At 46.5% G+C, this 230686-nt stretch carries 204 protein-coding genes and 2 tRNA genes (2 of these 206 only partly in view); 85 read left to right on the top strand and 121 right to left on the bottom strand.

The genetic code is table 11. From position 1 onward, the window contains the following. From D9A03_RS17825 to pip, 5 genes are all read right to left on the bottom strand, one after another. Positions 1-1405: part of a hemagglutinin repeat-containing protein coding region (locus tag D9A03_RS17825; protein WP_120498535.1), annotated on the bottom strand (this coding region is incomplete at its 3' end). 2427 nt of the annotated region lie to the left of the window's left edge; the window shows 1405 of its 3832 annotated nt. A gap of 9 nt (positions 1406-1414) precedes the next feature. Beyond that, positions 1415-3133: a ShlB/FhaC/HecB family hemolysin secretion/activation protein gene (locus tag D9A03_RS17820; RefSeq protein ID WP_120498534.1), complete on the bottom strand. Its 1719-nt coding sequence runs from the start codon at positions 3131-3133 to the stop codon at positions 1415-1417. A 137-nt stretch (positions 3134-3270) separates the two neighbouring features. Continuing rightward, a tRNA-Arg gene (locus D9A03_RS17815) sits at positions 3271-3347 on the bottom strand. A gap of 487 nt (positions 3348-3834) precedes the next feature. Then, on the bottom strand, positions 3835-5841 hold the full coding sequence (locus tag D9A03_RS20230; protein ID WP_162938227.1) for a CAP domain-containing protein: 2007 nt from the start codon (positions 5839-5841) through the stop codon (positions 3835-3837). 450 nt (positions 5842-6291) lie between these two features. Continuing rightward, positions 6292-7248, bottom strand: a complete 957-nt coding sequence (gene pip / locus D9A03_RS17805) for a prolyl aminopeptidase (protein ID WP_174233663.1) — start codon at positions 7246-7248, stop codon at positions 6292-6294. Between the two features lie 61 nt (positions 7249-7309). Between pip and D9A03_RS17800 the strand changes: the two genes are divergently transcribed. From D9A03_RS17800 to D9A03_RS17785, 4 genes are read left to right on the top strand one after another with little or no spacing between them, the layout of a single operon-like run. After that, positions 7310-8134, top strand: a complete 825-nt coding sequence (locus tag D9A03_RS17800; RefSeq protein WP_120498531.1) for a thermonuclease family protein — start codon at positions 7310-7312, stop codon at positions 8132-8134. A 33-nt stretch (positions 8135-8167) separates the two neighbouring features. Then, complete coding sequence (locus D9A03_RS17795) at positions 8168-8602, top strand: rhodanese-like domain-containing protein (protein ID WP_120498530.1); 435 nt, start codon at positions 8168-8170, stop codon at positions 8600-8602. A gap of 40 nt (positions 8603-8642) precedes the next feature. After that, complete coding sequence (locus D9A03_RS17790; RefSeq protein ID WP_162938226.1) at positions 8643-10148, top strand: M48 family metalloprotease; 1506 nt, start codon at positions 8643-8645, stop codon at positions 10146-10148. A 14-nt stretch (positions 10149-10162) separates the two neighbouring features. Further along, positions 10163-12070 (top strand): adenylate/guanylate cyclase domain-containing protein, encoded by a 1908-nt coding sequence (locus D9A03_RS17785; protein WP_120498528.1) that lies wholly within the window; start codon positions 10163-10165, stop codon positions 12068-12070. Here the strand turns inward: D9A03_RS17785 and D9A03_RS17780 are convergent. From D9A03_RS17780 to D9A03_RS17760, 5 genes are all read right to left on the bottom strand, one after another. Further along, the gene (locus D9A03_RS17780) at positions 12067-12753 is read right to left on the bottom strand and encodes a YafY family protein (protein ID WP_120498527.1); all 687 of its coding nucleotides are present in this window, start codon (positions 12751-12753) and stop codon (positions 12067-12069) included. The two genes, D9A03_RS17785 and D9A03_RS17780, sit on opposite strands and share 4 nt — an antisense overlap. After that, positions 12753-13553 (bottom strand): hypothetical protein, encoded by an 801-nt coding sequence (locus D9A03_RS17775; protein ID WP_120498526.1) that lies wholly within the window; start codon positions 13551-13553, stop codon positions 12753-12755. The genes D9A03_RS17780 and D9A03_RS17775 overlap by 1 nt, the downstream gene beginning before the upstream one ends. Positions 13554-13717: 164 nt before the next feature. Then, a complete protein-coding gene (locus D9A03_RS17770; RefSeq protein WP_046504421.1) occupies positions 13718-14215 on the bottom strand; it encodes a CarD family transcriptional regulator in 498 nt (165 codons plus the stop codon). 471 nt (positions 14216-14686) lie between these two features. Further along, positions 14687-15025, bottom strand: coding sequence for a ferredoxin FdxA (gene fdxA / locus D9A03_RS17765; RefSeq protein WP_120498525.1), 339 nt, complete (start codon positions 15023-15025; stop codon positions 14687-14689). A 78-nt stretch (positions 15026-15103) separates the two neighbouring features. Next, positions 15104-15568 (bottom strand): TerB family tellurite resistance protein, encoded by a 465-nt coding sequence (locus D9A03_RS17760; protein ID WP_120498524.1) that lies wholly within the window; start codon positions 15566-15568, stop codon positions 15104-15106. Positions 15569-15739: 171 nt separating this feature from the next. Between D9A03_RS17760 and D9A03_RS17755 the strand changes: the two genes are divergently transcribed. Beyond that, positions 15740-16411, top strand: a complete 672-nt coding sequence (locus tag D9A03_RS17755) for a DUF938 domain-containing protein (RefSeq protein ID WP_120498523.1) — start codon at positions 15740-15742, stop codon at positions 16409-16411. Between the two features lie 2 nt (positions 16412-16413). On the opposite strand, the gene D9A03_RS17750 is transcribed toward D9A03_RS17755, so the two are convergent. Beyond that, positions 16414-17331, bottom strand: coding sequence for a LysR substrate-binding domain-containing protein (locus D9A03_RS17750; protein WP_120498522.1), 918 nt, complete (start codon positions 17329-17331; stop codon positions 16414-16416). A gap of 83 nt (positions 17332-17414) precedes the next feature. Here D9A03_RS17750 and D9A03_RS17745 point away from each other — a divergent pair, with 83 nt between their 5' ends. Next, the gene (locus D9A03_RS17745) at positions 17415-18314 is read left to right on the top strand and encodes an EamA family transporter (RefSeq protein WP_254055084.1); all 900 of its coding nucleotides are present in this window, start codon (positions 17415-17417) and stop codon (positions 18312-18314) included. A gap of 33 nt (positions 18315-18347) precedes the next feature. Here D9A03_RS17745 and D9A03_RS17740 read toward each other — a convergent pair whose 3' ends face one another. Genes D9A03_RS17740 through D9A03_RS17730 form a run of 3 tightly spaced genes read right to left on the bottom strand, consistent with a single transcriptional unit; the run spans position 18348 to position 22150 of the window. After that, positions 18348-18968, bottom strand: coding sequence for a transglutaminase domain-containing protein (locus D9A03_RS17740; protein WP_120498520.1), 621 nt, complete (start codon positions 18966-18968; stop codon positions 18348-18350). A 12-nt stretch (positions 18969-18980) separates the two neighbouring features. Beyond that, entirely contained in the window at positions 18981-19376 is a 396-nt protein-coding gene (locus tag D9A03_RS17735) for an RNA-binding S4 domain-containing protein (RefSeq protein WP_120498519.1), read from the bottom strand. An 11-nt stretch (positions 19377-19387) separates the two neighbouring features. Further along, positions 19388-22150, bottom strand: coding sequence for a helicase-related protein (locus D9A03_RS17730; RefSeq protein ID WP_120498518.1), 2763 nt, complete (start codon positions 22148-22150; stop codon positions 19388-19390). Positions 22151-22390: 240 nt separating this feature from the next. Between D9A03_RS17730 and D9A03_RS17725 the strand changes: the two genes are divergently transcribed. Both D9A03_RS17725 and D9A03_RS17720 read left to right on the top strand, forming a co-directional pair. Further along, positions 22391-22750, top strand: coding sequence for a copper resistance CopC family protein (locus tag D9A03_RS17725; RefSeq protein WP_120498517.1), 360 nt, complete (start codon positions 22391-22393; stop codon positions 22748-22750). Between the two features lie 15 nt (positions 22751-22765). After that, positions 22766-23641, top strand: coding sequence for a copper resistance D family protein (locus tag D9A03_RS17720; protein ID WP_120498516.1), 876 nt, complete (start codon positions 22766-22768; stop codon positions 23639-23641). A gap of 48 nt (positions 23642-23689) precedes the next feature. On the opposite strand, the gene D9A03_RS17715 is transcribed toward D9A03_RS17720, so the two are convergent. Then, entirely contained in the window at positions 23690-24334 is a 645-nt protein-coding gene (locus D9A03_RS17715; RefSeq protein ID WP_120498515.1) for a hypothetical protein, read from the bottom strand. Between the two features lie 235 nt (positions 24335-24569). Between D9A03_RS17715 and htpG the strand changes: the two genes are divergently transcribed. Further along, positions 24570-26471 (top strand): molecular chaperone HtpG, encoded by a 1902-nt coding sequence (htpG, locus tag D9A03_RS17710; RefSeq protein WP_120498514.1) that lies wholly within the window; start codon positions 24570-24572, stop codon positions 26469-26471. A gap of 123 nt (positions 26472-26594) precedes the next feature. Then, the gene (locus D9A03_RS17705; protein ID WP_120498513.1) at positions 26595-26864 is read left to right on the top strand and encodes a hypothetical protein; all 270 of its coding nucleotides are present in this window, start codon (positions 26595-26597) and stop codon (positions 26862-26864) included. Positions 26865-26908: 44 nt separating this feature from the next. Here D9A03_RS17705 and D9A03_RS17700 read toward each other — a convergent pair whose 3' ends face one another. Together D9A03_RS17700 and acnA are read right to left on the bottom strand one after the other, a co-directional pair. Continuing rightward, a complete protein-coding gene (locus D9A03_RS17700; protein ID WP_120498512.1) occupies positions 26909-27757 on the bottom strand; it encodes a thioredoxin family protein in 849 nt (282 codons plus the stop codon). A 165-nt stretch (positions 27758-27922) separates the two neighbouring features. Then, entirely contained in the window at positions 27923-30694 is a 2772-nt protein-coding gene (gene acnA / locus D9A03_RS17695) for an aconitate hydratase AcnA (RefSeq protein ID WP_120498511.1), read from the bottom strand. 198 nt (positions 30695-30892) lie between these two features. On the opposite strand from acnA, the gene hemN reads away from it, so the two are divergent. Both hemN and D9A03_RS17685 read left to right on the top strand, forming a co-directional pair. Then, complete coding sequence (hemN, locus tag D9A03_RS17690; RefSeq protein WP_120498510.1) at positions 30893-32242, top strand: oxygen-independent coproporphyrinogen III oxidase; 1350 nt, start codon at positions 30893-30895, stop codon at positions 32240-32242. A gap of 105 nt (positions 32243-32347) precedes the next feature. Beyond that, on the top strand, positions 32348-33535 hold the full coding sequence (locus tag D9A03_RS17685) for an NnrS family protein (protein ID WP_120498509.1): 1188 nt from the start codon (positions 32348-32350) through the stop codon (positions 33533-33535). A 27-nt stretch (positions 33536-33562) separates the two neighbouring features. Here D9A03_RS17685 and D9A03_RS17680 read toward each other — a convergent pair whose 3' ends face one another. From D9A03_RS17680 to D9A03_RS17670, 3 genes are all read right to left on the bottom strand, one after another. Next, positions 33563-33844: a hypothetical protein gene (locus D9A03_RS17680; protein WP_120498508.1), complete on the bottom strand. Its 282-nt coding sequence runs from the start codon at positions 33842-33844 to the stop codon at positions 33563-33565. A 231-nt stretch (positions 33845-34075) separates the two neighbouring features. Further along, on the bottom strand, positions 34076-34270 hold the full coding sequence (locus tag D9A03_RS17675; protein WP_085902338.1) for a hypothetical protein: 195 nt from the start codon (positions 34268-34270) through the stop codon (positions 34076-34078). A 306-nt stretch (positions 34271-34576) separates the two neighbouring features. After that, complete coding sequence (locus D9A03_RS17670) at positions 34577-35884, bottom strand: aspartate aminotransferase family protein (protein WP_162938225.1); 1308 nt, start codon at positions 35882-35884, stop codon at positions 34577-34579. A gap of 277 nt (positions 35885-36161) precedes the next feature. On the opposite strand from D9A03_RS17670, the gene D9A03_RS17665 reads away from it, so the two are divergent. After that, positions 36162-37301 carry a PQQ-dependent sugar dehydrogenase gene (locus D9A03_RS17665; protein WP_120498506.1) on the top strand — a complete coding sequence of 380 codons (1140 nt, stop codon included), beginning with the start codon at positions 36162-36164 and terminating at the stop codon, positions 37299-37301. Between the two features lie 23 nt (positions 37302-37324). On the opposite strand, the gene D9A03_RS17660 is transcribed toward D9A03_RS17665, so the two are convergent. Next, positions 37325-38233, bottom strand: coding sequence for a LysR family transcriptional regulator (locus D9A03_RS17660; RefSeq protein ID WP_216825524.1), 909 nt, complete (start codon positions 38231-38233; stop codon positions 37325-37327). Positions 38234-38361: 128 nt separating this feature from the next. Here D9A03_RS17660 and D9A03_RS17655 point away from each other — a divergent pair, with 128 nt between their 5' ends. Beyond that, the gene (locus tag D9A03_RS17655) at positions 38362-38553 is read left to right on the top strand and encodes a hypothetical protein (RefSeq protein WP_120498504.1); all 192 of its coding nucleotides are present in this window, start codon (positions 38362-38364) and stop codon (positions 38551-38553) included. A gap of 377 nt (positions 38554-38930) precedes the next feature. Here D9A03_RS17655 and D9A03_RS17650 read toward each other — a convergent pair whose 3' ends face one another. Next, entirely contained in the window at positions 38931-39152 is a 222-nt protein-coding gene (locus D9A03_RS17650) for a hypothetical protein (protein ID WP_120498503.1), read from the bottom strand. 373 nt (positions 39153-39525) lie between these two features. Next, positions 39526-40008 carry an Lrp/AsnC family transcriptional regulator gene (locus D9A03_RS17645; protein WP_120498502.1) on the bottom strand — a complete coding sequence of 161 codons (483 nt, stop codon included), beginning with the start codon at positions 40006-40008 and terminating at the stop codon, positions 39526-39528. A gap of 140 nt (positions 40009-40148) precedes the next feature. Between D9A03_RS17645 and D9A03_RS17640 the strand changes: the two genes are divergently transcribed. The 16 genes from D9A03_RS17640 to D9A03_RS17565 all read left to right on the top strand — a co-directional run bounded on the left by D9A03_RS17640 (position 40149) and on the right by D9A03_RS17565 (position 57956). Then, positions 40149-40520, top strand: a complete 372-nt coding sequence (locus D9A03_RS17640) for a hypothetical protein (protein WP_120498501.1) — start codon at positions 40149-40151, stop codon at positions 40518-40520. Then, positions 40517-41716: a PLP-dependent aspartate aminotransferase family protein gene (locus D9A03_RS17635; RefSeq protein ID WP_120498500.1), complete on the top strand. Its 1200-nt coding sequence runs from the start codon at positions 40517-40519 to the stop codon at positions 41714-41716. Before D9A03_RS17640 ends, D9A03_RS17635 begins: the two co-directional genes overlap by 4 nt. 435 nt (positions 41717-42151) lie before the next feature. Then, positions 42152-42754: a carbon monoxide dehydrogenase subunit G gene (locus tag D9A03_RS17630; RefSeq protein ID WP_120498499.1), complete on the top strand. Its 603-nt coding sequence runs from the start codon at positions 42152-42154 to the stop codon at positions 42752-42754. Between the two features lie 208 nt (positions 42755-42962). Beyond that, the gene (locus tag D9A03_RS17625) at positions 42963-43430 is read left to right on the top strand and encodes a (2Fe-2S)-binding protein (protein ID WP_120498498.1); all 468 of its coding nucleotides are present in this window, start codon (positions 42963-42965) and stop codon (positions 43428-43430) included. A 2-nt stretch (positions 43431-43432) separates the two neighbouring features. Then, positions 43433-45784, top strand: coding sequence for a xanthine dehydrogenase family protein molybdopterin-binding subunit (locus D9A03_RS17620; protein WP_120498497.1), 2352 nt, complete (start codon positions 43433-43435; stop codon positions 45782-45784). Between the two features lie 14 nt (positions 45785-45798). Then, positions 45799-46578 carry a xanthine dehydrogenase family protein subunit M gene (locus D9A03_RS17615; RefSeq protein WP_120498496.1) on the top strand — a complete coding sequence of 260 codons (780 nt, stop codon included), beginning with the start codon at positions 45799-45801 and terminating at the stop codon, positions 46576-46578. A 78-nt stretch (positions 46579-46656) separates the two neighbouring features. Further along, complete coding sequence (locus D9A03_RS17610; protein WP_120498495.1) at positions 46657-47583, top strand: MoxR family ATPase; 927 nt, start codon at positions 46657-46659, stop codon at positions 47581-47583. Positions 47584-47589: 6 nt separating this feature from the next. Then, positions 47590-48810, top strand: coding sequence for a VWA domain-containing protein (locus D9A03_RS17605; RefSeq protein ID WP_120498494.1), 1221 nt, complete (start codon positions 47590-47592; stop codon positions 48808-48810). Positions 48811-48824: 14 nt separating this feature from the next. Beyond that, positions 48825-49172: an XdhC family protein gene (locus tag D9A03_RS17600; protein WP_216825523.1), complete on the top strand. Its 348-nt coding sequence runs from the start codon at positions 48825-48827 to the stop codon at positions 49170-49172. Further along, a complete protein-coding gene (locus tag D9A03_RS17595) occupies positions 49169-49846 on the top strand; it encodes an XdhC family protein (RefSeq protein ID WP_120498493.1) in 678 nt (225 codons plus the stop codon). Before D9A03_RS17600 ends, D9A03_RS17595 begins: the two co-directional genes overlap by 4 nt. Continuing rightward, complete coding sequence (locus D9A03_RS17590; RefSeq protein ID WP_120498492.1) at positions 49843-51459, top strand: NTP transferase domain-containing protein; 1617 nt, start codon at positions 49843-49845, stop codon at positions 51457-51459. The genes D9A03_RS17595 and D9A03_RS17590 overlap by 4 nt, the downstream gene beginning before the upstream one ends. Next, complete coding sequence (locus D9A03_RS17585) at positions 51456-51887, top strand: iron-sulfur cluster assembly scaffold protein (RefSeq protein ID WP_120498491.1); 432 nt, start codon at positions 51456-51458, stop codon at positions 51885-51887. Before D9A03_RS17590 ends, D9A03_RS17585 begins: the two co-directional genes overlap by 4 nt. A 117-nt stretch (positions 51888-52004) precedes the next feature. After that, on the top strand, positions 52005-54401 hold the full coding sequence (locus D9A03_RS17580) for an ATP-binding protein (protein ID WP_120498490.1): 2397 nt from the start codon (positions 52005-52007) through the stop codon (positions 54399-54401). A gap of 264 nt (positions 54402-54665) precedes the next feature. Continuing rightward, positions 54666-55535: an NAD(P)-dependent oxidoreductase gene (locus D9A03_RS17575; RefSeq protein ID WP_120498489.1), complete on the top strand. Its 870-nt coding sequence runs from the start codon at positions 54666-54668 to the stop codon at positions 55533-55535. Between the two features lie 245 nt (positions 55536-55780). Next, positions 55781-56836: a putative transporter gene (locus D9A03_RS17570; protein ID WP_120498488.1), complete on the top strand. Its 1056-nt coding sequence runs from the start codon at positions 55781-55783 to the stop codon at positions 56834-56836. A gap of 157 nt (positions 56837-56993) precedes the next feature. Beyond that, positions 56994-57956: a carbon-nitrogen hydrolase family protein gene (locus D9A03_RS17565; protein WP_120498487.1), complete on the top strand. Its 963-nt coding sequence runs from the start codon at positions 56994-56996 to the stop codon at positions 57954-57956. Between the two features lie 34 nt (positions 57957-57990). On the opposite strand, the gene D9A03_RS17560 is transcribed toward D9A03_RS17565, so the two are convergent. Continuing rightward, positions 57991-59679: a PAS-domain containing protein gene (locus D9A03_RS17560; protein WP_120498486.1), complete on the bottom strand. Its 1689-nt coding sequence runs from the start codon at positions 59677-59679 to the stop codon at positions 57991-57993. 278 nt (positions 59680-59957) lie between these two features. Between D9A03_RS17560 and D9A03_RS17555 the strand changes: the two genes are divergently transcribed. The 4 genes from D9A03_RS17555 to D9A03_RS17540 all read left to right on the top strand — a co-directional run bounded on the left by D9A03_RS17555 (position 59958) and on the right by D9A03_RS17540 (position 62944). Further along, positions 59958-61184: an aminotransferase class V-fold PLP-dependent enzyme gene (locus D9A03_RS17555; RefSeq protein WP_120498485.1), complete on the top strand. Its 1227-nt coding sequence runs from the start codon at positions 59958-59960 to the stop codon at positions 61182-61184. Positions 61185-61466: 282 nt separating this feature from the next. Then, entirely contained in the window at positions 61467-61736 is a 270-nt protein-coding gene (locus D9A03_RS17550; RefSeq protein ID WP_082130300.1) for a PepSY domain-containing protein, read from the top strand. A 91-nt stretch (positions 61737-61827) separates the two neighbouring features. After that, on the top strand, positions 61828-62352 hold the full coding sequence (locus tag D9A03_RS17545) for a cytochrome b/b6 domain-containing protein (RefSeq protein WP_120498484.1): 525 nt from the start codon (positions 61828-61830) through the stop codon (positions 62350-62352). A gap of 61 nt (positions 62353-62413) precedes the next feature. Then, the gene (locus D9A03_RS17540; protein ID WP_162938224.1) at positions 62414-62944 is read left to right on the top strand and encodes a LuxR C-terminal-related transcriptional regulator; all 531 of its coding nucleotides are present in this window, start codon (positions 62414-62416) and stop codon (positions 62942-62944) included. Here the strand turns inward: D9A03_RS17540 and D9A03_RS17535 are convergent. From D9A03_RS17535 to D9A03_RS17525, 3 genes are all read right to left on the bottom strand, one after another. Further along, a complete protein-coding gene (locus tag D9A03_RS17535) occupies positions 62941-63258 on the bottom strand; it encodes a hypothetical protein (protein ID WP_120498482.1) in 318 nt (105 codons plus the stop codon). The two genes, D9A03_RS17540 and D9A03_RS17535, sit on opposite strands and share 4 nt — an antisense overlap. 110 nt (positions 63259-63368) lie before the next feature. Then, on the bottom strand, positions 63369-64070 hold the full coding sequence (locus tag D9A03_RS17530; protein WP_120498481.1) for a GntR family transcriptional regulator: 702 nt from the start codon (positions 64068-64070) through the stop codon (positions 63369-63371). Next, positions 64067-65449, bottom strand: a complete 1383-nt coding sequence (locus tag D9A03_RS17525) for a formimidoylglutamate deiminase (protein ID WP_120498480.1) — start codon at positions 65447-65449, stop codon at positions 64067-64069. The genes D9A03_RS17530 and D9A03_RS17525 overlap by 4 nt, the downstream gene beginning before the upstream one ends. 93 nt (positions 65450-65542) lie before the next feature. Here D9A03_RS17525 and hutG point away from each other — a divergent pair, with 93 nt between their 5' ends. Next, complete coding sequence (gene hutG, locus D9A03_RS17520) at positions 65543-66379, top strand: N-formylglutamate deformylase (RefSeq protein ID WP_120498479.1); 837 nt, start codon at positions 65543-65545, stop codon at positions 66377-66379. 95 nt (positions 66380-66474) lie between these two features. Here hutG and D9A03_RS17515 read toward each other — a convergent pair whose 3' ends face one another. Continuing rightward, on the bottom strand, positions 66475-67467 hold the full coding sequence (locus tag D9A03_RS17515; RefSeq protein WP_120498478.1) for an MBL fold metallo-hydrolase: 993 nt from the start codon (positions 67465-67467) through the stop codon (positions 66475-66477). Between the two features lie 124 nt (positions 67468-67591). Here D9A03_RS17515 and D9A03_RS17510 point away from each other — a divergent pair, with 124 nt between their 5' ends. Continuing rightward, entirely contained in the window at positions 67592-68560 is a 969-nt protein-coding gene (locus D9A03_RS17510) for a LysR family transcriptional regulator (protein WP_120498477.1), read from the top strand. 69 nt (positions 68561-68629) lie between these two features. On the opposite strand, the gene D9A03_RS17505 is transcribed toward D9A03_RS17510, so the two are convergent. Continuing rightward, positions 68630-68705, bottom strand: a tRNA-Ala gene (locus D9A03_RS17505). A gap of 117 nt (positions 68706-68822) precedes the next feature. After that, entirely contained in the window at positions 68823-69152 is a 330-nt protein-coding gene (locus tag D9A03_RS17500) for an FYDLN acid domain-containing protein (RefSeq protein ID WP_120498476.1), read from the bottom strand. Positions 69153-69499: 347 nt separating this feature from the next. Here D9A03_RS17500 and aroA point away from each other — a divergent pair, with 347 nt between their 5' ends. From aroA to D9A03_RS17420, 15 genes are all read left to right on the top strand, one after another. Continuing rightward, positions 69500-70825 (top strand): 3-phosphoshikimate 1-carboxyvinyltransferase, encoded by a 1326-nt coding sequence (aroA, locus tag D9A03_RS17490; RefSeq protein WP_120498474.1) that lies wholly within the window; start codon positions 69500-69502, stop codon positions 70823-70825. 56 nt (positions 70826-70881) lie between these two features. Next, positions 70882-71523, top strand: a complete 642-nt coding sequence (gene cmk, locus D9A03_RS17485) for a (d)CMP kinase (protein ID WP_120498473.1) — start codon at positions 70882-70884, stop codon at positions 71521-71523. Positions 71524-71658: 135 nt separating this feature from the next. Continuing rightward, positions 71659-73350, top strand: a complete 1692-nt coding sequence (rpsA, locus tag D9A03_RS17480) for a 30S ribosomal protein S1 (RefSeq protein ID WP_120498472.1) — start codon at positions 71659-71661, stop codon at positions 73348-73350. 262 nt (positions 73351-73612) lie between these two features. Next, positions 73613-73903 (top strand): integration host factor subunit beta, encoded by a 291-nt coding sequence (ihfB, locus tag D9A03_RS17475; RefSeq protein WP_085902301.1) that lies wholly within the window; start codon positions 73613-73615, stop codon positions 73901-73903. A gap of 21 nt (positions 73904-73924) precedes the next feature. Then, on the top strand, positions 73925-74260 hold the full coding sequence (locus D9A03_RS17470) for a lipopolysaccharide assembly protein LapA domain-containing protein (RefSeq protein WP_120498471.1): 336 nt from the start codon (positions 73925-73927) through the stop codon (positions 74258-74260). Between the two features lie 136 nt (positions 74261-74396). Continuing rightward, a complete protein-coding gene (locus D9A03_RS17465; protein ID WP_120498470.1) occupies positions 74397-75344 on the top strand; it encodes an ornithine cyclodeaminase family protein in 948 nt (315 codons plus the stop codon). 132 nt (positions 75345-75476) lie between these two features. Beyond that, the gene (pyrF, locus tag D9A03_RS17460) at positions 75477-76184 is read left to right on the top strand and encodes an orotidine-5'-phosphate decarboxylase (protein ID WP_120498469.1); all 708 of its coding nucleotides are present in this window, start codon (positions 75477-75479) and stop codon (positions 76182-76184) included. 35 nt (positions 76185-76219) lie between these two features. After that, positions 76220-77068, top strand: coding sequence for a hypothetical protein (locus tag D9A03_RS17455; RefSeq protein ID WP_120498468.1), 849 nt, complete (start codon positions 76220-76222; stop codon positions 77066-77068). 611 nt (positions 77069-77679) lie between these two features. Continuing rightward, positions 77680-78327 (top strand): phosphoribosylanthranilate isomerase, encoded by a 648-nt coding sequence (locus tag D9A03_RS17450; protein ID WP_120498586.1) that lies wholly within the window; start codon positions 77680-77682, stop codon positions 78325-78327. A gap of 14 nt (positions 78328-78341) precedes the next feature. Next, positions 78342-79223, top strand: a complete 882-nt coding sequence (locus D9A03_RS17445; RefSeq protein ID WP_120498467.1) for a phosphatase PAP2 family protein — start codon at positions 78342-78344, stop codon at positions 79221-79223. Positions 79224-79310: 87 nt separating this feature from the next. Beyond that, entirely contained in the window at positions 79311-80522 is a 1212-nt protein-coding gene (gene trpB / locus D9A03_RS17440) for a tryptophan synthase subunit beta (RefSeq protein WP_120498466.1), read from the top strand. Between the two features lie 12 nt (positions 80523-80534). Next, positions 80535-81365 (top strand): tryptophan synthase subunit alpha, encoded by an 831-nt coding sequence (gene trpA / locus D9A03_RS17435; protein WP_120498465.1) that lies wholly within the window; start codon positions 80535-80537, stop codon positions 81363-81365. 23 nt (positions 81366-81388) lie between these two features. After that, positions 81389-82315 carry an acetyl-CoA carboxylase, carboxyltransferase subunit beta gene (gene accD / locus D9A03_RS17430; protein WP_120498464.1) on the top strand — a complete coding sequence of 309 codons (927 nt, stop codon included), beginning with the start codon at positions 81389-81391 and terminating at the stop codon, positions 82313-82315. Between the two features lie 89 nt (positions 82316-82404). Then, a complete protein-coding gene (locus tag D9A03_RS17425; protein WP_120498463.1) occupies positions 82405-83688 on the top strand; it encodes a folylpolyglutamate synthase/dihydrofolate synthase family protein in 1284 nt (427 codons plus the stop codon). 119 nt (positions 83689-83807) lie between these two features. Continuing rightward, on the top strand, positions 83808-84002 hold the full coding sequence (locus D9A03_RS17420) for a 2-hydroxymuconate tautomerase (protein ID WP_047762706.1): 195 nt from the start codon (positions 83808-83810) through the stop codon (positions 84000-84002). 165 nt (positions 84003-84167) lie between these two features. On the opposite strand, the gene trxA is transcribed toward D9A03_RS17420, so the two are convergent. From trxA to D9A03_RS17345, 15 genes are all read right to left on the bottom strand, one after another. Next, positions 84168-84491 carry a thioredoxin TrxA gene (gene trxA / locus D9A03_RS17415; protein ID WP_120498462.1) on the bottom strand — a complete coding sequence of 108 codons (324 nt, stop codon included), beginning with the start codon at positions 84489-84491 and terminating at the stop codon, positions 84168-84170. A gap of 101 nt (positions 84492-84592) precedes the next feature. After that, positions 84593-88072, bottom strand: a complete 3480-nt coding sequence (gene addA / locus D9A03_RS17410; RefSeq protein ID WP_120498461.1) for a double-strand break repair helicase AddA — start codon at positions 88070-88072, stop codon at positions 84593-84595. After that, entirely contained in the window at positions 88069-91194 is a 3126-nt protein-coding gene (gene addB / locus D9A03_RS17405; RefSeq protein WP_120498460.1) for a double-strand break repair protein AddB, read from the bottom strand. Before addB ends, addA begins: the two co-directional genes overlap by 4 nt. After that, the gene (locus D9A03_RS17400; protein WP_120498459.1) at positions 91194-91934 is read right to left on the bottom strand and encodes a nucleotidyltransferase family protein; all 741 of its coding nucleotides are present in this window, start codon (positions 91932-91934) and stop codon (positions 91194-91196) included. Before D9A03_RS17400 ends, addB begins: the two co-directional genes overlap by 1 nt. A 73-nt stretch (positions 91935-92007) precedes the next feature. Beyond that, positions 92008-92514 (bottom strand): tRNA (adenosine(37)-N6)-threonylcarbamoyltransferase complex ATPase subunit type 1 TsaE, encoded by a 507-nt coding sequence (tsaE, locus tag D9A03_RS17395; protein WP_254055083.1) that lies wholly within the window; start codon positions 92512-92514, stop codon positions 92008-92010. Further along, entirely contained in the window at positions 92511-94979 is a 2469-nt protein-coding gene (locus D9A03_RS17390; RefSeq protein WP_216825522.1) for a PAS-domain containing protein, read from the bottom strand. The genes tsaE and D9A03_RS17390 overlap by 4 nt, the downstream gene beginning before the upstream one ends. Before the next feature lie 211 nt (positions 94980-95190). Then, complete coding sequence (gene ahcY / locus D9A03_RS17385) at positions 95191-96486, bottom strand: adenosylhomocysteinase (protein WP_120498457.1); 1296 nt, start codon at positions 96484-96486, stop codon at positions 95191-95193. Between the two features lie 623 nt (positions 96487-97109). After that, complete coding sequence (ptsP, locus tag D9A03_RS17380; RefSeq protein ID WP_120498456.1) at positions 97110-98876, bottom strand: phosphoenolpyruvate--protein phosphotransferase; 1767 nt, start codon at positions 98874-98876, stop codon at positions 97110-97112. A gap of 83 nt (positions 98877-98959) precedes the next feature. Beyond that, the gene (locus tag D9A03_RS17375) at positions 98960-99208 is read right to left on the bottom strand and encodes an HPr family phosphocarrier protein (RefSeq protein WP_120498584.1); all 249 of its coding nucleotides are present in this window, start codon (positions 99206-99208) and stop codon (positions 98960-98962) included. Positions 99209-99272: 64 nt separating this feature from the next. Beyond that, positions 99273-99665 carry a PTS sugar transporter subunit IIA gene (locus D9A03_RS17370; RefSeq protein ID WP_085906636.1) on the bottom strand — a complete coding sequence of 131 codons (393 nt, stop codon included), beginning with the start codon at positions 99663-99665 and terminating at the stop codon, positions 99273-99275. A gap of 179 nt (positions 99666-99844) precedes the next feature. Further along, entirely contained in the window at positions 99845-100744 is a 900-nt protein-coding gene (gene rapZ, locus D9A03_RS17365) for an RNase adapter RapZ (RefSeq protein ID WP_120498455.1), read from the bottom strand. Between the two features lie 45 nt (positions 100745-100789). After that, on the bottom strand, positions 100790-101242 hold the full coding sequence (locus tag D9A03_RS17360; protein WP_120498454.1) for an HPr kinase/phosphorylase: 453 nt from the start codon (positions 101240-101242) through the stop codon (positions 100790-100792). Continuing rightward, entirely contained in the window at positions 101243-102895 is a 1653-nt protein-coding gene (locus D9A03_RS17355; RefSeq protein WP_120498453.1) for a stimulus-sensing domain-containing protein, read from the bottom strand. A 32-nt stretch (positions 102896-102927) separates the two neighbouring features. Then, entirely contained in the window at positions 102928-103428 is a 501-nt protein-coding gene (locus D9A03_RS17350) for a hypothetical protein (protein WP_162938222.1), read from the bottom strand. An 81-nt stretch (positions 103429-103509) separates the two neighbouring features. Then, positions 103510-104208, bottom strand: coding sequence for a response regulator transcription factor (locus D9A03_RS17345; RefSeq protein ID WP_120498583.1), 699 nt, complete (start codon positions 104206-104208; stop codon positions 103510-103512). Between the two features lie 346 nt (positions 104209-104554). Here D9A03_RS17345 and D9A03_RS17340 point away from each other — a divergent pair, with 346 nt between their 5' ends. Next, positions 104555-105574, top strand: a complete 1020-nt coding sequence (locus D9A03_RS17340) for an NAD(P)/FAD-dependent oxidoreductase (RefSeq protein WP_254055082.1) — start codon at positions 104555-104557, stop codon at positions 105572-105574. Between the two features lie 100 nt (positions 105575-105674). Here D9A03_RS17340 and D9A03_RS17335 read toward each other — a convergent pair whose 3' ends face one another. Next, entirely contained in the window at positions 105675-105896 is a 222-nt protein-coding gene (locus D9A03_RS17335) for a cold-shock protein (RefSeq protein WP_371682969.1), read from the bottom strand. Positions 105897-106297: 401 nt separating this feature from the next. On the opposite strand from D9A03_RS17335, the gene D9A03_RS17330 reads away from it, so the two are divergent. Together D9A03_RS17330 and D9A03_RS17325 are read left to right on the top strand one after the other, a co-directional pair. After that, complete coding sequence (locus D9A03_RS17330) at positions 106298-107095, top strand: HugZ family protein (RefSeq protein ID WP_120498450.1); 798 nt, start codon at positions 106298-106300, stop codon at positions 107093-107095. 108 nt (positions 107096-107203) lie between these two features. Beyond that, positions 107204-107644: a DoxX family protein gene (locus D9A03_RS17325; RefSeq protein WP_120498449.1), complete on the top strand. Its 441-nt coding sequence runs from the start codon at positions 107204-107206 to the stop codon at positions 107642-107644. Positions 107645-107761: 117 nt separating this feature from the next. On the opposite strand, the gene D9A03_RS17320 is transcribed toward D9A03_RS17325, so the two are convergent. Further along, positions 107762-109168, bottom strand: a complete 1407-nt coding sequence (locus D9A03_RS17320) for a PLP-dependent aminotransferase family protein (protein ID WP_120498448.1) — start codon at positions 109166-109168, stop codon at positions 107762-107764. 92 nt (positions 109169-109260) lie between these two features. Here D9A03_RS17320 and D9A03_RS17315 point away from each other — a divergent pair, with 92 nt between their 5' ends. Together D9A03_RS17315 and D9A03_RS17305 are read left to right on the top strand one after the other, a co-directional pair. Then, positions 109261-110430, top strand: coding sequence for a PLP-dependent aspartate aminotransferase family protein (locus tag D9A03_RS17315; RefSeq protein WP_120498447.1), 1170 nt, complete (start codon positions 109261-109263; stop codon positions 110428-110430). Between the two features lie 322 nt (positions 110431-110752). Further along, positions 110753-111532 carry an HAD-IIA family hydrolase gene (locus D9A03_RS17305; protein ID WP_120498445.1) on the top strand — a complete coding sequence of 260 codons (780 nt, stop codon included), beginning with the start codon at positions 110753-110755 and terminating at the stop codon, positions 111530-111532. 52 nt (positions 111533-111584) lie between these two features. On the opposite strand, the gene polA is transcribed toward D9A03_RS17305, so the two are convergent. Then, complete coding sequence (gene polA, locus D9A03_RS17300; protein WP_120498444.1) at positions 111585-114365, bottom strand: DNA polymerase I; 2781 nt, start codon at positions 114363-114365, stop codon at positions 111585-111587. Between the two features lie 234 nt (positions 114366-114599). Here polA and D9A03_RS17295 point away from each other — a divergent pair, with 234 nt between their 5' ends. Both D9A03_RS17295 and D9A03_RS17290 read left to right on the top strand, forming a co-directional pair. Beyond that, entirely contained in the window at positions 114600-115922 is a 1323-nt protein-coding gene (locus tag D9A03_RS17295) for a molybdopterin-dependent oxidoreductase (RefSeq protein WP_120498443.1), read from the top strand. 115 nt (positions 115923-116037) lie between these two features. Then, positions 116038-116382, top strand: a complete 345-nt coding sequence (locus D9A03_RS17290; RefSeq protein ID WP_120498442.1) for a hypothetical protein — start codon at positions 116038-116040, stop codon at positions 116380-116382. A gap of 118 nt (positions 116383-116500) precedes the next feature. On the opposite strand, the gene D9A03_RS17285 is transcribed toward D9A03_RS17290, so the two are convergent. The 7 genes from D9A03_RS17285 to D9A03_RS17255 form a co-directional block, all read right to left on the bottom strand. Next, on the bottom strand, positions 116501-117331 hold the full coding sequence (locus D9A03_RS17285; protein WP_120498441.1) for a hypothetical protein: 831 nt from the start codon (positions 117329-117331) through the stop codon (positions 116501-116503). A gap of 18 nt (positions 117332-117349) precedes the next feature. Then, complete coding sequence (locus tag D9A03_RS17280; protein WP_120498440.1) at positions 117350-117880, bottom strand: RNA polymerase sigma factor; 531 nt, start codon at positions 117878-117880, stop codon at positions 117350-117352. 106 nt (positions 117881-117986) lie between these two features. Continuing rightward, positions 117987-118796, bottom strand: coding sequence for a DUF4344 domain-containing metallopeptidase (locus D9A03_RS17275; protein WP_162938221.1), 810 nt, complete (start codon positions 118794-118796; stop codon positions 117987-117989). Between the two features lie 245 nt (positions 118797-119041). Further along, on the bottom strand, positions 119042-119581 hold the full coding sequence (locus D9A03_RS17270; protein ID WP_120498438.1) for a methylated-DNA--[protein]-cysteine S-methyltransferase: 540 nt from the start codon (positions 119579-119581) through the stop codon (positions 119042-119044). Beyond that, positions 119581-120945, bottom strand: a complete 1365-nt coding sequence (locus D9A03_RS17265) for a DNA-3-methyladenine glycosylase 2 family protein (RefSeq protein WP_120498437.1) — start codon at positions 120943-120945, stop codon at positions 119581-119583. Before D9A03_RS17265 ends, D9A03_RS17270 begins: the two co-directional genes overlap by 1 nt. A gap of 162 nt (positions 120946-121107) precedes the next feature. Next, positions 121108-121755, bottom strand: a complete 648-nt coding sequence (locus D9A03_RS17260) for a hypothetical protein (RefSeq protein WP_120498436.1) — start codon at positions 121753-121755, stop codon at positions 121108-121110. A gap of 100 nt (positions 121756-121855) precedes the next feature. Beyond that, positions 121856-122035, bottom strand: coding sequence for a zinc-finger domain-containing protein (locus D9A03_RS17255; protein WP_120498435.1), 180 nt, complete (start codon positions 122033-122035; stop codon positions 121856-121858). A gap of 260 nt (positions 122036-122295) precedes the next feature. Here D9A03_RS17255 and D9A03_RS17250 point away from each other — a divergent pair, with 260 nt between their 5' ends. Continuing rightward, positions 122296-123378, top strand: coding sequence for an ABC transporter ATP-binding protein (locus D9A03_RS17250; RefSeq protein WP_216825520.1), 1083 nt, complete (start codon positions 122296-122298; stop codon positions 123376-123378). A 357-nt stretch (positions 123379-123735) separates the two neighbouring features. Next, on the top strand, positions 123736-124776 hold the full coding sequence (locus D9A03_RS17245) for an alpha/beta hydrolase (RefSeq protein ID WP_254055081.1): 1041 nt from the start codon (positions 123736-123738) through the stop codon (positions 124774-124776). Between the two features lie 20 nt (positions 124777-124796). Here D9A03_RS17245 and D9A03_RS17240 read toward each other — a convergent pair whose 3' ends face one another. The 6 genes from D9A03_RS17240 to gstA all read right to left on the bottom strand — a co-directional run bounded on the left by D9A03_RS17240 (position 124797) and on the right by gstA (position 128304). Continuing rightward, the gene (locus D9A03_RS17240; protein ID WP_120498434.1) at positions 124797-125411 is read right to left on the bottom strand and encodes a septation protein A; all 615 of its coding nucleotides are present in this window, start codon (positions 125409-125411) and stop codon (positions 124797-124799) included. A 403-nt stretch (positions 125412-125814) separates the two neighbouring features. After that, complete coding sequence (locus D9A03_RS17235) at positions 125815-126153, bottom strand: GFA family protein (RefSeq protein WP_254055080.1); 339 nt, start codon at positions 126151-126153, stop codon at positions 125815-125817. A gap of 71 nt (positions 126154-126224) precedes the next feature. Further along, positions 126225-126842: a pyridoxamine 5'-phosphate oxidase family protein gene (locus tag D9A03_RS17230; RefSeq protein ID WP_120498432.1), complete on the bottom strand. Its 618-nt coding sequence runs from the start codon at positions 126840-126842 to the stop codon at positions 126225-126227. A gap of 226 nt (positions 126843-127068) precedes the next feature. Continuing rightward, positions 127069-127290 (bottom strand): 4-oxalocrotonate tautomerase family protein, encoded by a 222-nt coding sequence (locus tag D9A03_RS17225; RefSeq protein ID WP_120498431.1) that lies wholly within the window; start codon positions 127288-127290, stop codon positions 127069-127071. A 16-nt stretch (positions 127291-127306) separates the two neighbouring features. Further along, positions 127307-127693, bottom strand: a complete 387-nt coding sequence (locus D9A03_RS17220; protein ID WP_120498430.1) for a nuclear transport factor 2 family protein — start codon at positions 127691-127693, stop codon at positions 127307-127309. Further along, positions 127693-128304 carry a glutathione transferase GstA gene (gstA, locus tag D9A03_RS17215; RefSeq protein ID WP_120498429.1) on the bottom strand — a complete coding sequence of 204 codons (612 nt, stop codon included), beginning with the start codon at positions 128302-128304 and terminating at the stop codon, positions 127693-127695. The genes D9A03_RS17220 and gstA overlap by 1 nt, the downstream gene beginning before the upstream one ends. A gap of 138 nt (positions 128305-128442) precedes the next feature. Here gstA and D9A03_RS17210 point away from each other — a divergent pair, with 138 nt between their 5' ends. After that, positions 128443-129318, top strand: coding sequence for a LysR family transcriptional regulator (locus tag D9A03_RS17210; RefSeq protein WP_120498428.1), 876 nt, complete (start codon positions 128443-128445; stop codon positions 129316-129318). An 87-nt stretch (positions 129319-129405) separates the two neighbouring features. Here D9A03_RS17210 and D9A03_RS17205 read toward each other — a convergent pair whose 3' ends face one another. The 23 genes from D9A03_RS17205 to tsaB all read right to left on the bottom strand — a co-directional run bounded on the left by D9A03_RS17205 (position 129406) and on the right by tsaB (position 152768). Continuing rightward, entirely contained in the window at positions 129406-130158 is a 753-nt protein-coding gene (locus D9A03_RS17205) for a glycerophosphodiester phosphodiesterase family protein (protein WP_120498427.1), read from the bottom strand. Positions 130159-130324: 166 nt separating this feature from the next. Then, on the bottom strand, positions 130325-132442 hold the full coding sequence (gene pnp, locus D9A03_RS17200; RefSeq protein ID WP_120498426.1) for a polyribonucleotide nucleotidyltransferase: 2118 nt from the start codon (positions 132440-132442) through the stop codon (positions 130325-130327). A 277-nt stretch (positions 132443-132719) separates the two neighbouring features. After that, positions 132720-132989: a 30S ribosomal protein S15 gene (rpsO, locus tag D9A03_RS17195; protein WP_120498425.1), complete on the bottom strand. Its 270-nt coding sequence runs from the start codon at positions 132987-132989 to the stop codon at positions 132720-132722. A 35-nt stretch (positions 132990-133024) separates the two neighbouring features. Next, positions 133025-133954, bottom strand: coding sequence for a tRNA pseudouridine(55) synthase TruB (truB, locus tag D9A03_RS17190; protein ID WP_120498424.1), 930 nt, complete (start codon positions 133952-133954; stop codon positions 133025-133027). Next, a complete protein-coding gene (gene rbfA, locus D9A03_RS17185; protein ID WP_120498423.1) occupies positions 133954-134403 on the bottom strand; it encodes a 30S ribosome-binding factor RbfA in 450 nt (149 codons plus the stop codon). Before rbfA ends, truB begins: the two co-directional genes overlap by 1 nt. 28 nt (positions 134404-134431) lie before the next feature. After that, positions 134432-137104, bottom strand: a complete 2673-nt coding sequence (infB, locus tag D9A03_RS17180) for a translation initiation factor IF-2 (protein ID WP_120498422.1) — start codon at positions 137102-137104, stop codon at positions 134432-134434. Beyond that, positions 137101-137781, bottom strand: a complete 681-nt coding sequence (locus D9A03_RS17175; RefSeq protein ID WP_120498421.1) for an RNA-binding protein — start codon at positions 137779-137781, stop codon at positions 137101-137103. The genes infB and D9A03_RS17175 overlap by 4 nt, the downstream gene beginning before the upstream one ends. 23 nt (positions 137782-137804) lie before the next feature. Beyond that, positions 137805-139355, bottom strand: coding sequence for a transcription termination factor NusA (gene nusA / locus D9A03_RS17170; RefSeq protein ID WP_120498420.1), 1551 nt, complete (start codon positions 139353-139355; stop codon positions 137805-137807). A 124-nt stretch (positions 139356-139479) separates the two neighbouring features. Further along, entirely contained in the window at positions 139480-140124 is a 645-nt protein-coding gene (gene rimP / locus D9A03_RS17165; protein ID WP_371682968.1) for a ribosome maturation factor RimP, read from the bottom strand. A 158-nt stretch (positions 140125-140282) separates the two neighbouring features. Then, on the bottom strand, positions 140283-140999 hold the full coding sequence (gene trmB, locus D9A03_RS17160; RefSeq protein WP_120498419.1) for a tRNA (guanosine(46)-N7)-methyltransferase TrmB: 717 nt from the start codon (positions 140997-140999) through the stop codon (positions 140283-140285). A gap of 28 nt (positions 141000-141027) precedes the next feature. Beyond that, complete coding sequence (metK, locus tag D9A03_RS17155; RefSeq protein ID WP_120498418.1) at positions 141028-142200, bottom strand: methionine adenosyltransferase; 1173 nt, start codon at positions 142198-142200, stop codon at positions 141028-141030. Between the two features lie 222 nt (positions 142201-142422). Next, the gene (locus D9A03_RS17150) at positions 142423-142905 is read right to left on the bottom strand and encodes a helix-turn-helix domain-containing protein (protein WP_047764168.1); all 483 of its coding nucleotides are present in this window, start codon (positions 142903-142905) and stop codon (positions 142423-142425) included. 115 nt (positions 142906-143020) lie between these two features. Next, positions 143021-144619, bottom strand: a complete 1599-nt coding sequence (gene lnt, locus D9A03_RS17145; RefSeq protein WP_120498417.1) for an apolipoprotein N-acyltransferase — start codon at positions 144617-144619, stop codon at positions 143021-143023. A gap of 6 nt (positions 144620-144625) precedes the next feature. After that, a complete protein-coding gene (locus D9A03_RS17140; RefSeq protein WP_120498416.1) occupies positions 144626-145567 on the bottom strand; it encodes a hemolysin family protein in 942 nt (313 codons plus the stop codon). Next, the gene (gene ybeY, locus D9A03_RS17135; protein WP_216825519.1) at positions 145560-146186 is read right to left on the bottom strand and encodes an rRNA maturation RNase YbeY; all 627 of its coding nucleotides are present in this window, start codon (positions 146184-146186) and stop codon (positions 145560-145562) included. Before ybeY ends, D9A03_RS17140 begins: the two co-directional genes overlap by 8 nt. A 38-nt stretch (positions 146187-146224) precedes the next feature. Next, positions 146225-147268 carry a PhoH family protein gene (locus D9A03_RS17130; RefSeq protein ID WP_216825518.1) on the bottom strand — a complete coding sequence of 348 codons (1044 nt, stop codon included), beginning with the start codon at positions 147266-147268 and terminating at the stop codon, positions 146225-146227. Next, positions 147265-148671 carry a tRNA (N6-isopentenyl adenosine(37)-C2)-methylthiotransferase MiaB gene (gene miaB / locus D9A03_RS17125; protein ID WP_162938220.1) on the bottom strand — a complete coding sequence of 469 codons (1407 nt, stop codon included), beginning with the start codon at positions 148669-148671 and terminating at the stop codon, positions 147265-147267. The genes D9A03_RS17130 and miaB overlap by 4 nt, the downstream gene beginning before the upstream one ends. Positions 148672-148742: 71 nt before the next feature. Next, a complete protein-coding gene (locus D9A03_RS17120) occupies positions 148743-149579 on the bottom strand; it encodes a 1-acyl-sn-glycerol-3-phosphate acyltransferase (RefSeq protein WP_120498414.1) in 837 nt (278 codons plus the stop codon). 1 nt (position 149580) lies between these two features. Next, a complete protein-coding gene (locus tag D9A03_RS17115) occupies positions 149581-150399 on the bottom strand; it encodes a GNAT family N-acetyltransferase (protein ID WP_120498413.1) in 819 nt (272 codons plus the stop codon). A gap of 70 nt (positions 150400-150469) precedes the next feature. Further along, positions 150470-150892, bottom strand: coding sequence for a Fur family transcriptional regulator (locus tag D9A03_RS17110; RefSeq protein ID WP_120498412.1), 423 nt, complete (start codon positions 150890-150892; stop codon positions 150470-150472). A 127-nt stretch (positions 150893-151019) separates the two neighbouring features. Next, entirely contained in the window at positions 151020-151433 is a 414-nt protein-coding gene (locus D9A03_RS17105) for a MucR family transcriptional regulator (RefSeq protein WP_120498411.1), read from the bottom strand. A gap of 166 nt (positions 151434-151599) precedes the next feature. Beyond that, on the bottom strand, positions 151600-152058 hold the full coding sequence (rimI, locus tag D9A03_RS17100; RefSeq protein ID WP_120498410.1) for a ribosomal protein S18-alanine N-acetyltransferase: 459 nt from the start codon (positions 152056-152058) through the stop codon (positions 151600-151602). Between the two features lie 8 nt (positions 152059-152066). After that, the gene (gene tsaB / locus D9A03_RS17095; protein ID WP_120498409.1) at positions 152067-152768 is read right to left on the bottom strand and encodes a tRNA (adenosine(37)-N6)-threonylcarbamoyltransferase complex dimerization subunit type 1 TsaB; all 702 of its coding nucleotides are present in this window, start codon (positions 152766-152768) and stop codon (positions 152067-152069) included. Between the two features lie 194 nt (positions 152769-152962). Here tsaB and D9A03_RS17090 point away from each other — a divergent pair, with 194 nt between their 5' ends. Next, positions 152963-154045: a polysaccharide deacetylase family protein gene (locus D9A03_RS17090; protein ID WP_120498408.1), complete on the top strand. Its 1083-nt coding sequence runs from the start codon at positions 152963-152965 to the stop codon at positions 154043-154045. A gap of 79 nt (positions 154046-154124) precedes the next feature. On the opposite strand, the gene D9A03_RS17085 is transcribed toward D9A03_RS17090, so the two are convergent. From D9A03_RS17085 to D9A03_RS17010, 16 genes are all read right to left on the bottom strand, one after another. Next, complete coding sequence (locus D9A03_RS17085; protein ID WP_120498407.1) at positions 154125-154688, bottom strand: NifU family protein; 564 nt, start codon at positions 154686-154688, stop codon at positions 154125-154127. Positions 154689-154792: 104 nt separating this feature from the next. Continuing rightward, the gene (locus tag D9A03_RS17080) at positions 154793-155329 is read right to left on the bottom strand and encodes a universal stress protein (RefSeq protein WP_120498406.1); all 537 of its coding nucleotides are present in this window, start codon (positions 155327-155329) and stop codon (positions 154793-154795) included. Positions 155330-155332: 3 nt separating this feature from the next. Further along, a complete protein-coding gene (locus D9A03_RS17075) occupies positions 155333-156130 on the bottom strand; it encodes a TIGR02186 family protein (RefSeq protein ID WP_120498405.1) in 798 nt (265 codons plus the stop codon). Next, positions 156127-157044: a sulfite exporter TauE/SafE family protein gene (locus tag D9A03_RS17070; protein ID WP_120498404.1), complete on the bottom strand. Its 918-nt coding sequence runs from the start codon at positions 157042-157044 to the stop codon at positions 156127-156129. Before D9A03_RS17070 ends, D9A03_RS17075 begins: the two co-directional genes overlap by 4 nt. Before the next feature lie 343 nt (positions 157045-157387). Then, positions 157388-158416: a tryptophan--tRNA ligase gene (gene trpS / locus D9A03_RS17065; RefSeq protein ID WP_120498403.1), complete on the bottom strand. Its 1029-nt coding sequence runs from the start codon at positions 158414-158416 to the stop codon at positions 157388-157390. 161 nt (positions 158417-158577) lie between these two features. Further along, positions 158578-160065: a TIGR01777 family oxidoreductase gene (locus tag D9A03_RS17060; RefSeq protein ID WP_162938219.1), complete on the bottom strand. Its 1488-nt coding sequence runs from the start codon at positions 160063-160065 to the stop codon at positions 158578-158580. Next, complete coding sequence (locus D9A03_RS17055) at positions 160049-160720, bottom strand: DUF4166 domain-containing protein (RefSeq protein ID WP_162938218.1); 672 nt, start codon at positions 160718-160720, stop codon at positions 160049-160051. The genes D9A03_RS17060 and D9A03_RS17055 overlap by 17 nt, the downstream gene beginning before the upstream one ends. 134 nt (positions 160721-160854) lie before the next feature. Continuing rightward, positions 160855-161379: a GbsR/MarR family transcriptional regulator gene (locus D9A03_RS17050; protein ID WP_120498400.1), complete on the bottom strand. Its 525-nt coding sequence runs from the start codon at positions 161377-161379 to the stop codon at positions 160855-160857. Between the two features lie 144 nt (positions 161380-161523). Beyond that, entirely contained in the window at positions 161524-163233 is a 1710-nt protein-coding gene (locus tag D9A03_RS17045) for an ABC transporter substrate-binding protein (RefSeq protein WP_120498399.1), read from the bottom strand. 72 nt (positions 163234-163305) lie between these two features. Then, the gene (locus D9A03_RS17040; RefSeq protein WP_120498398.1) at positions 163306-163584 is read right to left on the bottom strand and encodes a DUF2160 domain-containing protein; all 279 of its coding nucleotides are present in this window, start codon (positions 163582-163584) and stop codon (positions 163306-163308) included. Between the two features lie 15 nt (positions 163585-163599). Then, on the bottom strand, positions 163600-164397 hold the full coding sequence (locus D9A03_RS17035) for a carbohydrate ABC transporter permease (protein WP_120498397.1): 798 nt from the start codon (positions 164395-164397) through the stop codon (positions 163600-163602). A gap of 3 nt (positions 164398-164400) precedes the next feature. Beyond that, on the bottom strand, positions 164401-165270 hold the full coding sequence (locus tag D9A03_RS17030) for a carbohydrate ABC transporter permease (protein ID WP_120498396.1): 870 nt from the start codon (positions 165268-165270) through the stop codon (positions 164401-164403). 2 nt (positions 165271-165272) lie between these two features. Next, the gene (locus D9A03_RS17025; protein ID WP_120498395.1) at positions 165273-166352 is read right to left on the bottom strand and encodes an ABC transporter ATP-binding protein; all 1080 of its coding nucleotides are present in this window, start codon (positions 166350-166352) and stop codon (positions 165273-165275) included. Further along, positions 166352-167443 carry an ABC transporter ATP-binding protein gene (locus tag D9A03_RS17020; RefSeq protein ID WP_120498394.1) on the bottom strand — a complete coding sequence of 364 codons (1092 nt, stop codon included), beginning with the start codon at positions 167441-167443 and terminating at the stop codon, positions 166352-166354. Before D9A03_RS17020 ends, D9A03_RS17025 begins: the two co-directional genes overlap by 1 nt. A 51-nt stretch (positions 167444-167494) precedes the next feature. Continuing rightward, on the bottom strand, positions 167495-169012 hold the full coding sequence (glpD, locus tag D9A03_RS17015) for a glycerol-3-phosphate dehydrogenase (protein ID WP_120498393.1): 1518 nt from the start codon (positions 169010-169012) through the stop codon (positions 167495-167497). A 136-nt stretch (positions 169013-169148) separates the two neighbouring features. Beyond that, complete coding sequence (locus tag D9A03_RS17010; RefSeq protein WP_120498392.1) at positions 169149-169919, bottom strand: DeoR/GlpR family DNA-binding transcription regulator; 771 nt, start codon at positions 169917-169919, stop codon at positions 169149-169151. Positions 169920-170174: 255 nt separating this feature from the next. On the opposite strand from D9A03_RS17010, the gene D9A03_RS17005 reads away from it, so the two are divergent. Continuing rightward, entirely contained in the window at positions 170175-170771 is a 597-nt protein-coding gene (locus D9A03_RS17005) for a 2-hydroxychromene-2-carboxylate isomerase (RefSeq protein ID WP_120498391.1), read from the top strand. Positions 170772-170879: 108 nt separating this feature from the next. Here the strand turns inward: D9A03_RS17005 and murJ are convergent, their stop codons facing one another. The 5 genes from murJ to D9A03_RS16980 form a co-directional block, all read right to left on the bottom strand. Further along, positions 170880-172508, bottom strand: coding sequence for a murein biosynthesis integral membrane protein MurJ (gene murJ, locus D9A03_RS17000; RefSeq protein ID WP_120498390.1), 1629 nt, complete (start codon positions 172506-172508; stop codon positions 170880-170882). A 186-nt stretch (positions 172509-172694) separates the two neighbouring features. Beyond that, positions 172695-173246, bottom strand: a complete 552-nt coding sequence (locus D9A03_RS16995; protein ID WP_120498389.1) for a PAS domain-containing protein — start codon at positions 173244-173246, stop codon at positions 172695-172697. 59 nt (positions 173247-173305) lie between these two features. Next, complete coding sequence (locus D9A03_RS16990) at positions 173306-176074, bottom strand: [protein-PII] uridylyltransferase (protein ID WP_120498388.1); 2769 nt, start codon at positions 176072-176074, stop codon at positions 173306-173308. A gap of 91 nt (positions 176075-176165) precedes the next feature. Beyond that, the gene (gene mutS / locus D9A03_RS16985; RefSeq protein WP_120498576.1) at positions 176166-178811 is read right to left on the bottom strand and encodes a DNA mismatch repair protein MutS; all 2646 of its coding nucleotides are present in this window, start codon (positions 178809-178811) and stop codon (positions 176166-176168) included. A 297-nt stretch (positions 178812-179108) separates the two neighbouring features. After that, positions 179109-180539, bottom strand: coding sequence for a HAMP domain-containing sensor histidine kinase (locus D9A03_RS16980; RefSeq protein ID WP_120498387.1), 1431 nt, complete (start codon positions 180537-180539; stop codon positions 179109-179111). 479 nt (positions 180540-181018) lie between these two features. On the opposite strand from D9A03_RS16980, the gene D9A03_RS16975 reads away from it, so the two are divergent. From D9A03_RS16975 to D9A03_RS16925, 11 genes are all read left to right on the top strand, one after another. Beyond that, complete coding sequence (locus tag D9A03_RS16975) at positions 181019-183310, top strand: NADP-dependent malic enzyme (RefSeq protein ID WP_120498386.1); 2292 nt, start codon at positions 181019-181021, stop codon at positions 183308-183310. 188 nt (positions 183311-183498) lie between these two features. After that, complete coding sequence (locus tag D9A03_RS16970) at positions 183499-184953, top strand: ATP-binding protein (RefSeq protein WP_120498385.1); 1455 nt, start codon at positions 183499-183501, stop codon at positions 184951-184953. 344 nt (positions 184954-185297) lie between these two features. After that, positions 185298-186335 (top strand): PstS family phosphate ABC transporter substrate-binding protein, encoded by a 1038-nt coding sequence (locus D9A03_RS16965; RefSeq protein WP_120498384.1) that lies wholly within the window; start codon positions 185298-185300, stop codon positions 186333-186335. Positions 186336-186441: 106 nt separating this feature from the next. Then, the gene (gene pstC / locus D9A03_RS16960) at positions 186442-187824 is read left to right on the top strand and encodes a phosphate ABC transporter permease subunit PstC (protein ID WP_120498383.1); all 1383 of its coding nucleotides are present in this window, start codon (positions 186442-186444) and stop codon (positions 187822-187824) included. Further along, complete coding sequence (gene pstA / locus D9A03_RS16955) at positions 187817-189103, top strand: phosphate ABC transporter permease PstA (RefSeq protein WP_120498382.1); 1287 nt, start codon at positions 187817-187819, stop codon at positions 189101-189103. Before pstC ends, pstA begins: the two co-directional genes overlap by 8 nt. A gap of 28 nt (positions 189104-189131) precedes the next feature. After that, entirely contained in the window at positions 189132-189932 is an 801-nt protein-coding gene (pstB, locus tag D9A03_RS16950) for a phosphate ABC transporter ATP-binding protein PstB (protein WP_120498575.1), read from the top strand. An 11-nt stretch (positions 189933-189943) separates the two neighbouring features. Next, complete coding sequence (gene phoU / locus D9A03_RS16945; RefSeq protein WP_120498381.1) at positions 189944-190684, top strand: phosphate signaling complex protein PhoU; 741 nt, start codon at positions 189944-189946, stop codon at positions 190682-190684. Between the two features lie 25 nt (positions 190685-190709). Then, entirely contained in the window at positions 190710-191405 is a 696-nt protein-coding gene (phoB, locus tag D9A03_RS16940; RefSeq protein ID WP_047764285.1) for a phosphate regulon transcriptional regulator PhoB, read from the top strand. A 158-nt stretch (positions 191406-191563) separates the two neighbouring features. Then, on the top strand, positions 191564-192532 hold the full coding sequence (locus tag D9A03_RS16935; protein ID WP_120498380.1) for a serine protease: 969 nt from the start codon (positions 191564-191566) through the stop codon (positions 192530-192532). Between the two features lie 69 nt (positions 192533-192601). Then, on the top strand, positions 192602-193567 hold the full coding sequence (locus tag D9A03_RS16930; RefSeq protein ID WP_120498379.1) for a serine protease: 966 nt from the start codon (positions 192602-192604) through the stop codon (positions 193565-193567). 206 nt (positions 193568-193773) lie between these two features. Next, positions 193774-194754 (top strand): tRNA-dihydrouridine synthase, encoded by a 981-nt coding sequence (locus tag D9A03_RS16925; RefSeq protein WP_120498378.1) that lies wholly within the window; start codon positions 193774-193776, stop codon positions 194752-194754. Positions 194755-194794: 40 nt separating this feature from the next. Here the strand turns inward: D9A03_RS16925 and D9A03_RS16920 are convergent, their stop codons facing one another. Continuing rightward, a complete protein-coding gene (locus D9A03_RS16920) occupies positions 194795-196147 on the bottom strand; it encodes an AmpG family muropeptide MFS transporter (RefSeq protein WP_216825517.1) in 1353 nt (450 codons plus the stop codon). A 238-nt stretch (positions 196148-196385) separates the two neighbouring features. On the opposite strand from D9A03_RS16920, the gene D9A03_RS16915 reads away from it, so the two are divergent. Continuing rightward, on the top strand, positions 196386-197288 hold the full coding sequence (locus D9A03_RS16915) for a phytanoyl-CoA dioxygenase family protein (RefSeq protein ID WP_120498377.1): 903 nt from the start codon (positions 196386-196388) through the stop codon (positions 197286-197288). 127 nt (positions 197289-197415) lie between these two features. Then, positions 197416-200283, top strand: coding sequence for a DUF2339 domain-containing protein (locus D9A03_RS16910; protein WP_120498376.1), 2868 nt, complete (start codon positions 197416-197418; stop codon positions 200281-200283). 106 nt (positions 200284-200389) lie between these two features. On the opposite strand, the gene typA is transcribed toward D9A03_RS16910, so the two are convergent. Both typA and D9A03_RS16900 read right to left on the bottom strand, forming a co-directional pair. After that, entirely contained in the window at positions 200390-202219 is a 1830-nt protein-coding gene (gene typA / locus D9A03_RS16905; RefSeq protein WP_120498375.1) for a translational GTPase TypA, read from the bottom strand. Positions 202220-202379: 160 nt separating this feature from the next. Further along, positions 202380-203375 carry an adenosine kinase gene (locus D9A03_RS16900; RefSeq protein ID WP_120498374.1) on the bottom strand — a complete coding sequence of 332 codons (996 nt, stop codon included), beginning with the start codon at positions 203373-203375 and terminating at the stop codon, positions 202380-202382. Positions 203376-203764: 389 nt separating this feature from the next. Between D9A03_RS16900 and D9A03_RS16895 the strand changes: the two genes are divergently transcribed. Next, entirely contained in the window at positions 203765-204661 is an 897-nt protein-coding gene (locus D9A03_RS16895; protein ID WP_254055078.1) for a DMT family transporter, read from the top strand. 59 nt (positions 204662-204720) lie between these two features. Here the strand turns inward: D9A03_RS16895 and dapB are convergent, their stop codons facing one another. From dapB to lepA, 3 genes are all read right to left on the bottom strand, one after another. Continuing rightward, a complete protein-coding gene (dapB, locus tag D9A03_RS16890; RefSeq protein WP_120498373.1) occupies positions 204721-205527 on the bottom strand; it encodes a 4-hydroxy-tetrahydrodipicolinate reductase in 807 nt (268 codons plus the stop codon). A 150-nt stretch (positions 205528-205677) separates the two neighbouring features. Next, positions 205678-206316, bottom strand: coding sequence for a LysE family translocator (locus D9A03_RS16885; RefSeq protein ID WP_120498372.1), 639 nt, complete (start codon positions 206314-206316; stop codon positions 205678-205680). 102 nt (positions 206317-206418) lie between these two features. Continuing rightward, on the bottom strand, positions 206419-208221 hold the full coding sequence (gene lepA / locus D9A03_RS16880) for a translation elongation factor 4 (RefSeq protein WP_120498371.1): 1803 nt from the start codon (positions 208219-208221) through the stop codon (positions 206419-206421). A gap of 256 nt (positions 208222-208477) precedes the next feature. Here lepA and D9A03_RS16875 point away from each other — a divergent pair, with 256 nt between their 5' ends. Continuing rightward, positions 208478-210064 (top strand): ATP-binding protein, encoded by a 1587-nt coding sequence (locus D9A03_RS16875; protein ID WP_120498370.1) that lies wholly within the window; start codon positions 208478-208480, stop codon positions 210062-210064. Positions 210065-210180: 116 nt separating this feature from the next. Beyond that, on the top strand, positions 210181-210753 hold the full coding sequence (locus tag D9A03_RS16870) for a nucleotidyltransferase family protein (protein ID WP_120498369.1): 573 nt from the start codon (positions 210181-210183) through the stop codon (positions 210751-210753). Between the two features lie 8 nt (positions 210754-210761). On the opposite strand, the gene D9A03_RS16865 is transcribed toward D9A03_RS16870, so the two are convergent. The 6 genes from D9A03_RS16865 to rpmI all read right to left on the bottom strand — a co-directional run bounded on the left by D9A03_RS16865 (position 210762) and on the right by rpmI (position 216535). Further along, positions 210762-211490 (bottom strand): hypothetical protein, encoded by a 729-nt coding sequence (locus D9A03_RS16865; protein WP_162938216.1) that lies wholly within the window; start codon positions 211488-211490, stop codon positions 210762-210764. Positions 211491-211840: 350 nt separating this feature from the next. Beyond that, entirely contained in the window at positions 211841-214249 is a 2409-nt protein-coding gene (gene pheT / locus D9A03_RS16860) for a phenylalanine--tRNA ligase subunit beta (RefSeq protein WP_120498367.1), read from the bottom strand. A gap of 14 nt (positions 214250-214263) precedes the next feature. Then, entirely contained in the window at positions 214264-215334 is a 1071-nt protein-coding gene (pheS, locus tag D9A03_RS16855; RefSeq protein ID WP_120498366.1) for a phenylalanine--tRNA ligase subunit alpha, read from the bottom strand. A gap of 41 nt (positions 215335-215375) precedes the next feature. Continuing rightward, positions 215376-215786, bottom strand: a complete 411-nt coding sequence (locus tag D9A03_RS16850; RefSeq protein WP_120498365.1) for a hypothetical protein — start codon at positions 215784-215786, stop codon at positions 215376-215378. Positions 215787-215960: 174 nt separating this feature from the next. After that, positions 215961-216317, bottom strand: coding sequence for a 50S ribosomal protein L20 (rplT, locus tag D9A03_RS16845; protein WP_120498364.1), 357 nt, complete (start codon positions 216315-216317; stop codon positions 215961-215963). Between the two features lie 17 nt (positions 216318-216334). Next, a complete protein-coding gene (gene rpmI / locus D9A03_RS16840) occupies positions 216335-216535 on the bottom strand; it encodes a 50S ribosomal protein L35 (RefSeq protein ID WP_120498363.1) in 201 nt (66 codons plus the stop codon). Positions 216536-216900: 365 nt separating this feature from the next. On the opposite strand from rpmI, the gene D9A03_RS16835 reads away from it, so the two are divergent. Then, positions 216901-218010, top strand: coding sequence for an efflux RND transporter periplasmic adaptor subunit (locus D9A03_RS16835; protein WP_120498362.1), 1110 nt, complete (start codon positions 216901-216903; stop codon positions 218008-218010). A gap of 2 nt (positions 218011-218012) precedes the next feature. Beyond that, a complete protein-coding gene (locus D9A03_RS16830) occupies positions 218013-221141 on the top strand; it encodes an efflux RND transporter permease subunit (RefSeq protein ID WP_120498361.1) in 3129 nt (1042 codons plus the stop codon). A gap of 75 nt (positions 221142-221216) precedes the next feature. Here D9A03_RS16830 and D9A03_RS16825 read toward each other — a convergent pair whose 3' ends face one another. The 3 genes from D9A03_RS16825 to thrS form a co-directional block, all read right to left on the bottom strand. Further along, entirely contained in the window at positions 221217-222437 is a 1221-nt protein-coding gene (locus D9A03_RS16825) for an FAD-binding oxidoreductase (RefSeq protein ID WP_120498360.1), read from the bottom strand. Between the two features lie 106 nt (positions 222438-222543). Next, positions 222544-223065: a translation initiation factor IF-3 gene (gene infC / locus D9A03_RS16820; RefSeq protein ID WP_120498359.1), complete on the bottom strand. Its 522-nt coding sequence runs from the start codon at positions 223063-223065 to the stop codon at positions 222544-222546. A 211-nt stretch (positions 223066-223276) separates the two neighbouring features. Continuing rightward, positions 223277-225196 carry a threonine--tRNA ligase gene (gene thrS, locus D9A03_RS16815; protein ID WP_120498358.1) on the bottom strand — a complete coding sequence of 640 codons (1920 nt, stop codon included), beginning with the start codon at positions 225194-225196 and terminating at the stop codon, positions 223277-223279. Positions 225197-225609: 413 nt separating this feature from the next. On the opposite strand from thrS, the gene D9A03_RS16805 reads away from it, so the two are divergent. Both D9A03_RS16805 and D9A03_RS16795 read left to right on the top strand, forming a co-directional pair. Next, on the top strand, positions 225610-226422 hold the full coding sequence (locus tag D9A03_RS16805) for an alpha/beta fold hydrolase (RefSeq protein ID WP_162938215.1): 813 nt from the start codon (positions 225610-225612) through the stop codon (positions 226420-226422). Positions 226423-226626: 204 nt separating this feature from the next. Further along, complete coding sequence (locus D9A03_RS16795; RefSeq protein WP_120498572.1) at positions 226627-227667, top strand: D-cysteine desulfhydrase family protein; 1041 nt, start codon at positions 226627-226629, stop codon at positions 227665-227667. 29 nt (positions 227668-227696) lie between these two features. Here D9A03_RS16795 and D9A03_RS16790 read toward each other — a convergent pair whose 3' ends face one another. Then, positions 227697-228923 carry a glycosyltransferase family 4 protein gene (locus tag D9A03_RS16790; RefSeq protein ID WP_120498354.1) on the bottom strand — a complete coding sequence of 409 codons (1227 nt, stop codon included), beginning with the start codon at positions 228921-228923 and terminating at the stop codon, positions 227697-227699. A gap of 32 nt (positions 228924-228955) precedes the next feature. On the opposite strand from D9A03_RS16790, the gene D9A03_RS16785 reads away from it, so the two are divergent. Both D9A03_RS16785 and D9A03_RS16780 read left to right on the top strand, forming a co-directional pair. Then, positions 228956-229753, top strand: coding sequence for an alpha/beta fold hydrolase (locus tag D9A03_RS16785; protein WP_120498353.1), 798 nt, complete (start codon positions 228956-228958; stop codon positions 229751-229753). A 127-nt stretch (positions 229754-229880) separates the two neighbouring features. After that, positions 229881-230686, top strand: the 5' portion of a protein-coding gene (locus D9A03_RS16780; protein WP_120498352.1) for a bifunctional helix-turn-helix transcriptional regulator/GNAT family N-acetyltransferase. Its footprint extends 157 nt past the window's final position; 806 of the gene's 963 nt are visible here — the first part of the coding sequence; the start codon lies at positions 229881-229883; its stop codon lies off the right edge, out of view.

The following is a 230686-nucleotide window of genomic DNA, read 5'->3' as shown; positions in this document are numbered from 1 at the left end:
CACGGTAAATCTCTGTTGTTGTGGTCGTGAAAACCTTCTTCCTGTTTGTCAGGTTTTCCGTCTGGATTGTGATATCACCTTTGCTACTTTCAATCGTTCCGGATTGGTTCAGGACGCTTTGACTTTTACCTCCGGCGGTGCCCTGTACGATAATATTATCAATGGCGAGGACAACGCCTTCGTCATTGTTCAGGTTTTCAGCATTCAGGGTAATATCACCACCACTTGCAATCAGGCCCTTTTGACTATGAAGCGTGTCCGTGACCGTTGCGGTCAAATTACCGGACTGCGTGGTTTTACCATCAGCAGACAGCCCCGCAACAAGGGCCGCGTTATCTTCAAGTGTCACGTTTTCTGCATTTACAGAAACTGTGTTTTGCGCCCCGGATGTTGTATTGGTTCCAAAGGTAACGGTGCCATTATCTGCCCGCAGATCAAGGCCATTGCCGCCATAAGCATTCCCATTCAGGGTAACGCCCCCGTTTGCCGAATTGGCCGTAAGATTATTGCTGGCAGTTGCTTTGGCGAAGCTGATGGTGCCGTCAGCATTCAGGCTAAGGTCACCACCGGTTGCAGCCATGTCCCCGGCGGCTCTGACACCCACGCCGGCTTCGGTCCCGACAAGGGTAATTCTGTTGGCATACATGCCACCCAAAGCCGTGGAATCAATGGCAAAGGCGGGCTGGGTTGAACCATCATCAGCCTTTGCTGTGGCCGCACGGGTGGCGTAGTCATAATCATTGCGCCCGGCTGTGATGTTCAGTTCCTTGGCATTAATAGCCGCGTTTATCTCACTGGATCGACTGACAATATCAAAGTAGTCAACATTGCTGGCATCAAGCCCTGTGCCACCGATGGTGATGGTTCCCTGATCAACAGAAAGGGATTGCAAATTACCGTCAGGCGCAAAAACCGGGGTTCCCGTCGTCAAAGTGCTACGGGGCGTATTGATAAAACCACAGCCGCTACAGGTAATGCCGTTCGGGTTGGCCAGAATATATTCTGCCGAACGGCCAAAAATCTCGGTATGACCTTCCAGCAGTGACGTATTCCCGCTGGTCACTTCGTTAATGATCAGTCTGGCCCCTGCAGTGCCTGCCAGATTGGGGTTACTGTTCAGCGCCCCACCAAGCTGAGAGACGCCAACCGTCGTACTGTTGTTAAGGATAACCCCCTGATTTGTGACGTTAAAGTTCAGAAATTTGTTATGGGAAACCCCGGCACCGGACGGACGGGCAATATTCACAAGCGGCACACCATTGGGCGCTGTGGTGACATTCGCTTGATTGGCTGCCGCCGCCGCGGGATCAACATTGATCCCGTTCGCATAAGAGGTCACAACAGGGGCAAAAGCCAGATTGAAACTCAGAACAATTGCCGTTGTATTTTTCAAAAATGTTTTCATCACAAAAACCTAGAAATTAACCTTGAAGTCGACATAGACTTCGTTATTGCGTTTTTCCACATAACCGGGGGATGACAAGGGACGTGCCCAGACCAGTGATCCACTGGCAAAGCCACCGTTCAGGCGCAGACCGACAGCAGCACCCTGCATGGTGCCGTGTTCAAACACTTCACTTTTGTCAGAGCGGATTTTTCCAATGTCATAGGCGGCAAAAAGGCTTGCCCGTCCCAGAATATGATCCGGGACTTTTAATCCTGTTTGCGGCAGGTTCCAGCTTAACTCGTTTCGCAAATAGCCCCCGACATCACCGGATGCAGAGCCTTCCTTGAAACCGCGAACCGTAGATTGCCCCCCGATTGAAATGCGTTCCGTGCTGTAAAGGGTATCCGGGCTCCACTGCGCCACAGCGTTACTGCTCCAGCTCAGTTGCTGATCAGCCAGCGTAAAGGGACGGTAGTAATTAAAGGAAGCATCCAGCTTATCAAACTGGGCGCGAGGCGTATTTCCGGTGCCGGATTCGTCCTTCAAAGCGCCAAACAGCTTTAACCCGCGCTGATACTGAATATCGCCCGACAGAACACCCCCCTGAAAACGGCGGCTGTGATTAAGGCGCGATCCGAAAATCGCCAGCTCGCGACTGGACGTATCCAACAAAGCATCTTCGATAAAATTACGCGTTTCCTTATTTCTCAGAGAGACAGCCACAGATGTTTTACTATCAGCGTCACGATAGATGACGCGGTCCAGCTCTGCCTTGTAGCTTCGGCTGTTTCCGCTGGTATTAAAGGTCTGGAAACTCCCCTCGATCTCGCTTTCATACTCGAAATAATCACCGGATAAAGACAGCGTCCAGTACCCATAGGGAATCGATACAAAGCCTGAAAAACTCTTGCTGTCAGATCCCTGATCCGGGGCGAACGCCTTGCTGAAATCAAGTGTCCAGTAATCATTAATGCCGAACAGGTTATCAGCCTGCGCATTGAATTTTCCCTGTAGCTCACCCGTGCTTTTGGATCCTGAATTACTGAGACCGGGGGAGAGTCGAATACGTTTAGCCGCTGTATTCTCAATCACAACAATGGTTTCGCCAACCTTCTCGCCCGGCACCAGTTTCAGCTTGGCATTGTTCGACGGTAGGCGATTCATCTGATCCAACCCCTGTTCGAGATCACGGATATTCAACATTCCCCCTTCCAGATTTGGAAAGGCCGTGAGAAATTCGAAACGCGGTGTCCAATCACCGCCTTCTTCAAGGCGATTAATTTTTCCATCGATAATTTCGACCGTCAAAACACCGTCAGATGTATCTTGTGCAGGGATATAGGCGCGCGTTGTCACATAACCCGCTTCGACGAACAAATTTGTGATGTTCTTGAGCAGATTGTTGATATCAACAATCGTTAAGCATTTGTTTTCATAATCTTTTTTAATATCGGTTACAGCAGAAGACAGATGGTCTCCACCTTCAACCTCTATTAGGCTAATGTCTGTACAGGTTGCCGGATCATCGCTTTGCAAGCTCTCAGGTAACGGAGTCAACTCTAGCCCGCCGGGTTGTCTTTGTAGACGCTCGCGTTCCAGTTCACGCAACTCATTTTCACGCTGCTGCTGAATCTGTCTTTGTTTTTGCTGAATAACCTGTAAATCAGCGGGCGTCGCCGCAAATACATCAATCGATATAATCAGCGCAATAAAGCCACCATATACCGATAATAGAACTTTGCTCAAAAATCACACTCTCAAAATACAACCTATGAGCAAGTTCGATTAATGCGTTTTTTCTATTTTGACAATAGGTATAAATAACTATCGTTTCGACTTTTAGATAAATTTATGGCTGTTTTTCCAGAGAATGTAAGGGATAATGGTGATCCCGGCGCGATTCGAACGCGCGACCCTCAGATTAGGAATCTGATGCTCTATCCTGCTGAGCTACGGGACCACTGGGTATCTGTATAGTTGAGAGTTTCTTTTCTGCCAAGAGGGCGGCGAAGGAGCTTTTGTTCTTTTTCAAGTATGTCTGGTGACAAAATGCACATCTCAAATCAGAGCATACATAGCCGTTGACCTTAATTCTGGCGTAAGACGAAAAACAGAAGTGTCGATAGGCGACACGAACGCTGAAACACCCAATAAGACAATGACGAAACAAAAGTTACGCTTAGCAACTACAAAAAGAACCCCGGCAGTTTTGGGCTACCGGGGTCGGGAGTTAAGGCACGTTACTGACAGGGTGCCTTTGGGAGTTTTCGTATAGCGATCTCACTTTGCCTCTCCTTCTCACTTCGCCCTTCCTTGGCGGTGCTGACTTGCTTGTGTAGCGAAGCTACACTTCCCGCTTTGCGGCCCACCATAAAACAAGGGCGTAGCAGCAAATTGAAATCGCTATATTTATTTTCTCACCACTCACATAATCAGGTATTACCCGATCAAGCTGTGGTTGTTTCGGTGATGATGCTGTTGTTATCCAACAGATCCTGCAGGCTCTGGCCACCAAAGTCAGCCGTTGCAACGCGGTCCCAACCGCTGTCTGCACCACAGGAAGGGCCATCACCATTGTTGACCAGCAGGTTATTGCCATCGACACGCAGATAGTTTTCAAGCGCATCGCCCTCAACACCAGCTTCGTAGCCAACATCACCGAGTAGATCAGCAACATTGATCACATCGCCTTCATCGGCATTGAAGTCAAAGATACGGTCAACACCGCGGTCAGAAGTAACCATAAAGGTATCCTTGCCCGCACCACCAAACAGATAGTCGGTGCCATCACCGCCGATAAGGATGTCATCGCCTTCGCCCCCAATCAGCAGATCAAGACCTCGTCCGCCATCCAGCGTATCATTGCCTTCATCGCCAAAGAGGAAGTCACGACCCCTGCCGCCAGACAGATTGTCATCACCGCCACGTCCCCAGAGGATATCCTGACCACGCAGGCCGGTAATGGTGTCATTGCCATCTTCACCCATCAGGTAATCATTACCACGGGTTCCAGTAACCGGGCTTGGTTCTGGTGTGGGTTCCGGTGTTGGCTCAGGAGTGGGTTCCGGGGTCGGCTCAGGAGTAGGTTCCGGTGTCGGTTCGGGAATAGGTTCCGGCGTCGGTTCGGGAGTAGGTTCCGGTGTGGGCTCGGGAGTTGGTTCCGGTGTCGGTTCGGGAATAGGTTCCGGCGTCGGTTCGGGAGTAGGTTCCGGTGTGGGCTCGGGAGTTGGTTCCGGTGTGGGCTCGGGAGTTGGTTCCGGTGTCGGCTCGGGAGTTGGCTCAGGTGTGGGTGTCGGCTGAGTATTTGAAAGCTGAACAGTCTGATCGTTGAACTTTACAGCTTCAACATTCATCAGCTTGTCCGTGCCTTCTTTACCACGGAGGTCACGAATTTGATGACCGTCTTCGGTTTCCGTGATTTCATAATCGCTGGCATTACCGTCGTATACCGCGGTGTCATTACCCTCACCGCCTTTGAGCGTATCATCACCCGCTCCGCCGTTCAGGGTATCAGCACCGGCAGCACCAGAAAGCACATTGTCGCCCTTGTTGCCTTGGAGAACATTATCCAGCTCGTTCCCTGTGGCATCGATGTTATCAAGACCCAACAAGTTAATCCCGATCAGGTTTTCACCCGCCGTCGCACTAACCGATGTTTGCACGACATCATCACCAACCAGATCAACCTTGGCATTTTCCCCTGCCAATGCAACAGCTACGGCGACAGACTTGGACAGATCACCGCCAGAGAAACGAACGTTATACTCCCCATCGGCAAGTTGCTTCTGATACCCGCCGCTTTCATAAGTCTGAGTATTTTTTGCCTCACCACCTGCTACGGGTGTTGTGCTAACACTAATACCGCCACGACCTTCGCCAACGGAATAGAAGCCATCACCATCACTGTCTTTATAGGCAACACCGGTCAGGAATTTATCGCCGCCCTGATCTGAAAAGTTTTGTGTGGTCATCAAGGCGTTATAAGAAACACCATTACGCGCAGTGAAATCGCCTTCGCGCACACCCAGACCAACTTCGGTGAAATTATCGCTCATCAAATTGGTGCGGTGACCAGAACTTTTGAACAGCCCATCGTGTTCGCTCAGGGTTGTTGCCGGCTTGTCGATCTCGCCTGTTGATCCTTGCCAGGCGATATTCTCACCCCAATTGCGGGTGCTATACCCTGCTGCGCGCATGCGTTGCCCCGGATCACTGCCGCCACTTCCTGTGTGACTGAAGGTGTTGGTGTTCAGCATCCAGTCAGAATGCGCTCGCCCGGAATCGATTAGCTGCTCGTTAAAGGCCAGCGGTTGTTTGCTATCGCCAGAAATTTGCCCCGGAGGCAATCCTTGATTAAGGTCAATGCCCAGTCTTGCCGCTTCAGCTTCCGGGTCAAGACGGGCACGGTTTATAAGTTCAAGTTGGTATTGTTCGAGATCACTCGGTTTCGCCATAGGTTTGTCCTTTCGGTTTTTAAGAGTGCAAACCATGGACTGAACCAGCAAAAAAATGTTGTGAAAAAAGCTAGGTATATCTGTGACTTAAACAGGATTTTATTGCCTTTATCTCCTCACATTTCAGCCTCTAAATTATTACCAATGTAACGGGAAGCACCGCAGAACTGCGATTTGTCGATCATGATTTTACCCCAGTGCACAAGATAAACTGTGTCTTAATCCAGACGTGCCTTTTCATCGCCACGATTGGCGCGAACGGCTTAAAGCCCGTCATGATTACATCGTGAAGAAAATTTGCACGCAAAAGGGGCTATTACCCCGCGCGCAAATTATGTAACCGTGATTTTACCGAAAAAGGCACACGGCCAGATACCGAGTCACATGACGAAATCTCGCCGGAAGAAAATCCGCAAGACAAAATTTACTCGAACGAATCAAGAAAGTGCATCAATCAAGCGCGCGAAATTTATCCATTGCCTCAACCAACGCTTTGGCGATCCCCGGCTCAAAGGCCGAATGCCCGGCATCATTAATAAATTTGAATTCAGCTTCGGGCCAGGCTTTGTGCAGATCATAGGCTGTTGAGGCAGGGCAGACGATGTCATAGCGACCATGCACAATAACGGCGGGAATATTCCTGATGCGATCAATGCCGCCCAGCAATCCGCCTTCGGGCAAAAAGCATCCATTGACAAAATAGTGCGCAATCAAACGACCAACGGGGAGTGCGCGTTCGTCATCCAGAGATGCTTTGACAATTTCCGGATTGGGCAAAAGCGTCACGCAACTGGCTTCGTAACTGCTCCATGACTTGGCGGCAGGCAAATGAACCGACGGATCCAGATCTGTCAGACGTTTATAATAAGACCCGAGAACGTCCTCGCGCTCTTCTTCATTTAAAAGAGAGATAAAATCATCATAGGCTTCTGGAAAAATCGATCCGACACCCTTATCACTCAAATACCATTCCAGCTCTTTGGGGCGGGACAGGAAAATACCGCGAACAACCAGTGCATCTGTACGCTCGGGATGAGCTTGTGCATAGGCCAATGACAATGTTGATCCCCATGATCCACCAAAAACAATCCAGCTTTCGATACCAAGCTTTTCACGCACAAGTTCCATATCGGCAATCAGATGAGGTGTGTCATTATTTTCAAGCGATCCCAGCGGCAGGGATTTTCCACAGCCGCGCTGATCAAATAATACAATGCGATAGTGCGCAGGATCAAAAAACCGACGATGTGCCGCCCCGGTACCGGCACCCGGGCCACCATGAACAAACAGCACTGGTTTGCCCTCTGGATTACCAGAAACTTCCCAATAGATCTCGTGCCCATCCCCAACAGAAAGAAAGCCCATGTCATAAGGTTCGATTTCAGGATATAGATCTTTTGGGTTCATGATGCAGCTCGAAATACCATTAAAGGTTGAAAAATGATTACTACCCTACTATGACGAGACTATGCCTGAATTAAAAGCTTTCATCAGTCGATTTTTTCTACTTTCCCCGCTCTTTTACAGCTGGCTTTCATTCGGCGGGTTGGTAGCAGCGCAAGAAACATCTCCCTCTTTCGAGCCAACTTTTGACAAACGAGTTAAGGTCACAGCAATTACATCAGCTCACCACCTAAGACTTGCTGATGACAAGATCATAAAGCTGGCAGGCCTGCTTTTGCCAACACCGCAGGACTGTGAACGTTTAACTGCTGTGTGCCCTGTTGTTGAGCAGCTGACACGCTATCTGGAGACAACGCTAGGTCAACAGCAGGTCTACATCGCCAGTAACAGTTTGAGTCTAGACCGAAACGACCGATTACTGACACAGGTAAAAAACAGAGAAGGCCACTGGATACAAAAAGAAATTCTGGAAAAGGGTTACGGCAGAGTTATGACGACAACTGCCACCTCAGCTGATCTCAAAGAAATGCTCCGTATTGAAAATCAAGCCCGGCAAAGCCAGAGCGGAATATGGCGTCTGAAAGCTTTTCAGGTTTTACAAACGGACAATCTAAACAACAAAACCGATCGCTTTCAGATTATTGAAGGTACGATCCAGAAAACAGCAGAAGTACGCGGTACGATCTATCTGAACTTTGGGCAGGACTGGCGGAAAGACTTCACAATAAAGTTAGAGAAAAACCAACGCCTCTCCTTTACTAATAAAGGTAAAGATCTGCTGGATATGATTGGCAAAAGGGTACGAATACGGGGCTGGTTGTTCTGGGAGAACGGACCTATGATATCTCTCTACAGGCCAGAGCAATTAGAGTTTCTGTCAACAGAGTAATTTTGACCACATAATTATTCAGGACCAACACAGATGCCCGACAACAAAACACCTGACAATAAAACAATAGAAAAAACATCCGCAGACGTGAGTTTGAAAAAACTTTTGGACGCAGCAAGAACAGAAATAACAGAGCAAGATCCCGCTGATGTAAAAGCCCTGCTTTCACAGGACGATGTTATTCTGCTTGATATAAGAGATATTCGGGAACTTCAGCGCGAGGGTATCATCCCCGGCAGTTATCACTGCCCCCGTGGCATGCTCGAGTTCTGGATTGCCCCTGATAGCCCCTATTACAAACCCGCGCTTTCGCCAGACCATCAGTTTATTTTGCACTGTGCATCAGGATGGCGATCTGCACTTGCAGCTAAAACCCTGCAAGATATGGGCGTAACAAAGGTCAGCCATATGAAAGGCGGCTTTGCTGCCTGGAAAGAATGTGGATTAGAAGTCGAAGAAAAGACATAATTCCTTTATAAATTCCTCATAAAGGAATTAACGGTTCAATTTGACGAAACAGCGCGAACGTATGACGATGACAACTCTTTCCCGTTTCAAGACACCCCTTCTGGCTCTCGCCCTTATTTCCAGCGGACCTCTGCTCTCTGGATGTTCGACTTCAGAAGCAACAGGACGCACCTTCTTTAATGGCGGCCTGTCCCCAGCGCAGGAACAGAAACTCGGGGCAACCGAGCATGTAAAAATCGTGAAGGAATTTGGTGGCACCTATGACGAAGATCCCGCACTGACGAATTACATCAACAGCCTTGGGAACTTCCTTGCCAAAACATCTGAAACACCAAATCAGAAGTTCACCTTTACTCTTTTGGACAGTCCTGTTGTCAACGCCTTTGCCTTACCCGGTGGATATGTTTACACCACCCGAGGCCTTCTGGCCCTGGCCAACGACGAAGCAGAAGTTGCCGGGGTGATCGCGCATGAAATCGGCCACGTCACCGCAAAACATTCAGCAGAACGATACGGCTCTACCATGACCGCAAATATTCTCGCTGCAGGTGTCGGTATTTTGACAGGCAGCGGACAGGCGGCACAAGCCGTGGGTACAGCCGGTGCCGTAGCTGTCAGAAGTTTCTCTCGGGATCAGGAATTCGAGGCTGATCTTCTGGGCGTGCGCTATCTTTCGCGTGGTGGATTTGACCCCAATGGAATGGGTGACTTCTTAAGCCAGCTACAGGCCAGCAGTCGTCTGGACGCTGAAATTGCGGGCGATCCCGGGCGCGCGGATCAATTCAACATCATGCAGACACACCCTAGAACAGCAGATCGCATCCAACGCGCAATCCAGCAGGCTGGAACAAAAACGGTCAACAATCCTATTGTCGGACGAGATGTCTATCTCAAGAAAATTGACGGTATGCTCTATGGGGATAACCCGTCACAGGGATATATTCGTGGGCAAAAGTTTTCTCACCCAGAGCTCAAACTCACCTTCACGGCCCCCAAGGGTTTTCGCCTGATCAATAGCAAAACAAAAGTTGCTGCTGTTGGTCCCGACGATTCACTCATCATTTTTGACGGCGCCAAAGGAGACGTCAGTGGCAACCTTAAAAGCTATCTGACAAATGTTTGGGCTAAAAAGATTAAACTTACAGGTGTTGAAAATATTACCATCAATGGCATGGAAGCCGTCACAGGCAGTACACAGATCAATACCAGGAATGGTAAAAAAGACTTTAGATTAATTGCTATCCGTTATGCCGGGAACAAGGTATACCGCTTTACCTTTATCACAGATCCCGGTCAAACTAACCGCTTCTCAGAAGACTTCCGACGGACAACCTACTCGTTCAAAAAACTCTCAAATGCAGAAGTCGCCAAGCTCAAGCCCTATCGCATAAAGATCCACACCATCCGCTCTGGCGATACCTTGACAAGCCTCGCGCAAAAGATGCCCTTCGCAGACTTCAAAATGGAACGACTACTTGTTCTCAATGGCTTGAATAAAAACAGTAAGCTTGTACGCGGCCAAAAAATCAAACTCGTGACCGAGTAATCAGGACCTAAAATTTGGTAGATATTACAAACAGACACATTCCAAATGAAATTTCTCCCAGACCAAACGGAGTTTCACCTCGTGTGGACTGTGACATAAAAAAACACTGGCGTCCCTCAATTGCCATGGCTCTTTCATTCGGCTTTGGTAGTATGACCATGATCGCCTTGGCGATTGTCATATGGCTTTCCTTTGATACAGCCAAAGACAATACCTTTGCCCTCACAAGGGAAGTTACAGAGGTTACCTTCGGTTCCATTCGTTCCCATTTGGACAAAAATCTAAACGCAGCCGCAAGTCAGGTGACTTATATGGCCGACCTGGTTGAACAGGGGCTGCTGGATCCTGATGATGAAAAAGCCATAACCCAAACGATCAAAGGAGCTCTTGCCGCGACACCCCAGGTTCATGGTATGATCCTTTTGAAAAAAGACGGATCATCAGTAAGGGCCGGGTGGACCGATGAAACGTCTTTTATAAGTCGCAACGAAAAGGGTGATAATGAATACCGCTTTGCAGCTCTACTTCAGGACATCGGCCAAACTCGACAGGTTTATTGGGGCGGTGTTGTCTGGATAGAAGAACTAGGTGAGCCATATATTTCAGTATTCCATCCTATCAACCAAGGTGACAAATATCTCGGTGCGATCGGGGCAGTCATTTCTATCAGTTCTCTTTCCGATTACTTCAATAAACTGGATGAAGAGACCGGCAATCACACCTACCTTCTGCTCGATCGCAATAAAGTGCTGGCTCATCCATCCCTGATTGACATGAGCCGTTCGGATCTATCTGCGGACAATCCTCTTCCAACTCTTGACCAAGTCATTGATGGCAACCTGCGACGTATCTGGGATGAGCCTCTGTTCGAGTTTTCCGAAATACTTGGAAATGGTGACATCAAAGGTCATGCCGTAGATTCATTCGCCGGGGAACTATCGTTCCTTCACACCAGTTTTTCTGACTACGGCTTTAAGGATTTAACCCTCGGCATCTACTTTATGGAAGGCGAACTGGAAGGCTATTACGAACGTCTTTACCTCACAGGAATCGCCGCCTTGGTCATTGCCTTGATAACAGTCGTCATCATCTTTTTCTCTGGCCGATTTATTGCCATTCCTCTCCAACGCCTTGCCGAAACCTCACAACAGGTTGGTCAACTCGATCTTGTTCATACCCAGCGTCTTCCCGGTAGTATGTTCAGAGAACTGGATACAGCCGCAACAGCCTACAATTCTATGTTGGGCGGGCTGAAATGGTTTGAAAACTATGTACCCAAAAAGCTGGTCAAACAGCTTATGGAAACAAATGGTGAGGGTATTATTTCTGAAGAGAGGGAGATAACTGTCATGTTTACCGACATCGTCAGTTTTACTCCCTTGAGTGAATCAATGCCTGCCACAGAGCTTGCCGATTTGCTTAATCATCATTTTGATTTACTCGGTGCCATTATCGAACAGGAAGGTGGTACAATCGATAAATACATTGGCGATTCAATCATGGCATTCTGGGGCGCACCAACACAAATGGATGACCATGCCAAACATGCCTGTCATGCAGCCTTGCGCATAGAAAAAGCCCTAAAAGAAGATAATGACCGCAGAGAAGCTATGGGCTTGCCAGCGATAAACATTCGAATTGGCATCCATAGCGGCCTAGCCGTTGCGGGCAATATTGGAGCCAAAGGCAGGGTTAATTATACTCTTATCGGTGACACAGTGAATACTGCACAGCGCCTTGAAAGTCTGGCAAAAGATGTACTGACGAGTAGCACAAAAACTGTGAAAACACTGATTTCAGCCACAACATGGAACTACATTAAAAATGATTCCAGAATGGAAACCAATCCAAAAGGTTTTTTTGCTTTAAGGGGCAGAGAAACAGAAACAGAAGCCTATGAGCTAAAAAACCCTGAAGCTTAGGAGCTTTGTGTATCCAAGTACTTCAGGAAATCATCATGCGTCTTTCCTCTTTCATGGGGGAAGCGTTCTTCCAGAACGATCATTTTCTCTATGCGGTCAAGTCGGAAAACCCGAAAACCTTCGCGTAGTTCACACCAAGCCCCCAGCATCCATATCGCACGATAGAGCTGCAATCCAAGTGGCCAAAGCGTGCGCTGGCTCCTATCCCCTTTACCATCACTATAATTAATCAACACCTTGTTCTGGTTTCGGATACCATGCCGTAAATCACCAACATCAATACTAATAGGTTCTGGCAAAGCATCACCATGAGCGACCAGACTCGGTTTCGCTAATCTGGGACGTAAAAGATCGGGTAAAACACTATCAATTTTCTGGAGGACATCTGTCGCAGCCAGCGCCAATTTCGGGTCGGCCCATGCCTGGACCATGGCCATACCAAAGGTAAGTGCTTCGAGCTCTTCCGCATCAAACATCAAAGGCGGTAAATCATACCCCTCGTACAGCAAATACCCGACGCCTGCCTCACCTTCAACAGGAACGCCAGAGCCAATTAAATCTTTGATATCACGATAAACTGTGCGGGTAGAAACTTCTAGTTCTTCCGCTAGTTGATCCGCCGTAATCAAGCGGCCGCGGCGTAAAATTTGAACCAGACGAAATAAACGGTCAGCCCGTCGCATTAGCTTTCCAGCACCTCTAGAACCTGACCATCAAGCCCGACACAAGCCGCCATTAATTTACCACCAAAACCACAACCACCATCAAGCGTAACAGCATGCTCGTCATATTTAGGGCCGGCCTGTTCAGGATCATAACCTCGAAACAGGCGTGTAAAGGGGCCAAAGTTACCTTTAACCTGTTGAAAGCCTTTATTTGCCCACCAAAAACTGTCTTTTTGAGTTTCCAAAGGCCTGCTGGGGTTGATGCCCGCATTCACAAACAGTGTCGTTCCGTTATCGGGATAAGCAGCACGCTTCAGCTGTCCCAAAACCTGATAATGACCCGGTTTTTCTTGCATGGCTCGACGCACTTTGTTGGTCCAGCGCGTTAACTGCATGGCACCTGCCGCTGCCTCGCGGAAACCTTCTTGCGGGTTAAAGCCATAGGCTTGTAATGACGCCCCAACACCCTGATCCAGCATCCACTGCAGAACGCCTCTTGGATCTGTCGCGAACTGCAACTGGAGCAATTTCTGCCACATCTCTTCCTGAGAACCTCTTAAATAAACAATATCGCGGGAAAAATTCTGATATCTGGCAAGGAAGAAACGACGAAAAGAAATGAGCTCATCCAAGGTTTCACTGACCTTGGCACCATGCCCCATAAAATTACCGAGATAGATGACGCGATCACCACGCCTTAATCGCGTTTCGAGCGCAGCATGGATATTTCGCAACGGGTCAACCTCACCGTGAATGGCACTAACAGCCCAAATACGGTGCGTGGCAGTCAGGATTGCAAATTTTTGCACATCGCCCATGGATAAGGACGGTACCCCTGTTACAGCTATAGCGAGAAATGAGTACTTGCAAAAGAAACGCCATATTCTCGCTTGATTGCCCGATAAACGGGCGATTAAAGACGAAGAAGATATAAACGCGGCTCCGCGTTAACGGAACCGCGTTCTACATGTTCTCCGTAAAACTAGGCTGCTGCAAGCATTTCTTCCAGTTTTACTGCTGCGGTATCTTCGTCGATATCTTCAACAGCTGCAAATTCACGAGCCAATCGCTCCAGAGCAGCCTGATACATCTGGCGCTCACTAAAGGATTGTTCCGGTTGTTCAGGGCCACGATGCAGATCACGTACAACTTCTGCAATAGAAACCGGATCACCGGAATTGATCTTCGCTTCATATTCCTGAGCACGACGGCTCCACATTGTCCGCTTTGCACGCGAACGCCCCTTAAGAGTTGTAAGAGCGTCTTCCATAAGCTTGCGGCTGGACAATTTACGCAGACCAGAACTCTCTGCACGTACCAAAGGTACACGCAATGTCATTCTATCTTGTTCAAAAGTCACAATAAGCAATTCAAGCGTAACGCCAGAAATCTCTTGGGTTTCGATACCCTGCACGCGTCCAACACCATGGGTTGGGTAGACCACGTAATCACCGGCACTATATTCTGCTTGTTTACCCATTAGATCTCATCTCTCCGTTTTGACAGCCTGAATTTATCCAAGCCCTATATTCATATAGGTATGCTTTCAGTTTTCTCTATCCCTATGTCTGCAAAAAAATGCAGAAGAAAACATACCAAAACGCATGGACGCAATTTCCCCACACAATTTTTCTATAAAAATTGGCAGGGGAAGAAGTCAGTTGTTAAGTGAAACTTACTAAAGATGCAGGGAAATCCTGTTCCAACACCGTACCAGCAACCATCCGTCACAAATATGTTATACAGGAATTACAGTAAAATTTCAATATTCGCATAGCACATGCCAGCTACGCAATTAGAGCATAGTTCCGCAGTTTCTATTGAAATTCGAATTTTGGAGAGTTCTTAAGAGCTTTATTATGTTTTAACAACGAACGACGTTCGCTTCAATAAACGTCAAATGTTCGCTCGATCCGTTGAGCACCCCTGTCACAGGTGCTCACGCATCTAATCAACCAGTATCGCCTGGCTTGTCACTGAAATGGTCCTGTAGCTTATTAGCCACACCATTCCATTCATCTGCATCGGCAGGCTTTTCACCCATACGTGTGATATTTGGCCAGATATCCGCCCACTTCTTGTTGAGATCCATTACAGATTCAGAAGCAGGATCAGTATCAGGCAAAATAGCTTCTGCAGGACATTCAGGCTCGCAAACACCGCAATCAATACATTCATCCGGATGAATGACGAGCATGTTTTCCCCTTCGTAGAAACAATCTACAGGGCAAACTTCAACGCAGTCCATATATTTGCATTTAATGCAATTTTCCAGGACGACATATGTCATCGTCTAATCTCCACTTGGCTCCTGACCAACCACAGGTTCTATTTATCCTGTTTTCCCTTTCGGTTTATGAAAAGGGCCTTACCCTTTCAAGCCCAGCCGAGCAAGAGCTTTTTTACGAGCATCACCATTATCCCGATCAGAAACGTAGAGCAATCCGGCAATTCGCCGCATCAAACTGGCTTCGTAATGGTGCAATTCACCATCAGCATAGACAACCTCCCACATCATTTCCATAAACTCTGTACGCTCTTCAGGGCTATGACTGTCATTAATAACGCGCGTAAAGGCAAAAAGCTGGCTAGAACTGCCTGCTTTCTCTTCGGCAAGCGAAAGTAGTTCTGCACCGTCCTCAGCGCTCAAGCCCAATCGACTTTGGATAAGCTCGATGATCTTTTCCCGTTCTTCAGGGCCAAAATCATCATCCATTCCTGCGGCTTCTACCATCAAAGCTGCTGCTGCAACTTTTTTATCGCTATGACTAACCAGAGCGCCTTGTGGCTTTTGAGTGATTTCACCCAACAATTCTTTTATGCGACCAAACAATCAACTTCCCTCAACTATGACCAAATCCTGCAACAAGTCTCTATACTAAAGGCTTCATCTTAAAGATCTAATTTATTCAAGGCCCCGATATCTTGAAGACAGGAACCATTAAACACATCTATAATCTAGTGTCACAAGAGCCTTCAAACAACTTTTCATAGACGACATCTCATGCAATCCCAAACAACAAAATCATCTCCGCCTGATCCTGATGCCAGACGTTATGCTCCGGCAACAAAACGCAACAGGGAAGCTATCTACGAAATCCTTAAAAATAATCTCCCCGAAAAAGGAACGTTGTTAGAGGTCGCGAGCGGAACAGGCGAACACGCTGCATGGATCGGATCACGCTTGCCTGCCTTCACCTGGCAAACCAGCGAATATGACACAAATCTTTTTCCCAGCATCAAGGCTCATATTCAGGCAACTGAAGCAAACAACATCTCGGTCCCGATTCATATTGATGTTGCACAAAAAGACTGGGGGTTTGGAAAAGAGATGAACGTTGAGTTTCAAAATAAAACTGACGTCATTCTCTGTGCCAACATGATACACATCGCCCCATGGGAAGTTGCAATCGGCCTCATCCGGGGCGCATCAAAATTTTTGCGCGAAAACGGTCTTGCGTTTATTTACGGCCCCTTTTTCCAAAATGATGTAGAAACTGCCCCCTCTAACATGGAATTTGATCGATGGTTGAAAGAACAGGATTCATCGTGGGGCATTCGACAACTTGATGATGTAAAGAACCTTGCTCAAGACCATGGCTTGCTTCTTAACAAGATTCACCCCATGCCAGCCAATAATCTTTTCCTGCAACTCAAAAAAATTAACAAAACCTAAGGCTAAACATTGCCCGGGTCACTCCAAAGTGGCGAGGACATCGCTTCACTTTTAATCCAGGCCAAAAATGCTTTATTCTTTTTCCGCCGCGCATCGCGAGAGATAACGGTATAAACCTGACCATTGGGCAGAAAGCCAAACGGCGCGACCAATCGCCCGGCACGAATATCTTCACTTACCAGTGCCCAAGGAGCAATCGCAGCCCCCAATCCGCCCATAGCGGCCTCTAGCATGAAATATATATGTTCCAGATCTGTCCCCTTTCCAGTATCCAACACAGGAATACCAGTCGCAGTAGACCAGTCTTCCCAAGCTGACCTTCGGGTTAAGCTATGTAACAAAGGCACACCTTCTTGTTCCATAAGACTTCCCGTCTCAGAAACGGCAAATCGCGCTTCCAGTTCTGGCGTCATGACCGGCCCCACCAACTCAGTAAACAAAGGAGTGACATCCACATTTGGAGGCCAATTATTACTGTCAACAACGATCGCCAAATCACACGAAGCATTGGCAAGATTAGGTGTTACTGTCGTTGTGCTTAAACGCACATCAATATTTGGATAATGTGCTGAAAATCGATGTAATCGCGGCAAGAGCCATCGCATCATAAATGTTCCAATACAAGCAACATCCAATGCCCCCTCTTCGCTATCAACCACACTGGAAATACTTGCTTCAAGCTGATCAAAAATCGCCGTCAGCTGTGGCTGAAGTTTCACCCCCGCCTCTGTAAGTTGTAGCCGATTTCGCGGCCCTTCAAACAGGCGTATCCCCATGACATCTTCCAGATGACGGATCTGTTTACTAATCGCCCCATAGGTGACGTTTAATTCTTCGGCGACATCAACCATGCGGCCTTTTCTGGCCGCGACTTCAAAAGCACGGATTGCATTCAAAGGCGGTAACGACGATCTATTCATGATAGTTTTTCTCACATAATTCAGAGAAATGATCGATTTATACTTTGTAAATCAAAAGATTTAATCAACAAGCATTTTTAATAGTGAGAAAAAATCTTACCACACGACATCAAGACAGTAAGCAGAAAGTAGCTCTTTCAATGGACACAATCATCTTTCTTGCCATAATGGTTGGCGCACTTATGCACGCCGGATGGAACGCCGTTATCAAGATCGGATTGGATCGCTTCTCCGCTATCCTTTTACTTTCGCTTTTTCAGGGGGCAATTTCTTTCGCCCTGATCCCTTTCTTCCCCTCTATTGCAAGCGATGCCTGGCCATGGCTATTTGCTTCTATCCTTTTACATGTCGGATACAAGTTTTTCCTGATCAAAGCCTATGCTTTGGGTGGTTTAAGCCAAATATATCCCCTCGCACGAGGAACAGCTCCGTTAATCGTCTCTGTTATTAGCACACTATACCTTGGTGAAATCCTTTCACTGACCAATGCTCTTGGCATCGTCTCTATAGGTTTAGGCATCATGGCAATGGCTATAAGCAAGGGACCAAACACACCACCTCTCTCTAGAAAAGCACTGGCCTTTGCCTTTTGCACAGCCTCTTTTACGGCTGCCTATACATTAGTTGACGGGATCGGCGCGCGTTTATCCTTTAACGCATCAAGTTTCACCCTGTGGTTATTCGCCGGTGACAGCTTGATTATGTTGCTATCAGCTTTGTTTCTTAGAGGTAGGGGAGCCATTACCAAAACCTTTCCAGAATGGAAAAGTGGCTTAGTCGCCGGAGCTCTCTCACTTGGGTCGTACTGGATTGCTATCTGGGCAATGACCAAAGCTCCAATCGCTTTGGTTTCCGGCCTAAGAGAAAGCAGCGTGCTATTTGCTATGTTTATCGCTGTATTCTTACTCAAAGAAAAAGCCGGGATCATCAGATGGCTAGCTGCTTTTTCTATTGGAACAGGGATTCTTCTCACTCGATTTTAAAAGAATTTTTCGCCCAGAGATTTAGACAGAACTTCAGGCAGAGATCGAAGCAGAAATCCAGGATATAAGAAGCTTGAGAAAGCGGTCTCTTAAAGCAAGTTCATCAGGGCTCAATCCTGCAAGAAGTTTTTCTTTCTGCACGACAATATCCGTCCTGATTTCTTCAGTTCGTATAATGTTTCCGGCAAGCAGCGTGTTCTCCTCCCCCGACCAATCATCATTAACCGGAAAGCCATAAGACTTCATTTCATCTGACCAGGTCGCATCCAACAAAAGAGGTTGCGTAGAATCAGTCAGATCCAATTGAACAATGTTATGAAAGTCAGGCACTTTTTCAGTAAGTACTATTTCTTGAAGCTCTTTAGGCATCGTTGGATGCACGGGGATTCCTTTATTAAAATAAAGAAAAACCTGAAGGACATTAGCCTTATACCCCAAAGAATTCAGTAAATCCCGCAAGAGAATATGCTTCCCAGAGCACGTACCGCTTCTCTTTTCATATACAACACGCGGATCCCGCACCCCAACACCGCCATACGGCATTTGCCGGACGAAATGATACACGTCCAAAACTGTCTGCAAATCATGTCTGGACAGAATATCAGAAAGAAAAGTGGTATAGGCTAGGTCAGAAGCACTTCTTTCAACAGACATAAACCAAACCCATCATTCATTTTGGCGAAGTTTGTCTATATCGCGACGATCTTTCTTTGTCGGTCGCCCTGCCCCCATATCCCTTACTGCTGTATCCCCGACAGGAGCTACCTTAGAAGCTTTACGATTGTCAATCGGTGCAAGATCTTCATACAATTCCCGCGCTTCAGGTGCAGGGCCACGGCGGCTCCCTAAAGCCAGAATTTTGACAACACGTATGTTTGTGCCCTGCGTAAAAGTCAAGACATCATCGGGCTTAACCAACTGACTGGCTTTACTGACCGCTTTGCCACCAATCCGCACCCGGCCACCATTACAAACCGTACTGGCGATTGAACGAGTTTTAAAAAAACGGGCATACCAAAGCCACTTGTCAATGCGAAGACTTGCTTTTTCATCACCAGCCATCGCACAACCTTTTAGCGCTTGAAAGACATGTCCTGAAGGACAGCAAAAGGAGAATCAGCCATTCTTGCTTTTTCAGCTTCAACCTGTTTCTTCCGGGCTTCTTTTTTCCTGGGGTCCTGCTTTTTTGGTCCGCGCAAACTAAAAGCAGTGACACCGCCCTTTAGTCTGTTTGGATGAAAGCGTAGAGATTTAAGAACAAAGGCAATCTGTTGATCATCAAGGCCGGAAACTTTTCTCATTTCATCATTGATGATGAAAGATCCCGCAGGAAGCTTCAGATCATCTTCTACTTTTTTAACTTCTTGCGCTTCACCAGATCCGCTATCCAAGGCTTTCACCTCTGGCTCTGAACCAGCAACATTCTCATCTCTATTAGATGCAGCGGCAACGGTGTCGTCTACAACAGGCACCTCTACAGCAGGGGTAGCAATTTCAATAACTTTAGCTTTGGGATCAGTCTCTTTCTTGTCAGCTTTCTTTTCACCGTCACCCTTACTTAAACGCAGCAACTTATATGCTTCATGAGAAATCCGCTCCAGAATATCAGCTCGAAGAACGAGCTCGCGCCCTTTGCGGTTTGAAAGATGGCGATACCCGACAGATGCACAAAAAATATCTTTCTGCGCGTCGGATGGCGTAAAATATTTGCTCTCGAAATCGGGAAGCTCAGGGACAAAAACTTCGTTCCACGCAGCCCATAACAAAGCACGAATCCGACTTGGTCTTGGGCGATTCAAATTCGGCAGGAATACGCTTTCCCGTCCAAGGCGCAAGCCCAGATCAGCCAAGGCTTTCCGGTCAGCTTTGCTCAGGCCGTTAATCTGATCGCGCAATAGATAACGTGGAACCAGCCCCAAGCCTTCAATGACCTGAAAAGCAATACCGCGAGCAGTTCCCTCAAGTTTGGCATCAGACAGATAGAACAAAGGTTTAAGCTGTGCTCGTAGATGACGTTCTAGCCAACCCACAAGACGAAGCCTGATTTTCTCACGCATTGGGCTATCAATGAACTCGGTCGAATAAACATCAACAGCAGGACTGAGAGAGCTTTCCCCCTTGATCAACTTGCCAACAGGGATACCCCGCCACGTCAACTCGCCAGCATCATTCAACAGGAATGACCCGTCGTTGTCTTCTTCCAGCGTAGAAACCCGTGCAGGTATTTCGCTCAACAGCGTTTTGCGCGCAGCTGTCAGGCCCGGTTTGATATCCGATCCCTGAAGACTTTCATCCAGGACAAAAGAGAATCCAACGATACGCCCAAGGAGTTCTCCTTCAACAATCACGTCACCATTTGCTTTAACCGCCGACACTATATTTTCTCCCGCCTGGAGGCTTCGTACCAATTTTGCTGCTCGCCTATCGACAAACCTTTGAGTTAGACGCTCGTGAAGTGCGTCCGATAACCGATCTTCTATCGCACGACTGACGCCTTGCCAATGCTCATTATCTCTTATCCAGTCTGATCTGTGACTAATATAGGTCCAGGTTCTGATATGAGAAATGCGCGCGACCAAAGTATCAATGTCGCCATCAATGCGATCAATACGCTTGATCTGAGTTGCAACCCAATCTTCTGGAAGCACCCCATGGTTGCTTATCAAATAATGATATATCTGAGAAAGCAACCGAATATGTTGGTCTGTCAGGATTTTTCTAAAATCCGGAACCTGACAAACTTCCCAAAGTAATTTGACCCGCGCAGGGTTTGTTGCGCTGTCTTGAACTGTACTTTCCTGCGCCAATGCCATTAATGCCTGATGATCCTCGGCATCGCGTACCCGCGATAAAATTTTATCTTCAGCACGTCGTTCCAAAGATTTTATCAGCTGTTCTGGCGAACGATAGTCCAAATCATTATTTCGCCAATAGATAACGCGTAACGGGTCATAATCATGATTCTCTACACGCGCAATCAGATCCTCATCTAACGGTCCAACATTATTTGTGGTTCCAAAGGTTCCATCCCGGGTATGGCGCCCGGCTCGTCCGGCAATCTGACCGACTTCTGATGCATAGAGGTAACGAGAAATTCGACCGTCAAACTTTTCCACTCGGGAAAAAGCGACATGGTTCACATCCAGATTCAGCCCCATACCGATTGCATCAGTTGCCACCAAATAATCCACATCACCATTTTCGAACAGCTCCACCTGCGCATTTCTCGTCCGTGGACTCAGCGCGCCAAGAACAACGGCTGTTCCTCCACGGTGCTGTCGAATAGTTTCAGCGAGTTGGTAGACATCGGTCGCAGAAAAAGCGACCACGGCCGACCGAGGTGGCAGTCGAATGATTTTTTTGCTACCAGAAAAACTCAGGTTTGAAAAGCGTGGTCGTTCAATAAATTCAATATCTCTGACAAGCTTCTTAAGGATCGGTGCAATTGTGTTCGACCCCATAAACATGGTTTCGGCCGTACCACGCGCATTTAAAAGCCTGTCGGTAAAAATATGTCCCCGTTCTTCGTCCGCCGCCAACTGTATTTCATCAACGGCCAAAAACTCGACCAGCTTATCCACAGGCATGGATTCAACTGTACAGAAGAAGTAGCGGGCCGTTTTAGGCAGGATCTTTTCTTCACCCGTAACAAGAGCACACTTTGCAGCACCCTTTGTGGCAACGGCTTTGTCATAGTTCTCACGGGCCAATAACCGCAAGGGAAAACCAATCATGCCCGAGCTATAAGCGAGCATCCGTTCCATCGCCAGATAGGTTTTACCCGTATTCGTCGGACCAAGAACTGCTGTGATTTTAGCTGATGCGAGAAAACTCATCTATCCCTCCTGCACAAAGGAGGCCGTGATAACTGAACACGTAAATATCCAAATCAAAAACTTAAATTATAAGATGGTTATACATGGGAAAATCAGGGAAGAAAATGCGATTCCTTACAGATCAAAAACTTATTCCAACAGGAACGAATAATCTTCCCCCACGTATAATTTGACCTTTCCCCTACTGGAAAGATTATATTATTCAACGATTAGCAAAAGTTGCAATCTTTGAGGAAGATTATGAAACCAATATTCTCGACACTATTGACAGTTTTGTTTTTAATAGCCTCTCTTCCAAGTGAAACTATTGCACATACAAACGTTACAAGTACGGTTCCGGCAAACGAAGCCATTCTCAAAAAATCGCCGGAAGAAATAAGGCTCATCTTCCCCGGAACTCTCAAGATCACAGCTTTGAAATTATTGGATAACCAAGGAAACGAACTCCCTCTAAAACACGAAAAAAACCTGACTCCCGTAAAAGAAAAAATAGCCATTCCTCCAATTTTGGACGCAGGAAATTACAGCGTCATCTGGCGGGGAATTTCCGCAGATGGACATCCAATTAAGGGACAGATTAACTTTTCTGTTTCTCCCTAAGCCGCAAATGAACATATGATTGAAAGTACGGAATACTTACTCACAGTCCTCAAGGCAGTTATTTATAACTGTAGCCTTTTTTCCGGCGGCACCTTACTTTTCCTACAGATATTTTCTAAAGAAACCAGCGAGATCCAGTCAAAGCTTTACTCCTTCATCGCAAGATCAAGCTTACTTGGCATCATTCTCATCATTCTTAATTTCGGAGCACAGGTAGCCTGGCTTTCAGCCGGAGATCTCGGTGCGCTTTATGATCTGGATATGCTCGTTCTTGTACTCTCTTCTTCATCGGGGCAGACGCAGGTGTTTCTTTGTTTAGGATTTGCCGGTATCATCTTTACAAAAAGGATAAACCACCCCGCTTATTCGCTTTTGGTTTTGGCAACAATCCCAATTGCCTACGCTCTATCAGGACATACCGGATTCTATTCTCCAACGTGGTTGTTGAAGATATTTATTATTTTGCATCTATCTGTTGCCTGCTTTTGGATCGGCAGTTTCATTCCCCTTCTCACACTCATTGATCAAAAAACAGAAGCTACAACAGATACACTGGAACGGTTTGGAAACATCGCCATCTTTCTAGTCCCACTTCTACTCGCTTCGGGAATAGGCATGGCATGGCTGATCATCGGGGGAATAAACGGTCTCACAACAGATTATGGATTAATGCTTTTAGCAAAAGCGAGTCTCGTTGCTCTACTGTTATGCTTCGCAGCCTTAAACAAATTACAGCTTGTGCCCCAATTCAGAACAGATCAGACACGAACTGCCGGAAAACTCAAACGGTCAATAAAAACGGAAATCGTGCTCGTACTGATTATTTTGATTTTCACAGCAATCATCACAACTGTAATTCCACCGGAAAATCTTGGCCATCGCCTTAGCTAACGCGTAACCAAATCAATCTGTATACAGAAAATAAATTACCGATCCGCTTTATTGCAATTCCGCAGGCACAGGTCCGTCTTTCTCTGGATCCCAGCCAGAAGACCACATTTCATAAGGCACGATATGCGGCTTCACACCATTGTTCTCAAACCAGGAATCAATAGCGAAACTTTTCCCCGTTGACGCCTCGACAACAGCCGCAGATGTATGCGGCCATCCACCGATGAAAAATCCCCGGGTAACCTGTGATCTTAGTTTGTGATGTTTGATCAACCCCAATTCCTGAAGGAAAATCAGCGTTGTTGTTGTATTTGCGGACTCGTCTTCACAATCCAGCTGCCCTGGCTGTCCATAGCCTGTGAAGGTACCGCCAATGTCATTTTCAGTACCGGCTTTTGGAGCATTCATTTGTTCCATGTAAGCGACTGCCTTCGCCATAGCAGCCCGTTCTTGCTGCGCGGTTTGTGCCACACCAAAAGCTTGGACCAATCCCTGTTTATCGGTCTCACTCATGGTTAAGCTCAACTGACTTGAACATCCGTATCCATGGCAATACTGATACTGGCTCATGGTCGGGACTGCAACACCTTTACGCTCAAAAACCATATTTGGCGAAGAGTTCGGCCCGGCAGCACACCCCCCAAGCACCAAAAAAACAACCACTAATGCCGATTTTGAAAACTGATTAAACATAATGATAAAACCCTTTGCTCGAGCATATGGATCAAACAATCATATTAAATTATCTGTACGTTTTTACAGGATCACAAAATTCATGCAACTGCTTTGAACAAACCAGTATAACCGTCCCTAAACGAGATAACTTGAAAAACTGGTCTTATTAAGCCATATGTCTTTTGCTCTTGATGAAAGCAGCCAAGAGATTAGCAATATTACTTCGACTAGTTAAAAGGTAGATTATACAATCATGTCTGAGGAACAACTTTCCTTCCAGGCCGAGGTTTCTCGCCTCTTGGACATTGTGGCCCATTCGCTTTATTCCAATAAAGAAATCTTCCTGCGCGAACTTATTTCCAATGCGTCTGACGCGTGTGACAAGCTTCGCTATCTGGCAGTGACAGATGGTGACCTGATAAAAGACGATCCAGACTTCAGGATCGATTTGGAAATAGACTCAAATGCCAACACGCTAACCATCAGCGATAACGGCATTGGCATGAACCGCCAAGAGCTTATCGAAAACCTTGGCACCATTGCACGTTCCGGCACCAGTGCCTTTATGGAACAGATGGAAAGCAGCAAAGACGGTAGCAACTTGATCGGTCAGTTTGGTGTTGGCTTCTATTCCAGCTACATGGTTGCTGACAAAGTCAGTGTAACCAGCCGCCGTGCAGGCGAAGATCAAGGCTGGCAATGGGATTCAGATGGCAAAGGTAAATTCACAATTGCCGAAGTTGAAAGACCCGGACGTGGAACATCCATCACGCTGCACCTGAAAGAAGAGCAAAAAGAATATAGTGAAGAACTACGCCTTCGCACTATTATCAAAACTTACTCCGATCATATTCCGATCCCTATCCGCCTCAAGAAAGCGCCAACAGAAAACGAAGACGGCAGCATAGAAAACGATAGCGAATGGGAAACACTGAACTCGGCTTCTGCGATCTGGACACGAAGCAAATCCGACGTTACCGACGAACAGTACAAAGAATTCTATCATCACGTTGCCCATGCCTATGACGACCCGTGGTTACGTGAACACTTCCGCGTTGAAGGTGTCCTGGAATATTCCGGTCTTCTTTACATTCCAGGCAGTAAACCTTTCGACCTATTCCACCCGGATCGTAAACACGGTGTAAAACTCTATGTTCGTCGCGTCTTTATCACCGATGATTGCCAAGAGCTTATTCCCGCCTATATGCGCTTCCTGAAAGGCGTCATTGATTCAGAAGACCTGCCGCTCAATATCAGCCGAGAAATGCTTCAAGACAACCCGATGCTGCGTAAAATTCGCGGCGGCATTGTAAAACGTGTCCTCGGCATCCTCGACAAAAAAGCCCAGAACGAGCAGGAAGAATACCTGAAATTCTGGGAAAACTTCGGCTCTGTCCTCAAAGAAGGTCTCTACGAAGATCTTCCGCAAAAAGATGCTCTCTTGAAACTTTGCCGTTTCAAATCCATCAAAACCGATAGCTGGATTAGCCTCGCAGATTACCTAGAAAATATGAAAGAAGGCCAAGAGCATATCTATTATATCTCTGGTGAAGATGAACAGGCTCTGCGCCGTAGTCCGCAAATCGAAGGCTTCAAAGCCAAAGATGTCGATGTGCTTGTTCTTCACGATCCTGTCGATGAGTTCTGGGTAACATCTATTAACGAATACGAAGGCAAAGGCTTCAAATCTGTTACCCGCGGTGGTGCAGACTTGAACAAGATCGACAGTACAGATGACACAGATGATTCTGCCAAAGATAAAGAAGACGACAAAGCAGAACTGGGTGCTCTATTAGGCTATATGAAACTAACCCTAGAAGGGGAAGTGAAAGATATTCGCAGTTCAGAGCGTCTGACTGACTCTGCCGTTTGCCTTGTGGCAGACGAAGGGGATATGGATATCCATCTGGAACGTATTCTGCGGAGCCATAAACAGGTCGATGAAGCCAGTAAACGGGTTCTTGAAATCAACCCGAAACACGATCTGGTCAAACGTCTTTCCGACTTGATCAAAGAAGACGGCGCAGCCAAAGAGCTCGAAGACATTGCCTGGCTCTTGCTGGATCAGGCAAGAATTCTCGAAGGACAGATGCCATCCGATGCCGCGACATTTGCGCAACGTATGTCCCGGGTCATGGGCAAAGGCCTTTTATAAGCACCTAGCTTGGCACTAAACACAGAACCCCGTACATAATTAATTTTTTGTACGGGGTTTCTCATTTGTACAATTTTTGATTACAATAAACCAACACGATATTTCCATATGGCAATACCATTCATGAATTCCACAATCATAGAATTTGTAGCCGCTTTAGAAGATCTTGAAGGTTTTCTAAACAAACATGATTCTTCGTTCTGGGCGAACAAGGTTAGAAGAGTTATAAATATTGCAGCTCAATCAGATGGTTATTGTATAGATCTTTTTACGAGCTATCTTGGAGGTGCAGGAAGCCTCAGTGACCTTGTGATCGACGGCCCCAATTCAATAAATAATGATTTCCATAAAAAACTGAATAGAACTTACCAACTGGCTTTAGCTATTAAATAAAGCACATTAAACACAATGAAAATTATCTTTGCATTTGTGGTCAATTAGCCAGGATTGCTCTCATGTAAAACAGCTCCAAGAATTGCGCCACCGGTACCATCCTGTAATAACAAGGCATAACCGTCGTTTGGTGACAATCTCAATGAGGCAAAGCTAAATGAAAGGGAAGGATCTGTACCGTTCCATTCCCCCGCACGTTCAAATCCACGAACAACGTGTTTGTTGACCATAAACAAACCCTTGTTCTCGCCCCGTTGAATTTCGGTCTCATGCTGTTCATCAAAAACGGCCACCCACAAGGTCGCCGATCCACCAAGAGGAAGTTCGTTACTGAAATTCACCGTTGGCTCAGACAGGGTATTCCCCGCAATAGAGAGAGACACAGCTTTTCCCGCTTTTGCAGCCTCTTCTATTTCGAGCAGAACTTCACCTCGTCGCGACCCCACCAGCTCCTTACGCCCATCAATAACCAACTGCGGCGTATAAACATAACGTAAAGACATGTTCGAGCCATAATCACGCTGCCGTTGCGTCGCTTCCGGGCTAGAGAAAGGGTCTTTCCATCCAATATAATCCCAGTAATCAACGTGGTACGACAGAGCAATAATTCCGGGCTGATCAGCAAGCTCGGTTAAAAGCGCATCAGCAGGCGGGCAGGAGCTACAGCCTTGCGACGTGAACAGTTCAATGACCACAGGCGCTGTTTCGGAAAGGCCCGCAACATTCGCGGCCTGAGCCACCAATTGTCCTTGAGCAAGCCGTTTTTCCGCAGCCTGAACAACCTCGGCTGATGGTCCACTTATCGCCATGTATGCCCAAGCAGAAGAAAGGCCAAATGCCACAAAAGCAAGTTTCACCAACGGACGTTTAAATAGAGTCTTTAAATATTTCATACTCAAAGACTAAGCCTCTTTCCGCAAGAGCTCCAGTCACGTCAACTTCAAGTTTACGCGAGCAGGGCAAAGCTTGCCCTGTACCTGTAATTCTTCAGAACCTCTCACCTAAAGAAAGAAGGCAGTCCATCCCTTGGCTGCCTTTCTATCGCATATGAAAACAGTTTACGCCGCATCGTTCATCAAATTACGCAGTACGTAATGAAGAATTCCACCGTGGCGGAAGTATTCAACCTCATCTGCAGTATCAATACGGCACGTCAACTTGATATTTTCAACAGATCCATCAGGGCGACTGATACGACAGTCAACATCCATCCCCGGGGCAATACCGTTTTTAATCCCAGAAATATCAATCGTTTCATCACCCGTAATACCCAGTGTTTCGCGGGTTACACCATCTTTAAAAACAAGCGGTAAAACCCCCATAAACACAAGATTGGATCGGTGAATACGCTCAAAACTTTCAACGATAACAGCCTTAACACCCAACAAGCGTGTTCCCTTAGCAGCCCAGTCACGGGAAGATCCCATGCCGTATTCCTTGCCCCCAAAAACAACCAGCGGCGTGCCATCATCTATATACTTCATAGCAGCATCATACACTGGCATCACTTCACCCTTGTATTTAGAGAAACCGCCCTCTGTACCGGGCACCATTTCGTTTTTAATACGGATATTGGCAAAGGTTCCCCGCATCATAACCTCGTGGTTACCACGGCGAGATCCGTAAGAGTTAAAATCTACAGGACGCACCTGATGGCTTGTAAGATACGCACCACCCGGACTGTCAGCTTTGATCGCACCCGCAGGTGAGATATGGTCAGTTGTGATATTATCTGCCAGAACGAGTAACGGGCGAGCACCAGCGACATCACTGAAATCACCTGCTTCTCTGCTCATGCCCTCAAAAAATGGCGGATACTGAACATACGTACTTTGATCATTCCAGTCATAAGTAAGGCCCGTTGCCGTTTCGATTTCCTTCCACTGTTGCGGCCCCTCAAAGACATTCTCGTAACGCTCTTTGAACATTTCCGGTGTCAGCGCAACGTTCGCAATTTCCTGAATTTCTTGTGAGGTTGGCCAGATATCTTTCAAATAGACATCCTGACCATCTTTACCCTGACCAACTGGATCGTTCAGAAGATCTATGGTCACATTACCCGCCAAAGCATAAGCTACAACAAGAGGTGGAGATGCAAGATAGTTCAGGCGTGTCTGTGGGCTGACGCGGCCTTCAAAATTACGGTTACCAGACAGAACTGCAGCAACCTGTAATTCTTTGTTATCAATTGCCTCGATATGCTCATCAGCAAGCGGGCCAGAGTTCCCGATACAGGTCGTACAACCATATCCAACGAGATCAAAACCGATCTGGTTAAGATAGTCCTGAAGCCCCGCTTTTTCGAGATAATCAGTCACAACTTGCGACCCCGGCGCCAGTGACGTTTTCACCCAGGGCTTCGAAGTAAGCCCCAGTTCAACGGCCTTCTTGGCGACAAGTCCGGCGCCAATTAGAACAGACGGGTTGGATGTGTTGGTACAGCTGGTAATCGCTGCAATCATCACATCGCCATTGCTCAGTTCGTAATTCTTCCCTTCAACGGGGGATTTATCTCCTGCCTTATCCCCCAATGCTTCATTGATCAACTCAATGGATTTTGGTGCAAGATTACTAAGTGAAATACGATCCTGAGGGCGCTTTGGTCCCGCAAGGCTTGGCTCAACCGTAGCAAGATCAAGCTCAAGCGAAGATGTAAACACCGGATCCGGGGTGTCTGTATCACGCCACATGCCCTGCGCCTTGGCATATTCTTCGACCAACGCAACGCGATCAGCATCACGACAGGTAAAACTCAAATAGCGGATCGTTTCTTCATCAATCGGGAAAAAGCCACAGGTCGCCCCATATTCCGGTGCCATGTTTGCGATTGTGGCCTGATCAGCCAAGGTCAGGTTATCAAGGCCTGCGCCATAGAACTCAACAAACTTGCCAACCACACCATGGGCCCGAAGGATTTCCGTAACTGTCAAAACAAGGTCGGTTGCAGTCGTTCCCTCTTTCATCTTGCCGGTAAGCTTCATGCCAACAACTTCAGGGATCACCATGGAAACAGGCTGTCCGAGCATCGCTGCTTCTGCTTCGATACCGCCGACGCCCCAACCCAGAACGGAAAGACCATTTACCATAGTTGTGTGTGAATCAGTACCAACCAACGTATCTGGATAGGCAATCGTTAGGCCGTCTTCTTCTTTCGTCCAAACAACCTGTGCCAAATTTTCTACGTTCACTTGATGGCAAATACCTGTTCCAGGCGGAACAACACGGAAATTGTCAAAAGCAGTTTGCCCCCAACGCAGGAAAGAATAACGCTCTCCGTTACGATCAAATTCCAGATCAACGTTTTTTTGAAATGAATCCGCACCGCCAAATGAATCAACCATGACAGAGTGGTCAATAACCAGATCGACAGGAGAAAGTGGGTTAATTTTCTTGGGATCACCACCCATTTCTACCATCGCCTGTCGCATCGCTGCCAAATCAACGACGGCCGGAACTCCGGTAAAATCCTGCATAAGAACACGTGCAGGACGATAGGCAATTTCACTATCTGACGTTCGATTTTTCAACCATCCAGCCATCGCCTTGATATCATCGACCTTAACACTGCGGTCATCTTCAAAGCGCAACAGATTTTCTAACAAAACTTTCAGGGAAAAAGGCAGGCGGGAAATATCGCCAAGTGTCTTCGCAGCTTCCTCCAGGCTATAATAATCATAGGTCTTGCCATTTGCGGTGAGCTGGCGACGAGTATTCAGGGTGTCCTTACCAAGAGCCAATTTAATCTCCTCTTGCTGGTATGCTTCTCTCCAGATGGGGCTATATTTCAGCTCATCAATAACAAGATTCTGATGAACACCAAGCCTTCTCATCTACTTGTATTCTGCCTGTTCAAGTTAGCCCTTTGAAGATAAAAATCAATATAAGCCGCAACACAAAAATAAGAATAAATTAAGTTTACTATTATCAATTACTAATAGTACGGCAAATATCTTCTCTCAATAAACTTCTCCTCGCTCTCTTGACATAAATCAAGGATCACACACAAAGGTTCAACTATTCCATAGCTTATGAAAACAGAGATCATACAAAAATACGACAAAGGGGTTCCTCGTTATACGAGCTACCCGACAGCGCATCTTTTTAAGCCTGACTTTAAGGCCAATACGTATGTTGACTGGCTACGGGCTATTCCAAAAGAAATGCCGCTTTCTCTGTATTCCCATATTCCCTATTGCGATAGTCTTTGCTGGTTTTGTGGGTGTCACACCAAAATCACCCAAAAATACAAACCTATAAAAGAGTATATGGGATCTTTACAAAAAGAGATCCTCATGACCGCAGATGCCATGGGGCGAGGTCGCCCAGTTAATCATATGCATTTTGGCGGCGGCAGTCCGACAATTCTGGAACCGGAAGACGTCAAGGAACTCTTCCAGACATTCAATGAAGCTTTCACCTTTACTGATGATGCAGAAATCGCCGTCGAAATTGATCCGCGGGATATCAGTCAGGAAGCAGTCAGAGCTTGGGCACAGGGCGGTGTTAACCGCGCCAGCCTTGGCGTGCAAGATATTCAGGATAAAGTACAAAGAGCCATCAACCGCATTCAACCAATCGAACAAACCGCAAAAGTTGCCAAGTGGCTACACGAAGAGGGTGTTCATGGCATCAACATGGATTTGATGTATGGTCTTCCCTATCAAACGGTAGAATCAGTTTTGGAAACCATTCGTCAGGTTATGACCATGGCGCCGGAACGTATCGCCCTTTTTGGCTATGCACACATCCCCTCATTAAAACCGCACCAACGCCTCATCCCCGAAGAAGTTCTTCCCGATTTCAACGAAAGGTTTGAGCAGCAGGAAGCTGCGGCAGAGCTATTACAAAGTTATGGCTTTGTCCGGATTGGACTGGACCACTTTGCAAAACCCAACGACCCCATGGCTATTGCTTTTAAAAACGGTACGCTTAGACGTAATTTCCAGGGCTATACAACAGATAAAGCTGACGCGATGATCGGATTTGGAGCCTCTTCGATCGGCGCCCTTCCAAGCGGCTTTGTCCAGAATATCGTTGCCATTAGAAACTATCGTGCTGCGATTGATGGTGGCAACTTTGCGGTCGCCAAATCTATTCCTTTTCAAGGTCAGGACAAATTACGAGCTGCCATCATAGAACAACTTATGTGTTATCATGAAGTTGATCTCAATAATATCTGCGAGAAATTTCAAAGCTCAATCGACGAATTCAACTACGAAATCAAAGCCTTAAGTACCTTTGTCGATGATAAAATCGCGCGATATCAAGATGGCGTCATTTCAATAGAACATAATGCTCGAGCCCTGGTCAGATCCATCTGTGCCTTGTTCGACGAATATCACGGTTCAAGAGAGGTGACTTACTCGCAAGCGGTCTAAGCATCCAAGTTTTTTTTGAGAGCTGGAACTGCGCGCCTCTGTCACATACTCAAATAGATATATTTAATATACATTATTAAAGGAAATACGAGGAATAGAAATAATATGATAACGGCAAGTTCACCCTTCTGGCGGGCAGGTTTCAGACCATTTTTCACAACCGGAGCTCTGTATGCTCTGACTGTCTTGTCTCTCTGGATTCTTATACTTGCAGGCGTCATAGATTACGAAACACATATCGCGCCTTCTCTCATTCATGGGCACGAAATGATTTATGGCTTTAGTGTTGCAGCGATTGCCGGGTTTATTTTAACGGCCATGCCGAACTGGACCAATACTGAGCCTTTATCCGGCAAACCTCTAATCACCCTTTTTGGTCTCTGGCTCCTTGGTCGGCTATCCCTTTGGGCGGGGACTTCTCTTCCCTATAGTCTCCTAGCCACTGCGGATCTTCTGTTCCTCCCAGTATTATCTATCTACACTGCAAGAATACTCATCAGAACAGGTAACAAACGAAACCTCATGTTGCCCGGTATCTTTATAATCCTTGCGATCTTCAACCTGTGTTTCTATCTCGCTGAAGCAGGTATCGCGCCGCATTCCTCGCGAACCATTCTGGAAGCAGCTATATCTCTTTTATTGCTGCTGATAACAATCATCGGAGGGCGCATTGTCCCTGCCTTTACAAAAAACGCCCTTACAGCCAAAGGAACCAGGGTCGATGTAGGTGCGCCAGGAAAGCTTAGTATCCTCTGCATAGTTGGCACTGCTATAATGGTGATTGGCGACTTGTTCATCGCCGATAGTTGGCCTCAACTCTTTGCTTACTTTTGCGCAATACTCGCAGGATTACACCTTGCCCGACTATACTTCTGGAAGGGCTGGATGACACTTTCAGATCCATTATTATGGGCCATGCATGTCGCTTATCTGTGGATACCCGCAGGACTTGCTCTAAAAGCATACGGCTTTGTCACTTATGGCTACTTCTGGGAAGGTGCTCTCCACGCACTGACCGCCGGTGCAATTGGCACTATGATCCTGGTCGTAACTATGAGGGCAAGTCTTGGTCACACCGGAAATGTCCTCAAAACAAATTCATATCTAACAATCGCGCTCTGTGCACTAACACTGTCAGCGATAGCCCGGGTTGCCCAGTCTTTCATTGAAAGTGCCTTTTCCGAGCAATTGCTATACCTGTCTTCACTTTTCTGGATTCTGGCCTTTAGTCTTTACCTTCTCAACTTCCTGCCTCTGATGAACCGTCCAAGGTTGGATGGAAAACCCGGGTAAATTCTCTCACATTCCCCAAAGCAGGTTCTAGCCTCTCATGGATTCCACTTGTTGTTCCAAAGAAAAATCCAGAACTGGATCAACCGGAGACTGGTTAACCGTTTTCTTTGTCCAATCAGATTTTTTTCGTACCAGTTCAGCAGCCCCGACGTTCTTTTCGCCCATCAATGGATTTTTCAGACGTGCATAGGTGACACCATCTACATGTGACTTGTAGATATCGGTTACGATCCAATCCTGTAAAAAGCGAGTCCGCTTTGAATAAACATCGCCAACAACGGGTAATTTCTCTGGCGTTTTTTCCTTCATAGAGCACCTTTGTAATTCATAATTGAAACAATGACAGTCGCTCAAAATTATGAAGGATCTTAGACCACATCAAGACCAACCACGGGCTCAGACGGGCTTAACATATAATTGTCACCTCACGGACACAAATCAGACTCAGCCGCACTATTTTTGATCTCTAAAGCCAAATCCGGGCATAAAAAAGCCCGCTGTAAAGCGGGCTTTAAATCAGACAAGCTTACCGATAAATCCTCAGGCCGGTGTTTTACGAAGCCAATCCGATCCACGACGCGTCAACTCGACGGCGCTAACCGATTTGTCGCCAATATTTTTATTGCGGAGTCGGGCATATTCCAACCCGTCAATTGTCGATTTATAAACTTCGACAACCTCCCAATCCTGGTACGATGCGTGCCTTTTAGAAAAAATATCACCAATCTCAGGCATATGCTCGAACTCTCTCACAAACCATTCTTAAAACTACTCTCAAGATCTATTCCGGGATTGATACTCTGCTGATCACGATCGATCAAACGTTAAGATAAAATTTATCTAAAAAAACAGAAAAAATTCAATTCAAGAACAATCTGAGAACACTCCCCCATAGAGTTAACGTAATGATTAAGAAAAGTATGCAAGCAATATGATCATTTTAAGACAATCACAAAAATAACATTCTGTTACACATGCTCTCAGTCTTTCTCGTACGGATCTGATCAGCTGGGTCTCTAACTCACTAATCGATTGACAAAATTACAACCCAGAAAGAACGTCATCTTTCAAACAATCTTCAAAACGCATCAAAAAGGCATCACAGATGTCTTTGTCGTGAGCGACTGACATATATAACTTGGTTCCCATTGGATTGAGAAAGACGCCTCTTTTGAAAAGGCCCAGCATCATGGCACGCCCCTTTTCCTTGTCACCACTCGCCGTTGAGCGATAGTTAAAAACCTCTTGATCTGTAAAAACGATCTGCGCCAAAGGGCCATCACCGATTACCTGTGCAGGCTCCCCGAGGTCACTTAAAATACGCCTGAGATTCGCGCGTAAATATTCCCCAGTTTCAAATAGCTTTTCATAAGTTCCCGGCACACGATAAACCGAAAGCGCAGCATTTGCTGCTGACGTCGAGATCGGATTTCCACCTAACGTAGAGGCCATCCACACATAATTATCCTGACCAATATAGTGTTCGTTAACATGATCCATAATATCAACACGCCCACCGAATGCGCCAATAGGATACCCACCACCCAAAGCTTTGCCATAGGCCACAAGATCAGGAATCACACCGTACCTTTCCTGTGCACCACCATAAGATAGCCTGAACCCTGTCACGACCTCATCAAAAATAAGTGGGATATCATGCTTGTCGCAAAGTTCGCGAATACCTTCTAAAAACCCTGGAAACGGGGGTGTACATCGCTGCAAAGGCTCCATCAAAACCCCGGCAATTTCTTCGATATTCCCGATTATAATCTCTTCTGTTGTGTCCAGATCATTATAGGGAGCAATCAAAAGATTTTCCTGTGCCATGGGCGTTCCCGCGGAAGTAAGCTCCGGAGTTGGGAAAGCCAGATTCTGATGCGGAAACAGAGAAGTAACCCCGGCTTCATTGGCACCATGATAAGCCCCTTCAAACTTCAGTATTTTTTTCTTCCCGGTAAAGGCCCGTGCCAGTCGTTGGCAGTACATTGTTGCTTCCGTCCCGGACGCACAAAAACGCAACCGATCAACAGCAGGCGCAATCCTTTGAATCTCTTCAGCCAACTGCAGCGCATGACTATTCAGATATGCAAAGTTTGATCCCAACTCTGCTTGTCTTTGAACCGCATCGACCACCTCTTCCCGGGCATGACCAACCAAGCATGATCCCCACCCCATAGAGAAATCCAGATATTCCTGCCCCTGGCTATCCCACAGCTTGGCTCCTTTTCCCTTTGCAACCTCAATAAGCGTTTCAGGGGGGAAACCAAACTCGCCGTTGGATATACCTGCAGTAAAAACACTCAAGGCTCTTTTCTGAACATCATTTAGATCCATGTCGGATTTATTCATAGCAGGGCTCCTCTTATGGCTTGCACCGGGTTCCATCATCTTTTGATAAAACATATTTCCCAAGAGCTTTTAAAAAATAACTTCTCCATTGGAATAAAAGCTACCGCGCTGGAGAACAATTTAATAAAGCGAGAAAATATTCTCAGGAAAATTTGCTCACGAAATTCTGAACAAATAGTTTCAAATCAACTGTCTTTATCGCCTATCATGCCTCTTTAAACCTTATGGCACAGCACCTTTGTTTAATACCGTTATTAAGCATCCATCGGAGCGCGACATGTTACACAAAAAGAACCTGACTATCTGGCTTTCTTTCTTGGCTTTTTTCTCTGCTCTGAATCAAACTGCGGCTGAGAGTCCAGAGATCTTCAACAGCGAAAAAGAAACCTTTAAGCTTGAATTACTTGCAGATGGACTGGATCACCCTTGGGGTATGGTATTTTTGCCTGACGAGACCTTGCTCATTACCGAACGGGAAAAAGGTTTAAAGCTCTACAAGAACAAAAACCTCCGTGACATTTCACTGCATAACTTCCCTGCGGTAAGAACCAGAGGCCAAGGAGGGCTGCTGGATATAGCAATTCATCCCACGTTCGAACAAAATCAACTGATCTATTTTACCTATAGTCACCCTCTTAAAGAAGGTTCTACAACAGCACTGGCTCAAGCCAGATTTGCCGGACAAAAGCTTCTTGATCCGCAAACAATATTTATTGCGGAAACAGGGTCAACAACCTCCAGGCATTATGGTTCACGCATCAGGTTTAATACTGATGGGCTATTATTTATGACCATCGGAGATCGCGGAAACAGACATAGTGCCCAAAAATTGAATTCTCATGCAGGAAAGGTGCTTAGATTAAACGACCAGGGACAACCCGCTGCCAATAACCCGTTTGTACAAGACGATACGGCTTTATCGGAGATCTATTCCTATGGCCATCGCAACCCACAAGGCCTCGCGAAACATTATCTCACGGGGGAAATGTGGGTAAGTGAGCACGGACCACGTGGTGGGGATGAAATAAACCAACTACAAGCAGGGTCAAACTATGGATGGCCGATTATAACCTATGGCAAAGAGTATATCGGTGGCTCTATAGGTGAAGGCACTCATCACCCGAACATGCAACAACCCGTACACCAATGGACTCCTTCGATCGCCCCAGCTGGCATCACCTTCTATTCAGGGGATGCTTTCCCCAACTGGAAGGGCAACCTGTTCACATCTGCCTTGAAATTCAAACTTTTGGTCAGACAGGAATTGCTGGATGGTAAAATAGTGCACGAAGAGAGATTGTTGGAAGAAGAGGTTGGACGTATTCGAGCGGTAGAACAAGGACCCGATGACTTTCTTTACATCCTGACCGATGCAAATAACGGCACACTCTATCGCCTGAAACCACCAAACATGTAATCGCCATTTAAAGACCTATCAGGTCAAATATCTTTTAGGCTGATACCCCGATCCCAATAGGGTTCACTACCAAATTTACCTTCCAGAAAATCAATGAAAGATCTGGTTTTCGCTGGTAAATGCTCTCTGTTCGGATAAAGCGCATAAACTGCAGCGCTGGGAAGTTCAAACTCTCTGAGAATAGGGATCAACTCACCCGCTTTCAGTTCGTCTGCGATATCCCATGTGGATTTAATTGCAATACCAATCCCTGCTTTCGTCGCGTCCCTCAGAATTTCACCATTGTTTGTTTCCAGATTGCCTTTGACCTTCACATCAATCTGTCCTTCGGGGCCTTTGAAGTGCCAATGATCATGCACTCCACCGGGATATCCAAGGACCAGACAATTGTGATGGATAAGGTCTTGGGGATGTTCGGGCACCCCTTCCTTGGACAAATATTCGCGTGATGCACAAACAACACGCCTTGCAGGACTCAGCTTTCTTGCGATCAGACTACTGTCTTTTAATTCACCCGTTCGTATTGCGAGGTCAAAGCCGGATTGAACCATATCAACAATCTGGTCTGTTAAACTCACCTGAATAGATACATCCGGGTACTGTTTCAAAAACTCCGGCAGCAATCGAGATATATGTTTACGACCAAAAGACGACGGGGCAGTTATCTTCAATGTGCCCTTAACATGACCAGCCAAACCGGATAAAGCGGCTTCAGCATCCTCAATATCTTCAAGAATAGATTTACAGCGCACATAATACCCTGCGCCCTCATCCGTCAGGCTCAAGCGCCTTGTCGTGCGATTAAGTAAACGCACATCCAGACGTTCTTCCAGATTGGCAATTCGCTTGCTGACAACAGCCGCAGACAGGTTAAGTTTTCGCCCCGCAGCGGTCATTCCGCCTGCAGCCACGACTTCGACAAACACGGTCATATCACTGATTACATCCATAGTATTATCAAAATAAACGATATAATCCTTATCCAACAAGACCTATTATCATTTATCATAGTTTCACATATCTTAGGATTAAGGGCGTATACAGATATAGGACGAGACTCATGAACAAAATGACACAGAATATCAAAGATTTCGATTTGGCCGCAGTGGACATGAGCGTTCACTTTCAAACCGCTCGTAAAGCCAGATCCGCAGAAGCACACAAATTATTCAAGGCAATCTTTAGCTCTTTGACATCACCTGTCAGCAACTGGAAAACCCGCTATATTCTTGCTCTTTCCAGAACAGCTTAAAGCTCCCCGGAATTAGAATTCGGAAATCGCAAAAAAACAACCTTAAGACGTATTTTATTTTGATTTGCGGATAAAAATTAATTATTATTTAATTTTTATAGGGCCTACTACAATCATAAATTGATATAAACCGAGACCACCAAGCATCCCCAGTACCGTACCCCAATATTTGTACCGTGTTTTGAAGCTCTCTAATTTCGCAGAAATAAATAGCTGCACACAAGAGAGTTTCACCAAAGCGCATCTTACCCCGATGCTCTTGATGCAGAGACAGTGCTGATGTGATTTATACGTCTTCCCCCATGAGTCTCAGCATCTTCACTATGCCAATCGGTCCCCCGCCGATTGGCTTTTTTTTATTCGATTATCAGTGAAGGCTACCTTCTACGAAAAAACATGTCTGTCGCCCCGTCCGGGCGGTCCAGATCCTGTTTTGTTCGTATGGCTCGGAAAATGGCCAAGGGACTTTTATATTCACGTCCCATCTTCGCCATCATCAGGCGTTTATAATAAAATGCCCCGTGATTGCCATCGTAACCTCTGTAAATCGAGTTACCAGCAGCTTTTGAACGGGTCAAAGTTTTTTGCTGAGCATTCATTTTACTCTCCTATAACAACATGCATATGCCCTCTAAAAACATTCATGTAAAAGTATAACACAGACCAAGATTTAACCTAGGATCAGACCCTCGTTAATTTCAAAGATGCCGAATAACGGTTCCGAGTCCATTCTTCCAGGTGCAGCAAAGTGCGTGAACGGGAACTAATCCACAGTGACTAAAACATGACAAAGCCAAACAAGGTTTGTCACGGGTTTATGACGTGTAGTTTTCCGGCAACTTCTGAGCTTGATAGTACCGGGCCAAAAGGATCGTTTTCATCCCTGTTCCAAATTTCTATTCATGAGCACTGAAAATCGTGCTGCTATCAACATTTACCGCATTAATGAACACACAAGCAATCGGCAGCTGTCTAATACTCTAGCGGTAATGCAAGGCCACGCTTGAAGGTCTGGATAACCACATTCGTGGTAATTCGACGGACGATAGGATGAGCTTCTTGAAAAGTTTGCATGAGCGCATCAAATGCTTCGATAGAAGGCGTGATGACCACCATCATCAAGTCTGCTGTTCCTGTTACATAATACGCTTGCTGCACAGCGTCCTGAGCTTCACACCACCTGCGTAGTCCGTCGCGATCCTGCGGGCGCTCTCGGTCTGTCTCAACCATCGCCAGCACTGTCGTCAACGGGCCAAGTGCGCGAGGATTAAGAACTGCAACTGAGCATTCCAACACATCGGCCTCACGCAAAGTGCGGAGGCGACGCTGGACGGTACTCGGTGACAGCCCACAACGCTCGGCGAGTTGCTCCGTCGATAGATTAGCGTTCGTTTGCAGAGCAGCAAGTAATCTGCTGTCAGCAGCATCAAGAGGCTGGAACTTTTTTTGGGTCACACTCGATTCCCTTTATGACTTGAAATGGCCTTGTTTTGAAAATCTTCGACCAATTTAAATCATATTACAACAAAAAATGGCCATACAGAAGCACCATCACATGTTAATGTTTTCCCGCCTAGCCAGTGTAGGAGTACATAATGAACCAGACATTAATTCCATCAAACGCTCTGACCCTAATCCTGGGTCTCTCGCCTGATATTCGCTACGCCGCCATTTCACAAGATGGCGCAATCTCCATGCAGCAGCGTGAAGGCTTGGATGAAGCGTCTGCGGCTGAAAGCGACCGATACGAAGAGGCCTTAGTAAACCCTGTACTGCTAACCTTGGCGCGTGCCCGTGGCGAGATTGATTGTGGCGGCTTGAGTTTTATCGTCGTGGGGTATGGCAACTTTAGGCAACTCGTCGTGCCTTTGGCGAATGGGCACGTGTCGGTCTGTTTTCCCCATGCTATGGACCCGACATCTTATGTCGATGCTATTCGCACAGCCTGTGGAGAGGACATACAATGACCGATGCCTTCGCCACCCGCGCAGTTCACGCAGGAACACCTCCAGACCCGATCACCGGAGCCATTGCACCGACAATCTCGCCATCGGTGAACCACGTCTATGACCCAGAATCTGGTGGTTTCTCAGCCAACGACGTTTCCGACATGACCGCAAAACCCTTTGTCTACGCGCGCTGGACCAACCCGACCGTCCGCATGTTAGAACAGCGGGTCGCGGACCTTGAGGAAGGGGAAACTGCTCTTGCTTCCGCATCGGGTATGGCCGCATTGGCGACATTGTTCCTGGGTAATTTGCGGGCGGGTGATCACTTGATTGTATCGGACGTTTGCTATCCTGGTGTGCGCGAACTAGCTTCGCAACTTCTGCCAGGTTTGGGAATTGAGGTGTCTGCTGTAAATCTGTCACAACCTGAGGCGCTTCGGGATGCTTTGCGGCCCGAGACTCGCCTCGTTCATGCCGAAACCCCTTGCAACCCGATTCTACGCCTCACTGATCTGCATGTTGTTGCAGAAATTACTCACGAAGCAGGTGCCCTATTATCGGTGGACTCGACACTTGCTACTCCCGTGGCCACGCGGCCCTTGGCGCACGGGGCGGACGTGGTGATGCATTCAGCTACTAAATATCTGAACGGTCATGGCGATGCGATGGGGGGTGTGCTGATCGGGGCTGCAGACATAATAGAACCTCTGCGCGCGACATGGGGCGTCCGCCTTGGGGCAACGCTCGATCCACGTGCAGCCGCGTTGATTCTTCGGGGTATCGATACGCTGGTGCCACGAGTCGAAACGGCCAGCCGAAATACCTTATCAGTGGCCGAAATTCTGGAAGCGTCTGGGGTGGTGGAACGTGTGATCTATCCTGGTCTTGCGTCCCATCCACAATACGATCTCGCCATGCGCCAAATGGATCTGGGGGGCGCGGTGCTCTCATTCCGCACTCGTGACGTGATTGAAGATGCCCGACGCCTGTATCGTAATTTACGCCTTGTGCGCTACGCCGTCTCGCTCGGGCATCAGCATGCCAACCTGTGTCTGCTTAAGACCGACGATTTGATGAGCTCCACTTATCATTTGCCACAGACGGAGGAAGAGGAGTACCGCATCTGGGCAGGCAATGGAGTATTACGCCTATCAGTTGGCCTCGAAGACCCCGATGACATCGCCCAAGATATTCTCAGTGCTCTAGAACCCTGATAGCTGATACATCACCACATTACACATCATCTCAGTGCAAGTAGAGAAAAGAGCATTGACGCCAACTGACCGAATCACAGCAGTCGCCATATTCTGAATCAATTAATAATCCTGACCATAGATTCCCATCCTTGATCTGAGTTCCGCCAAACATCCCTTAAACAACAATCTCAGGAATTGAACGATACCTAGGCTTGATGTTACCACAACCACCACTCATACTGACACAAAGAAATGGCACAAATACAATCCATACTAGTTATTCATAATTGCCCCTCATATTTGTCGCAAAGTTGAAACACTCATCTGCAACAATTTCTTCCCAGGGCTGGTAGAAGCGGTATTTTCCGCGAATAGTTAAATTGAAGAAAATAACTTTAATAATAACTGTCTGAGAATAATGGCAGAGAGAGACAAGGAATTAGATAAATCGTCATGAAGATGGAAGGGCAACAACTTATCCCTGCCCCACAAGAAAAGGCTTGGGAAGCCTTGAACGATCCAGAGATATTGAAAAACTCTATTCCCGGCTGTGAAACAGTTGAAAAAATATCAGACACTGAATTTCAGGCGAGCATAACGGCTAAATTTGGTCCGGTAAAAGCCAAATTCAAGGGACAGGTAACACTTTCAGACCTAAACCCGCCAAATAGCTATACCTTATCGGGTGAAGGTAAGGGAGGTGCAGCAGGTTTTGGCAAGGGAGAAGCAAAAGTTTCGCTGGAAAGCCAAGACGGGCAAACCCTGCTTAACTATTCCGTAAATGCAAAAGTCGGTGGCAAGCTTGCTCAAATCGGATCTCGTCTGGTTGATTCAGCAGCAAAGAAAATGGCGGATGATTTTTTTCAAGCCTTTTCAGAAAATGTCAGTTCAAGTCCAGATGAAGCTATCTCGGATGTCTTGGACATTTCTGAAGAACACCCACCCGAAAACAGCAACAGCAAAGAAATAACAGGCAATACCTCTGGCAATAATGCGCTCTATTTCGCTCTTGCTGGCGTCATTTTAGCCGCTCTAGCCCTCTATGCTCTGAACTAACATGCTAGAGTGATAACCACGAAATTTGAGTGACAACCACGAAAAAGGCCAAGTTATTCACAAAAAGAGCTCTTAAAAGAACCATATATACAGATCGCATTGCACGGATAAGGTATGCCATTGCAATGCTCTATTCGCCCTCAAGGGCAACAGACCCAATATAAAAAATGAAAACATTATTATCATGCTATAAGTTAGGAGAAAACCGATGCCAACGGTATCTATGACAGTTAATGGCAAGCAGGTTTCGGCGGATGTATCGCCGAATACACTACTTGTAACTTTTGTCCGCGAAAATTTAAAACTGACCGGCACTCATGTTGCCTGTGATACCAGCCAATGCGGCGCCTGTGTTGTACACGTCAATGGTAACAGCGCAAAGTCCTGCACCATGCTTGCAGTACAAGCCGAAGGTGCCGAGATCACAACCATTGAAGGCCTTGCAAAAGGGAATAACCTTCACCCCATGCAGAAATCCTTTCAGGAAAACCATGGCCTGCAATGCGGTTTCTGTACCACGGGCATGATCATGAGCGCCGTGGATCTGGTTAATAAGTCAGACAAACTGGATGATGCTTCTATTCGCGAAGGTCTCGAAGGCAATATCTGTCGCTGTACCGGCTATCAGAATATTGTGAAATCCATTCAGGCAGCCGCTAAAGAAATGGAGGCGTAATCATGACGAATGAAACAGGTATCGGCGCCTCTGTACGTCGCAAAGAAGACAAACGATTTATTATTGGCAAGGGCCGCTATCTTGACGATATCACCAAGCCCGGACAAACCTATGGATACTTCATTCGGTCCCCCTATGCCCATGCAAAAATCAACAATATCAACACTAGTGAAGCCCTGAAAGCGGCCGGTGTAGTGGATATTTTAACGGGCCCCGATATGGAAGCTGATGGCATCGGGCCAATTATCTGTGGCTGGGGAATTACTTCCAAAGACGGTACACCACATAAAGCACCAGCACACCCCGCCCTGGCTGTAAGCCATGTCAAATACGTTGGCCATCAGGTTGCACTTGTTGTCGCAGAAACCCTGCAACAAGCAAAGGATGCTGCCGAGTTAGTGGAAATCGATTACGAAGAACTCCCCCACGTCATCGAAGTTGGCGATGCCCTCGCGAGTGGCGCTCCACAAATTCATGATGACATCCCCGGAAACCTGTCTTTTGACTGGGAAATCGGAGACAAAGCAGCAGCAGAACAAGCCATCGCATCAGCACATCACGTCACCCGGATGGATCTTCGTAACAACCGACTGATTCCAAACGCGATGGAGCCTCGTGCTGCGCTGGGTGAATATGATGCCGGAACGGATGAAATCACGCTCTATACCACCAGTCAAAATCCCCATGTTCACAGGCTTGTCCTTTCAGCTTTTAATGCGGTTGCACCAGAACACAAATTACGGGTTATTGCCCCGGATGTAGGCGGTGGGTTTGGATCAAAGATCTTTATCTACTCTGAAGAAACTGTCTGTGCCTGGGCAACAAAAAAGCTGCACCGTCCAATCAAATGGACCGCAGAACGTTCAGAATCATTCCTGTCGGATGCTCATGGCCGAGACCATGAAACCCATGCAGAAATGGCGTTTGATGCAGATGGTAAAATCCTTGGCTTCAAGGTGTCGACCAAAGCCAATATGGGCTGTTATCTATCAACATTTGCTTCTGCTGTACCAACCTATCTCTACGGTACTTTGCTCAATGGCCAATACGTAATGCCAGCCATATACTGTGAGGTTCAGGCAGGCTTTACCAATACAGCCCCCGTTGATGCCTATCGCGGTGCCGGACGGCCAGAGGCAACCTACGTTGTCGAGCGAATGATCGAAGTAGGTGCCCGTGAAATGGGTATAGATCCGGGCGAACTTCGAAAGCGAAATTTCATTCCACCAGATGCCTACCCTTATGAAACGCCCGTCATCATGGCATACGACAGTGGCAACTACGCCCTTGCCATGGACAAGGCACAGGCTGCTATTGATTACAGTGGTTTCGAAACTAGAAAAGCTGAATCAGCGCAACGAGGCAAACTTCGTGGTATTGGCTATTCCGCCTTTATTGAAGCTTGCGGCATTGCCCCTTCTGCCGCTGTGGGTTCTCTCGGTGCTGGTGTCGGATTATGGGAATCAGCCCAAGTCCGTTTCAACCCGACGGGGAGCGTGACGGTCTTCACCGGAAGTCATTCACATGGGCAAGGTCATGAAACAACCTTTGCGCAGATTGTATCTGATCAACTGGGCGTTCCAATTGATCAGGTAGAAATATCACACGGCGATACAGGTAAGGTACCTTTTGGCATGGGCACTTACGGGTCTCGTTCCCTTGCTGTTGGCGGTTCTGCAATTATGAAAGCCATCGATAAAGTGGTGGAAAAGAGTAAAAAAATCGCAGCCCATACATTGGAAGCCTCTGTAGAAGATATTGAACATTCCGGCGGTGTATTCTCGGTTGCCGGAACGGACAAAAAAATGACCATGGCAGAGATCGCATTTTCTGCCTATGTGCCGCATAACTATCCGGCAGACGTCGAACCCGGTATGGACGAAACAGCCTTCTACGATCCGCTGAACTTTACCTTCCCCGCTGGCACGCATATAGCCGAAGTAGAAATTGACCCAGAAACAGGCACAACTGAGATTCTGGATTGGGTTGCGGTGGATGATTTTGGCAATGTAATCAACCCCATGATTGTCGAAGGGCAGGTTCACGGTGGACTTGCGCAGGGCATCGGGCAGGCACTTTTGGAAAACTGTGTCTATGACAAGGAAAGTGGTCAGCTTCTTACCGGGTCCTATATGGACTATTGCATGCCACGCGCAGATGATTTGCCAACCTTCCGGGTGGAAACCATCAACACCCCATGCACGACAAATCCCCTTGGTGTAAAGGGCTGTGGTGAAGCCGGTGCAATCTCTGCACCCGCGGCATTAATGAATGCCATTACCAACGCGCTGGGCAAGGAAATAGATATGCCAGCCACATCTGAAAAGGTATGGCGCGCGGCACAGGAACTATAAGGGAGAAATAGATCATGTATGAATTTGACTATAAACGTCCAGGCACCATAGACGAAATTGCTGGCCTCCTGAACGATGATACCGTCCTGCTTGCTGGCGGACAAACTTTGATCCCGACGCTCAAACAACGTTTGGCTCAGCCCGAAACACTTGTTGATCTCAGTGCCATAGAATCATTACGCGGGGTTTGCCCCGACGGTGATCAACTGGCAATCGGTGCCATGACAACCCACGCCGAGGTCGCAAACAAAGCAACAATCCCGGCATTGGCCTCCCTCGCTGGCGGTATTGGGGATGCACAGGTCCGTAACCGAGGAACTATTGGTGGATCAATTGCCAACAATGATCCCGCAGCCGACTATCCCGCCGCGGTTGTTGGCTTGAATGCTGTGGTCAACACCAATCGACGAGCTATTGCCGCAGGCGATTTCTTTACCGATCTTTTTGAAACAGCCTTGGAAGAAAGAGAGATCGTCACCAATGTGACTTTCCCCAAACCGGAAGCAGCTGCATACATGAAGTTCGATAATCCTGCATCACGCTATGCCATTGTTGGTGTGATGGTTGCCAAAACCAGTGCTGGAATCAGAGTAGCCGTCACAGGTGCAGGCCCTTGTGTTTTCCGACAAACCGAAATGGAAGCTGCCCTTTCAGCAAGCTTCACAACACAGGCATTGGAAAATATTACTGTTTCAGCAGATGGCCTGAATAGCGATATTCATGCCTCGGCAGAATATCGTGCCAACCTGATCACGGTCTTGGCAAAACGCGCTGTTGCCCAAATAAACGGCTAAAAATATCTGGCCGCAGTTGATCATTACGATTTACTGCGGCCATTTTTATGTTGTGATCATCTGCCTACGGAGCACGTCATGTCCAATTCGTCTCAAATATCAGCTTCCATTGATGACGTTCTTCAAAATTTAGCCGACGGCAAATACGTAGCTGATCGTTCTCTCGCCACTGTTATCCACCTTGCACTGAATATGAAACGTCCGCTGTTTCTCGAAGGTGAAGCCGGAGTGGGAAAGACTGAAATAGCCAAGGTACTATCCATAACTCTGGACAGGCCATTGGTCCGTCTTCAATGCTACGAAGGCCTTGATATCAACACTGCTGTCTATGAGTGGAATTACACCAGACAGATGGTTGAGATCCGAATTGCCGAAGCTGCTGGAAATACAGATAGAGCAGTACTTTCCAAAGATATATTCGGCCCAGAGTTCTTAATAAAACGACCTTTGCTGGAAGCATTGGAAGGCCGCAATGGTAAAAGCCCTGTTCTACTCATTGATGAGTTAGATCGCGCAGATGAAGCATTTGAAGCCTATCTGCTAGAAGTCCTATCAGACTATCAAATAACCATTCCAGAACTTGGAACAATCAAAGCAGAAGAACCACCTGTCGTCATCATCACATCCAATAGAACCCGGGAAATTCATGACGCCTTAAAGCGTCGGTGCCTTTATCACTGGGTTGATTATCCTGATGCCATCAGAGAACTTGAAATTCTAAAGCTCAAAGCACCGGATGCAGCAGAGAAACTAAGTAATGAAGTCGTTTTATTTGTTCAGGAACTACGGAAAAATCCAGAGGTATTCAAACAACCTGGTATTGCCGAAACCATTGACTGGACAAATGCCTTAACACAGTTGAATCAAGCCTCTCTCGCACCGGAAATCGTCAGCGACACTCTGGGAGTTCTTTTGAAATATCAGGATGACATAAACCGTATACAGGGAAGCGAGGCCGCCAATATATTGAGAAAAGTACAAACTGAGATCGACCAGATAGGCTAAGACTTTATGCCTCCAAAGCAGTCACATCAAAATAGCCAACCGGGCGAAGGTTATCTGGCAGAAAACATTCTTCACTTTACCAGAACACTTAGAAAAGCAGGCTTGCCAGTGCCTCCTGCACGAGTTCTAGAAGCTATAGAGGCCATTAAGTTTTCCGGCCTCACCAGAAGAGATGATATCTATGCGACTTTCCGCTGCCTGTTTATCACGAGTAAAGATCAACAGGAAATTTTCGATCAGTGCTTTCATATCTTTTGGCGAAACCCGGAATTTCTGGAACGCGCGATATCATTGTTGTTACCCACAACCTTTCTGGAAAATGCCCCACAAGATGAAAAAAACAAAGCTCTGAAACGTGTGAGCCAGGCATTCGCACCAGAACAGAAAAACACTCCTCCAAAAGAGAAAACAGAAGACGATCTGGAAGTCGAATTTGACGCAAGATTAACAAGTTCTGATGAAAAAGTCCTCCGTCACAAAGACTTTGAGCAGATGAGTGTTGAAGAGCAACAAAGAGCGCTGGATCTTATCAAACGTTTAAAGCTCCCAGCTGAACAAATCACTACACGACGCTTTACTCAGTCAACTCAAAAACAGCGAATTGATGCCCGTAGAACCATGAAGGCTTCAATGCGGCGGGGCGCAGATATTATTGAGCTAAAATACAAGGCCAAAAAAGTAGTACGAGCCCCGCTGGTTATTCTGTGCGATATCTCTGGTTCTATGAGTGAATACAGTCGAATGCTACTCCACTTTATTCACAGTCTTAGTTCTGCGCGTGATCGCATCTATAGCTTTACCTTTGGAACTGAATTGCACAACATTACCAGACAGATGAAACATCGAGATGTGGATGAGGCCCTCGCCGCTGTTGGACAGCAAATTGATGACTGGTCAGGAGGAACAAGGATCAGCAGCGCATTACATGACTTCAATCACCATTGGTCCCGACGCGTTTTAGGACAGCGTGCAAACCTTCTTTTAATCACCGATGGTTTGGAAAGGGATGGCGCCTATGATCTCTCTCTGGAAATGGATCGACTGCACAGATCATGTAGAAAGCTTATATGGTTAAATCCCCTTCTCAGATATGATGCATTTCAAGCAAAAGCACGCGGCATTAAATTAATGTTGCCTCACGTTGATGAATTTAGAAGTGCACACAATATAAATAGTCTGGAAGATTTAGTTGAGAGCCTGCAAAATAATAGACACCCTACACAATAATGGACCCATCAGGAATGACTCAAAAACGTATGACCGAAACATCTGCTGAGGATCTGTTAAAAACCGCTGCGGTCTGGCAAGACGAAGGCCGTAAAGTTGCTTTGGCAACCGTCATTAAGACTTGGGGTTCATCGCCGCGTCAGGCAGGCAGCATGATGATCATCGATCAAAATATGACCATGCTTGGTTCCGTCAGTGGTGGTTGTATCGAAGGTGCCGTTATTCAAGAAGCTCTAGAGATTATGAACCACGGCAAGGCAGGTATTCTGGAGTTTGGTGTCGGCGATGAACAGGCCTGGGACGTTGGTTTGGCCTGTGGCGGTACAATACAAGTCTATGTTGAGCGATTGGAAAAAGCATGAAGCGCACAACACTCGATCAACTTAATGTCGCCAAGGCAGCAAAGGAAACCGCTGTTCTGCTCACAGATTTGAAAAGCGGTGAACAGAAACTGATATACCCCTTAAGGCCCGATACACAACATCCTCTTCTGGATGACCTCAAAACAGCGATACGTGATGACAGATCCTATGTCCTTGAAACTGAAGACGGGGAAACCTTCGTTCAGGTTTTCAATCCACCGCTACGGTTGATCATAGTTGGTGCCGTTCACATATCTCAATTTTTAGTACCCATGGCACAATCAGCAGGATACGAGGTTATTCTCATTGATCCGCGAAGTGCGTTTGGCAACAAAGCCCGCTTCCCCAATTGTGAAATAACCAACGAGTGGCCTGATGAAGCCATGGAAGATCTCAAACCTGATCACAGAACGGCTGTTGTCTTGCTGACGCATGATCCTAAACTGGACGATCCTGCATTGGAAGCGTCCTTAAAGTCAGAAGCGTTTTACATCGGTGCACTGGGTAGCAAAAGAACCCACACCAAACGCCTTGACCGTCTGGAGCATTTAAAAAATCTGAATCGGATCGAAGGGCCGATAGGACTGGACATTGGTGCAAAAAACCCTGCCGAAATCGCGGTATCCATTCTTGCCTCAATTACAAAGTCCCTGCGACATGGGGACAAGACGTGATCTACGCAGAAATTAAAACAAAAGATGCCGAAGGCACCTATCTTGCACATTCAATTAACACCCATAAAGGATGTTTAAGTAAAGGACATCAACTAACGTCCTCTGATATAGATGATTTGCTTATGTCAGATATTGTAACGATAACAACGATCCGGCTTGAAGAGCATGATATTCACGAAGATCTTGCTGCTGCACAGCTTGGCCAGTTTGTCAGTGGCAATGGTATCAAAACAAGCACCGCCTTCACAGGGCGCTGTAACATTTACAGTACAAAGCACGGCATCTTTGAAACCACACCACAAGAAGTCGGGAAAATTAATTCGATTGATGAAGCCATCACTCTGGCAACACTCTCTCCTTACACAGTTGTTCACCCCGATCAGCTTGTAGCCACGGCAAAAATCATTCCCTTAGCGGCATCATCACAGGCCCTTGAGCAAACCCGAGGATTAGCCCAACTTACAGTTCATCCCTTTCGAAAACTTAAAACTGGCTTAATCCTGACCCGGTTACCACAAACCAAGAAATCTGTTCTGGAAAAAACCCAAACGGTTGTGAACCAGCGCCTCAAATCCTGTGCGAACGAACTTTCTGAAGTTATGACCGTTGATCATAATACTGATTCAATTGCTAGCGCGATTAACAACCTGCGCAAAACCCACCACGATCTCATACTAATTTTTGGCGCTTCAGCAATTGTAGATAGACAGGATGCATTGCCCAAAGGGCTGGAACTTTCGGGCGGTGAAATAGAGCATTTTGGAATGCCAGTAGACCCTGGCAATTTGCTCTTGTTAGGACATCACTCAGGTTCTAGCATTATTGGCCTGCCCGGATGCGCCAGATCACCAAAGCTCAATGGCTTTGACTGGATTTTACAACGTATTATCGCCGGGTTGGATGTCTCAAAAGATACCATCATGCAAATGGGATGCGGCGGCTTGCTCTCTGAAATTCCAACACGCCCACAACCAAGAGAAAAAATGCTTTCAGATACGATATCTCACCAGCCCAAAGTAACAGCTATTCTGCTGGCCGCAGGACAATCCCGCAGGATGGGACCTGAAAATAAACTCCTTCAGGAATGGCACGGCAAACCACTTGTAAAATGGGTAGCAGATAACATTGATGAAAGTAAAGTCGGTCATACAATTGTCGTAACCGGACACGAAGCTGGTTTAGTAGTGGAAAGTCTGCAGTCCAACGATGTCGAATACGTCCACAATCCTGATTTTTCGGAAGGCCTCAGCACATCTTTGATCAAAGGATTAATGGCTGTGCCAGCAGACAGTGATGCCGTCCTGATCTGTTTGGGTGATATGCCGTCGATCCATAGCACACAGCTAAATCAATTGATCAAATCCTATGACCCGGAAAATGGTGCAGCAATCTGCGTTCCAACGTTTGAAGGGAAGCGGGGAAATCCTGTACTATGGAGTAGAAGTTTCATTCCCGAGATGCTTAATCTAAAGGGTGACAGCGGTGCACGGCACCTTCTTGGTAACTATCCCGGCGATTTACAGGAAGTCCCAATGGAGAATACATCTGTGCTTTCCGATATAGATACCCCAGAAGCACTATCCACACTGCGCGCGACGAGTTACACAAAATGAACGAACAAATAACTGATGAAGATCTCTACAACAAAGAGCTTCTGCGCCTTGCCGCCATGAGTGATTGTCGCCTAAACAACCCCGATTACACGATAGTCCATGATAATCCCCTTTGTGGAGATCGTATTACGCTGGATATGATGATGAATGACGATCTTATTCTGGAGATCGGTTACAAAGCCCAATCCTGTGCTCTTTGCAAAGCGTCTGCACAACTTATCAAAGAGCTTTCTTCTGGGCGAAATCTATTGGAATTACAGGAAATTCATCATCTATTAAGGACACAACTAAAGGAAAACTTACCTATATCACTTCCTAATAATTGGGAATCATTCCATATTTTCCAGCCTGTTGCGACAATCAAAAACAGACATAACTGCGTATTGCTTCCCTTTCAGGCACTCGCGAAAATAGAAACAATTTATTAAAACAATCAATTATATACTTGCTCTGATTATAAATAGAAGTTTTGCTTTCTGATCTGCAAGATTTCCAAATCCAGTGCGTGCGTTACGAAGTCAACACGTGAAAGGCTGGCAAAAGTTATGTCGATACAAAGCAAAATTGGTTCACTTCTGGCAATATTATTTCTTGTACTCATTCTGACAAGTGCAAGTATTCTCTACATCGTTGTGGCGCCAGAGTTTGCCGATCTTGATCGCGAAAATACCATCCACAGATCACAACAGATACAAAATACACTCCACGATGAACTGGAAGATTTGAAAATCTATTCCAGTGACTGGGGGGTGTGGGATGATACCTATAACTACATGGTATCAAAAGATCCTGAATTCATTTCAACCAGTGCACCTGATGATACCTTTCTGTTAACCGATATTCATCTCATGGCTTTTTACGACATGAACAATGATATCGTATGGGGGCGTTGGTTTGACAAGGATGCAGAGGCCTTTAGTGATCTGGAAATTACCTTCGTCGACAACAAAACCAGAACCGTGATGTCTCCTCAGACTGTTATTGCAAACAATGGCATGGCCGGGTTTGCACAAACAACACGTGGCCCAATGATGCTCGCGGCTCATCCTATTCTTAAAAGTAATTTAGACGGCCCGGCACGCGGGATCGCCATAACGGGTAGATATCTTGATCAGGCTCGCATGAGCAAGATCGCAGAGGATCTAAATGCTGAATTCAATACCGTCTTCAGCCTTGATCAAAGCATCGCAGATAAACAGAACCTGCCTGTCCCGGTTATCTCGGATCCTCTTCAAATTGATGCCATTGGTCTGTACGACGATCAAGACAACAATATGCTCTATTCTTACATCGATATCATTGCCATGAATGATGTAAAATTGATGCGTCTGGTTCACCCTCATGCCATGGAAATTCTGAACAAGGGTCAATTTGCCATTGTTACGGTTTTGCAACTTCTTGCTGCTTTTTTTGCCATCGCTTTGTTCTTCATTGTCATCTCGCTCCATAAAATTGTCATTAACCCTCTGGCGACGCTTCGAAATAAAATCAACGCCATGAAAATGAGCGAGACCCTGACAACTGAGGCAATTTCAGAAACTCAATCAAACGAACTATTGCTGGCATTGGAAAGTTTTGATGCCATGGAATCAGAAATTAGTCAGTACCAAAGCGATTTGGAAGACAAGGTTCGAGACAGAACCCATTGGTTGCAAGAGACCAATGATCGATTGGAAGAAGAGGTCGCAGAACGTCAACGCACAGAAGAGAATTTGATCGCAGCAAAAATAGAAGCAGAACAAGCAAGCAGAAGTAAATCAGAATTTCTTGCCACCATGAGCCACGAAATTCGAACACCGATGAACGGTGTCGTTGGTATGACAAACTTGCTTCTGGAAAGTGAACTTGATCAAGAACAGTTGGAATACACAAACTCTATCAAGAATTCTGCCGATCACCTCATACTGCTGATTAACGATATTCTGGATATTTCAAAACTGGAAGCTGGTGTAAGTAAACTGGAAATCAGCAGCTTTAGCCTGCCTGAAATTCTGGAATCTGTGACATCAGCACAACGCCCGAAAGCCTCGTCAAAAAGCTTGGCCCTGATTTCAGAAATCGACCCAACATTACCCGAATGGGTAAAGAGTGATCCGACAAGACTTCGCCAAGTGCTTTTCAATCTTGTGGGGAATGCCATCAAGTTTACAGATACAGGCTATATCAAAATTACGATTTCCCCGGAAAAACCTCGTTCAGGCAGCACTCAATGGATTAGATGCTCCGTAGAAGACACCGGCATTGGCATCAGCGACGAAGATCAGGATCGTATTTTCGAGCGCTTCACACAGGCTGACGGTACTTCATCCAGAAAACATGGTGGGGCCGGCCTGGGTCTTTCGATCGTCAAGCGCCTCAGTAAACAGATGGACGGCGAGATTGGTTTGGAAAGTTCCCTGGGAAATGGCAGTACATTCTGGTTCACCATACCGTTAGAGGTTGTTGAACCGATAGAAACAGATGCCGCACCTATCCAGACAGAGCAATCTATCAAGCAAGAAGAGGTAGCATCGGATGCACCTGCAGCGACAGTCGTCAAACCTGTATCTCTGCCGGACAATGAGCAACTCCATATCCTTATCGCCGAAGACAATAAAATTAATCAGATGCTTCTGACAAAGTTTTTAACAAAGCGCGGCCACAAGCCAGAAGTCGCCTTTAATGGCATTGAAGCGCTTGAATATCTGAAACATAAAGACCCGGATATTATCCTCATGGATATTCAGATGCCGGAGATGGACGGTATAGAGGCAACCAAGGCAATCCGGGCATTAAAAAGCACTAAATCGCAAATCCCTATCATTGCCGTGACGGCAAATGCCATGAAAGGTGATCGGGATACCTACATCGCAGCAGGTATGAATGATTACGTAGCGAAGCCTGTCGACTTCGATATTCTTATAAACGTGATCAATCAATATCTCCCTGCAAAGGTGTCTTAGATAAAGATCATCACAGGCGATAAGACTTTGAACACTGGAAGCACCAGTTTTAATTTCCGTGCTTTTTTTGGTATACACATATTGTCCCTATCATTTACAGGACAATGTGCCCTGCCTCTTGCCCTATTCCTTTCAAGTTCCTAAGCTCTCATCAATTCGATAAAACAAACTCTGGGGAATAAACCCGGGCTTGATCTTTTTCTTCGGGATCGCCCCAAATTAATCATCCCATGAGTTCCGCTTAAAAATATAGGGAGCAAGATTATGGCAAAGGTTGCGTTTATTGGTTTGGGTGTTATGGGCTACCCTATGGCAGGACATCTTGCCGCAAAAGGGTATGATGTCAGCGTTTACAATCGCACTGGTGCCAAAGCTGACGCCTGGGTCAAAGAACACGGTGGCCAAAGTGGCACAACACCGCGTGCTGCATCTGAAGGGGCAGAAATTGTTTTTTGCTGTGTCGGTAACGACGATGATCTGCGCTCTGTTGTTCTCGGCGACGACGGGATCTTCGCCGGGATGACCCCAGACACTGTTTTGGTCGATCACACCACGGCGTCTGCTGATGTTGCCCGTGAGCTTGATGCAATTGCCCGAGAAAAATCCATCCACTTTATCGACGCCCCGGTATCAGGCGGTCAGGCCGGTGCCGAAAACGGTGTTCTGACGGTTATGTGTGGCGGAGAACAGGCCGCCTTTGATCGCATCAAACCCGTTGCTGATTGTTTTTCTCGTGCAGTTACCCTGATGGGACCTGTGGGATCTGGGCAGTTGACCAAGATGGTTAATCAGATTGCTATTGCCGGCCTCGTCCAAGGTCTCAGTGAAGCCATGAATTTCGGCCAGAAAGCAAATCTGGATATGGAAAAGGTCATCGACGTCATCTCCAAAGGAGCCGCAGGTTCCTGGCAAATGGAGAACCGGGGGTCAACCATGTGTCAGGGCGAGTTCGAATTTGGCTTTGCCGTCGATTGGATGCGCAAGGATCTTGGTATCTGTTTCGAAGAATCAAAACGCAACGGTGCCCGCTTACCCGTGACCCACCTTGTTGATCAGTTTTACGCACAGGTACAGGCCCGTGGCGGTAATCGCTGGGACACATCCAGTCTGGTGCACCTGCTACAAAACGATTAATCGTAAAGCGGCCCAAACAGCAGCAAGTCAGAGCAACTTGCTGCTGTTTTTATATACACACTCAATTCCCTGCTGATTTGCGACAAAACAGACGTCCTCTAGCGCGAACAACGTTCATCGCACTTCAAGTTATTGTGATTTCACGCCTTATTGCATGTAGCAGATAAATCCAGCCTTGATCCTGCCACAAGCCATCGCCATGATAGCCACAATCAATTTTCCAAAGGCCACAGAGAAAGAACCACATGTTTCATAGCTTTTATAAAACCAAAGAATGGGCGCTCTGGGCTTATGGTGGGGCGGGTATTTTAATTTTATCTCTTTGGATTCAAGTACAATTTACTGTTGCAATAAATAAATGGTACGGAGGGTTCTATAACTTATTGCAAAATGCAAAAGATTATTATGACAAACCAGATGAAGGCATAACATTATTTTATGACAAATTATTAAGCACTCAATTTGTCACGAATGGTTTCGAAGGAGAACCTTCCTTTTTTATTCTAGCTGCACCATATGTCCTCATAGCAACTATTACAGGGTGGTTCACTCGTATATATGGGTTGCGTTGGCGACAAGCGATGACTTTTAGCTTTATCCCTCGTTGGCGTAACGTTGAAGAGGAAATCGAAGGAGCATCGCAACGCATTCAAGAAGATTGTAATAGATTTGCAAGGATTGTTGAATCTTTAGGATTACAGATTGTGCGTGCCATTATGACGTTAATCGCTTTTATTCCAATACTTTGGAACTTCAGTGATGAAGTTGATATACCTATTATCAGAGATTATGAAGGTTCATTAGTTTGGTGTGCATTATTTGTTTCTATAGGCGGCATTATTATCTCATGGTTCGTTGGTATTAAGCTTCCGGGTTTAGAGTACAACAATCAAAAAGTAGAAGCTGCATTTCGTAAAGACCTCGTATTGGGAGAAGACAATAAAGTAGATCACGCCCGTCCAGAAAATCTATTCGAGCTATTCACTGGTATTAGATTTAATTTCCAAAGGCTCTACTGGCACTATGGATACTTTGACATATGGGTAAATAGTTATGACCAATTTATGGTCATTTTTGCATACTTAGTTATGGGACCAAGCCTCTTTACAGGAGCAATACTTCTCGGAGTATTAGTTCAAGTTAATAACGCGTTCCAAAAAGTACATAACAGCTTTGCTTTGTTTCTCCACAACTGGACAACAATAACTGAGCTCCGTTCTATCTATCGTCGACTGAACGAATTTGAGCATAACCTGCGACGGTTTGAAAAACCGACAGCCAGTTCATCTGTATACACGTAAAAATACTCCGTAATCATTTGGAGCAAGCAAGAAGCCCTCTAAACGAGGGCTTTTTCACATTCTTGCGGTAAAGAGACCGCAGCTACCGATCAAGCTTTGATCCCTTAAAATCAGCGTGCTTAACTCTGGACAAGTTCATTTTATCCGGAGTTCTAATATGTCTGCCAATAAAGATCTATTGACCGTTGGGCTTGCCCAAATCACTCCCGTATGGCTCAATCGCAAAGCCACGCTTGAGAAAATCATCGACTATATAAATCAAGCCGCGGATCAAGGTTGTGATCTCGTTGGTTTTGGCGAGGCTTTGGCTCCCGGCTATCCTTTCTGGCTCGACCGCACTGACAGCGCTCGCTTTAACAACGACATTCAAAAGGAAATCCACGCCAAGTATCTGGATGAAGGTGTCTGTATTGAACGAGGTGATCTAGCATCCCTGTGCGACGTTGCTAAGGCCCGCGAGATTGCTGTCTATGTCGGGATAATGGAACGCCCTCTTGATCGGGCCGGACATAGTCTTTACTGCACCCTCGTATATATCAATAAACAAGGCCAGATAGGTTCCGTCCATCGCAAGCTGATGCCTACTTATGAAGAGCGACTGGCCTGGGCTCCTGGTGATGGTCACGGCCTGTGCACACACGCCCTTGGCGAGTTCACTGTTGGCGGTCTGAACTGCTGGGAAAACTGGATGCCACTTGCCCGCGCTTCGCTCTATGCACAAGGCGAAGATCTACACTTTTCCTGTTGGCCCGGCGGAGATCACAACACACATGACTTACCCGGTTTCATCGCCAAAGAGTCTCGCTCTTACACGATGTTTGTCTGTGGACTAATGCGCGTGGAAAATATCACCGATAACATCCCCCATGCTGACCTTATCCGAGCAGGAGAAAGCACCGGTTTTCTGGCCAATGGTGGTAGCTGTCTGATGGGTCCGGATGGCAAGTGGGTTATCGAACCTATTATTGGCGAAGAGCGTTTAGCCGTGGCAACCATTGACCACAAAATGGTCCGGAGAGAACGTCAAAACTTTGATCCCGCCGGGCATTATTCAAGACCTGATATTACACAGCTATCAGTAAACAGGGAACGGCAGTCCACAGTTAAATTTACGGACTAAGAGCCACATTTACAAACGTCAGACTTACAAACGATCAATGCAGAGGTCGGTTATCCGAATTGACCTCTAAATCCTGATTGGCTTTATGTTCCTGAACCGAAGATGTAACTGATAATCGGTCCAGACTTCTCTCTCGAGGGAAAGAGACACAAACACTCGTTCCAACACCGAGCTCACTTTCAATGACAACCTGTCCGCCGTGTAACTCAACAAGAGAATTCACGATATGAAGCCCCAAGCCTGTTCCCTCATGATTTCGTGTCAAAGCTTCACTAACCTGATGGAAAGGGTCCACAACCTTGGCCAGATCTTCATCACTAATCCCGATGCCCTTATCGGCAACAGTCAAACTAATATTACCTTTCTTACCTACAGAGGCCGTAATAATGACCTCGCCTTCGTCAATGGAAAACTTGACCGCATTCGACAGCAAGTTAATCAAGACCTGCTTAACACGTCGTGCATCAGCGTAAAGGTATGGCAGATCATTCGGTATCTCGGTGACAAGTGAGATGTTTTGACTATCTGCTCTGTTACTTAACATCGTCACAGATGATTCGATGATCGCTGACAGATCAACTTCTGTTTCCAGAAGCCCCATATCCCCTGTTTCAAGCTTGGAAACATCCAGAATATCATTCAAAACTTCTAACAAATGTACTCCGGCGTTGTTGATATCAGCGCAATAGTCTTTGTATCTTTCCTGTCCCAAAGGACCAAAGGATTCATTTTTAAGAAGTTCGGAAAAACCGATAATACAGTTAAGTGGTGTACGCAGCTCGTGGCTCATGTTCGCCAGAAATTCATTTTTACTCCGGCTTGCCAACTGTTCTTTACTCATAGCATTACGCAACTGCTCTTCCGTATTGATACGTGTCTGCAATTCTGCCTGTAGCTCTGCTGTTCGTAATTTCACGCGTCGTTCAAGACTGAGATTGGACTCTTCCAAGGCTTCGGCAATTTTCTTTTGGACGGTGATATCATTGTATGTCGTGACAAATCCGTCCTGAAGCGGGTTTCCACAAACTTCGACAACCGTCCCGTCAGTCCGCGTACGTTCCAGATGGTGTGGCTCAAATCTGTACGCCAGTTCCATACGTTCATTAACCTGATGGTCAATGTTCCCCGGGCCATATTCTCCTCGCTCGGCATTATAGCGAAAAAGATTTGCCATAGAGGTACCCGGTTGACCAAGTTCCTGAGGAAAATCCATAAGCTCTAGAAAACGTTGATTACACAGCACAAGATTACAGTTGCGATCAAAAAGGGAAATACCTTGAGTGATGTTTTCAACAACGGTTTTTAACTGTCCAGCGATTGCAATCACATCCCCCACCATCGACGAAGATGCATCGCTGACCAGTAAGGATACACCGCCATTGTTCAAAAAGTTCAGTCTGAGTTGGATCAGTTTCAGGCTTGATTTTTGAAATACGACAGGTTGCCCGATTTCCATAAAATGAAGCCATTCATCCAGAATTTCGACTTCTGCCCCTTTTTCTGGAACCCGTATATCGCTGCCAATACATTTTAGAAGAATATCATTCAAACAGGCATTCGGCTCAACAAGGCTTTTGTTTACACCTAAAAGCTTCCGGAAGCCGTCATCACACCCGATCAACCTGCGATCTTTATCAAAAAAGGCAACAGCTTGATTTGGTAAATAAAGCGGGCTGGCGTGCTCTGCAGAACTCACTGCCTGAGCACCCTTCTTGTTCCCCATACTGTTGACCTCGAAAATATTGTCGTGGCTTGTTTTTCAGCCTTAATCATTAAGGATAAACAACAAATTGTTAAAAATTGGTTGCACCCAAAAGTGGTTCTTGACCACAGATCCATAAACGCGGTTACATATGAATCAGAAACACAAAATCAATTTTATTTCCATCCCAGATAGCAAGCTATCATTCGGCAGCCGTATTTCTTAAATTCAGGGATAATCCAGTACGTTTGAAATTGTTCAGGTTTTAGCAGCTACTAAACGAGAGAGAAGAGACGTCCATGACCACACTAGATTTAGACTTTGTTCGCGCCCAGTTTCCTGCTTTCAAGGAACCTTCTCTTCAGGATTGGTCGTTTTTTGAAAATGCAGGTGGGTCCTATGCTTGCCATCAAGTCATTGACCGCTTGAACAGCTATTACCGGAAAACAAAATTACAGCCCTATCACCCCTTTCCGGCATCAGAAACCGCCGGTCAGGAAATGGATCAGGCTCTTATCAATCTTGCCGCCTATCTTAACGTGTCAGAAGCTGAAATTGATCTGGGGCCATCCACAAGCCAGAATACCTATGTACTGGCACAGGCTTTTCGCGCCACGATGCAGCAAGGTGATGAAATCATCGTCACCAATCAGGATCACGAAGCAAATTCTGGCGTCTGGCGCAGATTATCCGATCGTGGAATAACCATCAGAGAATGGCGTGTTAATCCGGAAACCGGATATCTGGATCTTTCCGATCTCGACAATTTACTAAATGACAAAACCCGTCTCGTCACCTTTCCCCATTGTTCAAATATCATTGCCCATGTGAATCCCGTTGCCGAAATTTCTGCACGCGCACATGCAATTGGCGCAAAGGTTGTTGTCGATGGTGTGTCTTATGCCGGACACGGCTTCCCCGATGTATCGGCCCTTGGGGCAGACGTCTATCTTTTCTCACTCTATAAAACATACGGCCCGCATCAGGGTTTAATGGTCATTCGTCAAGAAACAAGAGATATGTTGGCCTATCAAGGGCATTTCTTTAACAAGGACCTTGCCCACAAACGATTTGTGCCCGCCGGGCCAGATCATGCTCAGGTTGCAGCATCCAGTGGAATTACGGAATACTTTGATGCCGTGCACGCTCATCACTTCGACAAACAAACAAGCCCAGTAAAACGAGGTCAGGATGTGCACGATCTTTTGCAGGCACAGGAACAAGCCTTGATGGCTCCCTTACTTGAATATATCAGAAGTCGGAATGATTTACGTCTTCTTGGCCCGGACAAACCAGAAGGCAGAGCCCCAACCATTTCCATTATAACCAAGCAAGACGGTCGATCTGTGGCAGAAAATTTATCACAACACGGCATTATGGCTGCTGGCGGACATTTTTATTCCTATCGACTTTTTGAAGGAATGAACCTGGACCCTGAAGCGGGTGCCCTGCGTGTTTCTTTTGTTCATTACACCAGCCCCAACGACATCCAGAAATTACTCAAGGCGCTTGATCAGGTTCTATAAATAGACACGTCGATCTCACCCCAAAAATCCCTTTCCTGTTTTACATCGCAAGAAAGGGACACCGTGTTTTGATATACACTCCTCGCGCTTACTGCTAGTTTTCTGTGATGAAATCACACGCCATTAAAGATCATAATCAACCAAGCGCGACAAATAAACCCTTATAAACCGGGCATAAACTTTTGATATAGAGACTCCTATATAAGCCAAAGTTCAATAGATTTATCCTCTGTTCTTCCCCAGGTTCTGTTCATCACGAACACAAAACCAAAGGACAAGAACATGAAACAGTTAAAACAAACCATTCTCTTTTCTTCTATCGGCATCTTCACGCTCGCCGGGGTCGCTTTTGCTCACAGTTTGGACGGCACCTATGCCGGAAAATCTGAAACAGAAATCACAGGCCTTTTGCAAGCCCAGGGATATGAAGTACGGGAAATCGAAGTCGAAGATGAATATCTTGAAGCCTATGCTTTAAAAGACGGCATTCGCTACGAGATTTATGTTAATCCCCAGACAGGCAACATCATCAAAGTAGAAGAAGACGATTAATTTCTTCTCATTCGATCTCCTGCTCGGAGAGGTATCATCGCCTCTCCGTTCTTTTTTCCTATCATCAGAAACAGTTATTACCGGAGGCCTCATGCAGGATGTAAAAGTATGGGATCTGTTTATCCGCCTTTTTCACGGCAGTATCGCAATCCTCTTCCTTGCCAACTTCTTTCTGACTGAAGACGGCAGTACGCTTCATGGTTATCTTGGCTATAGTTTACTAGTATTGTTAGCTCTTCGCTTTGTTTGGGGATTTATCGGCAGTTATCACGCGCGCTTTACAAGTTTCACACCAAGCAAAGCAAGTTTAAAAGAACATCTTCGCAGTATCGTGTTTCGGGAAAAAGACATTCATCTTGGCCATAACCCGCTCGGCGCCCTTATGGTATTCAACCTGTTAGGGGCACTTACACTACTCTGTTTAACCGGTATTCTTGCTGAAACAGATATGTTCTGGGGAATGAAATGGCTCGAAGAAATTCATGAGTTTCTGGCAAATTATACCATGCTCTCTGTCGCGTTTCACCTGTTGGGCGTTGCCTGGGAGACAAAACGATCTAAAATCAATATTGTCAAAGCAATGATTACGGGTAAAAAATCCCTACCCGAACACTAAAAAGCCAATACACCCCAAAGCCAATACACAGGGCACGATGAAAACAGACAAGAGCAAACTGATGAATGACAATCTCCATAATACATCACAGCCCTTTCATGAAAGAGCCGAAACATTATGGGGATTGTTAATCATACAAATTATCTGCACGCTCTTTTTCCTGTCCGATGCCATTGGCGATCTTTTCTTTGCTCATGACATTTTTGCAGGATTTGATCATGATATCATTGAGTTGCTTGTGGTGATTGCACTCTCGGTCAGTATCGCCTTTACGGTTTTGCAAATCCAGCAGATGCTCCAGCGTCAACGCCGAATAGAGGAGCAAATAAAAATCGCCTCCGGGGCTTTTATCACCATGCTCGATCAATATTTTGAAGAATGGAAATTAACGCCTGCCGAACAAGACGTTGCCCTGTTTCTGATCAAGGGAATGTCCTTCACAGATATCGCAAATTTGCGCCAAACACGCGAAGGAACTGTCAAAGCCCAGTGCAACGCCATCTATAACAAAGCCAAAGTAACCGGAAGGTCCCAACTTTTGAGTTTCTTCATCGAAGAGCTTCTGAACGAAGAACTGATTGCCAGCAGTTAATTTTCTTCAGCATCTGTTTCAGAAACAGGCACTTTTCCAAGCGTTATCCTGAGAATGACGATAAACATTATCGGCACAAGGCACAAAGCCACTGCAAACACGCCTTGCAGTCCCCAGAAAGCCCCGCTGCAAATCCACAGCAACACTACATTCAGTAAGAAATACAACGTCGCGTCCGAATTGGGATCCAGTAACTCTTTGAAAAATGAACCAATAAACGGCACAGCATAAATCAACCGAAAGATTTTGGGTTCATCTGATAACTGCTTGTCAGTTATTGAAGAAGACAAATTTTGCGCTGTTGTATCAATCATCTATTCTCGCAGTATTTTAGTCAGATATATAACACTCGCTAAAATAAGAACGCGATCAGCAAACGACAAAGTGACAGAATGTCACAGAAAATTACTCGGCTATAAATCGCTCAAATTTCAGTGTGCATGCGATAGCCAGGTGCATAGGCCAAGCGAACAATTGTTACCGGAACATCACCATTCCATGTGGTGCGGTCTATCACAAAAATAGCTTCCCCTTCGCTTGTTTGTAACAACTCGGCTTCTTGCTTGGTCGCATTCGCCGCCGAGAAAGAAATATCGCCCTTTGTTAACGGCGTGTTCTGGACCAGCCATTCGTTTGCATCAATCGCTTGCAAGTTCACATCACGAATAGCTGCAACTTCAGACAGATTCACCCAACGATCTTCATAGAGGAAGGGATGGGTATCTGCATAATGCAGACTACGGACGTGTAACATTTCTATTTTGTCTGAAAGACCCAAGCGACTAGCTACACTTACCGGGGGTAATGACTCAGACCTTTCCAGAACATTGTGACGCCAGCTCCATCCCCGTTGTTCAATTTCCAGTCTGGTGATCGGGATTTCCAGTGTTGCCTTTCGAATTGGGTTCAATGCCACACGAGTCCCCGCTTTGCGGCGACGCTCTAACAGACCTTCTTCAGCCAGAGCCCGCATCGCCCGATTTACCGTCGCACGTGCACAGCCAAACTCTTCGGCAAGATCAATTTCATTGGGAATCATATCGCCGGGCAACCAGATCCGTTCGACAATCCGGCGCATAACTTCGGCTTTTACACTTTGCCAGCTATTGATCTCTGTTGTGGTCAAATCCTGTCCTTTAATGACATCATTGTATTTTTATATCGGGTTACAATTGTATCCCGCTTGATATGATGTCCCTCTTTTACCAGATGACGGCCAGCAGACCAGACGTCGGTAATCATTTTGTCATCGCCAGCAAAGATATAGCTATCCAGAATCTCGTCACCTTTTTTACCCAACAGGTCAACGGCCTCCGTATCCAACGCAAAGAGGTCGGCTTGCTGCCCGACAGCAATAGCACCAGCTTCGCGCTGTCCGGCTTGAGCTCCCCCCGCAACGACAGCATCCATCAGGACTCGTCCTGTTGATTTTCCTTTCGTCGCGAACACAGCCCGGCCCCGATCACGCAGTCGTTGTGAGTATTCCAATGTCCGGAGTTCTTCCGAGAGTGAGATACGAATATTGGAATCAGAACCGACACCCAAACGTCCACCAGCATTGACATAACGAACGCCATCAAAAATACCGTCACCCAGACTTGATTCAGTAATCGGGCACAAACCAGCAACAGCATTTGTTCCAGCCAAACCTTCTGTTTCGTGTGGTTCCATATGCGTGCAGTGTATTAAGCACCAGCGTTCATCCACAAAATGATTTTCCAACAACCATTCTACGGGACGCTTACCCCAGGCTGATTGAATTTCCTCAATCTCTGCCGTTTGCTCGGCAATATGCATATGAAGGGGTGCTGTTGGTGCAAGGTTTGTCGCAAAGCGCATCCCATCTTGGCTCACCGCCCGAAGAGAATGAGGAGCAACCCCTAACTTTGTATCATCCGGTAATGTTTTGAGCTCTTTGGCTGCAGCCTCAAAGAGCTTTTGGAAGCGATCAGGCGTATTGCCAAATCTTATTTGTCCCGGCCCAAGTGCTCGACCATCGCACCCACCGTGTTCATAAAGAACAGGCAAAAGCGTCAAGCCAATGCCCGTTTCCTTTGATGCTGCAGTAATACGGTTGGACAGCTCCCCTATATCATCATAAGCCACACCACCGGGCTGATGATGCAAGTAGTGGAATTCACAGACAGCCGCATAGCCCGCTTCCAGCATTTCCATCTGCATATAAGCTGTAATTGCTTCGATATCGCCAGGGCTGAGGTGATCCAGAAAGCGATACATCAGTTTTCGCCAGGTCCAGAAACTGTCTTTTGGGTCCGACCCCCTGGTTTCAGTCATCCCTGCCATTGCGCGTTGAAAAGCATGACTGTGAAGGTTGGCCGGCGAAGGCAAAAGCACACCAAGTTTATTCCCTTGCTTAACAACAGAGGCTTCAGCAGCAACACCGGATTCAACCGAAGAAATTCTTCCGTCATCACCAATGATGACATGCACATCTTGCTGCCACCCACTTTGTGTAAGTGCCTGTTCTGCCCAAAGATGTCTCACTTTACTGCTCCTCGCCATCGCTTGACAAAATATTATGTGCAGACATAATACAATAAAGATAGATCTTATCAAGTCAGGAAAAGAGTATTTCTCATGCCTTCTGCCGCAACTCTCGAGACGCCTGTGTCTCCAGTAACTGTCACAAGAGGAAATGGCCCGATTGTACTGGGCATGCCCCACACAGGAACCTGGCTTCCCGAAAAAATCTTAAGCAAGCTAAATGCAAATGGGAAAAAACTTGCTGATACAGATTGGCATATTGATCGGCTTTACACCGACCTCTTATCGGATGTGACAATCGTCAAAGCGAACTTTCATCGCTATGTCATTGATGCCAACCGCGCCCCTTCCGGTATCAGCCTTTATCCCGGGCAAAACACGACGGGCCTCTGTCCTGTGACAGACTTCGATAACCAGCCGATCTACAAAGACGGTTGTGAACCGGATGAAGCAGAAATTGAAAGCCGCCGCCAGAACTTTCACGCAGCCTATCATGCAGCCCTCCAGAACGAACTCCAGCGCATTCGCGACATTTATGGCACTGCAATTCTCTACGACTGCCACTCCATCAGATCGACCATCCCCTTCCTTTTTGACGGGTTATTGCCCGAATTCAACATAGGCACAAACAATGGGGAAACCTGTGACAGTGTAATTGAAAAAAGCGTTTGGGATATCTGCAATAGCGCATCAGGATACAGTACCGTTCTCAACGCACGTTTCAAAGGTGGCTGGACAACCCGGCATTATGGTCAGCCACAGAACAACATTCATGCCATTCAAATGGAACTGGCCCAGCGAACACATTTAAGAGAAGAAAATTCACCCTACGATTATGATAAGGAAAAAGCAGAAGCACTGCGCCCTTATCTCAAGGATATCTTGGTTAAATTAACCGAACTGGTTCAAACAAAGCTGCTGGTTTCATAAAGATCTAGGTACACATCCTCTTATATCGGTATGACTATTCAAACTATACAAAAATTGGGCTGCACACTTCCCTGCATGCAGCCTAATTCTTTTAATTATAGTTGATATTGCCAACTCGATTGATGGTATCTGTAAGCTCCCTTGTCCCGGGCAACATGTCCAAGACCAGGGAAATCAAGGTGACTTCCCAGCACAGCAACCCGATCTGCACTCACCCAATCCAGCATTCTGCGGCGAGTTTGTTCCGCTTGCTTCATGTCTGAATCAAATGCGATACTCCATTCAGGATGCTGGAATTGAAGAGCCGTGAAGTGAACAACATCTCCCCAGATCAACACCTCCTGATTTTCTGAACGTAAAACGAACCCCGTATGTCCGGGCGTATGTCCTGGTAATGCAACAGCTTCGATGCCCGGTAGAATTTCACTATCTTTATCAATAAGGGTCAAACGCTTCGAGTAAGGTGCAGACATTGCTCTGGCATTTATAAAATTTGTTTTCATAAAATCAGATGCTTGAGACATGTAACCGTCGTCATGCCAGAAATTCCAGTCATCTTTATGCGCAATCAGTTCTGCATTGGGAAAATGTGCTTTTCCTTCTTTAGAAGTGATACCAGAAATATGATCCACATGCATATGAGTTAACAAAATTGCATCGACAGATTCAGGGGAGATCCCTGCTGATTTGAGATTATCTGTAAACTGTCCAAGTGTTGGTCCCATATTGTCCGCGGTTCCAGAATCAATCAGGATAATTTTTTCCCCTGTATTCACCACAAAAGAATTAATAGGGACCCGGATTTTATCAACCGGAGGGGTTCGGAATTGATCTTTGTAAAGCTGTTCTGCTACTTGGGGGGCATAGTTGGGAATCAAGTCCGAGCCAGCATCAAGATAGCCGTCCAGCAAGGCAGTTACTTCAAAATTACCAACGGAAAAGCGATAAGCACCTGTGGTTTGCACACCCGCTTTCGGAGCAGCGGCAAAACCCGGCGTCGGCATGGAAAGCGATGCCATGGAAGCAACAAGCCCCGCACCTCCGGTCAAAAGTGAGTTTCTTAATAGATCGCGTCTTGAGAGTGTCATGTCGAAATTTCCCGATATCACAGTTATCCAAATCAATACCGCTTAATATCAGTATATTTTTCTGGATCGGGAGAGGCTTTATGCCTATATCTTGTATAAGCACTGCTTATACTTGGGAATTCCTATGGATCGACTGCAACTTTTCCAAACCTTTATGATTTCCATAGACAAAGGCTCTCTCTCGGGTGCGGCTAAAGTATTGAACATCAGCCAACCTGCCGTTAGCCAGCAGATTACTCTACTGGAAAGCATTCTTCAAAAAGAGCTGCTGTTCAGAACATCCCGGGGTGTAAAACCTACTGAAGCCGGGTTAGTCGTTTACAACAATGCGGATAACATCCTGAGTCAGGTAAACAAGCTATATGAAGCATTAAAAAACCTGGATGAAAGCCTCACCGGGTCACTTCGAATTACGGCACCTCTGGCAGTCGGGCAAAGCCTTGTCGCTCCTATCGTTTTCGAACTTCAAAGCCAGTATCCTGAGCTTGATATATCTTTAAAACTCAGTGATCAACTTGCAGATCTTGTGAAGGATCGCATTGATTTGGCTATCCGCGTCGGATCACTCGGAAAATCTGATGCTTTGGCTCGAAAAGTCGGTGACTTGCAGCTCATAATGGTCGCAACACCTGACTTTCTAGATCGCTATGGACGCCCGCAAAGACCAGAGGATCTGGCAAAAATACCCATGATCCAATACCGGGATGAAAAAAAAGTAACCAGGCAAATTCTCAAAAAAAAACAACAGGAATTTCTGGCAGAAGTACAATCTAACTATACCTTTGATAATCCCGATGTCATCGTGAATGCCTTAAACAGAGGAATTGGATACACAAAGCTTCCTTACCTTCTGATAAAAGAACAACTGACAGAAGGTAAACTTGAACAGGTTTTACCGTCGTACACTGTTCCTTCCAAGCCGATTTATCTGCTCTACCCCTCGCGCCAATCTTTGACCAGACGTGCCGAAGTATTTATTGATAGAATGCTTTCAACCATCATACATCTTGACGGCATCACGCCCGCCCGGGGTGGAAAATGGCGCATGGACACCGATCAAACAACTGAAAAACTGCTGAATGTTTCTAAGTAAAGCAGAGAAATTTATAAGAATAACTGTCCAGAATAAACAAAACCCACCGCTTTAGGCGACGGGTTTTGTTGGTGGAGCCAAGGAGGATCGAACTCCTGACCTCTTCGCTGCCAGCGAAGCGCTCTCCCAGCTGAGCTATGGCCCCAATTTATCCGCCGCGAAGCAGCTGATGCGGCGGAAAATATGTCGTCTTTTCCTCCTTGGCAAGAAAAATTTTCCCTCGCAAAAAGAAAAGTACTCTTCCTGTTGGAATCAAATCAGACTAGTCGTCGCTGATACCGCCGGCGGCACTGCTTACACTCTGAAGATCTTCATCATCATCCGGGTCCAGATCATCACCGTCGTCAATGTGAAGCAATTCTTCTTCATCCGGGAAATCTACAACGTCATCAGATGTATCCAGATCAACATCCTGTACTTCATTTATTTCTTCAGCCTGCGCCTTGGCAGATTGCTTTGGGCGACCCGATTTTGCAGTCAAATCCAATTCAGTTCCACATTTCGGGCACACAATTGGTGATTTCTTAAAATCGTAAAATTTTGCCTTACAGCTTAAACAGGTACGTTTGCTACCCCATTCCGGCTTACTCACAGCCAGACCCTCCAACTAGAATTTTGTAACAACCACACAATGGCTTTCGAAAAAACTGCAAATGCCATGATCACCGCAGACTGTCAATAAAGGGTGAATGACAATTTAAATATTGAGAAAAATTTTTAATTCTTCTCCGCTTTGTCATGCACAAGCCTGATCTTTATATATATCAAGCTCTGGTAAAAGGCTGTCTTCCTCTATAAAAGAAACTCTAAACAATTCTTCAAGATCAGAAAGCATATTGAAGTTCTGTAACGAAAGAGCCCAATCAGATCTTGAACACACCACAGATTCGCAAGGCAAAAAGCTGGGCGAATCTGGAACACGAAACACGGAATACATTAATGACCAGCGACAAGTCTCTGTCTTCAACCCCAAGTTCTTCACTCAAAGGCACGGTTAAAGTTCCCGGCGACAAATCTATCTCACATAGATCCCTCATGTTTGGGGCACTCGCCATTGGAAAAACCAACGTCTTTGGCATGTTGGAAGGCGAAGATGTACTGGCAACGGCCAAAGCCATGCGTGCTTTGGGTGCTTATGTTGAACGGGATGACCAAGGTGTCTGGCATATAGAAGGGCGTGGCATCGGCGGCCTTTGCGAACCCGAAGATGTGTTGGATATGGGAAACTCCGGTACATCAGCCAGATTGCTTATGGGCATTTTGGGAAGCCACCCCATTACAACCTTCATGACCGGGGATGCATCGCTCAGAAAACGTCCCATGGGCCGTGTTGCCAATCCATTGGCTGAAATGGGAACACAGGTTCATTGCCGTTCCGGTCAACGCCTTCCGCTGATGGTACAGGGTGCCGAAACGCCCATGCCGATCCGCTATAAATTGCCCATGGCCTCGGCCCAGGTAAAATCCTGCATACTACTTGCCGGATTGAATACACCCGGTGAGACAACAGTAATCGAAACAGAGCATACCCGCGACCATACCGAGCTTATGCTCCGCCATTTTGGGGCCGAAGTTCGCGTCACGCAGACAGACGAAGGACGGGAAACAACAATCGTAGGTCAACCCGAACTCAAAGCTGCTGATGTGCATGTTCCCTCAGACCCGTCTTCAGCGGCTTTTCCGACCGTTGCTGCCTTGATCAACGAAGGATCTGAACTTCGTCTTCCCGGTATTGGCATGAACCCCCATCGCAACGGGATTTATATCACTTTGAAAGAAATGGGTGCTGATATCACCCTGGAAAATGAACGTATTGAAGCAGGAGAACCCGTCGCAGATCTCGTTGTGCGCGCCAGTAAACTCAAAGGGATCACCGTTCCCGCAGAACGCGCACCATCCATGATCGACGAATACCCAGTTCTGGCAATTGCCGCGTCTTTTGCAGAAGGCAAAACCGTCATGGAAGGTCTTGGCGAGCTTCGTGTTAAAGAAAGTGATCGTCTTTCAGCCGTTGCCAATGGCCTCAAAGCCTGTGGCGTTACCTGCGAAGAAGGTGATGACTACCTGATCGTTGAAGGATCTCCCGCTGGCGTCAAAGGCGGCGGTACCATCACAACGCATTTTGACCATCGCATCGCCATGAGCTTCCTCGTCATGGGAATGGCCGCAAAAGAACCTGTAAAAGTTCTGGATGCTGATGCAATCGACACCAGCTTTCCAGACTTTGCCAAGTTAATGAACGGTCTGGGCGCTCAAATCGGTTAGTTTTACCAACCGTAACTGACAAAATAACTATCGGCTGGATTTAAAAGGAAAAGACTTTGCCTGTTATCGCTATTGATGGTCCTGTTGCCTCTGGCAAGGGAACTCTGGCGCGTCGTCTCGCCGCCACAATGAACTTTGCTTATCTGGACACTGGCTCTCTCTACAGAGCAGTGGCATCCCTGATTTTAGAACGGGGAAGTGACCCAAACGACTCCGTTGTTGCCGCCAAGGTTGCAGACGGTTTTACCGCAGATGACATCAATCGCAGTGACCTTCGTGACGAAAAAGTTGGACAGGCAGCATCTATTGTTGCTGCCAATCAGGAAGTGCGGAAATCTTTGCTGGAATTTCAACGTAACTTTGCAAAAACACCACCAAACAACCACTTAGGTGCTGTTCTGGACGGCAGAGATATTGGTACGGTTGTCTGTCCCGATGCAGAAATAAAGCTCTTCATCTCTGCAACACCCGAAGTTCGCGCCAAACGCAGACATAAAGAGTTGCTTGATCGCGGCGATGAGTCTATATACGCCCGCGTACTGGAAGATTTGCGTGAACGCGACGAGCGGGATCGTAATCGCTCTACAGCCCCCTTACAGGCAGCTGCAGATGCGGTCAATCTGGACACCAGTGATATGGATGCCAACAAGGCTTTTGAAGTTGCAAGATCACTCGTAAGCGAGCGCCTTTCTCTTTAAAACCTAGGCATCTTGATCGGGTGCTTTCTGTGTTTCTCTCGGTATAATTTTACTAGCCCGGGATGGTCCTGGGTAGACCGCCGGAAAAACCGGCCGGCCTGTATAGTGCGAACCTTTTGAAAGGAATATTAACTCATGGCTGAAGCAGCTACTGAAAGCTTTGCCGACCTCCTGGACGAGTCCCTCGGTCAATCCGATCGTCTGGAAGGTAATGTACTTAAAGGCATGATCGTTGCCATCGAAGGCGACGTTGCCCTTGTTGATGTAGGCCTCAAATCTGAGGGCCGAGTTGCACTTAAAGAATTTGCCGACGCTGGTCAGGCTCCCGAAGTTAAAGTCGGGGATGAGGTAGAAGTTTACCTCGAGCGCATGGAAAGCAAAAACGGAGACGTTATGGTCTCTCGTGATAAAGCGAAACGTGAAGAAGCCTGGACACAGCTTGAAAAATCCTTTGGCGACAATGAGCGCGTTAACGGCGTTATCTTTGGTCGCGTTAAAGGTGGCTTCACTGTTGATCTTTCCGGCGCCGTGGCATTCTTGCCAGGCAGCCAGGTTGACATCCGCCCCGTTCGTGACGTTTCCCCATTGATGGGTAATGCACAGCCATTCCAGATCCTGAAAATGGATCGTGCACGTGGTAACATCGTTGTTTCACGTCGCGCTGTTCTGGAAGAAACTCGTGCAGAGCAACGTTCAGAGCTAATCCAGAACCTTAATGAAGGTCAGGTTCTTCAGGGTGTTGTTAAAAACATCACTGACTACGGTGCTTTCGTTGATCTAGGTGGCGTTGACGGTCTGTTGCACGTTACTGACATTTCCTGGAAACGTATCAACCACCCAAGTGAAAAACTGACAATCGGCCAGCAGGTTGATGTTCAAGTTATCCGCTTCAACGCTGAAACACAGCGTATCAGCCTTGGCATGAAACAGCTAGAGACTGATCCATGGGATGGCGTTGCAGCCAAATATCCAATGGGTGCGAAACTTGAAGGTCGCGTGACCAACATCACTGACTACGGCGCCTTTGTTGAGCTGGAAGCTGGTATCGAAGGCCTTGTTCACGTTTCTGAAATGTCCTGGACCAAGAAAAACATCCACCCTGGCAAAATCGTTTCTACGAGCCAGGAAGTTGAAGTTATGGTTCTTGATGTTGACGAATCAAAACGTCGTATCAGCCTTGGCCTGAAACAGTGTTCTTCCAACCCTTGGGAGTCATTCCAGGCGAATCACCCTGCCGAATCCGAGCTTGAAGGCGAGATCAAAAACATTACCGAATTTGGTCTGTTTGTTGGTCTTCCTGGCGAAATCGACGGCATGGTTCACCTTTCAGATCTGAACTGGGAACTTTCCGGTGACGAAGCTGTTAAAGAATACAACAAAGGTGACATGGTTAAGGTTAAAGTTCTCGACGTTGACGTTGATAAAGAACGCATCAGCCTTGGCATCAAACAGCTCAGTTCTGATCCTTTCGCAGGTTCAGTAGAAGGCCTGAAAAAAGGCGCTGTCGTTACCTGTACTATTACAGCCGTTACAGATGGTGCTCTTGAAGTTCAAATCGCTGATGGTGCGACTGGAACAATCCGCAAAACTGAACTTTCACGTGAGCGTAGTGAACAGCGTACAGATCGTTTCGCAGTTGGCGAAAAAATCGACGCACGTATCACAAACATCGATTCCAAATCACGCAAAATTGCTCTGTCCATCAAACAGCACGAAGCTGCTGAAGAGAAACAGGCAATGGCTGATTACGGTTCAACAGACTCCGGCGCTAGCCTCGGCGATATTCTCGGCGAAGCTCTCTCCAAAGCTGCTGAAGACAAAAAATAAGCCGATTTTTTCGGTTCGAAAGAAAGGCCCGGTGTTCATTCACCGGGCCTTTTTTGCATCTAAAACGCCTTTTTATATGGGAAATGCTTTATTCTTAATGACTTAGACTTGACGGATTTTTCAGGCTCTGGCACCATTTAGGGGAACAGGACTTAAATTACGGCAAGAAAAGCTTAGAGTTAAAATCAGACGCCGGGTAATCCGAGGTACTAGAGGCGGGTATTTGAACTACTTCGGTAACAGCTACAGGGAGACGTAAGGCATGACCAAGTCAGAGCTCATTCAGCATATCGCAGAGCAGAACCCCCACCTCTATCATCGAGACGTTGAAAGAATCGTCACAACTATCTTTGACGAAATCTCAAATGCTCTCGCAGACGGCAATCGGGTTGAACTCCGCGGTTTCGGAGCTTTTTCCGTCAAGCATCGTGACGCCCGTGTCGGCCGCAATCCGCGCACAGGTGAATCAGTTGAAGTTGATTCCAAACACATCCCATTTTTCAAAACAGGTAAACAGCTTCGCGAACGCCTGAATAATGGTGTGGATAGCTAATTAGAATATGGTTTGAGATAAGTGAAAAGATTTAGCTGGGTACTCACAGCCCCCATTACGCTGGCCATCCTCCTCTTGGCAGTTAACAACCGTCAGGATGTAACGCTAGAGATATGGCCCTTCGGGCTTCAGTTTGATTACCCGCTTTATCTCATCATCCTGATCTCTGTCGGCCTTGGTATATTAGCTGGCGCCATTATTGCCTGGCTATCGAGTGCTGCAACACGCAGACGTGCCAAAGCAGCCGAATGGAAAGTGCTTGACTTGCAACGTGATCTCTCGTTTGAGCGCGCGGAACTGAAAAAGCTGCAAGAAAAAGAATCATCAAACTCACTTCCTGTAAAAGAAGCTTCATAAGGCCTTCCATCCTTCCGGTGAGACGATCAAGTTAACGACGTCTGATATATTCTTCCCCTTGAAGGTTAATGCTGGCACTTGATTGACCATCATTGTATAAAATATTCAAATTTATGATTTGATCAGGGAACCCACCGTGCAGAACATCACAGCTGAACAGGTTGCAAAAAGCCTGGATTATCCTTCTCTTGTAGAAGCCCTCAGAGAAGCTTTTCAGAGCAAGATAACCGTACCTATGCGCCATCATCACGATATGGAACAGCCCAATGGTCGGCGAGAGTCCACACTTCTGCTAATGCCAGCTTGGGAATCCGGAAAGTCCGTCGGGGTAAAGCTTGTTACAGTCAGCCCGGAAAACGGAGAGAAAAATTTACCTGCCATTCAAGGTATCTATATCCTGTTTGATGGCGATACCGGAACCCCCAAAGCCCTGATAGAGGCAAAAACACTCACCGCACGCCGCACGGCCGCAGCTTCTGCATTGGCCACGTCCTATCTTGCACGACCAGACAGCACAAAGCTGGCAATGGTCGGAACAGGCGTTCTTGCACCAAATCTTATTCAGGCTCATGCTGCCGTTCGCCCGATAAAAGACGTCACAATCTGGGGGCGGGACTTTAAAAAAGCGGAAGATCTTGCACAGGAAATGAGTAATCTCGGTTTCGCTGCCCATGCTGAAAAAGATTTGGAAAAAGCTGTAAGCACCGCAGATATAATTTCAAGCGCGACCTTGAGCAAGACACCCCTTATTTCAGGAAATTGGCTGAAGCCCGGCCAACACCTTGATCTGGTCGGCGCCTATCGCCCGGACATGCGCGAAGCAGATGACGAAGCCATCAAACGCTGTAGCATATTTGTCGATACACACGCAGGAGCAACCAAAGAAGGTGGAGATATTGTTATGCCTCTACAAAGCGGTGCTCTAAGCAAAGAAGATATCAAAGCAGATCTTTTCGAACTGACCCAAGGAAAACATACTGGTAGAAGCTCTGCAGAAGAGATTACCTATTTTAAATCTGTTGGCCACGCGCTAGAGGATTTGGCCGCTGCCCAGCTCGTAGATAAGCGCATTAAGAACACATAAGTAAAATATTGGCTCGGTCACGGCGAATTAAATATTTTTTTGCTATAAGCTATTCCAGAAACAGGGGTGACCAATGCGATTACCTCTGTTAGGAATGGGCTCCGATTAACAATCTTGACTGGAGATCGGAATATGACCCCGAAAGAACGTATCTTTGTTGCCATTGACACTCCGGATATCAATAAAGCAACAGAGCTCGCGAAAGCACTCTCTGGTGAAGTCGGCGGCATTAAAATCGGCAAAGAGCTTTTCACAGCTCAAGGCCCCAATGCTGTCAGAGGCGCTGTTGGTGGCGAACCACTTTTTGTAGATCTGAAATTTCACGACATTCCCAATACTGTTGCTGGTGCAATCCGGTCATCACTACACATGCGTCCCTTTATGGTAAATGTTCATGCATCAGGCGGTAAAGCAATGATGCAAGCCGCAGCAGAAGCAGCACGGGAAACATCCGAAGACCTCGGCATTCCGCGCCCGATCGTACTGGCAGTAACTGTTCTGACAAGTATGGACGATAGCGATCTATCCGATGTCGGCCAACAAGGTCCCGCAGCGGAACAGGTAGAACGCCTTGCTCTGCTTGCAAAAGAAAGCGGCATTGATGGCGTGGTTTGCTCTTCACAGGAAATTAAACTGCTCCGCAAGGCCTGTGGCCCTGATTTTAAGCTTGTTGTTCCCGGCATAAGACCTACATGGGCAAGTGCAGGTGATCAAAAGCGGATCATGACACCACGCGATGCTATTGAAGCGGGCGCAGACTACCTTGTCATTGGTCGCCCGATCACTGGCGCAGAAGACCCCGTAGCAGCCGCACGCAGAATTGTTGAAGAGTTAAACTGAACCAGAAGGCCGGAAGCAAAGCCGGGAAAGACAGCATGGTATCCCAGATTCCTCCAGAACAAGCCGTTCATGACATTCCGGTTAAGACCGTTAGCGGCCTTGCCATCAAAACGGTTATGGGGAATTTACCCGCTTTGATACAAATGGCTTTGTTTCCTTTTCTTCTTTCGGCTCTTATCACAGCATTGTCGATTCCATCCCTTGGCAATCCACTCTCAAGCTGGATATTAAGTATCCTCGCTTACGTTCCCCATACTTTATTTGCGGTCGCTTGGCATCGCCGAACCTTGCTGGACTTGCAAGCACCTGAATCCACTTCAATTACCAGCTGGAACCGAGTGCATTGGCAGTTTCTTCTAAAGATCATAATTTTACTCGCCATCTTTTATGGCATGGGCATGATTGGAAGCTTACCAGTTCTGACCATAGGCACAGCGATCCCCTCACTTGTCCCTTTTTTATTCTTAGGGTTAATGATTGTGATGCTATACGTCATTGCTAGATTATCCTTTATTCTCCCCGCCACTGCTGTTGGCGAAAAGTATTCGCTGGATACAAGTTGGAAACATACAGACAAACAAGGATGGCGCATTGTTGCAGCTTTCCTGTTGCTCACAATCCCCTTTGGCTTATTCATGCTCCTCATTGCGATGTTCGCTTTTGGAAGCTTGTTTACCGGCATGCCGACGACCCCGGAAGAAGCAACCAACTTTAACATTCTGCATTTTATTCAAAACAACGGACCTGCTTTCTTCTTTCTACAGCTCATCATTCTTGTTGTAACTTACTTACCCACCGCCGCGGTAATTTCAATGCTCTCAGTTGCCTTCAAAGGCTGCACGGGTTGGGTTCCTGAGCAAACGGAAGAAAAAGAGAATAACTGAAAACTCAGATGAACCGTATTTCATTTTAAAAGCCTTGAGTTTTGGCTTTAGAGTTTGCGCCCCCCTACATAATTGAATAACATCTTGGCTTTACTACCAATCATACTTTACGAGATTAATCTAACAATAATTTCCCTATTCTTATTCGGGGTTTTTCTGATCATTTCTTTAATTGTTGCAATGCGATTTTCTTTTATCCTTACGGCCAATGCATTCGACAAGTCATACAGCTTCTCTAAAAGCTGGGCCGACACAAAAGAGCATTGGCCCCAAATGTTCATGTCGTTTATTATTCTGTCTATATTGTTTATTCTTATATAAATTGCTTTAGGATTTATTGCAGCGACCCCCGCTTCATTTTTGATAGGTATCAGCTTTTACTCTTATCGCAATAGGCGTTATATCTTTGATAGTCTGTCTTCTTATCTTAATAGTATCCGCAATCTCTTTCCTCCCCTTTATTAGCATGCACTACTACTATTATGACGCACTTGTTGGCTTCGCGAATGATCAAGAAGCATCTGATCACCTTTCTTAAAATTTTTACTTTTCTACCAGAGTGCTATAAATATTCGGGCAGAAAAACAAAACTGACTAGGCGAGATAATCCCTTGGCAACAGAAGTTAAAATTTGTGGCATAAACAGTAACGAAGCACTGAACGCAGCACAGGAAGCTGGCGCGGAATACCTTGGCTTTGTTTTTTTTCCAAAAAGCCCGCGCAATGTTTCTATCGAACAGGCTGCAGCCCTTGCAAAACAGGTAAAGCCCGGCATTAAGAAGGTCGGGTTACTTGTAAATGTCAGTGATGATGATATTCGCCAGATAATGGAACAGGTCCCTTTGGATATCCTGCAATTACACGGTGGCGAAGCACCGGAACGTGTTGCCGAGATCAAACGTAACTTTGGCCTTGAAGTGATGAAAGTCATAAAGGTTTCAGAACAAAAGGATTTTGAAACAGTATCGGTTTTTGAGGAAGTATCTGACCGACTGTTGTTTGATGCCAAGCCCCCAAAAGACCTAAAGAATGCATTACCTGGTGGAAATGCCATATCTTTTGACTGGCGCTTACTCGCCGGGAAAAGCTGGAAAAGACCATGGATGCTGGCTGGTGGATTGAATTGTGATAATGTTCAGGATGCGGTTCGAATTTCCAGCGCCCCCGCTGTTGATGTGTCTTCCGGTGTCGAGGATAAACCCGGACTGAAATCAGTTGAAAAGATTATTGGTTTTACATCCAAAGCCAGGAACATTTGATCTCGGAGTATGTAATGCCGGATTCTGTCGTTGCTTTTCTCACTCACTTTGGTGAGATCCAGCTTTTTATCGTTGCGACAGTTTGCATCTACTGGGTTATCTGTCCCAGATTGGGCACACGCCTATGGTTCGCCCTCTGCATCTCAAGCTCGGTTCAACAAACGCTCAAAATGGCCTTTGTACAACCACGCCCCTATTGGCTAGATCCGGATCTCTTGGCGATTGAGAAGAGCACCTCTTACGGCATGCCTTCCGGGCACGCGCAAACACCACCACTTTTCTATGGTATTCTCGCCAAATCTTCGAGGCGGCGTTGGGCTTATTTTCTAGCAGCAGCTATCGTTATCCTGACAGGCTGGACAAGGATCGTTGGTAATGTTCACAGTCTGGAACAGGTGCTCACAGGCTGGACCATAGGTGTTTTGCTTCTCATTTCCATATTTTTGCTGGAAAAACCGGCAATCCGCTGGTGGCAAAGAAGTACCTTTATTGTCCGTATCTTTGGTTCTTTCGCCTTTTGCGCTGTCTTGATGGTGTTTGGATTATGGGCTGCTTCTCATGCTGACCAGCAGATCGTTCCAGCGAGTTGGGTTGAAAACGCAGGCCATCCGCTTCACCCCGTCAAAGCTGACAACATCATCATTGTTCCCGGCCTTCTGTTCGGATGGCTTCTGGGACTTGCCCTTTTGGATGGAAAACATCCGCTGAAACCAGAAAACAAGCTCAAACTTGCTTTGCGTCCCTTGCTCGGCCTGCCCCCCATAGCCCTGCTATTGGAAACAGCGCCGGGAAAAGAAATAGAGCTTATTTTGATTGTCACCTTCATCGTTGGTGTGCTCGCCGGATTATGGTCCAGTTATGGAGCACCATTTCTTTTCAAGATATTAAAGATCTAAGCATCGCATCCCTTGCAGGAGAGAGGCTTTTCAGGCAAAGTCCGCCCAAGATAGATCATAGAGATCCGATAAGGTTGCAGAGTAGATATGACAACACCTAATTCTTATATGAACGGCCCTGACGAGCGCGGGCATTTTGGTATTTTTGGCGGCCGCTATGTCGCTGAAACGTTGATGCCTCTTATTCTCGAAGTCGAAAAAGCCTATGATGCAGCCAAGGCTGATCCTTCGTTTCAAAAAGATTATGACTATTACGCCAAACATTATGTTGGCCGTCCAAGTCCCCTTTATTTTGCAGAACGCCTGACCAATGAACTCGGCGGTGCAAAGATTTACTTCAAACGCGACGAGTTGAACCACACCGGCTCTCACAAAGCGAACAATGTTCTTGGGCAAATTCTTCTGGCCAAGCGTATGGGCAAAAAGCGCATTATCGCAGAAACCGGCGCCGGACAGCACGGTGTTGCAACGGCAACATTCTGTGCCCTTTTCAATCTGCCCTGTGTTGTTTACATGGGCGCGACTGATATCGCACGACAGGCTCCAAACGTCTTTCGCATGAAATTACTGGGTGCCGAGGTTATCGGCGTTGAAAGCGGTACAGGCACCTTGAAAGACGCCATGAATGATGCGCTTCGTGATTGGGTGACCAATGTTGAAGAAACATTCTATATTATTGGTACTGCCGCTGGCCCTCACCCCTATCCGGTAATGGTCCGTGACTTCCAGTCAATTATTGGCCGTGAGGCAAAAGAACAGATGCGCGAAGCCGAAGGTCGTTTACCTGATCAACTCGTCGCTTGCATTGGTGGTGGCTCTAACGCGATTGGCCTGTTCCATCCGTTTTTGGATGATAAAGAAGTGGCTATCACGGGCGTTGAAGCCGCTGGCTTGGGCGTTAAAACCAATAAACATGCCGCATCTCTGACGGGTGGAAAGCCCGGTGTTCTTCATGGTAACAGAACCTTCCTGTTACAGGATGAGGATGGCCAGATACAAGATGCTCATTCTATTTCTGCAGGTCTCGACTATCCCGGTATTGGACCAGAGCACTCATGGCTTCACGATATTGGTCGTGTGAATTACGCCTCCGCATCCGATAGCGAAGCACTGGAAGCCTTCCAGATGCTGTCAAAAGTCGAAGGGATTATCCCGGCACTGGAACCTGCGCACGCACTGGCACATGTAACCAAGATCGCACCGGATATGGACAAAGACAAAATCATCCTCATGAACCTCTGTGGTCGAGGTGACAAAGATATCTTTACAGTTGCCGAAGCTCTCGGCGTAGAGATCTAGGGGGAAGATATCATGAGCCAAACCAGACTTGAAAAGCGTTTTGCAGACCTGAAAGAAGAAGGCAGAGGCGGCCTTGTTACTTTTGTAACCGCAGGCGACCCAGATTTCGAAACCAGTCTTGAGGTTGTTAAGGGCCTTCCAGAAGCCGGTGCAGATATCATCGAACTTGGCATGCCCTTTTCCGACCCGATGGCTGACGGCCCTGCCATTCAGGCATCCAGCTTACGGGCTTTGCGCAACGGCATGACACTTCGCAAAACCCTTGATCTTGTGCGCGCTTTTAGAAACGACAATCAGGATACGCCAATTATCCTGATGGGGTATTACAACCCAATCTATATCTATGGCGTAGATAAATTTTTGGTCGATGCAAAAGAAGCAGGCGTCGACGGTTTTATCATTGTTGACTTGCCACCAGAGCACGATGAAGAATTCTGTATTCCGACTTTAGAGCAGGGTTTACATTTCATACGTCTGACAACACCAACCACAGTTGGCGGCAGATTACCGAAAGTACTTAACAACACGAGTGGTTTTGTATATTACGTATCCATCCTTGGCATTACAGGTACTGCCGCCGCGTCTGACAGTGCGATCCACGACGCAGTAGCCCGCCTGAAAGCCGAAACAGATTTACCTGTTGCCGTTGGCTTTGGTATTCGGACACCCGAACAAGCAGCTAATGTCGCAACAGTTGCGGATGCTGCTGTGGTTGGCTCCGCAATTATTGATACATTGAAAGAGAACTTGGATGATGACAACCAGGCGAAACCTGGCCTCATCCAAGCAGTACTGGAATACGTACGTACACTTGCAGATGGTGTACGTGGGTCCCGTACTTAATTGAAACAAGTAAGGCAGAAAGCATGAACTGGATTTCCAACTACGTCCGCCCGAAGATCCGTGCGCTGGTACAGAAAGATACACCAGATGATCTATGGGTAAAATCACCTGCCACAGGCCAGATGATTTTCAAAAAGGAATTGGAAAAGAACCTTTGGGTCTGTCCCTATAGCGGACATCACATGCGGATCTCTGCGAGAAAACGCCTTGAGACTCTTTTTGACGACGGCGAGTATACTCTCGTTGAGTTGCCAAAGACCATTACAGATCCCCTTAAATTCAAGGATCTGAAAAAATATACTGACCGCATCAAAGATGCCAACGCCAAGAATGAAGACAAAGAAGCCATTCTTGTTGCCCGTGGCACCATGGGTGGCATGCAAACAGTTGTCGCAGTCTTTAACTTCTCGTACATGGGTGGTTCTATGGGAACTGCCGTTGGCGAAGGATTGCTGACAGCAGCGAAACTTGCCGTTCTCCAAGAAGCACCACTGCTGGTTATTCCAGCTTCTGGTGGGGCCCGGATGCAAGAAGGCATTCTATCCCTAATGCAAATGCCACGTTCAATCATCGCGGTCGACATGGTCAAGGATGCCGGACTTCCCTATGTTGTTCTTTTGACCGATCCAACCACAGGCGGTGTTTCAGCGTCTTTCGCAATGCTTGGCGATATCGCAATTGCCGAACCCCAAGCCAATATTGGTTTTGCTGGAAAACGCGTGATTGAGGAAACCATCCGGGAAAAACTACCGGAAGGCTTCCAGACTGCCGAGTATCTTCTGGAACACGGCATGGTCGATATGGTTGTTCATCGCCATGATTTACGAGATACGCTTATTCGCGTTTTCAATCTTTTGACTCAAAAAGGTCCTTCAGCTGAAATTTTACCACTCAAAAACGCTGAAGAAGCTAAAGAAGAAACCACAGAACAGAACGGCCCGGCTGAATAAGCCGGGTTTGCCCCTGTCCTCCTTGTTTTAAACATCAAGGTGAGCTTCAGGGGATAAAGCCAGAAACTTCATCAGGTAGAGATATGACCATGCGCCGGAGTGATATCGTCTTAGAGCGCCTTAGCCTCTTGCATCCCAAAATTATTGACCTGTCCCTCAGTCGCGTAGAGCGTTTGCTAGGATTGCTTGATCACCCGGAAGAGAAGCTGCCTCCGGTCATCCATGTTGCCGGTACCAATGGCAAAGGATCTTTCCTTGCCTATCTCAGGGCGATTTTGGAAGCACATGGCAAGGATGTTCATCTCTACACCTCGCCCCATCTGGTAAAGTTTCACGAGCGCATCAGACTGGCCGGGGAATTGATTTCCGAAGATGAGCTGGTCGCTCTTCTTGAAGAATGTGAAAAAGGCAACGGTCCTGATTCCATAACCTTCTTCGAAGTCACAACAGTTGCTGCATTTCTCGCCTATAGCCGCCATAAGGCAGATGCTCTTTTGCTCGAAACAGGTTTGGGAGGACGTCTGGATGCCACCAATATGGTCGCACAGCCTGCCTTGACAGCCATCACCCCTATTTCCGTAGACCATACCCAGTTCCTGGGGGAAACCATTGAAGAAATTGCCGCAGAAAAAGCCGGTATCCTCAAACCCGGTGTCCCTTGCGTTGTTGGCAAGCAACCCAAAGCGGCCCTCGATGTCATAAAGGCGCGTGCAGCAGAGATTGGTGCTGAACTCTATATTAAAGGCGAAGATTGGACTTTGACATCTGACGTCAATGGCTTCCTCTTTAGAGGGCGAAACGGGGAAACACATTATCCAAACCCCAACCTTCTGGGCGAACATCAGGTTGAAAATGCCGCTTTGGCCGTCGCTGCCACTGATATTCTGGCAAGTTCTTTTGACCTTAAAACAGACAATATCAAAGTAGGTTTGACCAAGGCTTATTGGCCCGGCCGCATGCAACAATTGACGACAGGCCTATTGCCCAATCTCCTGCCCGATGGCTCTGAACTTTGGCTCGACGGCGGTCACAACGAATCTGCCGGACTTGCGTTGGCAACAATTCTCAAAACATGGCAGGACAAACCGGTGCATATAATCTATGGAATGCTCAATACAAAAGCTGCCACAGATTATCTACGCCCGCTCGCGCCGCTTGGTTCAAGCCTAAGAGCAATTGAAATACCTTTTGAAGCGGCTTCACTCAGCGCTGAAGATGCTGCCGCTCATGCCGTTGAGGCCGGTTTTGATGCCAAAGCTTGCGCCTCGGCACAACAAGCCGTTGAAGAGATTCTTGCCCAGGAGGAACCCGGCCGCATTCTGATTTGTGGCTCGCTCTATCTCGCAGGGCATATCCTCGCGGAAAGCCAGTAACCGGATACCCAACAATAATATACTTTGTTGCCATTATCGCGACTCTTTGTCCAACACGAAGTCTAGCTTTTTTGGTTAAAAGCCTCTATCCTGAATCAACTTAGAAAGAGGACGAAACCATGCCGATCATCCGTGTGGAAATGTTCCAAGGTCGTTCACTTGAGCAAAAACGAGCTCTGGTCAAAACGCTGACTGAAGAAACGGCCCGAATCACAGGCTGCAATACCGAAGCGGTGTATGTCGTCATCGACGACGTTCATAAAGAAAACTGGGGTGCCGGAGGTATTCTCTGCACCGATAAAGTGCACCATTAACGTTACCCGGCTTGCGCCTTGCTGGAACCAGATAACCGAATCAACACACCTATTTGTGTGCCTGTTTGCGTTTCAGTAATTCAATATGAAAAAAGCCCCGCAAATGCAGGGCTTTTATCTTGAGATTTTTATCTTAAGACAGGGCGTTAAAAACGCTGTTCCATCTTATGCAAGAGAAGATGTAATCCACTCTTTTAGCTGGCCTTTGGCAATCGCACCCACTTTCTGGGCGACAACTTCACCACCTTTGAAGATAAGCAGTGTCGGAATGCCACGAACACCATACTGCTGTGGAGTCATTGAATTTTCGTCAATGTTAAGCTTGGCAATAGTAAGGGAACCGCCCATTTCTGCCGCGATTTCATCCAGTGCCGGCGCGATCATTTTACAAGGACCACACCATTCAGCCCAGAAATCCACAAGAACAGGGACATCCGCTTTAAGAACGTCGGCTTCAAAAGAATCGTCGCTGATTGCGATCGTTGACATATTATACCTCTTGCCATTTGTTTATGTGCAATGGAACTAACATACTTTAGTCCTTCCCATCACATCGTCAGCATGAATGTAGGGATGCAGGTCCCCTGACGTCAAGGTTCATATTGTACAAGAATGTTATCCGGCAAATGCATTAGCCGTGCTTCATCAGTCCACAACAAATGCGCTTCTATTTGATAATTCGGGTAAATTTGCCTCAAAACCGTACGATATGCCGCCATTTGGCGCAGGTAAGAACGATGAACTTTTTCGACTTTTTTGGGTGGTGGTCGATTGGTTTTGTAGTCAATAATTTTTACTTTATCGTCCGTTATAATCAAACGGTCCACCTGCCCTGAAATAACTTCGACATCACCATCGCGATGAACCAGCCCGACAACAGGAACTTCTGCACGACTCCCTTGACCGAAAATATCCTGATACTCCGGGTGATTGAGAACAGATAATGTTTCGTCCAATAACATATCAACTTGATCAGAATCTAATTCGTGTAATGGCGATTCCAGGAATCGACGCCCTGATGGCTCCCATTTTTCTTTTGGTAGATCCGGCAAGGTCTGCAAAAGCCGGTGGATAATCCGCCCACGTTTAAATCGCGCACCATCATCCTGCCCAAGAGGTGATCTAACAGGTGGCTCATCATCCTTTGCCCGGGATGGGGCGAGGGGACGAGGAGGAACAGGCTCTTGATCCGGGTCCACAAAAGCCCAGATTGGCAATCCCTCATCCAAACGATCTGCAACTGCTTCTTCTTTTGTGGCTCGGATATGAACTTCCTGCTCATTCTCCTGAACGCGCCCCATTGCTCCCCAAGGTCCTGTCGGATCTTCGGGAAAAGAAAACTCGACTTCTTTGCCGTGTTCGTCGAGAGCCGCTTGAGCTAAGGCATACCAGCTATCATCAGACGGTTCGCGTGCGCCTGTCCAACCAGAGATAATCAAACGGTCTTCCGCACGGGTTAAAGCTACGTATAAAAGGCGTCGATATTCCCGTAAACCATCCTTGCGAAGCTGATCACGCGCAGAAGAAATGATTTCTGTATTCATGGCTGTGCGCGGTGACCACACAGGAAGATTGCCCTGTTCTTTTAACCAGACAACGCCGCGATCTACCTGTGGTATCTGTGTTGTGTCCGGTAAAATAACCACAGGTGCCTGAAGACCTTTTGATCCGTGTACCGTCATAATACGAACGGCACCACCACCCTGTTCAAGGTCACGCTTGATTTCCTGATCTCCGATTTCCAACCAATGCAGGAACCCTTCGAGTGATGGTGTTTCTTCCCGCTCATAAGCAAGGGCAAGAGAGACAAATTCTTCTATAGGATCACGTGCATCAGGTCCCAACCTGGACAGGAGCATTTTCCGTCCACCCAAAGGACCAAGAATGTGAGAGAAAAGCTCAAAAGGCGGTGTATAGTCTGCACGGGCCAGCAAGCCATTCAAGAAACCTGCTGCACGAGCAAAGGTGTTATTGGATTTGGCTTTATCCCGTAATCTTGACCACAGGCTTCCTTTGCGATTATACGCCAATTCAAAAAGCTGATCTTCATCCAGTCCGAGTAACGGTCCCTTCAAAACTGTCGCTAGCATCAAATCATCTTCGGGCAGCAACAAAAACCGCCCCAACGCAACAAGATCCATCACCGCCATCTGATCGGTAAGGACCATTCGGTCTACCCCGGAAACGGGTACAGACAACGTTTTAAGTTCGCGCACCAGTTCTTCCACAAAGGCATTCCGGCGGCGAACCAAAACAAGAATATCACCAGGGTCAATACGCCGGCCTTGAGACGGTAACTGACAGACCGGGTCATCAATCCCTGCTTCAGCCATGGTCCAGTAGTGAATACGCCGCGCCAACACACTGGCTAGACGTGCCCGGGATTCCATTTCCGCTTCTTGTGCTAATGGCAAGGTCCAAGGTGTGTCTTCAGTACCGCCCTCACTCACCATCAAGGGCCAGAGTTCAACGCGCCCAGCTTGTCCCAATCTGACGGGTTGATGCTTTAAGAGATCTTCATGAAAAGAAACACCATCCGCTGCCGAGGGATAAGAAAAAACCTGATCAACAGTTGAAAGTACTGATGGTGTCGAGCGAAAGGACACATCCAGACTGATGCGTTGCCATTTTTGACGGGCGATCTCTACCCGTTTTTCAAAATGCTCACGCATTTGCTCAAACTTGGCCGGGTCAGCCCGCTGGAATGAATAGATGGATTGCTTTACATCCCCAACGGCAAAGATCGTTCGGATGTCTTCTCTCGCGCCCTCTCCATCAAAAAACTCGTTGCAAAGCGCAGCAACAACTTCCCACTGTTCCGGATTGGTATCCTGCGCCTCGTCAATCAGGACATGATCAATCCCTCCATCAAGCTTGAAAAGCACCCAGGCAACTGCCCGTTCTCCCTTTAGAAGATCCCTCGTTTTTAGAATGAGATCATCGTAATCAAGAAAAGCACGGGTTTCTTTATAGCGCTCATAGCGTGATAAAATCGCAATGCCCAAATCGAGTAACGACGACGTTGCTTTTGCGACACCAATTGCGTTGAGCTTTTCGTTCAGGCGAATTAAACGCTCTGCTTCGGAAATCAATATATCCGGTAACTGTGGCAAAGCAGATAAAGCACCCTTTGTTGCCAGACGACTTCTTATTTCACCAGCTTGCGTGAAAAAAATCCCCCGGTAATCACTATATTTTTCACACCTGTTTTCAGGCTGGCTCTCCAACCAACTTTTAAGCAAATAACCACGTTCCTGATCTGACTTTGCCCCCTGCAATAAAGCATCAGCAGCATGAGAAAGCTGGATAGCGTTAAAAGCCCCATCTTCACAAGCTGCCTCCAAAAGTTCTGTCGCACTACTATTTGCATCAACACCAAGAGTTTCGTAAATGACCTCCTTAAGCCCTTGCTGATCACTATACAGCCCCAGAAGATCTGAAATCCGTCCACGTTCACGGATAATTTCCTGTACAAGCGCCCCAAATGACTGTTCCTGCGTATAGGCCGTAATACATTCCAATGCGTCAGTAACAGCTTGCTCACTCAATTCTCCGCGCCCTGAGAGAACATCTTCACGGGATCTGAACAGAAGCTCTTCTGCAGAACGATCATCAAGGATTTGAAAGTTCGGCGCTACCCCGGCTTCCAAGGGAAACCGTCCCAATAAAGATTGACAAAAGGCGTGAATCGTCTGAATTTTCATCCCGCCCGGCGTATCCAGAACACGCGCAAACAATCTTCGTGCCGTTTGCAATTCTTCCTGAGAAGCTTTTCGACCAAACAACTTTTCAAGCTCTTGTATTAGATCTTCTTCAGGAATTGTGGACCAACCAGCCAGCTTGTCAGACAGACGGTTCGCCATTTCTGCCGCAGCCGCTTTGGTGAAAGTCAGTGCCAGAATTTTCCCCGGCTCTGATCCACTTAACAGCAAATTAAGAATGCGATCGGTCAGAACTTTTGTCTTACCTGCTCCCGCAGAGGCCCCCACCCAAACAGATGCAGTCGGGTCCGCAGCTTGTCTTTGCTCCTTGGTTGCTTTCTCGAGGATATCATCAATACGCAGGGTCATAGGTCACCCTCGCCACCTGTTGACCATTCTTTAATACGTGCCAAATGCTCAAAATCATTATAAACAAGAGCTTGATTAGGTCTGGGGCGCGCTGCGTAGGGTGTTTCCTGATAATCAAATTCAGCAATCAGATCCTGTAATCCTTCGAGAGCAATTTTTGCAATTTGCCCGGCACCTTCTTTTGCTCCACGCTGCCCCAGTGCATTTTTGTTTTCCCCCGCAGGTTCGCCGCCAGTTAATCGCCAATAAAGGAGCTCTTTCACCTCATCAGGTAAAATTCCAAAACCACCCTCAATAGCGATAGCCGCTTCCAACGGTAATTGCGGTGAAACCCCCTGCAGCACATTCTTGGCGCTTGGGACCGTACCCGTTTTATAATCAAGTATCGCCAAGCCACCTGTTGCCAGTTCATCAATGCGATCCGCCTTGGCTGTCAGAATAAAATCCCCCGCAGGTGCATTGAGAACAAGTTTTCCAGTTACTTCTACATGGGACTTGGAAACCATTTTCCGGCGCAGGACTTCCTCTTCCACAAACCACTTGGCAATACGTTGAAACCGGGGCCACCAGAAAGACCAGATACCCGGACGGTCTTTAACCGCAGTAAAAACGCCTTCACCTATGATCAAAAGCTGACGCTCGGCATCTTCAGGCAAAGCATCTGGATATTCTTTCAGGAATTTTTCTAGCGCTTCATGAATCAAACTTCCCTTGTCTGCCCCTGATGGATCTGCATCCAGCGGATCAAGCTTGCGGAGCTTTAATATCTTTTGGGCATAAAGTGCGTAAGGATCTCGCATCCACGTTTCAATGCGAGTCACAGACAGATTTCGAGGACGTGCAGAAACTGGTGGGGTCGGTGCTGGTGCTTTTATCTGTATCCGTTTTTCAGGAAGATCCAGTGCCTCTACCCAACTTAACCATTTCCTTGCATCCTGCTGTAGAAATCCCCGTAACCCCTTACCTTCCAATAAAGCTTCAATACGTAGTAACCACCGTGAAGGAACTGTTGGTGCTCCCTCTACCTTTTCTGATCGAGTCAAGAATACTTCTGGCGCACAAAAGGCCTGAACAAAATCCTGTGCAGACAATCCCACCTGCTGTTCTGGTTGAGGAAGGCCAAAATCCCGTCTCATCGGACGACTCATCCAAGGACCGGGCTTCGCTTCTGCTGGCCAACTACCTTCGTTCAATCCGCCCAGGATAACAACATCGGCATGTTGTAACCGCGCTTCGATAGCGCCAAGAATACTTAACCTCGGATGAGCCCCGAAGGGTGCACGTACCGCACGTCCAACCATCAAAGCCGCCAGTAATTCTGGGTAACGACGCGGTGACACATCAGGAGCATCACCCGCTGCTTCTCGTAGATCAGCAACAAACTCAGCAGTTGCAGTGCCATCATCTCCAGCCCAAAGTCTCTCAGCTCCACTCTGATCATCCGTGGAAGCCAGAAATTCGGCGAACTCGATATGTGAATCCAGTAAAGCCCGAAAAGAATGTGTGCCGCCGCGAATATGATCATCAAAAACCTGTCCTGCAGCGATAAGACGCTCTAGCAGATCTCGGGCTTCATGACCCTCTTCAATATCATCCCCAAGAGCTGCCATTAGCCCTTCGAGCCCAGATGCAGGTCGAACTCCACGCAACACTGTGATTTCAAGCTGTCGAATAATTCGTTTAAAAACACCAACCTGCATACCCGTAGCACAAAGAGGATGCTTCATTGTCGACAGGAAAGAAATTGGCGAAAGTCCCGACACCATCATTTCGGCTGTTAGCCGCAAAAAAACTGCCGGGGCAGCTTCGGGCAAAGGAGAACCCGCAGAATCATCTATCGTAATCGACCAACGCTCCATCTCTGCCGCCACACGACGGGCGAGATCTCGATCTGGCGTGATCAAGGCAGCTGTTTTTTCTGGCGTTTCCAGAACCGATCTTAGAATAAGGGAAATCGCCAGAGCCTCTTCACCGGGCCCCGGACAGTCCAGGCGAGATACTTTTTCTAATGCCTTCTGAAATAGCGTAATGTCTGACCGCTCTATATATCCTTGCCATTGTGTTGTTGCCTGTGCCGGGCGCATTGCCATATGCACAAAATCGACCCGTGTTCCCGGTGCTCTGTTTGTAAACTCATCCCCCCTTAAATCAATTTCACCTGATTCAGTTTCACCTGATTCAACTTCATCAGCACCACAAGGCCAGAGTTGTAAATCAGACCTTGAGATATCCAAACGCTTCAGCAAACGAGCCAATCCATTTTGGGGGTGCGAGCTATCTTTCAAAAACTCGCGCCAGGTGTCATCGTTTGCCGTCAGATCAACACCCGGCAAAATCACCACGCCTTGCGGACATTTGGAAATAATGCCAATCAAATCTGCTGCGGCCGGAATAGAGCCTGTCGAACCAGCAACGATAAGAGGATGATCCGGGGGACATTGCCGCCAAAATTCCGCCTGCCCTTCCAAAAGACGTCGTCGCCTTTCTGCCGGGCCAATACCGCCGGTTGCCTCTTCGACTGTTGGCCATATTTTTGTTAAAATTTCCAGAAATTCTAACGTAATCTGCCAATGTACGGCATAATCTTCCGGCACAAGATCTGATAGTTCGGTAAAGCTCAGTCCTTCAGTTTGCACTTGATCCAGAAAGCGGCCGAGTTCCCCGGCTAGACGAACCGCTTGATCTTCGGGAATAATATCTCCGCCGTTGGCTTTGGTCTGTGACGTGGACCATTTCAATACCAACTGACTTAGTAACAATTGACGCCTTAACGGTGAAAGCACAGGCGGAAGGTCAAAATCCTGTTCTTGCCCAATGGCCACGTCAGATGCTGACATCAGCAGTTCATCAGGATCCAAATCACCCAGTGGCAACATTCTGGGTAACATCATCGCTTTACCATCAGATGCCCGCAAGAAAGCTTGTTGCAGGCTTCGGCATGCACGCCTTGTTGGCAGCAGGATCATCACCTTGGAAAATTCCAGAGGGTTATCGCCCCAACGTTTTAAAATTCCCTTGGCGAGGGTATCAACAAATGAGGCATTCGACGGAATAGAATAAAGATCTGTTACGCCTTCTCCCTGCTCAAAAGGTTCTGTCTCGAAAGGAAGTTCAAAAGTCATTATTTTGATGCCGCTGGCAACATACTTTGTAAAAGACCTTCTACTTCACGAAGTCCTTCGGGCGTACCGACATGAAACCATTCTCCATCATGCTCTAATCCGTACAATCGATCGGATGCTAAAGCTTTGTCGAAAATCTCGTTTAGAGAAAAAGCACCTTCAGGAGCATCACTGAAAAGATTCGGATGCAGAATTTGAATTCCCGCGTAAACATAAGGCGCAGATGTTGCTTCTCCTCGACGGCTCAGCTTTTGATCATTCTGTAGAAAAAAATCACCAGCCCCTTCATATCCATAAGCCTTTGATTTCGGATGAACCAGAAGCAAAATATCCATCGTATTAGAATTCCAAGTATTCATAAGGCGCTTGATAGCGGCTTCAGTGCCATCAAGCCAACAAACATCACCGTTCACGACGACAAAGGGGTCATGCCCCAAAAGCGATAGCGCCTGGGTCACTCCACCGCCAGTCTCAAGAATCTCATGCTCTTCTGAAAACACAACCATTGGATCATCATATGATTCAACAAAGCTTTGAATCTGATCTTTCAGATAAAAGCCATTCACAACTATTTTGTGAATGCCTGCAGCTCTAAGTTTAGCAATGATACTTTCCAACATTGGGGCCCCCAGAACCTTTACTAAAGGTTTGGGAATTGTCTCTGTTATTGGCCTCATCCGCTTGCCAAAACCCGCTGCCAACACCATCCCTGTTTTTATTGCCGCAGTTTTTGTCGCCATTTGAATTACTATATCCTGCCTATCAATCGGATCCATCCGTTGATCTAATTACGCTTCGAGAAAGAGCCAGATTTCACGAAAATAAGGGTGCAAATCTTTCTCGCCATTTCGGACCACCGAAAAATTTCAATACTCTTGCGGTTTCTCCCTGCCCATAAGACAGCTTTACCTGTAAATGCCCACGCGGCATTAAAAAGCCCAGCCTATCAGGCCATTCAATAAGCGAAATACCTTCGGAAAAAGCCTCTTCAATACCAAGTTCATAAGCTTCTTCCGCATCCTCTAGCCGATAGAGATCAAAGTGCCAGATCTGCTTGTCAGCCCGGTCATATATCTGAACCAGAGTAAAGGTAGGACTGGGAACTTCTTCTATCTGTTCCATCCCTTCCATAGCAGGGAAGGCATTAATCAAGGCGCGGGAAAAAGCTGTCTTACCCGCCCCAAGGTCTCCATCCAAAGCCAGAACATCACCTTCATATAAAAATGGTGCTAGTTTTCGGGCAAATTCTCGGGTTTCATTTTCATCAGCAAAAGCAATTTCACCTATAAAATTTTCTGCTGTTATACTCGTGGCTGTCACGGGGTCTCGCCCTCGGTCTGGACTTCGACACTTCCCTCTATTTCATATTGAGGTTCCGTTTTTTCACGAATTTCAGTGTTTTCATTAATGGTATCGGCGACGATTTGACGAATGCCACCGGATTTTTCCGGCTCTTCCAGTAATGGAATATGACAGGTCACGATCGTTCCCTCATCAATTTCAGATTCAATTTCAACCCAACCACCGTGAAGTTCTACAAGACTTTTGACCAACGAAAGCCCGAGACCAGCCCCGGCTTGTTTTGCATGTCCTTCACCACGTTCAAATTTATGGAAAACTCTTTCTTGATCTTCTTTGCCGATCCCCACACCATTATCTTTCACAGCAATACGCAATTCATGATCACGGCTTGCCGTTATATCCACACTGGCCCCTTCAGGAGAGAATTTGAGTGCATTGAGCAGGAGATTATATAATGCCTGTGTAAGTCGGCGCTCATCCACTTGGACAGATCCAATCTCGTCATCACAGACAATATTCACTTCAATATTGCGATGACGAGCCCTTTCATGCCCGATAGTATAGAGATGCTGCAGCATATGATCGACTTTAACCTCGGTCAGATCCAGATGCAGATATCCCGCTTCAATGGTTGCCAAATCAAGAATATCATTAATCAAAGTCATCAAACGTTGGGATGATTCAACAATCGCCTGACTGTATTCTCTCTGCCTGCTGTTCAATTCACCAAAAAACTGGTTTTCCAGAATTTCCGCGAAGCCAACAATTGCATTCAGCGGTGTTCTTAATTCATAAGAAACATTCGCGATAAACTCTGTTTTCAGTTTATCAGCCGTCTCAAGGGCTTCATTTTTCTCAAGTAAGGCACGCTCAACAGTAAAAGAGTCCGTAACATCAAGGAAAGTCAACAAGGTGGCCCCATCCGGCAGCATGACCTGCGCCCAGTCAAGAACGACACCATCGGACCTGAATTTACGCCCGGACCGAACTTCGGGTTCACAGACACGAGCGACCATCAATTCAAGTTGATCATCCCAGTCTTCATCCCGAACTTCAAAAAGATCCCGGCTTCGCATAACCACATCTCTGACATGCGGTTCACTATTGAGGAAATCTTCGGGAAGTTTCCAAAGCCCGGCAAAGTTAGGATTGAAAAGTTTTAAACGGCCATCTGCACCATAAACGACAACAGCTTCATAAAGCTTGTTCAACGTCTCTCGCTGTACTGCCGTTAAGGTATTATAAGATCTTTCCAGTGCGAGACGGTCGGTTACATCTTCAACGGTTTCAAGCACCCCGCCAAAGGGATGTGCCGTCGCAACAGAACGCAACGTTGTTCCGTCTGTCAGGTGTAACAGCTCTTCAACAGGTTCGATCATCGTACGATAATCACGTAACCGCTGTTGTTTGAATTCGGGAAAATTAGCGTATTCCGGAAGTCTGCGATTTTCGCGCATCGTATCCAAAACCTCACTCAAATGAGGTTCGGATTTCAGGAAATCTTCATTTAACTTAAAAAGTGTTGCATAGGATGAATTAAAAAAGACCAATCGTTCATCCGGGCCAAAAATAGAAATGGCGATTCCAAGGTTCTCAAGAACCTGGGCATGTCCGCCAATATGCCGATTCAGTTTACTTTCTGCTTCTTCCAAACCTGTTTGATCAACAGCAAATCCCAAAAGCGTTTTATCGTCCAGACTTCTTTCACAGCATTCCAAGAGGCGCCTTTCTCCGGCGATAATCGCGTGATGTCTTTCAGAAACGATTTCACCACTCTCCAGCGCCTGCCGGGCAAGACTATGCGCTTGAGAAACTTTTGAACGGTCCACAAGTTCTATGTTTTGCTGAAGAATGTCACTATATTCGGCTTCTACAGCATTAACATAGGCCTGATTACAATAGGTAAGCGCAAGCTTCTCATCTCGCATCCACACGGGAATTGGTAAATTTTCCAACAGAGAAGAAACATGACGGGACTCTTCTGCAGCAGTCCGCGCCTGTTTTTCCAAATCACTGACATCAGAAAACCAGACGACATCTGTTATCAGAGAATTATCACCTGCAGATTCAATGCGCTGGCCGTTGATACGGTATGTTCGCCCCTTTGCCCGCAAGGTAAGCGTAAAAGATTTTCCTTCACTCCTTAAGCTCTCGAACGCCTCGGTAAGTGTATTTGCCTCTCCTGTTCCCCGTTGGAAAGCAATTGAGATCGCATTGAAGTCGATCTCTCCTTTATCGAGACCAAATTCCCGGACAACACCAACACTGGCGCGAGATTTATTATCGTGATGAGAAAAGGTTACACAGCCAAGTGGTGCAGCCAAAACAGCAGCACGATCCAGCGATGATTTTATTTGTAGATCATAGAGTTTTTGCTGCAAAGATCGCCAGCGATGACGATAAGCAAAAACAACTAACCCCGAGCCAAGCAGGATGATGAGAGTAAGAAAGAAACCCGGCAGATAAGCCGAAAATGACGACACTGCGTTCCCCTCAAAAAATGCAGAAAATCCATATCTAGTTTGGATTTTTTGAAGCTGCCAGAAAACCCTCACCAAGTGTAATGAGTTTATCTTGTCAAAACAAGATGTTGAACGCAATCAGGGACCACAGAAATTAATCTGCGACCCCTGAAGATAACGTTTTGTGGCTATATTACCGGTAAATACCGTGTAACTAAGCCTTTACAAATTATTAGTAACGGTAGTGATCCTGCTTGAAAGGACCTTCTACTGGTACGTCGATATAATCAGCTTGTTCTTGTGTCAATTTGGTCAATTTAACACCCAGTTTCGCAAGGTGAAGCTTCGCAACTTTTTCATCCAATGCTTTAGGAAGAACGTAAACTTTGTTCTCGTAGTTCGCTGCGTTTTCCCACAGTTCAATCTGTGCCAGAACTTGGTTTGTAAAGGATGCGGACATCACGAAGCTTGGATGTCCTGTTGCACAACCAAGGTTAACAAGACGACCTTCGGCAAGAATAATAAGACGTTTGCCGTCCGGGAATTCAACTTCGTCAACCTGGTCTTTAACGTTGTGCCAAGGATAATTACGAAGAGCAGCAATCTGGATTTCTGAATCAAAGTGACCGATGTTACAAACGATTGCGCGGTCTTTCATGTCGCGCATGTGATCGATTGTAATAATGTCTTTATTACCGGTTGTTGTGACAAAAATATCGCCGATAGAAGCAGCTTCTTCCATAGTTGTTACTTCGTAACCTTCCATTGCGGCCTGAAGCGCACAAATCGGATCGATTTCGGTTACAAGAACACGTGCACCCTGTGTACGCAGGGAAGCTGCAGAACCTTTACCAACATCACCAAAGCCGCCAACAACAGCAACTTTACCGGCAACCATCACATCAGTTGCACGCTTGATGCCATCAACAAGGGATTCGCGGCAGCCATAAAGGTTATCGAATTTTGATTTTGTGACAGAATCGTTCACGTTGATCGCAGGTACTTTCAATGTGCCTTTTTTGGCCATTTCATACAGACGGTGAACACCTGTTGTCGTTTCTTCAGAAAGACCGCGAATATCGTCCAGAAGCTCTGGGAAATGATCGTGAACCATAACAGTAAGATCCCCGCCATCATCAAGTATGAGGTTTGGCTTCCAACCCTCAGGACCCTCGATTGTCTGTTCGATACACCAGTTAAACTCTTCCTCGGTCTCACCTTTCCAGGCAAACACAGGAACGCCCGTTGCAGCAATAGCTGCGGCAGCCTGATCCTGAGTTGAGAAAATATTACAGGAAGACCAGCGAACTTCAGCACCCAGAGCTGTAAGGGTTTCAATCAAAACAGCGGTCTGAATTGTCATATGCAGACAACCAGCGATACGAGAACCCGCAAGTGGCTTGCTTTCACCAAATTCCTCACGAAGTGCCATGAGACCTGGCATTTCAGTTTCAGCAATTGTGATTTCTTTACGGCCCCAATCAGCTAGGGACATATCCGCAACTTTGTAATCAGTAAATTCTGTCATGTACTTGGCTTTCATATAGTGCAATTACATAAAGAAATCTTTATGTGTTTATTTTGGCAGGAAATTAGCAGCCTTGAACTGATATTGCAACCCATTTCCTAAAAACACAGCCATCCGCTAAATTCGTAGAGCAGCACGACATACGGCTTCATTTGACATCAACATTTTAAAGAAAACCGTAATGTTAGGCACCTTCCGTCTCTGCAAACGTTCTTGCGACTGAAATGAAGGATTCTACAACTCTTCGTTTAAGCTGGCTTTTAAGAAAAATCACCATACCCCGGTTACTGTTTTCCAACTCTTTCAGCGGAACAACAACCACACGACTGTCTCCAAGAACTTCATGTTCGAACAAAAACTAGGAACAATTGCAGCCCCGGGATTGGGTGGCTTTTTATAGCGACGGATCATTTGGTCTATGTACCCACCCCGGCATTTGGGTACCCACCCCGGCATTTGACATAAAGCCATCACATCACTTTCTCAAAAATCCCGTTCTTATAACAAGCAAGGGGCAGTTCACGCCAGAGTCAGTTTCCACTTTACCAAGGAATTCGGCGTGTTTCTCCGCATTCATCTCGTCTCACCATTGGAATAACCACGAAGAAACAGATTCAAAACTGTCACGAATTATAACGCTCGTTATAGTCCTGAAGCATAATCGAAATACGCCCGGGATCGTGCTGTGTCATTATGGCTTCAGCACGCCGGGTAACATCTTCCATATTCAGTTTAAGGATTCTGTTTTTCACCCTCGGCAAGGCATTAGAACTCATGGAAAGATCTCGAACGCCCAAGCCCAACAATAACGGCAAATAATCGACATCCCCCGCAACTTCACCACAAACCGAGACCGGAATATGAGCACGCCTCGCTGCATCCACCGCAAAAGAAATCAACCGTAACACCGCTGGATGCAAAGGATTATAAAGATAAGCCACCTGTTCCTCAGCCCTATCGATCGCCAGAGTGTACATCGTCAGATCATTGGTTCCGATAGCAAAGAAATCTGCGACTTTGGCCAGCCCGTCCGCAGCCAGTGCCGCACCCGGAACTTCAATCATAATTCCAAGTGGTGGTAGAGGATCAGCAATACGGATATTTTGCTTTTTCAACCCTTCGGCAACTTCTGTTAAGGCTTTGCGAACTTCACGAACTTCACTCGGCGTTGTCACCATTGGCAACAAAATACGCAAAGGGCCGTGAGCGCTGGCTCGCAAGATGGCTCGCAGTTGCGTTTGTAATAGATCATGATGTTTCAAAGACAAGCGAATAGCCCGCAATCCAAGCGCCGGATTTTGCGATTCTGTCGGATGCGTTCCCAAAGCAGAAACCAGTTTTTCTCCCCCGGCATCCAACGTTCTGATTGTTACAGGCCGCCCAGCCATGCCATCTATAATTTCAGCCAGCGCCTCATATTGCTCCTGCTCTGTCGGTAGTTCTTCCCTGTTCATAAAGAGAAATTCAGTTCTCAGCAGGCCAACACCTTCAGCCCCATTGGCAACCGCCTGTCCGGTTTCACGCGGCAACTCGACATTAGCTTGCAGACCAACCCGTTCCTCATCAACTGTTACAGCTGCAATATCGCGTAATCCCGCAAGAACTTTGGCTTCTCGTTCAATGTCCTTGAGACGAAGCTTGTAATCTTTGATTCTCGCAGGACTAGGGTTAATGATTACCCGTCCGTTTGTACCATCAATGATTATGACTTCGCCGTTTTCCACACCTTTAAGAAGTTCTGGCACGCCAAGAACCGCAGGCAAACCAAGGGAACGCGCCATAATCGCGGTGTGCCCCTCTGGACCACCAAGGACAGTCGCAAACCCACCGATATGGCTGGGATCCATCATCGCGGTATCCGCAGGTGTAATTTCCTCGGAAAGAATAACAGAGTTCGGCGTCAACCCAGAATAAGAATCCGCTTTGGTTTTGGTCAGATTACGAACGATGCGATGCCCGACCTCGCGTACTTCCTGTGATTTTGTCCGCAGGTAGGGATCTTCCATTGACGCAAATTTGCGTGCAATCTGCCCGACCTCAGCCATGACAGCCGCTTCAGCATTTTTTTGTCCGGTTTGAATACGTGCCTCAATACCACCGATCAAGCTAGAGCTTTTGAGCATCTGCATGTGGGCATCAAGCAGATAACCAAGTTCTTCACCCGCTGCACCGTGAAAATCTTTCGATTGTCCATGCAGCTTGAGAACTTGATTTTGCGCCTTTTCAACCGCATCAGACAGACGCTTTAGCTCTGCAGGAATCTTTGCCGTTGGAACCCGGTATTCCAAAATCTGTATATCGCTGGATTCACTGACATAAGCAGAACCAATCACCACCCCGGGCGAGACAGCAAGGCCTTCGAATATACGTTCACCGGACTTATTGGCCACAGCGCATTCCTATCTGATAATTTATGCAACGCGATGATTATTTCTACGGCTTCCCCATAAGTTATTGGAAAGCTTGGTCCCTATTAGTCTTCATCAAATTTGTTCAGAACTAACTCTTCCAATGCCACCATCGCCTCTTGCGCAGAAGGTCCCGTGGTAGTTAGCTCTATTTCACATCCCGGCGCAGCCGCCAGCATCATTAATCCCATAATAGAACAACCTGATACGCTTGTTCCATCCTTGCAAACGGTCACTTCTGCATCAAAAATTTCAGCAACTTTTACAAACTTGGCAGAAGCTCTGGCATGTAATCCCCGCTTGTTCAAAATCATCAATGTTTTGGTAAGCAAGTTCTATTTCCCCCTTAAAACCCCTGGTACTCGGTTTTAAGCACGATCAAAGTAGCTCTGAAGCAACGTGAATATACTTACGACCTGCTTCCTGAGCTTCTAAAACCGCTTCTTTCATGGATTTTGTTTCCCGCAGACCAGCCAGTTTGATCAAAAGAGGCAAGTTAACACCCGCCACAACCTCTACATTAGCTTTATCCATGATGGATATAGCAAGGTTAGAGGGGGTACCACCAAACATGTCGGTTAAAATTACAACACCGCTACCGTCTTCTACCTTTTCAACAGAAGAAATAATTTCCTGACGCCTTTGCTCCATGTCATCTTCTGGGCCAATACACACAGTTTCAATCTGTGTCTGAGGTCCCACAACATGTTCCAATGCTGCCACGAATTCGAGAGCCAAGTCACCATGTGTGACCAGAACCATCCCTATCATGCCTTCCCTTTCCGCAGGCGCTTTCCCTTTATATATGGGAAAATTAACAGCAAACCATCCCCCCATACAAGGCGAAGCAATGCAGTAAAGACAAATATTCTCAAGAAAAGAGGTATTTTAAGAAATAACCAAAGAGAAAAAGCCCTATGATATTTTAAATACAGGAATACTAATCGGAGCTATTTATACCGATCTGGTTCTTTATCCATATCCCGATGCGCGACAATCATTTGCGGCCAGACATCATCCAGTTCGCTGCCCAACCACTCCGTTAAAGCAACCGATCTGTGACGTCCGCCTGTGCAGCCGATTGCAATAGTCAGATAATTTTTTCCTTCTTGCTGATAACGCGCGAGAAGAGGGATCACGAGATCCTTTAAGTGTGATGCAAAACTGGAAAAATCAGGATCTTTGCGAACATAGTCCGAAACAGCTTTATCTTTCCCCGAAAGAGGACGAAGACCAGGGTCATAATGAGGATTTCGCAAGAAACGCACATCAAACATAAGATCCGCCTCTCTTGGTACGCCAAAACGATAAGAAAAAGACATGACCTGAACAGTCATCACACCGCTTTCTTGTAATCCTAGCAAACTTGTTAAATTTTGCCGGAAATCTGCCGACGTGGTGTCAGAACTATCAATTGCAAAATCTGCGCGGGCCTGAAGTGGAGCGACTAATAACCGCTCAGCAAGAATACCATCCTTAAGGGGGCGATCTTCGGAAAGAGGGTGGCGTCGTCGCGTTTCTTTAAAGCGCCTTTCGAGCACATCAACCGAGCAGTTTAGGAAAACCAGTGAGACATCCAGTTCCGGGCGCTTTTTCAACTCGCGAATGTGCTCAAGAAGCGGTGGTGCAGAAAAGTTACGAGACCGGATATCAATACCAACAGCCAGAGGACGGCGACGCGGTTTATCCCCGATAACAAGGTCCAGCAAATTCAATGGCAGATTATCAATTGCTTCAAACCCATGATCTTCGAGAACCTTCATTGCAGTGGAACGTCCTGCACCGGAAAGCCCGGTGACCAAAACAACCCTAAGAGAATTTTCGACTTTAGTCTCTTGAGAAACTGACATAGATGTTCGCCCTAGTACCCAATAAATGACAGAAAGAACAATATTTTACCTTACTATATCGCTTTCCGGGCGGGATATGGCAAGTAACAGCTTTGCGACAGTTGAATGATCAAAGCTATACAGTTGGACACACGGGATCTCAACACCCAGAATTTCTGCTTTAGTTGATTCGGGTAACCGATCAACGCCTTCACGCGGAACAAGATCAACAATCAATCCCACGGGAACCTCAGAACAATAGGAAAAAGAGACAATCCCCAATCCCCTGACTTCCAGTTTCCCGGCAATGGTAGAGGGGGGCGACGCAAGAATATCATTCCCATGTTTGGTAAGAAGGGTTTGGTCATCTGAAACAAGCTCTGCACGGCCTGAATCAATAACCCTTAAGGCCAAATCAGACTTCCCCGATCCTGACTTTCCCCTGAGTAATACAGCGGTCAACCACCCCTCTTTTTCAAAGGCAATAGTTGTACAGTGCACAAGCTGACTTTCAGACATCTATCGCTGATCTTCCGGGAGAGAAATGGTAAAGCGAGCACCAAGAACATCCCCGTTTTCATCCATTCTGTTTGCCGCTGTAATCATCCCATTATGGGCTTCAATAATTTGCTTGGAAATACTCAAGCCAAGACCAGAGTGGGTACCAAACTTTTCTTCTTCCGGGCGCTCTGTATAAAACCGATCGAAAATGGCTTCAAATTTACCCGGAATAATACCGGGACCATCATCATCAATTGTAATGATTACTCTTCCCTCTTCGGACCATGCTGCTAAACGAATTTTGCCGTCTTTCGGACTGAATGTTTTCGCGTTTGTCATCAGGTTACGCAAAACCTGCCCCAATCGCCCTTCCAATCCTTGAACACAAAGCTTCTCGTTCGCTTTTATATCCGTCTCAAAAACAGGACAGCTTTCATCAACACGTTGAATTTCAACCAGAGCTTCCAAAAGTTTGCCAACATCGACCTCTTCCATCTTGGCCCGGGAAAGTTCGGCATCCAAGCGAGACGCATCAGAGATATCGCTAATAAGACGGTCCAATCTTTGGACATCGTCCATAATGATAGCCAACAGTTTCTTTTGCTGTTCAGGATCACTTACACGAGAAACGGTTTCAACAGCAGAGCGAAGAGACGTCAGTGGATTTTTAATTTCATGGGAAACATCCGCGGCAAAACCTTCAATGGCATCCATTCTGGCCCATAATGCTTCGGTCATCGCACGTAGAGCGCCAGATAAATCGCCAATTTCATCACCCCGGTGAGTAAAGTCAGGAATCTCGTATTCCCGCCCTTTCCCATAGCGTACAAAATCAGCAGCATTTGCCAAACGACGTAGTGGACGCCCGATAATACCCGCAAGATACAGCGATAAAAGGACTGTTACGCCCAGCGCCAAACCACAGACCGCGAGAATATCACGGCGGCGATCCTGCACCGCTTGTGTCACGACCTGTGCATCTTTTGAAAGCATCAGGGCACCAAGTACTTGACGATATCTTTGCACAGGAACAGCCATCGACAGGACAAGACGACCAGTTGTATCTGTCCGGACCATTCCAGCGGGCTCTCCGTTCAAGGCAATAAGCACTTCGGTATAGTCTTCTGCACTTTGATGTTGTGCTTCCCGGTAGAGCGGCCAGTCGTCATGCCCCGGTAGCCAGTTAATAATCTCTTCGTAAAACAGGATGATTCGATCCATCATCCCCATGCCCCCCGGCGGCGGAAGCTCCCCGACCTCAACTGGCCCCCCAACCCCGGCAAGATACAAACTATCAGCCAACATTTCACCACTAGTCGCAAAGATACGGGCCCGGACACCGATATCATTCAGCATTGCCCGCATCAGACTGCGCGTCAGTTCAGGAACAAGCTTTTCACTTCCAACCTGGCTGGCAACAACCGCAGTCGACCCCAAACTAAGGGAAAAGGCACGCCCCTGTATCGATAATGCATCCAGTTCCGATGCAATAAGGCTCAGCCTGTACTGCTCAAGATGCATCAATCCAACAACAGGTATCATCAAAACAAAGCTATTAATCAGGAGAATTTTGTGCGTTAAAGACGAGCGCCATCCCCGCTTGCGCCCTTTACGGTGCTTTTTAACGGTCTGCGCTATTTCAGCTTTTTGCTTGTGACTTTCGTCAGCCACCGTTTCCCCCAAACAACATCAAATTCAAATTATTATAGCTCAGTCAATATCTTGGCAGCTTGATCATTTAAGCTGTAGCAAGTCACCGTGCCACCGGTCGCGTGTATTTTCCAAGCCTCGAGATAACTACCAAGATAAATCAATTTCTCATCAGAAAAAACGGACAGACTATCAAGATGTTTCTGATTTCCCCGTTGCCCCCACAAAACACGGTCAGGACGCTTCCCCTGCAAATCACAAGGAGTCCCCCGCCCACCAGTTTTCAGAGCCAAACGAATTACTTCTTCTTGCTGACGGCTCAAAGATTGTGCAGGCGAACCACCGCTGACACCAGCGGAATTCACAAGGATAATATCGTAATCAGGCAAAATCGGGCCAGATGTCTTCGTTCCAGTATTATCACTCAACAATTCTGACCTATTTGCCTTCGACTTCAGGTCAGAATGATCATTTGTGCCATCAAACAATGTTACCAGACCAAGAACAATCAATCCCATGCCGATAAACAAGCCTATGCGTTCCATCCTATCCATCAAAAGGCCTCCGTATCACAAGAGCCCCAAGCTCTTTTTTTACAGCTATTCCCCCTTTGGATGTTTTGCTGGATATTTCGCTTATTCACGATAGCGATAGCCAACACCATACAACGTTTCAATTTGGCCGAAATCGTCATCACACTCTTTGAATTTTTTCCGTAATCGTTTGATATGACTGTCAATTGTTCTATCGTCAACATAGACCGCATCACCGTATGCTGCATCCATTAACTGGTCACGGTTTTTTACATGGCCCGGTCGTTGGGCCAAGGCCTTGAGAATTAAAAATTCCGTCACCGTCAAGTTGACGTGCTTCCCTTTCCAAGTGCAAAGATGACGAGACGCATCCAGCATCATTTCTCCGCGCTGGATAGGTTTTTCCCCTTCTTTACCTTCGCTTAGATCCTGTTTTGCTTTTTCCCGGCGCAGTAATGCTCTAATTCGCTCAACTAATAATCGTTGAGAGAAGGGCTTGGTGATGTAATCATCCGCCCCCATACGCAGCCCCAAAACTTCATCGATTTCATCATCTTTCGATGTCAGGAAGATCACAGGGATAGAGTTGCTTTCACGAATACGTCGCAACAGCTCCATACCATCCATTCGTGGCATTTTGATATCAAGAACGGCAAGATCTGCGGGATTGGAAGCCATTCCGCGCAAAGCTTCGGAACCATCTGTATAGGTTCGAACTTTGAAACCTTCGGATTCAAGAGCAATAGATACCGACGTTAAAATATTTCTGTCGTCATCTACCAGTACAATGTTGCCTTCCATGCCATTCCTCATTTCAAGTTCAGGGGCCGAGCCTTTGTCCGGGGCAGCTCCCTTATTTCGCTTAAGCGAATCAAATAGTAAGTATCCTGTCACATTAAGCAATGTGGCGCGCGACTATGGCAGCATTTTGTTCCTGAATGGGCACTTATGGGAAGATAATTTTCAAAATTTGATCAAAAAACTTTCTAAGCAGTGCAATAATCGCGATCAAATTACATTTCCTCTTAGAAGAAAAAACATAGTTTTGGCGTTTTTCTACTATTGAATCGCCCTAAAGCTTACATACAATGCGCCCTTTATGAAGCTATTCTAACCGCCTCTTATGGCGATCATAAGGATTATCTGCGTGGGCCAAAGTATCCAGAAAACTGACGTTATTATTATCGGTGCAGGGCCAACCGGTCTCTTTTCCGTGTTCCAATGCGGCATGCTTGGCATGAAAACTCACGTGATAGATGCCTTGGAAGCAACTGGCGGACAATGCACTGCTCTCTATCCAGAGAAGCCTATCTATGACATTCCCGGCTTTCCAACTGTCGCAGCAGCAGAGCTTATAGAACATCTGGAACAACAAGCAGCACCTTTTGATCCTGTTTACCATCTCGATCAACAGGTTTGTGGCTTAGCACGACAGAGCGACAACACATGGCGCGTTACGACAACCAAATACACTGTCATTGATTGCAAAGCTGTTATTATCGCGGCAGGGGCAGGGGCTTTTGGACCTAACCGTCCCCCTCTTGATGGCCTTGAAGATTTTGAAGGCAAATCTGTTTTCTATCTGGTTAAACGCCGTGAAGATTTCCGCGACAAAACAGTCGTTATCGCTGGCGGAGGCGATAGTGCTGTGGATTGGGCCATGTCACTGCCACAGGTGGCCAAAAAAGTTTACGTCGTCCATAGGCGCGACAAGTTCCGGGCAGCTCCGGAGTCAGTTGCCAGAATGCGCGCACTAGCAGAGACTGACAAAGTAGAGATGGTTGTTCCCTACCAGCTTCATAAATTGAAGGGAAAAGACGGAAAACTTTCATCTGTCATTGTCAAAGATCTAAAAGGCAATGAGCGTGCTCTGAAAGCTGATATCCTGTTACCCTTTTATGGATTGGCAACAAACCTTGGACCTATTGCAGACTGGGGGTTCGAATTGGAACGTGGCCACATTCTTGTCAATCCAGCAACCTGCGAAACCAAACAGCCCGGCATCTATGCTATCGGAGATGTCGCAACCTATGAAAACAAGTTGAAACTTATCCTCTGCGGCTTTTCAGAAGCAGCCATGGCAGCACATGCCATCCACCCCAGAGTATTTCCTGATCAGGAACTGCATTTCCAGTATTCAACGTCACAGGGCGTTCCCGGAGAATAAAAGCTACAGATTGTGGGGTTTCAGTAAACAGGGCAACAGATCATGCCCTGCTTACCAATATCACGAATGGAATATCTTCATTCAATTATGTTTTGCGACGCTATCCGACAGGCTGTAACACCCTGATATTATCTGCTGCCATGCGCCCTTTTCTGCTTTCAACCAGTTCGTATTCGACTTGCTGACCTTCAACCAGGCCTGCCAATCCAGATTTCTGTACCGCGGCAAAATGTACGAATGCATCTTCCCCCCCCGATTGCGGTGTGATGAAACCATATCCTTTTTGGCTGCTAAACCAACGGACAATCCCCTGTTGTATCAAGATGAACTCCTTAAAAAAACAAGCGGCACACCCCAGAGGCGTACCGCTTATTGTAGCTTTTCCAAACCAGTATCCCTTAATACTGGCAATCGTTAACAAACATGTCCGGATTTTCTATACAAACAAAAGGCTTGATAGAAACCAAGCCACTGAAAATCAACAGCAACATTTCCTCGAATAATAGTTTCAATTATGGTTAATATCAATAATAGGTTGTCATTTACCGTTATCTTTTTTAATTTTTATAAATATTCCAAAGTACTACACTCTGTTTTAGTGAATAACTTCTTGTCTTTAACACTAGACAATGAAACAGAGACAAATTGTCAAATTTACTTTTTTTTCTTTAAATTCAATGTGGTGCTCATATTACCCCTCTGGATTTCGATCAGGTACTTAAAATGAATAAAATTAAGCCCAACCCCAACTCAAGCGAAGCAGAAAAAGCACGAAACCTTATGCGTTGGGCAACAAAAGCCTATATTGCAACAGAACTTTCCCCGGGCACTAAGCCAACTGATGCTCCCGGCGGAAAAGCAATGACAGTCTCTAGCCCGCATCCCTATGCATCATTATCGCTTGTCGCACTGGATCATGACGCGACGCCATACATGATGTTATCCGATCTGGCAGATCACAGCCAGAATATGGCCCATAATCCTAAAACCGGGATGTTATTTGATGGCACAGCCGGATATCGAGACCCCTTGGCTGGTGGACGTGTTACTTTGATTGGCACAATGCGCAAGGCAAATAATGACCGGATGTTACAACGCTTTTTAACCCGACATCCTGCATCGAAACTCTATGCTGGTTTCAAGGACTTTAGCTTATATCGCTATGATATTCAGGAAGCCCATCTTATCGGCGGGTTCGCAAAAGCCATTTGGGTGCCCGCGGAAGATTTAAAGCTAGATTGCCATGGATCTCAGGAACTCATCGAAGCCGAAACATCTATCATCGACCACATGAACAGCGACCATGCAGATGCAATTAGTGTGATTGCAGAAGAAACTCTCCGGTTAGATCCGGGCAAATGGCGCATGTGCGGCATTGATCCAGAGGGTTGGGACCTACACAACGGCCATGTTCATGCCAGATGCTCATTTAGTCAACTTGTTACCACAACCATCGAAGCCAGAAATGCACTGGTTTCCCAAACCAAAGAAGCCCGAGCCACAAAGGAACGAACATCCTGATAACAACTTGTTATCAAAAATGTTACTGGCGCTTGATCATTTAAAAAGTCATATGCACTTCATGGAACACAGATCTTTACTGGAACACAGACTTGGGGAGTAAAATAAATGTCTATGATCAAAAAAGTACTGCCATATTTGCTTGCGATATTTATCGCCTATGTTTTTTTAAGATACCTGCCCTTTAAATTTGCCAAGGGAAGTCATCTCTTTCAAGTTCTCGAAGATTGGAGTGGGCTGGCGTGGTTTGAGCCCCATGGTCGCTACTTGACAGGTGGTGCAGAGCTACTTGCCTGTATTTTGCTTTTCATTCCAAGACTTCAATCTCTTGGCGGCTTGCTGTCACTGGCTCTGATGACCGGTGCTATTTTCTTCCACGTCTTCACTCCACTGGGCATCGACCCGTATAATGATGGCGGGAAACTCTTCACACAGGCTGTCGGCGTCTGGTTTTCTGGCCTAATCATCATGTACCTGCGTCGGGACGAATTTGTTCCCCTCTTGAAACATCTGGGAACCGACCCCAAATTCAGTACAGGCAATATGTGATTCGATCTCCAAAATTGGCCACATAAAACAAACCAAAGCCCGACCGAAAGGTTGGGCTTTTTTATTGGCAATGAAATCTCCCCTTGCAGTATATTTACATCGAGAAGTGAGGCTTCATTATATCGTAGAAAAATTCCAATGCGTAAAATCTATTGAGGTCATACGGTCTAGTGCAATAATAAGTGTTTCTTCATCCAAGGGGCAGCCAAGACAAACTCGTATACCAGAAGGCGAAGAAGCATCAGAAGCAACAGTTTCGGGGGGTGAGACCAAAACACCAGCTTCTTGAGCAAGCCTCACAAAGCGTTCCGCAGACGCATTGTCAGGTTGTGATAACCAAAGATGGTATCTTGGGGTGGACCAGTCTAAATCCGGAAATGTTGAGCCAAGTTTCTCGCGTGCGATTGACAGACGTGATCGAGCAGTAGAAATGCGAGATGTCACAATACTTTCAATCTCGCGTCGTTCAATCAACTGCATAACTAGCTCTGACATTATTGGTGGGTTCATCCAGCACGTCGCCCTCAAAGCAGCTTCAATTCCAGTCTTCATATGGTCAGGAAAAACGCAATATCCTACGCGCAACCCCGGTGCGACTGATTTTGAAAAGCTACTCACATAGTAAACTTTCTCTGGAAGTTTAGCTGCAAGAGGCGGAGGAGCATCCGGCTTTAAGAACCCATACACATCATCCTCAATTACGAGAATATCATTCTTGGCCACTACAGATAAAATTGCCTTACGTCGCTCCTCTGGCATTGTAATTCCCGTAGGATTTTGGAGTGTTGGCATTACATATAAAATGCGTGCATTGGTTAAAGAAATCGCCTTATCCAAGGCATCAGGCAAAAGCCCCTGCTCATCCATGTCGACACCGTGTACAGTTGCCCCTAAAAGGCCTGCAACTGATTTAATGCCTGCAAAAGTTGAACTTTCCGCCAAGATAGTATCACCAGGCCGAATCTTCCCCGAACAAATCGCCCATATCGCCTGCTGAGCACCTCCACTTAATGCGATCTGTTCTGGCGAAGGCCGTAAATTATCATGACTTGTTTCAGTAACCCATTCCGCAAGTATTCTGCGGCTTTTTTGTGGTCCAAGATGTACTCCATAACGTATCATCTGAGCCAGCTGAGCATCTCCCGAAATACTCCTCAATGCGTTGCCAATCTGATCAGCTTCTCTCAATGGTGGGGAAATGTTTAACGAGAGATCAATTTGATCAGAAGTATTCGTTGCGAAGTGACCACTTCCATCTCCGAAATAGTCCTCTTCTGCTAGAGCTTTGCGTGCATTGACAAAAGTTCCTCGCCCAACTTCTCCTGAAACCAATCCACGCTGTTTAGCAATTGAATAAGCACGAACCACTGTCCCAACACTGATACCCAGTTGAAAGGCCAACTCACGTTGCGGAGCCAGTGGTAAACCATCTTCAACTGCCCCGGAAGCGATATCCGCTTCAAGAGCACTTAAAATAGCTAAATATCTGGGCCCATCGGCCTTTAGGGTTTTGGGCAACCACATTGCTATAGTCCATTATAATCATTGCTTCATAGATCAATTTTGATCTAGCTTACGACTAAGAGCAACCCAATTCTGAAATCGGAAGGGCAAAAATGGTGCAATCAACAAATTCAATTGCGAACTTTTTCCTCAGTCATGACGAAGAAGACCCAGCGGTATCACCAGCATTACATCAATCATTGAATTATAAAATTGGTAGCCCTGAACGCTTCGAAATTATTTCGGGAGATATGTCGGCAGATCTGTACCAACGCTATGGTAATCCCAATAACAGATCGCTTTCGCAACTATTGGCCAAAGCTGAAGGAGCTGAAGAAGGTATGATCTTCGCGTCGGGAATGGCCTCTATCTCGACAACCATGATGGCTTTACTGAAAGTGGGCGATCATGTCGTAGCTCAAAAGTCACATTATATCGGTACTCATAAACTAACAAAAACTGTACTTCCAAGTTTCGGCGTTGAATCAACACTTGTCGATCAAACATCCGTAGAAGCATTCGAGCGAGCACTTCGACCTAATACCAAGCTTATTATGCTGGAAACGCCATCAAACCCGCTTTTAAAAATTACCGACCTAGAAGCAGTAGCGACATTGGCTCGTGACCGTAAAATTTTGACTTTTTGTGATAATACCTTTTCTACGCCATTCAATCAGAGACCGATTGAGCAGGGGGTAGATATCGTGATGCACAGTATTTCCAAATACATCGGCGGACACCATGATTTAGTATGTGGTGCAATCCTCACCAATCATGAGATCATGAAACGTATTTGGGATTACAACACAATAAACGGAGCAATTGGCTCCCCTTTTAACTCCTGGCTTGCCCTCCGTGGTTTGCGAACTCTGGAATTGCGAATTGCACGACACAATGAAAACGCCCAAGCACTGGCAGAAATGTTAGAAGACCATCCCCGAATTGAACAGGTATTTTATCCTGGTCTATCAAGTCATCCGCAACATCAACTGGCTCAAAAACAGATGGATGGCTATGGGGGATTGTTGAGCTTCACCATAAAAGGCGGACTTCAGGGCGGGCGTAATTTTATCGAAGCTCTCAAGATTCCTGAACTCGCCAGCAGTCTCGGGGGCATAACCTCTGTGGCAATCCAGCCTGCAGCTCTGTTTGGTAGCAGATTGACAGATGCCGAACTTAAAAATCAAGGATTGGAACCAGGAATGGTTCGTCTGGCTACAGGAATAGAACCCACAGAAAGTCTTCTGAGCGATGCAGATCAAGCCCTATCAAAAAGTGCTTAGAGGGTAATATCACTGACGTTGCCTTGCTGCCGATTTCTTTGAATATTCGGTGATAAATCTACAAGCCTATTTCAAGATACAACAAAAAATATGAAGAAGCCGGGTATTTATCCCTTATGTTTTTTAAAGGTACCTGCCCTTTAAATTTGTCAAAGGAAGCAATATCTTTCAGGTTCTCGAACAATTCAGTACAAGCAATATGTGATTCGACCTCCAAAATTGACCCCATAAAACAAACCAAAGCCCGACCGAAAGGTTGGGCTTTTTTATTCACAATGAAATCTGCTATTAAGCCACAACAGATTTCAAGAGGACTTTGTTAATGCATAATATCTCGGCCCTTTTATTTGATCTTGATGGCACAGTTTACCGAGGAACAGATGCTATTCCCGGCGCAAGTGAGTTCATTACCACATTGAAAGAACGTAACATTCCCTTTTTGTTTGTAACCAACCGTGGCAATAGACACCCTGCAGCCGTCGCAGATCAATTGGTATCTATGGGCATTCCCTGTACAGAAGATGATGTTCTCACCTCTGCACAGGCTGTTGCAACAGGACTAACCCCCGGAACAAAGATCTATTGTCTTGGGGAAGAACCGCTTAAAGAGACTCTCAAAAAAGCTGGTATGGTTATTGTGGATAGTACCACAGACCATGAAGCCGATGCCGTTGTCGTCAGCTATGACCGCAGTATCAACTATGAAAAATTAAGCAACGCCCTGCGATTTATCGATAGGGGCGCCCGCTTCATAGCAACCAATACAGACCGGTTGATTACGGTCGAAGATGGCACCTTGCCCGAAGCAGGACCATTGGTTGCTGCTGTTCAGGCCGCCACAAACAAAGAACCTGAAATTTTTGGAAAACCCGAAAAACCTATTATGGATGCGGCCTTGAAACGCATCGGAAAACCCGCTGATCAATGCGTAATTATCGGAGATAATCTATTCACTGATATTCTTGCCGGCCATAAAGCAGGGATGAAATCCATCCTGATTCTGACGGGTGTCGCCAACCGAAAAGACGGTGAGTACGCTGAACACAAACCAACATGGATTGCCGAAGACTACAAAGATCTCACCGACATTCTGTTCGGGTAATAAGAAAAGCCAGGCATAATCCCGGCTTCTCCATCATTCCAGCATACAATATCTAGTGCGCTTCACCCCAACTCCGCCCGACACCGGCATCTGCGGTAAGGGGTATTGAGAGCTTTAGCACAGGATCACAAGCGTTCTCCATAACAGAACGAACAACCTCAGAGGTCGCATCAACTTCTGCTTCAGGAACCTCAAAGATCAATTCATCATGCACCTGAAGCAGCATCTTTGCGCTTAAATCAGCATTGCCCAACGCAGCCGGCATTCTGATCATTGCCCGTTTGATGATATCTGCTGCTGTCCCTTGAATTGGCGCATTAATAGCTGCCCGTTCGCCAAAATTTTTGCGCATTGGATTTTTTTCATTGATCGACGGCACATGAATATGACGCCCAAACAATGTTTTCACAAAACCATGTTTGTGGGCAAATTCTTTGGTCTCTTCCATATAGCGTTTGATTCCCGGGAAACGTCCGAAATAAGCATCAATATAATCTTTGGCATCCTTTCGGGAAATCCCCAAACTCGCGGCCAGACCAAACGCAGACTGTCCATAGATAATACCAAAATTAATCGCCTTAGCCTGTCGGCGGATCATAGGGTCCATGCCCTCAATAGGCGTATCAAAAACCTGATGCGCTGTAATGGCGTGAATATCCTGACCATCAATAAAGGCCTGACGCAAAGCATCTTCTTTGGCAATTTCAGCAACAAGACGTAATTCAACCTGAGAATAATCTACAGAAAGCAGTTTATAGCCATCTTCAGCGATAAAGGCATCTCTGATCTTGCGCCCCTCTTCAGTGCGAACGGGAATGTTCTGCAGGTTTGGATCAGATGAAGATAGTCGCCCGGTTGATGCCACAGCCTGTGCATAGGATGTATGAACACGCCCCGTTTCGCTATTAATTTGATCCTGCAAGGCATCTGTATAGGTGCTTTTCAACTTGGAAAGCTGACGCCACTCCAAAACTTTGGTTGGCAAGGTATGTCCTTCGGCCGCAAGTCCTTCAAGAATGTCTGCTCCGGTACTGTAAGACCCGCTTTTACCTTTTTTACCACCGGGCAAACCAAGCTTGTCAAACAGGATTTCACCCAGTTGCTTGGGTGATCCAATGGTAAAGGGTTCACCCGCTATTTCATGAATCTCGGACTGTAAGTCAACCAGACGTTGGGCAAAATTATTGGAAAGGCGATGCAGAAAAGGGCGATCAGCCTTAATCCCGCGCTGCTCCATATCTGCCAACACCTTTACCAGAGGTCGCTCAATCGTCTCATAGACGGTTGTCATCTTCTCAGGAACCAGACGCGGCTTCAAAGCGGCATGAAGGCGATAGGTAATAAGAGCATCTTCCGCAGCATAATCCAGTGCTTTATCCAAAGGTACCTTATCAAAAGTAACCTGTGATTTACCTGTTCCGGCAACTTCCTTGAATTTAATTGTCGTATGATCCAGATGAAGCTCAGCCAGCTCGTCCATGCCGTGCCCGTGCATTCCACCTTCAAGCACATAAGATAACAACATCGTATCATCAACGGGTGAAACAGAAATTCCGTTTTGAGCAAAAATCACCATATCATACTTGATATTTTGCCCGATTTTGAGAACCGACGGATCTTCCAGCAACGGCTTCAAAAGTTCAACAGCACGCTCTTTCGGAATTTGCTTCGGACGATCCGCTGAACCGCCCAAAAGATCAAGCCCACCATCACCACTCTCAGAGATCGCAATATGATTCAATGGAATGTAACAGGCCTTGTTGCCGCCTGTGGACAAGCTAACGCCAACAAGATTAGCACTCATGGCATCCAGCGACGTCGTCTCTGTATCAACGGCGACAGTTCCCTTTAACTTGGCATCCGCAATCCACCTGACAAGTGCTTCTTCGTCTTGCACCAGTTCATATTCGGGATCTCCATCTTCAGATGCAGCTTCGTCAGCTACTTCCATCGGGGCATCCCCTAGCCGCTTTGACATTCTGGCTAAAAGAGACCGGAAAGCATTTACTTCCAAAAAGGGGCGCAGAACTTCTGCCACGGGTTCCCGGGTCGCAAAACCTTCCAGAGGAATTTCAACAGGCACATCCTGTTTAAGAGTCACCAACTGCTTGCTGATGCGCGCCATTTCTGCATTATCCTGCAATTTTTCCCGGCGTTTTGGTTGCTTGATCTCGCCTGCGCGCTCAAGCAAACTTTCCAGGTCTCCATATTCAGTGATCAACTGAGCGGCGGTTTTTATGCCAATACCGGGCACGCCCGGTACGTTATCAACGGAATCACCCGCTAAAGCCTGAACATCGACAACCTTGTTCGGTTGCACTCCGAATTTTTCAAAAACTTCATCCGGCCCAATTTTTTTATTCTTCATGGGATCCAGCATGGAAATGCCGGGTTCAACCAGTTGCATCAGGTCTTTATCTGATGACACAATGGTCACATCTATCCCCTGTTCCTTGGCCTGTCTTGCGTAAGTAGCAATTAAATCATCGGCTTCGAAGCCTTGCATTTCCACCTGTGGCAAGTTCAGAGCATCGGTTGCTTCTCTGATAAGGGCAAATTGTGGAATCAGATCTTCAGGTGCTTCAGGTCTATGAGATTTATACTCTTCATAGATCTCCATCCGGAAACTTTCCCGCCCGGCATCAAAGATGACCGCAATACCGTCTGCCTCCATATCGTCGCGCAATTTCAACAACATATTGGTGAATCCAAATACCGCATTAACAGGTGTTCCGTCAGGGCGAGTCATCGGAGGAATGCCAAAGAAAGCCCGGAAAATATATCCGGAACCATCCACGAGGTAGAGGTGCTTGAAAGGTACGTTATCAGTCATGCTGCACAGCATGCCCAAGCAGTCCGATTAAGTCGAGCAGGAATGACAGAAATGTATCTTAAAAACATAAAAAAATGCCTAGAGAAAATTTACGAGCAAACACCCAGAAAATTTTTCCGATTAAATCAGTTAATTTTTTTCAACACAGATGGAATAAAACCATAACCCGAGACGTTATCCCCACAGTTACACCAAGAATAAAAATAAATAATTCACTACGCACACGGGGAATACATGACTGAAAAACCATCAAAAAAACGGGCAAAAAACTCTGGAATTCCAAAACTTTTTGACCTCTATTCATCTGACCCGGCTGCCGCCGACTTCAAAATCTTCGGGCGCGTTCCGGATCAAAATCGTCGCGGTTTTCTAAAAGGTGCCGGCCTCGCCACAATGGGGGCCATGCTCGGAGCTTCTATTCCTTTCAGCAAAAACATGCCATCTGGCCTAATCCCGATTGCTCTTGCTGAGACAGGAGGTGTTATCGAAGGAAAAGACGGTTTGACGCTTCTCAATGATCGTCCTCTCAACGCTGAAACACCCCCACACCTTCTGGATGATGCAATAACCCCGGTAAATCGCCACTTCATCCGAAATAACGGCATTCCACCAGAAGACGTTGATTCCAATTCATGGACATTGACCATTGATGGTCTCGTCGACAAACCCATGAAGCTCACAATTGCTGATTTAAAAAGCAAATTTGAAGTTGTCACCAAAGCACTCGTCATCGAGTGTGGCGGAAATGGACGGGCTTATTTTAACCCGCCAGCAAAAGGCAACCAGTGGACACTGGGTGCCGTGGCTTGCTCTCAATGGACAGGTGTCCGTCTGAAAGATGTACTGGAAGCCGCTGGTGTTCAAAGCAGTGTGATCTATACAGCACATGAAGGGGCAGATTCTCATCTTTCCGGAGATCCTGAAAAGCTGCCTATTTCTCGCGGTGTTCCCATTGCCAAAGCAATGGACCCGAATATTCTGATCGCTTTCGAGCAAAACGGTGAGCCAATCCACCCCATGAACGGGGCGCCTTTGCGACTTGTTGTTCCGGGCTGGCCGGGATCCTGTTCTCAAAAATGGCTCACGCGCATCTGGCTAAGAGATCAGGTTCATGATGGCCCGAAAATGACAGGCAAAGCCTATCGGGTTCCAAACCATCCGGTTGCCCCCGGTGAAAAGGTTGATAAAAAAGATTTTGAGATTATCCAGCGTATGCCGGTTAAGTCTCTCATCACCTTCCCTCAATCCGGTGTGGAAACAGCAGACAAGAACATTACCGTCCGTGGTCATGCATGGTCCGGGGATCGGGATATCAGTTCCGTTAAAATCTCTATTGATTTCGGGGCAACATGGCAGGAAGCCAAATTGGACCAAGCGGCCAATACGGGTGCCTGGCAAAATTGGTCTGCTGCGGTCACATTACCGGAAAAGGGCTATTATGAAGTTTGGGCAAAAGCCACAGATTCAGAGGGAGAAAGCCAACCACATGCCATTGACTGGAATCCCAAAGGGTATCTGAACAATACAATGCACCGCATCGCTGTTCGGGTTTCTTAAGCTCCTCAAGTTCTTTTCCTCTGCACCCTGGCGATGGTTTTCATCGCCAGGGTAAGTCATGCAATCGCCATGAACATTTGATCTGTGGATATTTTGCCCTATGGATAATTATACGATGACGAAAACATCACTGCACCGCAGTGCTGCAACAGCTTTCCTATTAGTAGCGTCTCTTTTTACCTTTAATACTCCCAGCCTCGGACAAGATTCCGACGAAGATGAGTTTGAAGGACTTGTTGCAGGTCCCGGACAGGAAGAGGTTTTGATCTATTGTTCGGCCTGCCATTCGACCCGAATTGTGCAACAGCAAGGGCTTTCTCGGAATGAGTGGAAAGAAACACTGGAATGGATGGTCGAAGATCAGGGCATGAGCGAAATTGACGAACCTGATCTGACTTTAATTCTCGATTATCTCGCCAAAAACTATAACGTTGAGCGGCCTAACTTCCCTACAAACTAAGATATAAAATCATATTTGATGTTACGGGAAAAACATCCAAGATAAAGCCGGACAAACACTTGTTCGGCTTTATCTTTAATTATTGTTTGATGAGACAGCTTTCGAAAACTCAAACAAACTATACACAAGGTGTAGACTGTGCATAGACCTGCTGCATTGCGTACTGCGCTTCATCATTAGAAGAAGGAAGATTTCTTTCCCCCTCAAGCTTCAGATAAGTCGCAATAGAATCAAATCGCTTCCGTTCCATACCTGTTGCCAAAAGAGCAAAACGGAAACGCTCACCATTCCAGAAATCAGATATCAGTTTTTCTGGCCCGAGACGATCAGAAGAGCGCTCCTCAATCTCACTATCCACGCGCTTCTGATCATTTAGAAGTGGCGTTACCAACAGAGAAATCCGGCACCCTCGCAATCCCCGATAGTGCATAACAATTGCATCATCATGACCAAAAGTGCCGATAGACAAATCTACGAGATAAAGCTTGCTACCCGTAAGGTCTGGTGCTTGTAACGTGCCAGATGCAGCAGCCGCGATCAACGGCTTGTATTCAAGCTTTGATACAACAAAGCTTTGCCTGGACAGGTCTTTATGACGGTCTCGCGCCCAGTGCTCGAAATCAGGTGAAGAAAAATACCCCAACGGAAACACCACCACAAGTAAGACAATAATTGCAGCAATAGCAGATACACCGCCCGCGACCTGCCTGTACCCAACCGTTTTTCTTTCCTCTGTATCAGAAATCTGTTCATTCGAACTGGTCAAAGCACTCCCCGCCAGAGCGTTCTTTAAAACCACAAGCCTTGAAATTTCAGACGCAATTTCAGGGTCATTATCGGCACAGTTTTTTACCCACGCTTCTTGGGATGGAGATAATTCACCATCGACAAAAGCATTTAATATTTCCCAATCCGGACTTTCTCCGATCGGGCGATCCTTACTGGGCATAATTAATGGTACTCACGATCAACGGTATTCATTTGGGAACTGAACAATCTTTTCTTCCACCTCTTCTTCCAGCCTTTGTAACAGCGCTTGTCGTGCACGACTGATCCTGCTCATAACTGTACCCGGAGAAATATCCAGTAACTCGGCCACTTCCTTGTAACGTAACCCCAATATATCCACCAAAGCCAAAACCTCTCTATGATCTGCGGAGAGTTCTTCATAAGCCGTTCTGATTGCTATAGTATCTTCGAGATCAAGGGTTTGGTCACTAATCTCACTTACCCAACGTTTCTCCTGCGCAAAATATTCCCTGCGCACTGACTTTTTTCTTTGTTCGTCAAAGAAATGATTGCGAAGAACACGAAACAGCCAGGGCCGCAACTCATCCGCCGACTTCAATCGGGTGCCAGATTCAAACCCCCGCGCAATCGCTTCCTGTACCAGATCTTCTGCCAGATCCCGATCACCACAAAGGGCGATAGCATAGGCTTTCAAATCCGGAACCAGTTTTTCTATGCGTCGACGACTGCCGAAAAATGACCGTAACAAAGGCTTCCCTGACCAAAATCATCTTGAGACAAGATAAGTATCACTCTCTCTGATGCGTATTATTTACATGAAAAGATACAATAATAATAAGATCAGGTCCAAAACCTTATCCATTCTCTTCAGCCAGACGATCATAGATATGACTGTATTCTGCAATCTGTTCATCACAGAGAATAATTTCAAAACTTTCCGGATCCCAAAAAGCATTGGCTTCACCACAAGACATCAAACGTAAGGTGATTTCACGCGGCAAGTAGAAATTACCTTCAACGTAGCTTTCAAACTCGTCCAAGACACCATGTACATGCAACCATTCGCGATATCCCTTGTAGCGTGGGTCCGGTTTGTCTTCGACAATCACGATCCTGTCTGTACGAATACGATCTCCAAGCCAGTGTGACGCTAACATGTCATACCATTCATCAGTTTTTTCTTCGTACTCGCCAACACATTCCGACGTCACTAAATCAGCAACATCAAAGTCCGCAGGTAAATCCACATAGACATCAGGATCTGATCCGTAAACCATGCACAGGTGTTGCAAAAACCGCTCTGAATCCAGTGAATGCTCTCGTCCTTCACTGCTGGCGTCAAAGTCTTCATCCTCGCTCATGACCAACCAATAGAGGGCCGTTGCAAAAAGGTAATTATCAAGCTGAATTTCCCGCTCTTCTCTCAAGTTTCCTTCATTAAGTTCTTCGGTCAGGGCAATGATAGAGAAGTGATCAACTGCGTCCTCTTCCCTTTCACTCAGCCGTAGATTGTACATAGAAACAAAGGCGTGACCTGCCTCGTGATAAAGGGTCAGCAGAATATTTCCTGCGATAAACTCTTGTGCAGACAACTCTTCTTCATCCTGTGCCTGTAGCTGCGTAGATAACAAGATACTACAGCCAAGAATCCCAAGGATGAACACTCCAAGTATGCCCCTCCTGGACACAGAAATTTTCAAGCCATGCACTGTTCTATAAACATGCTTGGCTAAAGCTTCCAAACCCCACCACATAAGCGTCATCTCTTGCGAAACCTCATTCATAATCCTGCATGCAAAAGTATAAACCAACTTTCAAAAAACGAAAAAGGTCGAAATTGAGCTTCAGCATAACTTTTAAGGTATGAAGATTGCCTTGGTATCTGGCTAAATGAATATATTAATGAGGATCATGGTTTATTTAAAAACCGGGTCTTATCCTGACGAGTATGGATTATATCCTGCAGGTCGAGTTGCTCGTTTTTCCTGAGAAAATTCAACTGAATCCCTTCATGTTCCAGCAACCATTGCTTTCTGGCCACGCCACCAGCATAGCCCGTAAGCGTTCCATTGCTGCCAACAACCCTGTGACAAGGAAGAATGAGACTAATAGGGTTCCGACCATTTGCGCCACCGACTGCACGCACTCCCTTCGGGTTGTTCAATTTCTCGGCAATATCCATATAGGAAAGCGTTTCCCCAAAGGAAATCTTGGCTAAAATTGCCCAGACAGATTTTTGAAAATCAGTCCCCTGTGGATCAAGCGGCAAATCAAATTCTTTTCGCGAACCGTCAAAATAATCTTTAAGCTGCTGTTTGCAACAATCTGTGATGGAACTGGGCTGCACAGTTGTCCGTTCGGAACCACAAAAAATAACGTGCCGCACACCTTTTTCTGACGCTTTGATTTCCACCATGCCAAGAGGTGTTTCGATATAGTCAGTATACATTATAACTGGTTCCATAACTGTAAGGTTAGATAACTTCGCCAAGGGGCCGCCATATCAGAATTGATTGGTGTTGTATATTTTTGCAACGCGTTTTTCACCCCAAGATCACTATCGAGATAAACATCCGGGTCACTTTGCCCCCTCATGCGGACATAGCCAATTGTCCACGGTCCAATGCCCGACAACGTCTGCCAGTTAGAAAGATCATCCGGGGTATCATGTTCAAGATAATGTTGCGCCAGATTGTGCAGCGTTTGCTTCCGCGATATTGGAACTTTAAGAAAACCCAAATCGCTTTCAGCCAACTGCCTGGGTGTTGGGAAAATCTTGTTATCCCCCATAGAACTCCCCAATTCCTCAACCACAATCCTTGCCTGTTCACGCGCTGTCGCAACTGAAATCTGTTGCCCGAGAATAGCGCGAACACCCGCCTCAAAAGAAGACCATATACCCGGTAACCGCAGCCCGGATTTAAGTGGGAATGACGGACGAATACAGCCCTCGATATCTGATTCTATGGCTTGAATATCGACATCCATATCCAATACTCTGCGGATATTGGCGACCAGCGCTTTCAAATGAGAAAGATCATCCAGAGCAATCGTAATTACAAAGCGGTTTTTTGCTGAATCATGGCGTGCGGTAAAATGACCTTGGGAACCAAACCAGCTAAAGGTCCGCCCATAGCTTGTATCATCGCACCATTCCAGCTTACCTATAGCTCTCTTAGCCAAAAATCTCTGCATAGACGGCCAATCATAAGGAGGACGATAGTAAAAATTCAGCTGCAAGATGTTTGAAGCTGCTTGACCTTTTTTCCGCACTTGTGAAGGCGTCAATTTGAGATGTGTTTTAAAACAGTCATTAAAGCGTCTCAGACTCTTGAAACCACTCGCAAACGCGACCTGAATAATTGGCAGATTTGTCTGATGTAATAACTGTTTCGCAAAAAGACATTGTTGATAAAGCGCATAGGCTTTTGGCGAAATTCCAAAGCTTTTATCAAAAAGCCGCCTCAGATACCGATCTGTAATACCTAATTGATCAGCAAGTTGTTCAAGCGATCCATCTTGCAAAGCACCTTCGTCAATCAATCTGATTGCGCGGTCCAATGTCGCATTGGTTCCTTTCCACGCTGGTGAACCCGGTGCGCTGTCAGGACGACATCTCAAACAAGGCCTGAAACCAGCATTCGCCGCCTCTATCGCAGTAGGGTAATATAAGACGTTTTTTTCTTTCGGCGGATAGACCGGACAGATCGTACGGCAATAAATCCCTGTGGTTTTGACGGCCGTAAAAAATTTACCATCGAACCGGGGATCTCTGGATAATCGGGCTTTTTGGCAAACTTTTGAATCAAGCATAGGAATCTCTAGCGAACTAACGGGTGACATCCATCATCTTAAATTGCAACCCAAAGAATTCTGGCTAAAAACGGAACTGAACGCAAAAACAGTCAAAACCATCTTCAAAAGACAAAAAGCTTACTAGAGCGTACAGATGGACTTTAAATATAAATATCGGCTCTATTCATTGATTACGATTTTATCATTAACCGCGTACAAAAAACACGGCTCGCCTTTGGATTTAACTTCACAATAGCGGATCACTCTATCTTTTAAATCTTTGTGGGGCGCTGCCTCTTTAGAATAAGCAAAGGAGTCTGCACCATTGTTACTTACCGCATAAACAAATGTTAGTTCAGGATTCTTGATACTGATTCTACTTTGATAAACATCAAAGGCTTTTTGTTGACCTTCAGTGAGCTTGCCGTTGAAAATTACGATCTGTTCCTCAACTTTAGCCAAATCATCTATTCGAGGTCCGCTTTTATCCCATACAATCTTACCTCTGATATCATAAACTTTACAAACGATACCTTCAGGATTTAAGAAGCCGCCTGCCTTGTTTACACATGCGCCATTAGCATAATATTTTAGCTTGTTAGCTTCGCGACGACAGTCTCCATTTTCACAAACAAGCCCGTGCCAACTGGACGTTCCATCCGTGGACACAGAAAAAATCACGGGTTCATTTTCTAAATATCTTTGATAAGCAACTTCAATTTCCGGGCTTAATTCTATTGGCCCAGAACCCGTCAAATTAAGCTGTCTTTTATTACAGCCGGAAAGTGCAATGACTATTCCGACAATGATTATGATCATACGGAACATTATGCCCTCACTTGATGCTTTGCAGAAAATAAAAGCTCCACACCCGGAGCACAGAACTTTTAAGGCATGGAGCTTTTGAATATATCTTGACCGGAAAGTTTTAGTGACCGCTTCCGCCGCCCGCACCTTCCTTTAAAATAAAATGCTTGCTGCAATAAGGGCAGGTGATTTCGTTCTTCCCATTCATGTTGAGATAAACGAGTGGGTGTCCTTCGGGACCACTGCCGCCATCACAGGCAACAACGTTGGTTTCAACCTCTTGCGTTTCAGTAACGGCCATAACTCTTTCCTGACTTCACCCCTTGACTTCGAACTGAATAGCAAATTTTCCTTGCGATCTTCAGCCCACTTTTTCATGGGGGACTTTATTATTGAGACAATAGTCACTATGTAATGATGCTGAAATTCTTTTACCGTCCAGACAGGAAAGTTTCCAGCCTCTTTTTCCAACGGCTTCCTTTTCCCCGCCGGACAACAATTTAAACCATTCTAAACCTTTTAAGGTAAACAGCCTTTTAAGACGGACAGATAGTACATATTATGCCTGACGATCACAGTTACGCCCAAACAAGCAACACGCCCCCACAAAACAGCTTGGGGCAAAACAACCCGGCACAGTCTGAAGCTCCAGACTTTGCAGATAAGGATACAACAGATAAGGATCCATCTGGCATGCCCACTTACGCCGTTGAACTCGAAGGTCTGACCAAGGTCTATCAAGCCGCCGGAAAAAACGCCGAAGAAAAACGAGCCCTGAGTTCTGTTGACCTTAAAATCCCGCGTGGCAGTATTTTTGGCCTTTTGGGACCAAACGGTGCCGGAAAATCGACCCTGATCAATATTCTGGCTGGCCTCGTCAACAAAACCAGTGGCTCTACCAAGATCTGGGGCCATGACATTGTGGACGAGATGCGTCCGGCGCGTATGTCTATTGGTGTGGTGCCACAAGAACTGAACTTTGATCCCTTCTTCACGCCCTTGGAACTACTGGAACTTCAGGCCGGCCTTTATGGCGTTCCCAAAAGTGAGCGCCGTAGCGAAGAAATCCTGGATGTCATGGGCCTCGCCGACAAGGCAAAAACCTATACCCGTAGCCTGTCCGGCGGGATGAAACGCCGCTTGATGGTTGGTAAAGCCATGGTGCACAATCCCCCCGTTCTCGTTCTTGATGAGCCGACCGCAGGCGTGGATATCGAACTTCGTCAACAGCTTTGGGCCTATGTACGTGAACTCAACAAACGCGGTACCACAATTCTGCTGACCACACACTATCTGGAAGAAGCCGAAGAGCTTTGTGATGAAATAGCAATCATCAACCACGGACAGGTCATTGCCTGTGATACCACCGAAGCCTTGCTTGCACGTATCGAAAGCAAAACGCTAACCCTTACCCTTAGCGAAGATCTTGATAATTTGCCCGGCAGCTTTACGGCTTTCCACGTAGAACAGAAGTCAGCCCGTGAGCTAACTTTCACTTACAAATCCGATGATGGACAGCTCGCAGAAATCCTCAAAGCCGCACATGCTGCGGGTCTTTCCATTCTGGATCTGACAACGGATCAGGGGGATCTGGAAGATATCTTCCTGCAACTGACCCGCGGGGCGCACAACGCCACTGCCTAATGTGATTTCACACGTAACATAAGTTTACGAGGGGGAAGGTTTCCTTCCCCCTTACCCCCCAAATCTATTTTTTGTCTTTAGGTCTCTAAATTATCAAAACTGATTTCTTGCCTTAAGCCTTGAGAAATCAAAAGCTTCCTCTATACCTTTTACCCTTTAATCAGACTGGCAATTTATAGTCATTAAAGTTAACTTTTACGCAAGGCGTGAAGAGAGAAGTGTAGAAAGACGATGAAACAACCCATGAAATACTGGGAGCAAGAGCTAGTTTTAGCGGCTATGAAGGTTAAAATGTTTGGTGTATGTGGAGTTTTAAATAACAGGTTTTGGCGCTCTCTTCTTTTGTGCTTATTTCTAATGACCACATTCGCCGCCTGTACGCCGCGCCTTGGCCCCGCTGGTAAACTGACACAAGCCGCAGAACTCACAGACGATTATCTTATTACAGATGATGGCCTGCAGCTCCCATTGAGAAGCTGGCTGCCCGAGGATAAACCCTCTGCTATCATTCTCGGCCTGCATGGCTTTAATGACTATTCCAATGCCTTTGATGGTCCCGGGACCTTTTGGCAAGACGCAGGCATTGCCACCTATGCCTATGATCAACGCGGGTTTGGGGCGGCCCCTCATCCCGGCTTGTGGGGTGGACACAAACGCATGACATCAGATCTGCGTACCGCCGCCAAACTCTTGCGTCAACGACATCCCGATACACCCCTCTATGTGCTCGGGATCAGCATGGGCGGTGCAGTGGCTATGGCTGCTTTGGAAGAAAGAAACAGATCTGAGCAAAGTGTTTCATCTCCTATCGATAACACCACTCTGGTCGATAACACCAATCTGGATATAGACGGCGTTATCCTCTCCGCCCCCGCCGTATGGGCTAGAAAAACCATGCCGTGGTATCAGCGCGCGTCGCTGTGGCTTGTCGCCCACACCACACCATGGGCAAGCTTTACCGGCAGCGGTTTGAAAATACAGGCTTCGGACAATATCCCCATGTTAATCGGCCTTGGCAAAGATCCCCTCGTGATCAAAAGCACTCGGATTGATAGTGTCTATGGCCTGACGGACTTGATGGATGCCGCCTATGGTTCGCCCGACAGCCTGACCCTTCCCGCGCTTTTGCTCTATGGCGAAAAGGATGAAGTCGTGCCATGGCACCCAACGCGCGATGTCTGGAAACGATTGCCAAATGGCATTTCTGGACCACAAAAGGCAGTCCTCTACCCGGAAGGGTGGCACATGCTGTTGCGGGATTTACAGGCCGAAGCTGTTCTTGCCGATATCGCAAGCTGGGTCAATGACCGGGCAACGCCTTTACCATCGGGCGCCGATCTCAACGCACAACAGAAACTGGATCAGGAAGACCTGAAACAGGAAGCAAAAAGAGATTGAACTATAACGAAAGAGAACGTTTACGCTTCGTCTTCTTCAGGCAAATGATATCTACGGATGACCGGATATTGGCTAAAGATAAAGAGTACCATCAGACCCATTGACCCCAGAACTTTGAAATTCACCCAGAAATCATTGGATTGTGTGCGCCAGACAATTTCGTTCAACACTGCCATACCGAGAAAGTAAAAACCGAAGCGGATGGTCAGAATGCGCCAGCCCTCATCGGTCATGTTCCATGCTTTTTGCATCAAAGGTTTGATCAACGGACGTTTGAAAATAAACAGGCCACCGAAAAGAACCACGGCAAAGATAGTCTGAATAATGGTCGGCTTCATCTTGATAAAGGTCTCGTCATTCAGGTAAACCGTCAGGCCACCAAAAATCATCACCACAGCAGCCGTAATAAGGGGAAGCTTTGGAATCTTGCCATCGTAATAGAGCGAGAAAGCAATACCGATCACCGTTGTGATCATCAGCCCCACAGTCGCGGCAATCAGCTGAGTTGTGTTCTGCAAAAGCTCATGCGGGAAGGCGGCGACAATACGATCAAAACCATAATAGATCCCCATAAAGATCAGAATTGGACCATATTCAATTGCAGGCCCCATCCAATTTGGTTTTTGACGCATCATTCCTAACTCCCTTTTTATTCTGATACGTCACCACCACGGCAACCTCAGAACATCAAACCAGTGATAAAATGTCTTCTATCAGAAGCAGTCATCTTATCACATTCAAAAATTCGTCGCCCAACAAGCCACAAAGGACAGGTCAAACACAAGAAAAAAGCACTGCAGCCAGTACCTTCTACCACAAATCATAAATCCTGAGCCTAGAACACTCTGTATATAATCCTTTTCATACTCATCGTTCCCGCGACTTACGTCCAATAAAAGTCCCGGATAAGAAATAAAGCGCCCGCGATTGCCAAAGCCAAACTAATATAAGCTTCTTAGTATCAACACTTGCTTTAAACCCTCCGGCCCCAGCTGGAAGAGGTCCAATCACAAACTTCCCTCTCTTAACCAGTACTCATTAATCATCCCGGTAAGTTATATATTTCGGCAGATCGTCATCCAAATCATAATAATCACCCTTTGTTGAGACATAGATATGGCTGGATGTCCGAATCTCCGTATTCCCATCAATTGTTCCACTCATGATACCCATTTTATCCCGACCATCTTGATCCCAAAATAAACTGGCCCCACAATTGGCGCAAAAACCCCGTCGGGCACGCTTGGAAGATTGGTACCACTTCAGGGCTTTATCAACAGTAATGTTAAAATCATCTTTGGAAACTGCTGTTGCTGATACGAAGTGACCACTGGTTTTACGACATTGAGTACAGTGACATGCTATGGAATCACGCAATGTTCCAGTAATCTCAAATTGTACATCACCACAAAGGCATGATCCCGTTTTTTATCCATATCAATTGCCCCCTAATACAGGCTTTTCCGATATCGCTCTTCCATAGATGCATCGTACGCATCAGCATCAAGTCCCTCTGCGATATGATCCGCAAGAATTTTTCCCATGGATGGCAAACTTTTGCGATCTACCTGCTTTTCAGGATTCCAGATTTCCGAGCGCATAATTGATTTTGCACAGTGGATATAAGCTTCATGAACCGTCACAACAAAAGCACAACGAGGCTCTTTTCCATCCACAGACAGGTCTTTTAAAAGTTTCGGCTCAACAGAAATTTGAACTTCACCATTGATCCGAAGCGTTTCTTTGACGCCCGGTATCATGAAAAGAAGACCAACTTGGGGATTTTCAACAAGGTTAATCAAGCTATCAATACGGTTGTTGCCCGGGCGATCAGGTATAGCCAGTTGAGTGTCGCTCAAGACCTTTACAAAACCAGGTGCATCACCCTTGGGAGAACAGTCTGCCCCCGTTTTGGGACTACTGGTTGCCATCGTCAAAAAAGGGCAATTTGCAATAAAGGTTCGGCAGTGTTTATCCAAATGAGGCAAAACTTTTTTGTCTGCCCGCGGGCTCCGTTCACCGTAGATTTTCTTTAAATCATCAATACTGGCAATAATATGTGACATGAGTATCCCAAACCCTATTGAAACTGCGGAACGCAGAAGAACAACCAAACTCCAGCAAAAACAACCTCATATTCAGAGTAATTTTGCTGTCCCTGTTGCAGGTTTAAAGGATCTTATCTTATTTACATAAGCTTTCAATCAACATCTTTCATAGAAAAATCAATCACTAAAACCAACCTGTGGCAACATGCCAATACATATTGCCACAGGCGATCAAATTAAGGTTTTACGATTTCAGTTTGCGAAATTCGGGAACAGAAAGTCCCCCAATTCCCCAGTCATCAAGAGCAACCTCATCAATAACAACAAAAGTTGTCGCAGGATTTTTGTGAAGCACTTTTTCCAGAAGCTCCGTTACTCCCTTGATCAATTCTGCTTTTTGTTCTGAGCTTGGACCTGTTCCTTCTGGTCCACCTTCTTTCGTAACCTTGATATTTACATACGGCATTTGGATCTCCACTGGTTTAAGCTGATGCTTTGGGAATGTAAGAGAAAACTTTTGACATGATCTGCCAACGACCGTCGTCATAAACAAGAGTCAGAAAATCCAGATAATCACGTCCCATCATGGTCATGGTTGCCTTCACAAAAGCCATCCGATCACCACCAAATTCGATTGAATTGATAACATCTTCTCGAACTTGCCCTGTGCCCGCCGGGGGAGTGCGTTGATCAACTCTCGCAAAATAATCCGGTATTGCGTAGTTCATGTAATCCCCGTCTTTGGCATTCACGTAACGGGCATCAGGATGAAATGCCTTTGCCAAAATTGTGCTATCTGCCTGGTAAAGACCCTCAAAATAGTTCTCAAGCACACCAATAATGCTGCTAATGTCTTCCTCTCTAACCATCAGCCAAGCAACCCCTCTGCACGCATGGCAGCCTGTGACGATGGTCGTTTTGCAACACGTTCAACAAAAGCTGCAACATTTGGCCACTTCGCAAGTTCAACTCCAACAAAGTTTGACCAGTTACTGACAACAAACATATAAGCATCAGCTACAGAGAATTGATCACCAAGAAGATAATCCCTGCCATCACTCAAGAGATCGTTCAGGTAATCGAACTTTGTTCCAACATTCACAATAGCCGCCTGCTTTTCCCCGTCAGTAGAAGAAGCCGAAAACAAAGGGCCAAAAGCCTTGTGAAGCTCTGCACTGGTATAGTTCAAATATTCCTGCAAACGAGCTGTAGCAACTGTTCCTACTTCGGGAACAAGCCCCTTTTCTGGATATTGACCAGCTATATATTGCAGAATGGACGCACCTTCTGTCAGAACTTCGCCTGTTTCCAATTCCAGAGCAGGCACATAACCTTTGCTATTGATCGCTTTATAGTCTTGGCCAGATTTGGTTAAGCCTGCATCCGTGTCGACTTCTTCAATCTCAAACGTTGCTCCGACTTCGTGTAAAATAATGTGCGAAGCAAGAGGGCAGGCGCCGGGCTTATAGAATAGTTTCATGATCTTTCCTTTATCAATCAATGTGAATTAACTGAAAGAAAGATAAGAAAGAAAACAATCAAAATATAATATTGTTTATTCAATATAATGATCTATTGTTATGATCATTATTTGTAAATTCAGGAATTTTCTGAAAACATGACGCATGAGCAACTGGTTGTTTTACAGGCAATTGTCACAACGGGAACATTTCGAGCCGCCGCGGAACGACTGAATAAATCCCAATCAGCCATCAGTCATATGCTCAAAAAATTGGAAGAAGAAATTGGTATTGTTCTTTTATCACGAGAAGAATATCGCCCTAAACTGACAGCTCAAGGCAAAGTATTCTATCGTCATGCAACCCGTGTACTTCAACAAATGCAACAATTGGGAAGTGTTGCGAAGAACCTTACAGCGAAGCAAGAAGCTGAAGTATTCTTAGCTGTCACAGCAACATACCCTTTAAAGCCTTTATTAAACGTTATCCGTGAAGCAACCGAGGCTTATCCGGCAACACATATTCATTTGTCACGAGAAAGCATGAGCGGGCCTATCGAGCGACTGCTTCAGGGCGATGCTGATATTATAGTTGCTACAACTGATGGTGCCCCGATGGATCAAGTAGAAGCAGTTTCCTTCGCATCTGTAAAAATTATCCCCGTTGCCCATCCAGACTATGAGCCAGCACAAAACACGGAGATGAATTCAATAAGTGAAATGCAAAGCTACATACAGGTTGTCGTCGCTGATAGTGGGAGTGGTAAACAACCCCAAAGCCGCGACCTGTTACCAGGGGGCCTGCGCTGGACTGTTTCAGACTTTGCTGCAAAAAAAGATATTATTCTGGAAAAAATGGGATGGGGTGGTCTTCCTGAACATTTAGTCAAAGATGAAATCGATTCAGGGAAGCTCGTCCCTCTCAATGTTGAAGGGTATCCTCCGCGGCAATCCCACCTCTTTCAAATGCGCGCACGCAATCGAAACACTGGCATCGTCGCTCAATTCATCTGGGAACGCTTAACTGCTGCGTAAAGTCCCGGAAACTGAGGAAAGCTATGTAATAGAACTTGCCTAACCCTGCAGAAACGATCTTATTGTCTCTAGGTCGGATAAAAACAATTACTTTAGCGCTGCAATCATATCACCCGGGAAATCGGTAATGATGCTTTCCACGCCCATAGCAATCAATTCAACACCGCGATCAACTTCATTAACAGTATAGGCCGCTGTTGCATAACCCGCCTGTTTGATTTCCTTGGCCAGCTCAGGCGTATACATCTTATGCCACAAGTGTATTGCCGAACACTCCAAACGCTTTGCATTTTCCTGCCAACCCGTCATGTCATCATAGAGCAACAGGCCTCTGGGATGGTCTGGTACAAGATTTCTTACAACTTCCAGTGATTTCAGCTTAAATGAACTGAACAGCGGCTTATCCAGATGCTTCGGCCAGATTTTGTTCAAAAGCTCAACCACCTTGCGAGAAGTTTCCTCTTCTTCACCATCAGAAGGCTTCAGCTCGATGTTAGGGTGTAAATCGTGTTCAATATGGAACAGCAAAAATTCTTCCAGCGAAGGTATTTTCTCTCCCCGATATTGCTCATCAAACCAGGCGCCTGCCTCAAATTCTCTGAGCTCGGCAAAGCTGTGATCTTTGACGAGTTCGTCAATACCTGACGTCCGCTTTAAATCCTGATCATGATAGATAATGGGGATACCATCTTTTGACAGCTTCACATCAGATTCAGTCCAGCCTACCCCTTGATTAAAAGCTTCACGCAGACTTGCCATTGTGTTTTCAGGTCGAACACCTTTAGCCCCTCTGTGGGCTTGTACTTTAGGCAGTTTAACCAGCGGAGTGGCATTTGCCATACTCCATCTCCCATTACTTAATCATACTGAATTGACATAAAAAACGGACAACCTTTTTACAAGATCGTCCGTTTTTTTAATACCCGCTTTTCATGACAGGTCAATTACCAGTTTACATAGTACAGTAGGTCCAGTTTATAACTGGCCTCTGAACCGGCCAGAAGACTTATTCTTCGTCTCCCTGACCTTCAAGATCTTCACCGGTTTCCTGATCTACACGTTTCATGGAAAGTTTAACCTTACCACCGCGCTCGATACCGATACATTTGACCTTGACCATGTCACCTTCATTTACAACATCAGTCACTTTGCCCACACGACGGTTTTCCAGTTCAGAAATATGAACAAGTCCGTCACGGGCACCCATGAAGTTCACGAAAGCACCGAAGTCAACACAACGAACAACTTTACCGTCGTAAACAACGCCAACTTCTGGCTCAGCAACAATTGACTTGATCCAGTCAACAGCAGCATCGCCTGCTTCTTTATCAACAGCAGCAACCTTGATTGTACCATCATCTTCGATATCAATCTTCGCACCCGTTTCTTCAGTGATTTCGCGGATAACTTTACCGCCAGTACCAATAACTTCGCGGATTTTATCTTTTGGAATGCTGAATGTTGTGATCCGAGGTGCATTTTCTGAAACACCTTCACGTCCAGAAGTAATGGCTTTCGCCATTTCGCCCAGAATATGAAGACGACCTTCATGAGCCTGTTCCAGAGCAACCTTCATGATTTCCTGTGTGATGGACGTGATTTTGATGTCCATCTGCAGGGCAGTCACACCATTTTCGGTACCAGCAACTTTAAAGTCCATATCCCCAAGGTGATCTTCATCACCAAGGATGTCAGAAAGAACAGCGAAATCATCACCTTCTTTAATCAAACCCATTGCGATACCGGCAACTGGTGATTTCAGTGGAACACCTGCGTCCATCAACGCAAGGGAAGAACCACAAACTGTCGCCATAGAAGAAGAACCGTTGGATTCTGTAATTTCAGAAACCACACGCATTGTGTATGGGAAATCTTCTTTAGCAGGCAGCAATGGGTGAATCGCGCGCCATGCAAGCTTACCATGACCAATTTCACGACGCCCAGGACCACGCAGGAAGCCTGCTTCACCAACAGAATATGGCGGGAAGTTATAGTGCAGCATAAAATGCTCACGATAGCTGCCTTCAAGCTGATCAATGATCTGCTCATCTTGCCCCGTCCCCAAGGTAGAAGTCACAAGTGCCTGTGTTTCACCGCGAGTAAAGAGTGAAGAACCATGTGTAAGCGGCAGCTTGCCAACTTCGGCAATAATCGGGCGAATCTGTTTGGTATTACGACCATCAATACGCATGCTTGTTTTCAGGATGCTGCCACGAACGACTTCTGCTTCAAGCTTCTTGAATAAACCGCCGGCAATCGCAGCTTCATCTTCTTCCAGGCCTTCCAAGGCAGCTTCTTTAACTGCAGCAATATTTGCCTGACGCTGTAATTTTTCCTGCTCACCGTAAGCTTCCGAGAACTTATCAAGAATACCACCAGCAATCAGCTTTTCTTTCACAACAGCAACAGCAGGATCAACAGGTGCAAGCTCACGAGGATCTTTCGCACACTCTTCAGCCAGCTCGATAATTGCGTTGATGACAGGCATCATCTGTTCATGGCCATAAGCAACAGCACCGAGCATAACTTCTTCGGATAGTTCTTTTGCTTCTGATTCAACCATCAACACACCTTCGTGTGTACCGGCCAGAACAAGATCAAGATCCATGTTCTCATAATCTTGCATCAATGGGTTCAGAACGTATTCACCGTTCTCGTAACCAACACGACAGCCACCAATTGGACCAAGAAATGGAAGGCCAGAGATTGTCAGCGCTGCAGAAGCACCAACCATAGCAATGATATCTGGATCATTTTCTAGATCGTGACTGATAACAGTACAGATGACCTGGGTTTCATTCAGGTATCCGTCCGCAAAAAGTGGGCGAAGCGGACGGTCAATCAGGCGGGAAACCAGGGTTTCTTTTTCAGATGGACGTGCTTCACGTTTGAAGAAGCCACCAGGTATCTTACCCGCAGCATAGGTTTTTTCCTGATAGTTTACTGTCAACGGGAAAAAATCCTGACCAGGCTTTACGCTACGTGCACCAACTGCTGTACACAGAACAACAGTGTCACCGTAAGTTGCCAAAACAGCACCGTCGGCCTGACGTGCAATCTGGCCTGTTTCCAGCTTAAGGGTACGACCACCCCATTCAATTTCTTTAGTGTAGATGTTAAACATCAGTTTTCCTTATTATGACGGGCCGGTTTCTTTTATTTTGCCGGGCCTACGAAAGCTGTCCATTCAGTTGAACAGCTTACGCAGGACCGGCGCAGACCTGACATTGCCCCGACCCCCGAAACAATATCAAATAGCTATCAAGTTCATGGCCCAGTTCATGGGATAGCGAGAAAATCTCTCTTATTCCAATCCTTGGTTAGTCCTTGAATAGACGTACACCCGGCCAACAGGAATGATATTCACTGTGGACCGGGTGTTACATGAAACTTCCTTTGCCTTAGCGGCGAAGGCCGAGACGTTTAACCAGAGCTTCATAACGACCCTGATTTTTCTTTTTGGTATAATCCAGCAGACGACGACGCTGACCAACAAGACCTAGAAGACCACGACGGGAGTGGAAATCCTTTTTATGATCCTTAAGATGTTCAGTCAGGTTGTTGATACGCTCAGATAGAATAGCTACCTGTACTTCTGGAGAACCAGTATCACCTTCAACAGTTGCGAACTCTTTGATGAGTTCCTGCTTGCGCTCAGCCGTAATCGACATCGCTTTTCCTTCTTTAAAAGCTATCTAGGAAAACCCTAGAGATTTAAAACACGTACTGATCTCACCTCGCCTTTTTCAAATCGGACCAGTGCAACGGGTGTTCCCTTTTCTGTTGCCAGAAAAACATCCCCGTTCACAAGATCCCCAATCCGGTCAAGATCATGGCGGCTTATCATCGATAATGCCTGACCCTGACGAAGGCGGGTTGCTTCAGTTTCTGATAAGGCCAACGCCGAGATGTCGTCCAGCGCGGTCTCTACCGGGAGCAAAAGCTCATCGGCAGCGGGACTATGCCCGATCTCTTCAAGAGTTTCCAGTGAAATCGCATGTTCCAGAGTAAAGGGTCCTACGCGTGTACGTCGTAGCTCGATAACATGAGCACAGGTCCCCAGTGCCTTGGCAAGGTCACGCCCCAGAGAACGAATATAAGTTCCCTTGCCACAATCGACCTCAAACTCGGCTTCATCTTCACTCCGCATGTCGATTAAATCGAACCGATCAACATGTACAATACGGGATTTAAGCTCGAATTCTTCGTCACCATCGCGGGCAAGATCGTAGGCCCTTTTTCCATCAACTTTAATTGCGGAATAACGCGGTGGCACTTGTTCTACATTGCCAACAAAATTTGTAAGAGCTTGAAGTATATCTTCTTTTACAGGGCGCACAGGGCTGGTTTCGATAACTTCGCCCTCTCGATCTTCCGTAGAAGTCGCTTCCCCCCACTTAACAGCAAAACGATAGGTTTTGCGACCATTCATTGCATAGGAGACTGTTTTTGTTGCCTCACCAAATGCCAGAGGAAGCAAGCCACTGGCCAAGGGGTCAAGTGTGCCACCATGCCCAACTTTTTGAGCATTAAGAGCTCGCCTTGCCTTACCGACAAGCTGTGTAGAAGAAATTCCAAGAGGCTTATCAAGTATCAACCAACCATGGATTGGCAGGCCTTTTTTCTTACGGGCCATTAGCTGTCCGCTTCGTCATCCTCGTCGTGCGACTCCACATAGGAGTCGTCATCGTGATGCAGATCCTGTTGAACACTTTCACTCTGCAACAGCGTGTTAATTTTAGCAGCTTCATCAAATGAAGTATCAGGCTCAAAACCAATCCGAGGACAGCTTCTCAATCGTAACATATGGCTTAATTCACGGCGGAAAAAACCATTCGCTTTGTTCAAAGATTTTGTTACCGCTTCTAGATCGGCTCCACCCAAGGGTACAACAAAAGCGGTCGCATTCTTCAAATCAGGGCTAATGCGTACCTCTGAGATCGTAATGATAACGCCTTCAAGGTGAGGATCGTTAAAACTGGTCCGGCTTAGAATCTCTGACATTGCGTGGCGAATTTCTTCGCCCACGCGCAACTGTCTTTGGCTACGGGGTGTACCGCTACGGTTTTTCGTATTGGAACTCATATCATCCCTTCATCGCTGACGAGAACTCTTAGAGCTCTCGTGCGATTTCTTCGATGATGTAACATTCAATCTGGTCACCCACTTGAATGTCAGAATAGTTTTCAAAGGCCATACCACATTCGTAACCCTCTTTAACTTCCTTCACCTCATCTTTGAAGCGACGCAAAGTTTTCAGAGAACCATCATGGATAACCACGTTATCGCGCAGCAAGCGAACTTTAGATCCGCGTTGAACTGAACCCTCCGTGATCATACAACCCGCAATCTTCCCAACTTTGGTAATGTTGAAGACTTCCCTAATCTGGGCATAACCAGTGAATTTCTCGCGCTGTTCAGGCTCAAGAAGGCCGCTCATCGCTGCTTTTACATCATCCACAACATTATAAATGATGGAATAATAACGAATGTCCACGTTTTCACGGCGCGACATTTCACGTGCCTGCGGGTTCGCGCGAACGTTAAAAGCAATAACGAAAGCACCAGTAGACTGAGCCAAGGTAATATCGGATTCGTTGATAGCACCAACACCAGTATGCAGAATGTTCACCTTAACTTCGTCAGTGTTCATTTTCTGCAAACTTGTCGCGATAGCTTCCATGGAACCATGAACATCAGCCTTAACGATAACCGGAAGCTCTTCTGCTTTACCTTCTTTCAACTTGGCAAGCATCTGTTCCAGTGAACCGCGGCCAGCCGCTGCAGCAGCAAGATCTTTTTTCTTCTGTTCACGATACTCCGCAATTTCGCGGGCTTTGGCATCATTATCAACAACGATAAAGTCATCACCGGCACTCGGCGTACCGTTCAGACCCAACACCTCGACAGGAAGTGACGGACCAGCTGATTTGAGCTTTTGTCCGCGTTCATTCGTCATGGCACGAACACGTCCCCATTCGCTACCTGTTACAAAGATATCGCCAACATTCAACGTTCCCTTTTGAACCAGTACAGTTGCGACAGAACCACGGCCTTTATCAAGCTTGGCTTCAATCACAGCACCGATAGCAGCACGATTTGCATTTGCTTTCAATTCAAGCAATTCTGCCTGTAGCATGATTGCTTCTTCCAGCTTGTCGATACCCATCTTTGTTTTAGCTGAAACTTCAACTGTCTGAATTTCACCCCCCATGTCTTCAACAATAAGTTCATGCTGAAGCAGCTCTTGCTTCACACGGTCCGCATTTGCTTCGGGCTTATCCATTTTGTTGATCGCAACAATGATCGGTGCATCGGATGCTTTCGCATGATTAATCGCTTCAACTGTTTGTTCCATGATGCCATCATCACCAGCCACAACCAGCACAACGATATCCGTTACAGTTGCACCCCGCAGACGCATTTCAGTAAAGGCAGCATGACCCGGCGTGTCCAGGAAAGTGATCTTGTTACCAGAGGCCAGATTCACCTGATATGCACCGATATGCTGCGTAATACCACCAGCTTCACCGCGAACGACATCTGCAGAACGAATGGCATCCAGCAAAGAGGTTTTACCATGATCCACGTGACCCATGATCGTAACAACAGGAGGGCGGGATTGTTGCTCTTCATCGGCTTCATCCTGATTACCGAGAATACCTTCTTCAACATCCGCCGCTGTAACACGTTTGATTGTGTGTCCAAGTTCCTGAACAACCAACTCGGCAGTATCAGCATCAATCGTCTGATTGATTGTCGCCATAACACCAAGCTTCATAAGCTGTTTGATAACTTCAGTTGCACGCTCGGCCATACGGTTGGCAAGTTCCTGAACTGTAATGGTTTCTGGCAAGATAACTTCACGCAAAACCTTGGTCGGCAGAGGACGCGCACCGCGTTCTTGCTGTAGCTTCTTCTGACGACGACGTTTTACAGAAGCAAGTGACCGCTGACGACCATCTTCATCCATTGCGCTTGCAATGGTCAATTTGCCTTTATTACGGCGTTCTGTCGTTGCCTGATTTTTATCAGTTGCTTGTTTTGGAACAAAACTTGGCTTGTTACCTTGCTTGACACGACCACCCAGCTCATTTGCAATAGCTTCGCCAACGGATGCTGGCGCTACATTGGGCTTTTTCTTTGGTTTTGGCTTGGGCTTGGATTGGCGATTATCCGGTGCACGTTCAGCTGCCTCGCGTTTTTTACGGGCTTCGGTTGTCGCACGCGCCGCCACTTTAGCTTCTTCTTCGGCTTTTTCCATAGAGTTTTTGGTGTTTTCGGCCCGGGCAGAAAATTCTTCTGCTTTTACGCGTTCTGCTTCTTCCGCAGCAAGACGAGCCTCTTCCTCCGCCTGAATTGCAGCTTTACGTTTGGCTTCTGCTTTCTGGCGTTTTCTCTCTTCTTCTGCCGCCTGCTTCTTGCTCTCTTCAGCTTCACGCGCAGCCGCAAGGACCTGCATACGTTTTGCTTTTTCTGCATTAGTCAGATCATCGTGCGATGACGCAGGTTTTGATGCTTTCTTTGGTGCAGCAGATGCTTTTTTTTCAGGCTTCTGCCCTTCGGTCAGATTCGGTTCCGGGGTCGTCACCTCTGCCATACGCCCGCTCTCGCCACGTTCGAATGTACGACTACGCTTGACTTCCACAGTAACGGATTTAGATCGCCCATGGCTAAAGCTCTGCTTAACCTGGCCGGTTTCTACAGTTTTTTTCAACTCAAGCGTATTCGGCCGACTCAATGTCAGCGGCTTTTTGCTCTTACTGGTGTCCTTGCTCGAGGTCATTCTTTCAGACGTCCACTTACTTTTTTGGCGGGGTGTCCCGCAATTCCTCTTACAGCTAACAACCGCGCCACATCAGCGGCGAAACTATCAGCGATTCCACTTGGTCTAAGCGCTATATGTACCCAGTTATCCCGGCCTAGCGCTTGCCCTAGCTCATGACCGGTAAAGGTTTCATCTATTGGCAAATCAGGATCAACAGCCCTAGCCAATGCACGAATTTTACCGCGTCCATCTTCTGCCGCGTCTGCGGCTTGTACAAGTATCTTGACGTTCCCTGAAGAAAGCCAAGCTTTCGTTTTTTCAAACCCTGCTACCAAATGTCCTGCACGTTTTGCCAGACCTAGGGCATCAAGGCAACGTTTCGTTAGCTGCGTATCAAGTTGCTCAATCAAATTATCGGGCACTGTGACCTTCGCTTTAGCTGAACGAGCGAATAATTGTTTATGACACGCCTTCTCTACCATATCACGGCTTGGAGACAACCAGATTCCGCGTCCCGGTAGTTTTCCGAATAAATCCGGAACCACATTTCCGTCTGGCCCAACCACAAATTTCAACAGGGCCGACTGAGGAAAAAGATTACCAGAAGCAATACAGCGTCTTTCAGGTTCGCTTTTTCGCTTCTTTCTGACTTTCTTTTTCCCCTCAGTTTTTTTCGTCAGTACAGACTTAACCAAAGTATCTAATCCTCTGGTTTTATTTATTCACTTGCCTCAGATTCACCAGATTCAGAAGCAGCCGCATCTTCATCTGCAAACCAGTGTGCACGTGCAGCCATGATGATTTCGTTTGCCTTATCTTCTGAAAGAGCAAGTTCTTCACCCAGCATTTCAACAAGTTCATCACCAGCCAGATCAGCGAGATCATCCAGAGTTTTAATACCCTGCTCACCCAAGTGAACAACCTGTTCAGAAGACAAACCGTCCACAGACATCAAATCATCCTGAACACCCAGATTCTGGCGAGACTCTTCCAATTCTTTTTCGTGGGCTTCAAGATAGGTACGGGCACGATTACGAAGTTCTTCAGCAATATCTTCGTCAAAACCCTCAATGGCGGCAAGTTCGTCAACAGGAACGTAACCTACCTGTTCAACGCTTTCAAAACCTTCTGCCACAAGAAGATGGGAAATCACATCGTCCACATCAAGTGCATCCATAAAGTTCTGCGAACGCTGTTTGATTTCTTCCTGACGACGACGAGATTCTTCTTCGTCTGTCATGATATCGATATCCCAACCCGTCAGGATAGAGGCCAGACGAACATTCTGTCCACGGCGTCCAATCGCAAGAGAAAGCTGATCATCAGGAACAACAACTTCAATACGCTTTGAATCTTCGTCCAGAACAACTTTGGAAACTTCGGCTGGAGCCAAAGCGTTTACAACAAATGTCGCAACGTCTGGTGACCATGGAATAATGTCAATCTTCTCACCCTGAAGCTCTGTCACGATTGCCTGAACACGGCTACCACGCAAACCGACACAAGCACCGACAGGATCGATTGATGTATCCTGAGAAAGAACAGAAATCTTGGCGCGGCTTCCCGGGTCACGGGCAACCGCCTTAATTTCAATTACACCATCATAAATTTCAGGCACTTCCTGTGAGAAGAGTTTCGCCATAAACTGCGGGTGCGAACGAGAAACAAAAATCTGCGGTCCACGAGGCTCTTCACGTACATCATAAATGTATGCACGCACACGATCACCGTTACGGAAGTTTTCACGCGGCAGTGTTTCATCACGACGCATAATGGCTTCGGCTTTACCCAGATCAACAGTAACATTGCCAAACTCGTTCCGCTTAACAACACCATTGATAACTTCGCCGACACGATCCTTGTATTCACGGAACTGTCTGGCGCGCTCTGCATCGCGAACCTTTTGAACAATTACCTGTTTTGCAGTCTGGGCAGCAATACGACCGAGATCAATTGGGGGCAATTCATCAAAGAAAAATTCACCAACTTCAATATCAGGCTGACGCACTCTTGCATCTTTGAGGGTTGTTTGTGTCAGTTCGTTTTCAACTTCCTCAACAACCTCTGTATAACGACGCAATCTAACTTCACCGGTTTTACGGTCAATTTCAGCACGAATATCGCGTTCATGACCATATTTGGCGCGTCCAGCTTTGGAAATAGCCTGCTCCATTGCATCAAGCACTTCATCACGCTCAATACTTTTTTCACGAGCTACAGCTTCAGCAACCTGCAGAAGTTCAGTTCTATAAAGAGCAGTCGTTTCCATTTGCCCTCAAATCCTCAATCTATCATGACAGTCCGAATTTGATTTTCGCACCATCATTTCTCTTGTTTATCCTATAGCGCGGCGTATCGATACCTCGCTACAACGCATTATTCACAAGCGCGTATTATCCATCAGCTTGTGCTGCAGCAATCAGTTCATCGGTCAAAATAAGCTTTGCGCGCGACATATCCTGAAAAGCCAGATATACCTCGGCCTCTTCTTCTTCCAGATCAAGATGAATAGCTTCACCTTCAACACCGAGAAGACACCCTTTAAAACGTTTGCGTCCATCAACGTTTATCAACATTTCGATCCTGGCATCAAAGCCGACAAAACGCTGAAAATCCGATAAACGTGTTAATGGACGATCTATACCAGGTGAGCTTACCTCCAGACGAAAAGTTCCGGAAATGGGGTCTTCCACATCTAAAAGGGCCTCAATCGCGCGACTGATATCTGAACAGTTATCAACAGTCATGATCTCTGTAAGATCACTGTGTTCAGCCATCACCTGAAGCGTTTTTCGCTCATCACCACCTGTAATCATAACACGAACGATATCAAAGCCCATAGACGCCAGAGTCGGGGCTATAATCTGCTCTATCTGTGCAGCTTTACCGTCACTCGTTTTGGCAAGAAGAGGTATCGTACCTCCTTTAGCGTCTAACAATAACTCATCTCCGTTTGCATAAGCGTCTGTTCTATGTCTTTGTGCCATGCCTTTGACAAAAGGAACAAAAACAACAATAGGCGCTGAATTTAGATACAAAAAATGGGCCTTAAGGCCCGCTTTCAAAACTTCGATGTAGCGGGCTACAACAAAGTGTGTCCCGCGCGCACTGTAACCTCAGCCCCATTACAGTGCAAGCGCTTTTCTGAAACAGCAGAAAAAGTGCCATTTACCATACTTTTGGGATAAACGAGAACCTAAAGAACTTGTGCCCGTGGCAATCTTTTGAAACGCAAATACCCTGGCTTGAGGCCTTTTTTCAAAGCCTTTTCTTCATACCGGGTTTTGGGCCAATCATCTGTACGCTGGTTCCAGTCGTCTTTTGATTCAGCTTGCCAGCTAAACAACGGATGAGGAACAGTCCTCTCGAGCATCCACTGCAAATACCCCATATCATCTGTCGCCATCCGAAGCTCACCACCATCTACAAGCAAGGCAGCAAGCAGATCCAGCGTTTCGATTTGGACAATACGCCGCTTGTTATGGCGGGCTTTGTGCCAGGGATCAGGGAAAAGAATAAACACTTTACTCAGCGAGTTTTTCGGCAAGAACGACATCATATCGCGCACATCACCCCGATAGATACGAACGTTCTCGGCACCATTATCATCAAGATGGCCAAGTAAACTGGCGACCCCGTTAATAAAGTATTCAGCCCCGATCAAATTAACATCGGGATTATGTTCAGCCTGCCAAGCCAAATGCTCACCACCGCCAAAACCGATCTCAAGCCATGTTTCATGACCTGATCGCCCAAACATATCATCTAGATTATAAGGGATGATATTTTCGGGATCTCCCAACGTTATCTGGATTTTTGGCAGAACCGTCTCGACAAGCTCCGTCGCTTTTTTCCGCAGAGGGCGACCCTGTCGTCGGCCATAAAAAGTACTACGCTTAACAGGATCGCTCATCTTCTTTACTCTACGTCTTCTTCAGCTCTTAAAGGTTAAAAGCTGACTTTAGGCTATCCACAAGATCAAGACGCTCCCATGAGAAGCCTCCGTCATCTTCCGGACGACGGCCAAAGTGGCCATAAGCTGCTGTACGCGCATAGACAGGCTTGTTCAAAGCCAAGTGCTCGCGAATACCGCGTGGAGAAAGATCCATGATATCCATCAGGATAGCCGGAAGTTTCTGTTCATCAACCTGGCCTGTGCCATGCGTATTCACATAAAGTGAAAGCGGTTTGGACACACCAATCGCATAAGAAACCTGAATTGTGCAACGCTCGGCGAGGCCAGCGCCAACAACGTTCTTTGCCAGATAACGCGCAGCATAAGCAGCCGAACGATCAACCTTGGTCGGATCTTTACCAGAGAAAGCACCGCCACCATGCGGGGCAGCACCACCGTATGTATCAACGATGATCTTACGCCCCGTCAGACCTGCATCACCATCAGGACCACCAATGACAAAACGGCCTGTCGGATTCACATAGAATTCATCGTCAGAACACATCCAACCTTGCGGCAATTCTTTTTCAACGTGACGACGAACGACTTCACGAATCTGATCATTGTCCATACCTTCAGCGTGCTGAGTAGACACAACGACTGATGTCGCTCGAACAGGTTTGCCATCAACATATTCCAGTGTCACCTGACTTTTTGCATCAGGCCCCAAGCCTGGCTCTTCACCAGAATGACGGACGTCAGCCAGGGAGCGCAGAATATTGTGCGAATAAAAAATTGGCGCAGGCATATAACCATCGGTTTCCTTACAGGCATAACCGAACATAATACCCTGATCACCAGCGCCTTCGTCTTTATTACCAGCGGCATCAACGCCCTGGGCGATATCCACAGATTGCTCATGGATGAAATTCTGTACATCCATGTTTTTCCAGTGAAAACCGTCTTGTTCATAGCCAATGTCACGAACAGCCTGACGAGCCACTTCTTCAATAACATCAGGTGTCACAGAAGCAGGACCACGAACTTCACCGGCCAAAACGATCCGGTTTGTTGTTGCAAGTGTCTCAACCGCAATTCGAGATTGCGGGTCGTGAGAGAGGTATAGATCTACGATAGAATCTGATACGCGATCACAAACTTTGTCAGGGTGTCCTTCGGACACGGACTCGCTTGTGAAAAGATAGCTGCCAAGTCGCACGACAACCCCTTTCTATATGATTGTAAAAAAAATTGATCGTTGCACCGGAAAATAACAATAATGCGACCCATGCCCGACCAAATGCACTATATAACGCAAAATGCATATAATGCAAAACGCGATCAGGAATGCCTGATCGCGCTCTATAATGCAATGCTTAATTATAGATTCATGCTAGAATCAACTATTAAGCAGATATTTTCTGCAATATCTTAATAGAACTTAAGAGTTTGCCGCTTCTTCAGAAGCTGTTTCTGCCGCTGTACCCAAAGCTTTTGTCATTTCAAAAAGACGTTTGCGCACATGCGGATCAACGATCTTATAATAAGCTCTGACTAACTCAAGCGTTTCGCGCTTGGCCATCGGATCAGCCTCATGAACAAAAGCTTCTACCTTTTCTTCGCTCATTTCACGCAAGCGAACAGGTGACTGCGAAGCAACTTCATCAGGCATGTCTGCGAAGAAATAACCAACTGGCACTTCGAGAACACGAGCCAAGTCATATAAACGACTGGCGCCGACACGATTTGCTCCACGCTCGTACTTTTGAACTTGCTGGAAAGTCAAACCGATAGCTTCGCCAAGCTTCTCCTGACTCATGCCAAGAAGCGTCCGGCGCAACCGAACTCTACTACCGACATGAACATCAACTGGATTTGGTTTGCCTTTACCACGAACTGGTTCGTTTTCTTGTACTCGACCCATAATTCCACTCTTTCTAAACTGCACACAAGCAACCATCTATACGAGTATATTTATGCATACCATCGTATGTAGTCAACTTATTTTTTGTAAAAGAGTGTATTTTTTAGGTTTCACATTACCTTTTGCCTCTGATTACCAGTGGTAGTAGCAAGAGTGTGATTAGTATCAGAACCAAGAAATTGCCGATGATAGAGAACACTGTCTGACCAGAGATTTTTTGGGGTAATCCAGTGTCAACAATACCCTTTTCCCCCAAACCAATACTCTTGACCACGCGCCCATAAGCATCAATAGAGGCCGATATCCCCGTATTCGCAACACGAATAACAGGCAATCCCTCTTCAACAGCCCTGAGTTGCGCCATACCAAAGTGCTGATAAGGCCCACTGGTAATGCCAAACCAGCCATCGTTGGTTGCATTGAGTATCCAGTCTGGCCTTTCAGAAGAATTCGCGACCGCGCCGGGAAAAATAATCTCATAGCAAATCAGCATACTCATGGCAGGAAGACCAGGAACACTCATCGTTCTAAGACCTTCACCTGGTGTAAAATCAGAACTTCCGGCTGTCATTTTTTTAAGAAACGGCAACCAATCTTTCAAAGGCACATATTCACCAAAGGGGACGAGATGGAATTTGTCATAGGTATCAACAATCTCACCGCGGCGATCGAGAACGTGCATTGAGTTGCGAAAACTCCGTTCAATATCGCCATCAACAGATCGTTCTTCGACTCTTGGCGCTCCTGTAATCAAATAACCAGAGGGTGGTACAACCCTTGAGACGACAGACCGCAGTTCTTTATCACCAGACAACAAAAACGGCACTGCCGTTTCTGCCCAAATCACATGGGTAATATCCTTAAAACCCTCACTCGCGCTTAATTGCATTTGTGTAACAATATGTTCACCACGCAATTCAGGCTTCCACTTATCTGCCTGACGGATATTTGGCTGGACAAGACGCATTTTTACATTATCGACAAAGGCTTCATCACCTGTTGATGCCGTACTCAAACGAAAAGCTCCATACCCCCAAACCAGTAAAGGCATACACAGCACAAAAAGTACAAAAGCAACGCGACGCTTCATCTCTGAAAACGGAAGATCTTTATCCTCGAACAGTACCGAAAATGCACTGGCAACAAGAAGAGAAATAACACTTAAGCCCCATACACCGGCCAAGCTAGCAAACTGAAGCATTTGATCTGAGAAGGTCCAAACAGAACCAATGAAATTCCATGGGAAACCTGTAAAGATCCAGGACCTTAGCCATTCAATAAAGAGCCAGATTGCCGTAAAGGCCAAAACCCGCTCGACTCCACGGATTTTTAATCGTCCCATTGCATAGCCAACGAGAAGATGGAAAAGCCCCATTCCTGCGGCCAATGCCAAAATCGCAAAAGGCATTAACCAAGCATGGCGGGCAGTGTTTACCAAGAAAGCGGCCCCGACCCAATAGAGACCAACAGCAAAATACCCCGTTCCAAAGGCCCATCCGATAAAGGCAGCCTTTTTCGGGGTTTCAGCGCCTTTCCATAACCAAAGCAAGCCGACAAAAGCCGGAATCAAAAAAGGTACAAGAAATAAAGGTGCAAAAGCTGTCGCTGATAACCCGCCCAGACCAACGGCAATCGCGTAACGCTTCCACCCTGTAATTGATTGCAGCTTATCGCTCAGGCTATAGATACCTGCCAGTCCCCGCCCCATTACCATACCGGCCTAGCCTTCTTTTAATTTTCCGCTATCTGTTAGCGTGTTCTTCCATACTTTCAAGCGCTTGATTCTACGCGGGTCTGCATCCAATACCTCAAACATGACTCCGGTTTCTTCGTGCTCAATCAATTCGCCTCTTGCCGGTACACGATCAGCGAGCCAAAAGACAACGCCGCCAAGTGTATCTATATCCTCGTCCCGCTCTTCATCTGTCAGAATCGGTCCTATTTTCTCTTCCAACTCACCAATTGGGCAGCGCGCGTCAGCAATAAACGAACCATCAGGACGTGGATATAACCTCGGCCCTTCATCAGTATCATGTTCATCCTCTATCTCTCCGACGATCTCTTCAACAAGATCTTCGATGGTCACAAGGCCATCAATACCACCGAATTCATCAACAATCAGTGCCATATGGACACGCGACATACGCATCTCCAGAAGCAAATCAATAGCCCTCATGGAAGGCGCAATGATCAAAACGCGGCGTACGATACTTGCAAGATTAGGATTACGAGCGCCTTTTGAATATTCCAAAACGTCCTTGATATGGACCATACCAATAACGTCATCCAACGTTTCGCGGAATACCGGCAATCTTGAATGACCTGCACGGCTCATCATATCAATGAGGTCGCCGATGGATGTGTCGAGATCCACAGCGATAATATCAGCCCGAGGCACCATGACATCAGAGCAGGTCAGATGTCGAAGCTTGAGAATATTTCCGAGCATGAAACGCTCATCTTCACCTAACGGTGTCGATGATTCTACTTCATCTTCACTACCTTCAATTTCATCTATGATTTCCTCAACAGTCTCTCGAAGACTGGAATCGCCATTTTTGAAACCAAAGGTGCGCGTTAACCAGTTCCATAGTCCGCCGCGCGATGATGCCTCTGCATCCTGGTCGCGCAGCGATTTACTATTACCCGATATTTCACTCATCTATCGCACCCTCAACAAGTCGCTCGTCACCAAGCTCATAAGGGTTCTCAACACCAAGCCTATTCAAAATATCTACCTCAAGCCCTTCCATCTCAAGTGCATCATCATCTTCAATATGATCATACCCCAGTAAGTGCAAAACACCATGCACCAAAAGATGTGTAAAATGATCTTCCAGCCTTTTAGATTGCTCATTTGCTTCTAAAATCAAGGTTTCCAGAGATAAAACTATATCTCCAAGGGGTAGAACACCGCGTTGAGATGCAAGATCGGCCTCTTCCGGATCATCCAACGTAGAGAAAGACAACACATTTGTTGGCTTGTCTTTACCTCGATATTCTTTGTTTAAAGCCTGAACCGAATCATTATTTGCAAGAACAACAGATAATTCCGCCTCAGAAATTAAAGTTGCCTCAGATGAAGATGATTCTTCAGAAAATCCGGCAAAAACATAAGAGGCAATCACAGCCCGATGGATAAGTGCCTGATAATGGGGAAGCTTATCAAACCACTGAGGTTCCCTAAGCTCGACTGCAACCTCGAAACCTGAAGACATAAAAGAAGCGCTTCCATTGCTCAAAGACCGCTCCATAGCTTCGGTCATTATAAGATCAGACACTTCTCTGAACCTTTGGAATCAGGTAATTCTTTGGCTTATCAGCCATCAAAGAAATCTCTTTCTTCTGCCTCACCTTTGTTTTGACGATTGTCATAGGCACGTACAATTTTTGTAACCAGTTCATGGCGAACAATATCAGCATGAGCAAACTGAACGAAACCAACCTCGTCCAACTTGGCAAGGGTATGCGACGCATCTCGCAGTCCGGATAGTTGACCTTTTGGCAAATCCACCTGCGACATATCACCGGTTACCACCATACGTGATCGCTCTCCTAATCGGGTCAGAAACATTTTCATCTGCACAGGAGTGGTATTCTGGGCCTCATCAAGAATAACAAAGGCATTCGACAAGGTTCGCCCACGCATAAAAGCTAGCGGCGCAATCTCGATCTCGCCATTCTCCAATCGGCTCATAACCTGATCCGAAGGAAGCATGTCATGAAGGGCATCATAAAGCGGACGCAGATAAGGATCGACCTTATCTTTCATGTCACCAGGCAAAAAGCCTAGACGTTCGCCTGCTTCAACAGCCGGACGCGAAAGAATAATGCGCTCAACATCCCCATTAAGCAAAAGGGAAACCCCATAAGCAACCGCCATATAGGTCTTGCCTGTTCCTGCTGGCCCAACACCAAACACCAGCTCGTGACGTTGCATTGCCTTGATATAGGCAGCTTGTCCAGGAGACCGGGGGTTCAGACGCCTTTTTCGGGTAACGATTGCCAACTCATCTCCATGAGTTGATTCTACGGCCTTTTCGGTTTCATCAACATCTGGTGTAACCTGTGCCATACGAACAACAGCATCAACTTCGCCGTCGCCAACATCCAGGCCCTTTTGCAATCGTTCGTACAATGCTTTTAAAACAACCTTTGCTGTCGCAACTGAATCTTTACTACCGCTTATTGATACTTGATTTCCACGCGAAGCGAGATCTACATCAAGGTGCTGTTCCAATCGAACAAGATGTTGATCATGTTCCCCATATAGCATGGGAAGAAGACTATTATCATCAAACTCAATTAATTTATTCTGCCGTGTACCACGGGCGGCGTGTCCGTTACGAGCTCTGGCTGTCAAATGCGTCCCTCCATTTCGGCTTTTGCATGTTCTATATTATGCGCGTCAAAAACACCAAAGTCACCTGTTACTACTGAACCCGTTAAAGAATTTGGTTTAGCAGTTTCGATTTTGACATCAACAATTTGCCCCATAAGGCGCTCTGGCGCCTGCACAAAGACAGACTGCATGTATGGGCTACGCCCGCCCAGTTGACCAATTTCGCGACCTTTACGCTCAACCAATACGGAAAGTGTCTTCCCGATCATGCTTTGGTTAAACGCCATTTGTTGAGCATTTAGCAATTCCTGTAACATCGCCAAACGTTTCGCCTTCACGTCTTCAGGAACCTGCGCATCAATGCCAGCAGCCGGTGTTCCCGGACGCGGGCTATATTTGAAAGAATAGGCCTGAGCATAATTAATATCAGTAACCAAACGCAGTGTATCGGCAAAATCCTGATCACTTTCGCCCGGAAAACCCACGATAAAGTCAGACGACAGCGCCAATTCAGGACACACATCACGAAGCTTATCAATTACCCGGCGATATTCATCACCAGTGTGTTTGCGATTCATCATTTCCAGTATGCGGTCAGAACCGCTTTGAATCGGCAAATGCAAATAGGGCATTAATTCTGAAAGGTCGCGATGAGTTTCAATCAGCTCATCATCCATATCATTAGGATGCGAAGTCACATAACGAAGGCGTTCAATACCATCCACTTCTGCAAGCTCTCTAAGCAACCGTCCTAAACGCCATGTTTTACCATCAGCAGCTTCACCGTGGAAACCGTTCACATTTTGCCCAAGCAATGTAATTTCACGCGTTCCATTGGCAACCAGACGCTTGGCTTCATCAACAATCGCGGTTACCGGGCGCGAAAATTCAGCACCACGGGTATAGGGAACAACGCAGAAAGTACAAAACTTGTCACAGCCTTCCTGCACAGACAGAAAAGCTGATGGACCATGTGTCTGACTTTCTTCAGGTAGAAAGTCGAATTTGGATTCTACCGGGAAATCCGTGTCGGAAATGCCCCGACCAGTCGTATTACCAAGCGCCTTTGTAACCATTTCAGGCAGGCGATGATAGGTTTGTGGGCCAAACACCATATCGACTTGTTTCGCACGGCGTAAAATCTCTTCACCTTCGGCCTGCGCCACACAGCCCGCAACCCCAATCAGCATGCGGTCACCACCGGATTCGCGCTTTTCCTTGAGTCGTCGTAACTGCCCAAGTTCAGAAAAGACCTTCTCAGAAGCCTTCTCTCGAATATGACAGGTATTGAGAATGACCATGTCAGCCGTTTCGGGGTTGTCTACAGTCTTGTAACCCAGTGGAGCCAAAACATCTGTCATACGAACCGTATCATAGACGTTCATTTGACAGCCATAGGTCTTAATATAGAGCTTTTTCGCCAACGTAATTACCAATTCAGCCTAGCATCTTTTTCGGTCATATTTATAATAAACCGTTATGATACCTTGTTAAATTACCATGTGTTGGGATTTGAAGCTATTTCTAATCGCCGCCCGCCCAGGGCATCGGAAACACCGCAAGACACCGCCTTATGGCAATGACTGGCCATGTCTTTCCGATTAGCGAAGGAACTCGCTTCTACTGGCTCCAGGAATTCAACCTCTACAGTCAAAACACCCATTGCCAGCGCATGCCATAAATGCCCCGGTAATTCCATATCACCATACCAAGCATAAAAGGGACGCCACAAACGACCCATCGGCATACCATCCAATCGGGTGTATGTAATAGAGATTGGCTGAACCAGCAAGGGACTATCGTTTTCTGAGGTCTGTGCAACTGAAAAGAGCGCGGATTTAAAAGGCAATACTCGGGTACCGTCGCTAGATGTTCCCTCGGGGAATAAAATCAGATCACGTCCATTCCCAAGCCGCTTTGCCATGTGATCACGGCTTTCGCTAGACTTGTGTCGACGACGCTGAATAAAGACTGTACCGGATAACTTGGCAAGCCATCCAAAAAACGGCCAATTACCGACTTCGGATTTTGCAACAAAATGCCCGTCAATCAGGCTCCCCAGAACAGAAATATCCAGATAGGACACATGATTGGATACATAGAGTGTTGGCTGCCGTGTACTTTGCTGTCCACGAGTGACAATCTTGATACCATTCAAGAAGCAGGTCGCATTGTGATACCACAGGGGTAATTTATAACGACCAGGCAATCTTAGAAGCAGGAGTAAAAGCTGCAACGGCATCAAGGCCAAGGTGAAAAGGACATACACAACCAAACGGCAAGAGGCTCTTAAATCAGATCCCAAACCAGAAGCTACAGCGATGTCCGACATATCACGCTACCTGTTGTGCTGCATTGTCCGTTTCACGGCGATAATGTTTATAGTATTTGTCAGTCACTCGGCTTGTTTCAACAATCACACAAACATCCGTGGTGCCAAACTGTTCATCAATAACAGCGCCATCCCCAATAACGCCGCCAAGCCTCAGATACCCCTTAATCAAAGGCGGCAATTCTTTAATGGCTGCCTTGGGGTCAATCTGATCCGCTGACATGAGATTCATGGAACTAAATCTCTCTGGCAAAGCTTTGGGGCGAATGTCGGTTTCAGCAAGGTGATTGTGATATAGATAAGATAAAGGCAGCTTCATCTGCTCTGGATCAGTTCCATGCAAACTTGCGCAACCAAACATGTAACGAATATCATAGGTGAATACATACTGGGCAATACCGCGCCACAGAAGCTGCATCGTTGAACCACGTCGATATTCCTGATCAATACAGGACCGCCCCAGCTCCAGAATTTCACCATCAAAATTCAAAAGTTTTTCCAGATTGAATTCATCGACAGAATAGAACTGACCGCGTTTTTTTGCACCTTCACGGCGCATCACGCGATAGGTGCCAACAACAGCCTCAGGCCCTGTGCCTTTCTCATTGTCGAAAACAAGCAAATGATCGCAGAAGGGATCAAAGCTATCAAAGTCCCGACTCTGGGATTCCATCTCTGGTGTCGGTTGAGCGGAATTCTCGCGATAAAAAATATCATATCGCAGATTCTGCGCGGCCAAAACTTCCCGCTCGCTCTCGGCCAAACGGATTGTAAGTTGTCCCGCAGTTACATCGACGGGTCGTGAAGTACCCTCATTCATGCTCAGCGTGTTCCCTAGAAATAGACATGGCGAATTTAAACATGGCGAGGACTGTGCCAGAAAATTGTGTCTATTTTATTGCACTACAGCCTTCACGAACAGCATAAAGTTCAAGTCGATGATCAACCAGGCGGTAACCAAGCTTTTGCGCCATTTTACCCAAGAGTTCATGAATCTCATCATCAGAAAATTCAAGGACCTCACCGGAGTTCACATCAATCAGATGATCATGAACTCGCTCAGTTACCTCTTCATAACGAGCGCGCCCATCGCCAAAATCATGGCGTTCCAGTATGTTTGCCTCTTCAAAAAGCTTTACGGTTCGATAGACCGTTGCAATAGAAATCTTCGAGTCCAGTTTGGAAGCACGATGATAAACTTGCTCCACATCAGGGTGATCCGTTGAATCAGAAAGAACCCTTGCGATAACTCTTCGCTGTTCGGTCATTTTCAGACCTTTTTCAGCACAAAGAACTTCCAGTTTTGATGCCATGATAACCCTGAGATCGTCGTTAATGAATAAAGTCACTCTTTTGAATAATTCTAATTTACACAAAATGCGCTATCGAGAAAAGACCGATAACGCATTTTTTAAAACATCCCAGATCAAAGAAACTTGATTACTTTGTTCTATTGGCCTTTGTGCCCAAACCAATCTGTTTTGCCAAAGAACTACGTTGTTTCGCATAATTAGGGGCAACCATTGGATAGTCTTGCGACAAACCCCAGCGCTCGCGGTATTCTTCCGGAGTCATATTGTAAGCTGTTTTCAAATGGCGCTTAAGCATTTTGAGCTTTTTGCCATCTTCAAGGCAAATAATAAATTCAGGTGTAATAGATTTTTTAATTGATACAGCAGGTGTCGGACGCTCTGGTTCTTTTTTCTCTTCCTGCCCCAAAGTAGAGAGAGTTCCATACACTTCGCGAATTAATTGAGGTAAATCTGCCATTGCCACAGAGTTATTGGAAACATGGGCAGAAACAAGACTAGTTGTAAGTTCTACTAATTCTAATGAGGAATTATCTTCAGACATATTATGACTATTCTTTCTCGATACAAAATTATCTTATAATCATCAAAATATTACTTAACTCATAACATACCAGGAAGTGAATTAAAGTTATTTCCTAAAACTTTCAAGTTAATTTACATAAAATATTTATGATTATCCTCTCTATGCTAAGAATTTCTGGAGTACTTTAAATATCTACAGACATGACAACTGCATCAACAGTTGTTCCATCAAATTTGTGGTAGTATTTGGATCTTCGCGTAATTTCAACAAATCCCAACGTCTGATAAAGGGAAAGCGCAATAGTGTTTTCCTCGGACACTTCCAAAAACACCTTATTCACAGATGCTTGATAAAGTTGCTCAACCATCCTGCGCATAATTTTTTTCGAAAATCCCAATCCCCGAAAGTCAGGATCTATACAAAGTGTCAATATTTCAGCTTCGCCGACTACTTCTTGCCAAAGAATAAAACCGACAGGATTGGCATCCTGACAATAGACAAGGCCATTATTCGTTTTTTGAATAAGTATTGCTGAAATATCTTTTGCTTTCCATGCAGCATCAGGAAATGATCTCAAATGCATTTCTGCTAACAGGTCCGCATGTTCAAGAGCACACGGAATTATTTCCTCAGAACCATTCATTAAATCATCTAAAATGTTGTTTTATCTTTTGGTAAAGAAACATCCGGGGCCCGTAAATACAAAGGCTCAACAGACTGAGCTTCTCGATCAAAAAGCTCTTGCTCCAAAGCACACAGTAAAAGATTTCCAGCATCATCATTGTCCGAAGCCTTTGAAGAACGGACGGAACGGCCCGCTGCCTTCAGATCTTCAGCGACCTGATCAACGCCATCCCCAACCAAGAGTAAGTTACCATCAGGCAGTTTCCCGTTCAGATTCTCTGGGAGTACAGCAAAAGGCTCTGTCAAAGGCACAAGGCTTGAATCAAAGCTTTGAACGAATAAATCTGCTCGCTTGGCGTCAATCACAACAACGATCTGCGTATCAGCTATCTTCTCATCAGCAGGCACACCACGCGCCAACACTTCAAAATTACTTACCCCAACAAGAGGCTTGTTACACGCAAGAGCAAAACCTTGAGCTGCTGCTAACCCAATGCGAACCCCTGTAAAACCACCGGGACCTGTTGTAACAGCAAACCCGTCCATGTCCATCAGATCTCTACCGGTTTCCTCCAGCAGGTCTTGCACAATAGGTAAAAGACGCTCGGACTGCCCACGTCGCATGGTTTCCAATCTGGAGGCAAGCACCTGACCTTTGTCCATTATAGCAACAGAGCAAGAAGATCCCGCTGTATCCAAACCAAGTAATAATGAACTATCAGCACGCATTATCGCGAAATCATCCCTCTGACACTTAAATGAATTTTCCCCATAGCTTAGGCAAAACAATATAATGGCTTATATCCATGATCTTGCTTTGTTACAATTAAAGACAATCATCAATAATACCTTAATGATATTGCGCTAACCAGAGACCCGTATTAAAGCAACACCGACAGCCAAAAAAACAGAAACAGCGCATTATGTTCAAATCGAAACACTTTCAACTATTCTATCTTATCCTTGCCGTCGCCATCGGTATAAGTGGGTTCCAGAGAACAGCCTCTACGCAAGACATTGAAACTCCCGCTGAGAGTGACATTAAGAATGGTGCTGTCGTTGTTATGTATCAACGTTTCGGCGAAAATAGATATCCAACAACCAGCACATCCATATCAACATTAACGAACCACATTCAAGAGCTTCAAAACAAACGCTACAGTGTTTTACCTCTTTCTGATATCGTCGAAGCTCTCACACAAGATCAACCGCTGCCAGATCGGGCAATTGCAATCACAATTGACGATGCCTATGTTTCTTTTTACGAAAATGCGTGGCCAGAATTTAAAAAAGCAGGTCTGGCAATTACGCTTTTCATAACAACGTCAACTGTCGATCAAAATCGCCCAGGCTACATGACCTGGTCCCAGATCAGAGAACTGGCCTCGGACCCGCTTGTAACGATTGGCAATCACGCCAACGAACTCCGACACATTGCTCATTTACCTATTGAAGAACAAAAACAAGTAATCGAAAAGTCCAACCAAACCTTCAGGCGTGCTTTAGGCAAACAACCCTATCTCTTTGCTTACCCTTACGGCGAAATCAGCAATAGCTTACAAAACGTCTTGAAAGCGAATGGCTTCAAAGCTGCTTTTGGACAACACTCCGGCGCCATTGCCCGTAAAGCTGACTTAATGTCCTTGCCTCGCTATCCATTCAATGATCGATTTGGAACGATGGAACGTTTCAAACTGGCAATTAACAGCTTACCGTTACCAGTTTCAGCCGTTTTACCCGAAAATTTAACCCTTAATGATAGTACAAATCCGCCACTTTTCGGCTTCACAATAGGGTCAGAAATAAAACCCCGCGAAGATGGGTCTTATCGCGGGCTAAACTGCTACAGTTCACAAGGCGAGCTTACATTACAAGAGCTTGGTGGTGGACGTATCGAGGTCAGATTGATTGAACCATTCAAGCAAGGAAGAGCTCGTATTAATTGCACAATGCTTGGCCCAAAGGGGCGCTGGCGTTGGTTTGGGCAGCAATTCTATATCCCCTGAACACCTTTTCCAATCCCATAAAAACCGGAAATGAACAATCAGCTTCGGTTTTTTGTTTATTATCAGATGATCTCAGCACCTAGGCACTGGCGCGGACTTCAGAAACTTCAGGAATATAATGGCGCAGCATGTTCTCAATGCCCATTTTCAAGGTCGCAGTAGAACTTGGGCAGCCTGCGCATGCCCCTTGCATATGCAGATAGACAATACCGTTTTCAAATCCGTGAAAGACGATATCACCACCGTCCTGTGCCACAGCCGGGCGAACACGTGTATCCAATAGCTCTTTAATTTGGGACACAATCTCGTCATCGCCTTCATCACTTGCTTCAGCGTGGGAAGACATTGCTTCGGAAGCATCAGTGATAACAGGACGTCCTGCTGTAAAGTGCTCCATAATCGTACCAAGAATGGATGGCTTTAGAATATACCATTCTTTATCTTCTGATTTGGTAATGGTGATAAAATCACCACCAAAAAACACACCGGTCACGCCTTCAATTTCAAACAATCTAAGAGCAAGAGGAGAGTTTGAAGCCGCTTCTTTTGCTTCAAAGAAAGCCGTACCACCTTCAAGCACCGGACATCCGGGTAAAAACTTTAGAGTAGCTGGGTTTGGCGTCTGTTCTGTTTGGATAAACATATCTTGCTCGTTAAAAATCGGTCTATGATTATTGTTCTTATATGTAATCTTATAGGCGCTATTCAAGCCCCTATTCTATATGAATATTCATATAGAATATTTCTTTAGCTAATCTCGTCAATTTCAGCAGGCTCCAGATTATCGGGTACAACCGTAATCGGCACACGCAATTTACCAATATGTTTCCCCATCAACGCAGTCAAAAGCGGCCCCGGCCCCCCAGATCCAGAACTCGCGCCCAGAACCAGAATAGAAACCTGATCATCTTCGTTAACAAGCTTGACTAATTCATCTCGACGATCACCTTCGCGCATATAGAGAACAGGAATTTGCCCCGAGTATTCAAGCACTTCTTCACCCAGTTTATTCAACCGCGCTTCGGCTTCTTCGCGAGCTTCTTCCTGCATCAAGTCACCGACTGCTGCCCAGTGATTAAATTCGGCAGGCTCAATAACATACAAAAGCGCAACCCTCCCACCTGTATGCAAAGCTCGTCGACAAGCAAAACGCATTGCTTGCAACATTTCATCACTATCATCGACGACGACAAGAAAGATTCGATCTGTAGATCCATGATTACGGCATTTTTTACCATCAGTTTCCTGATCAATTTTCAGTTTTGTCGATTCTGTTTCACCCATACCTTATCCCTTACGGAAAACTAAATGACCGATCCAGCCGGATACCAAAGCAACCACAATAGCAATAACACCATACATCGCACTATGAAGATGTGCATAGTCATAAATTTCAGCTTCAACACCAATTTTTGATACCGTCAGGGGAGTTGTCCGCGCATCAATGATCTGACCATCACGCAAATGATAGACACTTACAGAGTACGTTCCCGTGGGGACATTCGCAGGTAATTCGAATTCTGTTCGGAAAAGATGTTCACCCAAGAAAACAATTTCCGCATTTTCTAACTGATAATTCCCGCTGCGGAGCAAATTCCGAAGCAAAGCTTCTTTCCATGAATCAGCCAGTTTGCCTGCAGCTTTTGTCACCGGAAGTTCGAGACCGATATTATCAAAACCAATAGCATTAAGCGCGCGTGTTGCCGAAGACGATATTTCTTCAATCGGCCCCGTCGAGGCGATGGAATAAAAACTCGGGACACTTTCAAAATTCATGGAAGCCGTATTCATCCAGATCCCGGCAACCTGTCCTTTTCGCTGGACCTTAAAATCCGTATCCGGCCCCCTGACAACCACAATAACCTCGCCCGGGGAATTTATACTGCCAAACAAAAGGATGCGGTCCCCAGAAAATCCCGCTGTAATGGCGACAAGATGGCTGGAAAGATCAGCTTCAATAGCTTTAGTTTCTTTTGCCGATAGTACAAAAAAAGATGAAAAGCCAACTGCAACAAGTACTTTCAGAACATCAATCCCACTCGCAAAAAAAAGTCGATGAACCAAAGAAACCATCAAAAATATCATTGCGTCATCTCCAGTGTATAGAGATCCGCAGGCTCAATCAAAAGATCAAGGAAGAGCTTGCCACAAACCATAACGACCAAAATACCAAGTAACAGACGTAACCAGTCTCCCTGCATCTTGGCACCAATCCGCGTACCAACCTGTGCCCCCAGTACAGAACCAACCAAAAGCAAAAGCGCGAGAACGACATCAACAGTCTGGTTTTGGGCTGCCTGTAAAAAAGTAACGTTCGCGGCAACAAAAATGATTTGGAAAAGTGATGTTCCGATGACCATCGCTGTGGGCATACCCAACATGTAAATCATTGCCGGTACAAGAATAAACCCGCCGCCAACACCCATAATCGCAGAGAGAACGCCTACAAAAAAACCAATTCCCAAGGGAAGAAGAGCTGAAATATAAAGACGGGATTTGCGGAAGCGCATTTTAAGCGGCAAACCGTGGAACCAGTTGTGTTCGTGTAACTTACCACGGGAAGCACCACCCGCTTTTCGACGTCGAAACACTGCTTTGATGCCCTCTAGCATCATCAGCAACCCGATAGTTCCGAGAAAAATCACATAGGATAGATTAATAACCAGATCAATCTGACCCAAACTCTTCAAAAAGGTAAAGAGGCCGACGCCAAGTGTGGATCCAATAAAGCCCCCCACCAGAAGGATCCACCCCATCAAAAAATCAACATTCCCCCGTTTCCAATGGGCAAAAACACCGGAAACCGACGATGCGATTACATTGTTTGCTTGTGTTGCAACGGCGACAGCAGGGGGAACACCGACAAATATTAGAATTGGCGTCATTAAGAAGCCGCCCCCAACACCAAATATCCCCGAAAGCAACCCAACACCCCCCCCCATTGCCAATAAAAGGAGTATGTCGACAGATATCTCGGCGATCGGCAGATAGATTTGCATTGCCGTCAGTCGCCCTTTCCATAGGTTTTCATTTTGCTCTACCCTGTTCTGCCGTTTCAAGCAGACAGTTTTTATTCACAGGCTTTCAAGGGAGTACCCCCTAAAAATCTATCCTGCTTCTCGAAAAAGGAAAAGAGGGGCCATTGAATGTTTTCCTTATTTTTCAACTTTTTGCTTAATATTTTTTTAATTTGACCAATTCCAAAAACGTAACATTGCTTTTCTTTTCAAAAGCTTCCCAACAGGAAAAGAGCATCCGATATCATCCAGATGCTCTTTTAGCCATAAATTTGGTGCCAGCGATTTTTTATACTGGTGCCATATAATTCAGCGTTTTACCTGCTCATGGACGCAAAAAACCAACCGCATCAAAAACTTCCTTCATCACAGGCTCTGCCAGTTTAGCAGCCCGATCAGCCCCCTGTTTGAGCACGGAATCAACATATGATTTATCATCCATCAAACGTTTCATTTCCGACCCCATCGGTCCCAGCCTGGTAACAGCAACATCTGTCAGGGATTTTTTAAAGTCGGCAAAACCTTTACCTTCGAACTCACCTAAAACATCAGCAAGCTCCTGATCGTTCAAAGCCGCATAGATAGACAATAGATTAAAGGCCTCAGGGCGTTCTCTGCGTGCATCGTCGAACAACTTACCATTTTCATCCAGAACTTCGGCGCCAGGAATCAAATGTGGGTCACTGGTTGCCTTTCTTATTTTTATGGCAACGGTATCGGCATCATCCATCATCGTAATACGACTGTAATCGGATGGATCAGACTTGCTCATCTTCTTGCTACCGTCCCGCAAAGACATAATGCGTGTCGCAGCACCAAAAATCAGTGGCTCCGGCACAGGGAAGAGATCAACGTCAAAGTCATTGTTGAACTTAATGGCAATATCCCGCGTTAACTCAAGGTGCTGTTTTTGATCTTCACCAACCGGCACATGGGTTGCTTTATAGGCAAGAATATCTGCAGCCATCAGGTTTGGGTATACATAAAGCCCTGTGGATGCTTTTTCCCGGTTTTTCCCTGCTTTGTCCTTAAACTGCGTCATCCGGTTCAACCAACCGATACGAGACACACAGTTAAAGATCCAGCCAAGTTCAGCATGGGCCGATACTTGGGACTGATTAAAGATAATATGCTTCTCTGGGTCAACACCGGCTGCCAGATATGAGGCAGCAACTTCACGTGTATTATCAATCAACTGCTTGGGGTCTTGCCAGACAGTAATGGCATGCATATCAACGACACAGAAAATGCACTCATAGTCATCCTGCAGGCGCACAAAATTGCGAATAGCGCCAAGATAGTTGCCAAGATGTAGGTTCCCTGTAGGCTGTACGCCCGAGAAGATACGCTTCATGGGAAAAGATCCATTCCAATAGCGGTTGATATAAAGATTCAAGAAAAGGCTTTATCGCCGTTCAAAACCCTGGGGTCAAGAGCTTGAACCAAGAGGCAAGACAAGGAATTAGCGGAACAAACCTTAAAAATTCTTGCCCCTGGTTCTCTAAAAATAACAGGCTATCTATTTTTTAGAGAAACTTTCAACTCGCTGTTTTCCTGCTCTTCATACAAATTAGCCAAAGCGCTGGACAGCTCTGGATAAAAGAACTCATAACCCATTTCAATCGCTTTTGAAGGTGTTAAATTTTGACCTTGTAGAAAGATTGCAGACATATCCCCAAGCATTCTTTTCAACAAAAAGCTTGGAATAGAAAAAATAACTTTTCTCTTCAAAGTGCGACCAAGCTCTTTCATAAAGTCTTTGTGACGAACAGTATTTGGCGCTGTAGCATTAATCACACCACTTATTGTTGAGTTTCTCAATCCAAAGTTGATTAATCCGAGAACATCTTTTAAATGAATCCAGGGCATCCATTGTTGACCTTGTCCCATAATAACTCCAAGGCCGAGGCGCATCGGCCTTGCCAAATTTGGTAAAGCTCCTCCGTTGTGCCCCAGTATAATACCAAACCTTAACCTTGATACTCTTACGCCGTATTTCTCTGCCTCAAGTGCCGCTGCTTCCCATTCCTGGCAAAACTCAGATATAAAAATCTTCTGCCCTTTACTTGTCTCATTGAGTAATTTTTCACCCCCATCTCCATAATACCCAACGGCAGAAGCACTGATCAAAACTTCAGGTTTAGTCTTTAATCTCGCAATAAGAGTAACCAAAGCATTTGTGATTTTAACTCGACTGTTACGAATTCTTTCACGGCGAGACCTAGTCCATGGAAGGCCAATAACCGCTTCACCGGCAAGGTTGATGATCTGATCAACCTTTGTGCTGGCTGAGATATCGTCTAACTGATCAAAAATAGTGACATTAACCCCAAAAGCATTTTCTGCCTTAGCTCTGTTTCTCGTTAATACAAGAACAATTTTCCCTTGTAAAAGTTGCTCGCGCACAACAGATTTACCAACAAATCCTGTCGCCCCTGTTATCAATACTGTTTTAGGGTTTTCAACGTAACCTGTAGTAATCGGATTTCGTATATGTTCGGGAGTTTGCAAGGGGCCGAGCTTAATCACGGCATAAAAATCCCGCACTCCCCAGAGAAATACGCCAATAGCATAAAGCGTCATAACCCAGGAAAGAACCCCATAATCAGCAGCTTTAATGGAACTCGCTTCCAAACTCCATCCCCAAAGGATTGGTAAAAGCAAAATCAAAACAGCCCCGTAATTCATCGCAAGTACAGTGTGTAACACACGTTCCAGAGGGGGTAACTTTCTCGTCATATCCTCCTCAATAAAATCCCAAAGAGTAATACCAACCTCAACCACTAATAGAATGATGACGATAATGCCGAAAATTCCATGCCATGTCGCCCACCCCAACATCAGAAATAAAGCTGCATAAATAAATTCGCGCGCGCTGTGGAGCATTAATTCCTTACGTGCACTAGGTTTGGAAGGAAGGGCCTCGGTTATTTCATGATGCCAAAGATTATCAAAGGCCCCCATAATACCCTGAAGAACAAGTAAACTAAGCACGAGTAGCATTCTGCATCTCCTCTTCTTTAAAATAACCGTCCTGAAAAGCAAGTTGGCCCAAGAAAGGATGATCAACCTCCAAAATGAATCGAAACCGATCACCCCCGACGTCACGGTGGGTAACATGAAGAGTTCCTGGACTCATGAATTTTGGAAGGCTTATCCGCTTTCCAAACAACTGCAGATAAAATTTTGTAGATATAAAATGAAGCGCACCTTCTGCTTCCATAAGCTTCAGCTTCATACCAAAGTGTTTACCGAAACATTCCAGTAAATCTTCTTTTTCGCTTACGACCTTTGTCGTGCGTGCAATTTGTTTTCTTTGTGAAGCAAAATAATAGTGCCGCTCCCAAACAACACCTCCTTCACGCTCTGGATCATCAAATGTAATCACATCACAAGGAACATCTTGCCCTCGAGACCAAGCCATCGGGCTTCCAATCAATCTGGCTGCATGCGCCATAAACAAGCCAATAAATGTAGCCTCAACCCGATGCATTTTACCGCGGTATAGATGTGTATTCCCAAATTGAGCATCACAACCAAATCGTTTCCGGATTGCTGGCTTTAATCTCAACCAAGCCTTATCCCCAAGTAAAAACCGGATATGAAGAGGATCAGGATCATTGAACTCAACCTGCTTATCCGTCCCAATTACAGACACTTTTTGAGAATCATAAGAAGAAATGTATTGGTTTTTTTGATATCCACACTTCATTCTTCCTCGCTTTCTGTAATTTCTGTTGAAACAGAAATTACTAATTAAAAAGATAGGGCAGATGAATATCTGCCCTATACCTATTTCCCTACAAATTTTGCAACCTTCGCACCCAGCTTCATTATCTTAATCAAAGTACCTTTGGGTAAACGGCTAATTTGCTCATACCAATTGGCGAGGTTCGTGATAAAGTCCAGCATATCCTGCATCCTTTTCAGACTTTCGGCAGGAATTTCATTTTCTTCAGATCCGTCAAGAACACATTGACGCAATGTTGTGAGAGTTGGTGCTATTTCTCTTTGCTTTCTGGCATTTGCTATTGTCAAGAGCATCTCCCAGAGATCATGTGTCGCTTCAAAATGATCTCTACGGTCGCCTAACACGTGAATGAGACTGATAAGCTCCCACCCCTGCAATTCCTTCAAGCTTGTACTAACATTAGAACGCGCTATGTTTAAAGTCTCGACAATTTCTTCTGCATGCATAGGTCTTGCAGCAAGATACAACAAAGCATGTATCTGAGAAACTGAACGATTAACCCCCCAGCGAGATCCCATTTCCCCCCAGTGAAGGACATAGCGTTCCATTGCAGGTGTAAGTTTCATAGGCAATTTCCGTAATTTCTGTCATTACAGAAATAAAAGAATATTACGAAAATGTCAACCCGAGACGCTCACAAAATATCACAAACAGAAAAAGGGCCGGAGGAATGATCCTCCGGCCCTTCTATTCGCAAAGAAATGCGTTGATTAGTTCCAGCTTTTTACAAGCTCGTCATAATCAACTGTTTCACCCTGTGGTTTCTCGTTCGCCAATTTGGCTTTTGGAGAACCAGGCTGATTCAGCCAGTAGCTGGCTTCTTTTTCTTCGTTCAGCTTAGGACCACATTCGCCCTGTACGCCTGCGCGTTCCAGACGGCCAAGAACTTTATCCTGAGCTGCTGCAAGTGAATCCATAGCTTCCTGAGGTGTTTTTGCACCAGAGCTGGCATCACCAATGTTCTGCCACCATAGCTGGGCAAGTTTTGGATAGTCAGGAACGTTGATGCCTGTTGGAGTCCACTGAAGACGGGCAGGTGAACGATAGAATTCAACCAGACCACCAAGTTTCGGTGCACGCTCTGTGAAGGATTCATGCTGGATGTCACTTTCACGAACGAAAGTAAGACCAACGTGGCTTTTCTTCAGAGAAACAGTTTTGGCAACAGTGAACTGCGCGTACAGCCAAGCCGCTTTACGACGATCAACCGGTGTGGATTTCATAAGAGTCCAGGAACCAGCATCCTGATAACCAAGCTTCTGACCTTCTTCCCAGTAAGGACCATGCGGGGAAGGAGCCATACGCCATTTTGGTGTACCGTCTTCGTTCACAACCGGAAGGCCGTCTTTCACCATGTCAGCTGTAAAGGCAGTGTACCAGAAAATCTGCTGCGCAACAGAACCCTGCGCAGGAACCGGACCAGCTTCACCAAAAGTCATACCCGGTGCTGATGGCGGAGCGTAAGCTTTGAGCCAGTCAACATATTTGGATACGGAATAAACAGCAGCCGGGCCGTTTGTCGCGCCACCACGTGCAACGGAAGAGCCAACCGGGCTACAACCTTCCATACGGATGCCCCATTCATCAACCGGGATACCGTTTGGAATGTTTTTGTCACCAGCACCAGCCATGGACAGCCACGCATCGGTGAAACGCCAGCCAAGTGATGGATCTTTTTTACCGTAGTCCATGTGGCCGTATACCGGCTTGCCGTCGATTTCTTTCACGTCATTTGTAAAGAAATCAGCGATATCTTCATAGGCAGACCAGTTAACCGGAACACCCAGATCATAGCCGTATTTAGCTTTAAACTTGGCTTTGATATCCGGATCAGAGAACCAGTCATAACGGAACCAGTAAAGGTTTGCGAACTGCTGGTCAGGAAGCTGATAAAGCTTGCCATCGGGGCCAGTTGTGAAAGATGTACCGATGAAATCACCCAGATCCAGATCAGGGTTGCTTACATCCGCACCTTCACCGGCAATCCAGTCAGAAAGCGGCACAACCTGCTGATAGCGATAGTGCGTACCAATAAGGTCAGAATCGTTGATGTAGGCATCATAGATGTTTTTACCGGACTGCATCTGTGTCTGCAGCTTTTCAACAACATCACCTTCACCGATCAGGTCATGGTTAACCTTGATACCTGTGATTTCATAGAAAGCTTTGGCAAGAGTTTTTGATTCGTACTCGTGCGTTGTAATGGTTTCAGAAACCACATTGATTTCCATGCCTTTAAAAGGCTCAGCAGCTTTTGCAAACCACTCCATTTCTTTCATTTGATCAGCTTTAGACAAAGTCGAAGGCTGAAATTCATTTTCTACCCAGTTCTTGGCTGCAGCTGCATCCGCATGTGCTGCACCAGCTGAGAGAACCAAAGCGACGGCTGTAAGAGCGCCGCCAATATAACGGGACTTCATTATTATATCTCCCTGTTGCTCTTCATTCAGTAAACGAGTTTGCCTCGTCACCCCACATTGCCCTCTGGGTGTTTACACCCATCTAAAAACGATGAATGCATAGACAGCGCTTACAACGAGGGCTCCCCACAATTGGATATCTGACATCAGAAGCCAACCGAGGTGAATAAAAGCACTGCCCAGTAGTGTAATGAACAATCGATCTCCACGGGTGGTATGAATCTTCAAAATCCCGACCTTTTCCCGTTCTGGAAATTTGATTGCCAAAACTGTCATTACAACAAGTGTTGTCGCAATGATCAGAAAGAAAATCGCCGTCGGCCAAGTCCAGGCCATCCAGTTCAAATCCATGATAGAGACCTCCCTTTAAACACGGCCCAGGGCAAAGCCCTTGGCGATGTAGTTACGAACAAAATAGATTACCAAAATACCTGGTATAATGGTCAACACTCCGGCGGCGGCCAACACACCCCAATCAAGACCTGACGCAGATACAGTACGCGTCATAGTCGCAGAGATCGACTTGGCATCAACAGATGTCAACGTTCTGGCCAGCAACAGTTCAACCCAAGAAAACATGAAGCAGAAGAATGCAGCAACACCGATCCCCGAAGAAATCATCGGAGTGAAAATACGGGTGAAGAAACGCGGGAAAGAATAACCGTCAATATAAGCGGTTTCATCAATTTCACGTGGAACGCCAGACATAAATCCTTCAAGGATCCAGACAGCCAACGGAATGTTAAACAGACAGTGCGCCAAGGCCACCGCAATATGGGTATCAAACAGTCCAACAGCCGAATAAAGCTGGAAAAACGGCAAGGCAAAAACCGCTGGTGGCGCCATTCTGTTGGTCAAGAGCCAGAAAAACAGATGCTTGTCACCCATAAAATTATAACGGGAGAAAGCATAAGCCGCAGGCAGAGCAACCAACAGGGTAATGATTGTGTTCAACACCACATAGATTGTCGAATTTATGTAACCGTTATACCAACTGGGATCTGTAAAGATCACCATGTAGTTGGCAAAGGTCAGATCCTGTGGCCAAAGGCTAAAAGTACTGAGAATTTCCTCGTTCGTTTTCAAAGACATGTTCAATAGCCAATAAATCGGCAACAGCAAGAAAACGATATAGAGAATAGTGACGAGAGCTTTAGTTTTCATAGCTTAAGACTCCGCTCTGTCTAAGTGGCTCATCACTGTAAAGAATACCCAGCTGAAGAGCAGAATGATTAGGAAATAGATCAATGACATCGCAGCGGCAGGTCCCAGATCAAACTGGCCAATCGCCATTTGCACCAAATCAATAGAAAGGAATGTTGTCGCGTTACCCGGTCCACCACCTGTTACAACGAAAGGCTCGGTATAGATCATGAAGCTATCCATGAAGCGCAACAGAACAGCAATCAAAAGTACGCGATTCATTTTTGGCAGCTGGATAAAACGAAATGTCGCCCATTTGCTGGCGCCATCAATTCTGGCTGCCTGATAATAGGCATCTGGAATTGACTGCAAACCAGCATAGCAAAGAAGAACGACAAGTGATGTCCAATGCCAGACATCCATGACAATAAGGGTTACCCAGGCATCAAGTGCGTTTTGCGTATAGTTGTATTCAATACCCAATCCATCCAGAACAGCGCCCAGAAGACCAATATCAATACGACCAAAAATCTGCCAAATCGTGCCCACCACGTTCCACGGAATAAGGAGTGGCAGCGCCATAAGAATCAAGCAAAATGGTACCCAGAGGCCTTTTTTCGGCATCGCCAAGGCAATGGCAATGCCAAGCGGGATTTCAATCGCAAGGATAATAAAAGAGAAAAGGAACTGGCGTCCCAGTGCACCGTGGAAACGATCAGAGCGAAGAACCTCCTGAAACCATTCAATACCAGCCCAGAAAAACTCGTTATTTCCAAAAGTATCCTGAAAGGCATAGTTAACCACCGTCATCAAGGGAATGACCGCAGAAAATGCCACAATTAAAACGACGGGAAGAACAAGCCACCAAGCGCGGTTATCGGACCATTTGTTCATGATCAAGCCTCCTCCACCAAATGACTATTGGCATAAAGATTCACATGCGTTGGATCAACAACAAGCCGCGCACCATCAGCTGGCACTTCGTCTTCTTCGTTGACCATCACTTTGAACTCGTAATCTTCCAAGCGTACGCTTGCCACCTTAAAGCGGCCGAGATCTTCTACGTTTTGAATAGAAACGGCCGGCCCGGATCCTTCGCGTGAAAGTGACAGGAATTCAGGACGGATGCCAACTTCTAATGAAGCACCTGCTGGAATGTTACTCAGACCCTGTTCCATTGCGAAAGCATGACCGGCGACCATTGCCTGTTTGCCATCAATATGGCAAGGCACCACATTCATGCCCGGAGAACCAATGAAATAACCGACAAATGTGTGCTTTGGACGTTCGAACAGCTCTTCAGGTGTTCCCATCTGAACAACGGCCCCATCGTACATAACAACAACTTTATCAGCGAAAGTCAGAGCTTCAGTCTGATCGTGTGTCACATACACCATCGTGTAGTTAAAGCGCTTGTGCAGGTGCTTAAGCTGAGAGCGCAACTGCCATTTCAAATGCGGGTCAATGACCGTCAACGGCTCATCAAACAGGATTGCTGATACATCGGCACGAACCAGACCGCGTCCCAGAGAGATCTTTTGCTTGGCATCTGCTGTAAGGCCACTGGCTTTACGCTTCAGGCTGTCGCTCATTTCAAGCAGTTCAGCGATTTCACGAACCCGCCCGTCAACCTCACTGGCACCAACGCCGCGATTGCGAAGCGGGAAAGCCAGATTGTCATAGACAGTCATGGTGTCGTAAACCACAGGGAACTGAAAAACCTGTGCAATATTGCGGTCTTCAGTTGCCTTGTTGGTAACAGCTTCTCCATCAAAAAGAATTTCACCATGTGTCGGCTTCAACAAGCCAGAGATAATATTCAGAAGTGTTGTTTTCCCACAGCCAGATGGGCCAAGCAGCGCATAGGCCCCACCATCTTCCCACACGTGATTAAGCTCTTTTAGGGCAAAATCCTGCGGTTCCTGAATGTGAGGCATATAGGAATGGGCCAAGCCATTCAATTCAATCTTCGCCATTATGCTTGCTCCCCAGCTGTACCCCAGGGACCAGCAACCAGCTTGCCATTGGTATCAAAAACAAAACACTTGGAAGGTTCCAAATAGACATCAATACTACTATCGATTTCAACTTCCTGCACGCCATGTGTAAGGCTGACCCAACGTTGATCAGCGAAATCCACATGCACAAAGCTTTCTGACCCGGTGATCTCCGTAACCGCTACTTTGGTTTTAAAAGGTATCATGCTTGAATCACTGTCGATGTGCAGATGATTTGGACGGAAGCCCAATGTGTAATCACCATCACCCACCCCAGACAGAACACCACTGGCCGGCGCAGAGAATTTTTCGCCGTGACTAACCACGCCACTTTTAATACTAACCGGCAAGGTATTGATTGGTGGATCAGAGAAAACATCAGCCGTCAATAAATCGCCCGGATTACGGTAAATATCGATTGTCGGCCCGAATTGTGTAATTCGTCCTTCATGCAATGTCGCTGTGTTACCCCCCAGCAACAATGCCTCTGTCGGCTCGGTTGTCGCATAAACGAAAATTGCACCCGTTTCTGCAAAAACCCGTGGCAATTCTTCACGAAGCTCTTCACGTAACTTGTAATCAAGGTTTGCAAGTGGTTCATCCAAGAGGACAAGGTCCGCGCCTTTGACCATGGCACGTGCCAATGCTGTACGCTGTTGCTGACCACCTGAAAGCTCAAGCGGTGTTCGATCCAACATTGGTTCCAGCTTCATCATCGCTGCTGCTTCACGAACTTTACGATCAATCTCGTCAGCCGGAGCGCGGGCAATACGTAATGGAGACGCAATATTCTCGTATACAGTCAATGCTGGATAGTTGATGAACTGCTGATAAACCATAGCAACATTGCGATCCTGAACCCGAACGCCTGTTACATCGATACCATCAAAGGAAATACGTCCCCGGGTCGGCTTGTCCAAGCCGGCCATAAGTCGCATCAAACTGGTTTTACCCGAAAGAGTCGGTCCAAGAAGAGTATTAAGCGTACCACGTTCCAAGCTCAGGTTAGCCTCAGCTATGTGTACTTCGTCTCCGACCGTCCTCCAGATATTCTCTAGAGATAACGTCATTTCAACCCCACGAAACTCAACTGAAAAGTTGGTTTTGTTTTCTATTTTTGTTTAGCAGGCTTTTGCCAATTTTTTAATGTTCAGCACCATCCATTCAGATAGTGCCTCCTTGTCTGCTCCCTTAATTCTCAGTCCTAGTTTACTTCGCCGCCACAGTACATCGTCCGCTTTCTGCGCCCATTCGTGGATCATCAGATAACGCACTTCTGCTTCATAAAGGTCAGCTCCGAAATTCTGACCCAAATCCTCTGGCGACGTTGCATTGCCAAGTAAAAGCGAACAGCGAGTTCCGTAACTCCGTATCAACCGCTCCGCATGGCTTTTTGTTATAAACGGATAGTCTTTTAGTAACTTAGAAACTTGTTCAGTTGCCTGTTCACAAGGGAAATCGCCCCCGGGAAGAGTAGCACCCTGCGTCCAAGCTCCCCCAATTTCAGGGAAAAATCCAGCAAGTTTTTCAATCGCATGTTCTGCAAGGCGGCGATAGGTGGTAATTTTACCGCCAAAGATATTCAAAGCAGGCGCACCATCAAGCTCATCAACTTTCAGGACATAATCCCGCGTTGCTTCCTGAGCCTGGCTTGCACCATCATCATAAAGCGGGCGCACCCCGGAATAGGTATGAACGACCTGATTGGAAGAAATTGACGCTTTGAAATAACTGTTAGACAGGCGACAAAGATATTCAATCTCGTCCTGAGAAATTTTTACGTCAGCAGGATCACCCTGAAAATCTTCATCCGTGGTCCCGATCAGCGTGAAATCTTTTTCATAAGGAATGGCGAAAACGATACGCTTGTCGTCATTTTGGAAAATATAGCAACGGTCATGATCAAATAGCTTAGGCACCACAATATGACTGCCTTTGACCATTCTGATAGAATGATGAGAAGAACTTTCCATCTCTTCGTTCAGAAACTTTGACACCCACGGACCAGAAGCATTTACCAGTACTTTCCCCTCGATCACCCGCCGCTCACCATCATTGGTATTTTCACAGGTGAGATTCCAGATGCCATCTTTGACCTTGGCATCAACACAGCGAGTACGACAGTGAATATCTGCGCCTTTATCACGAGCATCAATCGCATTAAGGGCAACCAAACGGGCATCATCCACCCAGCAATCAGAATATTCAAAACCCTTCGCGAAACCTTCTTTCAGCGGAGAGCCCGCTTCATCGGTTTTTAGGTTCAATCCATGGCTTGCAGGTAATTTTTTACGCCCGCCCAAATTATCATAGAGGAAAAGACCAATGCGAATAAGCCAGCCAGGGCGTTGGGATTTATTGTGCGGCAAAACGAAACGAAGCGGCCAGATGATATGCGGCGCCATCGCCCAAAGAGTTTCGCGTTCGATCAAAGCTTCGCGCACAAGACGAAACTCATAATGCTCGAGATATCGCAATCCCCCATGAATAAGTTTGGTACTAGCAGAACTGGTCGCTTGCGCCAGATCACTTTGCTCTACAACGCATACCGAGAGCCCGCGACCCGCAGCATCCCTTGCGATACCGCACCCATTAACGCCACCACCAACGATGACCAGATCATAAGTCTGACCGCTCACAATACCTCCCCAACACAACGCTAAATGATGAACAGCACTGCACTATTCGAATCTTTCGGAATGAGTTTCCTTTTAGTTTCGTTTGTACGCTATTCGAAGATTCAAAAGATCGCAAGCGAAAATTTTTATTACATTTTTATGACAATTCAGATTCGATGAGGCGAACACCGCTATCCCTACAGATTTTCCTCAGGTTTTCTGATTCAAGACTGTCTGTGACAAAGGTATTAATTTGATCAAATTCTGCGACACGAACAGGGGCCGTCCGTTTCAGTTTCATTTTATCCGCGCATAATATGACGTGGTGAGCGTTATCAATTATGGCTTGGGCGACTTTCGCTTCACGTAGATCGAAATCCAACAAAGACCCATCTTCGTCTACTGCTGAAGTCCCGATAATGGCAAAATCCACCTTAAATTGCTTTATAAAATCAACAGCGGTCTCGCCCACGACACCACCATCGGAACGCCGAACCATCCCCCCGGCGATAATCACATCAATAGAAGGCGCTGGGCGTAGTATATTGGCAACATTGATATTATTGGTAATAACAAGTAAATCTTTCTTGCTCAACAAACACTGCGCAACCTCTTCAGTTGTTGTACCTATATTGATAAAAAGAGAACAGTTATCCGGTACAAGATCTGCTGCGGCTGCGCCAATTCCTCTCTTTTCGTCCTTGGCAATCATCCGCCGTGCGTCATAGCGCAAATTTTCGACACCTGCCGCAAAAACCGCCCCGCCATGGATTCTTTTCAGTATGGCCCGCGCACATATTTCGTTGAGATCTTTGCGTATGGTCTGAAGAGAGACTTCGAAACGCGCAGCCAGCTCTTCCACCAAAACACGCCCTTCTTCCCGCGCAAGCCCCACAATTTCACGCTGTCTGGGATTGAGAGTGTCCATTTTAATTCCCCTGAACTGATGTTCTTATTTTATATTAAGCACAGTTTAAAATGACTTCGCTAAAAACGAAAGCAGAAAGCCTTCGTTTTTCGAAAATCGAAACTTCTTTAATCAAAATCTTATTTAAGTTGAGCCTACAGTTTGTCGTCTCACAGAAAGATGATTGGACGAAAGTCTTTTTAAATCCCTTAATTTGTATCGCCAACATGCTCCTATCAATTCCTTAGCGGACCAAACCCTCGACAGGACAAGACAATGACCAAAGTTATCGATTACTACCACTTTCTTCTCTCCCCCTGGAGCTATCTCGGCATAAAGCATTTCAACTCTATCGCGGCAAAACACAACGCCGTTGTGAATTACAAACCCATAGCTGTAATGGATACTTTTGATAACATGGGCAGCACCCACCCAAGCAAACGACATCCATCCCGCATGAAACACAGAATGGTCGAATTAAAGCGCTGGTCCAAACACCTGGGTATACAGATGAATTTTGAACCCGCCTTTTGGCCCGCGGACCAAACCCTCGCCGCACAAATGGTTTATGCAATTCAGGACTCTGACGGAAATGCTGGTCCCTTCAGTGATGCAATTCTAACAGCCGTGTGGGCACAGGATAGAAACATCGCAGATGAAACTGTTCTCGCTGAAATTGCCCGCGAATGCGGCTTTGATTCAAACACGCTCATCGCCCAGGCAAAAAGCGATGCGATGGCGCAGATCTATACCAAAACCACCAAAGAAGCACACGAGCGAGATGTCTTTGGATCTCCTACCTATATCTATAACGGTGAGAATTTCTGGGGGCAGGATCGTATAGATTTTCTGGATAAGGCTCTGTCAGAATAACAAGCTGGCAAATTAACCTGTTAGCAGATGAAATCATCGCAAGCTCGGCACATTAATGGTGAAAGACAAACACTGTCTTTCACCATTTCACTGAACGCCTCTCAACCTTTACGCTTTGCCACGCCGGAACATTGCCGAAAAATCAGCAGGACGGACTGCCCCGAGCAACAGCGACAACAGTGCATAGACAACCAGACCAGCGCCGATCAAGGCCGAAAGTGCCGCAACTTTTTCGTAAAGCGCGCCATCAAACCACGGACGCAACCAACGCATTCCCGACCAAAGCACACCGCCCATAACCACAGAGGAAGCCAGTATCTTTGGCAATCTGGAAATAAACCGACCATCAAGGGTTAGATGGTCTTTACGCACCAGTACAATCCAAAGCATCAAAACATTCACCCAAGATGAAATCGCCGTTGCCAAGGCAATCCCGACATACTGAATAAACTGAAAAAGAGCCAGGCTAAGCGCTATATTGATGACTATGGAAATCAATGCCAGACGGAAAGGCGTTACTGTATCTTCCCGCGCGTAAAAAGCAGGTTGCAGGATTTTCACAAGCACATAGGCCGGAAGCCCTGCCGCATAGGCCATAAGCGCAATCGCTGTTGCATCACTTGCTTCCCGGGCAAACTCTGCCCTTTCGAAAAGTGTCACAACAATAGGCCAAGGCATTACAATCAGCGCAACCGTCGCAGGAAGCGTTAACAACAACGCCATTTCCATCCCTCTGTTCATGCTGTTCATCGCCCCTTTTTGGTCATCGGCTTTTAACCGACGAGCAAGTTCTGGCAAGAGAACAACACCAAAGGCAATACCAATCATACCCAAGGGTAATTGATAGACACGTTCTGCATAATAAAGGAAGGAAACACCGGATTCCTGAAAGGTAGAGATCATGGTGCCAATAACAACATTAATCTGCATAGCCCCGGCAGAGAGAACACCGGGAACCATACGCCGCATTAACGTCTTTACATCGCTCGATATCCTTGGCAACCGCATTCTCATGTTCAGGCCAGCCCGCTTCAGAGCGATATACAACAAAAGCATCTGACCAAACCCTGCGGCAGCTACAGCCCATGCCATCGCCTGACCTGGATCGGGCACCTGCGGAACAATAAGCAACAAGGTAATAATAAAAAATATGTTCAGTAAAATAGGGGCAGCAGCAGCAGCAGCAAAACGCCCCAATGAGTTCAACATACCAGAAAACAGCGCAACAATGACCATGAAAAACAAATAGGGGAAGGTGATCATGTTAAGCTGTTCAGCGTACGCCAACTTAGAGATAAATTCGCCAGGAATGGCCAGCGCCTGCTCAAGTCCCGTTGGTTTAAGATTGATCGCTTCCTGTGTTGAAACTTTCAGAGCCCAATCTTCAAAACCCGGTGCAAGCGCGTAAGTAACCCAAGGCATTGATGCCATGGCCCCAAAGGTCAACAACAGCATAAATGTAAACATAACCGCATGAGTTTGTTCGGCAAATGTCTGCGCAGCTTCCCGTCCTTCGGCTTCAACCTTTCCAGCATACAAGGGAACAAAAGCGGCGTTAAAAGCCCCCTCGGCAAACAATCGACGAAATAAATTCGGAAGCCTGAAGGCTACAAAAAAAGCATCTGCAATCGGCCCCGCACCCAGGAACGCAGCGACAAGAATATCGCGCGCAAACCCAAGAATACGGCTTAAGCCAGTAAAGCCGCTTACAGTTGCCAGATTACGAACCAAGGACATTCAGATACTCCGCATAAAACTCACAAAGGGAGTTTCTTGTCTTCATTAAAACTTTCCCCCATGTCAGCACTCTTTGTAGAGGATGCCTATGTGATTTGGAAGAGAATGATTTAGCAAGGTCATACGCCCTTGTCGTGTAACATCTGTGAAAAGGACCCAGACACAAACTGTGTTTTGAATAGAATTTTAATCCTGAAGCGGCGTTCCAAAGCCAATATCGATATAATCCCGCTGCCTGACTTTGTTATAATATAGCTGCTTGTCTTCTCTTTGATGCCATTCAATTTTCTCAATGACATCATCTATGAAAACCAGGAAGTGATAATCCCCCTTATCAGATGAAAGCGGATATCCGACTGATTCAGACACATGAACCAAACCCGATTCATAATAACCTTCTAAAATCGCCCTCATCCCACAGGGAAAAGAGGCAACTTTGTACAGCTCCTTATAGGCATCCCCTTTTCGATCCTTTGCAACAAACTCAGAATAATCGCGCCCTGTTGGATCAAACCCTAAACGGTTAGTAATTCCCGTGCCCACAAGCCTGAGGATTGATTTCCCGAGGGTACTCAAATCATGGATTAAAATGTGAGATAGGATGTTTTTGATCGCTGCCGGATTAAAATCACTTTTCCTGGGCACAGTTTGACCACTGGAATATTTCAGTTCCCACCAATAGTCATGCAACCGCTGGCAGCGGGGACTGGTAAAACTCAGTGACGAAGCTGACTTCATAGACTAAATCCACAGAAAAACAGGCTACTGTAACAGTAATTTACCCTAAAGAGGGTTAATCAAGCATTGAGCACTTCCAGCAATTTTTTCTGGATATTTTTAACCTTTTGCTCGGAAGAAACTTTATCACCCAACGCAGACTGGACATAAAAGACATCAACAGCACGTACTCCATAGGTCGCAATTCTGGCAGAATGAACCAATAATCCCAGTTTGGTAAGCGCCTGTGTCAGAGAGTAAAGAAGTCCCGGACGATCCTGACCATTGATCTCTAAAACGGTATAACTTTCGCTGGCTTTATTGTCGACCAATACCCGCGGCTTAACCTTCAAAGCCTTATGCACTCTGCTTGGCAGTCTGGTTGGAAGACCTTTAAGTAGTTTTGCAGCTTTCAGCTCACCGGTTAAAGATTTCTCGATCGCAACTTCCAGCTTCTCAAGCCGTTCCGGATCATTAATCACACTCTTAGTTTGGGCATCAGCAATATAAAAGCTATCCAAAGCCATTCCATTTCTCAAAGTGTGAATGGTCGCGCCTTCAATAGATGCTCCAGATACCGCCAAAGCCCCCGCGACTCTGCTAAACAAACCCGGATGATCTGCCGCATAAATTGTGACCTCGGTGATTTGGCGATAAGTATCAACCCGAACTTCGGATATGTAGGACAGTTTATCCTTTTCAGCCCTGCGGATAAATTCTGCGCGACGCTTTTGTGTTTCCGTATCAGTTGAAATCCAATAAGAAACCGTACCAAGTTCCAGATGTTTTGCAACATCCTGCGCTGGCCAGTGCGATAACTCTTTGGTTAGAGCCTCCCACGCAACCTGAACTCTTCGCTCCTGACCTTCAGCAGCCAATCCTCCTGATAAAAGTTCTTCCGTGCGCCAGTAAAGATCACGTAACAATGCCGCCTTCCACGCATTCCAGACATTGGGGCCAACCGCACGAATATCTGCAACCGTTAAAACCAGCAACAATCGCAAACGTTCAGGAGATTGCACAATCTCGGAAAAATCCTGAATGGTTTTCGGGTCGTCTATATCCCTTGAAAAAGCAGTCTCACTCATCGTCAAATGATACCGAATCAGCCACGAAACAGTTTCAGCCTCTTCAGATGTTAATCCCATACGTGGGCATATTCTCTGGGCAATTTTGGCGCCTTCGATTGAATGGTCTCCTAAACGTCCTTTGGCAATATCATGAAGAAACACCGCGACGTAGAGTACTTTTCGGGATAAAATTTTATGAACAACTTCGCTGGCAATCGGCGCTTCTTTTTTGAGTAATCCCTTTTCTATCTGATGTAAAATACCCACCGCAAACAATGTATGCTCATCAACAGTATAATGATGGTACATGTTAAATTGCATAAGCGCTTCTACACGCCCAAAATCCGGGACAAAGCGCCCTAAAACACCTGACTCATTCAGTCTGCGTAACGTTTTTTCTGGATCTTTGGGGGACGTGAGAATATTCAAAAACAGATGACTTGCTGTTTCATCTTCACGCACACTTTTTTTAATTAACCTCAGAGACTGTGTAATTTTACGCAGTGCTGCGGGATGAATATCAAGGTCATGCTTTTGGGCAACATGAAAAATACGTAGCATTTCCACAGGATTTATTTCGATCGAATCATCCTTGCGAAAAGTTAATCGATCCCCCTCGAGGCGGAATTTCTCAACAGAACGTTTTCGTTTCAGAAAAGGTAACGGAAGTCGAAAACCGGATCTTCGATTATGCTCTGCCTCCAAAGTAGCACAGAAGATACGGGTCAGCCCCCCGACCTCTTTTGCGACAATAAAGTAATGTTTCATCATCCGTTCGACACCTTTTGTGCCAGCGTGATCCGTATAATGCATCCAATCTGCCAGTTCACGTTGTACATCAAACGACAAACGTTCTTCGGGCCTGTTCGTTAAATAATGTAAGGCGCAGCGCAAGGACCACAAAAATGCCTGGGCTTTTTCAAACTGTCGCACTTCCTGGCGCGTGAAAATTTTCTTTTCAATCAGACTGGCAATATCATCAACCTGATAAATAAACTTCGCGATCCAAAAAAGAGTATGAAGATCTCGCAATCCTCCTTTACCCTCTTTGATGTTCGGTTCCAGCGTATAGCGAGATCCCCCTACTTTTTTGTGTCGCTCGCTTCGTTCATTGAGTTTTTGTTCAATAAACTCTGCTCCGTGGCCAGAGCGAACGACGCGGTCATAGGTTTTTCTGAGCTTGGTATAGAGAGCAATATCGCCACATAGGTAACGAGCTTCAAGGATAGCTGTATTGATCGTCAAATCGGATAGAGAACTCCGAATGCATTCCTTTACATTTCGAACGGAATGGCCGACTTTGAAATTAAGATCCCAGAGGAAGTAAAGCATGGCCTCAACCACCTGCTCTGTTCTGGGGACACTCTTGTAGGGTAGCAGAAACAACAAATCGACATCGGATTGAGGCGCAAGTTCACCGCGACCATAACCGCCAACGGCAATAACTGTAAAAGTTTCACCTTTAGAACGCGACCCAATAGGATAGAGTTCTTCATCAACAAATTTGAAAACCAGTTTCAGGATTTGATCAACCAGAAAACAGTTCGCACGAACAACCATTGTCCCGGAAGATTTCTTATCAAAACGTCGGCGAACCTCGGCATGACCTTCTTGCAAAGCATCACGTAAAAGTACCAACACTTTGTTACGCTTGATCTGTCCCTTTTCATCTGCTGCACAGATCTCAGCAATCGCATCCTCAAGTTTAGAGGCAGGAAAAATCGCCGGCTTGTTCTTCACGTCCTGATGATACGCATAATCGAGAGATGTTATCGGCATGCAATCCTGCTTTTACAACTTATATCATTATTAAATGGTGCTTGAACGTCTGAAACAATAAAATCAGGGTCTCATTAACAAGGTGCCTGCCTTACTCTTCTTTTGCTGCTTTAAGCTCATAGAGCAGATCCAAAGCCTGACGCGGCGTTAAATCATCAACATTCACTTCATTTAAACGTTGATCAACCACAGAAACACTCTGTTCGATTTCAGCTTCTGCCGTTGTGGTAGGCAAGCTGGCAAAAAGAGGTAGATCTTCGGCAAGATGTGTCAAATTTCCAGCCTGCCCGTCTTTTTCCAATGTTTCCAGAACCTGTTCAGCACGAGTTACCGCAGCAACGGGCAAACCCGCCAGTTTGGCCACATGAATACCATAAGACCGATCCGCAGCTCCGGTTGTGACTTCATGCAGGAAGACCACTTCTCCCTTCCATTCCTTGACTCGCATGGAATGACAAGAAAGCGATTTCAACTTCGATGTTAAGCTGGTGAGTTCATGATAGTGGGTTGCAAACAAGGCACGTGATTTATTGGTTTCATGTAAATGCTCAACACAAGCCCACGCAATAGACAAACCATCATATGTCGCTGTACCGCGCCCGATTTCATCCAGAATAACCAACGACCGTTCTGTTGACTGATTAAGAATCACAGCTGTTTCCACCATCTCAACCATAAAAGTTGAGCGTCCGCGGGCAAGATCATCAGCTGCACCAACGCGACTGAACAAGCGATCGACAGATCCAATATGGGCAGATTCCGCAGGCACAAAAGATCCCATCTGTGCCAAAACAGCAATCAAGGCATTCTGCCTGAGAAAAGTTGATTTACCAGCCATGTTAGGGCCAGTAATCAACCACAAGCGCTGTTGATCCTCTAAGGTACAATTATTGGCAACAAAGAGACCTTCTGAAGTTTTGGACAAGGCAGCTTCCACAACGGGATGACGCCCACCAATAATATCAAATGCCAAACTGCCATCAATCTTGGGGCGGTTCCAACGCTCGCTCACAGCCAGTTCGGCCAAAGCCGCATTAACATCCAGTTCCGCAAGAGTACGCGCCGCCAAAGCAATTTCATCAGCCTGCTCTACAACTTTGGCAATCAGATCATCATAAAGTTGCAGCTCGATAGCCAACGCCTTGCCCGCGGCACCAGAAATCTTTTGTTCAAGATCAGAAAGCTCGACCGTGGTAAATCGCATGGCAGAGGCAAGCGTCTGACGGTGAATAAATTCTGAATCGGCATCAATATTAACCTTGGGTGCATTTGTCGAACTAACTTCGATGAAATAACCAAGAACGTTGTTGTGTTTTACTTTCAGACTATTAACGCCTGTAATTTCAGCATATCGCGCCTGAAGACCAGCGATCAGTTTACGGCTGTCGTCACGTAACTGTTTATATTCATCCAGATCAGGGGAAAAACCCGAAGCGATAAATCCGCCATCCCGTGCGAGCAAAGGCAAATCTTCCAGCAAGGCACATTGAAGCACATCACAGAGTTCCCGGTGATCGCCTAAATTCTCAATACACTTTTTGATACCTTCGGGAAGACTGTCCGGCTGGACACTGCCCAGCATCGACTTCAACTTGCCCGCTTCATACAACGCATCCCGGATACCAGCAACATCTCGCGGGCCACCACGCCCAACGGTTAAACGGGACAGACCGCGTTCAATATCAGGACATTGCCGAAGGCTTGCACGCAAACCCTGCCGAAGGCCATCTTCTTCTACAAACCATGACACCATGTTCAAACGATGGGAAATCGCTTCAGGCTCCGTTAAAGGCGCAGCAATACGCGCCCCCAATAATCGGGCACCAGCACCTGTAACTGTCCGGTCAATGGTTGCAAGCAAACTTCCCTTGCGCCCACCCGTCAGCGCCTGGGTTAATTCCAGGTTTCGCCGGGTTGCCGCATCAATTTCCATAACCGTGTCACTGCGAACCCGTTTCGGGGACGACAGGCGGGGAAGTTTGCCCTTTTGAGTGAGTTCGACATAATCAAGTAAAGAGCCTGAAGCCGCTACCTCGGCACGAGAAAATTCACCAAAAGCATCCAGTGCCTTTATTGAGAACACATCTTCCAAGCGCCGGCGCGCGTTTTCACTATCAAATCGTGACGATGGCAGCGGCGACAGAATAGATCGCCATTCGTTAACCACATCAGCCAACTCTTCCCTCAAGAACAGACGTTCTGGCAACAAGAGTTCCCCTGGATTAAGCCGCGCCAAAGCCGCGAGCAAAACCCCGTTTATATTCTTTTCAGAAGCATCCAAGGGTTGTGTGTAAAAATCGCCCGTGGACATATCCAACCAGGAAAGACCGTAATCACCAGCAGCATCAGTTAAAGCCGCTAGATAATTGTGACTACGGGCATCGAGAAGTTCATCTTCTGTAATCGTTCCGGGAGTGACCAACCGAACAACCCCGCGCTTTACAACGGACTTTGCTCCACGCTTTTTTGCTTCAGCCGGATTTTCCATCTGTTCGCAAATCGCAACCTTGAAGCCCTTGCGAATCAGACGGGACAAATATCCCTCTGCAGCATGGAAAGGCACACCACACATAGGGATATCGTCCCCCTTGTGGTGACCTCTCTTGGTCAAGGTAATATCCAGAGCGTCCGAAGCCTGCACAGCGTCTTCAAAGAAAAGTTCGTAAAAGTCACCCATGCGATAAAACAGCAATGAATCCGGATGGTCTTCTTTGATTTCAAGATATTGTGCCATCATTGGCGTTACTTTATCAGCAGATTTTGTTTTTGATGGTGCTCTGCTTGACGCCTTGTGACTCGTTGTTTGTGGTTCACCGGCTGTCGCTTGATCAGCTTCTTTGCTTTCTGCACGACCAGTGGGCACAGAATTTGAGTTTTCTTCGTCTTGGTCACAGGGTGTGGTCGCCGTTATTTCAGTCACAGAAAAGCAATACTCTAAAAAGTGAAACAGGGTGGGGAAAGTAACACACTCACATTGCCGAGCAAAGAATGCTTACCCTATTTTCAACTTTAAAATTTCAGGATTGTGAATAAATCAGTTTGCTTGCTTCTGAACACTCAAATCAGTGCGTTTCGACGGAAAAATCAAGGTAACGCGTGTTCCCTGGTTAAGTTCACTTTCCAAAATGAGCTCGCCATCATGCAATTCCATCAAGGTTTTGGAGAGGGGGAGCCCCAATCCGGTACCTTCATGTTGCCTTGTCAGATGGCTATCCACCTGGATAAACGGCTTTAGAACTTCCCGAACCTTTTCTTCGGGAATGCCAATACCATTGTCTTCAACGGAAATGACAATCTGTTTTTTTTCATTCACCCAAGCCGAGAGTATAACTTCCCCCCCTTCAGGTGTGAATTTCACCGCATTACTCAGCAAATTCAACAAAAGCTGCCGTAATCGGGTATTATCCCCCAGTAAATAAGGACAATCTGAACTAATGTTGGACTTAAGTGTTATGTTATTGCGTTCTGCACGATTGTTTACGATTTTCAAACAAGCCGATACTGCTTCGTTAATATCGACAACTTCTTCAACCAGACTCAACTCACCCGCTTCAATTTTTGACATGTCGAGAATGTCGTTGATGATTTCCAGCAAAAGCGACCCACTGCTATAGATATCTTCGGCATAGGCTTTATAGCGGGGTTCATCGATTTTCCCGAGCATTTCGTATTTAATCATTTCCGAAAAGCCGATAATCGCATTCAACGGTGTCCGGAGTTCGTGACTCATATTCGCGAGGAAATATGTCTTGGCCCGGTTCGCAGCTTCCAACCCCTGCACATGAATAAGTTGCTGTTTTTCGTGTTGTTCCAGCTTATCAATCATGCGGTTATAACCTTCGATAAGATCCCCGACTTCATCTTGAGATTTAACCGGAATTTTATGACGAAGTTCTTTTTTATCAAAAGAAGAGAACCCTTGACCCAAGTCCTGAATTGGCTTGATCAGATAGCGTCGGGTTGCAAAGAAAAGAATACCTGAAAGACCAAAGACCAGTATAATGCTCTCGGGAATTTCCTCGATAAAATTATTCCACAATTTTGTCGATATATCGGTATAGGCAACTACAAGTATAAATTTACCAATTTTCCGGTTAACAAAAGGATCTTCATAAACGATATCTAACGTATAGCTTTTGTGAGATTGAATAATTTTATCTGCAACTTCTTTCTTCGCAATCAAATTATCTTTTTCATCATAGACTTCGGCACTGTAAACTTCGGAAAATTCAACAAGACTGCCAAGGTGGGATTCAATAGCTTCCAAGTCAAAATTCCAAAGATAGCCTGACACGACATTAGCTTGGGTTGTCGCCAGATTATGCCATTGTTCCGAAACCATGGTCTGTTCTTCTTCAAAGTCCAGGTAACTATCCACAAAGGATTCAACCATAGACGCAATAAGAACCGCGGGAACAATAAGGTACAACAGTTTGGCATTAATTGATTTGGCAGGCTTAATCATAAACAAAAACCCATACAACAGTTCTATCCGTCAGCCAGACAAACAACCCGCCAGACAAATTTAGCATAAAATCTTTTATTACCAGAGCTTTATATCGCCGTGTCATAGTTAGCATAGATATTCCGCACCAACGCCAAGTAATATATCAACAAAGATTAAAAAACACTCTTCTATACACTCAAGAAAAGATCGTCTTTAACAATAGGATAGAATTGCTTAACTCTCTCTTATCGAATAAGCGATTTCATTACTCTTTTTACTCTATAAACCGCGTCCGAGAAAACAATTTGCCTGCTGATTGCTAACTTAATTAGCGAACAGGAACATTTATGGACGTTTTTGAACAATTCCTCTTCCCATAGGCTTTTTTGCAATGCAGTATAACTTCAAGAACCGTTAAACAGGTTTTATTTCATATAAAAAGAAGATTCAAATCACCCTGGCGACACTTATTCATTTTGATAGCGGAGAGTAAACTCGTGCCTAAGCACAATCCCCGAACCACCGACGCAGATGCACTGGAATTTCATGCCTCGGGACGTCCCGGAAAACTGGAAATCAAAGCAACAAAACCCCTGACAACACAACGAGATCTATCCCTCGCCTATTCTCCCGGTGTTGCTGTACCCTGTCTGGAAATTGCAAAGAATCCTGCTGCAGCCTACGACTACACAGCCAAAGGAAATCTTGTTGCCGTTATCTCAAACGGTACCGCTGTTCTAGGTCTTGGTAATCTCGGCGCACTTGGTTCAAAACCGGTTATGGAAGGGAAAGCCGTTCTCTTCAAACGTTTTGCAGATGTCGATGGAATAGATCTGGAAGTTGATACAGAAAACGTTGACGAATTTGTCAACTGCGTTCGCTTTTTGGGCAAATCATTCGGTGGCATTAATCTGGAGGATATCAAAGCCCCGGAATGTTTTATCATCGAACAGCGACTTCAGGAACTTTTGGACATTCCTGTTTTCCATGATGACCAACACGGAACAGCCATTATTGCTGCCGCAGGCCTGCTAAGCGCAATTGATATCACCGGTAAAGACCTGAAAAAAATAAAGATGGTGGTAAACGGTGCCGGGTCTGCTGGTATCGCCTGTACAGAGCTTGTCAAAGCACTCGGTGTCCCCCATGAAAATATTCTACTCTGCGATACAAAAGGTGTGATTTATCAAGGACGCGAAGCGGGCATGAATCAGTGGAAATCTGCGCATGCCGTGCCAACAGATGATCGCACCCTCGAAGAGGCGATGAGTAACTCTGATGTGGTTTTTGGCCTTTCTGTCAAAGGGGCCTTTACCCCTGAAATGATTAAAAGCATGGCACCCAATCCCATCATCTTTGCTATGGCTAACCCGGATCCTGAAATCACCCCGGAAGATGTCGCAAAAGTTCGCGACGACGCCATTATTGCAACAGGCCGTTCCGATTACCCGAATCAGGTAAACAACGTTCTTGGCTTTCCCTATATCTTCCGCGGTGCCCTTGATGTGCGTGCATCCAGTATCAACATGGAAATGAAAGTTGCTGCAGCAAAAGCCCTGGCAAAACTGGCTCAAGAAGACGTTCCTGATGAAGTCGGAAAGGCTTATGCAGGCAGGCAGCTAAAATACGGACGGGACTATATTATTCCGGCTCCCTTTGATCCTCGTCTTGTTGCCGTTATACCGCGAGCGGTTGCCGAAGCTGCGATGAAAAGCGGTGCTGCTGGTAAAAGTATCGAAGATCTTGAAGCTTATGAACGCGAACTTTCAGCTCGCCTGGACCCGGCAGCAACAACCTTTATGCGTATTGCACAAAAAGTACGCAGTAACCCGAAACGAGTTGTTTTTGCAGAGGGTGAAGAAGAATCAGCCATTCGCGCGGCAGTAACCTATTACAATGCCGGCTATGGCACACCACTACTTGTTGGACGCGAAGAGACCATCAGAAACACGATGCAGCGTCTGGGTATCAACGGAAACTTCATTGAAATACACAATGCAAGTATTTCGGAGCACCGTGAACGCTATACCGATTATGTGTACAACCGTTTGCAACGTAAAGGGAAACTCTATCGTGATTGCCAACGCATGGTTAATCAGAACAGAAATATATTTGCCTCCTGTCTTGTAACAGATGGCATTGCAGATGCAATGGTCACAGGTCTGACCCGTAGCTTTGCGGTATCTCTTGATGATGCCATGCGGGCAATTAATTGCAAACCGGGCAAACGTGCCATGGGCATGTCCATGATGATCATCAATGGAAAAGCGATATTTATTGCTGATACATCCGTGAACGAAGTTCCAACATCTGAACAGCTGGCTGACATTGCCGTTCAAGCAGCTTCTCATGTTCAGGCAATGGGGTATGAGCCCCGCGTTGCCTTTTTGAGTTTTTCAAACTTCGGCAATCCGACCAGAGAAACAACAACACGGATCAGACGAGCAGTTTCTGTTCTAGACACCATGAATATTAATTTCGAATACGAAGGCGAGATGCAAGCCAACCTCGCACTGGATTTTGAACTCCAACAACGACTGTTCCCCTTCTCGCGCCTGACAGGCCCTGCAAATATTCTGATAATGCCAGCACTTCATTCTGCAAATATTACAACCAAACTCATTCAAAAAGCTGGTGGCAGTACTGCAGTTATCGGCCCCATGCTGGTTGGTCTGGAAAAACCGGTACAGATTGTTCCCATGGACGCAACAGTAACTGATCTGGTGACCATGGCAGCGCTTGGTGCTTATGAGTCAATTACAAATGAGATGGAAGAGCCTTTTCTCTGATTTGAAAAATTGAACATATTTGTTACGGTTTTGTGAAATGCATAGTGGCTTCTGGATTTGCATAGACAGAAGCCACTGTTTTACAAAGATTTTCATAACCGTCTTCAAACTGTCATGAAGGCAAGCTAAGTATAGCGGAAATCATTGCGTATTTTTAACGCCTTACTTGCTAATACAATCGGGTCAACATGCCAGTTCGTCAGGACAAATATAATCGACTATTTACGTCGTCCCTCATCTTATCATCACCGGCCATTGCAGTTCTGTTTGCACTTGTCATCCTGCATCTGATTGTATGGCAAGCCGCGCTGATATCCGGTTTGGCCATCCTTGTCGGAACTGGCTATATCCTCAGCAGTCACTACAATCATGTCGAACGGCTAAAAGAATACATTACTGCCCTGCGTCAACTCAAAGGGCGTGACGCTCTGCCCGAAGCTCCTTCTGCTGTTGGTAGCTTTCTCTATCCGGAGCTGAACCTGACCTTGTCTCGTATGGCCCAGGAAAGACAACAATACAGACGCCAGTTGGAAGATGTGACCGATGGGAACGAAGCCATCCTGCGTTCTTTACCGGATCCTCTGATTATGCTGGGCAGCAAAAGAAAAATTATCCGCGGGAATCCCGCCGCAGAAACAATCTTTGAAGACAAACTTGCCAATAAAGAACTCTCAACTGTTCTGCGTAATCCTTCCATCCTCAACACAATTGATGAGCTTGAAAAGAATCAGAAAGACCTTTCCAGATTCGTGGATTTCAAAATTCATGGTCGAGTTGAAAGGTATCTTCAGGCCCGCATTGCACGTATGCCTGAACAGACATGGGACGGCACAAAGATCATTATCAGTCTTCATGATTTGACATCCGCAAAGCGCGTCGAACAAATGCGTGGCGACTTTGTTGCCAATGTCAGTCATGAACTCAAAACGCCTCTTGCCAGCTTGATGGGGTTCATTGAAACACTCAAAGGTCCGGCCAAAGACGACCCCGACGCCCAGCAAAAGTTTCTCAAAATCATGCAGGATCAATCTGAACGCATGTCGCGCCTTGTGTCTGATTTACTATCCCTGTCAAAAATTGAACTGCTTGAACATACACCACCAAACAGTGTAACTGATCTGAGCGAGGCCATGACCACAATTATCGAGGGCCTTCATACTCAGATTGAGAGTAAAAACATTACCATACGCCGGGATATGGATGATGTTATCCCCGTTCTTGGTGACACAGAAGCATTGACACAGGTATTCCAGAACCTTCTTGAAAACGCGGTTAAGTATGGACATCAGGGTACAACAGTAACGATTCGCTGTAAATCTTACGGTCCAGGTAGTCAGGGGATGAGACGACTTGGACGCCCGTCCGTGGCCATATCCATCATTGATCAGGGTGACGGCATTCCCCGCGAACACATTCCGCGCCTGACTGAACGTTTTTATCGCGTCGATGCCGCCAGATCTCGCGAACTCGGCGGTACTGGTCTTGGCCTTGCCATTGTCAAACATATCGTCAATCGGCACCGCGGCGTTCTGACAATCGACAGTGAAGTCGGGCGAGGTTCAACCTTCACAGTTTACCTGCCGCAAGCTGCAATCACAGAAGACCAACCCAAACCAATTGACGTCACTGAAGTCAACTTCTAAAAATTATTAGATTTTTGTAAATTTCCAGCGATTTAACAAAAGCTTCAAAAAAGGAATCTCGGCATTTTTGGAGAATTCTTTTTTGAAGTTTACTGTTTTTTATATAAAATCAATACGTTAAATAAATCATCACAAAATTTATAGAGTTCTTTCCCAGTTACGCAAGTAATAAAACTGTCACAGTAGAGTCACAGAACTATAGCTCTAGCCCGATATGTTTTGCCTCGCCGAATGATCGGCAGCGCATACTATCCCAGTGGCCGTAAAAATCAGCCACACAGAGGGGATCCTGGAAAACCGGGATATGCGTATCTTGAGATTTATTAACGCTATATAGCGGAGACATGAACGTGATTAAAAAAGTTCTCACTGCGACAGCACTAGCTGGAATGATGATGGCAGTAGCTGGCGCTGCTCAAGCACGCGACCAGATCCGCATCGTCGGTTCTTCTACAGTTTTTCCATTCTCAACAACAGTTGCTGAAACATTCGGTAAAACAACCGGTTTCAAAACACCTGTTGTCGAAAGCACCGGTTCTGGCGGTGGCATGAAGCTTTTCTGTGCAGGTGTTGGCGTTGAACACCCTGATATAACAAATGCTTCTCGTCGTATCAAAGCTTCTGAATATGAAAAATGCACCAAAAATGGTGTATCAATCACAGAAGTGAAAATTGGTTTTGACGGTATCGTTCTTGCAAACTCCAAGCAAAGTGATCGTCTGAATCTTACTAAAAAACAGATCTTCATGGCCCTAGCCAAACAGGTTCCTGTAGACGGTAAGCTGGTTGACAATCCATATCAGAAATGGAGCGATATCGATCCAAGCCTGCCAAACAGCAAAATTGAAGTTCTGGGCCCACCACCGACATCCGGTACACGTGATGCTTTTGTTGAGCTGGCTATGGAAGGCGGCGCAAAGAAATTTGAAAGCCTGAAAGCCCTTCGTAAAAGCGACAAAAAAGCATTTAAAGCAATTGCTCACACTGTACGTGAAGACGGTGCTTATGTTGAAGCTGGTGAGAATGACAACCTGATCATTCAAAAGCTGGAAGCAAACCCACAAGCTCTTGGTATTTTCGGTTTCAGTTTCCTTGATCAGAATGCTGATAAAATCCAGGGATCAATTGTTGAAGGTGCCGAGCCAACATTCGAAAACATCGCTGCTGGTGATTACGGTGTATCTCGTTCTTTGTACTTCTACGTGAAAAAAGAGCACGTAGGTTCCGTACCTGGTATCGAAGAGTTTGTTAACGCTTTCACAAACGAAGATGCTTGGGGTGACGAAGGTTACCTTGCTGACAAAGGCCTGATCCCGCTTCCTGCGGCTGATCGTGAGCAGATCAAAAACTCTGCACGTGGTCTTCAATCTTTGAGCATGTAAGCTTATAAAGACTAATCTGGAAAACTGGCGGCTTGTTATCAAGTCGCCAGTTTCTGGTAAGTTCGATTTAAAATAAAAGTGGGTTCCCTTTCGGGTATATAATCAAATGGAACAGTTGGCTCTTTTTTTCGCTTTGCTTTTCCTCACAGTACTGGGGTTCATCCTGGGAAAAGGACGAGCAGTAGCGTTATCTGGTCATTCAGATCAGCCTCTGCATTCTAGACTACCCTACTACGGCCTCTACACTGCCTTATGGTGTGGCCTACCAAGCCTTCTCATTATGGCTGGCTGGATGATCTTTGAGCCGCAAATAGCAGAAATGCTCGTCGCCTCACAGTTAAGAGACAGCGATGCATCGATAACACCGGATCAACTGACACTTTACATTAATGATGTTGTAAACCTTGCCTCTGGCGGCATTCTTAGCCGCGAACCAGATGCAGCACTGTTATCCGCAGCAGATAATTATTCGCTCTTTAGACAAATCAGCTATTTTGCCATGGCCGTGGTCGCCATTGCTCTTTCTTTACTCGCTTTATTTACAAGCCTTAAAAAAATTAATCCAACTCTGCGAGCAAGAAATCAGGTTGAAAAAGTTGTCTCGATCATCATGATGATTTCATCTTTGATTGCGATTCTGACAACAGTTGGCATTGTCTTCTCTCTGATTTTCGAAACGCTTCGTTTTTTCGATAAAGTGCCCTTCTTTGATTTCATCTTCGGCACGCACTGGAGCCCGCAAACGGCACTTCGCAGCGATCAGGTTGGTGGATCTGGTTCATTCGGAGCCATTCCGCTTTTTGCCGGAACCATGCTGATTACACTGATCTGTATGATTGTTTCTATTCCGGTCGGCCTTTTATCCGCCATCTATATGTCAGAGTATGCCGGTAAGAAATTCCGGGCTTTTGCAAAACCTGTACTCGAAATTCTGGCCGGCATTCCAACAGTCGTTTATGGTTTTTTCGCCGCCTTGACCGTGGCTCCTTTCTTTCGTGATAGTGGAACCCTTCTTGGATTAAGTGTTTCCTCTGAATCTGCTTTGGCCGCCGGCATGGTTATGGGGATCATGATTATTCCCTTCATTTCATCACTTTCCGATGATGTCATGAACTCTGTCCCTCAGTCTCTCAGAGATGCATCATACGCAATGGGGGCAACAAAATCTGAAACCATTACCAAAGTGATCATCCCTGCAGCTCTTCCCGGTATTGTCGGTGCTGTGCTGCTAGCAATGAGCCGTGCCATTGGCGAGACCATGATTGTGGTCATGGCCGCAGGTCTAGCTGCTAATCTAACGGCCAATCCTCTGGAAGCTGTCACTACCGTTACCGTGCAGATTGTAACTCTTCTCGTTGGTGATCAGGAATTTGATTCGGCAAAGACACTTGCTGCCTTTGCTCTGGGATTACTGCTCTTTGTTGTCACCCTTGTAATGAACGTTGTGGCCCTAAGAGTGGTCCGTAAATATCGTGAAAAATATGACTGATAATACGCCACACCTCAAAGTCGATCCCGCCTTGCTCAAGCGGCGCAACGCAGCCGAAAAACGCTTTCGTTTTTATGGACTGGCAGCTGTCATGACGGCTGTGCTTGTGCTGTGCCTTCTGCTGACATCAATTGTCTCAAAAGGTTACACTGCATTTCAACAGACTTACATTCTGATAGATATACGTCTTGATGCAGAAACCATCGATCCCAAAGGCACCAAGCGGGTCGAAGATCTCGCTGCTGCCAGTTACAAAGGATTACTGCGCAATGCATTAAAAGAGCAGTTCCCAGGCGTTGAAGGGCGCAAAGCCAAGCGTGCTCTCTACGGGCTGGTGGGCTCTGCTGCAGACTTCGATGTACGGGACGCCGTGTTGAACAATCCGAAACTGGTTGGCACAACAGCTACGATTGCCGTTAAATCATCTGATGATGTGGATAGCTTTTACAAAGGCTATATTCCGCGCGATGTGCCCGAAAGCAACCGTAAAATCAAAGATCGTGAACTCGCATGGCTTGATACGCTTTATGCGGATGATCGTATTGTCAAAAAGTTTAATGTTGATTTCTTCACGAACGGAGATTCAAGAGAGCCGGAAGAAGCCGGTATTCTCGGTGCTGTGATCGGGTCTTTATATACACTGGCTATCACACTGGCCCTTTGCTTCCCGATCGGAGTGCTGACTGCTATCTACCTTGAAGAATTTGCCCCGACCAACAAGTGGACAGACCTCATTGAAGTGAATATCAACAATCTAGCTGCTGTTCCGTCCATCGTCTTTGGACTTTTAGGGCTCGCAATCTTCCTGAACTTTATGGGACTGCCTAGATCTGCACCAATTGTTGGCGGAATGGTTCTTGCCCTGATGACCTTGCCAACAATTATTATTGCATCCCGTGCTGCTTTGAAAGCTGTCCCCCCTTCAATTCGCGAAGCAGCTTTGGGCATCGGTGCCTCCAGAATGCAAACCGTTTTCCATCATGTGCTCCCCCTTGCAATGCCAGGTATCCTGACGGGAACCATTCTGGGCATGGCACAGGCACTTGGTGAAACCGCCCCGCTTTTGATGATCGGTATGGTTGCTTTTATCGCAGACATTCCGGGCTCAATGAGCGATGCGGCCACTGTCCTTCCTGTACAGATTTATCTTTGGGCAGATAGCCCGGAACGTGGATTTGTCGAAAAAACATCAGCAGCAATTATGGTACTGCTGACCTTTCTCGTCGTCATGAACGCAATCGCAGTTATTCTGCGAAAACGCTTTGAGCGTCGTTGGTAAGCAAGGAATAATAGGAATGTCCTACGCTATGGATATGCAAAATTATACGACCCAGTCTGAAACCGCTACCTCCGAGCCAAAAATCATGGCACGAGATGTAAATGTTTTCTATGGCCCCAGTCAGGCACTGAAATCCATCCAACTGGATATCGGCGCCAATGAGGTCACCTCCCTGATCGGTCCATCCGGTTGTGGTAAATCAACTTTCTTGCGTTGCCTCAACCGCATGAACGACGTGATCGAAAATTGTACGGTTGAAGGACGCATAAGTCTGGACGGTGTCGACCTTTACAATTCCGGTCTCGATCCTGTGCTTCTTCGCGCACGTGTCGGAATGGTTTTCCAAAAGCCGAACCCCTTTCCCAAGTCCATCTATGACAATATCGCCTATGGCCCGCGTTTGCACGGAACTGTAAGCAACAAGGACGAGCTGGATGAACGTGTAGAAAAAAGCCTGCGTCGTGCCGGTTTGTGGGATGAGGTCAAAGACCGTCTGGACAAGCCGGGAACAGGTCTGTCCGGTGGTCAGCAACAGCGTCTTTGTATCGCCCGTGCCATTGCAATCAATCCGGAAGTTATCCTGATGGATGAGCCATGTTCGGCTCTCGATCCGATTGCAACCGCCAAGATTGAAGAATTAATTGATGAGTTAAGAGAACGCTTTACAATCGTTATCGTTACTCACTCTATGCAACAAGCCGCCCGTGTCTCACAACGAACAGCCTTCTTCCATCTGGGAGAATTGGTTGAGGTTGGAGAAACAGATCGTCTCTTCACCAGCCCGCAAGACGACCGTACCCAAGGTTACATTACGGGAAGATTCGGGTAAGGAAGATGAATATGCCAGATACCAAAGACCACATCGTCAGCTCGTTTGACAAAGAGCTCCGCACCATTCACGAAATTATAATCCGTATGGGCGGGATGGCCGAAAACCAGCTTTCCGAAGCTGTGGATGCCCTAGTTCAACGGGACAGTGCAAAAGCTGAACTTGTGCGTAAAGAAGACGCCAAGATCGACGCCCTGGAAGAAGAACTGGAAGCCGCAGTCATTCAGTTGATTGCTTTGCGTCAGCCCGTCGCGAATGATCTGCGGGCTGTCATCGCGGCCTTTAAAATCTCATCAGACCTTGAACGCATCGGTGACTATGCAAAAAATATTGCCAAGCGTAGTATCGCAATCAACCAGATGCCGCCACAGAAATCTGTTACCAGTATTATGCGGATGTCCCGACTGGTTCAGGAAATCGTCAAGGATACGCTTGATGCCTTTTCCAACAGCGACAAGGATCGTGCCATAGATGTGTGGCACCGGGATGAAGAAGTTGATGAAATGTATACATCTTTGTTTCGCGAACTTCTGACTTATATGATGGAAGACCCGCGAAATATCGGTGCCTGCACACATATGCTCTTTATCGCCAAAAATATTGAACGCATGGGCGATCATGCAACGAACATTGCTGAAACTATCTATTATTTGGCAACTGGCGAACGCTTGGAAGGTAAACGCCCCAAAGGGGACCGTACCGCTTTTCAAATCCTTACCCCCGATGACGGGGAAGGCGAAGTAGAAATTTAATGTAATGGAAAAAAAGGATCTTTCCATGAAACCCTTGGCATTGGTCATTGAAGACGAAATCGCACTGACAACGTTGTTACGCTATAACCTTGAAAAAGAAGGGTTTCGCGTCAATGAAGCACATGATGGCGAAGAAGCCCTTCTCCGTGCAAAAGAAGAAGCTCCGGATCTTATTCTCCTGGATTGGATGCTCCCGCTTTTGTCTGGCATCGAAGTTTGCCGTCAGCTACGTCGTCTGCCGGAAACAAAAGATGTGCCGATCATCATGCTGACTGCACGCGGTGAAGAAACAGACAAAATCAGAGGTCTGGATTCAGGCGCTGATGATTACATGACAAAGCCGTTCTCACCTGCTGAGCTGGTTGCCCGTATCCGTGCCATCATGCGCCGGAGCAAGCCAGAAACCGTGACCGAAGCACTTACCTTTGAAGACATCAACATGGATCTGGCTGCTTACAAGGTTTATCGCGGTGATCGCGAAGTTCATTTGGGTCCAACCGAATTCAAACTACTGCGCCACCTGATGCAAAACCCGGGTCGTGTCTTTAGCCGCGAACAGTTACTTGATTCGGTTTGGGGTCATGACGTGTATGTTGAACCTCGCACAGTAGATGTACATATCAGACGCCTGCGTAAAGTATTGAACGAAGGCACAGAACAGGATCTGATCCGTACAGTCCGTTCTGCGGGTTATGCTCTGGATCGTGCCAAAGCTGCATAAGATCTGAATTTACATATGAAATTTGCTACTGAAGGCCGTGGTTTCCACGGCCTTTTTTAGTTCATTGTTCTTTGTTTTGACTGTGGGTATTACCAATAGTTTTTTAGAATTTGAAATGTTTCACTAATCCTTACTCATTAAGGTTTAAGGAAACTCACATGAAGTCAAAACAGACAGCTATACTGGCCATTAGTTTTCTGGTGATTGTTGCGATTGCTGGATACTTTTTCACACGCCCGGATACAGGTCAGAGTACGCCCCTCAGCAAACTTTCTATTCCTGAAAAACCGTTACGCGGCCTTTTTGATGCTCCCGGCATTATGGTTGTTGAAGCTCGTGAGTATCCATGGAGTGCTTTGGGCCGCCTTAATATTGCCGGGCGTCACTTTTGTAATGCCGTTGCTGTTAGCGCCGACAAAATCCTCACCCCAGCGTCCTGCCTTTACAATAAAATAGAGGGCAAGTGGTTCGACAACAGCGATATGACCTATGTAGGGGCCTACCAACGGGATAATGCTGATTTGAACGCGAAGATCGGTAGCTTTGACATTGCTGAAGGCTATGACCCCAATAACAAAACTCTGGCATCAATTACAAAAGACTGGGCTTTGGTTACTCTCTCTACACCAATTGGCAATAAAACGGGTTGGTTAGGACTGAGCAACGCAAAAGACAACGATCAGAATCTTACCGCAGGTTACAGACGTGGCTGGGAGCACGCTCTTGTCACCTATCCTTATTGTTCTGTTGGATCAACAAACAATCACTGTCCCAATGTTACCGTAGATGGCTTGCTCAACTGGTTTGCCCTTAACGAAAACCAGCTCGTCCTATCCCCACCCTCGGGCATCGATGACATTCAAGACAATTGGTCTTTGTCTTCTGATGGACAGCAGCCTTCGGAAACAGTCATAACAGCTGTTCCGGTCGACACTATTGGTCGCCTCTTGAAAGCTCATGGTTATCTCGACAGTTCAAAGCTGTCACAAGAAAATCTGAAACAGGCTTTGATTAAAGCTAAACAGGATGACATCATTGCACAGGCAGATAACATTGGTATTGAAACTTTTTATAAATTAATCAAAAGCCTGAATGCGATAAATGCTGCCAAAACACCAGCTTCCTGATAGCTAATATTTTGACAACCGCTTGCTCTATTCTGGAAAGCAGGTTCAATTGACATAAGGGAAATGCCAATGACACCCACTAAACTCTGTGCTCTCTTGATTGCAACATTTGTCTTACTCACCGGGTGCGGTGCGCAACAAAAATCAGCACCAACCCAACCATCTTCGTCAACAACATCCCCAGAAGCAACACAGTATGAAAACCCTGGGTTTTTGGCGGGTAAAGAATTTGCCTTGCTTGAGGCCCGTGAATATCCCTGGAGTACGATTGGGCGTCTTAATATTGCCGGGCGTCATTTTTGCAATGGTACGATGGTTGGCACGCGCAAGCTTCTCGCCCCTGCATCTTGCCTGTACAATCTTGTTGACGGTCGCTGGTTCCAGCCCAACGAAATGGTTTTTGTCGCCGGGTATCAACGTGACGATGCAACTATCTCTTCTGCTGTAAAAAGTTACCAGATCGCACAGGGTTTTACGCCGGAAAAGAAAAGCTTGAAGTCCTTGTTAAATAACTGGGCTTTAGTCGACCTCACCAACCCACTTGGTAACTATACTGGTTGGGTTGGCGTTACAAATCAGACCACCCCAAACGATTTGATTATCGAAGCAGGCTACCGCCGTAGCTGGGAACACATACAGGCCCTCTTCCCCTTTTGTAACCAGTATGCCAACAGAACAATCGCGTGCCCTGTGCGGCACGAAGGACCTCTCAATCGCTTTTCTCTGACAACCCAAGGGCTTGTGCTAGCCCCCAGCAATGCGATTGCAGATCAAACTTATCAAAGTTGGAACCTTAGCCTACAGCCTGTCGCCCCTCAAAAATCACCCTATGTCACCCCGCACCCGCAAAACAGTGTCCAGCGCCTGTTGGTAGATCTTCAATACCTTGAGAAAAATACACCTGATGTGGGTAAAGCCCTTTTACGTGCACAACAGGATCTTGGCATTGCGCAAACAGGGCAAGCTGACAGCGCAACACTTCATCACCTGCTCAAACGACTAAACGCGCTTTACAATGGCAAACCTGTTTCCTGAAATTTTGGCCTGAAGTTTTAAATGAAATAGATCATAAGATGCCATCTGATAATAGGGGACCTTTGACTCCCCTATTTCTGCCATGTACACAGCAACCAAATTTGCAAGCACCACAGTTACTCGAAGTTTATAGTTGTTATCTCAAGGCGAGAGAGATTGAGAAGCGGTAAATACAGAAAGATCCCTAAGTATAGAAAGATCTGTGCATGAAGCTGATCCTTGCCCCTATGGAAGGTCTGGTCGATGCACAAATGCGCCAGATACTCACCGCAATAGGCGGCATAGATCAGGGCGTGACAGAGTTTATCCGGGTCAACGACCTCGTTCTGCCACCAAAATCTTTCTACAAGATTGCCCCGGAACTTAAAACCGCAGGCAAGACCGCTGTGGGAACCCCAATTTCAATTCAACTGCTTGGCTCGAACCCTGATGTTATGGGCGAGAATGCACAACTCGCCGTGAAACTTGGTGCCCCGGCAATTGATCTTAACTTTGGCTGCCCCTCCAAACGCGTTAACTCGCACAAAGGCGGCTCTGTCCTGCTCAAAGAGCCCAACATTGTCCACGACGTAGTAAAAGCAGTACGTGCTGCTGTTCCGAAAAAAGTTCCTGTCACTGCGAAAATGCGGTTGGGCTATGAAGATAAATCACAGGCTCTGGAAAACGCTCACGCCATCGAAGAAGGTGGTGCCTCCGAAGTCTGTGTTCACGCCAGGACAAAGATCGAAGGCTATCGCCCCCCGGCCCACTGGGAATGGATTGCCCGGATCCGTGAAGCCATTGATATTAATGTGGTTGCAAACGGCGATGTCTGCACAGTGGATGACTATAAGCGCTGTCGTGAAGTCAGTGGTTGTAGCGATGTCATGATCGGGCGTGGCCTTATTGCCAAACCGGATCTTGCTCGCCTGATCCAATATGACAACCAGTCTAACGAGCACAGCAACAATCAAAACGCTCCAATCCTGTCATGGCAAGAATTCTTGCCTGTCTTACATGATTTCTACCGGGAAATGTGGTTGGAAGTTCCAGACAAACACGGCCCCGGACGCCTCAAGCAATGGCTGAACTTCCTAAAACTACAATATCCCGAAGCTCAAGCCCTTTTTGCCCAAGTTCGCGGGATCAAAGATCCTGAAGTTATTGATCGTATGCTATTAGCCGATGTTTTTCGGGAAGCCAGTTAAAACACATCAATCTCTCCACCCTCGTTCGAACATCTATATATTAAACGATCTTTTCTATTGGCTTTTCCGGGCTTTCATCAGCCTTATGTCTGGCGTCATAGACCATCAATCCGATCACCATTAAAATTGCTGGAATACCCATGCCTGCGGCATAGAGGAAAAAAGTTGTATAGTCTGTGTGATCGATGATTACGCCGGAAAATCCTGAAATAAACTTCCCGGGCAACGTCATAAAAGAACTAAACAATGCATATTGTGTCGCCGTATAACTTTTATTAACGAGGCTGGACAAGTAAGCAATAAACACGGCACTGGCAACGCCATTAGCAAAATTATCGGCTGTGATTGTTAATGTAAGGAAATCAAGGGAATAACCAACCTGCGCAAGAATGGCAAAAAGAATATTTGTTAAGCAAACTAATATTGCTCCCAAAAGCAAAACCGGTAAAAGCCCAATCCGCATAAGCAGCATACCACCGACATAACCGCCAACGATTGTCATGATCAGACCAAAAACTTTGGATATACTGGCGATTTCAGACTTGGAGAACCCGAGATCAATATAAAGAGGGTTCGCCATATTCCCCATGATAATATCACTGATCTTATAGGCACCAATAAACGCCAAAATGAATCCACCAATCCAGCCATTCCGCTTGAAGAAATCCACAAATGGATTTAGCACCATTGTTTGTGCTTGATCGAGATAACGATTTGATTTGGCGAAAGATTCAATTTCGTCAGGTGTTTCTTGTCTATCTGGCTCCTTGATAACAAAGACCGTGATAATCCCAACCCCCATCAAAAGAGCCATGACCTGATAACTTAATATCCAGGAATAAAAATCCGCCAAATACAAAGACCCAGCCCCGGCGACAAGCATGGCAATGCGATATCCCATAACATAGTTAGCAGACATAGCACCTTGATATTCTGTATCCATTGCTTCGATGCGATAAGCATCAAGCCCGATATCCTGTGTTGCCGAAGAAAAAGCAACAACAACAGAAAAAGCCGCCATCTGTGCAAGATTTGCAGTCGGATCCGTGAAAGCCATACCAATCAAGCCGACAATGATGCCTAATTGCCCCAAAAGCATCCATGAACGACGTTTTCCTAATCGCCATAAAAAAGGAATATCAATATGATCTACCAATGGTGCCCAAAGAACTTTGATTGAAAAAGCCAGACCAACCCAAGCAAAAAATCCGATCTCGGTACGGGAAACACCTACGTCTCTAAGCCATGTATTAAGCGTGGAGAAAATCAATAGCAAAGGCAGGCCAGCAGAAAAGCCAAGAAATAACATGCCAATGACACGTGGCTGGCGATAGACCATCAGAGATTCTAACCAGTTATGGTCACTTTTTCCCTTACGAGTACCGTCGGTCATATACCTGCTTTCCCTGTGTCAATTGCCTCAAAGGCCTTTATTACTTTTATAGTTAATTGTCAGCTTTTGGATCATAAGCCACGGGACAAAAATTGTCTGCGGGTTATTTTAAATCACTCACAATTTTCTCTACTCAAAGCACATTGTTATCTCTAGACTTTTCATCCAATCGTCAATTCAATCAAATGACGAACTCATCAACCACCGTCAAACACCTCTGCAACAGGATGCGCCTTACATGACAAACAACACCACTCCTTCTATTCAAAAATTTGCCGCCCCTGCAGGGGGTATTCTTAGCGCTGAAATGAAGCAATTTTTTGATGATAATGGTGTTCTGGTTCTAGAAGATTTTGTGTCCAAAGCTGCTTGCGAAAAGCTCATGACACAAGCGGGAATCATTGTGGATGCTTTCGATCCCGACGAATTTCGGGCTGTCTTTTCGACAACCAATAAAAGTCACGAGGGCAATGAGTACTTCGAAAAATCAGGGGATAAAATCCGTTGTTTCTTTGAAGAAGGGGCCTTTGATGCCGATGGCAACCTGAAGCAGGACAAAGCCCTTTCCATCAACAAGATCGGGCATGCCCAACACGATCTTGATCCCGTATTTTCAGCCTTTTCCCGCAATCCGGATCTGGCACAGGTCGCGAAAGATTTGGGCATGGTGCAACCTTTGTTGAGCCAGTCCATGTATATTTTCAAACAACCCCGTATCGGCGGCGAGGTTATCTGTCATCAGGATTCAACCTTTCTCTATACCGAACCCCATTCCTGCATCGGCATGTGGTTTGCCATGGAAGATGCCACCCTTGAGAACGGCTGCATGTGGGGCCTGCCGGGACACCATAAATCCCCCTTGAAAAAGCGCCACTATCGCAATGCAGAGGGAAAGCTTGTTACAGAAAAGCTCAACGACACTGCATGGCCCGAAGAAGACCGCGTTCCACTGGAAGTCAAACAGGGATCATTGATCGTGCTCCACGGACAGTTGCCACACCTGAGCGGCGCAAATACGTCGGATAAGTCCAGACAGGCCTATACACTCCACCTGATAGACGGGGCCTGTAACTATCCCGATACAAACTGGCTGAGCAGAAGCCCGGATATGCCCTTCAGAGGTTTTGAAATTGACGGGTGACATCTGTTCTTTGTGTTAAGCCACAGCTTCCTGTTGTCTCTTCCATAGAGATAACGCTATGATCCCGTGAGGTTTTTGTATAATCAACCAGTTTTGCGTGTTTTTTATACTGGTTTAGGGGGGTGTTGTGGACGAAGTACTACTGGTTCTTCTGGGAATTCTCATTCTTTTTGGTGGTCCGATACTGGCCTTTATTGCCCTGTATAAAATCGGCGGGCTACGCAGTGAAATCTTTGCCCTCAAACTCAAGCTACAAAACCTTGAGAAGCAGGCTGTGTCAGCCACAGCACCAGACACAACAATAGAAAAACCAGTGACACCGTCACAAGAAAAAGCGCTTGATACTGACAAAAACATCCAGAGCGAGCCCGTACCAACAGACGAACTGAGTTCATCTCCAAAACCATCTGAGACAGTCACCTCTGAGCCAAAAGCTGATGCTCAAGAACCATTAAACGAAAGACAGGGCGAACAGCAAGCTGAACAAGAAGACCAGCAACCCGTCGCGGCCCGGTCCATTGCCGAAGCCATGGAAAGCTATTCCAGTGAGAAAAGTCCCTGGAAATCTTTTGAAGAGGCTTTCACCCGTCAATGGCTGGTTTGGCTTGGCAGCCTGACCGTCATTATCGGGGGTGTCTTTCTGATCAAATATTCCATTGAGAACGATCTGCTTTCCCCCGGCTTCAGAATTACATGTGGCGTTCTCTTTGGTTTGGCCTTGATGGCTGGTGGAGAATGGTTGCGCAGACGTCCCATTGAACAGGCGATCGCCGCGCTTAAACCCAATCATGTCCCTCCTGCTCTGACCGCAGCGGGTCTTGCCATCACCTATGGCAGCATCTATGCCGCCTATGGCCTTTACGATTTGGTGCCCCCCCTCATTGCCTTTATCCTCTTGACCATCGTCGCAATTGCCGGATTGGGGCTTTCCCTGCTTCAGGGGCCATTGATTGCCGCCATGGGCATGGCAGGTGCCTTTGTCATTCCAATGCTCGTCAGCACAGGTAATTCATCTGCCTGGGCTCTTTTCAGTTATCTGAGCTTTATTACCGCATCTGCACTGGCTGTTGTGCGCTATCAAAGCTGGTGGTGGCTTGGCTGGATGTCTCTCACAGGTTCTGTTCTCTGGCAACTTATCTGGATGGCCAACGTGTGGGAAAGTGGCGATGTCTATCCACTTGCCCTGCATCAAATCCTGATAATCGGTCTCTTTATCGCACCACGGTATGAAAACTTCCTGACCTCTGTAGAGAACCTGAAACATCCTTTTGATTTTGTCGGCAAGCTCTCACCGGAAAAGATCCTTGGACTTTCCACCATTACATCCGTACTGGCCTTACAAATTGTCCTCTTGTCCATGGATAACTTCTCCACCGCTTCACTTATCTTCTTCTTTATCATTGCTGGCGGGCTTGGCTATAGCGCCTTCAAGCTAAAACACTGTGAAGCCCTTCTTACAGCCATTTCACTGGTCGCGCTTTATGTTGTCGCGCGCTATCCCTTCCCAGGTTCAATCGAACTGCCAGAAACCTTCTACGTTTCCGGGCAAGAAGCAGGAACGCTTATTAATCCCATCATTCCACCAGAGCTTAATTTCTACCTGTTGCTCTCTGGTTTTATTGCCATTATTGCGGCGGCCATCGGCTTTAAAGGCCTAAGCAAAACCAGAACGCCTGTATACTTGGCAACGCTGTCAGTAACAGTTCCTCTGTTGGCCTTCCTGTTTGTTTATCTCAGGGTATCTGCGCTTGGTGCTGATCTCGCATGGAGCTTACTCGCATTGGTTCTCTCTGGCCTCAGCTTTATGGCCGCCAAACAGGTCCTTCCCAAAAGATCAGAAGCGGGCATGGAACCCGTATTGGGCGTCTATGCCCTTGCGGTTCTCGCAGCTTTGGGTATCGCCTTTGCCATCGCCTTTGAAAAAAGCGGCCTGACCATTGCCCTTGCACTGCTGCTGCCCTCTGCCGGATGGATTGCGTCTCAAGTCCGTATCCCCTTTATCAGGCCAAGTATTCTTTTCATTGCCGTGATCGTTGTCATACGTCTTGTCGCCTTGAATCATTTCGATCCCATTGTGCCAAGGGAAGAGGTCGAGGCTCTCTGGCTTCTCTATAGCTTTGGTATTCCGGCTCTCGCTTTTGCAGGGGCAGCCTATTATTTCAAACGGGAAAAAGATGATCAGCTCGTCACCATTCTTGAATCCGGGGCGCTTGCTATCGGGGTGGCACTGGTCAACCTTGAGATACGATATCTGGTCAATGACAATAACCTTTATGCGCAATACTACATGCCCCTTGAACAAAGCCTGCAATCGCTGTCTTGGTTGATCACCGGTGCATTCCTGTATTACCGCAACCGACTTGTGCCACGCATTGTCAGCGACTGGGGCTCCAAGATCCTGTTATCTATGGCCGGGTTCCAGATCTTGCTGTTTCAATCCCTCGTCTTCAATCCGGTCTTTACCAACGAGTTCGTCGGGGACTTGCCGCTATTCAACCAATTGTCCCTCGCCTATCTCATCCCCGGTTTGATCTCTATCATTATCTATCGCGAAGCCCGTAATCAGGGGCATAAGAAATTCATGCCATGGATTGGTGGTATTGCTGTCTGGCTTGTCTTCCTTGACCTGACCCTTGAAGTCCGTCGCGCATTCCATCCCCTTGCCATGGCATCCGGTGACATCCTCAACGCCGAGGGCTACAGCTATTCCGCTGCATGGCTTGTTTTCGCCGGCGTCCTTCTCGCTGTCGGGATTATCCGGGATATTTCCAAGATACGCCATCTCTCGCTCGGATTGGTACTTCTGGTGACCACCAAGGTCTTCCTCTGGGATATGTCCGCGCTCAGCGGCCTCTACCGCGTGGCCTCCTTTATCGGCCTTGGCCTCTGCCTAATCGGCATCGGCTTCCTCTATCAACGCTTTGTCTACCCGATTGGATCTGCGCCGAGTGAGAAATCCGGGGAAGAAGACACTGTACCCAAACCGGAAAGTTAAAGCGGAGAAACAAACGTAGAAATCACCTTCGTTTTGTAAGACCAAACGCCACAAAAAAAGGGGCTGCTAAAAAGCAGCCCCTTAATCAATTTCTATCGAAGATAGCTTAGCCGATGGCTTCTTTGTTACGAGCGTGGCGCTTACGCTCGTGGCCGATCAGGTACTGTTTGCGCAGACGGATTGATTTTGGTGTAACTTCCACCAACTCATCATCCTGAATGTATGCAAGGGACTGTTCCAATGAACGAATACGTGGTGGTGTCAGTTTGATCGCATCATCTTTACCGGAAGCACGCACGTTGGTCAGCTGTTTAGCTTTCAACGGGTTCACTTCCAGATCATTCGTACGGCTGTGTTCACCGATGATCATGCCTTCGTAAAGCGCATCACCCGGGTTCACAAAGATCTCTCCACGCTCTTCAAGGTTCCAAAGAGCGTAAGCAACGGCAGCACCAATACCATTTGAAATCAGAACGCCCTGACGACGCCCCTGAATCGCACCACGATAAGGACCAAAGCTGTGGAACAGGCGGTTCATGATACCGGTACCACGCGTATCAGTCAGGAACTCGCCATGATAACCAATCAAGCCACGTGAAGGCGCCAGAAAGGTCACACGGGTTTTACCTGCACCGGATGGACGCATATCAGTTAGCTCGGCTTTACGCTCTGCCATTTTCTCAACAACAACGCCAGAGTATTCTTCATCAACATCAACGACAACTTCTTCCATTGGCTCAACCAAGGTATCGGTTTCGTCTTTGTGCATCAGAACGCGCGGACGAGAAATTGAAAGCTCAAAGCCTTCGCGACGCATGTTCTCGATCAAAACACCCAACTGAAGCTCGCCACGACCAGCAACTTCAAAAGAATCTTTTGAATCACTTTCTTTGATACGGATTGCAACGTTACCTTCAGCTTCGCGGTTCAAACGATCGCGGATCATACGGCTGGTAACCTTGTCGCCTTCGCGGCCTGCAAGCGGAGAATCGTTCACAGAGAAGGTCATCGCAAGAGTTGGCGGGTCAATCGGTTGTGCAGCAATGCCTTCTTCAACAGATGTGTCACAGATCGTATCCGCAACAGTTGCATCAGGTATACCGGCAATCGCCACGATGTCACCCGCACGGGCTTCATCAACAGGCACACGCTTCAGGCCTTGGAAAGCCAACAGTTTGGACAGGCGACAGTTGTTGATAGTTTTGCCATCAGCTGTGATCACTTTCACTGGCATGTTGACCTTGGCAACACCAGAGTGAATACGACCAGTCAGAATACGACCAAGGAAGTTATCAGCTTCAAGCGTTGTCGCCAGCATAGAGAAAGGCGCATCAACTTCTTCAGTTGGTGCTGGTAGCGTATCTACCATCATCTTGAAGAGTGATTCCATGTTCTCGTGCGGCTCGCTCAGATCTTCAACGGCCCAACCCTGTTTTGCCGAAGCAAAGAGCACAGGGAAATCAAGCTGATCTTCGGTCGCGTCAAGATTGACAAAAAGATCAAAAACCTGATCCACAACCCAGTCAGGACGCGCATCAGCTTTATCAGCCTTGTTGACAACAACGATTGGCTTCAAACCACAGCCCAGTGCTTTGGATGTCACGAATTTTGTTTGTGGCATCGGGCCTTCGGCAGCATCAACCAACAGTACAACACCGTCAACCATAGACAGGATACGCTCAACTTCACCACCGAAATCGGCGTGACCAGGTGTATCAACAATATTGATCCGGGTATCGTTCCAGGTAACAGATGTACATTTGGCAAGAATCGTGATGCCACGTTCTTTTTCCAGATCGTTGCTGTCCATCGCACGCTCTGAAAGCTGCTGATGCGAACTGAAGGTACCGGACTGTTTTAATAGCTCGTCCACCAAAGTGGTTTTGCCGTGGTCAACGTGTGCGATAATTGCCACGTTGCGAAGCGCTGTAGTCATTGCCTTATACTCTCATGTATCAAGAGGGGCTTCTGCGCCCCGCATTATCTTCGGTCATTAAATACGCCCGGATCATCCACAGCGTTATCAATGTGCTCTTGTATTTCTGTTCTACGTAACCTCTAAGGTCTGTAGCGCAGTCGTGTGACAGAGCGATGACCTACTTAAGTTTTTCCTCTACCAATTCCGCCAGTGATGTTTCCGGGCGGGCACCAAAGTGGGAAATTACCTCGGCGGCGGCGATTGAACCTATCCGGCCACTGTCATAAAGATTGTAGCCGTTCGTATATCCGTAAAGAAATCCTGCTGCATATAGGTCGCCTGCACCCGTTGTGTCAACTACCTGTTCAACTGGAACAGCATCAACAACGTGAACTTCATCACCGGAACAGATAACAGAACCCTTTTCGCTACGGGTAATTGCCGCGACAGAACAACAGCCTCGGACCTCTTGCAGAACAGCATCAAAGTTATCAACTTCGAAAAGTGCCATGGCCTCTTCTTCGTTTGCAAAAAGAATATCCACGTAGTTATTCACCAGATTCAAGAAAGATTCGCGGTGACGATCAACACAAAAAGAATCTGAAAGAGTCAACGACACTTTACGCCCGGCAGCGTGCGCTGTTTTAGACGCGTGGATAAAAGCTTTCTTCGCTTCTTCCGGATCCCAAAGATACCCTTCCATATAGGTTACCTTGGCAGACTTGATCATTTCTTCGTCAATATCAGCAACTGTTAGGTTAACACAGGCACCGAGATAAGTATTCATTGAACGCTCGGCATCCGGCGTCACAAAGATCAGACAACGGGCTGTTGATGGTCCATCAGTTGCTGCTTCGGTATTGAATTCAACACCTTCAGCGCGAATGTCATGACGGAAAACCTGACCGAACTGATCATCTCGAACCTTACCGAAATAACCACCCTTGCCACCAAGTGATGCAATACCGGCCATAGTATTACCCGCTGATCCGCCAGAGCGTTCAATCGCAGGGCCCATAACATCATAAAGCGCATTGGCACGATCCTGATCAATCAGGTTCATCGCCCCTTTGATAATACCTTGCTCTTCAAGCAGTGCATCATCAGCAGTGGCAACAATATCAACGATGGCATTACCAATGCCGACAACATCAAGCTTGGCGTTTTCGCTCATAAGAATTCCGTGTTATAGGCCCGCAGAGTTTCCTCTGTGGTCGGTTACAGTCATGTTACAATTTGCGCGGAGTATAGCCAGTTCAATTTTCTGGGCAAGCACAAAGCCACAGGGCACCTATGCGTTGCTCACAAAGCTCGTGCTCTATCCAGGGGAAGTTACACAGATTCGGCTTAAGTGATTGAAAAACCGCTCGACTATCTTGCCCCTTGCCCGTTCAAAAAATAAAAGCCAAAGTCGGACTGGATTACAAAGCTTCATACTTCAAACAACTTTACCCGTTATCTCCCCCAACGAAGGGCATAAAACGCTGCGTAAAGTCGCCTGAAAATACCAAAAAATACACTGTATTATGAATAACAGTGTATTAAATAAAAGAAAGACACCTTGTGAGCACACAGGAAAATCAAGCACCCGTTCTGGATACCACGCGACAGGGAATTGTCCTGGCCATTATCGCCATGGCAGCTTTTTCATCAGGTGACGCCGTGGTCAAACACGTTGCACAAACCTATCCCCTGCCACAACTGCTGTGGGTGCGTTATATTATTCTGTCTGTCTTTGTCATCAGCATGGCGCTTTATAAAGCTGGTCCAGCAGGATTAAAAAAGGTTGCACAAGCGAACAACCTGCCTCTGCAGATATTCAGGTCCGTCTTTTTGCTGGGCGAAGCTTTCCTCTTTACCCTCAGTTTCAAGTTGCTGCCCATTGCCGACGTTCATGCAATCGTAGCTGTGGCCCCTATTGTTGTTACGGCTTTGTCTGCGCTATGGCTAAAGGAACAAGTCGGTATTCGCCGTTGGTCCGCCGTGCTTGTTGGTTTCGCAGGCGTAATGATTATTCTACGCCCCGGTTTCGAAGGCTTTAACGAACTGTTTCTTCTGCCTCTTCTTGCTGCATCGGCCTTTGCTGTCTATCAGATCTTGCTACGTATCAGTAGTCGTTATGACGATGGAGAAACGTCACAGTTTTATACAGGGGTCGTCCCCCTAATCTGCGTCACTTTCATGATCCCGTTTTTCTGGGTAACGCCAGATCTATATGGCTGGCTGGCACTTATCGCCGGAGGCATCTTTATCAGCCTCGGTCATTTCTTTCTGATTTTTGCGTTTCAATACGCAACCCCGTCTGCGATACAGCCTTTCAACTACACGCTGCTGGTCTGGGCAACACTCTTTGGCTGGCTTTTCTATGATGAGCTCCCTGATCAATGGACCATTGTCGGTGCTTTGGCCGTGGTCTCTAGCGGGCTATATACCCTCTATCGTGAGCGTAAACGAAACTAAATTGCTAATAAAAAAAGGGAGCTTAAGCTCCCTTTCAATATCTGGCCCGATTTATCAGCCTATTTCAATCCAAGAACATCCCGCATATCGTAAAATCCGTTTTCCCTGCCCTGTAACCAGTTGGCAGCTTTAACAGCACCACGGGCAAAGACTTCGCGGTTACTGGCCCGATGCCCTAACTCTATCCGTTCACCATCAGCGGCAAAGATTACACTATGGTCACCCACAACATCACCACCACGTAGTGTTGCAAAACCGATATCGCCGCGTTTTCTGGCGCCAATGATGCCATCGCGTACCTTGTCTGCAACCTTATCCAGATCAACACCTCGCCCGGAGGCTGCCGCTTCACCAAGTGCCAACGCAGTACCCGAAGGCGAATCAACTTTGTGACGATGATGCATTTCCACAACTTCTATGTCGTAGTCTTCGTCCAAAGAAGCCGCAACCTGTTCCACAATAGACATCAGAAGATTGACGCCCAAACTCATATTACGAGCAAAAACGATTGAGGTTGTTGTCGTCGCAGCTTCCAGTTCGGCAACTTGTTCGTGGGTCATTCCCGTGGTCCCAACAACCAGCGAGCATCCGGTTTTTGCTGCCAGTTTTGCGTGATTAAGCGTTGCTTCTGGTACAGAGAAATCAATGACGACATCACAGTCCTCAAACAAGGCAAGGGGATTGTCCCCAACACTTACGCCAATCGTACCGATACCCGCCAACTCACCAAGATCCTTGCCAAGGTTCGGGCTGCCCGGAAGTTCGGCGCCACCATACACTTCACAGTTATCCGTCCGACCAATAACGTCCGTCAGCATGCGCCCCATTCGGCCTGCACAACCAACAATTCCAATTTTGTTACTCATCTTATTTTCCCGTCAAAGACCAGCGTTTATCTATAGTATAGTTGTTTCAAAAAAGAGATAGCAATTAAGCCTGATCAGTCCAAGCGAACTCTCATCCTTTTCCGAAACAGGACCCGTCGTTCTTCGTGATTGGTTATAAGTGATTAATGATCATTTTTCAGAAAAAGCAACCCGAAGCGCAATCCCCACCATCGACATAGAGGCAAATAACCGAAAGGTTTGAGCAGCCCTTCCAACACCGGAAACGAGTAATTTCATACGCTCTGAGAAAAGAACAACAAGGCTGATAATTAAACCTGCGTTCAAAATATGGATAAGTCCATACAGCATGATTTGCCCCTTAAAACTCCCCAATTCAGGGCGCACGAACTGCGGCAAAAAGGAAATCATGAAAATAATCACTTTGGGGTTGGTAATATTAATTAACGCCGACTGTAGTACCACTTTGAACGCCGACGTTCTTTTACGCACGGTTTTGGCTTCAACCTCAAGATCCGCTTTTCCTGTTAGTATTTTCCACGCCAGGAAACACAAATATCCTGCACCAATCCAGCGAAGGATTTCATAGGCCACTGCCGATTGTTGAATGAGAAGCGACAACCCTATCAAAGCCGCAAGCAGGTGCACCAACAATCCCAAACCATTGCCAACAGGTATCCAAAGTGACTTTTGCCAACCATCGGATATATTGATCGTCAAAGTATAAAGCCACGTTGGTCCCGGTGTTGCGGCGAGTAAGGTACTCGCAAGCCAATAAGCCAAAAAATATTCAAGCGAAGGAAGCACCATGAGCCAAACCCAGCGAGGTAAAACTAGAGTAATGAAATACCTCAAAAGTGGAGCATTTTTCGTTCAAAAAATCAAACGATAAGCCACAAAAAAGCAACGGTGCTAGTCATCGCCCATCTTAAGAGCAGCAAGGAAGGCCGTCTGTGGGATTTCAACATTCCCGACCTGACGCATTCGTTTCTTACCCGCTTTCTGTTTTTCCAGAAGCTTGCGTTTACGTGACACATCACCGCCGTAACACTTGGCAGTCACATCTTTACGCATGGCTGAAATCGTCTCACGGGCAACGATCTTGCCGCCAATTGCTGCCTGAATGGCAATTTTGAACAACTGGCGCGGGATCAAGCCTTTCAGCCGTTCACAAAGGATACGTCCGCGTGGTTCCGCCTGCGAGCGGTGCACGATAATCGACAGAGAATCTACAGGTTCTGAATTCACCAGAATGGAAACCTTCACCAGTTCGTTCTCTTCATAGCCCTCAATAGAATAATCAAAGCTGGCATAACCACGGGAAATGGATTTCAAGCGATCATAAAAATCAAACACCACCTCGTTCAGCGGCAGCTTGTAAACGATCATGGCGCGACTGCCCACATAGGTCAGTTCCTGTTGAATACCGCGACGATCTTCGCAGAGCTTCAACACCTGTCCCAGATAGTCATCAGGCACCAGAATGTTCGCTTTGATCCATGGCTCTTCAATGCGATCAATCTTGACCACATCCGGGAAGTCAGCCGGGTTGTGCAGCTCCATCAGCGACCCGTCGGTCATGTGGATTTTGTATACCACACTCGGCGCCGTCGTGATCAGATCAAGGTTGAATTCGCGCTCCAGACGTTCCTGAATAATCTCAAGGTGTAGAAGCCCCAGGAAGCCACAGCGGAAACCAAAGCCAAGCGCGGCAGAGGATTCAGGCTCGAAATGGAATGATGCATCGTTCAACGCCAGCTTGCCAAGGCTGTCGCGCAGCATCTCGTAATCGTTGGCATCAATCGGGAAGAGGCCACAGAAGACCACAGGCACAGACGGCTTAAAGCCAGCCAATGGTTCTTGGGCCAGATTCTTTTCATCTGTGATAGTATCCCCAACCTTGGTATCTGTAATCTGTTTGATACCCGCGGTGATGTAACCGATTTCACCCGCATGAAGCTCTTTCAGCTTGGTCAACTTGGGTGAAAAGGCACCAACAGCATCCACAAGATGCGTGGTTCCTGTTCCCATCATACGGACTTTCATACCCGGTTTGATCACGCCATCAACCACGCGCACCAGTGTGATCACACCGAGATAACTGTCGTACCAGCTATCAACCAGCAAGGCTTTCAGCTTCTCTTCCGGATTACCCGTTGGTGCTGGTAGCTTTTCAACAATAGCATCCAGAACTTCTTCGATACCTTCGCCAGTTTTTCCGGAAACGGTCAGCGCATCAGTTGCGTCAATGCCGATCACTTCTTCAATCTGTTCACGAACCCGGTCGGGCTCTGCCGCGGGCAGATCGATTTTATTCAATACAGGCACGATTTCATGATCGTTATCAATGGCCAGATACACATTCGCCAGCGTCTGAGCCTCAACACCCTGTGACGCATCAACCAGCAACAAAGATCCTTCACAGGCCGCTAGTGATCTGCTGACCTCATAGGTGAAGTCAACGTGTCCGGGGGTATCAATCAGATTGAGCTGATAGATCTCGCCATCTTTGGCCTTGTAATTCAGACGCACAGTCTGGGCCTTGATGGTAATACCACGCTCGCGCTCAAGCTCCATGTTATCCAGAACCTGGTCCTGCATTTCACGATCACTCAGCGCGCCACAATGCTGAATCAGACGATCCGCCAGGGTCGATTTCCCGTGGTCGATGTGCGCAACAATTGAAAAGTTTCGAATATGTTTCAAGTCAGCCATTACTTCATGCCTATCAATAATCGTGCGGAAGATAAGCCCTAAAGCCGGAATGCGCAATCTCTCTCTGCATCATAGCCGAGTTGCAGTCATAAAATAATGGATCCGCAAGATCTTCCCTATAAAATACAGTGCGAAATCTCTGCGCACATAAGCCAAAAAGCCTTGCCGACTGCTCTCCCCCTTCCTCTTAAATCCCCTGTAAACTTTTCCACGCTAATATTGAAACAGTTATGTTTTTCTTGAGGGAATCTTGCCCGTGACCACAAACACCATCGGTTATGTCACATCTATTAGCGGCGACAGCCTGTCGGCTTCGGTTGCGCCAAACGTTGATCTACCAACAATCGGCGAAATGATCAGAATCCAATCGGAAACGGCTATCGCCTTTGGCTTGATCAGTGACATGGAAATTCCCAAGCCCTCTCACCCACCAAGCCCAGATGACGTCAAGGTTATGTCCATTGATTTACTGGGAGAGAAACTGATCAATCCGGGCAAAGGCGAGCTTCCCGGCTTTCAGCGTGGCGTTTCCCGCTTTCCCGTGTTGGGAGCAGAGGTCGAACCCGTCCAAACCGACGAGTTGGCAGAAATCTACGCTCGCCCTGACAAGCCCTGTTTTACTGTTGGCGCACTGTCTCAGGAACAGAAATTACCCGCCTACATCATGACCGATGCTCTGCTTGGCAAACACTTTGCTATCCTTGGCACAACAGGTAGCGGAAAATCCTGCTCTCTGACGGTAATCCTGAAATCCATCCTCGACAGCCACCCTTGCGGACATATCATTCTTATTGATCCCCACAACGAATATTCTGCGGCCTTCAAGGACAAGGCAGAATCTCTCAGCCCCGAATCATTACGCCTTCCCTATTGGCTATTGAATTTTGAAGAGTCGGTCGAGATTTTCTGTAGCAAAGAGCCTGCCGCACGCAATATTGAAGCGGGTATCCTTAAAGATGCGATTCTGACAGCGAAACTGAACTGGGGAGATCAGGGAACGGATGCCAATACACTGACCGTTGATACGCCTGTTCCTTACAAACTATCAGACCTTGTCCACCGCATTGACGAAATGATGGGGCAGTTGGGTAAACCGGAACAACTCGCACCATTTCAGCGCCTGAAAAACCGTCTGGAAAACCTGCGCGGGGATCGCCGCTACGCCTTTATGTTCGGAAACGTCGCCCTGCGCGATAACATGAGCTATATCCTGTCCCAGCTTATGCGTATTCCCAATGATGGCAAACCCGTTTCCATCTTCGATCTATCTGGTGTACCGTCCGAAGTTGTTGATGTCATGGTGTCTCTACTGTGCCGGACTATGTTTGATCTGGCGGTCTGGGGACACAGGCATGACCCTATTCCCATTCTTGTAGTGTGCGAAGAGGCACACCGCTATGTGCCCTATGATAAAAATTCCGGTTTTGCCCCGACACGCAAAGCTCTTGAGCAAATTGCCAAGGAAGGCCGTAAATATGGTGTTTCACTCGGGCTAATCACCCAGAGACCTTCAGAGCTTTCCGAGACGATCCTGTCCCAATGTAATACAATGTTTTCTCTGCGAATGAGCAACGAGCGTGACCAGATGTTTGTGCAACGCACCTTGCCACAATCATCATCCAGCCTTTTAAAATCTTTGCCCTCCCTTAGAAATCAGGAAGCAATCGTGGTAGGAGAAGGCGTGAATTTCCCAACACGGATCAGGTTCCACGAACTCTCGGCAACAGAACTTCCCGAGAGTAACACCGCAAGCTTTGCCAACAACTGGGCAGAAGACCGCTTTGATGCCAACCACATTAACTATGCTCTCAAACGCTGGCGAACCCAATCTCGCGAGAGCTAGACATCATTACTCTCCAATCATCCTTGACGAAGGCTGAAATTCAGACTGTTATCTCATCTCCTGGATAACCCTATTCGACCCTTTTGAGTTAACAGTCGCATAACAAGAGATATTCTGTGTCCAACAGCAACACCCATCTGATTAATTTTCTACAATCATCAAAACAGATAATGGATTGTCTGAAGATTATCAGGGGTCTTGATCTGCCAGATTGCTGGATTGCGGCGGGATTAATACGTAATTCCTATTGGGATCATCTGCATAAAGTCAAACGTCCACCACTTAAAAGTGACATTGATGTCATCTATTTTGATCCGAAAGACACTCGACAAAAAACAGAACAGGTTTACGAAGAGAAACTGAAATCAGAAGCACCAGAAGTGGAGGCGATTTTTGGAAAATGGTCCGTCAAAAATCAAGCCCGAATGCATCAGGTAAACAGAGATCGTCCCTATCAGAGCTGTTATGACGCCCTGCAACATTGGCCAGAAACGGTGACGGCAATCGCGGCTCGGCTAACGGTTGCAAACGATATTGAGCTTCTACATCCTTTTGGACTAGAGGATCTTTATCAGAAGAAGGTTCGACCCTGCCCTTATTTCAAAGAACATAAGCTGTTTGAGTTCAAAATTCGGCAAGACAAAAAACGGTGGCAAGATCGCTGGTCAGATTTAAAAACCGAGTTTTAGACTATAACTTAATTTACCTTCATCATCCGCCGAAAAGCACCATCATAGATGCCCGCGAGATCATCAAATATTTTTGTAACCTGCTGCATTTCTCCAGCACCGGGAACCTTAACATCAGCAACACCCGAAATTTGATCAACTTGCCCCTGCAGAGAATCAATATGATCAGCCAACTCCTGTGGAACCTGATAACTTACCGCAGAAACGCCCTGCAAACTTTCAAGGTGAGAGAAAACCACAGCTAATTGCCGTTCTTCATTTTCGGTCATGATTTTTTGAGGGTCAGCAAGCATACGGTCTGCCTCTTCCTCCAAACGTTGAACAAGGTTGTGATGCATGGGATCAACTGCCGTAGGCGAGAAGCCAAGTACATCGCTCATTCTTTGGCGCAAAGCGGCAATTTGTTCCTTCTCGTCCGTGCTCAACTTTTTATTCGGCTGTTCACCAAATATTTCGCTAAGCTGCCTTTCCAAATCCCGGATACGACTTTGTTCTGCGGGCAAAAGATCTTCGAAGCGAACATCACCAACCTGACGAACAGAGCCTTCCATGCGTGCCAAAAGTTCTTTTGCTTCGTCAGACAAGGTAATTTCATAGGCTGCGGAGCTAGTATTTTCTTCTTTTTTAGCCTTACTACCTGATGTTAGGCGCTCGTCACTCGGTACCGGGGCAACAGCATTTGGCAACCCGTGCCCGACGCCGGTACTCAGAGAAACAACATCCAGATTTACGCTCACGTTTTCCCACCTCATAAAACTCTTTGTCTTTATGAAGCAAATATCAGGCCACTAAATTTAGTGTTATTTTTCAATGAGAAAGAAGATAGATAATCATATACTTAGAAGTTTTTTCCCTAATATTTTACCCAGAGGAAAAAAGTACAGCCCTATATAATTCAGCTATATTTTTTCAATATATTCAATGTTTTCCCCTCTTGTTTCGGATCACACAAAGTAACCCATAACAACAGCCCACCGCGTTGAAATTGACTTTCTATTGATTTAGCATGTTTGAGACCAGTCCATTTCGGCAAAAAAAGCCCGACAAAATTTCATCGGGCTTTTCTTCTTGATGGATTTTACAAGACTTATCTTCGGAGAGTACCGCCTGTTGCTTTCATGGCCTGAGCAATAACTTTCTGGGAAACTGCTTCGATCTCTTCATCCGTCAAGGTTTTGTCCCGCGGTTGCAAAGTCACTGTAATGGCCAGTGACTTTTGCCCATCTTCAACACCTTTGCCTTTGTAGATGTCAAAAAGAACAACGTCTGTAATCAGGCTCTTATCCGCACCCTTAACAGCACGGACAAGTTTCCCAGCCTCGACACTGTCATCAACCAGAAAAGCAAAATCACGATCAACAGACTGGAACGGCGAAAGTTCCAAAGCAGGCTTGATCTTGCCTGACTCGCCTTTTTTGACTTTTGGCTGAGGGATATTATCCAGAAAAACTTCAAATGCAACAACAGGACCTTTGATATCCATAGCTTCCAAAACGCGAGGATGCAATTCACCGAACGCAGCCAAAACGTTCTTAGGACCGAGTCCCAAAACGCCTGAACGACCAGGGTGGAAATAGGGCGGTGCTGAGGTGAAGACCTGAAGATTCTCAACAGGTGCCCCTGCAGCAGAGAGCGCAGCCAAAGCATCACCCTTAGCATCAAAAACATCAACGACACGGCTTGCACTTTCCCAGTGACGTTCAGCAATGTTGCCAGAACGAAGACCCGTCGCCATTTGCTGTTGGCCTTTTGCCGTATCATCCTTGTACTGAGGGCCTACTTCAAAGAGAGCGTTATCAGCATAACCTCTGTCCGTGTTGCGCGCAGCTGCGGCAACAAGGGTCGGTAAAATAGACGGGCGCATCGTATCCAAATCGGTAGAGATCGGATTGGCAACGCGCAAACTATCGGGAACACTTCCAAACAGGTCAGCCTGTGCTGCAGAGACGAAGGAGAAAGTCACGGCTTCGTCCAAACCACGCCAGCAAAGAGCCGTACGCGCATTAGACACGCGACGCTGAACCAATGTCAGTACGCCCTGTGGAAGATAACTTGCAGGTGCCATCTGTATCTCGGGGATATTCTCGTAACCATAGATACGAAGAATCTCTTCAACCAAACAGGCTTCGAGCTCAACATCCGGACGCCAGCTAGGTACAACAGCTGAAATCAGATCACCTTTTTCAGAGACTTCAAAGCCCAGGATGGAAAGGATCTCAATCTGCTTTTCTTTGGATACCGCTACACCGCAGAGGTCTTCGATCCGGCTTGGACGAAGATCAATCGTACGTTTCTCGATTGGGATTGCCCCCGCAGAGGTTATGTTACTGACTTCACCACCGCAAAGATCCAGCACCATCTGTGTGGCAACATCCACGCCCCAGTCAGCAGACTGGCTGTCCACGGTACGCTCAAAACGATAACGCGCGTCGGATAGAATGCCAGATTTACGGCCAGTCATGGCAACTGAAATTGGATCAAAAAGAGCAACCTCAAGGAACATGTTGGTTGTATCGTCGCTACAGCCGGTCTCAAGTCCCCCCATAACGCCACCAAGGCCTTGAGCACCGTTGTCATCACCGATCACAACCATGGTATCTGAGAGTTTGTAAGTCTCTTCATCCAGAGCCAGGAATTCTTCACCTTCCTTGGCATAGCGCATGGTCAGATTGCCAGATATTTTATCGGCATCAAACACGTGTAATGGACGACCAAGATCGAAGGACACGTAATTTGTAATATCAACAAGGGTTGAAATTGGACGAAGGCCAATGGCAAGCAGACGCTCCTGAAGCCACTTAGGGCTTGGGCCGTTTTTCAGGTTTCGGAAGTAACGTCCGGCTACATAAGGCACATCATCGGCTACTGCTGCATCCGCTTTCCAGTTGATAGAGCTATCGAAAGAGCCTTCGATCTTCTCAACTTTCAGTGGCTTGAGTGTTCCCATGCCTGCAGCGGCAAGATCACGAGCAACACCTCGAACACCAAGGCAATCACCACGGTTAGGCGTAATGGCAATTTCAATGATCGGGTCATCAAGGCCAAGAACTTCAGCAATCAGCACACCAACTTCAGTGCCTTCGGGCAAATCAATGATACCATCGTGCTCATCAGAGAGGCCCATTTCGCGCTCAGACACCAACATTCCGTTTGAATCTTCGCCGCGGAGATTACCTGCCTTTAGAGTAAGATCGATGCCAGGAACATAGGAGCCAACAGGGGCAAATACCCCGATCATGCCAGTACGCGCATTTGGCGCACCACAGACAACCTGGCTGATGCCTTCATCAGATTGAACTTGGCAGACACGCAGACGATCGGCGTTTGGGTGCTGAACCGCTTCAATCACCTTTGCTGTTTTAAAGGCTTTTAGCTCGTCAGCTTTATTTTCAACGCCTTCGACTTCGAGGCCAATGAGAGAAAGTTTTTCGACAATGGCTTCCAGAGAAGCATCTGTATCGAGGTGATCTTTCAACCAGTTAAGTGTGAATTTCATTATCTCAAACCTCCTTACAGACCACGGACCATGCTAGGCATTTCCATTGGCAGGAAGCCATAGTGTTTCATCCAGCGCAGATCTGAATCATAAAAGGTTCTCAAATCCGGAATTCCATATTTGAGCATGGCAATACGCTCAATCCCCATACCAAAAGCAAAACCCTGATACTTCGTTGAATCGATGCCGCAGTTCTCAAGAACTTTTGGGTGCACCATACCGCTGCCCAGAATCTCGAGCCAATCGTCTCCACCGCCAATCTTGAGCTGACCGCCAGAACGGGAACACCCGATATCAACCTCAGCTGAAGGCTCAGTGAAGGGGAAGTAACTTGGACGGAAACGCAGGGGAAGATCCTGCACACCGAAGAAGGCACGACAGAATTCGATCAGCACGCCTTTGAGGTGCCCCATGTTGGTTTTCTCGTCGATCACCAAACCCTCGACTTGATGGAACATTGGCGAGTGTGTCGCATCGTGATCCGCCCGGAAAGTACGTCCCGGTGCAATGATCCGGATTGGCAGAGTCGTGTTCTGCATGGAACGAATTTGTACTGGTGATGTATGCGTGCGAAGAACCGGACGGCTACCATCTTCCTTCTCAGGCATATAAAAAGTGTCAAACTCCTGACGCGCGGGATGCTCAGGCGGAATGTTCAATGCCGTAAAATTATGGAAATCGTCTTCGATATGCTGCCCTTCGGCAACGGAGAAACCCATTTCACCAAAGATGGCAACCAACTCTTCCAGAGTTTGGCTAATTGGATGCAGTTTACCGATTGTAGAAGGGCGTCCAGGAAGAGACACATCAACCTTTTCTTCTGCCAAACGAGCTTCCAAAGCTGCTTCGTGCAGGGTTGTTTTGCGAACTTCGATGGCTTCTGCCACTGCCTGTTTAATAAGGTTAAAAGCCTGGCCTGCTTCTTTACGCTCTTCCGGCGCAAGACTTCCAAGCGTTTTCATATGCTGGGTAATTTCACCTTTTTTACCCAGGGCCTGAACGCGCACTGTATCCAGTGCTTCAAGATCTGAGGCTTCTTCTACTCTTTGCAGTAGGGCACTGCGAAGTTCTTCCAGATTATCCATTTTACTTCCCGCTCATGGGGTTGCCCCCACTCAGTCGTTTTCTATTCCAGCTTCATAGCCAGCATTGCAACGGCACCACCGATGACACTTTGTGGTTTGCCATCCAATAATACCTTATCCAGGCTCACCTTATTGGAAGCCCGGTCATAACGATAAAGGAGTGTTAGTTCGTGTTTTGCGTTATCCAGGTTTTTCTGGATATTGGCACTAACCAACACCAATTGATCAGATTGTTTATCATCCCATGGCCCTGCGAGCCAAGTGACTTTCCCATGACGACCAGCTAACTCCCCCACCAGATCAGCATTGCTTTGGCCACTGAAGACCTGTTCCCGCACAGCATCAATATCATCAGCGTATTCAGCATTGGTCGCGCCGTCGGCATCAAAACAACCAGAAAGCAATAAAATACAAAGAGAAACAGGGAGGAAGATCTTCAAGGAAGAGATCACGTTACAGTATCCTGTCATCGGCGAGATAGAGTTAATAAGCAGTCCAGCAAAGCTGGGAGATCATGTCAAAGCTCAAGTAATCCTGAAACTTTGAATAAACATAGGCCCTTAATGACAAACAGGCAGCATCCGGAACCGGATGCTGCCCTGTCATAAAGCCTAATCGTGGGTGCGTTAAGCCAGAGCTGCTTTTGCCTTTTCAACAACAGCAGCAAACGCAGCAGGCTCACGAACAGCCAGATCAGCAAGAACCTTACGGTCCAGACCGATTTCAGCTTTTTTAACACCGTTCATGAACTGAGAATAAGTAACACCGTGCATGCGGGCACCAGCGTTGATACGCTGAATCCACAAGCCGCGGAATGTACGTTTCTTAACACGACGATCGCGATATGCGTACTGCCAGCCTTTTTCAAGGCGCTGTACCGCTACGCGGAAGACGTTTTTGCCACGGCTACGGAAGCCTTTAGCAAGTTTAACAACTTTTTTGTGGCGTGCGCGCGCAGTCACGCCCCGTTTAACACGAGCCATTTGCTACTTCCTTCACCTTAACCGTTAACGAGGAAATTACGTTTGATGATGCGGGCATCCGCTTCACAAAGCGTCGTCGTACCGCGTGCGTTACGAATCATTGTTTGTGAGCGCTTGCGCATACCGTGACGTTTACCTGCCTGAGCAGCAACGACTTTACCGGTTCCGGTCAGGCGGAAGCGTTTCTTCGCGCCAGATTTCGTTTTAAGTTTGGGCATTTTCTTTCCTTGTAAATAAAGTTCTTTTTCAGAGTGACTAGGCATACCCTTTGGCACATGCCACCCGACAATGGCGGGGTTTATAGTACCCTTTAACCGCCTTGGCAAGCTCTAACATAGGCAAAATATGGAGTCTTCATTACAAAGACCGCTGATCGCTTTTCTCACATCTTTTTACCATTAGCGCTAGATTATAAGAGAGATAGGTACATTTTTGAGGATAAAACATATAAGATAAAACATATAAAATGTACCCTGGGAAATTGAATATTCAGTCTAACTCTATACTTCTTGCATTACACTCTTATCCTTTGCCACACTTTTGCCAGAGCCTGTTGCTCGACCATAATGAAGAGAGCCAAGTCATGAAGCTTCTAAACACAAAAACATCCGTCTTGATTTTCGCATCAACGGTCATGATCACGACACAACTAGCCTCGGCACAAGACGCTTCCGCCCCTGCACCTAGCGTGATTGTCACAACAGTACAGGAACAGAATATCACCCCTGAGCTCACATTTATTGGGCGCGTAGAAGCAGTGAATACAGTTGACCTGCGAGCACGCGTTGAGGGCTTTGTTGAAGAACGCCTTTTTAAAGAAGGCACCAATATAAAGAAGGGCGACTTGCTCTACGTCCTGGAAAAAGCGCCTTATCAAATCGCAGTAGAACAAGCCAAGGCAGATTTGGCCGGCGCAAACGCGACACTGAAAAACGCACGTTCTGATCTAAAACGGAAAAAAGATCTTCGCAAAAAGAAAGTCGTCTCCGAAGCATCACTGGATACTTCAGAAGCAAGTGAATCTTCTGCGCTAGCATCCGTAATGCAGGCAAAGGCAGCTCTCCGCCGGGCAGAACTCGATTTAAGCTACACGGAAATTCATAGCCCCCTCGACGGACAGATTAGCCGTTCCCGTTATAGTGTTGGTAACTTGGTCAATTCCAGTAGCGAACCACTTGCCACAATCACAAGCCTTGATCCAATCTATGTCACAGTTCCAGTCAGCGATAAATTAATTCTGCAAGAACGACGCAAAGGCCTGTCAAGTGAAGCGCCCGTCATTCCCTCACTTGTTCTCTCGGACGGAGAGCCTTACGAAAGTGAAGGGCGGTTCGATTTTATCAATACCGAAGTGAATCAAAATACAAACTCGATCATTACCCGAGCCATATTCCCAAACCCCAAACACATTCTGGTACCTGGCCAATTCGTCAATGTAATTGTCCGCAATAAAGAAACGCGCAGTGAGCTGGTAATTCCTCAGGCCTCTGTGCAAAAGGATCAGCAAGGATATTTCACTTTGGTGGTAAATCGCACCAACAAAGTTGAAATCCGGCGTGTCCAAGTTGGTGAACAGGTTGATACCAACTGGGTCATAAAAGACGGCCTTCTAAAAGGAGAACGCATTATTTTGCAAGGCATCCAAAAGGTAAAACCTGATATGGTTGTCAATCCGGTTGAAGAAGGAGCCTGATCGTGTTCTCAGCCTTTTTCATTAATCGCCCCAAGTTTGCGTTGGTCATTTCCATCGTAATATCTCTGGCAGGTATCATTGCCCTTAATGCAATTCCAGTCGCTGAATACCCGGATATCACCCCCCCACAGGTGAAAGTAACCACCAGCTACCCCGGTGCAAATGCAACCGTTGTTGAACAATCTGTCGCTGCCCCCATTGAAGCGAAAGTCAACGGTGTTGACAATATGCTCTACATGTCATCAACAAGCGGTAATGACGGCAGCTACGAACTAACCATTACTTTTGCGGTTGGAACTGATCCAGATATCGCCGCGGTTAACGTTCAAAACCGTGTCGCAACAGCCAATTCATCTCTACCGCAAGAAGTCACCAGACAAGGCGTTATCACCCAGAAGCAGTCAACATCCATGCTTCTTGTAATCAACATGGTTTCGCCAGATAACTCCCAAGACTCTCTCTTTCTGAGCAACTATGCCTCTATTTATATTCAGGATTCATTGGCCAGAATTAACGGTGTCGGCAGTGTCTCCCAGTTCGGCGCACTGGATTATGGAATGCGTGTCTGGCTTGATCCCGATCGCCTTACAGCTGTTGAACTAACAACCAAAGATGTAACTGAAGCGATTGAGAATCAAAACATTCAAGCCACGGCAGGACAATTGGGGGCACCACCTTACGAAGGAACACCCCAGTTTCAATATACTCTCCAGGCAAAAGGACGTTTAACAACAGTCGAAGAGTTTGAAAACATTGTTATTAGAGCCAATCGTGATGGTTCTTTTGTAAGATTAAGAGACATCGCCCGGATTGAGCTTGGTTCACAGAGCTATTCCTCGGCTTCAAAACTCAATAACGCCCCATCAGCAGCAATCGCAGTGTATCAATCCCCCGGAGCCAATGCGCTTGAAGTTGCAGACGCCATCTATGCAGAGCTTGATCAGCTATCAGAAAGCTTTCCGCAAGGCATGGAGTACAAAATTCTCTATGATACGACAAATGCGGTACGCGCTTCGGTTAAAGAAGTTATTGAAACACTGCTCATTACCTTTGCACTTGTGGTCAGTGTTACCTTTCTCTTTTTAAGTGACTGGCGTTCAACACTGATCCCAAGCTTGGCAATACCCGTGTCCCTTATTGGTACATTTGCAGTCCTTTATGTTGTCGGGTTCAGCGCAAACATGATCACGCTTTTTGCCATCATCCTGGCAATCGGGATCGTGGTGGATGACAGCATCGTCGTTGTTGAAAACGTCCAAAGAATCATGAAAGAAACGGGCAAATCAGCCGCGGAGTCAACCAAGTTGGCCATGAAAGAGGTCACGGGCCCTGTCGTCGCAACAACCCTGGTGCTACTGGCCGTGTTTGTACCTGTATCATTCATGCCCGGCATTACTGGTGAACTTTATAAACAATTCTCATTAACCATCTGCGTTGCGGTTTCTCTTTCCTCTATAAACGCCCTAACACTGTCACCTGCACTCTGTGCACTTCTTTTAAAACCCGACAGTGGCGAACCGCGAGGTCCCTTGAAACTTTTCGCAAATCTTGTTGATCGTACCCGTAATGGCTATAGCAGAGTTGTTGCCCTTATGATCAGAAGACTTGCCATTTCGCTGGCAGTGCTTGGTATTTTTGCCGGTGTGACGGTTTATATGTTCCAGATCGTTCCTACAGGCTTTATCCCTATGGAAGATAAAGGTGTGTTCTTCGTGAATGTGCAGCTTCCAGATGGTGCATCATTAGAGCGGACAAATAAAGTTTCCGCTGATGTGACAAATATGCTGTTGGAAGAAGATGGTGTTACGGACGTTATTTCTGTCTCCGGTTTCAGTATAATATCAGGAGCAGCCTCAAATTCATCTCTTCTCATTCCCATTCTAAGTGATTGGTCAGAGCGAACCGAATTTGAACTCCAGTGGTACAACATTCTGGGACGAATAAATGGCAAACTCGCCGGCTTGGCTTCTGCAGAATCTTTTGCCTTCCCACTCCCTCCAATTATGGGGTTGGGCACAAGTGGTGGTGTTGAAGCTCAGGTTCAGGACTATCTTGGGCGAACACCTCAAGAGCTTGCAGCAGCAGTACGCAGTTTGGCGTTTGCTGCCAATCAGCAACCAGAACTAACGTCTGTGTTCAGCACCTATTCTGCAAATATCCCACAACTCTTTTTGGAAGTAGACAGGGAAAAAGCGCTCGTTCTCGGCGTTAAAATTTCAGATATTTTCTCAACCCTACAGGCAAACCTTGGGTCATCTTATATCAATGACTTTAATCTCTATGGAAAGGTTTATCGGGTCCAGATACAGGCCGAGGCGCAATTCCGTGACGGATTGGAAGATATAGATAACTTACATGTTCGGAACGATAACGGTGATATGATCCCCCTACGGACACTCATCGAAATTGAGCCTATTCTCGGCCCATTATCTGTCGCACGTTATAATCAGTTTAAATCAGCCTCCATAACCGGATCGCCAGCGACAGGTTATAGTAGTGGTGATGCTATTGCAGCATTGGAACGTGCTGCGGCAAGTGCGCTACCGGATGGGTATGGTATTGAATGGACAGGGACTTCAAAACAAGAACAGGAAGCTGGTGGCTACATTGTTATCATCTTTTCTCTGGCTCTTATCTTTGCCTATCTCTTTCTTGTTGCTCAATATGAAAGCTGGAGCGTCCCATTATCGGTTATCGTTTCCGTTATTCTCGCCGCTTTTGGTGCTTTGGTGCCTATGGCACTCTTGCCCTTCCTCGACAACAACCTCTATGCCCAGATCGGGATGGTGATGCTCATCGGGCTTGCGAGTAAAAGTGCCATCCTCATTGTGGAGTTTGCAAAGGTCAGACGCGAAGAGGGGCTTTCCATAAAAGAAGCAGCTCTTGATGCTGCAAGTTTACGCTTTAGAGCCGTAATGATGACAGCACTTTCATTCATACTTGGTGTATTGCCCCTGATCTTTGCCTCAGGGGCCGGGGCCGCCAGCCGCGTCGCCGTGGGTTTTGTTGTTTTTGGTGGTATGGTTGCTGCGACATCAATCGGACTTCTTTTCATTCCGCCGCTTTATGTTGCCTTCCAGTCCATGCGTGAAGCAACCAACAAAAAGTTATGGAAGACAAAAGAAAGCTAACAATAGCAATCAGGCAGAGGAAAACACTCTAAAAAAAAGAGTCGGAGGCCATTACCTTCGGCTCTTTTTCTTATTTCATTTCGCTTTCTTTGCCCGTGCCTGTGCACAGAGAAGCTGAAATTCTTCCGAGCTGGGATCAACCTGCCCAAATCGATTAAGATCAAAAGCACTCAGATCATAAGATGACTTGCTATCTATGATCAATTCAGCCAGTGCATCCCCGATCCCTCCCGAAGCCATCACCCCCGAACCACAACAACCTGCAGCGACAAAAGCACCATTAACGGCCTGCGTTTCGCCTAAAAGAAAGTGCCCATCCGGAGTATAGGCCGAGAGCCCGGCCATATAGCTTTCAAAACGCGCCCCTTCAAGTTTTGGAAAGAAACCAGACACGCGTTGCTCCGCCTCTATCAAGGCATCCCATTCACTCCCCTCTTCCGTTACAGCGAAAGATGTGATGTCATTGGGTAGATCTTTATAATCAAAGGTACGGGAATGCTGTTCCTGGACACCCAACAACACCCCGCCAACTTCGGGTCTGGTATAAGCCCCGGCATCTGCATGGACCGTCATTGGTTGTTCATCACTGAAATGATCTTCCGGTGCTGCGATCCAGAAATGGCTTCGGGTCGGGATCATGGGGAGCGCACAGCCTAGCGAGAGTGTTAAAAAGTTAGACCAGGAGCCTGCTGCAACAACTACTTTTTCACAAGCGATATCCCCCTGGTCAGTCTCGACACCAACGACAACGCCATTGGTTGCCTTGATACCTGACACATTTGCACCAAGCTTGATTTGTGCACCAAAAGATCGTGCAGATCTAGCATAGGCGTGTGTCAAACGATAAGGATCAATATAGCCTTCTTCACTGAAATGAACTGTTGTTAGCGCATCATCTTGAACCCTGAGCCAAGGCAGATGCTGAGATCTCCATGCAGCGTCTACCTGCTTTGCCGCTATACCCTCACGGATAGCACGCTCATATAGTTGTTCAAGGTTTGCTTTGCTATCAAGACTCTCCCCAATTCGAAGAGTCCCCACGGCTTTGAAATCAAGCGCTTCACCTGTGATATTTTCCAATTCAGAAAGTACAGAAAAAGTACGCCGACTCAGAATATCAACAGCCGGTTTTGAGGAAATCTGAAACATCAACCCCGCCGCTTGTGATGACGCGGCTGTAGCAAGATCTAGCCTCTCTAGCAGCAAAACATCTTCAACGCCTCGTTTTGCAAGGTGATAAGCGATAGAACATCCCAGAATACCGCCACCAATAATTACAGTCGATGCTTTGTCCATAGCTACACTTTCTATAGGAAAAAACAATAATAAACAGGCAACAAAAAAGCCGCCCTGTTCAAGAGCGGCTTTTCATTAAAGCTTTTCAGCTTCACATTCAGCAGGCTTACTTTGGCGCCAAGATCATAATCATCTGGCGGCCTTCCATTTTCGGCCTCAACTCGGTCTTTGCGATCTCTTCCAGATCGGTCTCAATACGCTTGAGAACTTCCAGACCAACTTCTTGGTGCGTGATTTCACGTCCGCGAAAGCGCATAGTCACTTTCACCTTGTCACCAGCAGAAATAAACTTCTGCGCTGCCCGCATCTTCACGTCGTAATCATGCGTGTCGATATTTGGGCGCACTTTAAGCTCTTTCAGATCAACAATTTTTTGTTTCTTACGAGCTTCGTTTTTCTTTTTCTGCGTTTCAAAACGATAACGGCCATAGTCCATAATCTTGCAAACCGGTGGCTCCGCATTCGGAGAAACCTCTACAAGGTCAAGACCTGCGTCATATGCACGTTTGAGTGCATCACGTGTAGGTACTACACCAACCTGCTCGCCGTCTGCGTCGACAAGGCGTACAGAATTGATAGTGATCCGTTCGTTTACCCGCGGACCGTCGATGCGCGGGGGTGTCGTCATTGGTGCGCGTGCTATTGTCGTGCTCCCGTTTTTTCTGTTATCCCAAAATACAGACCTTTTGATCTGTAATAGGCTGTTACTCTAAAATACCAACCGTTTATATTGCGTTTACGCCCCTAGCGATACACATCACCAATAAGCCTAACCACAACGTGGCGCATAATGCCAATAACCAGTACCAGTCGGCAACCCGAAAGTTATTTTTTATCGTCTACCTCTCAGCAGGCGATTTTGCTTCTTCAGTCAAAGAGCTAAGCGCTTCTTCTAAAGACATAATTTCTTGATTCTTACCACCAAGACGACGCAAAGCAACTTTCCCTTCCTCTGCTTCCCGGCGACCAACCACTGCAATAACAGGTGTTTTGCTTAGGCTGTGTTCGCGGATTTTATAGTTAATTTTCTCATTACGCAAATCAGCTTTCACCCGGAGTCCCGCAGCCTTCAACTTGTCACGAACTTCTTCAGCATAATCATTTGCATCAGATGTGATCGAAGCCACAACCACCTGTTGTGGAGACATCCACAAGGGGAACTTACCCGCGTGCTGCTCAATTAGAATAGCAAGGAAGCGTTCAAATGAACCCAGAATAGCACGGTGCAACATCACAGGACGATGACGTTTATCATCTTCGCCGATATAAGATGCATCCAAACGTTCCGGCAAAACGACATCCACCTGAAGAGTTCCACACTGCCAGTCACGACCAATCGCATCCTTGAGCACGAACTCCAGCTTAGGACCATAAAATGCACCTTCACCAGGATTCATTGTGTACTCAAGCCCTGCTTCTTCAACGGCTTCTCTTAACGCACTTTCGGCTTTGTCCCAGGATTCATCTGTTCCCGCACGTCTTTCAGGACGATCAGAGAACTTCACAACGATCTCATCAAAACCAAGGTCTTTATAAACGGTCTTCAGCAGATCGCAGAAAATAACTGTTTCGCTGTTGATCTGATCTTCGGTACAGAAGATATGGGCATCATCTTGCGTAAAGGCACGCACGCGCATCAAACCATGCAAGGCACCTGATGGTTCATTTCGGTGGCAAGCACCAAACTCTGCCATACGCAATGGCAGATCGCGATAACTGGTCTGGCCCTGCTTGAAAATCTGCACATGTCCGGGACAGTTCATCGGCTTCACAGCAAGTGTACGGTCATCTTCGGATGTCGCCACAAACATATCTTCGCGGAACTTCTCCCAGTGACCAGAAGCTTCCCAAAGAGCACGGTCAATCAGCTGTGGTGTTTTCACTTCCTGATAACCACCAGCTTCAAGGCGCTTGCGCATATAATTTTCGAGTGAACGATACAGCGCCCAGCCTTTCGCGTGCCAGAAAACAGAACCAGTTGCTTCTTCTTGCAAATGGAATAAGCCTAGCTCTTTTCCAAGACGTCGATGATCGCGTTCTTCAGCTTCTTCAAGCATCTGAAGATATTTTTTCAGCTGTTTCTCATCGGACCAGCAAGTACCGTAAATACGCTGTAGCTGATCATTATCTTTATCTCCACGCCAATAGGCGCCAGAGACTTTCATCAGCTTAAAGCCTTTGCCAATCTTCCCGGTCGATGGCGCATGCGGTCCACGACACAGATCAAGCCAGTCACCCTGACGATAGATTGTCAAATCTTCATCGCCCGGAATGTTATCAACGTGTTCAGCTTTGTACTTTTCGCCCTTGGATGCAAAATGCTCTTTCGCTTTTTCACGATCCCAGATTTCACGAACAAAGGATTCATCACGTGCGATAATCTCATGCATCTTCGCTTCAATCTTCTCGAGATCATTTGTCGAAAACGGCTCGTCACGCGCAAAATCGTAATAGAAACCAACGTCAGTCGATGGACCAAAAGTCACTTGCGTGCCGGGGAAAAGCTCTTGCACAGCTTCGGCCATCACATGCGCACAGTCATGGCGCAACAAATCAAGCGCCAGGGGGTGCTTGCGGGTCACAATTTCCAAGGTCGCATTCGTCGTGATTGGATAGGTCGTATCTTTTAATTCACCATCTACCACCACAGCTAAAGCATCTTTGGCCAAACGTGGACCAATAGATTCTGCTACCTCGTGCCCTGTTACAGGACCATCAAATTTGCGCTGACTTTCATCAGGCAATGTAATTGTGACCATCGGAAATCGTTCTCAGTTACTGTTCTATCATCTAGGAAAATTGACTCTTACAGAGTTCCAGCAATGTAAAAGGATTCCCTGTACTGTCAAGCACACCGCCAAGGATTCCGCGCTTTTAATCAAAAGAATCACTCTATTCGTTTTTTCTATTCATTTTTTCAGGCCACCCTGTAGAGACATTCAGAAGAATTCAGGCATAAACTTGATTAAACAAGAGAGCTTCCCCGTCTTCGAAATTAATGCTCAAATAGCAGGCACACTTTCCAAGCGAATTCATGACTCATCTTACTTGGTACAATAATCATGCGTATGAACAAGCATCCCAACATCTATTCAGTTCTGCAACAGGCTTCCCGAAATGCGCGCGGTAAAACTGTGAAACATTAATTAGCTAGAAGTCAGGAATGCGTTCAATGAACCCTGTCCATAAAACACTGACGTGCGCTGACGGCGTGACTTTAGGCTTCCAAGTATGGGGTGAAAATAATTATTCCGTTATATTGATGGTGCATGGGTTAGGCTCTAATCATCACCAATTCGATGCTGACGCTGAGTTGTTTAGTCGTTCGGGTTATTGCTGTGTTGTGCCTGATATGCGCGGACATGGTGACATCAGCCCCCCTGATCCACTAACGTTTGAATCTATTTCTGTGAAGGCAATGGCGGATGATCTTCTATTACTATGCCAACACATGGGAAAGCGCCCTATCCATTTAGTTGGAAACTCGATGGGAGGGGTAGCAAATCTCGCCCTGCTTGAAATTGCACCTGAAAAAATCTCATCGTTGACAACTTTTGGCACAGCGTTCTCATTAAATTTTCCACCTTTTATTCCCATACTTCAGTACGCGATGATGCGTCTTTTGGGGACCACTCGTATGGCTAAATTAGTCGCCAGAAGTGCGACAAGTGTGGAAAGAACCAAGCAATTTATTTTAACTGCGTATCCCAACTTAAATGTGAAGGCAGCTTATACAATCCAAAAATCACTTCGCCATTATGATTACCGAAAGACAGCATTAGAATTCCAAGGCCCTATTCAGATCATTCGCGGAAGCCACGACAAGAGTATTAATCGATATTTGCCTGAAACAATTGAAGTATTGGAAGGAAAGGCAAGCTTCGTTCATTCAAAAGTAGAAAATGCAGGGCATTTTGCTAATCTCGATCAACCAGAAAAGATTCAAAATCTTATTCTGGATTTCATTAAACAGGCTGAATCATGAAACAGGCTTTCCTTTTCGGAATAGTCACAGCAATCTATGATATCTTAGAGCTTACGTCTTTGCTGCCACCTGCTATTTCAGGAAAATGGAACCTTAACACAGGCGGAAATCCAGTAATCACAATTAATGTTCAAATAACAAAAATGCTTTCAAACCTATTCGTTGCACATCCACCCAATCTCACCTGGTATAGTAATTATGTACATGGACACGAAACCTGAAGACCTGGTTCCTGAACTCAAGCAACATCGACGCATCGTTCTTGGACACGAACCGACGCCGATTGAGAAGCTAACAAGGCTTGGACAAAATCTTGGCATTGAGCTCTGGATCAAGAGAGATGATTGCAATGGCTTGGCCTTTGGTGGCAATAAGGTACGGCAATTGGAATACTACCTTGGACCTGGTGTCGACGCGAACGCAGATACAGTTTTGATCACCGGAGCTTTACAATCAAACTTTGTAAGACTGACAGCCGCAGCAGCGGCAAAACTTGGCTGGCAGGCACACGTTCAACTCGAAGAACGCGTTCCAAGTGATGATCAGCTTTATCGGAAATCTGGAAATATTTTTTTAAACAATTTACTCGGCGCAGAAATTAGTTATTTCCCCGAGGGAGAGGACGAAGCTGGTGCTGACAAAGCACTTGATAAGCGTGCTAAAGAGCTCGAGGGTGAAGGGCGGCGCCCTTATGTTATTCATCTCGGATTAGGATCACTACCTTATGGTGGCCTTGGTTATATCAGGGCCGCTGCAGAGACCTATGCACAGGTTATGGCATCAGGAAAGAAGCCTGACTATGTTGTCATTCCCTCCGGTAGTGGCCTGACACATGCCGGCTTTCTTGTTGGCGCGCGCGCCATTGGCTGGGATGTCCCGATCATAGGTATTTGCGTCAGACGAGATCAGAAAAGCCAAACTGATCGTATCAGGAAAAGATCTAGCGAACTGGCACAGATGATATCCCGTCCCAATCTGATAATCGATCAGGATATTATTATATCAGATAAAACCCTGGCGCCGGGTTATGGGAAAATGAACTCGCAGGTCAAAGAGGCCATTGAAAAAACAGCACAACAGGAAGCGATCCTTCTGGATCCCGTCTATACCGCAAGAACCATGGCTGGACTGATAGATCAGGTTCGCACAGGCGAAATCCCCCGCGGCGCAAAGGTTCTCTTTATCCACACGGGTGGAAACCCGGCACTATTCGCCTATCAAAATGCAATAGAGGGTTTTTCCTGAGATAGCAATACGCTAGGGACAACCTAGCTTTATCCAATGATTGTTTTTTCAGAAATAAGTTCGCGATAAATGCCAACGGTCTTGGCACACATCAGCTTTTTTGTGAAAAATTTCTGAACGCGTTCCTGTCCCTTGAGCGAGAGAATTTCTCGCTCGCGGGCATTTAGGCTTAAAGCCCGGCGGATAGCGCGGGCACAACTTTCGGCATCGCCGTTTTCAAACAAAAAGCCTGTCTCGTTTGGAACCAGCTGTTCCTTTGCGCCACCGTGATCACTTGCCACAACAGGACGCCCCATTGCCTGCCCTTCGGAAACAACCCGACCAAAACCTTCGGGATCAGTAGAGGCAGAAACAACGACATCAGACAGCATATAGGCTGAGGGCATGTCATTACAGTCATCCATGATGAAAGCGCGGCTCAGAAGATCATTATCCATAATCATCTTTTCCAGCTCATCACGATAAGCTGCCCGCCCTTGATCAGATCCAACCAGTGCACAACACAAATCAATATCCCGAAGATGCGTGAGTGCCTGCAGAAGAACCTTCTGTCCTTTCCAGCGAGTCAAACGGCCGGGCAGCATAATCAGTGGAACGCCATCTGGAAGTCGCCATTGTGTCGATAACTGGATAACACGCTCGGCACTAACAGCATGTGGAGAGAAGCTATCCGTGTCCATGCCTCTGTGTACGATGCGGATTTTACTCTCATCAACCTGATAGTTCTTACGGATATAGTCCGCCACAAATTCAGATATGGAGATAACAACATCACCCTTGGTCATAATCGAATTGTAATATCGCTTTAGACCATTGTTGATATTGTATGGCGCATGAACTGTTGTCACAAAAGGTACCCCGGTTTTACGGGCAGCCCTGTGAGCTGGACGAGCTGGAGCGCGCGATCTGGCGTGCACCAAATCAACACCTCTGTCTTTAATCAGACGCACAAGACGACCAGTATTTCGCCACATCGTCCATGGATTCTTGGAATGTACCGGAAGCTCAACATGTTCCGCCCCGGCAATTTTCAGACGTGCAACCAATTGTCCACCCCGGGAAGCCACGATTGCTTTCCCGCCGGCTTCAATAATAGCCTTAGCCATGTCCAGTGTACCGCGCTCGACACCACCAGAATCCATTGCAGGAACAACCTGCAGCACCGTCATGGGGGTGCCATCAGATTTCACAAGAGAAGGAAGCTCCGGGGTAGCGGCTTCAGAGATCAAAGTGTTAAGGTGAGAACCATCCGTCATGTGTCGGTACTACAAGGAGTCCTATTTAATTCATGCCCAATAAAGATACAGCGCCCAATAGTGATACAGAGTTCACTGCACAAGTTCCAGAGTTTCTCGAACGCCCTAATGGGCAGCATATAGCCTATATAAAGACAGAAGGCGATAACGATTTACCGGGAATCGTCTTTCTGGGTGGCTATATGTCCGACATGACGGGTTCGAAAGCGACTGCACTGGAAGAGTTTGCAAAATCCAGTAAACAAAATTTTGTCCGTTTTGACTATATGGGGCATGGACAATCCTCTGGCAAGTTCACAGATGGCACAATCGGACAATGGACAGAAGATGCCATTGCCGTTATTGACGAACTGACAAGTGGACCTCAGATACTGGTTGGATCATCCATGGGTGGTTGGATCATGTTGAATGCCGCCTTGAAAAGGCCAGAAAGGACCAAAGGTCTTGTTGGCATTGCTGCCGCTCCTGACTTTACGCAGGACCTGATGTGGGACACCTTTTCGCAAGAAATCAAAGATACGTTATTAAGCGAAGGCGTTTATTACGAACCAAGTGAATACGGTGACGAACCCTACGCCATTACTCTGAAACTCATCGAAGAAGGCAGGCAACATCTCTTACTGGACAAGAAACAGCCGATCACTTGTCCAGTCCGTCTTATTCAGGGCATGAAGGACGTCGATGTTCCTTGGGATATTGTCCCCAGAATTGTCGATTCGCTTGAAACTGACGACATGGAAGTCGTTCTGGTTAAAAGCGGTGATCATCGCCTTTCTGAACCACAGGATCTACAACGACTTAAGAAAATTGTTAAAGAGATCAGTCGTTAAGTCACTCACTTAACCTCTTTTGCACATCATACAAAGCAGTCGATTTAATCTCGGCTGCTTTTTCTTCTTTTCCGAAACAGGTCTATTTGATAAGACAATATGTAACCAGTTACGTAATAGGTTTATTATGAATTTTCTTGCCTCCCTCGGCAGCCTCACACTTGGCAGTCGCCTCAAACGTTTGAGCGATATGCTTTTTAATGAGGTCAACATCATTTACGAAAAAACCGGCCTCACCATTCAGGCCGGTTTTTTCCCGCTCTTCTACCTTCTGTACAAAGAAGGGGCTGTTTCGGTGTCTGATTGCGCTACGGCGACAGGCGTCAGCCACCCCGCAATCAGCAAAATGGCGCGGAAAATGATTGAGGAGGGTTGGATAGAGAAAAAGCCTTCCCCCCGGGATGAACGCACACAGCTACTGACCTTGTCAGATCAGGCAAAGCACACTTTACCAAAACTTATTCCCATTTGGGACGAGATCAAACGCTCTCTTGATAATATGTTAAAAGATACAGAGCCAGGTAATTTGCTTAACCAGCTTCTCAATCTAGAACAGCTGAATGACAAGTCTTCGCTCAGTCAAAGAGTTCTTAACAATCTGGCGGATCCCTATCTGTCCGGAGACATCGAGATCATCAACTGGGATCCACAGTACGCAGTATCATTCAAAGAACTGAACAAAGAATGGCTGGATTACTATTTCCTCAACCTTCAAGAGGAATGGGATAAAGAGTCTCTGGACAATCCCGGGGGATATTACCTTTCACGTGGAGGAACAATTTTCTTCGGTCTTTGTGGCGGAGCTCCCGTCGGCACTTGCGCTCTCGCACGTGTCACAGACGACGTCTACGAAATCTCCAAAGTTGGTGTCACACCAGCCGCTCAATCCAGAGGCATTGGGCGCCGTCTTGTTGTTGCTGCCTTGAATGAAGC

Origin of the sequence: Kiloniella sp. EL199 (assembly GCF_900313065.1) — a bacterium.
GTDB lineage: Bacteria > Pseudomonadota > Alphaproteobacteria > Kiloniellales > Kiloniellaceae > Kiloniella.
The sequence above is the reverse complement of the archived record's forward strand: the minus strand, read 5'-3'. Positions and strand labels throughout refer to the sequence as shown.

Coding starts and splice junctions, on each gene's coding strand:
- lnt (WP_120498417.1), bottom strand. CDS start 144,619: ATGGTAATGGGGCGGGGACTGGCAGGTATCTATAGCCTGAGCGATAAG.
- D9A03_RS17545 (WP_120498484.1), top strand. CDS start 61,828: ATGCAGGATGTAAAAGTATGGGATCTGTTTATCCGCCTTTTTCACGGC.
- D9A03_RS16930 (WP_120498379.1), top strand. CDS start 192,602: ATGACACCCACTAAACTCTGTGCTCTCTTGATTGCAACATTTGTCTTA.
- D9A03_RS17040 (WP_120498398.1), bottom strand. CDS start 163,584: ATGGATTTGAACTGGATGGCCTGGACTTGGCCGACGGCGATTTTCTTT.
- D9A03_RS17140 (WP_120498416.1), bottom strand. CDS start 145,567: ATGAGTGAAATATCGGGTAATAGTAAATCGCTGCGCGACCAGGATGCA.
- D9A03_RS16915 (WP_120498377.1), top strand. CDS start 196,386: ATGACAAACAACACCACTCCTTCTATTCAAAAATTTGCCGCCCCTGCA.
- pstB (WP_120498575.1), top strand. CDS start 189,132: ATGGATATGCAAAATTATACGACCCAGTCTGAAACCGCTACCTCCGAG.
- htpG (WP_120498514.1), top strand. CDS start 24,570: ATGTCTGAGGAACAACTTTCCTTCCAGGCCGAGGTTTCTCGCCTCTTG.
- D9A03_RS17570 (WP_120498488.1), top strand. CDS start 55,781: ATGTTTCATAGCTTTTATAAAACCAAAGAATGGGCGCTCTGGGCTTAT.
- D9A03_RS17250 (WP_216825520.1), top strand. CDS start 122,296: ATGCCTGACGATCACAGTTACGCCCAAACAAGCAACACGCCCCCACAA.
- D9A03_RS17770 (WP_046504421.1), bottom strand. CDS start 14,215: ATGGGTAAACAAGCAGAATATAGTGCCGGTGATTACGTGGTCTACCCA.
- pstC (WP_120498383.1), top strand. CDS start 186,442: ATGGAACAGTTGGCTCTTTTTTTCGCTTTGCTTTTCCTCACAGTACTG.
- D9A03_RS17515 (WP_120498478.1), bottom strand. CDS start 67,467: ATGACACTCTCAAGACGCGATCTATTAAGAAACTCACTTTTGACCGGA.
- D9A03_RS16965 (WP_120498384.1), top strand. CDS start 185,298: ATGAACGTGATTAAAAAAGTTCTCACTGCGACAGCACTAGCTGGAATG.
- D9A03_RS17650 (WP_120498503.1), bottom strand. CDS start 39,152: ATGAATGCTCAGCAAAAAACTTTGACCCGTTCAAAAGCTGCTGGTAAC.
- accD (WP_120498464.1), top strand. CDS start 81,389: ATGAACTGGATTTCCAACTACGTCCGCCCGAAGATCCGTGCGCTGGTA.
- D9A03_RS17600 (WP_216825523.1), top strand. CDS start 48,825: ATGACTCAAAAACGTATGACCGAAACATCTGCTGAGGATCTGTTAAAA.
- D9A03_RS16900 (WP_120498374.1), bottom strand. CDS start 203,375: ATGAGCGAAAACGCCAAGCTTGATGTTGTCGGCATTGGTAATGCCATC.
- trpS (WP_120498403.1), bottom strand. CDS start 158,416: ATGAAGCGTATCTTCTCGGGCGTACAGCCTACAGGGAACCTACATCTT.
- phoU (WP_120498381.1), top strand. CDS start 189,944: ATGCCAGATACCAAAGACCACATCGTCAGCTCGTTTGACAAAGAGCTC.
- pstA (WP_120498382.1), top strand. CDS start 187,817: ATGACTGATAATACGCCACACCTCAAAGTCGATCCCGCCTTGCTCAAG.
- D9A03_RS17370 (WP_085906636.1), bottom strand. CDS start 99,665: ATGATAGGGATGGTTCTGGTCACACATGGTGACTTGGCTCTCGAATTC.
- D9A03_RS17205 (WP_120498427.1), bottom strand. CDS start 130,158: ATGGCAAATGCCACTCCGCTGGTTAAACTGCCTAAAGTACAAGCCCAC.
- D9A03_RS17725 (WP_120498517.1), top strand. CDS start 22,391: ATGAAACCAATATTCTCGACACTATTGACAGTTTTGTTTTTAATAGCC.
- D9A03_RS17270 (WP_120498438.1), bottom strand. CDS start 119,581: ATGTATACTGACTATATCGAAACACCTCTTGGCATGGTGGAAATCAAA.
- D9A03_RS17445 (WP_120498467.1), top strand. CDS start 78,342: ATGCCGGATTCTGTCGTTGCTTTTCTCACTCACTTTGGTGAGATCCAG.
- D9A03_RS17800 (WP_120498531.1), top strand. CDS start 7,310: ATGCCTGAATTAAAAGCTTTCATCAGTCGATTTTTTCTACTTTCCCCG.
- gstA (WP_120498429.1), bottom strand. CDS start 128,304: ATGAAACTATTCTATAAGCCCGGCGCCTGCCCTCTTGCTTCGCACATT.
- nusA (WP_120498420.1), bottom strand. CDS start 139,355: ATGGAAACGACTGCTCTTTATAGAACTGAACTTCTGCAGGTTGCTGAA.
- D9A03_RS17780 (WP_120498527.1), bottom strand. CDS start 12,753: ATGCGACGGGCTGACCGTTTATTTCGTCTGGTTCAAATTTTACGCCGC.
- D9A03_RS17455 (WP_120498468.1), top strand. CDS start 76,220: ATGGTATCCCAGATTCCTCCAGAACAAGCCGTTCATGACATTCCGGTT.
- D9A03_RS17565 (WP_120498487.1), top strand. CDS start 56,994: ATGTCTGCCAATAAAGATCTATTGACCGTTGGGCTTGCCCAAATCACT.
- D9A03_RS16920 (WP_216825517.1), bottom strand. CDS start 196,147: ATGACCGACGGTACTCGTAAGGGAAAAAGTGACCATAACTGGTTAGAA.
- D9A03_RS17230 (WP_120498432.1), bottom strand. CDS start 126,842: ATGTCACATATTATTGCCAGTATTGATGATTTAAAGAAAATCTACGGT.
- D9A03_RS17220 (WP_120498430.1), bottom strand. CDS start 127,693: ATGGTTAGAGAGGAAGACATTAGCAGCATTATTGGTGTGCTTGAGAAC.
- D9A03_RS17295 (WP_120498443.1), top strand. CDS start 114,600: ATGACTGAAAAACCATCAAAAAAACGGGCAAAAAACTCTGGAATTCCA.
- addA (WP_120498461.1), bottom strand. CDS start 88,072: ATGACCCTGCGTATTGATGATATCCTCGAGAAAGCAACCAAGGAGCAA.
- D9A03_RS17580 (WP_120498490.1), top strand. CDS start 52,005: ATGTCGATACAAAGCAAAATTGGTTCACTTCTGGCAATATTATTTCTT.
- D9A03_RS17350 (WP_162938222.1), bottom strand. CDS start 103,428: ATGGATAGGATGGAACGCATAGGCTTGTTTATCGGCATGGGATTGATT.
- truB (WP_120498424.1), bottom strand. CDS start 133,954: ATGGCCCGTAAGAAAAAAGGCCTGCCAATCCATGGTTGGTTGATACTT.
- D9A03_RS17795 (WP_120498530.1), top strand. CDS start 8,168: ATGCCCGACAACAAAACACCTGACAATAAAACAATAGAAAAAACATCC.
- D9A03_RS17660 (WP_216825524.1), bottom strand. CDS start 38,233: ATGACCGTGTTTGTCGAAGTCGTGGCTGCAGGCGGAATGACCGCTGCG.
- D9A03_RS17325 (WP_120498449.1), top strand. CDS start 107,204: ATGTCTATGATCAAAAAAGTACTGCCATATTTGCTTGCGATATTTATC.
- hutG (WP_120498479.1), top strand. CDS start 65,543: ATGCCTTCTGCCGCAACTCTCGAGACGCCTGTGTCTCCAGTAACTGTC.
- pyrF (WP_120498469.1), top strand. CDS start 75,477: ATGACCCCGAAAGAACGTATCTTTGTTGCCATTGACACTCCGGATATC.
- D9A03_RS17615 (WP_120498496.1), top strand. CDS start 45,799: ATGTATGAATTTGACTATAAACGTCCAGGCACCATAGACGAAATTGCT.
- D9A03_RS17555 (WP_120498485.1), top strand. CDS start 59,958: ATGACCACACTAGATTTAGACTTTGTTCGCGCCCAGTTTCCTGCTTTC.
- D9A03_RS17610 (WP_120498495.1), top strand. CDS start 46,657: ATGTCCAATTCGTCTCAAATATCAGCTTCCATTGATGACGTTCTTCAA.
- D9A03_RS17090 (WP_120498408.1), top strand. CDS start 152,963: ATGTTCAAATCGAAACACTTTCAACTATTCTATCTTATCCTTGCCGTC.
- murJ (WP_120498390.1), bottom strand. CDS start 172,508: ATGTCCTTGGTTCGTAATCTGGCAACTGTAAGCGGCTTTACTGGCTTA.
- D9A03_RS17285 (WP_120498441.1), bottom strand. CDS start 117,331: ATGCCCAGTAAGGATCGCCCGATCGGAGAAAGTCCGGATTGGGAAATA.
- D9A03_RS17665 (WP_120498506.1), top strand. CDS start 36,162: ATGTTACACAAAAAGAACCTGACTATCTGGCTTTCTTTCTTGGCTTTT.
- D9A03_RS17020 (WP_120498394.1), bottom strand. CDS start 167,443: ATGACGTTATCTCTAGAGAATATCTGGAGGACGGTCGGAGACGAAGTA.
- D9A03_RS17080 (WP_120498406.1), bottom strand. CDS start 155,329: ATGGGTGAAACAGAATCGACAAAACTGAAAATTGATCAGGAAACTGAT.
- D9A03_RS17740 (WP_120498520.1), bottom strand. CDS start 18,968: ATGTCTGTTGAAAGAAGTGCTTCTGACCTAGCCTATACCACTTTTCTT.
- D9A03_RS17345 (WP_120498583.1), bottom strand. CDS start 104,208: ATGGAAGGCAACATTGTACTGGTAGATGACGACAGAAATATTTTAACG.
- D9A03_RS17680 (WP_120498508.1), bottom strand. CDS start 33,844: ATGAAGGAAAAAACGCCAGAGAAATTACCCGTTGTTGGCGATGTTTAT.
- D9A03_RS17240 (WP_120498434.1), bottom strand. CDS start 125,411: ATGATGCGTCAAAAACCAAATTGGATGGGGCCTGCAATTGAATATGGT.
- D9A03_RS17105 (WP_120498411.1), bottom strand. CDS start 151,433: ATGTCTGAAGATAATTCCTCATTAGAATTAGTAGAACTTACAACTAGT.
- aroA (WP_120498474.1), top strand. CDS start 69,500: ATGACCAGCGACAAGTCTCTGTCTTCAACCCCAAGTTCTTCACTCAAA.
- D9A03_RS17210 (WP_120498428.1), top strand. CDS start 128,443: ATGACGCATGAGCAACTGGTTGTTTTACAGGCAATTGTCACAACGGGA.
- trpA (WP_120498465.1), top strand. CDS start 80,535: ATGAGCCAAACCAGACTTGAAAAGCGTTTTGCAGACCTGAAAGAAGAA.
- D9A03_RS17575 (WP_120498489.1), top strand. CDS start 54,666: ATGGCAAAGGTTGCGTTTATTGGTTTGGGTGTTATGGGCTACCCTATG.
- D9A03_RS17150 (WP_047764168.1), bottom strand. CDS start 142,905: ATGGGTCGAGTACAAGAAAACGAACCAGTTCGTGGTAAAGGCAAACCA.
- trpB (WP_120498466.1), top strand. CDS start 79,311: ATGACAACACCTAATTCTTATATGAACGGCCCTGACGAGCGCGGGCAT.
- D9A03_RS17330 (WP_120498450.1), top strand. CDS start 106,298: ATGAATAAAATTAAGCCCAACCCCAACTCAAGCGAAGCAGAAAAAGCA.
- infC (WP_120498359.1), bottom strand. CDS start 223,065: ATGACGACACCCCCGCGCATCGACGGTCCGCGGGTAAACGAACGGATC.
- ihfB (WP_085902301.1), top strand. CDS start 73,613: ATGACCAAGTCAGAGCTCATTCAGCATATCGCAGAGCAGAACCCCCAC.
- trxA (WP_120498462.1), bottom strand. CDS start 84,491: ATGTCAACGATCGCAATCAGCGACGATTCTTTTGAAGCCGACGTTCTT.
- trmB (WP_120498419.1), bottom strand. CDS start 140,999: ATGAGCGATCCTGTTAAGCGTAGTACTTTTTATGGCCGACGACAGGGT.
- D9A03_RS16970 (WP_120498385.1), top strand. CDS start 183,499: ATGCCAGTTCGTCAGGACAAATATAATCGACTATTTACGTCGTCCCTC.
- D9A03_RS17010 (WP_120498392.1), bottom strand. CDS start 169,919: ATGGACACTCTCAATCCCAGACAGCGTGAAATTGTGGGGCTTGCGCGG.
- D9A03_RS17070 (WP_120498404.1), bottom strand. CDS start 157,044: ATGCAAATCTATCTGCCGATCGCCGAGATATCTGTCGACATACTCCTT.
- polA (WP_120498444.1), bottom strand. CDS start 114,365: ATGACTGATAACGTACCTTTCAAGCACCTCTACCTCGTGGATGGTTCC.
- D9A03_RS17245 (WP_254055081.1), top strand. CDS start 123,736: ATGACCACATTCGCCGCCTGTACGCCGCGCCTTGGCCCCGCTGGTAAA.
- D9A03_RS17730 (WP_120498518.1), bottom strand. CDS start 22,150: ATGAGTTTTCTCGCATCAGCTAAAATCACAGCAGTTCTTGGTCCGACG.
- D9A03_RS16990 (WP_120498388.1), bottom strand. CDS start 176,074: ATGCCGATAACATCTCTCGATTATGCGTATCATCAGGACGTGAAGAAC.
- D9A03_RS17375 (WP_120498584.1), bottom strand. CDS start 99,208: ATGATTTTGAACAAGCGGGGATTACATGCCAGAGCTTCTGCCAAGTTT.
- D9A03_RS17400 (WP_120498459.1), bottom strand. CDS start 91,934: ATGGCGACAAAAACTGCGGCAATAAAAACAGGGATGGTGTTGGCAGCG.
- D9A03_RS17265 (WP_120498437.1), bottom strand. CDS start 120,945: ATGCTTGATTCAAAAGTTTGCCAAAAAGCCCGATTATCCAGAGATCCC.
- D9A03_RS17115 (WP_120498413.1), bottom strand. CDS start 150,399: ATGAATGAGGGTACTTCACGACCCGTCGATGTAACTGCGGGACAACTT.
- typA (WP_120498375.1), bottom strand. CDS start 202,219: ATGACTACAGCGCTTCGCAACGTGGCAATTATCGCACACGTTGACCAC.
- D9A03_RS17625 (WP_120498498.1), top strand. CDS start 42,963: ATGCCAACGGTATCTATGACAGTTAATGGCAAGCAGGTTTCGGCGGAT.
- rimI (WP_120498410.1), bottom strand. CDS start 152,058: ATGAATGGTTCTGAGGAAATAATTCCGTGTGCTCTTGAACATGCGGAC.
- D9A03_RS16835 (WP_120498362.1), top strand. CDS start 216,901: ATGAAGCTTCTAAACACAAAAACATCCGTCTTGATTTTCGCATCAACG.
- D9A03_RS17035 (WP_120498397.1), bottom strand. CDS start 164,397: ATGAAAACTAAAGCTCTCGTCACTATTCTCTATATCGTTTTCTTGCTG.
- D9A03_RS17225 (WP_120498431.1), bottom strand. CDS start 127,290: ATGCCGTATGTAAATATCAAGGTTACGAAAGAAGGTGGACCAGAAGGA.
- D9A03_RS17675 (WP_085902338.1), bottom strand. CDS start 34,270: ATGCCTGAGATTGGTGATATTTTTTCTAAAAGGCACGCATCGTACCAG.
- D9A03_RS17550 (WP_082130300.1), top strand. CDS start 61,467: ATGAAACAGTTAAAACAAACCATTCTCTTTTCTTCTATCGGCATCTTC.
- D9A03_RS17605 (WP_120498494.1), top strand. CDS start 47,590: ATGCCTCCAAAGCAGTCACATCAAAATAGCCAACCGGGCGAAGGTTAT.
- D9A03_RS17535 (WP_120498482.1), bottom strand. CDS start 63,258: ATGATTGATACAACAGCGCAAAATTTGTCTTCTTCAATAACTGACAAG.
- phoB (WP_047764285.1), top strand. CDS start 190,710: ATGAAACCCTTGGCATTGGTCATTGAAGACGAAATCGCACTGACAACG.
- D9A03_RS17425 (WP_120498463.1), top strand. CDS start 82,405: ATGCGCCGGAGTGATATCGTCTTAGAGCGCCTTAGCCTCTTGCATCCC.
- D9A03_RS17005 (WP_120498391.1), top strand. CDS start 170,175: ATGACCAAAGTTATCGATTACTACCACTTTCTTCTCTCCCCCTGGAGC.
- D9A03_RS17700 (WP_120498512.1), bottom strand. CDS start 27,757: ATGAAATATTTAAAGACTCTATTTAAACGTCCGTTGGTGAAACTTGCT.
- D9A03_RS17110 (WP_120498412.1), bottom strand. CDS start 150,892: ATGGCATCAAAACTGGAAGTTCTTTGTGCTGAAAAAGGTCTGAAAATG.
- D9A03_RS17260 (WP_120498436.1), bottom strand. CDS start 121,755: ATGTTCCGTATGATCATAATCATTGTCGGAATAGTCATTGCACTTTCC.
- D9A03_RS16825 (WP_120498360.1), bottom strand. CDS start 222,437: ATGGACAAAGCATCGACTGTAATTATTGGTGGCGGTATTCTGGGATGT.
- D9A03_RS20230 (WP_162938227.1), bottom strand. CDS start 5,841: ATGGCGAAACCGAGTGATCTCGAACAATACCAACTTGAACTTATAAAC.
- hemN (WP_120498510.1), top strand. CDS start 30,893: ATGAAAACAGAGATCATACAAAAATACGACAAAGGGGTTCCTCGTTAT.
- rpmI (WP_120498363.1), bottom strand. CDS start 216,535: ATGCCCAAACTTAAAACGAAATCTGGCGCGAAGAAACGCTTCCGCCTG.
- D9A03_RS17560 (WP_120498486.1), bottom strand. CDS start 59,679: ATGGGGAACAAGAAGGGTGCTCAGGCAGTGAGTTCTGCAGAGCACGCC.
- fdxA (WP_120498525.1), bottom strand. CDS start 15,025: ATGACATATGTCGTCCTGGAAAATTGCATTAAATGCAAATATATGGAC.
- D9A03_RS17720 (WP_120498516.1), top strand. CDS start 22,766: ATGATTGAAAGTACGGAATACTTACTCACAGTCCTCAAGGCAGTTATT.
- D9A03_RS16790 (WP_120498354.1), bottom strand. CDS start 228,923: ATGACGGATGGTTCTCACCTTAACACTTTGATCTCTGAAGCCGCTACC.
- D9A03_RS17640 (WP_120498501.1), top strand. CDS start 40,149: ATGAACCAGACATTAATTCCATCAAACGCTCTGACCCTAATCCTGGGT.
- D9A03_RS17045 (WP_120498399.1), bottom strand. CDS start 163,233: ATGAAGTCCCGTTATATTGGCGGCGCTCTTACAGCCGTCGCTTTGGTT.
- D9A03_RS17510 (WP_120498477.1), top strand. CDS start 67,592: ATGGATCGACTGCAACTTTTCCAAACCTTTATGATTTCCATAGACAAA.
- D9A03_RS17685 (WP_120498509.1), top strand. CDS start 32,348: ATGATAACGGCAAGTTCACCCTTCTGGCGGGCAGGTTTCAGACCATTT.
- addB (WP_120498460.1), bottom strand. CDS start 91,194: ATGACTTTTGAACTTCCTTTCGAGACAGAACCTTTTGAGCAGGGAGAA.
- pheS (WP_120498366.1), bottom strand. CDS start 215,334: ATGGATAATCTGGAAGAACTTCGCAGTGCCCTACTGCAAAGAGTAGAA.
- D9A03_RS16995 (WP_120498389.1), bottom strand. CDS start 173,246: ATGAAGTCAGCTTCGTCACTGAGTTTTACCAGTCCCCGCTGCCAGCGG.
- D9A03_RS17360 (WP_120498454.1), bottom strand. CDS start 101,242: ATGTCTGAAAGTCAGCTTGTGCACTGTACAACTATTGCCTTTGAAAAA.
- D9A03_RS17750 (WP_120498522.1), bottom strand. CDS start 17,331: ATGAATAGATCGTCGTTACCGCCTTTGAATGCAATCCGTGCTTTTGAA.
- D9A03_RS17540 (WP_162938224.1), top strand. CDS start 62,414: ATGAATGACAATCTCCATAATACATCACAGCCCTTTCATGAAAGAGCC.
- D9A03_RS16980 (WP_120498387.1), bottom strand. CDS start 180,539: ATGATTAAGCCTGCCAAATCAATTAATGCCAAACTGTTGTACCTTATT.
- rpsA (WP_120498472.1), top strand. CDS start 71,659: ATGGCTGAAGCAGCTACTGAAAGCTTTGCCGACCTCCTGGACGAGTCC.
- D9A03_RS17075 (WP_120498405.1), bottom strand. CDS start 156,130: ATGATATTTTTGATGGTTTCTTTGGTTCATCGACTTTTTTTTGCGAGT.
- D9A03_RS17620 (WP_120498497.1), top strand. CDS start 43,433: ATGACGAATGAAACAGGTATCGGCGCCTCTGTACGTCGCAAAGAAGAC.
- D9A03_RS17595 (WP_120498493.1), top strand. CDS start 49,169: ATGAAGCGCACAACACTCGATCAACTTAATGTCGCCAAGGCAGCAAAG.
- pheT (WP_120498367.1), bottom strand. CDS start 214,249: ATGAAATTCACACTTAACTGGTTGAAAGATCACCTCGATACAGATGCT.
- D9A03_RS17635 (WP_120498500.1), top strand. CDS start 40,517: ATGACCGATGCCTTCGCCACCCGCGCAGTTCACGCAGGAACACCTCCA.
- lepA (WP_120498371.1), bottom strand. CDS start 208,221: ATGGCTGACTTGAAACATATTCGAAACTTTTCAATTGTTGCGCACATC.
- pnp (WP_120498426.1), bottom strand. CDS start 132,442: ATGTTTAACATCTACACTAAAGAAATTGAATGGGGTGGTCGTACCCTT.
- D9A03_RS17305 (WP_120498445.1), top strand. CDS start 110,753: ATGCATAATATCTCGGCCCTTTTATTTGATCTTGATGGCACAGTTTAC.
- D9A03_RS17120 (WP_120498414.1), bottom strand. CDS start 149,579: ATGTCGGACATCGCTGTAGCTTCTGGTTTGGGATCTGATTTAAGAGCC.
- D9A03_RS17775 (WP_120498526.1), bottom strand. CDS start 13,553: ATGGGCGATGTGCAAAAATTTGCAATCCTGACTGCCACGCACCGTATT.
- rapZ (WP_120498455.1), bottom strand. CDS start 100,744: ATGTCAGTTTCTCAAGAGACTAAAGTCGAAAATTCTCTTAGGGTTGTT.
- D9A03_RS16795 (WP_120498572.1), top strand. CDS start 226,627: ATGGACACGAAACCTGAAGACCTGGTTCCTGAACTCAAGCAACATCGA.
- D9A03_RS17050 (WP_120498400.1), bottom strand. CDS start 161,379: ATGAAACTTACACCTGCAATGGAACGCTATGTCCTTCACTGGGGGGAA.
- dapB (WP_120498373.1), bottom strand. CDS start 205,527: ATGAGTAACAAAATTGGAATTGTTGGTTGTGCAGGCCGAATGGGGCGC.
- D9A03_RS16925 (WP_120498378.1), top strand. CDS start 193,774: ATGAAGCTGATCCTTGCCCCTATGGAAGGTCTGGTCGATGCACAAATG.
- D9A03_RS17315 (WP_120498447.1), top strand. CDS start 109,261: ATGGTGCAATCAACAAATTCAATTGCGAACTTTTTCCTCAGTCATGAC.
- pip (WP_174233663.1), bottom strand. CDS start 7,248: ATGAACCCAAAAGATCTATATCCTGAAATCGAACCTTATGACATGGGC.
- D9A03_RS17255 (WP_120498435.1), bottom strand. CDS start 122,035: ATGGCCGTTACTGAAACGCAAGAGGTTGAAACCAACGTTGTTGCCTGT.
- D9A03_RS16805 (WP_162938215.1), top strand. CDS start 225,610: ATGAACCCTGTCCATAAAACACTGACGTGCGCTGACGGCGTGACTTTA.
- D9A03_RS17670 (WP_162938225.1), bottom strand. CDS start 35,884: ATGAATAAATCCGACATGGATCTAAATGATGTTCAGAAAAGAGCCTTG.
- rbfA (WP_120498423.1), bottom strand. CDS start 134,403: ATGAGTTCCAATACGAAAAACCGTAGCGGTACACCCCGTAGCCAAAGA.
- D9A03_RS17655 (WP_120498504.1), top strand. CDS start 38,362: ATGAACAAAATGACACAGAATATCAAAGATTTCGATTTGGCCGCAGTG.
- infB (WP_120498422.1), bottom strand. CDS start 137,104: ATGACCTCGAGCAAGGACACCAGTAAGAGCAAAAAGCCGCTGACATTG.
- tsaB (WP_120498409.1), bottom strand. CDS start 152,768: ATGCGTGCTGATAGTTCATTATTACTTGGTTTGGATACAGCGGGATCT.
- D9A03_RS17320 (WP_120498448.1), bottom strand. CDS start 109,168: ATGTGGTTGCCCAAAACCCTAAAGGCCGATGGGCCCAGATATTTAGCT.
- thrS (WP_120498358.1), bottom strand. CDS start 225,196: ATGGTCACAATTACATTGCCTGATGAAAGTCAGCGCAAATTTGATGGT.
- rplT (WP_120498364.1), bottom strand. CDS start 216,317: ATGGCTCGTGTTAAACGGGGCGTGACTGCGCGCGCACGCCACAAAAAA.
- rpsO (WP_120498425.1), bottom strand. CDS start 132,989: ATGTCGATTACGGCTGAGCGCAAGCAGGAACTCATCAAAGAGTTCGCA.
- D9A03_RS16935 (WP_120498380.1), top strand. CDS start 191,564: ATGAAGTCAAAACAGACAGCTATACTGGCCATTAGTTTTCTGGTGATT.
- D9A03_RS17755 (WP_120498523.1), top strand. CDS start 15,740: ATGCAATCCCAAACAACAAAATCATCTCCGCCTGATCCTGATGCCAGA.
- D9A03_RS16785 (WP_120498353.1), top strand. CDS start 228,956: ATGCCCAATAAAGATACAGCGCCCAATAGTGATACAGAGTTCACTGCA.
- D9A03_RS17025 (WP_120498395.1), bottom strand. CDS start 166,352: ATGGCGAAGATTGAATTGAATGGCTTGGCCCATTCCTATATGCCTCAC.
- D9A03_RS17060 (WP_162938219.1), bottom strand. CDS start 160,065: ATGCTACTCGTGCTTAGTTTACTTGTTCTTCAGGGTATTATGGGGGCC.
- D9A03_RS17030 (WP_120498396.1), bottom strand. CDS start 165,270: ATGAACAAATGGTCCGATAACCGCGCTTGGTGGCTTGTTCTTCCCGTC.
- D9A03_RS17290 (WP_120498442.1), top strand. CDS start 116,038: ATGACGAAAACATCACTGCACCGCAGTGCTGCAACAGCTTTCCTATTA.
- D9A03_RS17630 (WP_120498499.1), top strand. CDS start 42,152: ATGAAGATGGAAGGGCAACAACTTATCCCTGCCCCACAAGAAAAGGCT.
- D9A03_RS17420 (WP_047762706.1), top strand. CDS start 83,808: ATGCCGATCATCCGTGTGGAAATGTTCCAAGGTCGTTCACTTGAGCAA.
- ahcY (WP_120498457.1), bottom strand. CDS start 96,486: ATGACAGAATTTACTGATTACAAAGTTGCGGATATGTCCCTAGCTGAT.
- D9A03_RS16885 (WP_120498372.1), bottom strand. CDS start 206,316: ATGGTGCTTCCTTCGCTTGAATATTTTTTGGCTTATTGGCTTGCGAGT.
- acnA (WP_120498511.1), bottom strand. CDS start 30,694: ATGAGAAGGCTTGGTGTTCATCAGAATCTTGTTATTGATGAGCTGAAA.
- D9A03_RS17085 (WP_120498407.1), bottom strand. CDS start 154,688: ATGTTTATCCAAACAGAACAGACGCCAAACCCAGCTACTCTAAAGTTT.
- mutS (WP_120498576.1), bottom strand. CDS start 178,811: ATGATGGCACAATATCTTGAAATCAAAGAAGACCATCCGGATTCATTG.
- D9A03_RS17585 (WP_120498491.1), top strand. CDS start 51,456: ATGAACGAACAAATAACTGATGAAGATCTCTACAACAAAGAGCTTCTG.
- D9A03_RS17705 (WP_120498513.1), top strand. CDS start 26,595: ATGAATTCCACAATCATAGAATTTGTAGCCGCTTTAGAAGATCTTGAA.
- D9A03_RS17715 (WP_120498515.1), bottom strand. CDS start 24,334: ATGTTTAATCAGTTTTCAAAATCGGCATTAGTGGTTGTTTTTTTGGTG.
- D9A03_RS17735 (WP_120498519.1), bottom strand. CDS start 19,376: ATGGCTGGTGATGAAAAAGCAAGTCTTCGCATTGACAAGTGGCTTTGG.